210 protein-coding genes, 5 tRNA genes and 3 pseudogenes (2 of these 218 running past the window's edge) are annotated in these 228617 nt (G+C 61.4%); 118 read left to right on the top strand and 100 right to left on the bottom strand.

All coding sequences use genetic code 11. The annotated features are described in order from the left end of the window. Positions 1-143 carry the 3' end of an OprD family porin gene (locus PSH59_RS16080; RefSeq protein ID WP_305393168.1) on the top strand. Its footprint begins 1174 nt before the window's first position, so 143 of the gene's 1317 nt are visible here — the last part of the coding sequence; its start codon lies off the left edge, out of view; the stop codon is at positions 141-143. Between the two features lies 1 nt (position 144). Here PSH59_RS16080 and PSH59_RS16075 read toward each other — a convergent pair whose 3' ends face one another. After that, positions 145-636, bottom strand: a complete 492-nt coding sequence (locus PSH59_RS16075; RefSeq protein WP_305393167.1) for a MarR family winged helix-turn-helix transcriptional regulator — start codon at positions 634-636, stop codon at positions 145-147. A gap of 213 nt (positions 637-849) precedes the next feature. On the opposite strand from PSH59_RS16075, the gene PSH59_RS16070 reads away from it, so the two are divergent. The 6 genes from PSH59_RS16070 to PSH59_RS16045 all read left to right on the top strand — a co-directional run bounded on the left by PSH59_RS16070 (position 850) and on the right by PSH59_RS16045 (position 8933). Further along, positions 850-1680: a p-hydroxycinnamoyl CoA hydratase/lyase gene (locus tag PSH59_RS16070; RefSeq protein WP_248079662.1), complete on the top strand. Its 831-nt coding sequence runs from the start codon at positions 850-852 to the stop codon at positions 1678-1680. A gap of 77 nt (positions 1681-1757) precedes the next feature. Further along, complete coding sequence (locus PSH59_RS16065; protein ID WP_248079660.1) at positions 1758-3206, top strand: aldehyde dehydrogenase; 1449 nt, start codon at positions 1758-1760, stop codon at positions 3204-3206. 62 nt (positions 3207-3268) lie between these two features. Beyond that, a complete protein-coding gene (locus PSH59_RS16060; protein ID WP_305393166.1) occupies positions 3269-5152 on the top strand; it encodes a feruloyl-CoA synthase in 1884 nt (627 codons plus the stop codon). Next, on the top strand, positions 5149-6390 hold the full coding sequence (locus PSH59_RS16055) for a thiolase family protein (protein WP_305393165.1): 1242 nt from the start codon (positions 5149-5151) through the stop codon (positions 6388-6390). The genes PSH59_RS16060 and PSH59_RS16055 overlap by 4 nt, the downstream gene beginning before the upstream one ends. A gap of 31 nt (positions 6391-6421) precedes the next feature. Then, on the top strand, positions 6422-8164 hold the full coding sequence (locus tag PSH59_RS16050; RefSeq protein WP_305393164.1) for an acyl-CoA dehydrogenase: 1743 nt from the start codon (positions 6422-6424) through the stop codon (positions 8162-8164). Positions 8165-8219: 55 nt separating this feature from the next. Beyond that, the gene (locus tag PSH59_RS16045) at positions 8220-8933 is read left to right on the top strand and encodes a GntR family transcriptional regulator (RefSeq protein WP_248079652.1); all 714 of its coding nucleotides are present in this window, start codon (positions 8220-8222) and stop codon (positions 8931-8933) included. A 6-nt stretch (positions 8934-8939) separates the two neighbouring features. Here the strand turns inward: PSH59_RS16045 and PSH59_RS16040 are convergent, their stop codons facing one another. Both PSH59_RS16040 and PSH59_RS16035 read right to left on the bottom strand, forming a co-directional pair. After that, on the bottom strand, positions 8940-9890 hold the full coding sequence (locus PSH59_RS16040; RefSeq protein WP_248079650.1) for a PDR/VanB family oxidoreductase: 951 nt from the start codon (positions 9888-9890) through the stop codon (positions 8940-8942). Continuing rightward, positions 9887-10927, bottom strand: coding sequence for an aromatic ring-hydroxylating dioxygenase subunit alpha (locus tag PSH59_RS16035; protein WP_248079647.1), 1041 nt, complete (start codon positions 10925-10927; stop codon positions 9887-9889). The genes PSH59_RS16040 and PSH59_RS16035 overlap by 4 nt, the downstream gene beginning before the upstream one ends. Positions 10928-11071: 144 nt before the next feature. On the opposite strand from PSH59_RS16035, the pseudogene PSH59_RS16030 reads away from it, so the two are divergent. Then, positions 11072-11478 (top strand): annotated as a pseudogene (locus PSH59_RS16030) (hypothetical protein). Here the strand turns inward: PSH59_RS16030 and PSH59_RS16025 are convergent. Continuing rightward, a complete protein-coding gene (locus PSH59_RS16025) occupies positions 11475-11636 on the bottom strand; it encodes a hypothetical protein (protein ID WP_305393163.1) in 162 nt (53 codons plus the stop codon). The pseudogene PSH59_RS16030 and the gene PSH59_RS16025 sit on opposite strands and share 4 nt — an antisense overlap. Before the next feature lie 210 nt (positions 11637-11846). On the opposite strand from PSH59_RS16025, the gene PSH59_RS16020 reads away from it, so the two are divergent. Then, positions 11847-12509: a peptidase C39 family protein gene (locus PSH59_RS16020; RefSeq protein WP_305393162.1), complete on the top strand. Its 663-nt coding sequence runs from the start codon at positions 11847-11849 to the stop codon at positions 12507-12509. Between the two features lie 36 nt (positions 12510-12545). Here PSH59_RS16020 and pbpG read toward each other — a convergent pair whose 3' ends face one another. Next, a complete protein-coding gene (pbpG, locus tag PSH59_RS16015) occupies positions 12546-13469 on the bottom strand; it encodes a D-alanyl-D-alanine endopeptidase (RefSeq protein WP_248079641.1) in 924 nt (307 codons plus the stop codon). Positions 13470-13677: 208 nt separating this feature from the next. After that, a complete protein-coding gene (gene folD, locus PSH59_RS16010) occupies positions 13678-14532 on the bottom strand; it encodes a bifunctional methylenetetrahydrofolate dehydrogenase/methenyltetrahydrofolate cyclohydrolase FolD (protein WP_248079639.1) in 855 nt (284 codons plus the stop codon). 275 nt (positions 14533-14807) lie between these two features. On the opposite strand from folD, the gene PSH59_RS16005 reads away from it, so the two are divergent. From PSH59_RS16005 to PSH59_RS15955, 11 genes are all read left to right on the top strand, one after another. Beyond that, positions 14808-14884: transfer RNA gene (locus PSH59_RS16005), tRNA-Arg, on the top strand. Between the two features lie 32 nt (positions 14885-14916). Then, positions 14917-14992, top strand: a tRNA-His gene (locus tag PSH59_RS16000). A gap of 56 nt (positions 14993-15048) precedes the next feature. Beyond that, a tRNA-Leu gene (locus tag PSH59_RS15995) sits at positions 15049-15133 on the top strand. A 77-nt stretch (positions 15134-15210) separates the two neighbouring features. Beyond that, positions 15211-15286, top strand: a tRNA-His gene (locus PSH59_RS15990). Positions 15287-15879: 593 nt separating this feature from the next. After that, the gene (gene tig / locus PSH59_RS15985; protein WP_248079636.1) at positions 15880-17190 is read left to right on the top strand and encodes a trigger factor; all 1311 of its coding nucleotides are present in this window, start codon (positions 15880-15882) and stop codon (positions 17188-17190) included. Positions 17191-17281: 91 nt separating this feature from the next. After that, the gene (gene clpP / locus PSH59_RS15980) at positions 17282-17917 is read left to right on the top strand and encodes an ATP-dependent Clp endopeptidase proteolytic subunit ClpP (protein ID WP_003174822.1); all 636 of its coding nucleotides are present in this window, start codon (positions 17282-17284) and stop codon (positions 17915-17917) included. Between the two features lie 112 nt (positions 17918-18029). After that, positions 18030-19313, top strand: coding sequence for an ATP-dependent Clp protease ATP-binding subunit ClpX (gene clpX, locus PSH59_RS15975; protein ID WP_010209414.1), 1284 nt, complete (start codon positions 18030-18032; stop codon positions 19311-19313). A 161-nt stretch (positions 19314-19474) separates the two neighbouring features. Beyond that, positions 19475-21871, top strand: a complete 2397-nt coding sequence (gene lon, locus PSH59_RS15970; RefSeq protein ID WP_305393161.1) for an endopeptidase La — start codon at positions 19475-19477, stop codon at positions 21869-21871. Between the two features lie 149 nt (positions 21872-22020). Next, the gene (locus PSH59_RS15965; RefSeq protein WP_003174819.1) at positions 22021-22293 is read left to right on the top strand and encodes an HU family DNA-binding protein; all 273 of its coding nucleotides are present in this window, start codon (positions 22021-22023) and stop codon (positions 22291-22293) included. A 232-nt stretch (positions 22294-22525) separates the two neighbouring features. Then, positions 22526-24400 (top strand): SurA N-terminal domain-containing protein, encoded by a 1875-nt coding sequence (locus PSH59_RS15960; protein WP_248079632.1) that lies wholly within the window; start codon positions 22526-22528, stop codon positions 24398-24400. A gap of 211 nt (positions 24401-24611) precedes the next feature. Then, positions 24612-25409 carry a DUF2242 domain-containing protein gene (locus PSH59_RS15955; protein ID WP_305393160.1) on the top strand — a complete coding sequence of 266 codons (798 nt, stop codon included), beginning with the start codon at positions 24612-24614 and terminating at the stop codon, positions 25407-25409. 453 nt (positions 25410-25862) lie between these two features. On the opposite strand, the gene PSH59_RS15950 is transcribed toward PSH59_RS15955, so the two are convergent. Both PSH59_RS15950 and PSH59_RS15945 read right to left on the bottom strand, forming a co-directional pair. Next, complete coding sequence (locus PSH59_RS15950; RefSeq protein WP_305393159.1) at positions 25863-26897, bottom strand: AraC family transcriptional regulator; 1035 nt, start codon at positions 26895-26897, stop codon at positions 25863-25865. 4 nt (positions 26898-26901) lie between these two features. Then, entirely contained in the window at positions 26902-28032 is a 1131-nt protein-coding gene (locus PSH59_RS15945; RefSeq protein ID WP_248079629.1) for a carbon-nitrogen hydrolase family protein, read from the bottom strand. Positions 28033-28244: 212 nt separating this feature from the next. Between PSH59_RS15945 and PSH59_RS15940 the strand changes: the two genes are divergently transcribed. Beyond that, a complete protein-coding gene (locus PSH59_RS15940) occupies positions 28245-30284 on the top strand; it encodes an NADPH-dependent 2,4-dienoyl-CoA reductase (protein WP_305393158.1) in 2040 nt (679 codons plus the stop codon). A gap of 57 nt (positions 30285-30341) precedes the next feature. Further along, a complete protein-coding gene (locus PSH59_RS15935) occupies positions 30342-31232 on the top strand; it encodes a 1-aminocyclopropane-1-carboxylate deaminase/D-cysteine desulfhydrase (RefSeq protein WP_305393157.1) in 891 nt (296 codons plus the stop codon). Here PSH59_RS15935 and PSH59_RS15930 read toward each other — a convergent pair. The 3 genes from PSH59_RS15930 to PSH59_RS15920 all read right to left on the bottom strand — a co-directional run bounded on the left by PSH59_RS15930 (position 31222) and on the right by PSH59_RS15920 (position 33860). Continuing rightward, positions 31222-31779 (bottom strand): cytochrome b, encoded by a 558-nt coding sequence (locus tag PSH59_RS15930; RefSeq protein WP_248079626.1) that lies wholly within the window; start codon positions 31777-31779, stop codon positions 31222-31224. The two genes, PSH59_RS15935 and PSH59_RS15930, sit on opposite strands and share 11 nt — an antisense overlap. 114 nt (positions 31780-31893) lie before the next feature. Next, positions 31894-32721, bottom strand: coding sequence for a phosphonoacetaldehyde hydrolase (gene phnX, locus PSH59_RS15925; RefSeq protein ID WP_305393156.1), 828 nt, complete (start codon positions 32719-32721; stop codon positions 31894-31896). A gap of 29 nt (positions 32722-32750) precedes the next feature. Beyond that, positions 32751-33860, bottom strand: coding sequence for a 2-aminoethylphosphonate--pyruvate transaminase (locus tag PSH59_RS15920; RefSeq protein ID WP_305393155.1), 1110 nt, complete (start codon positions 33858-33860; stop codon positions 32751-32753). 112 nt (positions 33861-33972) lie between these two features. Between PSH59_RS15920 and PSH59_RS15915 the strand changes: the two genes are divergently transcribed. Both PSH59_RS15915 and PSH59_RS15910 read left to right on the top strand, forming a co-directional pair. Beyond that, a complete protein-coding gene (locus tag PSH59_RS15915) occupies positions 33973-34827 on the top strand; it encodes a LysR substrate-binding domain-containing protein (RefSeq protein WP_305393154.1) in 855 nt (284 codons plus the stop codon). A 140-nt stretch (positions 34828-34967) separates the two neighbouring features. Beyond that, positions 34968-35675: a YebC/PmpR family DNA-binding transcriptional regulator gene (locus PSH59_RS15910; protein ID WP_248079618.1), complete on the top strand. Its 708-nt coding sequence runs from the start codon at positions 34968-34970 to the stop codon at positions 35673-35675. Between the two features lie 52 nt (positions 35676-35727). On the opposite strand, the gene PSH59_RS15905 is transcribed toward PSH59_RS15910, so the two are convergent. From PSH59_RS15905 to PSH59_RS15890, 4 genes are all read right to left on the bottom strand, one after another. Then, complete coding sequence (locus PSH59_RS15905; protein WP_305393153.1) at positions 35728-37029, bottom strand: protein kinase; 1302 nt, start codon at positions 37027-37029, stop codon at positions 35728-35730. A gap of 39 nt (positions 37030-37068) precedes the next feature. Next, entirely contained in the window at positions 37069-38163 is a 1095-nt protein-coding gene (gene zapE, locus PSH59_RS15900; protein ID WP_305393152.1) for a cell division protein ZapE, read from the bottom strand. A 134-nt stretch (positions 38164-38297) separates the two neighbouring features. Further along, complete coding sequence (locus PSH59_RS15895) at positions 38298-39035, bottom strand: anti-sigma factor (protein WP_248079610.1); 738 nt, start codon at positions 39033-39035, stop codon at positions 38298-38300. Beyond that, on the bottom strand, positions 39032-39538 hold the full coding sequence (locus PSH59_RS15890; RefSeq protein WP_305393151.1) for an RNA polymerase sigma factor: 507 nt from the start codon (positions 39536-39538) through the stop codon (positions 39032-39034). Before PSH59_RS15890 ends, PSH59_RS15895 begins: the two co-directional genes overlap by 4 nt. A 170-nt stretch (positions 39539-39708) precedes the next feature. On the opposite strand from PSH59_RS15890, the gene PSH59_RS15885 reads away from it, so the two are divergent. Both PSH59_RS15885 and PSH59_RS15880 read left to right on the top strand, forming a co-directional pair. Further along, on the top strand, positions 39709-40791 hold the full coding sequence (locus PSH59_RS15885) for a catalase family peroxidase (RefSeq protein WP_305393150.1): 1083 nt from the start codon (positions 39709-39711) through the stop codon (positions 40789-40791). After that, positions 40788-41327: a cytochrome b gene (locus PSH59_RS15880; RefSeq protein ID WP_305393149.1), complete on the top strand. Its 540-nt coding sequence runs from the start codon at positions 40788-40790 to the stop codon at positions 41325-41327. The genes PSH59_RS15885 and PSH59_RS15880 overlap by 4 nt, the downstream gene beginning before the upstream one ends. A gap of 21 nt (positions 41328-41348) precedes the next feature. Here PSH59_RS15880 and PSH59_RS15875 read toward each other — a convergent pair whose 3' ends face one another. Then, positions 41349-42500 carry a M14-type cytosolic carboxypeptidase gene (locus tag PSH59_RS15875; protein ID WP_305393148.1) on the bottom strand — a complete coding sequence of 384 codons (1152 nt, stop codon included), beginning with the start codon at positions 42498-42500 and terminating at the stop codon, positions 41349-41351. Positions 42501-42955: 455 nt separating this feature from the next. Beyond that, positions 42956-43306: a DUF3077 domain-containing protein gene (locus PSH59_RS15870; protein WP_248079601.1), complete on the bottom strand. Its 351-nt coding sequence runs from the start codon at positions 43304-43306 to the stop codon at positions 42956-42958. Between the two features lie 131 nt (positions 43307-43437). Here PSH59_RS15870 and PSH59_RS15865 point away from each other — a divergent pair, with 131 nt between their 5' ends. After that, entirely contained in the window at positions 43438-44073 is a 636-nt protein-coding gene (locus tag PSH59_RS15865; protein ID WP_305393147.1) for a LexA family transcriptional regulator, read from the top strand. Here the strand turns inward: PSH59_RS15865 and PSH59_RS15860 are convergent. From PSH59_RS15860 to PSH59_RS15845, 4 genes are all read right to left on the bottom strand, one after another. Next, positions 44070-45995 carry an acetyl/propionyl/methylcrotonyl-CoA carboxylase subunit alpha gene (locus PSH59_RS15860; protein ID WP_305393146.1) on the bottom strand — a complete coding sequence of 642 codons (1926 nt, stop codon included), beginning with the start codon at positions 45993-45995 and terminating at the stop codon, positions 44070-44072. The two genes, PSH59_RS15865 and PSH59_RS15860, sit on opposite strands and share 4 nt — an antisense overlap. After that, positions 45992-46798, bottom strand: coding sequence for a gamma-carboxygeranoyl-CoA hydratase (locus PSH59_RS15855; RefSeq protein ID WP_305393145.1), 807 nt, complete (start codon positions 46796-46798; stop codon positions 45992-45994). The genes PSH59_RS15860 and PSH59_RS15855 overlap by 4 nt, the downstream gene beginning before the upstream one ends. Positions 46799-46813: 15 nt before the next feature. Further along, positions 46814-48418 carry a carboxyl transferase domain-containing protein gene (locus tag PSH59_RS15850; RefSeq protein WP_305393144.1) on the bottom strand — a complete coding sequence of 535 codons (1605 nt, stop codon included), beginning with the start codon at positions 48416-48418 and terminating at the stop codon, positions 46814-46816. 99 nt (positions 48419-48517) lie between these two features. Then, positions 48518-49681, bottom strand: a complete 1164-nt coding sequence (locus PSH59_RS15845) for an isovaleryl-CoA dehydrogenase (RefSeq protein ID WP_305393143.1) — start codon at positions 49679-49681, stop codon at positions 48518-48520. A gap of 150 nt (positions 49682-49831) precedes the next feature. On the opposite strand from PSH59_RS15845, the gene PSH59_RS15840 reads away from it, so the two are divergent. Further along, the gene (locus PSH59_RS15840; protein ID WP_305393142.1) at positions 49832-51469 is read left to right on the top strand and encodes an AMP-binding protein; all 1638 of its coding nucleotides are present in this window, start codon (positions 49832-49834) and stop codon (positions 51467-51469) included. Positions 51470-52007: 538 nt separating this feature from the next. On the opposite strand, the gene PSH59_RS15835 is transcribed toward PSH59_RS15840, so the two are convergent. From PSH59_RS15835 to PSH59_RS15825, 3 genes are all read right to left on the bottom strand, one after another. After that, on the bottom strand, positions 52008-52910 hold the full coding sequence (locus PSH59_RS15835) for a hydroxymethylglutaryl-CoA lyase (RefSeq protein ID WP_305393141.1): 903 nt from the start codon (positions 52908-52910) through the stop codon (positions 52008-52010). Positions 52911-52926: 16 nt separating this feature from the next. Next, on the bottom strand, positions 52927-53319 hold the full coding sequence (locus tag PSH59_RS15830; protein ID WP_248079584.1) for a MerR family DNA-binding transcriptional regulator: 393 nt from the start codon (positions 53317-53319) through the stop codon (positions 52927-52929). A gap of 162 nt (positions 53320-53481) precedes the next feature. Next, positions 53482-54417 carry a LysR family transcriptional regulator gene (locus PSH59_RS15825; protein ID WP_248079582.1) on the bottom strand — a complete coding sequence of 312 codons (936 nt, stop codon included), beginning with the start codon at positions 54415-54417 and terminating at the stop codon, positions 53482-53484. A 166-nt stretch (positions 54418-54583) separates the two neighbouring features. On the opposite strand from PSH59_RS15825, the gene PSH59_RS15820 reads away from it, so the two are divergent. Further along, entirely contained in the window at positions 54584-55813 is a 1230-nt protein-coding gene (locus PSH59_RS15820; RefSeq protein WP_305393140.1) for an acyl-CoA dehydrogenase, read from the top strand. 70 nt (positions 55814-55883) lie between these two features. Here the strand turns inward: PSH59_RS15820 and PSH59_RS15815 are convergent, their stop codons facing one another. Both PSH59_RS15815 and xthA read right to left on the bottom strand, forming a co-directional pair. Continuing rightward, positions 55884-57218 carry a phosphate ABC transporter substrate-binding/OmpA family protein gene (locus tag PSH59_RS15815; RefSeq protein WP_305393139.1) on the bottom strand — a complete coding sequence of 445 codons (1335 nt, stop codon included), beginning with the start codon at positions 57216-57218 and terminating at the stop codon, positions 55884-55886. Positions 57219-57314: 96 nt separating this feature from the next. Then, entirely contained in the window at positions 57315-58127 is an 813-nt protein-coding gene (gene xthA, locus PSH59_RS15810) for an exodeoxyribonuclease III (protein WP_305393138.1), read from the bottom strand. Positions 58128-58296: 169 nt separating this feature from the next. Between xthA and PSH59_RS15805 the strand changes: the two genes are divergently transcribed. The 7 genes from PSH59_RS15805 (at position 58297) to PSH59_RS15775 (ending at position 69248) form a co-directional block, all read left to right on the top strand. Continuing rightward, positions 58297-58947 (top strand): GNAT family N-acetyltransferase, encoded by a 651-nt coding sequence (locus PSH59_RS15805; RefSeq protein WP_305393137.1) that lies wholly within the window; start codon positions 58297-58299, stop codon positions 58945-58947. Between the two features lie 64 nt (positions 58948-59011). Next, entirely contained in the window at positions 59012-60739 is a 1728-nt protein-coding gene (locus PSH59_RS15800) for an autotransporter assembly complex family protein (RefSeq protein ID WP_305393136.1), read from the top strand. Then, positions 60739-64410: a translocation/assembly module TamB domain-containing protein gene (locus tag PSH59_RS15795; RefSeq protein ID WP_305393135.1), complete on the top strand. Its 3672-nt coding sequence runs from the start codon at positions 60739-60741 to the stop codon at positions 64408-64410. Before PSH59_RS15800 ends, PSH59_RS15795 begins: the two co-directional genes overlap by 1 nt. Positions 64411-64585: 175 nt before the next feature. Then, positions 64586-65059 (top strand): MarR family winged helix-turn-helix transcriptional regulator, encoded by a 474-nt coding sequence (locus PSH59_RS15790; protein ID WP_248079568.1) that lies wholly within the window; start codon positions 64586-64588, stop codon positions 65057-65059. After that, entirely contained in the window at positions 65056-66507 is a 1452-nt protein-coding gene (locus tag PSH59_RS15785; RefSeq protein WP_305393134.1) for an efflux transporter outer membrane subunit, read from the top strand. Before PSH59_RS15790 ends, PSH59_RS15785 begins: the two co-directional genes overlap by 4 nt. Before the next feature lie 15 nt (positions 66508-66522). Next, entirely contained in the window at positions 66523-67719 is a 1197-nt protein-coding gene (locus PSH59_RS15780; protein ID WP_305393133.1) for an HlyD family efflux transporter periplasmic adaptor subunit, read from the top strand. Further along, complete coding sequence (locus PSH59_RS15775) at positions 67719-69248, top strand: DHA2 family efflux MFS transporter permease subunit (protein WP_305393132.1); 1530 nt, start codon at positions 67719-67721, stop codon at positions 69246-69248. The genes PSH59_RS15780 and PSH59_RS15775 overlap by 1 nt, the downstream gene beginning before the upstream one ends. A 71-nt stretch (positions 69249-69319) precedes the next feature. Here PSH59_RS15775 and lpxH read toward each other — a convergent pair whose 3' ends face one another. After that, on the bottom strand, positions 69320-70102 hold the full coding sequence (gene lpxH / locus PSH59_RS15770; RefSeq protein WP_305393131.1) for a UDP-2,3-diacylglucosamine diphosphatase: 783 nt from the start codon (positions 70100-70102) through the stop codon (positions 69320-69322). Next, on the bottom strand, positions 70099-70602 hold the full coding sequence (locus PSH59_RS15765) for a peptidylprolyl isomerase (RefSeq protein WP_057721741.1): 504 nt from the start codon (positions 70600-70602) through the stop codon (positions 70099-70101). Before PSH59_RS15765 ends, lpxH begins: the two co-directional genes overlap by 4 nt. Before the next feature lie 247 nt (positions 70603-70849). On the opposite strand from PSH59_RS15765, the gene PSH59_RS15760 reads away from it, so the two are divergent. Together PSH59_RS15760 and cysS are read left to right on the top strand one after the other, a co-directional pair. Further along, the gene (locus PSH59_RS15760) at positions 70850-72550 is read left to right on the top strand and encodes a glutamine--tRNA ligase/YqeY domain fusion protein (RefSeq protein WP_248079557.1); all 1701 of its coding nucleotides are present in this window, start codon (positions 70850-70852) and stop codon (positions 72548-72550) included. A gap of 18 nt (positions 72551-72568) precedes the next feature. After that, entirely contained in the window at positions 72569-73957 is a 1389-nt protein-coding gene (cysS, locus tag PSH59_RS15755; protein ID WP_305393130.1) for a cysteine--tRNA ligase, read from the top strand. Positions 73958-74087: 130 nt separating this feature from the next. Here the strand turns inward: cysS and PSH59_RS15750 are convergent, their stop codons facing one another. The 7 genes from PSH59_RS15750 to PSH59_RS15720 form a co-directional block, all read right to left on the bottom strand. Then, on the bottom strand, positions 74088-74426 hold the full coding sequence (locus tag PSH59_RS15750) for a Na+/H+ antiporter subunit G (protein WP_248079553.1): 339 nt from the start codon (positions 74424-74426) through the stop codon (positions 74088-74090). Continuing rightward, complete coding sequence (locus tag PSH59_RS15745) at positions 74423-74701, bottom strand: K+/H+ antiporter subunit F (protein ID WP_305393129.1); 279 nt, start codon at positions 74699-74701, stop codon at positions 74423-74425. The genes PSH59_RS15750 and PSH59_RS15745 overlap by 4 nt, the downstream gene beginning before the upstream one ends. Beyond that, the gene (locus tag PSH59_RS15740; protein WP_305393128.1) at positions 74698-75186 is read right to left on the bottom strand and encodes a Na+/H+ antiporter subunit E; all 489 of its coding nucleotides are present in this window, start codon (positions 75184-75186) and stop codon (positions 74698-74700) included. The genes PSH59_RS15745 and PSH59_RS15740 overlap by 4 nt, the downstream gene beginning before the upstream one ends. Then, positions 75183-76865, bottom strand: coding sequence for a monovalent cation/H+ antiporter subunit D (locus PSH59_RS15735; RefSeq protein ID WP_248079549.1), 1683 nt, complete (start codon positions 76863-76865; stop codon positions 75183-75185). The genes PSH59_RS15740 and PSH59_RS15735 overlap by 4 nt, the downstream gene beginning before the upstream one ends. Continuing rightward, a complete protein-coding gene (locus tag PSH59_RS15730; protein WP_003192163.1) occupies positions 76862-77206 on the bottom strand; it encodes a Na+/H+ antiporter subunit C in 345 nt (114 codons plus the stop codon). The genes PSH59_RS15735 and PSH59_RS15730 overlap by 4 nt, the downstream gene beginning before the upstream one ends. Continuing rightward, entirely contained in the window at positions 77206-80127 is a 2922-nt protein-coding gene (locus PSH59_RS15725; RefSeq protein ID WP_305393127.1) for a monovalent cation/H+ antiporter subunit A, read from the bottom strand. Before PSH59_RS15725 ends, PSH59_RS15730 begins: the two co-directional genes overlap by 1 nt. Before the next feature lie 167 nt (positions 80128-80294). Further along, positions 80295-81224, bottom strand: coding sequence for a DMT family transporter (locus tag PSH59_RS15720; RefSeq protein ID WP_305393126.1), 930 nt, complete (start codon positions 81222-81224; stop codon positions 80295-80297). 93 nt (positions 81225-81317) lie between these two features. Here PSH59_RS15720 and PSH59_RS15715 point away from each other — a divergent pair, with 93 nt between their 5' ends. The 11 genes from PSH59_RS15715 to PSH59_RS15665 all read left to right on the top strand — a co-directional run bounded on the left by PSH59_RS15715 (position 81318) and on the right by PSH59_RS15665 (position 92050). After that, a complete protein-coding gene (locus PSH59_RS15715; protein ID WP_305393125.1) occupies positions 81318-81881 on the top strand; it encodes a helix-turn-helix domain-containing protein in 564 nt (187 codons plus the stop codon). A gap of 154 nt (positions 81882-82035) precedes the next feature. Further along, complete coding sequence (locus PSH59_RS15710) at positions 82036-83232, top strand: SfnB family sulfur acquisition oxidoreductase (protein WP_305393124.1); 1197 nt, start codon at positions 82036-82038, stop codon at positions 83230-83232. Positions 83233-83242: 10 nt separating this feature from the next. Further along, positions 83243-83569: an acyl-CoA dehydrogenase gene (locus PSH59_RS15705; protein ID WP_248079544.1), complete on the top strand. Its 327-nt coding sequence runs from the start codon at positions 83243-83245 to the stop codon at positions 83567-83569. Beyond that, on the top strand, positions 83569-84966 hold the full coding sequence (locus PSH59_RS15700; protein WP_305393123.1) for an LLM class flavin-dependent oxidoreductase: 1398 nt from the start codon (positions 83569-83571) through the stop codon (positions 84964-84966). Before PSH59_RS15705 ends, PSH59_RS15700 begins: the two co-directional genes overlap by 1 nt. Continuing rightward, positions 84963-85811: an AMP-binding protein gene (locus tag PSH59_RS15695; protein WP_305393122.1), complete on the top strand. Its 849-nt coding sequence runs from the start codon at positions 84963-84965 to the stop codon at positions 85809-85811. Before PSH59_RS15700 ends, PSH59_RS15695 begins: the two co-directional genes overlap by 4 nt. After that, positions 85808-86578: an ABC transporter ATP-binding protein gene (locus tag PSH59_RS15690; RefSeq protein ID WP_305393121.1), complete on the top strand. Its 771-nt coding sequence runs from the start codon at positions 85808-85810 to the stop codon at positions 86576-86578. Before PSH59_RS15695 ends, PSH59_RS15690 begins: the two co-directional genes overlap by 4 nt. Continuing rightward, positions 86578-87459, top strand: coding sequence for a branched-chain amino acid ABC transporter permease (locus PSH59_RS15685; RefSeq protein WP_305393120.1), 882 nt, complete (start codon positions 86578-86580; stop codon positions 87457-87459). The genes PSH59_RS15690 and PSH59_RS15685 overlap by 1 nt, the downstream gene beginning before the upstream one ends. A gap of 4 nt (positions 87460-87463) precedes the next feature. After that, positions 87464-88513 (top strand): branched-chain amino acid ABC transporter permease, encoded by a 1050-nt coding sequence (locus PSH59_RS15680; RefSeq protein ID WP_248079535.1) that lies wholly within the window; start codon positions 87464-87466, stop codon positions 88511-88513. 18 nt (positions 88514-88531) lie between these two features. Further along, positions 88532-89872, top strand: coding sequence for an ABC transporter substrate-binding protein (locus PSH59_RS15675; protein ID WP_248079533.1), 1341 nt, complete (start codon positions 88532-88534; stop codon positions 89870-89872). 3 nt (positions 89873-89875) lie between these two features. Then, positions 89876-90643, top strand: coding sequence for an ABC transporter ATP-binding protein (locus PSH59_RS15670; RefSeq protein ID WP_248079531.1), 768 nt, complete (start codon positions 89876-89878; stop codon positions 90641-90643). Positions 90644-90655: 12 nt separating this feature from the next. Further along, positions 90656-92050 (top strand): FAD/NAD(P)-binding protein, encoded by a 1395-nt coding sequence (locus tag PSH59_RS15665; RefSeq protein WP_305393119.1) that lies wholly within the window; start codon positions 90656-90658, stop codon positions 92048-92050. Between the two features lie 246 nt (positions 92051-92296). On the opposite strand, the gene PSH59_RS15660 is transcribed toward PSH59_RS15665, so the two are convergent. The 4 genes from PSH59_RS15660 to PSH59_RS15645 are packed head-to-tail and all read right to left on the bottom strand — an operon-like array spanning position 92297 to position 96887. Further along, positions 92297-93541: an efflux RND transporter periplasmic adaptor subunit gene (locus tag PSH59_RS15660; RefSeq protein WP_248079527.1), complete on the bottom strand. Its 1245-nt coding sequence runs from the start codon at positions 93539-93541 to the stop codon at positions 92297-92299. Then, positions 93531-94994: a TolC family protein gene (locus tag PSH59_RS15655; RefSeq protein WP_248079526.1), complete on the bottom strand. Its 1464-nt coding sequence runs from the start codon at positions 94992-94994 to the stop codon at positions 93531-93533. The genes PSH59_RS15660 and PSH59_RS15655 overlap by 11 nt, the downstream gene beginning before the upstream one ends. Continuing rightward, a complete protein-coding gene (locus PSH59_RS15650; protein ID WP_305393118.1) occupies positions 94987-96186 on the bottom strand; it encodes an ABC transporter permease in 1200 nt (399 codons plus the stop codon). Before PSH59_RS15650 ends, PSH59_RS15655 begins: the two co-directional genes overlap by 8 nt. Further along, on the bottom strand, positions 96183-96887 hold the full coding sequence (locus PSH59_RS15645; protein WP_305393117.1) for an ABC transporter ATP-binding protein: 705 nt from the start codon (positions 96885-96887) through the stop codon (positions 96183-96185). The genes PSH59_RS15650 and PSH59_RS15645 overlap by 4 nt, the downstream gene beginning before the upstream one ends. A 360-nt stretch (positions 96888-97247) precedes the next feature. Between PSH59_RS15645 and PSH59_RS15640 the strand changes: the two genes are divergently transcribed. Continuing rightward, positions 97248-98000 (top strand): TetR/AcrR family transcriptional regulator, encoded by a 753-nt coding sequence (locus tag PSH59_RS15640; protein ID WP_305393116.1) that lies wholly within the window; start codon positions 97248-97250, stop codon positions 97998-98000. A 399-nt stretch (positions 98001-98399) separates the two neighbouring features. Here the strand turns inward: PSH59_RS15640 and PSH59_RS15635 are convergent, their stop codons facing one another. Together PSH59_RS15635 and PSH59_RS15630 are read right to left on the bottom strand one after the other, a co-directional pair. Continuing rightward, positions 98400-99461: an FUSC family protein gene (locus tag PSH59_RS15635; protein WP_305395304.1), complete on the bottom strand. Its 1062-nt coding sequence runs from the start codon at positions 99459-99461 to the stop codon at positions 98400-98402. Positions 99462-99484: 23 nt separating this feature from the next. Further along, positions 99485-101101, bottom strand: coding sequence for an NADP-dependent glyceraldehyde-3-phosphate dehydrogenase (locus PSH59_RS15630; protein ID WP_305393115.1), 1617 nt, complete (start codon positions 101099-101101; stop codon positions 99485-99487). Between the two features lie 148 nt (positions 101102-101249). Here PSH59_RS15630 and PSH59_RS15625 point away from each other — a divergent pair, with 148 nt between their 5' ends. Together PSH59_RS15625 and PSH59_RS15620 are read left to right on the top strand one after the other, a co-directional pair. Then, a complete protein-coding gene (locus tag PSH59_RS15625; protein WP_305393114.1) occupies positions 101250-102134 on the top strand; it encodes a Dyp-type peroxidase in 885 nt (294 codons plus the stop codon). Between the two features lie 179 nt (positions 102135-102313). Continuing rightward, the gene (locus PSH59_RS15620; protein WP_248079519.1) at positions 102314-103447 is read left to right on the top strand and encodes an MFS transporter; all 1134 of its coding nucleotides are present in this window, start codon (positions 102314-102316) and stop codon (positions 103445-103447) included. Between the two features lies 1 nt (position 103448). On the opposite strand, the gene PSH59_RS15615 is transcribed toward PSH59_RS15620, so the two are convergent. Further along, a complete protein-coding gene (locus PSH59_RS15615) occupies positions 103449-103970 on the bottom strand; it encodes a DUF3087 family protein (protein WP_305393113.1) in 522 nt (173 codons plus the stop codon). A 150-nt stretch (positions 103971-104120) separates the two neighbouring features. On the opposite strand from PSH59_RS15615, the gene PSH59_RS15610 reads away from it, so the two are divergent. After that, positions 104121-104300, top strand: coding sequence for a hypothetical protein (locus tag PSH59_RS15610; RefSeq protein WP_305393112.1), 180 nt, complete (start codon positions 104121-104123; stop codon positions 104298-104300). A gap of 12 nt (positions 104301-104312) precedes the next feature. Next, positions 104313-104513, top strand: coding sequence for a DUF6021 family protein (locus tag PSH59_RS15605; RefSeq protein ID WP_305393111.1), 201 nt, complete (start codon positions 104313-104315; stop codon positions 104511-104513). A 31-nt stretch (positions 104514-104544) separates the two neighbouring features. On the opposite strand, the gene PSH59_RS15600 is transcribed toward PSH59_RS15605, so the two are convergent. After that, complete coding sequence (locus PSH59_RS15600) at positions 104545-104781, bottom strand: DUF6555 family protein (protein WP_248079511.1); 237 nt, start codon at positions 104779-104781, stop codon at positions 104545-104547. Positions 104782-104899: 118 nt separating this feature from the next. On the opposite strand from PSH59_RS15600, the gene PSH59_RS15595 reads away from it, so the two are divergent. Next, complete coding sequence (locus tag PSH59_RS15595; protein ID WP_305393110.1) at positions 104900-105724, top strand: arylamine N-acetyltransferase; 825 nt, start codon at positions 104900-104902, stop codon at positions 105722-105724. A gap of 96 nt (positions 105725-105820) precedes the next feature. Here PSH59_RS15595 and nuoN read toward each other — a convergent pair whose 3' ends face one another. The 22 genes from nuoN to PSH59_RS15485 all read right to left on the bottom strand — a co-directional run bounded on the left by nuoN (position 105821) and on the right by PSH59_RS15485 (position 131851). Further along, complete coding sequence (nuoN, locus tag PSH59_RS15590) at positions 105821-107284, bottom strand: NADH-quinone oxidoreductase subunit NuoN (RefSeq protein WP_017527173.1); 1464 nt, start codon at positions 107282-107284, stop codon at positions 105821-105823. Between the two features lie 7 nt (positions 107285-107291). Continuing rightward, positions 107292-108824, bottom strand: coding sequence for an NADH-quinone oxidoreductase subunit M (gene nuoM / locus PSH59_RS15585; RefSeq protein WP_248079507.1), 1533 nt, complete (start codon positions 108822-108824; stop codon positions 107292-107294). 39 nt (positions 108825-108863) lie between these two features. Further along, positions 108864-110717, bottom strand: a complete 1854-nt coding sequence (gene nuoL / locus PSH59_RS15580) for an NADH-quinone oxidoreductase subunit L (protein ID WP_305393109.1) — start codon at positions 110715-110717, stop codon at positions 108864-108866. Beyond that, positions 110714-111022, bottom strand: coding sequence for an NADH-quinone oxidoreductase subunit NuoK (nuoK, locus tag PSH59_RS15575; RefSeq protein ID WP_003174727.1), 309 nt, complete (start codon positions 111020-111022; stop codon positions 110714-110716). The genes nuoL and nuoK overlap by 4 nt, the downstream gene beginning before the upstream one ends. Positions 111023-111024: 2 nt before the next feature. Continuing rightward, a complete protein-coding gene (gene nuoJ / locus PSH59_RS15570) occupies positions 111025-111528 on the bottom strand; it encodes an NADH-quinone oxidoreductase subunit J (RefSeq protein WP_003174726.1) in 504 nt (167 codons plus the stop codon). Between the two features lie 9 nt (positions 111529-111537). Further along, entirely contained in the window at positions 111538-112086 is a 549-nt protein-coding gene (gene nuoI, locus PSH59_RS15565) for an NADH-quinone oxidoreductase subunit NuoI (protein ID WP_003174725.1), read from the bottom strand. Positions 112087-112097: 11 nt separating this feature from the next. Next, entirely contained in the window at positions 112098-113105 is a 1008-nt protein-coding gene (gene nuoH / locus PSH59_RS15560; protein ID WP_017137518.1) for an NADH-quinone oxidoreductase subunit NuoH, read from the bottom strand. Continuing rightward, positions 113102-115816, bottom strand: coding sequence for an NADH-quinone oxidoreductase subunit NuoG (gene nuoG / locus PSH59_RS15555; RefSeq protein ID WP_305393108.1), 2715 nt, complete (start codon positions 115814-115816; stop codon positions 113102-113104). Before nuoG ends, nuoH begins: the two co-directional genes overlap by 4 nt. Positions 115817-115951: 135 nt before the next feature. Further along, on the bottom strand, positions 115952-117307 hold the full coding sequence (gene nuoF, locus PSH59_RS15550; RefSeq protein WP_248079498.1) for an NADH-quinone oxidoreductase subunit NuoF: 1356 nt from the start codon (positions 117305-117307) through the stop codon (positions 115952-115954). Next, positions 117304-117801, bottom strand: a complete 498-nt coding sequence (nuoE, locus tag PSH59_RS15545) for an NADH-quinone oxidoreductase subunit NuoE (protein ID WP_056861694.1) — start codon at positions 117799-117801, stop codon at positions 117304-117306. The genes nuoF and nuoE overlap by 4 nt, the downstream gene beginning before the upstream one ends. 2 nt (positions 117802-117803) lie before the next feature. Next, on the bottom strand, positions 117804-119588 hold the full coding sequence (gene nuoC, locus PSH59_RS15540; RefSeq protein WP_033896875.1) for an NADH-quinone oxidoreductase subunit C/D: 1785 nt from the start codon (positions 119586-119588) through the stop codon (positions 117804-117806). 71 nt (positions 119589-119659) lie between these two features. Then, positions 119660-120334, bottom strand: coding sequence for an NADH-quinone oxidoreductase subunit B family protein (locus tag PSH59_RS15535; protein ID WP_003174719.1), 675 nt, complete (start codon positions 120332-120334; stop codon positions 119660-119662). Between the two features lie 10 nt (positions 120335-120344). Beyond that, entirely contained in the window at positions 120345-120758 is a 414-nt protein-coding gene (locus tag PSH59_RS15530; protein WP_003219575.1) for an NADH-quinone oxidoreductase subunit A, read from the bottom strand. A gap of 568 nt (positions 120759-121326) precedes the next feature. After that, on the bottom strand, positions 121327-122652 hold the full coding sequence (gene aceA, locus PSH59_RS15525; RefSeq protein WP_025858968.1) for an isocitrate lyase: 1326 nt from the start codon (positions 122650-122652) through the stop codon (positions 121327-121329). Positions 122653-123146: 494 nt separating this feature from the next. Next, positions 123147-123884: a secretin N-terminal domain-containing protein gene (locus PSH59_RS15520; protein WP_248079496.1), complete on the bottom strand. Its 738-nt coding sequence runs from the start codon at positions 123882-123884 to the stop codon at positions 123147-123149. Between the two features lie 193 nt (positions 123885-124077). Then, positions 124078-124500, bottom strand: a complete 423-nt coding sequence (locus PSH59_RS15515) for a GNAT family N-acetyltransferase (protein WP_305393107.1) — start codon at positions 124498-124500, stop codon at positions 124078-124080. Beyond that, positions 124493-125659 carry a cupin domain-containing protein gene (locus tag PSH59_RS15510; RefSeq protein WP_248079492.1) on the bottom strand — a complete coding sequence of 389 codons (1167 nt, stop codon included), beginning with the start codon at positions 125657-125659 and terminating at the stop codon, positions 124493-124495. Before PSH59_RS15510 ends, PSH59_RS15515 begins: the two co-directional genes overlap by 8 nt. Before the next feature lie 83 nt (positions 125660-125742). After that, on the bottom strand, positions 125743-127113 hold the full coding sequence (purB, locus tag PSH59_RS15505; RefSeq protein WP_024076171.1) for an adenylosuccinate lyase: 1371 nt from the start codon (positions 127111-127113) through the stop codon (positions 125743-125745). A 124-nt stretch (positions 127114-127237) separates the two neighbouring features. Further along, entirely contained in the window at positions 127238-127861 is a 624-nt protein-coding gene (gene hflD, locus PSH59_RS15500) for a high frequency lysogenization protein HflD (RefSeq protein ID WP_027606331.1), read from the bottom strand. Further along, positions 127858-128982, bottom strand: coding sequence for a tRNA 2-thiouridine(34) synthase MnmA (gene mnmA / locus PSH59_RS15495; RefSeq protein WP_305393106.1), 1125 nt, complete (start codon positions 128980-128982; stop codon positions 127858-127860). The genes hflD and mnmA overlap by 4 nt, the downstream gene beginning before the upstream one ends. A gap of 59 nt (positions 128983-129041) precedes the next feature. Further along, positions 129042-129488, bottom strand: a complete 447-nt coding sequence (locus tag PSH59_RS15490; RefSeq protein ID WP_305393105.1) for an NUDIX hydrolase — start codon at positions 129486-129488, stop codon at positions 129042-129044. 137 nt (positions 129489-129625) lie between these two features. Beyond that, positions 129626-131851 carry an NADP-dependent isocitrate dehydrogenase gene (locus PSH59_RS15485; RefSeq protein WP_305393104.1) on the bottom strand — a complete coding sequence of 742 codons (2226 nt, stop codon included), beginning with the start codon at positions 131849-131851 and terminating at the stop codon, positions 129626-129628. Positions 131852-132358: 507 nt separating this feature from the next. Between PSH59_RS15485 and icd the strand changes: the two genes are divergently transcribed. Next, positions 132359-133615: an NADP-dependent isocitrate dehydrogenase gene (gene icd, locus PSH59_RS15480; protein WP_248079484.1), complete on the top strand. Its 1257-nt coding sequence runs from the start codon at positions 132359-132361 to the stop codon at positions 133613-133615. A gap of 81 nt (positions 133616-133696) precedes the next feature. On the opposite strand, the gene cspD is transcribed toward icd, so the two are convergent. Continuing rightward, on the bottom strand, positions 133697-133966 hold the full coding sequence (gene cspD / locus PSH59_RS15475) for a cold shock domain-containing protein CspD (protein WP_248079482.1): 270 nt from the start codon (positions 133964-133966) through the stop codon (positions 133697-133699). Positions 133967-134190: 224 nt separating this feature from the next. Between cspD and clpS the strand changes: the two genes are divergently transcribed. Next, a complete protein-coding gene (gene clpS / locus PSH59_RS15470) occupies positions 134191-134559 on the top strand; it encodes an ATP-dependent Clp protease adapter ClpS (RefSeq protein ID WP_010567912.1) in 369 nt (122 codons plus the stop codon). A gap of 29 nt (positions 134560-134588) precedes the next feature. Continuing rightward, a complete protein-coding gene (gene clpA / locus PSH59_RS15465) occupies positions 134589-136859 on the top strand; it encodes an ATP-dependent Clp protease ATP-binding subunit ClpA (protein ID WP_248079480.1) in 2271 nt (756 codons plus the stop codon). A 152-nt stretch (positions 136860-137011) separates the two neighbouring features. Here the strand turns inward: clpA and infA are convergent, their stop codons facing one another. From infA to aat, 3 genes are all read right to left on the bottom strand, one after another. Further along, entirely contained in the window at positions 137012-137230 is a 219-nt protein-coding gene (infA, locus tag PSH59_RS15460; RefSeq protein WP_002553999.1) for a translation initiation factor IF-1, read from the bottom strand. Positions 137231-137330: 100 nt separating this feature from the next. After that, positions 137331-138038 (bottom strand): arginyltransferase, encoded by a 708-nt coding sequence (locus PSH59_RS15455; protein ID WP_305393103.1) that lies wholly within the window; start codon positions 138036-138038, stop codon positions 137331-137333. Positions 138039-138094: 56 nt separating this feature from the next. Further along, entirely contained in the window at positions 138095-138775 is a 681-nt protein-coding gene (gene aat, locus PSH59_RS15450; protein ID WP_248079476.1) for a leucyl/phenylalanyl-tRNA--protein transferase, read from the bottom strand. A gap of 484 nt (positions 138776-139259) precedes the next feature. On the opposite strand from aat, the gene ftsK reads away from it, so the two are divergent. Genes ftsK through cysG form a run of 6 tightly spaced genes read left to right on the top strand, consistent with a single transcriptional unit; the run spans position 139260 to position 146762 of the window. Next, positions 139260-141668 (top strand): DNA translocase FtsK, encoded by a 2409-nt coding sequence (gene ftsK, locus PSH59_RS15445; RefSeq protein ID WP_248079475.1) that lies wholly within the window; start codon positions 139260-139262, stop codon positions 141666-141668. 54 nt (positions 141669-141722) lie between these two features. Next, entirely contained in the window at positions 141723-142346 is a 624-nt protein-coding gene (gene lolA, locus PSH59_RS15440; RefSeq protein WP_003174700.1) for an outer membrane lipoprotein chaperone LolA, read from the top strand. Positions 142347-142373: 27 nt separating this feature from the next. Further along, positions 142374-143699 (top strand): replication-associated recombination protein A, encoded by a 1326-nt coding sequence (locus PSH59_RS15435; RefSeq protein WP_248079474.1) that lies wholly within the window; start codon positions 142374-142376, stop codon positions 143697-143699. Next, a complete protein-coding gene (gene crcB, locus PSH59_RS15430) occupies positions 143696-144070 on the top strand; it encodes a fluoride efflux transporter CrcB (protein WP_248079473.1) in 375 nt (124 codons plus the stop codon). The genes PSH59_RS15435 and crcB overlap by 4 nt, the downstream gene beginning before the upstream one ends. Before the next feature lie 16 nt (positions 144071-144086). Beyond that, positions 144087-145367, top strand: a complete 1281-nt coding sequence (gene serS, locus PSH59_RS15425; RefSeq protein WP_248079472.1) for a serine--tRNA ligase — start codon at positions 144087-144089, stop codon at positions 145365-145367. Further along, entirely contained in the window at positions 145368-146762 is a 1395-nt protein-coding gene (gene cysG / locus PSH59_RS15420) for a siroheme synthase CysG (protein ID WP_305393102.1), read from the top strand. 67 nt (positions 146763-146829) lie between these two features. Here the strand turns inward: cysG and PSH59_RS15415 are convergent, their stop codons facing one another. The 6 genes from PSH59_RS15415 to tusD all read right to left on the bottom strand — a co-directional run bounded on the left by PSH59_RS15415 (position 146830) and on the right by tusD (position 150272). After that, on the bottom strand, positions 146830-147831 hold the full coding sequence (locus PSH59_RS15415; protein WP_305393101.1) for a glutathione S-transferase family protein: 1002 nt from the start codon (positions 147829-147831) through the stop codon (positions 146830-146832). Positions 147832-147919: 88 nt separating this feature from the next. Then, positions 147920-148921, bottom strand: coding sequence for a glycosyl transferase family protein (locus PSH59_RS15410; RefSeq protein WP_305393100.1), 1002 nt, complete (start codon positions 148919-148921; stop codon positions 147920-147922). Further along, positions 148918-149253 carry a TusE/DsrC/DsvC family sulfur relay protein gene (locus tag PSH59_RS15405; protein WP_248079465.1) on the bottom strand — a complete coding sequence of 112 codons (336 nt, stop codon included), beginning with the start codon at positions 149251-149253 and terminating at the stop codon, positions 148918-148920. Before PSH59_RS15405 ends, PSH59_RS15410 begins: the two co-directional genes overlap by 4 nt. After that, on the bottom strand, positions 149250-149528 hold the full coding sequence (tusB, locus tag PSH59_RS15400) for a sulfurtransferase complex subunit TusB (protein WP_248079463.1): 279 nt from the start codon (positions 149526-149528) through the stop codon (positions 149250-149252). Before tusB ends, PSH59_RS15405 begins: the two co-directional genes overlap by 4 nt. Beyond that, positions 149528-149878: a sulfurtransferase complex subunit TusC gene (tusC, locus tag PSH59_RS15395; protein WP_305393099.1), complete on the bottom strand. Its 351-nt coding sequence runs from the start codon at positions 149876-149878 to the stop codon at positions 149528-149530. Before tusC ends, tusB begins: the two co-directional genes overlap by 1 nt. A gap of 1 nt (position 149879) precedes the next feature. Next, positions 149880-150272 carry a sulfurtransferase complex subunit TusD gene (tusD, locus tag PSH59_RS15390; protein WP_305393098.1) on the bottom strand — a complete coding sequence of 131 codons (393 nt, stop codon included), beginning with the start codon at positions 150270-150272 and terminating at the stop codon, positions 149880-149882. A gap of 157 nt (positions 150273-150429) precedes the next feature. Between tusD and PSH59_RS15385 the strand changes: the two genes are divergently transcribed. Continuing rightward, a complete protein-coding gene (locus PSH59_RS15385) occupies positions 150430-151605 on the top strand; it encodes a CaiB/BaiF CoA-transferase family protein (RefSeq protein ID WP_305393097.1) in 1176 nt (391 codons plus the stop codon). A gap of 22 nt (positions 151606-151627) precedes the next feature. On the opposite strand, the gene PSH59_RS15380 is transcribed toward PSH59_RS15385, so the two are convergent. Both PSH59_RS15380 and PSH59_RS15375 read right to left on the bottom strand, forming a co-directional pair. Further along, positions 151628-152122, bottom strand: a complete 495-nt coding sequence (locus PSH59_RS15380) for a SprT family zinc-dependent metalloprotease (protein ID WP_305393096.1) — start codon at positions 152120-152122, stop codon at positions 151628-151630. A 126-nt stretch (positions 152123-152248) separates the two neighbouring features. Continuing rightward, positions 152249-152851 (bottom strand): Yip1 family protein, encoded by a 603-nt coding sequence (locus PSH59_RS15375; protein WP_248079453.1) that lies wholly within the window; start codon positions 152849-152851, stop codon positions 152249-152251. A gap of 263 nt (positions 152852-153114) precedes the next feature. Here PSH59_RS15375 and ttcA point away from each other — a divergent pair, with 263 nt between their 5' ends. After that, positions 153115-153939, top strand: a complete 825-nt coding sequence (gene ttcA, locus PSH59_RS15370; protein ID WP_248079451.1) for a tRNA 2-thiocytidine(32) synthetase TtcA — start codon at positions 153115-153117, stop codon at positions 153937-153939. A gap of 68 nt (positions 153940-154007) precedes the next feature. Continuing rightward, on the top strand, positions 154008-154679 hold the full coding sequence (locus tag PSH59_RS15365) for a DNA-3-methyladenine glycosylase I (protein ID WP_305393095.1): 672 nt from the start codon (positions 154008-154010) through the stop codon (positions 154677-154679). Positions 154680-154713: 34 nt separating this feature from the next. On the opposite strand, the gene PSH59_RS15360 is transcribed toward PSH59_RS15365, so the two are convergent. Genes PSH59_RS15360 through arsC form a run of 3 tightly spaced genes read right to left on the bottom strand, consistent with a single transcriptional unit; the run spans position 154714 to position 156069 of the window. Continuing rightward, entirely contained in the window at positions 154714-155121 is a 408-nt protein-coding gene (locus PSH59_RS15360; protein ID WP_248079447.1) for a DUF2069 domain-containing protein, read from the bottom strand. Further along, the gene (gene wrbA / locus PSH59_RS15355; RefSeq protein ID WP_248079445.1) at positions 155105-155719 is read right to left on the bottom strand and encodes an NAD(P)H:quinone oxidoreductase; all 615 of its coding nucleotides are present in this window, start codon (positions 155717-155719) and stop codon (positions 155105-155107) included. The genes PSH59_RS15360 and wrbA overlap by 17 nt, the downstream gene beginning before the upstream one ends. Beyond that, on the bottom strand, positions 155716-156069 hold the full coding sequence (gene arsC, locus PSH59_RS15350; RefSeq protein ID WP_305393094.1) for an arsenate reductase (glutaredoxin): 354 nt from the start codon (positions 156067-156069) through the stop codon (positions 155716-155718). Before arsC ends, wrbA begins: the two co-directional genes overlap by 4 nt. A 115-nt stretch (positions 156070-156184) precedes the next feature. On the opposite strand from arsC, the gene PSH59_RS15345 reads away from it, so the two are divergent. Beyond that, entirely contained in the window at positions 156185-156646 is a 462-nt protein-coding gene (locus PSH59_RS15345) for a TlpA disulfide reductase family protein (protein WP_248079441.1), read from the top strand. A gap of 79 nt (positions 156647-156725) precedes the next feature. Here the strand turns inward: PSH59_RS15345 and PSH59_RS15340 are convergent, their stop codons facing one another. From PSH59_RS15340 to PSH59_RS15325, 4 genes are all read right to left on the bottom strand, one after another. Beyond that, positions 156726-157130, bottom strand: a complete 405-nt coding sequence (locus PSH59_RS15340; RefSeq protein ID WP_248079439.1) for an META domain-containing protein — start codon at positions 157128-157130, stop codon at positions 156726-156728. Next, on the bottom strand, positions 157127-157567 hold the full coding sequence (locus PSH59_RS15335) for a hypothetical protein (protein ID WP_305393093.1): 441 nt from the start codon (positions 157565-157567) through the stop codon (positions 157127-157129). The genes PSH59_RS15340 and PSH59_RS15335 overlap by 4 nt, the downstream gene beginning before the upstream one ends. 71 nt (positions 157568-157638) lie before the next feature. Next, positions 157639-158628 (bottom strand): 2-hydroxyacid dehydrogenase, encoded by a 990-nt coding sequence (locus PSH59_RS15330; RefSeq protein WP_305393092.1) that lies wholly within the window; start codon positions 158626-158628, stop codon positions 157639-157641. 56 nt (positions 158629-158684) lie between these two features. Beyond that, entirely contained in the window at positions 158685-161438 is a 2754-nt protein-coding gene (locus PSH59_RS15325; RefSeq protein WP_305393091.1) for a response regulator, read from the bottom strand. Positions 161439-161644: 206 nt separating this feature from the next. On the opposite strand from PSH59_RS15325, the gene PSH59_RS15320 reads away from it, so the two are divergent. Both PSH59_RS15320 and PSH59_RS15315 read left to right on the top strand, forming a co-directional pair. Continuing rightward, on the top strand, positions 161645-162373 hold the full coding sequence (locus tag PSH59_RS15320; protein ID WP_305393090.1) for a response regulator transcription factor: 729 nt from the start codon (positions 161645-161647) through the stop codon (positions 162371-162373). Beyond that, on the top strand, positions 162363-163730 hold the full coding sequence (locus PSH59_RS15315; RefSeq protein WP_305393089.1) for a sensor histidine kinase: 1368 nt from the start codon (positions 162363-162365) through the stop codon (positions 163728-163730). Before PSH59_RS15320 ends, PSH59_RS15315 begins: the two co-directional genes overlap by 11 nt. Here PSH59_RS15315 and PSH59_RS15310 read toward each other — a convergent pair. Further along, complete coding sequence (locus tag PSH59_RS15310) at positions 163727-164248, bottom strand: DUF2062 domain-containing protein (RefSeq protein ID WP_305393088.1); 522 nt, start codon at positions 164246-164248, stop codon at positions 163727-163729. The two genes, PSH59_RS15315 and PSH59_RS15310, sit on opposite strands and share 4 nt — an antisense overlap. Before the next feature lie 135 nt (positions 164249-164383). Here PSH59_RS15310 and PSH59_RS15305 point away from each other — a divergent pair, with 135 nt between their 5' ends. From PSH59_RS15305 to murB, 8 genes are all read left to right on the top strand, one after another. Beyond that, a complete protein-coding gene (locus PSH59_RS15305) occupies positions 164384-166609 on the top strand; it encodes a DNA internalization-related competence protein ComEC/Rec2 (protein WP_305393087.1) in 2226 nt (741 codons plus the stop codon). 108 nt (positions 166610-166717) lie between these two features. Continuing rightward, positions 166718-167353: a MotA/TolQ/ExbB proton channel family protein gene (locus tag PSH59_RS15300; protein WP_248079429.1), complete on the top strand. Its 636-nt coding sequence runs from the start codon at positions 166718-166720 to the stop codon at positions 167351-167353. Then, positions 167350-167778 (top strand): biopolymer transporter ExbD, encoded by a 429-nt coding sequence (locus PSH59_RS15295; RefSeq protein WP_305393086.1) that lies wholly within the window; start codon positions 167350-167352, stop codon positions 167776-167778. Before PSH59_RS15300 ends, PSH59_RS15295 begins: the two co-directional genes overlap by 4 nt. Beyond that, complete coding sequence (lpxK, locus tag PSH59_RS15290; protein ID WP_305393085.1) at positions 167778-168788, top strand: tetraacyldisaccharide 4'-kinase; 1011 nt, start codon at positions 167778-167780, stop codon at positions 168786-168788. Before PSH59_RS15295 ends, lpxK begins: the two co-directional genes overlap by 1 nt. Before the next feature lie 23 nt (positions 168789-168811). Continuing rightward, a complete protein-coding gene (locus PSH59_RS15285) occupies positions 168812-168997 on the top strand; it encodes a Trm112 family protein (protein WP_003174668.1) in 186 nt (61 codons plus the stop codon). Continuing rightward, positions 168994-169758, top strand: a complete 765-nt coding sequence (kdsB, locus tag PSH59_RS15280) for a 3-deoxy-manno-octulosonate cytidylyltransferase (protein WP_305393084.1) — start codon at positions 168994-168996, stop codon at positions 169756-169758. Before PSH59_RS15285 ends, kdsB begins: the two co-directional genes overlap by 4 nt. Continuing rightward, positions 169758-170222 carry a low molecular weight protein-tyrosine-phosphatase gene (locus PSH59_RS15275; RefSeq protein ID WP_305393083.1) on the top strand — a complete coding sequence of 155 codons (465 nt, stop codon included), beginning with the start codon at positions 169758-169760 and terminating at the stop codon, positions 170220-170222. The genes kdsB and PSH59_RS15275 overlap by 1 nt, the downstream gene beginning before the upstream one ends. Beyond that, on the top strand, positions 170219-171238 hold the full coding sequence (murB, locus tag PSH59_RS15270; RefSeq protein WP_248079419.1) for a UDP-N-acetylmuramate dehydrogenase: 1020 nt from the start codon (positions 170219-170221) through the stop codon (positions 171236-171238). The genes PSH59_RS15275 and murB overlap by 4 nt, the downstream gene beginning before the upstream one ends. 61 nt (positions 171239-171299) lie before the next feature. On the opposite strand, the gene PSH59_RS15265 is transcribed toward murB, so the two are convergent. Then, positions 171300-171971, bottom strand: a complete 672-nt coding sequence (locus tag PSH59_RS15265) for a Bax inhibitor-1/YccA family protein (protein WP_248079417.1) — start codon at positions 171969-171971, stop codon at positions 171300-171302. Between the two features lie 152 nt (positions 171972-172123). Between PSH59_RS15265 and PSH59_RS15260 the strand changes: the two genes are divergently transcribed. Both PSH59_RS15260 and PSH59_RS15255 read left to right on the top strand, forming a co-directional pair. After that, positions 172124-172214: transfer RNA gene (locus PSH59_RS15260), tRNA-Ser, on the top strand. 774 nt (positions 172215-172988) lie between these two features. After that, positions 172989-174611, top strand: a complete 1623-nt coding sequence (locus PSH59_RS15255) for a methyl-accepting chemotaxis protein (RefSeq protein ID WP_305393082.1) — start codon at positions 172989-172991, stop codon at positions 174609-174611. 336 nt (positions 174612-174947) lie between these two features. On the opposite strand, the gene PSH59_RS15250 is transcribed toward PSH59_RS15255, so the two are convergent. After that, positions 174948-175406 (bottom strand): helix-turn-helix domain-containing protein, encoded by a 459-nt coding sequence (locus PSH59_RS15250; protein WP_305393081.1) that lies wholly within the window; start codon positions 175404-175406, stop codon positions 174948-174950. A 96-nt stretch (positions 175407-175502) separates the two neighbouring features. Here PSH59_RS15250 and PSH59_RS15245 point away from each other — a divergent pair, with 96 nt between their 5' ends. From PSH59_RS15245 to PSH59_RS15205, 10 genes and pseudogenes are all read left to right on the top strand, one after another. Then, entirely contained in the window at positions 175503-176441 is a 939-nt protein-coding gene (locus tag PSH59_RS15245; protein ID WP_305393080.1) for an aromatic alcohol reductase, read from the top strand. A 199-nt stretch (positions 176442-176640) separates the two neighbouring features. Further along, on the top strand, positions 176641-176838 hold the full coding sequence (locus PSH59_RS15240) for a hypothetical protein (protein WP_248079415.1): 198 nt from the start codon (positions 176641-176643) through the stop codon (positions 176836-176838). A gap of 323 nt (positions 176839-177161) precedes the next feature. Continuing rightward, positions 177162-177884: pseudogene (locus PSH59_RS26405) on the top strand (MCP four helix bundle domain-containing protein); the annotation flags it as partial. Between the two features lie 39 nt (positions 177885-177923). Then, positions 177924-178787, top strand: a complete 864-nt coding sequence (locus PSH59_RS26400) for a methyl-accepting chemotaxis protein (protein ID WP_370694433.1) — start codon at positions 177924-177926, stop codon at positions 178785-178787. Between the two features lie 421 nt (positions 178788-179208). Beyond that, positions 179209-179958: a hypothetical protein gene (locus PSH59_RS15230; RefSeq protein WP_305393078.1), complete on the top strand. Its 750-nt coding sequence runs from the start codon at positions 179209-179211 to the stop codon at positions 179956-179958. Between the two features lie 151 nt (positions 179959-180109). Continuing rightward, complete coding sequence (locus PSH59_RS15225) at positions 180110-180379, top strand: hypothetical protein (RefSeq protein ID WP_248079409.1); 270 nt, start codon at positions 180110-180112, stop codon at positions 180377-180379. A 113-nt stretch (positions 180380-180492) separates the two neighbouring features. Continuing rightward, a complete protein-coding gene (locus PSH59_RS15220) occupies positions 180493-181806 on the top strand; it encodes a PAS domain-containing methyl-accepting chemotaxis protein (protein ID WP_248079407.1) in 1314 nt (437 codons plus the stop codon). 175 nt (positions 181807-181981) lie between these two features. Continuing rightward, positions 181982-184093: a TonB-dependent receptor domain-containing protein gene (locus tag PSH59_RS15215; protein ID WP_305393077.1), complete on the top strand. Its 2112-nt coding sequence runs from the start codon at positions 181982-181984 to the stop codon at positions 184091-184093. Positions 184094-184220: 127 nt separating this feature from the next. Beyond that, on the top strand, positions 184221-184763 hold the full coding sequence (locus PSH59_RS15210) for a sigma-70 family RNA polymerase sigma factor (protein WP_305393076.1): 543 nt from the start codon (positions 184221-184223) through the stop codon (positions 184761-184763). Further along, positions 184760-185692 carry a FecR family protein gene (locus PSH59_RS15205; RefSeq protein ID WP_305393075.1) on the top strand — a complete coding sequence of 311 codons (933 nt, stop codon included), beginning with the start codon at positions 184760-184762 and terminating at the stop codon, positions 185690-185692. Before PSH59_RS15210 ends, PSH59_RS15205 begins: the two co-directional genes overlap by 4 nt. A 1-nt stretch (position 185693) precedes the next feature. On the opposite strand, the gene PSH59_RS15200 is transcribed toward PSH59_RS15205, so the two are convergent. Further along, positions 185694-187514, bottom strand: a complete 1821-nt coding sequence (locus PSH59_RS15200; RefSeq protein WP_248079399.1) for a sigma-54-dependent Fis family transcriptional regulator — start codon at positions 187512-187514, stop codon at positions 185694-185696. Between the two features lie 248 nt (positions 187515-187762). On the opposite strand from PSH59_RS15200, the gene PSH59_RS15195 reads away from it, so the two are divergent. The 10 genes from PSH59_RS15195 (at position 187763) to PSH59_RS15150 (ending at position 198728) form a co-directional block, all read left to right on the top strand. Then, positions 187763-188857 carry an ABC transporter ATP-binding protein gene (locus PSH59_RS15195; protein WP_248079397.1) on the top strand — a complete coding sequence of 365 codons (1095 nt, stop codon included), beginning with the start codon at positions 187763-187765 and terminating at the stop codon, positions 188855-188857. Further along, positions 188857-189954 (top strand): ABC transporter ATP-binding protein, encoded by a 1098-nt coding sequence (locus tag PSH59_RS15190; RefSeq protein WP_248079395.1) that lies wholly within the window; start codon positions 188857-188859, stop codon positions 189952-189954. The genes PSH59_RS15195 and PSH59_RS15190 overlap by 1 nt, the downstream gene beginning before the upstream one ends. Next, positions 189951-190817 carry a carbohydrate ABC transporter permease gene (locus PSH59_RS15185; RefSeq protein WP_003174635.1) on the top strand — a complete coding sequence of 289 codons (867 nt, stop codon included), beginning with the start codon at positions 189951-189953 and terminating at the stop codon, positions 190815-190817. The genes PSH59_RS15190 and PSH59_RS15185 overlap by 4 nt, the downstream gene beginning before the upstream one ends. A gap of 10 nt (positions 190818-190827) precedes the next feature. Beyond that, the gene (locus tag PSH59_RS15180) at positions 190828-191628 is read left to right on the top strand and encodes a carbohydrate ABC transporter permease (protein WP_003174634.1); all 801 of its coding nucleotides are present in this window, start codon (positions 190828-190830) and stop codon (positions 191626-191628) included. A gap of 11 nt (positions 191629-191639) precedes the next feature. Next, the gene (locus PSH59_RS15175) at positions 191640-191912 is read left to right on the top strand and encodes a DUF2160 domain-containing protein (protein WP_003232363.1); all 273 of its coding nucleotides are present in this window, start codon (positions 191640-191642) and stop codon (positions 191910-191912) included. Positions 191913-191944: 32 nt separating this feature from the next. Then, entirely contained in the window at positions 191945-193687 is a 1743-nt protein-coding gene (locus PSH59_RS15170; RefSeq protein WP_248079393.1) for an ABC transporter substrate-binding protein, read from the top strand. 248 nt (positions 193688-193935) lie between these two features. Continuing rightward, positions 193936-195315, top strand: a complete 1380-nt coding sequence (locus PSH59_RS15165; protein ID WP_305393074.1) for an iron-containing redox enzyme family protein — start codon at positions 193936-193938, stop codon at positions 195313-195315. Positions 195316-195325: 10 nt separating this feature from the next. Continuing rightward, complete coding sequence (locus PSH59_RS15160; protein WP_248079389.1) at positions 195326-196270, top strand: class I SAM-dependent methyltransferase; 945 nt, start codon at positions 195326-195328, stop codon at positions 196268-196270. 6 nt (positions 196271-196276) lie between these two features. After that, the gene (locus PSH59_RS15155) at positions 196277-197395 is read left to right on the top strand and encodes a carboxylate-amine ligase (RefSeq protein WP_305393073.1); all 1119 of its coding nucleotides are present in this window, start codon (positions 196277-196279) and stop codon (positions 197393-197395) included. 85 nt (positions 197396-197480) lie between these two features. Beyond that, a complete protein-coding gene (locus PSH59_RS15150) occupies positions 197481-198728 on the top strand; it encodes a zinc-dependent alcohol dehydrogenase (RefSeq protein WP_305393072.1) in 1248 nt (415 codons plus the stop codon). Between the two features lie 72 nt (positions 198729-198800). Here PSH59_RS15150 and PSH59_RS15145 read toward each other — a convergent pair whose 3' ends face one another. Next, on the bottom strand, positions 198801-199232 hold the full coding sequence (locus PSH59_RS15145) for a hypothetical protein (RefSeq protein ID WP_248079383.1): 432 nt from the start codon (positions 199230-199232) through the stop codon (positions 198801-198803). A 154-nt stretch (positions 199233-199386) separates the two neighbouring features. Then, entirely contained in the window at positions 199387-200175 is a 789-nt protein-coding gene (locus tag PSH59_RS15140; protein WP_305393071.1) for a helix-turn-helix domain-containing protein, read from the bottom strand. A gap of 85 nt (positions 200176-200260) precedes the next feature. On the opposite strand from PSH59_RS15140, the gene PSH59_RS15135 reads away from it, so the two are divergent. Continuing rightward, positions 200261-201259 carry a bile acid:sodium symporter family protein gene (locus PSH59_RS15135; protein ID WP_248079379.1) on the top strand — a complete coding sequence of 333 codons (999 nt, stop codon included), beginning with the start codon at positions 200261-200263 and terminating at the stop codon, positions 201257-201259. Positions 201260-201483: 224 nt separating this feature from the next. Further along, a complete protein-coding gene (locus tag PSH59_RS15130; RefSeq protein ID WP_305393070.1) occupies positions 201484-202671 on the top strand; it encodes a sugar transporter in 1188 nt (395 codons plus the stop codon). 43 nt (positions 202672-202714) lie between these two features. On the opposite strand, the pseudogene PSH59_RS15125 reads toward PSH59_RS15130, so the two are convergent. Beyond that, positions 202715-202957 (bottom strand): annotated as a pseudogene (locus PSH59_RS15125) (helix-turn-helix domain-containing protein); the annotation flags it as partial. 67 nt (positions 202958-203024) lie between these two features. Between PSH59_RS15125 and PSH59_RS15120 the strand changes: the two are divergent. Both PSH59_RS15120 and glsB read left to right on the top strand, forming a co-directional pair. Beyond that, a complete protein-coding gene (locus tag PSH59_RS15120; protein ID WP_248079373.1) occupies positions 203025-203369 on the top strand; it encodes a hypothetical protein in 345 nt (114 codons plus the stop codon). A 54-nt stretch (positions 203370-203423) separates the two neighbouring features. Further along, the gene (gene glsB / locus PSH59_RS15115; RefSeq protein ID WP_248079370.1) at positions 203424-204332 is read left to right on the top strand and encodes a glutaminase B; all 909 of its coding nucleotides are present in this window, start codon (positions 203424-203426) and stop codon (positions 204330-204332) included. Positions 204333-205530: 1198 nt separating this feature from the next. Here glsB and PSH59_RS15110 read toward each other — a convergent pair. Together PSH59_RS15110 and PSH59_RS15105 are read right to left on the bottom strand one after the other, a co-directional pair. Next, positions 205531-206775, bottom strand: a complete 1245-nt coding sequence (locus PSH59_RS15110) for a saccharopine dehydrogenase family protein (protein WP_305393069.1) — start codon at positions 206773-206775, stop codon at positions 205531-205533. Between the two features lie 29 nt (positions 206776-206804). After that, positions 206805-207902: a carboxynorspermidine decarboxylase gene (locus tag PSH59_RS15105; RefSeq protein ID WP_248083539.1), complete on the bottom strand. Its 1098-nt coding sequence runs from the start codon at positions 207900-207902 to the stop codon at positions 206805-206807. Between the two features lie 255 nt (positions 207903-208157). On the opposite strand from PSH59_RS15105, the gene PSH59_RS15100 reads away from it, so the two are divergent. From PSH59_RS15100 to PSH59_RS15070, 7 genes are all read left to right on the top strand, one after another. After that, on the top strand, positions 208158-209177 hold the full coding sequence (locus PSH59_RS15100; RefSeq protein ID WP_248083538.1) for a LacI family DNA-binding transcriptional regulator: 1020 nt from the start codon (positions 208158-208160) through the stop codon (positions 209175-209177). Next, positions 209161-210165 carry an ABC transporter substrate-binding protein gene (locus PSH59_RS15095; RefSeq protein WP_248083537.1) on the top strand — a complete coding sequence of 335 codons (1005 nt, stop codon included), beginning with the start codon at positions 209161-209163 and terminating at the stop codon, positions 210163-210165. The genes PSH59_RS15100 and PSH59_RS15095 overlap by 17 nt, the downstream gene beginning before the upstream one ends. After that, entirely contained in the window at positions 210166-210984 is an 819-nt protein-coding gene (locus PSH59_RS15090) for an iron ABC transporter permease (protein WP_305393068.1), read from the top strand. Then, entirely contained in the window at positions 210981-211775 is a 795-nt protein-coding gene (locus PSH59_RS15085) for an ABC transporter permease (RefSeq protein ID WP_248083534.1), read from the top strand. The genes PSH59_RS15090 and PSH59_RS15085 overlap by 4 nt, the downstream gene beginning before the upstream one ends. Next, positions 211772-212803: an ABC transporter ATP-binding protein gene (locus tag PSH59_RS15080; protein ID WP_248083533.1), complete on the top strand. Its 1032-nt coding sequence runs from the start codon at positions 211772-211774 to the stop codon at positions 212801-212803. The genes PSH59_RS15085 and PSH59_RS15080 overlap by 4 nt, the downstream gene beginning before the upstream one ends. Positions 212804-212813: 10 nt before the next feature. Next, entirely contained in the window at positions 212814-213647 is an 834-nt protein-coding gene (locus PSH59_RS15075; protein ID WP_305393067.1) for a phosphodiesterase, read from the top strand. A 139-nt stretch (positions 213648-213786) separates the two neighbouring features. Next, on the top strand, positions 213787-215106 hold the full coding sequence (locus PSH59_RS15070) for an OprD family porin (RefSeq protein ID WP_305393066.1): 1320 nt from the start codon (positions 213787-213789) through the stop codon (positions 215104-215106). Positions 215107-215170: 64 nt separating this feature from the next. On the opposite strand, the gene PSH59_RS15065 is transcribed toward PSH59_RS15070, so the two are convergent. Together PSH59_RS15065 and PSH59_RS15060 are read right to left on the bottom strand one after the other, a co-directional pair. Next, positions 215171-216565, bottom strand: a complete 1395-nt coding sequence (locus tag PSH59_RS15065) for a hypothetical protein (RefSeq protein WP_305393065.1) — start codon at positions 216563-216565, stop codon at positions 215171-215173. A 183-nt stretch (positions 216566-216748) separates the two neighbouring features. Beyond that, on the bottom strand, positions 216749-217249 hold the full coding sequence (locus tag PSH59_RS15060) for a GNAT family N-acetyltransferase (protein WP_248083529.1): 501 nt from the start codon (positions 217247-217249) through the stop codon (positions 216749-216751). 191 nt (positions 217250-217440) lie between these two features. On the opposite strand from PSH59_RS15060, the gene PSH59_RS15055 reads away from it, so the two are divergent. Together PSH59_RS15055 and metE are read left to right on the top strand one after the other, a co-directional pair. Next, positions 217441-218046 carry a LysE family translocator gene (locus tag PSH59_RS15055; protein ID WP_248083528.1) on the top strand — a complete coding sequence of 202 codons (606 nt, stop codon included), beginning with the start codon at positions 217441-217443 and terminating at the stop codon, positions 218044-218046. 98 nt (positions 218047-218144) lie between these two features. After that, positions 218145-220433 (top strand): 5-methyltetrahydropteroyltriglutamate--homocysteine S-methyltransferase, encoded by a 2289-nt coding sequence (gene metE / locus PSH59_RS15050; RefSeq protein WP_248083526.1) that lies wholly within the window; start codon positions 218145-218147, stop codon positions 220431-220433. Positions 220434-220513: 80 nt separating this feature from the next. Here metE and PSH59_RS15045 read toward each other — a convergent pair whose 3' ends face one another. Beyond that, complete coding sequence (locus PSH59_RS15045) at positions 220514-221668, bottom strand: DUF1624 domain-containing protein (RefSeq protein ID WP_305393064.1); 1155 nt, start codon at positions 221666-221668, stop codon at positions 220514-220516. Between the two features lie 222 nt (positions 221669-221890). On the opposite strand from PSH59_RS15045, the gene yfcF reads away from it, so the two are divergent. Next, the gene (gene yfcF, locus PSH59_RS15040; protein WP_305393063.1) at positions 221891-222523 is read left to right on the top strand and encodes a glutathione transferase; all 633 of its coding nucleotides are present in this window, start codon (positions 221891-221893) and stop codon (positions 222521-222523) included. Here yfcF and PSH59_RS15035 read toward each other — a convergent pair. After that, positions 222498-222770, bottom strand: a complete 273-nt coding sequence (locus PSH59_RS15035) for a hypothetical protein (RefSeq protein ID WP_248083523.1) — start codon at positions 222768-222770, stop codon at positions 222498-222500. The two genes, yfcF and PSH59_RS15035, sit on opposite strands and share 26 nt — an antisense overlap. 130 nt (positions 222771-222900) lie before the next feature. Here PSH59_RS15035 and PSH59_RS15030 point away from each other — a divergent pair, with 130 nt between their 5' ends. After that, positions 222901-223545, top strand: coding sequence for an ATPase (locus PSH59_RS15030; protein WP_305393062.1), 645 nt, complete (start codon positions 222901-222903; stop codon positions 223543-223545). 42 nt (positions 223546-223587) lie between these two features. Further along, positions 223588-223920 (top strand): hypothetical protein, encoded by a 333-nt coding sequence (locus tag PSH59_RS15025; protein ID WP_305393061.1) that lies wholly within the window; start codon positions 223588-223590, stop codon positions 223918-223920. Between the two features lie 28 nt (positions 223921-223948). Here the strand turns inward: PSH59_RS15025 and PSH59_RS15020 are convergent, their stop codons facing one another. Both PSH59_RS15020 and PSH59_RS15015 read right to left on the bottom strand, forming a co-directional pair. Beyond that, positions 223949-224695, bottom strand: coding sequence for a creatininase family protein (locus PSH59_RS15020; protein WP_248083520.1), 747 nt, complete (start codon positions 224693-224695; stop codon positions 223949-223951). A 23-nt stretch (positions 224696-224718) separates the two neighbouring features. Beyond that, positions 224719-225432: a murein L,D-transpeptidase catalytic domain family protein gene (locus PSH59_RS15015; RefSeq protein WP_248083519.1), complete on the bottom strand. Its 714-nt coding sequence runs from the start codon at positions 225430-225432 to the stop codon at positions 224719-224721. Between the two features lie 40 nt (positions 225433-225472). On the opposite strand from PSH59_RS15015, the gene PSH59_RS15010 reads away from it, so the two are divergent. Together PSH59_RS15010 and dapF are read left to right on the top strand one after the other, a co-directional pair. Beyond that, entirely contained in the window at positions 225473-227074 is a 1602-nt protein-coding gene (locus tag PSH59_RS15010; RefSeq protein WP_305393060.1) for a murein L,D-transpeptidase, read from the top strand. A 220-nt stretch (positions 227075-227294) separates the two neighbouring features. Continuing rightward, positions 227295-228098 carry a diaminopimelate epimerase gene (dapF, locus tag PSH59_RS15005; protein ID WP_305393059.1) on the top strand — a complete coding sequence of 268 codons (804 nt, stop codon included), beginning with the start codon at positions 227295-227297 and terminating at the stop codon, positions 228096-228098. On the opposite strand, the gene PSH59_RS15000 is transcribed toward dapF, so the two are convergent. Then, a protein-coding gene (locus tag PSH59_RS15000; RefSeq protein WP_305393058.1) for a PAS domain-containing sensor histidine kinase crosses the window boundary here: on the bottom strand, positions 228086-228617 show its end. 611 nt of this gene lie beyond the right edge of the window; the window shows 532 of its 1143 coding nt (coding positions 612-1143); the start codon falls outside the window, past its right edge — the gene reads right to left on this strand; it ends in the stop codon at positions 228086-228088. The genes dapF and PSH59_RS15000 overlap by 13 nt on opposite strands.

Raw genomic sequence — 228617 nt, 5'->3', positions numbered from 1 at the left:
ACGTGATTCAGAGCGGCCCGCTGAAGAACGTCGGGCTGATGGCGCGCAAGTCGATCTACCGCAACGACTTCCCCGGCGGCGCTGCGTTTCGCGATGAAAACCAGACGCGCTTTCTGGTGCTCTACACCGTGGCGCTGTGGTAAGTCATCCGTTCTGATAGACCTTCTTGAGCAGGCGCAGCAGCTCTGCGCGTTCTTGCGCGTCCAGAGCTGCCGTGGCGTCGAGGTCGCTTTGTGCGGCGATGTCCTTGAGCTGCTTGAGCAGGGTTTCGCCGGTCTTGCTCAGGAAGATCCCGTAAGAGCGCTTGTCCGGTTTGCAGCGCACACGCACCGCGAGCGCACGGCTTTCCAGTTTGTTCAGCAAGGGCACCACCTGGGGCGGCTCGATGGCCAGGGCGCGAGCCAGGTCGGCCTGCATCAGCCCCGGGTTCTGCTCGATGATCGCCAGGGCCGAGAACTGGGCGGGGCGCAGGTCGTGCTCCGACAGCCGGCCGATCAGGTTCTGGAACAGTTTGAGCTGGGCACGGCGCATGGCATAACCGATCAGATCGTCCAGGGCTGAATCCAGCGGTGGCCGTGCCTCGTCATTATCGGGCAGGGCCTGGCTGGCGGCGGCGAGGGTAGAAGGCTTGGCCATTGGCAGTGCAATCCTCATAAGGTAGCGGTTAAGAAGGCTATCTAGTTTGCCGGGGTTAACGCGCCGTGGCTATGCCGGGTTTTCACGGCGCTTCGGCATCGCCGTTCTTTAATGAGTGAAAATATTGGTTACGATGATTAATAGTTAATTGACATAACTATATTTGCGGTTTAATTTCGAATCATCTTCACACCAGAACAAGAGCGTACCGCCATGAGCAATTACGAAGGTCGTTGGTCCACCGTCAAAGTCGAGATCGAGGAAGGCATCGCCTGGGTCATTCTCAATCGTCCGGAAAAACGCAACGCCATGAGCCCCACCCTTAACCGGGAAATGATCGACGTACTGGAAACCCTGGAACAGGATCCGGACGCCGGCGTGCTGGTGCTGACCGGTGCCGGTGAGGCCTGGACTGCGGGCATGGACCTCAAGGAATACTTTCGCGAAGTGGATGCCGGCCCGGAAATTCTCCAGGAAAAAATCCGTCGCGAAGCCTCGCAATGGCAATGGAAACTGCTGCGCATGTACACCAAGCCCACCATCGCCATGGTCAACGGCTGGTGCTTCGGCGGCGGTTTCAGCCCGCTGGTGGCATGCGACCTCGCCATCTGCGCCGATGAGGCGACCTTCGGCCTCTCGGAAATCAACTGGGGCATCCCGCCGGGCAACCTGGTCAGCAAGGCCATGGCCGACACCGTGGGCCATCGCCAATCGCTGTACTACATCATGACCGGCAAGACCTTCGGCGGGCAGAAAGCTGCCGAGATGGGCCTGGTCAACGAGAGCGTGCCGCTGGCGCAGTTGCGCGAAGTCACGGTGGACCTGGCGCGTAACCTGCTGGAGAAAAACCCGGTGGTGCTGCGTGCGGCCAAGCATGGCTTCAAACGTTGCCGCGAACTGACCTGGGAGCAGAACGAAGATTACCTCTACGCCAAGCTCGATCAGTCGCGCTTGCTCGACACCGAAGGCGGCCGCGAGCAGGGCATGAAACAATTCCTCGACGACAAGAGCATCAAGCCTGGCCTGCAGGCGTATAAACGCTGAAGTCAGCGGCCTTCGGGCCGCACTGCCGTAACCCTGCTTGAACGTATTCCCTATAAAGAAAATAAAGAGGAATCACCATGCTGGACGTGCCCCTGTTGATCGGCGGCCAGTCGTGCCCCGCCCGCGACGGTCGTACCTTCGAACGTCGCAACCCGGTGACCGGTGAAGTGGTCTCGCGTGTTGCCGCCGCCACCCCTGAAGATGCCGACGCCGCCGTGGCCGCCGCGCACGCCGCGTTCCCCGCGTGGGCGGCGCTTGCGCCCAACGAACGTCGCACCCGGTTGCTCAAGGCAGCCGAGCAATTGCAGGCGCGCAGCGCCGAATTTATCGCGGCCGCTGGCGAGACCGGCGCCATGGCCAACTGGTATGGCTTTAACGTGCGTCTGGCGGCCAATATCCTGCGTGAAGCCGCGTCGATGACCACCCAGATCACTGGCGACGTCATTCCTTCCGATGTGCCCGGCAGTTTCGCCATGGCCCTGCGTCAGCCATGCGGCGTGGTGCTGGGCATCGCGCCGTGGAATGCGCCGGTGATCCTCGCCACTCGCGCTATTGCCATGCCGCTGGCCTGCGGCAACACCGTGGTGCTCAAGGCCTCCGAGCTGAGCCCGGCGGTGCACCGCCTGATCGGCCAGGTGCTGCAGGACGCCGGCCTGGGCGATGGCGTGGTCAATGTCATCAGCAACGCCCCAGCCGATGCCGCCGTGATAGTCGAGCGGCTGATCGCCAACCCGGCGGTGCGGCGAGTCAACTTCACTGGCTCGACCCATGTGGGGCGGATCGTCGGTGAACTGTCGGCGCGCCACCTCAAGCCTGCACTGCTGGAACTGGGCGGCAAAGCACCGTTGCTGGTGCTCGACGACGCGGATTTGGACGCGGCGGTCGCGGCAGCAGCCTTTGGTGCCTATTTCAATCAGGGCCAGATCTGCATGTCCACCGAGCGCCTGATCGTCGATGCCAAAGTCGCCGATGCCTTTGTTGCCAAGCTGGCGGCCAAGGTCGCCACCCTGCGCGCCGGCGACCCGGCTGCGCCGGAATCGGTGCTGGGTTCGCTGGTGGACGCCAGTGCCGGTACGCGCATCAAGGCGCTGATCGACGACGCATTGGCCAAAGGCGCGCGGCTGGTGGCCGGCGGCCAACTGGACGGCAGCATCCTGCAACCGACCCTGATCGATGGCGTCACCGAGCACATGCGCTTGTACCGCGAAGAGTCGTTCGGCCCGGTGGCGGTGTTGCTGCGCGGCGACGGCGACGAGGCTTTGCTGCGCCTGGCCAACGATTCCGAATTCGGCCTGTCGGCGGCGATTTTCAGCCGCGATACCGGGCGCGCGCTGGCCCTGGCGCAACGGGTGGAATCGGGTATTTGCCATATCAACGGACCCACTGTGCACGACGAGGCGCAAATGCCCTTCGGCGGCGTCAAGTCCAGCGGCTACGGCAGTTTCGGTGGCAAAGCGGCCATCGAGCACTTCACGCAGTTGCGCTGGGTGACCTTGCAGAACGGGCCGCGGCACTACCCGATCTGAGCAGGCGTTGCGACATAACAATCACAAGGCGGCGTTGAACCGCCTTGATGGAGGACATCCTTGTGAGTGCCGAATTCAGACCGCAACCCCAGCCCGAGCAGCACCCGCCGCGATACCGCGCGGTGTCCATCGGCCATGCGCCGGTCGAGGTCACAGAAGAACAGGGCGTGCTGCATATGCGCTCGCTGGAACCCTTGGGCGCCTTGCCCATGCGCTTGCTCGACCGCCTGGTGCATTGGGCCCAGGTGCGGCCCGAGCAGACCTTTATCGCCGCCCGCCAGGCCGATGGCGAGTGGCGCCGCGTCAACTACCGTGAAATGCTCGACAGCGTGCGCGCCATTGCCCAAAGCCTGCTGAGCTATGGGCTGTCGGCACACAAACCGCTGGCCCTGCTGTCGGGCAATGACATCGAACATTTGCAGGTGGCCCTCGGCGCCATGTACGCCGGCATTCCCTACTGCCCGGTGTCGCCGGCGTACGCGTTGCTGTCCCAGGATTTCGCCAAGTTGCGGCATGTCTGCGACCTGCTGCAACCGGGCCTGGTGTTTGTCAGCGATGCAGCGGCCTACAGGCGTGCGATCGAGGCGGTATTGCCGGGCGAGACGCCGCTGATCTGCGTGCGTGGTGAAGTGCCTGGGCGCACTCAGGTCAGCTTTGCCAGCCTGCTGCAAACCCCCGGCGGTACCGAGGCCGACGCTGCGTTCAATGCCACCGGCCCGGACAGCATCGCCAAATTTCTCTTCACCTCGGGCTCGACCAAGCTGCCCAAAGCTGTGATCACCACCCAGCGCATGCTGTGCGCCAACCAGCAAATGCTGTTGCAGACGTTTCCGGTGTTCGGCGAGGAGCCGCCCGTGCTGGTGGACTGGCTGCCGTGGAACCACACGTTCGGCGGCAGCCACAACGTCGGCATCGTGCTCTACAACGGCGGCACCTTTTACCTGGACGAAGGCAAGCCCACGGCCCAGGGTTTCGCCCAGACCCTGCGTAACCTCAAGGAGATTTCGCCCACGGCCTACCTCACCGTGCCCAAAGGTTGGGAGGAACTGGTCAACGCGCTGGAACAGGACGGCGAGTTGCGTGAGCGGTTTTTCGCGCGCATGAAGCTGTTCTTCTTTGCCGCCGCCGGGCTTTCGCAAAGCGTCTGGGACCGCCTCGACCGCGTGGCCGAGAGGCACTGCGGCGAACGCATCCGCATGATGGCCGGGCTGGGTATGACCGAAGCCGCACCGTCGTGCACCTTCACCACCGGGCCGTTGTCGATGGCCGGCTACATCGGCTTGCCCGCGCCGGGTTGCGAAGTGCGCCTGGTGCCGCTGGACGGCAAGCTTGAGGGGCGGTTTCGCGGGCCGCACATCATGCCGGGGTACTGGCGTGCGCCCGAGCAAACTGCCGAGGTGTTCGATGAGCAGGGCTACTATTGCTCCGGTGATGCGATCAAGCTCGCCGACCCCCAGCAACCGCAATGGGGGTTGATGTTCGATGGGCGCATCGCCGAAGACTTCAAGCTGTCTTCCGGGGTGTTTGTCAGTGTCGGACCATTGCGCAATCGCGCGGTGCTGGAGGGCTCGCCGTATGTGCAGGACCTGGTGATTGCCGCGCCGGACCGCGAATGCCTGGGCGCGCTGGTGTTCCCTAGAGCCTATGAATGCCGCCGCCTGGCGGGCCTGAGCGTCGAGGCCAGCGACGCCGAGGTGTTGGACAGCGCGCCGGTGCGCCAATGGTTCAGCGACTGGTTGCAACGGCTCAATCGTGAGGCCACCGGCAACGCCAGTCGCCTGGAATGGATTGCGATCCTCGACGAACCGGCGTCCATCGACCGGGGTGAAATTACCGATAAAGGTTCGATCAACCAACGCGCGGTGCTGCAATGGCGCGCGGCGAAGGTCGAGGCGCTGTATCGCGGCGAAGACCCTACTATTCTGCGCGCCGGGCCCAAGCCGTGAGGGGTGCCGGCCAGTACGCGGCGTTTGCCGATGCCGCGATTATCGAGGCCGTGCGCACGCCCTGGATCGACCTCGGCGGGGCGCTGGCCCAGGTGTCGCCTATTGATCTTGGGATCAAGGTCGGGCGTGAGGTGCTGGCCCGCGCCGGCCTCCAGGCGCAAGCAGTGGACAGCGTGTTGGCCGGCTCCATGGCCCAGGCCAGTTTCGATGCTTACTTATTGCCACGGCATATCGGGTTGTACAGCGGTGTGGCGCAAACGGTGCCGGCGCTGGGGGTGCAGCGCATCTGCGCCACCGGTTTCGAGCTGTTGCGCCAGGCCGCTGAGCAACTGCGCGGCGAGGTGCAATTGGCCTTGTGCGTGGCGGCTGAATCGATGTCACGCAACCCGATAGCGGCCTACACCCACCGGGGCGGGTTTCGGCTCGGGGGCGAGGTGCAATTCAAGGACTTTCTCTGGGAGGCGCTGTATGACCCGGCACCTGGCCTGGACATGATCGCTACCGCCGATAACCTCGCGCGGCGTTATGGTCTGAGCCGCGAGGCGGTGGATCGCTACGCCTGCGACAGTCATCAGCGCGCGTTGCAGGCCCAGGGCGCCGGGGCGTGGGTCGAAGAGATCGTGCCGGTGGAGAACCAGGTGTTCGCGCTGGAGGGCTATCAATCGCGGAGTATCACCCTGGCGCGCCACGCCGGTGTCGTGAGTGAGGACAGCCACCCCCGGCCCACCGACCTGGCGGCCCTGGCACGCTTGCGCGCGGTGCATGCCGACGGCGTGCAAACCGCCGGCAACAGTTGCGCGGTGGTCGACGGCGCAGCCGCCGCCCTGGTCGGGCGTGCGTCCGACTGCACACGCCCGCCGCTGGCCCGGCTGCTGGCCAGTGCCGTGGTGGGTGTGGCTCCCGAGTTCATGGGCATTGGCCCGGCACCAGCGATTCGCCTGTTGCTGCAGCGCAGCGGCCTTACGCTGGACGACATCGGCCGCTTTGAGATCAATGAAGCTCAGGCCGCCCAAGTGTTGGCGGTGGCCCACGAGCTGGAGCTGGACCGCACTCGGCTCAATGTTCAGGGCGGCTCTCTCGCACTGGGCCACCCGCTGGCCGCCACGGGCCTGCGCCTGGTCATGAGCCTGGCCCGGCAACTGCGCGAGCACAACCTGCGCTACGGGATTGCCGCGGCCTGTGTGGGCGGCGGGCAGGGCATGGCACTGTTGATCGAAAACCCCGCCTGGTGCGCTTGACTGCCTATTTTTGATTCGATGAGGTGTGCCGATGTGGAGCTACGAGGCGCCGCTGCGCGATATGCAATTTGTGCTTGAACACTGGCTGCAGGCCCCCGACGCGTGGCGCCGCAACCCGGCGTTCGAAGGCGTGGACCTGGCGCTGGCGTTGCAGGTCGTGGAAGAGGCGGCCCGTTTCAGCCAGGGCGTGCTGGCGCCGTTGAACGCGCCTGGCGATCGCCAGGGGTGCCGTTGGCAGGACGGCCAGGTCAGCACCCCGGACGGTTTTGCAAAGGCGTATCGCGCCTATGTCGACGGCGGTTGGCCGGGGCTGGCCTGCGCCGAGGCCCTGGGCGGCCAGGGCTTGCCGCAACTGCTCGACGCGGCTCTGCAAGAAATGCTCTACGCCAGCAACCACGCCTGGGCCATGTACACCGGCATCGCCCATGGCGCTTACCTGTGCCTCAAAGCCCACGGCGAACCACACTTGCAGGCGCGTTACCTGCCGCAGATCGTCAGCGGTCAGGCCTTGCCCACCATGTGCCTGACCGAGCCCCAGGCCGGCAGCGATGTCGGCTTGCTGCGCTGTCGCGCCGAGCCCCAGGCCGATGGCCGTTATCGCCTGAGCGGCAGCAAGCTGTTTATCTCCGGCGGCGAGCATGACCTCACGGCCAATATCCTGCACCTGGTGCTGGCGCGCCTGCCTGATGCACCGTCGGGCAGTCGCGGGATTTCACTGTTCCTGGTGCCCAAGCGGCTGGACGATGGCCAGGCCAATGGCGTGCGCTGTGACGGCATTGAACACAAGATGGGCATCAAGGGCAGCGCCACCTGTTCCCTGGTGTTCGAGGCGGCGCAGGGCTGGTTGATCGGCGACGCCCATCGCGGTCTGGCGGCGATGTTCGTGATGATGAATTCGGCGCGCGTGCATGTGGGCCTGCAAGGCCTGGGGCACGCCGAGGCCGCCTGGCAGAACGCTCGGCAGTACGCCGCCGAGCGCGTGCAAATGCGCGCGCCGACAAGGCCCGACAGCGCCGCCGCCCAGGCGGCTGATCCCATCTGTTACCACCCGGCCATGCGCCGCGTGTTGTTGGAACTGCGCACCGCCAGCGAGGGCATGCGCGCCATCGGTTATTGGGCGGCGCACCTGCTGGATCAGGCCGAGCACGAGCCAGACGCGCCGGCCGCGCAGTTGGCGCCGTTGCTCACGCCCATCATCAAAGCGTTTTTCACGGAACAGGGCTTTCGCCAGGCCAGCAATGCGTTGCAGGTCTTCGGCGGGTACGGCTACGTCAGCGAGTTCGCCATCGAACAAACCCTGCGCGACAGTCGCATCGCGATGATCTACGAGGGCAGCAACGAGATTCAGGCCAATGACCTGTTGTTGCGCAAGGTGTTGGGGGATGACGGCCGCGCGTTTGGCCTGCTGCTGGCCGAGTTGCGCGTGGAGGCGGAGCAGGGCGCCGAGTCCCGCGAATGCGCGGGATTCGCCCAGGTGTTGGGCGACCTGTGCGACACCTTGGATGCGGTGGTGAGCGGCATACGTATGCAGGCGCAGTGCGACAGTGAATACCCTTACCGGGCCGCGCCGGATTTCCTCCAGCTGTGCGGCGTGGCGTTGCTGGCGTTCGCCTGGGCACGGGCGGCGCGCGTATCCAGGGCCTTGCCCGAAGACGACCCGTTGCGCGCCGCCAAGCTGCAAAGCGCCGGTTTCTTTTTTGATTACCTGCCCTCCCGGCTGGCCGCGCACCTGGGCGCGATAAGCAGTGCGCGTGCCGCACTGGCGTTCGTCTGACGCGAACAGACGCTTGCGGTACTATGGCGGCCCACGTTTTCTGGAAGTTGCCTGGATGAGTAAGCCCGGTCAATTGGTGCTGGTTGCACTGCGCAAGATGATCGCCAGCGGCGAGCTGGCGGCCGGGGAACGCCTGATGGAAATCCCCACCGCGCAGTTGTTCGGCGTGTCGCGCATGCCGGTGCGCATGGCGTTCCGGACCCTTGAGCAGGAAGGGCTGCTGGTGCCGTTTGGCGGGCGCGGCTATCAGGTGCGGTCAGTCAGTGCCAGCGACATCGCCGGCGCCGTTGAAGTGCGTGGCGTGCTCGAAGGGCTGGCGGCGCGCCAGGCCGCCGAGCACGGCTTGTCCAGCGAGGCGCGCGCCGTGCTGGAGCGCTGCCTGGTCGAGGGCGATCAATTGTTCGAGAAAGGCTACGTGACCGAGGATGACCTTGAGGTCTATCACGACCTGAACATGCGTTTTCACCAGGTCATCGTCCAAGGCAGTCACAACCCGGCCATCGCTGACGCCCTGGCGCGCAACGATCACTTGCCCTTCGCCTCGGTGACGGCGCTGGCGGTGGATCGCGAGGACATGGCCCGCGAATTCCGCCGCTTCAACTATGCCCATATGCAGCACCATTCGGTCTTCGACGCCCTGGTCAACCGCCAGGGCGCGCGGGCCGAAGCCATCATGCGCGAGCATGCCAATGCCACATTGCGGTATGCCGAGATCTTCAGTTCGGCCACCGCCGACGCGCGCATGAAGGTGATCCTGCCCGCCTCGTGACGTGGTTCAGATATCGAGCACCAACAGGGCGGTTTTCGCGCGCGAGCAGCAGGGCGTGAACTGATCATTCAGCGCCTGCTCCTGCTCGGTGAGGAACAGGTCGCGGTGCTCCGGCACACCTTCCAGCACGCGGGTCAGGCAGGTGCCGCAAATCCCCTGTTCGCAGGACACGGCAATCTCGATGCCGTGGCTTTCCAGCACCTGCACCACGCTCTTGTCGGCGGGCACCTCGAAGACCTGGCCGCTGCTGCTGAGCTTCACCGAAAAACATCCATCCAGGCGGTTGTCCACCGGTGCCGCCGTGAAGTACTCGCGATGCAGGCAGGCTTCCTGCCAACCCTGGGCCCTGGCACTGTCGAGCACGTGCTGCATAAAGCCGCCCGGGCCGCACACATACAGGTGCACATCGCCGGCCGGTGCCGCCAGCACGTGGGCGACATCCAGCGCCGTGTCGGGTTGCTCGTCGAAATGCAGGAACACCCGTTCGGCAAACGGCGACGCTTTCAGGCGCTCGACAAAGGCCGCCCGCTCACTGGACCGGGCACAGTAATGCAGCTCGAAGTCAGCACCGCTATGGGCCAGGCGCTCGGCCATGCACAGGAGCGGTGTGATGCCGATGCCACCGGCAAACAGCAGGCTGCGCCGGGCGTCGTGGACCAGGGGGAACAGGTTGCGCGGTTCGCTGATGCTCAGGCGAGCGCCTTCGTGCACCTGTTCATGCAAACCACGGGAGCCGCCGCGTGAGGCCGGGTCCTTGAGCACGCCGATCACGTAGCGATGACGCTCCTGCGGGTGATTGCACAGCGAGTACTGGCGCACCAGCCCGTCCGGCAAGTGCACGTCAATATGCGCACCGGCACTGAAGGCCGGCAGCGGGCTGCCATCGACGCTGGCCAGTTCATAAGTGCAAATATCCAGCGCTTCGGTGTTGCGCGATGCCACCACGACCTCAATCATGTCGGCTCTCCGGCGCGTTCCCGGGCAATCAAGCGCTCCAGGACCTTGCGCGACTGCACGCCGCCTGCATCGATATTGAGCTTGAGCAGGTTGCGCGTCGGGTGGGCCAGCAGGTTCTGCTGTTGGCGCTCGAGCATCTCCAGGTCTTCGCTGAAAATCTTGCCCTGGCCTTCGCGGATGCTGGCGGTCAGCGCCTCATCCTTAGGGTTGAAATTGCGCGCCATGCCCCAGAAATACCAGATCGAGGTGTCGGTCTGCGGGGTGATGAAGTCCACCACGATGCTCGCCGCTTTGTGCTCGGCTGCGGCGTGGTAGCCGCCCTTGCCGGCATGGGCCACGCCGACTTCGATCAGCACGTGGCTGGGTGGGGTGAAACGGCAGATCTGCCAGCGGTCCACCGGCACATCGTCGGCCAGGTTGTTGCCGCGCAGAGCCATACGCCAGAAGGGCGGGGCCATGATGTTCTCCATGTGCCGCGCAGTGACCACCTCGTCACCGTTGACCGTAGTGACGGGCGGCGCTTCGTCGATTTCCTTTTGGCCGATGCTGGAGGCGTGCACGTAGGTTTCGTGGGTCAGGTCCATCAAATTGTCGATCATCAGGCGGTAATCGCACTGGATATCGAACAGCCCGCCGCCATAGGCCCACTCATCACTTACGGCCCATTCCAGGTGGTGGATCAAGGCGGGGTCGGCCAAGGCCTGATCGCCCGGCCACACCCAGATAAAGCCGTAGCGCTCAACGGCGGCAAAGCTTTTGTTGCAGGGAAAGCCGCGCACCCGCTGACCTGGCATGTCGACGGTCTTGCCATCGCAGCCCATGACCAACCCGTGATAGCCGCACACCAGGTTGCCGTTTTCGACATAACCCAGCGACAGCGGCGCGCCGCGGTGGGGGCAGAAATCCTCGATCGCCACCACGGCGCCCTCCAGGCCACGGTAAAACACCATCTTTTCCCCGCAGATCTGCCGGCCCAGGGGCTTTTGCGCGATCTCATCGGGGGTGCAGGCGACATACCAAGTGTTCTTGGGGTACATGATGACTCTCCAGGCGATGGATTATTCTTGTTTAATGGATCCATTAGAGTGGAGGTGATTGAGGTGGTCAAGGCGTAATAAGTGCTTTATTGGGCGATTATCGGACGTTGGATTTCTAGTGGATCCATTGTTGTGTGGCCCAAGGTGCTTGCGCCACTGTTGTTGATCCCCGCGCTCGGCGCTGTGTTGCTGCTGTCAGCCTGCGCCAGCCCGATTCCCAAGGCGGGCTCGAGCGAAACCTGGATCGGTTTGAAAGAAGAGACGCCGAATGACCCGAACGCGTAGACGGCAAGCGCGTGGATGACGGGCGCTTTTTCTAAGTGGCACCGGGGAATCATCGTTTGGACGTGACGTTGTTCGAAGAACAGCCGGGCGACGACAATCAGCAAAACTGCCAGGGGGGGGGGCGGGGCGAGTACAGGCACTTCAAGGCGGGTGAACACTACACGCTGGTGGAATCCAGCCTGGGCAGCAGCGTGCGCGCATCCCTGACCGATGGCCACGGTCAGGACGTTGCGGCGACCCAGGACTTCGCTTGCATGCCTGGCTAGGCGTGGTGCGCCGTCGCCTTGTGGGGTTTGGCTCTTAAGTCGTGTTTGACGTGGGGGGGATGGTGCCGACGGGTAATGCGCAACACTCCCCACAACATGGCGGCGGCCACCGCCAGCCAGCCGGAAATCAACATCACAATCGTTGTTGCAAGGCTCATTCTGGCCTCCTTTGCCCCGCTGGGGGCACACACAGTCTTCTCAATGGACAGGCTAGTTGTCAGGCGGTTGCCTGCTATTGACCAATGGTCGTGTCCTTTCAACTTCTTTGCTCTATCCGGACCCTTTCACCCTGACTTCGGGCTATACCTGCGTGGCAGAGCGTCCTATGATCGGGGCCCTTACCGGCAGTTGATCAAGCGAGTAAAACATTGCGGTTACGGTCGAACTTTCAAACGTCCCTGCTGCTGGCCTGCACCTTGGGCTTGGCGGCCTGCTCCGGGCATCCGTCCAAACTGGCGGGCCTGCCGGAGCGTGTCGAACTCAATGGTGTGCCGACCTTTCGCAGCGAGGCTTATCAGAGCGGTCCTACGGCGTTAGCCAGCATGCTGTCGCAACAAGGCATTGTCATGACACCGGGCTTGCTGGATAAGCCTTTGCATTTGCCGGGCGGCGAAGCGGATCTTGAGCGCACTATGCAGGTGCTGGCGCGTGAGTATGGGCTGCTGGTGTACCCGTTGGATGCCAGGCTGACGGCTGTGCTGGCGCAGGTGGCGGCGGGTTATCCGGTGATGGCGCGGGTGGGCGGGGGGCTCTGGTCTGATGCGCGCTACGTGGTCGTAGTGGGGTTCAATCAACAGAAAAGCACGGTGCTGTTACGTTCGGGTATGGACCGACGGCTGTTGATGAGCTTCAGCGATTTTGAGTCGAAGTGGAAAAGCGCCGGGAACTTCGCAATCCTCATTCAGCGCCCCAGCCAATTGCCGGCCAATGTGGACGCGCAGCGCTGGCGTGAGGCGGCGAATGCGACCGCCCAGGCCGGTCAGGAGCGGGCGGCGGCGCAGGCGCTCAAGGTGCTGGCGGAACGAAAGTAAAAAAAAGGCGCTCAAAGCGCCTTTTTTGTGGGCCGGTTATCGATGTGCTTGCGCTGCATTGGGTCGGTTCTTGAGGTTTTTGTCGGCTTTGTAGCGCAACGCGACGTCCGGCACCGCGCCGCCTTTACCGGTTTCGACCCAACTGCGGATGCGGCTGGCATCGGCGAAGTGCGTGAACTTGCCGAAAGCGTCCAGGATCACCAGCGACACCGGGCGATTCCCCATACTGGTCACTAGCACCAGGCAATGACCGGCCTGGTTGGTGAAGCCGGTCTTGGTCAGCTTGATGTCCCAGTTGGCCCGGTTGATCAGGTGGTCAGTGTTGGAGAAACCCAGGGTGTAATTGGGTTTGCGGAACGAAACGGTCTTTTCCTTAGTGGTGCTTAACTGGCTCAGCAGCGGGTAATGGCGTGCGGCAGCCAACAGCTTGCTCAGGTCGCGCGCGGTGGACACGTTGTGGATCGACAGGCCGGTCGGCTCTACATAGTGGGTGCTGGTCATGCCCAGCGCCTTGGCCTTGGCGTTCATGGCCGCGATAAATGCAGGGTAGCCGCCCGGGTAGTGGTGGGCCAGGCTGGCGGCGGCGCGGTTTTCCGAGGACATCAGGGCAATCAGTAGCATTTCCTTGCGCGGCATTTCGCTGCCGATTTTCACGCGGGAGAACACCCCTTTCATTTCCGGCGTGTCCTTGATGTTGATGTCGATGTACTCATCCATGTTCTGCTTGGCTTCAAGCACGATCAGGCCGGTCATCAGCTTGCTCACCGACGCGATCGGCACCACCACGTCAGGGTTGCTGGCGTAGATGATCTTGTTGGTCTGCAGGTCCACCAGCATGGCGCTGCCGGAAGCGATCTGTAATTTGGATGGATCACGCGGCGCGAGGGTGGATTCGGCGGCGTGCGCAAAGGTGCCTGTGAACGCAAAAAACAGGCTGACAATAGAAAGACGAATATTCACGCGGATGAACTCGCTAAAAAGGTAAAGAAATACCGTTGGGCAACGGGTTTATGACAAATGGCGTTACATTTTAGGAGTATGGATCAGAAACTGTCGAATGTTCTTCTGCATCCAGACGAAAGTGCTTAAAAAATAAGAAAAAACAGGTTTTATTCAAGGCAATAAAAAGCCCTGCGATAAGGCAGGGCTTTTTCAGTACGGCTGGTTATTAACCGTGAAGGGTCTCTGCGGCATACAGGGTGTTTTCCAGCAGGCAGGCGCGGGTCATCGGGCCGACACCGCCGGGCACCGGGGTGATCCAGCCGGCGCGGGGCAGGGCGGTGTCGTACACCACGTCGCCGACCAGCTTGCCGTCTTCCTGACGGTTGATGCCCACGTCGATGACGATGGCGCCTTCCTTGATCCACTCACCTTTGACCAGCCCCGGCTTACCGGCGGCCACCACCACCAGGTCGGCGCGGCCGACGTGGCCCGCGAGATCCTTGGTGAAGCGGTGGGTCACGGTGACGGTGCAGCCGGCCAGCAGCAGTTCCATGGCCATCGGGCGACCGACGATGTTGGACGCGCCGACCACGACCGCGTCGAGGCCGTACAGGTCGACACCGGTGCTTTCCAGCAGGGTCATGATGCCCTTGGGCGTGCACGGACGCAGCAGCGGGATGCGCTGGGCCAGGCGACCGACGTTATAAGGGTGGAAACCGTCGACGTCTTTGTCCGGACGGATGCGCTCCAGCAATTTGGATGCGTCCAAGTGCTCGGGCAGCGGCAATTGCAGCAGGATGCCATCGATCGCCGGGTCATCATTGAGGCCGTCGATCAGGTCGGTGAGGGCCTGCTGAGTGGTCTCGGAAGGCAAGTCGTAGGCCTTAGAGATAAAGCCGACCTCTTCACAGTCTTTACGCTTGTGCGAGACATAAACCTGAGAGGCAGGATCGCTGCCGACCAGGATCACCGCGAGGCCCGGAGTGCGCAGGCCTTGCCCGCTGCGCTCGGTGACGCGTTTGGCGATCTGCTGGCGCAGGCTGGCGGCGATTGATTTGCCGTCGATAAGTTGTGCAGTCATTACGCGTGATTAACCATCGAGAGGGGGAAGAAAAGTGCGCGCATTCTCGCACGCCAAGACGTGAGGGCAAAGGCGCTTGGTCTGCAAATTGCCCTAACCCCTTAAATAAAATGAATTTTTTTCAAAAAAGATTTGACGGGTTTCCAGGCCCTCTATACTATTCGTCGCACTTGTCGGGCACAGCCTAGCACTGGTTAAGAAGGTCAAGCAGAATGGTTGTTCTGTAAGGCTGGAAGCACTTAGTTTGTAATCCTCCAAGAGTACAGATTAATAAGGCGCCCGTAGCTCAGCTGGATAGAGCATCCGCCTTCTAAGCGGATGGTCGCAGGTTCGAGTCCTGCCGGGTGCGCCATTAGGCAGCTTTGGCACAAGTAGCGCGATATGGTGGGCGTAGCTCAGTTGGTAGAGCACGGGATTGTGACTCCCGTTGTCGAGGGTTCGATCCCCTTCGTCCACCCCATATTTCAAAAGGCGCCAGATTAATCGTCTGGCGCCTTTGCTTTAAGAGCTTCAAGCGCGGATGTGGTGGAATTGGTAGACACACTGGATTTAGGTTCCAGCGCCGCAAGGCGTAAGAGTTCGAGTCTCTTCATCCGCACCAAATAAAGCTTTGCTCTGTCATAAGGCGGGGTGAGCTTCAGTAAGGAAAATGTTCGAGTTCCTTGTTGATGCAATATGGTGGGCGTAGCTCAGTTGGTAGAGCACGGGATTGTGACTCCCGTTGTCGAGGGTTCGATCCCCTTCGTCCACCCCATATTTTAAAAAGCGTCAGATCAATGGTCTGGCGCTTTTTTTTGCCTTCGATAAAAGTCCGGCGTTGTGTTGGTGGAGGTTATTCCGTGCGCGGTGTCCGGCAGTTATAGGCGTCAAGAAAAAAGCAAGCATTCTCAATGCCTTGGCGTTAGAATCGTTGCCGGTTTTGAACGTGTAGAACTGATGCTCGTCTATATAGAGGTCAGTACCGCTATCAGATAGCGACAACGGCGCGGCACCTCAAGCAGGGCTGTGCCGTTTTTGTTTAAGCGTTTTGGTTTTCCAGTGCGGGCGTTCATCGTATTTGTGTTTCTCGATGCTGCGGCCTGCCCGTCGGTCTTGTTCGCAAGGCCGGCTGTCGGGGGCTGCTTCCCATCTCTTCTATATATAGAAGGGTTGATGCAGAGCCCTGGCGTGATGAGCTGTATTTGCTAATGGGTGCAGGTGCATGCGTGCACTTGAGCCTACAAATTGCCTGCTGTTTTTTTACCCGTTTCCAGTAGGGTGACTTCTTGAGTTTGACCCTCTAGAATGCATGCCCTTGATTCTGGGGTCGGAAACGGCCGGCTAACGTCTGTGCAACGAGGAATATCCATGCAAGTTTCTGTTGAAAATACTACTGCTCTCGAGCGCCGCCTGAGCATCACCGTGCCAGCAGAACGCATCGAGACTGCGGTCAACAAGCGTCTGCAGCAGACTGCCCAAAAGGCCAAGATCGCTGGTTTCCGTCCGGGCAAAGTGCCGATGAGCGAAATCAAGCGCCGTTTTGGTGCTGATGCACGTCAAGAAGCGGTCGGCGACGTGATTCAGGCTTCTTTCTACGAAGCCGTTGTTGAGCAAAAGCTGAACCCGGCTGGCTCGCCTTCGATCGAGCCTAAGTCCCTGGAAGCGGGCAAGGACCTGGAATATGTTGCCGTATTCGAAGTGTTCCCGGAGTTCGAAGTGGCTGGTTTTGAAGGCATCGAAATCGAGCGCCTGAGCGCCGATGTCGCTGATTCCGATCTGGACAACATGCTGGAAATCCTGCGCAAGCAGAACACTCGTTTTGAAGTGGCTGACCGTGCCGCTCAGAACGAAGACCAGTTGAACATCGATTTCGTCGGCAAGGTCGACGGCGAAGTGTTCGCTGGCGGCTCCGCCAAGGGCACTCAGTTGGTGCTGGGTTCCAACCGTATGATCCCTGGTTTTGAAGACGGCCTGGTTGGTGCCAAAGCCGGTGAAGAGCGCGTGCTGAGCCTGACCTTCCCTGCGGATTACCAGAACCTGGACCTGGCCGGCAAAGCCGCCGAGTTCACCGTGACCGTCAACAGCGTTTCCGAGCCTAAGTTGCCTGAGCTGAACGAAGAATTCTTCGCTCAATTCGGTATCAAGGAAACCGGCATCGAAGGCTTCCGCACCGAAGTTCGCAAGAACATGGAGCGCGAGCTGCGCCAGGCCATCAAGTCCAAGGTCAAGAATCAGGTGATGGACGGCCTGCTGGCAACCAACCCGATCGAAGTGCCTAAGGCGCTGCTGTCCAACGAAGTGGATCGCCTGCGCGTTCAAGCTGTTCAGCAGTTCGGTGGCAACATCAAGCCTGATCAACTGCCGGCCGAGCTGTTCGAAGAGCAAGCCAAGCGCCGCGTTGTGCTGGGCCTGATCGTGGCTGAAGTGGTCAAGCAGTTCGATCTCAAGCCTGACGAAGACCGTGTTCGCGAAATGATCCAGGAAATGGCTTCGGCCTATCAGGAGCCTGAGCAGGTTGTGGCGTGGTACTACAAGAACGACCAGCAACTGAACGAAGTACGTTCGGTTGTGCTGGAAGAACAAGTTGTGGATACTGTTCTGCAGAAGGCTAAGGTGACCGATAAAGCGGTCTCTTACGAAGAAGCAGTCAAACCGGCGGAAGCAGCACAAGCCGACTGATTGTCCAACTCGTTGGAAATACAACCATAAGCCAGCCTCGCGCTGGCTTATGCGTTTTCAAGACATGACTATTTGGGAGTAACTGCAGAGCATGTTCCGTAATTCCTATATTCAGCAGAACTCTGATATCCAGGCCGCAGGCGGTCTGGTCCCGATGGTTGTCGAGCAGTCCGCTCGTGGCGAACGCGCCTACGACATCTACTCGCGCCTGCTCAAGGAGCGAGTGATCTTTCTGGTGGGCCCGGTAGAGGACTACATGGCCAACCTGATCTGTGCGCAACTGCTGTTCCTTGAAGCGGAAAACCCGGACAAGGACATCCATCTCTACATCAACTCGCCGGGCGGCTCGGTGACAGCGGGCATGTCGATCTACGACACCATGCAGTTCATCAAGCCGAACGTATCGACGACCTGCATTGGCCAAGCGTGCAGCATGGGCGCGTTCCTGCTGACCGCAGGTGCCGAGGGCAAGCGTTACTGCCTGCCGAACTCGCGCGTGATGATTCACCAGCCACTGGGCGGTTTCCAGGGCCAGGCGTCGGATATCGAAATCCATGCCAAGGAAATCCTCTTCATCCGCGAGCGCCTGAACACGCTGATGGCAAAACACAGCGGGCACACCCTGGAAGAAATCGAGCGCGACACCAACCGCGATAACTTCATGAGCGCCGAAGCGGCACGTGAATACGGGTTGATCGACGCAGTGATCGAAAAGCGCCCCGCTTAATATAAGCAGCTCAAAATAAGGCTGGTCGGTTTTTCCGATCATCGGCGGGCTTGAAAAAGCCCGCATAAGCCTTCATCTTGTGTTGCAAGCCTATCGGATTTGGATCGAACGAATGACTGACACCCGCAACGGCGAGGACAACGGCAAGCTGCTCTATTGCTCCTTCTGTGGCAAAAGCCAGCATGAAGTGCGCAAATTGATTGCCGGCCCCTCGGTCTTTATCTGCGACGAATGCGTCGACCTGTGCAATGACATCATCCGAGAGGAGGTGCAGGAAGCCCAGGCCGAGAGCAGCGCGCATAAATTGCCTTCGCCTAAAGAAATCAGCGGCATCCTTGACCAATACGTCATCGGTCAAGAGCGTGCAAAGAAGGTTCTGGCCGTAGCGGTATACAACCACTACAAGCGCTTGAACCAGCGTGACAAGAAAGGCGACGAAGTTGAGCTCGGCAAGAGCAACATCTTGCTGATCGGTCCTACAGGCTCGGGTAAAACCTTGCTTGCAGAAACCCTCGCTCGTCTGCTGAACGTTCCGTTTACCATCGCCGACGCCACCACCCTCACCGAGGCTGGCTATGTGGGTGAGGACGTCGAGAACATCATTCAGAAATTGCTGCAGAAGTGCGACTACGACGTAGAGAAGGCCCAAATGGGTATCGTCTACATCGACGAAATCGACAAGATCTCGCGTAAGTCCGACAACCCGTCGATCACCCGGGACGTTTCCGGTGAAGGCGTGCAGCAGGCCCTGTTGAAACTGATTGAAGGCACGGTCGCTTCCGTACCGCCGCAAGGTGGCCGTAAGCACCCGCAGCAGGAATTCCTTCAGGTTGATACGCGTAACATCCTGTTTATCTGCGGTGGTGCGTTCTCCGGCCTGGAAAAGGTTATTCAGCAGCGTTCCACTCGTGGCGGCATTGGTTTCAGTGCTGAAGTGCGCAGCAAGGAAGAAGGCAAGAAGGTCGGCGAGTCCCTGCGTGAAGTCGAGCCTGACGATTTGGTCAAGTTCGGTCTGATCCCGGAATTCGTTGGTCGTCTGCCGGTTCTGGCGACGTTGGACGAGTTGGATGAGGCGGCTTTGATTCAGATCCTCACTGAGCCGAAGAACGCCCTGACCAAGCAATACGCCAAGTTGTTCGAGATGGAAGGCGTGGATCTCGAGTTCCGTACCGACGCACTTAAATCGGTGGCCAAGCGGGCACTGGAGCGCAAGACCGGTGCACGTGGTCTGCGTTCTATCCTCGAAGGCGTTTTGCTCGACACCATGTACGAAATCCCCTCGCAATCCGAGGTGAGTAAAGTGGTCATCGACGAAAGCGTTATAGAAGGTAAGTCCAAGCCACTGTATATCTACGAAAACAGTGAGCCGGCTGCCAAGGCTGCGCCAGACGCGTAAGCGTTTCGCAGTTTCGGTAAAAACAAGGGGCCTTTAGGGGCCCCTTTGTTTTTTATGCAAATTTTTACTGTGTTTAACTGCTGGCATTAAGCTTGTTTTTTTTGCATGCAACCCCCATCTTGGTTTCAAGCTAATTTTTCAACTGTCATAGAGGCGAAATCATGAAGACAACCATTGAATTGCCTCTCCTGCCGTTGCGTGATGTCGTCGTGTATCCGCACATGGTTATCCCGCTGTTCGTGGGGCGCGAGAAGTCTATCGAAGCCCTCGAGGCCGCGATGACGGGCGACAAGCAGATCCTGCTGTTGGCCCAGAGAAACCCTGCTGATGATGATCCAGGCGAAGACGCCCTGTATCGCGTCGGCACCATTGCCACTGTCCTGCAATTGCTCAAGCTGCCTGATGGCACCGTCAAGGTGCTGGTGGAAGGCGAGCAGCGCGGTTCGGTAGAGCGTTTCATGGAGGTGGATGGCCACCTGCGCGCCGAAGTGGCACTGATCGACGAAGTCGAAGCCCCTGAGCGCGAGTCAGAAGTCTTTGTACGCAGCCTGCTCTCGCAGTTCGAGCAGTATGTGCAGTTGGGTAAGAAAGTCCCGGCTGAAGTCCTGTCGTCCCTCAACAGCATTGATGAGCCAAGCCGTCTGGTCGACACGATGGCTGCGCACATGGCGCTGAAGATCGAGCAGAAGCAGGACATCCTTGAAATCATCGACCTGCCCGCCCGTGTCGAACACGTGCTGGCGCTGCTTGACGCCGAAATCGACCTGCTGCAGGTTGAGAAGCGCATTCGTGGTCGCGTGAAAAAACAGATGGAGCGCAGTCAGCGCGAGTACTACCTGAATGAGCAGATGAAGGCCATTCAGAAAGAACTTGGCGACAGCGAAGAGGGTCACAACGAAATCGAAGAGCTGAAAAAGCGCATCGATGCCGCCGGCTTGCCTAAAGATGCCCTGACCAAGGCCAATGCCGAGCTGAACAAGCTCAAGCAAATGTCGCCGATGTCGGCCGAAGCCACCGTAGTGCGCTCGTACATCGACTGGCTCGTGCAAGTGCCGTGGAAGTCCCAGACCAAAGTGCGTCTGGACCTGACTCGCGCGGAGGAGATTCTCGACGCAGATCATTACGGCCTCGAAGAAGTCAAAGAGCGCATTCTCGAATACCTCGCCGTGCAAAAGCGCGTGAAGAAAATTCGCGGTCCAGTGTTATGCCTGGTCGGCCCTCCAGGTGTGGGTAAAACTTCCCTCGCCGAGTCGATCGCCAGTGCCACCAATCGCAAATTCGTGCGCATGGCCCTTGGTGGTGTGCGCGACGAAGCGGAAATCCGTGGTCATCGCCGTACGTACATTGGTTCGATGCCGGGAAGATTGATTCAAAAGATGACTAAGGTGGGGGTGCGTAACCCGCTGTTCCTGCTCGATGAAATCGACAAAATGGGCAGTGACATGCGCGGCGATCCCGCATCGGCGCTGCTTGAAGTGCTCGATCCCGAGCAGAACCACAATTTCAACGATCACTACCTTGAAGTCGACTACGACCTCTCCGACGTGATGTTCCTGTGCACCTCCAACTCCATGAACATCCCGCCTGCGCTGCTGGACCGCATGGAAGTGATTCGTTTGCCGGGCTACACCGAAGACGAGAAGATCAACATTGCGGTCAAATACCTCGCGCCCAAGCAGATTTCGGCCAATGGCCTGAAAAAGGGTGAGATTGAATTCGACGTCGAGGCGATTCGCGACATCGTGCGTTACTACACCCGCGAGGCCGGTGTACGGGGCCTTGAGCGTCAGGTGGCGAAGATTTGCCGCAAAGCGGTCAAGGAGCATGCGCTGGAAAAACGTTTCTCGGTGAAGGTCACTGCCGACGCTCTGGAACACTTCCTGGGTGTGAAAAAATTCCGCTACGGCCTGGCCGAGCAGCAGGATCAGGTAGGGCAGGTGACAGGTCTGGCGTGGACTCAGGTGGGTGGCGAATTGCTGACCATCGAAGCCGCCGTGATTCCTGGCAAGGGCCAGTTGATCAAGACCGGCTCTCTGGGTGACGTGATGGTCGAATCCATTACCGCCGCGCAAACCGTCGTGCGCAGCCGCGCCAAGAGCCTGGGTATCCCCCTGGACTTCCACGAGAAGCATGACACCCATATCCACATGCCTGAAGGGGCAACGCCTAAAGACGGTCCCAGTGCCGGTGTAGGCATGTGCACGGCACTGGTATCAGCATTGACCGGCATCCCGGTGCGCGCCGATGTGGCCATGACCGGCGAAATTACCCTGCGTGGTCAGGTATTGGCGATCGGGGGCCTGAAAGAGAAATTGCTCGCTGCACATCGGGGTGGTATCAAGACCGTGATCATTCCTGAAGAGAATGTTCGCGACTTGAAGGAAATTCCTGAGAACATCAAGCAGGATCTTCAGATTAAACCGGTTAAATGGATTGACGAGGTCCTGCAAATTGCGCTGCAATACGCGCCGGAGCCCTTGCCGGATGTGGCTCCGGAGATTGTCGCTAAGGACGAAAAACGAGAGTCTGATTCCAAGGAAAGAATTAGCACGCATTAATGTGTTAAAGCCTGGGGGCTTCCTTGACAGCTTTTTAGAGCCCTTGTTATAAAGCGGCTCTTAAGTGTCTGCAGGCCATTCAGCACCGGATTTTGCTGTTTACCAAAAAACTTAGAATCATACTCAATAGATATATAAGGGGACTTAGAGTGAACAAGTCGGAACTGATTGATGCTATCGCTGCATCCGCTGATATCCCGAAAGCTGCTGCCGGCCGTGCGCTGGATGCAGTAATCGAATCCGTCACTGGCGCTCTGAAGGCCGGCGACTCCGTGGTACTGGTAGGCTTCGGTACGTTCTCTGTGACTGATCGCCCAGCCCGCACTGGCCGTAACCCACAGACTGGCAAAGCACTGCAAATCGCTGCTGCCAAGAAACCAGGTTTCAAAGCCGGTAAAGCCCTGAAAGAAGCCGTTAACTAAGCTTCGTTCAAGCCTTTGCTTACCCGGGTCGGACGCAGGTCTGGCCTGGCAGCGGAGCGGTAGCTGACCCACGTATCCATTGGGTCGCCACGCCGGGGGTATCAGTAGAAAACCCCCGTCCGCTCCGCCAGTTACGAGAAGGCGCATCCTCGGATGCGCCTTTCTTCTATCCGGACTCTACCCACGCTCCACGGTTGCCAATTTTTGAAGTTCAACCGTTTCTGGGGGACGCATGCTGCAAAATATCAGGGACAATTCACAAGGCTGGATTGCCAAGACCATTATCGGGATCATCGTCGCATTGATGGCGTTCACCGGTATCGAGGCCATTTTTCAGGCTTCAGGTAATAACAAGCAAGACGTGGCCAAGGTCAACGGTGAAGCGATCACTCAAGCCGAACTGAGCCAGGCCGTCGATATGCAACGTCGTCAGCTGATGCAACAGCTGGGCAAGGATTTCGATGCTTCGCTGCTGGACGAAAAACTGCTGCGCGAAGCGGCCCTCAAGGGTCTGATCGATCGCAAACTGCTGCTGCAAGGCGCCGCCGATTCCAAGTTTGGCTTCTCTGAAGCTGCGCTGGACCAGGTGATCCTGCAAACGCCGGAATTCCAGGTCGACGGCAAGTTCAACGCTGACCGCTTTGACCAAGTGATCCGTCAACTGGGCTATAACCGTCTGCAGTTCCGTCAGATGATGACCCAGGAAATGCTGATGGGCCAGGTTCGCGCCGGTATCGCAGGCAGCGGTTTTGTCACTGATGCCCAAGTGCTGGCATTCGCTCGTCTGGAAAAACAGACACGCGATTTCGCCACCGTCAACATCAAGGCTAACCCTGCTGCGGTGAAACTCACCGACGATGAGGTCAAGGCTTACTACGACCAGCACGCCAAAGAGTTCATGACCCCGGACCAGGTGGTCATCGACTATCTGGAGCTGAAGAAGTCGTCGTTCTTCGATCAGGTCAGCGTCAAGGATGATGAGCTGCAGGCGGCTTACGAGAAAGAAACCGCCAACCTTGCTGAACAGCGTCGTGCTGCGCACATCCTGATTGAAGTCAACGACAAGGTCACCGACGCGCAAGCCAAGGCCAAGATCGAAGAGATCCAGGCGCGCCTGGCCAAAGGCGAGAAGTTTGACGCCCTGGCCAAGGAACTCTCCCAGGATCCAGGTTCGGCCAACAACGGCGGCGACCTCGGCTTTGCCGGCCCAGGTGTCTACGATCCAGACTTCGAAACCGCCCTGTACGCCTTGAAAAAGGACCAGGTCTCGGCGCCGGTACGTAGCGCCTTCGGTTGGCACTTGATCAAGCTGTTGGGCGTTGAAGCACCAGAAGTGCCGACGTTTGCCAGCCTGAAAGACAAGTTGACCCGCGAACTCAAGACCCGGCAGGTAGAGCAACGTTTTGTCGAAGCGACCAAGCAATTGGAAGATGCGGCATTCGAAGCCTCCGACCTGGCTCAACCAGCGTCCGACCTGAAGCTGACCGTGCACACGTCCGCGCCGTTCGGCCGTGAAGGTGGCGAAGGGGTTACGGCCAACCGTGCCGTGGTCACCGCCGCATTCAGCCCGGAAGTCTTGGATGAAGGTGCCAACAGCACTGCCATCGAACTGGACCCGGAAACCATTATCGTGCTGCGTGCCAAAGAGCACCGCAAACCTGCGCAACTGCCGCTGGAAAGCGTTGCCGCGGCGATCCGCACCCAGATGGCCAAGGAGCGTGCAAGCGCGGCTGCCAAGACCCACGCTGAAGAGCTGATCGCTGGCTTGCGCAATGGCAAGATCCCGCTAAACCAGCCAGTTGATGGCCAGGCCTGGAAAACCACTGAAGCGGCTACCCGTAGCCAGGAAGCGATTGATCCGGCCGTGCTGCAAGCCCTGTTCCGCATGCCTAAGCCTGCGGCCAAGGACAAGCCGACCTTCACCACCGTGACCCTTGCGGACGGTAGTTTGGTGATCGTGCGCTTGAACGGCGTGAACGAAGCCGCTGCACCATCGGACGAAGAAAAGGCGCAATACCGCCGCTTCCTCGCCTCCCGTCTCGGCCAGGAAGACTTCGCGGCCTACCGTAAGCAGCTGGAAAGCAAAGCTGACATCAAGAAGTACTGATAGCGGCTTGAACCAAAAGCCCCCGGTCTGAAAGGACCGGGGGCTTTTTCATGGGCGCTGCTGCGGGAGGTGGATGACCATCTTCAACATCAGGGCGTTTTCCTGCAGACGCCGTCGCGTAAGCCTGTGACGTTTTACCGACAGGAATGCGCGCGCCAAGGCCACGTTCTGTTGCACAATACCGGCCAGACCGTTTTCCTCAGGATTTTCAATGTCGACATCATTTTACTTGCGCAGTCTCGGGCTGGCGCTGGTGTTGGCGGGCGCCGCGGGCTGCTCGTCACCCAAGACCGCTATTTACGAACATGAAAGTTTCGACGACTCGGGTACGTTTTCCCGGGATTACCCTGTCAGCGATGTGGACGCGTGCGAAGCCGCACGGCGTGCCTTGCTGAGCCAGGGCTACATCATTACCAGCAGCGACCCGAAACTGGTGGTGGGCAACAAGAGCTTCCAGCAGACCGGCGAGACCCATTTGCAGATCAGCTTCAATGTGGTGTGCGCCGATGATGGCAAAGGCAAGAAACACTCGACGATGTTTGCCAACGCGCTTCAGGATCGTTACGCACTGAAGAAGGTCAACAACTCCGCGAGCCTGGGTGTGGGGGTGCTGGGCTCTGTGTCGATGCCGATCGGTTCCACCGATGACTCGATGGTCAAGGTGGCCAGCGAAACCGTCTCGGCGCCAAAATTTTACGAGCGTTACTTTGCGCTGGTGGACGTGTTCCTGCCTCAGGAAGTGAAGGCGGCCGAGCATATTCCCGAGAAGCCCAAGGCTGAGTTGGGTGTGCCGGAGCCCAAGGCCGCACCGCTCGCCGAGAAGGCCGAAGCGCCGAAGGAGGAACCCACCACTTCGCAGCCCGTGGCCCCGCCTGCAGAACCCGCACCGATTGCCCCTGAGCAAGCGCCGGCACCTGAACCCGCACCGGCACCCGCGCCCGCACCGACCAATCCCGACCTGCCGGCACCGACCGAAGCTATTCCGCCGCTGCCGGCGTCAGCGCAGTAAATCAGGCCACGCGGGGTCGGCCTTTGGTCGACGTCGACCCCGTAGCGCTGGATCGTCTCTCCGATGTTCTCGCGACCGATGACGCTGTCATCGGCCAGCGCCCTCACGTCCGCCGACACGTTGCAGCGCCGTTCCACTTCAAAGATTTAGCAAGAGGTTTCCTGAGTACCTTGACGGGCCGGGCGCGCAATAACGCGCGTCAAAAACTGAGGTGATAAATTCCTACACCGCTGCTACGTTTAATCTGAAGGTGCAGGAACGTCACGACACGGACATTTTTTCGTCATGACGGCACTTTAGGCTGGCTGTGCAGGTCATCTATCTGGCAGCCGCTTTAAACATCAGAAAGGAGTCCACGATGGACGATTACCAGGAAGAACTGTTGGAGTACCAGGCCTTTGAGTGGGATCCGTTGGATCCGGTCGACGACGCCACCGAGCTGTAAAACTGACTTCAGGCGGAATGCCGCTGACTGCGGCGAAATTCCCCTGGGGTCTGGTTGTTCCAGCGCCTGAACGCGCGTTGGAATGCTTGGGCTGAGGCAAAACCGAGCAGGTAGGCGATCTCGCCGAACGCCAGCTCCGTATCGCGAATGTAGGTCATGGCCAGGTCGCGGCGGGTATCGTTGAGAATCGCGCGGAACTGGGTGCCTTCTTCGGCGAGTTTGCGGCGCAGTGTCCAGGTTGGCAGCTTCAGGCGTGCCGCCACTTCTTCCAGGTCGGGTTCCCGGCCGCCATTGAGCATCGGCCCGAGCAGGCGTGTAATGCGTTCGCGCAGACTGCGGGTGCGGGTCAATTGCTCCAATTCCCTTTCGCACAGTTGCAGCAACAGTTGCCAGGTGCTGGGGCAATGCTGCGGGTTGCGCAATGCCAGGGTGGGTTGGTTCAGGCGCAGTTGGTTGGCGTCGGCGCCAAAGTGCACCACGCCGTCGCCCAGCAGGTTGTACTGCTCGCTGTAGTCCGGGGCGTCGAACTCGATCTCGATGCGTTGCGCGTGAATCGGCTGTTGGGCGAGGCCCGACAGTTGATTCAGCCAGCCGGCGATGATCGAGTCCACCACAAAGCGGTTGTAAGCGTTATAGGGGCTGATGGAATAAAAGCGCAGCCAGGCGCCATCGGCGTCTTCATGGAAGCTCGATTGCCCGCGATAGTTGGAGCCATACAGTGCTTCGAAGCGCGTCAGCGCGCGCGCTGCTTCACGTACGTTGGGCGCCTGCGCGGCGGTGACCCCGGCAAGCCCCGCCTGGCTCAAGCGGCTGAGCTGGCCCATGCGCAGGCCCAGGCCGGGGTCGCCGGTGAGCTGGATCGCCGCATGGCCCAGGCGCATATAACGTGGGATTGATAACCGGGCGCCCGCTTCGGCGAGGCGCGCGGAGTCGAGGCCGTATTGCAGCAGCAGCGGTTGTGGGTCGAGCCCGTGGCTGCTGATGGCATCGGCCAGTGTGTGCACGAAGCCCACCGACAGATCCCCCAGGCGCACCGGCTTCACTGCGTTACAGCCAGATATTCAACAGGCGCGCGCCCCGGGCGGCGCCGTCGCTGCTGATGTGCCCGTTGTGGCTCAGAAAGCTTTGCCCGGCGGTGCCCAAATCCCAGAACTGCCCACGCAGGAACACACTCATGCCGGCGCTGGCCTGGCTGACGGGTTGCTGGCTGATCAACGTGAGGCGGCGCCAGGCTTCACCCTCGCTGAGTTCTTCGGGTTTGAGGCTGATTTCCTGCGGCGTAGAGACGCTTTTGAAACCGCGCCACGGCCGCTCCCAGGTCTCACGCCCGAGCACAAAGGCCGGTACGGCGATCAATTGCGCGCCTTGTTCGTTGAGTTTGCGGTAGTTGTCCGGGTACCAACTGTCACTGCCCACCAGCACGCCGAGGCGCCCAGCCGGGGTGTCGACCACGCTGACGATGTTTTCGTCACCGGGTTCGATAAACCCGCGCTCATCGTAGATCGGATAGAGCTGACGCTGTGGATCGCCAAGGGGCAAGCCGTCTGCGGCGAACACCACGCTGGCGTTATACAACGCGCCGTGGCCAACCTGCAGTTGCCCCCGGCTCACACTCGGATTGGGCAGGGCGATGGAGCCAGCAACCACGGTGACACCAAATTCCTTGGCCAGACCGCCGAACAACACCTGATAGTCGCGCGCCATGCCGGGGGCCTTCATGCGCAGGTAGGCGTCGTCGGTACGGCTTTCGCCGGTGGCGCTGATCCAGGCGCGCAGGAACTGCAGCGGGTTGCTCAACGACAGCCAGTGCATCGCGTCTTTGACGTGCAGCGCCTGGTACACCTCGTTTTTCTCGCCGGTGAGCATCAGCCAGGTGCCGATATGTTCCGGTAGCACCACGATGGTTTTGTCGTTGATCAGGCCCTGGTCCCTGGCGTTTTGCAGGTACGCCGCCAGTTTGAGGTGCAAGCGTTCCAGGCTCTGGTAATCGGCGGGAAACAGCTCCGGCTGAATACCCAGCAAATTGCCACGATCGGCAGGCTCGCCTTCGTTGACCGCCAGGGTGATGCGCAGGTCCGACAGGTAATGCGCCACAGGGCGCTCCTGGGTCCAGACCAGATACGCGGCGACGGCGGCAACCAGGGCCATGGAGACGGTGAACGCTAGAAGTTTACGCATGGGGCAACAGACAACAGACCGTGTGCAGGGTTCGCCGACTAGGGTAGGGCCCATGGGCCAGCTTGCCAAGGGGCGCTGTGCATTTGGATCAATAAGTTGTGAGTTTCGGTCATTGAGCGGTAGGGCGACGCCTCTTAGTCTGTGGGACATAAACCGATGGCAGGCCATTCGAGCTTTCCACGTCCCGTGATGATCCGTTGTGGAGCTGTACCATGACCGCTGCTGCTTACCCGCACCTGCTGACCCCGTTGGACCTGGGCTTCACCACCCTGCGCAACCGCACCCTGATGGGCTCGATGCACACAGGCCTTGAGGAAAAGCCCGGTGGTTTCGAGCGCATGGCCGCCTATTTTGCCGAGCGCGCCCGCGGCGGCGTTGGCTTGATGGTGACCGGCGGGATTGGCCCGAATGACGAAGGCGGGGTGTACGCCGGCGCCGCCAAGCTGACCACCGATGCCGAAGCGCAAAAACACAAAGTCGTCACTCAGGCAGTGCACGAGGCAGGCGGCAAAATCTGCATGCAGATCCTCCATGCCGGCCGTTATGCCTACAGCCCAAAGCAGGTGGCGCCGAGCGCGATTCAGGCGCCGATCAACCCGTTCAAACCCAAGGAGCTGGACGAAGAGGGCATCGAAAAGCAGATACAGGATTTTGTCACCTGCTCGTTGTTGGCCCAGTTGGCCGAATACGACGGCGTAGAGATCATGGGTTCCGAAGGCTACTTCATTAACCAGTTCCTTGCCGCCCACACCAACCACCGTAACGACCGCTGGGGAGGCAGCTACGAGAACCGCATGCGCCTCGCCGTTGAGATCGTGCGTCGGGTGCGTGAAGCCGTCGGCCCGAATTTCATCATCATTTTCCGCCTGTCGATGCTCGACCTGGTGGAAGGCGGCAGCACCTGGGAAGAAATCGTGCAGTTGGCCAAGGCCATCGAGCAGGCGGGCGCGACCCTTATCAACACCGGTATCGGCTGGCACGAAGCGCGTATTCCCACCATCGCCACCAAAGTGCCGCGCGGCGCGTTCAGCAAAGTCACCGCCAAATTGCGCGGTGCGGTCAAGATCCCGCTGATCACCACCAACCGCATCAACACCCCGGAAATTGCCGAGCAGATCCTGGCCGAAGGCGACGCGGACATGGTCTCCATGGCGCGGCCGTTTCTCGCCGACCCTGAGTTCGTCAACAAGGCCGCCGCCGGCCGCGCCGATGAAATCAACACCTGCATCGGCTGCAACCAGGCCTGCCTGGACCACACCTTCGGCGGCAAGCTGACCACCTGTCTGGTCAACCCGCGTGCGTGCTACGAGACCGAACTCAATTACCTGCCCGTGCAGCAGATCAAGAAAATCGCCGTGGTCGGCGCCGGCCCAGCCGGGTTGGCCGCTGCCACCGTCGCCGCCGAGCGCGGGCACCAGGTGACGCTGTTCGATTCGGCCAGCGAAATCGGCGGCCAGTTCAACATCGCCAAGCGGGTGCCGGGCAAAGAAGAGTTCTTCGAAACCCTGCGTTATTTCAACCGCAAGTTGCAGACCACCCACGTCGAGCTGTGCCTGAACACCCGTGTGGATGTCGCGCAACTGGCCGCCGGAGGGTACGACGAGATCATCCTGGCCACCGGCATTGCGCCGCGTACCCCGGCGATTCCGGGCATTGAGCATGCCAAGGTGCTGAGCTACCTGGATGTAATCCTCGAACGCAAACCCGTGGGCAAGCGTGTTGCGGTGATCGGCGCCGGCGGTATTGGCTTTGACGTGTCGGAATTCCTCGTGCATCAGGGCGTCTCCACCAGCCTGGACCGCGAAGCGTTCTGGAAGGAGTGGGGCATCGACACCCAGTTGCAGGCCCGTGGCGGCGTGGCCGGGATCAAGCCCGAGCGCCATGCGCCGGCGCGGGACGTGTTCCTGCTGCAGCGCAAGGCTTCCAAGGTCGGCGACGGCCTGGGCAAGACCACCGGCTGGATCCACCGTACCGGCTTAAAGAACAAGCAGGTGCAGATGCTTAACAGTGTCGAATACCTGAAGATTGACGACGACGGCCTGCATATCCGCATCGGTGCCGACGGCGAGCCGCAGCTGTTGGCGGTGGACAATATCGTCATCTGCGCTGGCCAGGATCCGCTGCGTGAATTGCACGAGGGGCTGGTCGCGGCGGGCCAGAACGTGCACCTGATCGGCGGCGCCGATGTGGCGGCCGAGCTGGACGCCAAACGTGCCATCAACCAAGGGTCGCGACTGGCGGCCGAACTGTAAAACCCGAAAAGGGGCGGTGTTAGACTACCGCCCCTTTTTTCATGCAGATGTGCCCCGATGGGTCCTTTCGACTGGCTGCCCCACGCGCCCCTTGAACCGCTGCCGCTGGACTGGCTCAAAGGTGTCGAATTGGCGGTGTTGCGCCTGGACCGCATCGACCCGCTGATCAGCGGTAACAAGTGGTTCAAACTCACCGAACACCTGGCCCTGGCGCAACAGGCGGGGGCCGCGGGGATCATCAGCCTCGGCGGCGCCCACTCCAACCACCTGCACGCCCTGGCGGCGGCGGGCAAGCGCTTTGGCTTCCAAACCGTTGGCCTGCTGCGTGGCCATCAGCAAGACACGCCCACCGTAGAAGATCTGAACGCGTTCGGCATGCATCTGCATTGGCTGGGGTATGGCGGTTATCGTGCGCGGCATGCGCCAGAGTTTTGGGCGCCCTGGCGTGAGCTTTATCCGCAGTTGAACCCGGTGCCCGAAGGCGGTGGTGGAATGGCGGGCGCCAGGGGTTGCGCGGTGCTGGTGGAACAGGTGCGCGGGCAATTGAGTAACCTGGGTTGGGCCGACTACGACGGCTGGTGGCTGGCGGCGGGTACTGGCACCACGCTGGCCGGGCTGGCGTTGGCCGAGGCGGGCGCTCGTGTGGTGTATGGCGCACTGGCGGTGCCGGACGATCACGGTGTGGCGCAAAACGTCAGTGCCCTGGTGCACGGCGGCTACGTTCTGCTGGATGCCAGCCGGGGCGGCTTTGCCAAGGTCGATCCGGTGTTGCGCGACTTTATCGACACCACCGAGCAGGCCTGTGGCCTGCCGCTGGAGTCGCTGTACACCGGCAAAGCGTTGCTGGCGTTGAAGCAGCAGATCGAGGCCGGGCGCATCGCCCCCGGCACGCGTCTGGTTTTTGTTCACACCGGCGGCCTGCAAGGCCGCAGAGGGTTTACAGCCTAGCGCGCTTGCCCGGCATCATGCGCAGCATGGTGGTATCGCGCATCACGTAGTGGTGAAAAATACCGGCCAGCGCATGCAGGCCGATCAACCAATAGCCGATCTGGCCGAACAGTACATGCCAGCCCTCGATCTGCTTGGCCAAGGCTTTGTTTTCGCCAATCAGCGGCGGCAATTCGATGCCGTAGAACAACACCGAATGCCCCTCGGCGCTGACGATCAGCCAGCCGGCAATCGGCATGCCGATCATCAAGGCGTACAGGGCGGCGTGCGTCAGCGTGGCCAGCAGGCTTTGCCACTGCGGCGGCGCCGGGACGATCTTCGGTGCAACCCCCAGACTGCGTGCAAACAGGCGCAGCCATACCAGCACAAACACAGTGAGGCCGAGCATAAAGTGCATCTCGACGATCAGCGTGCGTGCGCCGCTGCCTTTGGGGAACTGGCCGCGTAACTCAATGCAGGCGTAAACCACCGCCAGTAACACCACCATCAACCAGTGCAGGGCAATCGACAGGGTGCTGTAGCGCGTATCGGAATTTTTCCACGGCATCGCTCGGTTCCTCATTCATCAGGGCAAACCTCCGTTCTTTGGTGACGAAGTCCTTTTACTCTATGCCTGTTTTGAACGGTTTGTCCGCTGCGAATACCGTTGTGTTGACCTCTATCAGTGGCTTTGCGGCATTTCACCGCGGGCCAGGCGCTCGTTGATGTCGGCGATCACCCGCGGCAAGTCGGTGATGGTGTCGATCAAATAATGCGGGCTTGAGCCTTCGAACAGCGCCTCGATGCGCTGGCGTTCACGGGCCAGCGTGGCGCTGTCCAGGGCGCGAAATTGTGCGTACGTCAGGCCCAGGGCATTGCCGGAGCAGGTCAGGGCCACGGTCCACATACCGGCGCGCCGGCCTTCGAGGATGCCCGGTACGGTGTCATCGACCTTCACGCACGCGGCCACGTCGTCAATGCCCAGCGCGATCACGTTGGCCAGGGCCTGGGCCGGCCACGGGCGGCCGTTGGGCACTTCGTCGGTGGCCACCACGTGGTCGGCGACATAGCCGTTGGTGGCGGCCAGCGCCACCACCTTGTCCATCACCTGCTTGGGGTAGCCGGAGCAGGAGCCGATCTTGATGCCTTGCGCACGCACGCTGGCGATGGTGTCCAGTGCGCCGGGAATCAGCGCCGAATGCTCGGCGATCTTCTCGATCTGCAACGGCATGAAACGCTGGTAAATGGCGGTCACGTCGTCATCGGTGGGCGTGCGGCCAAACGCCTTGCGGTAGCGTGCGGCGACTTGTGGCTGGTTGCAGAGGGTACGGATGTGATCCCATTTGCCCATGCCCATGGGGCCACGCGCTTCTTCGATGGAGACCTGCACGTCGAACTCAGCGAAGGCCTCGACAAAAATCTGCGTGGGCGCAAACGAGCCGAAGTCGACCACGGTGCCGGCCCAATCGAGGATCACGGCCTGGAGCGTATTGGGGGGTTGATAGTTCATGGTTCAGATCCTGTGGGTAAGGGGGGCGGTCAAACGTTCAGCACGTCCATCTCTAGCAGCACTTGGCCGATGGCCGTCACTGCGGCCTGCATCCCGTTGGCGTCGACATGGCCGATGCAGCCGACGCGGAAGGTGTCCACCTCGGTCAATTTGCCTGGATACAAAATGAATCCCTTGGCCTTGACCCGTTCGTAGAAGTCCTTGAACTGGTAGCGCGGGTCCTGTGGTGCGTGGAAGGTGACGATGATCGGAGCCTGGATCGCCGCCGGCAGGAAACTGCGCAGGCCCAGTTCGGCCATGCCGTGCAGCAGTGCCTGGCAGTTGTCGGCATAGCGTTGATGGCGTGCGGGCAGGCCGCCTTCCTCGGCGTATTGCAGCAGCGCTTCGTGCAGGGCCGCGACTACATGGGTGGGCGGAGTGAAACGCCATTGGCCGGTCCGGGCCATATAGCTGTGCTGGTCGAACAGGTCCATCGCCAGGGAATGACAGTTGCCTTGGGCGGCGGCCAGCGCCTGTTTGTCGGCGAAGACGAAACCCATGCCCGGTACGCCTTCCAGGCACTTGCCCGAGGCGGCGATCAGCGCGTCGAACGGCACTTGGCGGGCATCGATCGGCAGCGCGCCGAAGGAGCTCATCGCGTCGATGATCAGGCGCTTTCCGTGGTTTTTCACCACATGGGCGATGTGCGGCAAGGGGTTAAGGATCCCGGTACTGGTTTCGCAATGGATTAACGCGACATGGCTGATCGCCGGGTCGGCGTGCAGCAGGCGATCGACGTCGGCGGCAGTGGTGGGCTGGTCTTCGGCGGTTTCAAAGGTGCTGAACGCGCGACCCAGCACGTGGCAGATCTTCGCCAGGCGCTTACCGTAGGCGCCGTTGATCAGCACCAGCACCTTGCCATCGCGGGGGACCAGGGTGCCGATGGCCGCTTCGACGGCGAACGTGCCGCTGCCCTGCAAAGGCACGCATTGGTGGCTGTCGGCGCCGTGCAGGATCGCCAGCAACTGTTCGCAGACGTTGGCGGTGAGCCGGTTGAAACGGTCATCCCACGACCCCCAGTCCGCCATCATTGCCTGACGGGTGCGGTTGGACGTGGTCAGGGGGCCTGGGGTCAGCAGGGTCGGCGCGGCAGGGGTCATTTCAGTTCCTTGCAAGGTATCGGGGGTGAAGCTACGGCGCTTAAATTGCAGTTTGGCTTGTTATCAATCAAATTGTTTGTTGTTATGCGAGCTATCAGTGAGGCCGATAGCTATGAACCTGTTCCAATTACGCGCATTCGATGCGGTGGCCCGTGAGGGCAGCTTTACTCGCGCCGCCGCGCGTCTGTTTATCAGCCAGCCGGCGGTGACCGGGCATATCAAGGCCCTGGAGGAGCACTACCAGATCCCGTTGTTGCGGCGTACCGCACGGCGTGTGGAGTTGACCGAGGAAGGCGCTCGGCTGGCGGCGATCACCCGCGCGATTTTTGGCCTGGTGGACGAGGCGCAGACCCTGCTCGAAGCCAACCGGCAACTGCTCACCGGGCGCCTGGAAGTGGCGGCGGACGGCCCGCACCTGGTCATGCCGATGATTGCCAGCCTGCGCGCGCGCTACCCAGGCATTACCGTCAACCTGCGACTGGGTAATGCCCAGGAAACCCTGGCGGCCTTGTTGTCCGAGCATGCGGATGTGGCGGTACTCACGGAGGTGGAACCGCGCAATGGCCTGCATTTGCAGGCGTTGGGTGAGTCGCGGATCTGTGCCCTGGTACCCGCTGACCATGCGTGGGCGCAGTGGGGCGAGGGCATCAGCCTGGATCAGCTCAACGACGTGATCATGGTGCTGCGTGAGCCCGGTTCGATCACCCGGCGCACCTTTGATAACGCTTGTCTGGTGGCCGGTGTGCAGCCCAGGGTGCTCTTGGAATTGGACAGCCGCGAGGCGGTGACCGAAGCGGTTGCCGCGCAATTGGGGGTCGGCGTGGTGTCGTCGATGGAGCTCAGCCAGGACCCGCGTGTGCAAGCGCTGCCGATCCAGGGCGATGGGTTGCTGAACCGGCATCTGCTCGGCTGCCTGGAGCGGCGGCGTTCACTGCGCTTGATTCAGGCGTTCTTCGAGTTGGCCTGATGGCGTCACCGGCGACCCCTTGCGGGCGTGGCGCGGCTGGCCGGTTTTTTGGTGGATTAGAGTGTTTTTGCGCTATAAACTCTGCCCCCAAAGCGCCGGCCAGTAGACGTCTCGGCGCTATGGATATCAGAGAGTGAGTCATGGGCGCACAGTGGAAAGTCAAACATAAAGAAGCGGCATCCAATGCCAAGGGCAAGATCTTCGGCAAGCTGGTGAAAGAAATCACCATCGCCGCCCGCAACGGCGCCGACACCGCGACCAACGCCCACTTGCGTCTGGTGGTGGAACAGGCCAAAAAGGCCTCGATGCCCAAGGAAACCCTGGAACGCGCGATCAAGAAGGGCGCCGGTCTGCTCGGTGAGACCGTGCAGTACCACCGCGTGACCTACGAAGGCTTTGCCCCGCACCAGGTGCCGCTGATCGTTGAGTGCGTGACCGACAACATCAACCGGACCGTGGCGGAAATTCGCGTGGCGTTCCGCAAGGGCCAACTGGGTGCCTCCGGTTCCGTCGCCTGGGACTTCAACCACGTCGGCCTGATCGAAGCCTCGCCGGACACCCCGGACGCGGACCCGGAAATGGCTGCCATCGAAGCCGGCGCCCAGGATTTCGAAGAAGGTGAAGAAGAAGGCACCAGCCTGTTCATCACCGAAACCACCGACCTGGACGCGGTACAGAAAGCACTGCCGGAGCAAGGCTTCACCGTGCTGTCGGCCAAGCTGGGCTACATCGCGAAAAACCCGGTCAGCGGTTTGACCGATGAGCAGATGGCTGAAGTCGAAGCCTTCCTGGAAGGCCTGGACAACCATGACGACGTTCAGGATATGTTCGTCGGCCTGGCCGGCTGATGGATCACTGACTAGGCCCGATGGGGGGAACGGGCACGCTCCCCCCATCGGGTCAGTCCTGTTGCACAGCGTTCAGGAGGTTTTCGATTTCGTCGAACCCTGGTCGCGCCAGCACATCGGGCTGACAGCAGCGTGTCTGCAGCGCGACCAGTGCGTCGCTCACCGGCGCCTCAACACGTTCCAGCAACTCCCGCAATAACACCCCGAACGCCCGCACTTCAATACGCTGCAATGCCCGGGTTTCAGAGGTGTCCGCCAAGGCGTGGAACGACGCCGCGCCGAAGTCCCCCAACAGGCAATCGCCCGCTTCATTCCACAGAATATTGTGGCCGTACAGGTCGCCATGGGTGATGCCGCGCCGGTGTAAGTGCGCGGCCACCGAGGCGATCCCCCTGGCCATGCGCAAGGCCACTTGTGCGCTGAAACGCGCAGTGGGCTCGTAGATGTCGCGGCTGCACGAGGCCAGACTGGGCAGGGCCGCGAGGTTGCGGTAGCTGGGGTCGATCAGGTCCATCACCAGGGCCGCCTGGCCATCGGGGTGGCCAACGACGCGGCCCTGGACGTTGATCAGGTTGGGGTGCAAGCCTGCTGCGATGCAGGCCTGCATCTCGTGCAGCGGCGAGCCGTCGCTGGTGATGGTGCCTTTGTAGAGCTTGACGGCGACGGGCAATGCTTGTGGTGTCCAAAGCGCCTTGTGAATGACTCCCGAGGCACCTTCGCCCAGCACTTCGGCCAGTTCCAGTTCCGCCCAGGAAATATTCGGCGTTGTGTCGTTCGCCGCCACCTCGACCGCCATTTCCACCGGGTTACCGGCATAGGCCAGCCACGTCAGGTTCGGCAGCGCCAGCAGCCACGCCGGCAGGTGGGTGAAACGGTTGGCGGCGATGCGCAGCAATTCAAGGTTGTGACACTGGGCCAGGCTCTGCGGCAGCACCGTCAGTTGGTTGCCGGCCAGCATCAGTTTTTGCAGGCGTGGACGCTGGCCCAATTCGCCGGGTAATTGGCTGATGCAGTTGTCGGTGAGGATCAACCAACGCAGCAACGGCGGCAGGGCGGCGGCGGGCACGTGACTGATGCGGTTGGCCTTGAAGCCGATCATGCTCAACTGCGCGCACTGCCCCAGGCACGCCGGCAGTTCGGTAAAGGCGTTGTCGGAGCAGAACAGTACGCGCAAGTGCGGCAGGCGGTGCAGGTCGTCGGGCAGGCTGTTCAGGGCATTGCCGCTGAGGTTGAGGATTTCCAGGGAGTCGGCCAGTTCGAAGATTTCCCGGGGAAACTCGGTGAGCCCGCAGGACAGGTCCAGGCGCGTGATGCCGGCCAATTGGCCGGCCTTGAGTTGGGCAAGGGTATGCATGAACGGCGCGATCACTCGGCTAGGGGCGTAAAAAGGCGCTCATGATACCGGGTCGGGCGTCGGTTGCGGGGTGGTGTGTTGCAATTGGTTCAGCCGGCTGACGGTGCGCGCGAGGTCGATGGCCTCGCCGCTCATCGCCAGTGCCAGCGGTTGTTCACCGATCAGCGTCAGGCGCTTGTCCTTGTCGTAGAGCACGTCCACCAGGTTGATAAAACGTTGCTGTACCGCAATTGGGCACTCTGCCAGGTGCGGCAGGCCGTCGATGATCCAATGGTCGAACTCCTCGCACAGCAGCAGGTAGTCCATGACGGCGGTGAGTTGCTCGCACAGGTCGCTGAACGTGAAGGCCACAGTGCGCGCCTGATGGTAGCGGCAGATCAACTGCCGATTGCCCACGGCCAGGGTGAGCGCTGCGACGTCCATGGCGGGCAGCCCGAGTGCCGCACGCTGGTCCGCGCTGCCCGGCCACAGGTAGTGTCCGCTGGTAAAGCGTTGCGCGGCATGGGCCTGGGGCAGGCTGCGAAAGTCCTGGGGCGAGCTGACTTCCAGCACGTCCATGCGCGCCGCGATCAAGTCGATCACCGGCTTGAAGCGTTCGTGGTACAGCGGGTTGGGCAGCAGGCCTTCCGGCGGGTAGTTGGAGGTGACCAGCACCAGCACGCCGCGCTGGAACAGTGCCTTGAACAGCCGCGTGATCAGCATGGCATCGCCGATATCGTGCACGTGGAACTCATCGAAACACAGCACCCGGCAGCCCGCGAGCAGCTCATCGAGGGTCACGGCCAGCGCATCGTCCGCGGCCTGGTGCTTGAACATCCCCCGGTGCAACCGCGCGAAAAAACCGTGGAAGTGCACCCGTTGTTTCTCGGCCATGGGCAACGCCTGGAAGAAACCGTCGAGCAGCCAGCTTTTGCCGCGCCCCACCGGACCATGCAAATACAGGCTGCGGGTGGGTTGACCGGTGAGCAGGTGTCGGGCCTCGCGCGCCATGGCGGCGATTGCCGCGGCTTGGCCCGCACTGAGGGTGTAATCCTGTTGCCGGGCCTTGCGCTGAAAGAACATCTGGATCGGCGAGTCGTCGTGTGGAGCGGTTTGTTTGCCGAGCAAGCGACGGATCAGGGGAAACACGGCCAATGGAAGTCACTCTGTGGTGCGGTGGTCGCTTACTTTAGGTCGCCTGTCATGATTTGACCAATAGAGAAGGGCGCCGCAGGCGATCTCGAACAGTCATGGGGCGCCGGCCCTTGCCGTGGTGCTCGCTGCAGTTTCTAAAACGTGAGCATCGATGCAGACGCCTGGTTCACAGGACCGACCACCGCATAGTTGTAGCCGTCTGCGGACCAATAGCGCGCCTGCAAGCCATCGGCCGTGCGCTCGCCACGGGGCAGAAAACCGTTGTCCGGACCCGGTGGGCGGATGTAGAAGCTGATGCGCCGCCCTTGCGGATCTTCATAGAGCACCATGGCGGCGGCGCCTTGATCGGTGGTGAGCAGACGCCCGCTGACCGGCTTGAAGCCTGCTTGGCTCAAGTCCGGCAGGCGGCGGGCCTGCTTGAAGTAGCGGTCGAGCCAGGCCTGCATGGTGCCGCTGTCCTGGGCGTTGTAATCGGCGGGCATGATGCCGTCCTGGGCGAACAGGCGGAACGCTTGCATTGCATCGGCCATCGGCAGCATCGGTGGTTGCGTGGCTTGGCGTGCATGCCAGCCGCCGACGCCGCCCAGGCTCACGGCAATCAGCAGCACCGCCGCGCTGGCGACGTGACGACGCGATTGGTGCTTGAGGCGCTGGCGAACCCGCGTCGGGTCCAGGTTTGGGTTGGCCGGCTGGTGCAGGGCGCCGCTCAATGAGGCGCGCAGCAACTGGGCATCCTGCTGCCAGGCGCTCACCTGAGCCGCCGCATCGGGGTGGGCGGCCAGCCATGTTTCGAGGATGCGCCGATCGCTCTCCAGGAGTTGGTGATCGACATAAGCATGCAGGTCGCGTTCGCTGGGGGGCAGGCTGATCATTTGAGTATCCGCAGAGAAGGGCTGGTAATTTCGCCATCGCTGAGTAGGCGCAAGGCTTGGCGCGCGCGGGACAGGCGTGACATCACGGTGCCAAGCGGTACATCGAGTATTTCCGCGACTTCCTTGTAGCTCAAGCCTTCCACTGACACCCACAGCAGCAACGCGCGCTGTTCGGTGCTGAGTTGATCGAAAGCTTGCAGGGTCGACTGGGCGATCACCGTGCGCTCCACTGAGGGTTGCGCGTCCTCGCGGCCGGTGAAGAACTCCAGCATGCGCGCATAGCGCCGGGTGCGCCGATGAGCATCAAGGAACTGCCGGTAAAGAATCGAGAACAGCCACGCCCGCAGATCACCTTCCGGCCGTTTGTCGGCCCAGCGGGTGATCGCCCGTTCCAGAGTGGCCTGCACCAAGTCATCGGCGCTGCTGGCGTTACGGGTCAGGGACACGGCAAAACGCCGCAGCCTGGGGATGAGTTCACGTAACAGTTCGTCGAGTTCATGCATGGGGTATCTGGCTGGTCACTACGCTGGGACTAGAGAGACGCCCGGCGCGGGAGGTTATTCCAGACCCTGGAAAATAAATCCGCGGCCAGGGAATAGGGGCGTTCGGCGTTCGTCTCAATGCTCCGACCTTCTGTTTGACCCCCTAAGGCCCGTGGCCCTGGAGTATGTTTATGGTAGATCACTCATCACCGCCCCGTCCCCCGCTCAGTACAACGAGCCTGATTGTGCGCCTTGCCGTTATTGGTGCCGTGGTCGCGGGTTTGGCGGGGGCATTTGCCTACGTCAACGGTACCCTCGACCCACAACGCCTGCGTCCTAAAACTTTGGTCAATGCGCTGGAGACCAACAACGGCGTGCATCCGGGTTTTCGGCGTAACCATGCCAAAGGTGTCTGCGTGGCGGGCTACTTCGAAAGCAGCCCCGACGTCCGTGGGTATTCCAGCGCCCAGATGTTCAGCGAGGCCAGAACCCCGTTGATCGGCCGGTTTGCCTTGCCCAGCGGTAACCCGTATGCGCCCGACAGCAGCGTGCCGATCCGCAGTTTTGCCGTGCAGTTCAGCCAGGCAAACGGCCAGCAATGGCGTACGGGGATGAACAGCATGCCGGTGTTCCCGGTGGGCACGCCCGAGGCGTTCTATCAGTTGCTCAAGGCTGGCGCACCGGACCCGGCCACCGGCAAGCAGAACCCTGCGAGCATGCCGGCGTTTTTTGCCGCGCATCCGGAAACGGCGCCGTTCCTGGCGTGGGTCAAGACCGCCAAGCCGTCGGCCAGCTATGCCACCGAAACCTATAACGGCATCAACGCGTTCTATCTGGTCAGTGCCGAAGGCAAACGCCAGGCCGTGCGCTGGGCTGTGGCGCCCCAGAGCCAGGATGCGGCGGGCGACACCGCACCGTCCGGCGCCGACTTTCTGGAAAAGGACTTGGTGCAGCGCCTGGCGGCGGGGCCCCTGCGTTGGCAGTTGAACATGACCCTGGCCAACCCCGGCGACCCGCTCGACGATGCGAGCAAGACCTGGACGGGGGAGCACAAGGTGCTGAACGCCGGCACCCTCGTGCTGCAGAGCAGCCAGCCCCAGGCCGACGGTGATTGCCGAGACATCAATTTCGACCCGCTGATTCTGCCCAGCGGCATCGAAGCCTCCAATGACCCGCTGCTGGCTGCCCGTTCGGCGGCGTATGCCAGTTCCTATTTGCGTCGTGCCGGTGAAGTCGGCCCGTTGCACCGTGCCCCTCAGGAGTCGAAGCCATGAAGGCTCAACCACGGTTTTTCGCCCCCTTGGCGCGCCTGCTGCATTGGCTGATGGCGCTGATGATCATTGCCATGCTGTTTATCGGCGCAGGTCTGGCCGCGTCGGTGTCTGAACGGCATGAATGGCTGATCCACCTGCACAAGCCGCTGGGGATCGCGATTCTGGCGTTGGTGATCGTGCGTCTGGTGGTACGTTTTTCTACGCGCCAGCCGCCGTTGCCCGCCGACTTGCCACGCTGGCAAGTGCTGGCGGCGAAGGCGTCTCATGTGCTGCTTTACGGGTTGATGTTGGTGTTGCCGTTACTGGGCTGGGCGATGATTTCGGCCGCGGGTGACCCGGTGATGCTCAGCTCCTCGGTGCAGTTGCCGGCCCTGGTGGGTGCTGACGCGCCGTTGTTTGCGCTCTTGCGCAAGGCCCATGGGTTTTTGGCGTACCTGCTGTTTTTCACGGTGCTGGTGCACCTGGCGGCGGCCTTGTTCCATGGCTTGATTCGGCGTGATGGTGTGTTGCAGAGCATGACCGGCACCAAGGACTGATGCCGGATGAGGGCAGGGCGGTCAGCGCAGGACCTTGACGATATCGGCCACGGTACTCAGCACGTCCTTGCCCAACTGCCTGGAGCGTTCACCAGACCAGCCGGTTTTAAGGTTGGGAGCGTCGTCGTTGTCCTTGAACGGCATTTCCAGGGTCAGGGACAAGCAGTCGTACTTCTGGCCGACGGCGTTGCAGGCCAGGGTCATATTGGCTTCACCCGGCAAGTCGCGGGTGTAGCCGTGAGTGGTCTGGAAGTCGCGGGTCAAGGTGCTCAAGTGGCGGCGGAAGTGTGTTTCCAGCGCGGCGATGCGCGGCGTGTAGCCAGGGTTGCCCTCGCAGGCGGCGGCGAACACGTAGGGGATTTCTTCGTCGCCATGGATATCGAGGAACAGGTCGACACCGTACTGTTCCATCTGCTGCTGCACGAACAGCACTTCCGGACTTACGGCCTGGCTGGCGCTCTGCCAGGCGCGGTTGAGGTCCTGGCCTGCCGCATTGGTGCGCAAGTGGCCATGGAAGGCACCGTCGGGGTTCATGTTCGGCACCAGGTACAGATCGGCTACCGCCAGGAGCTTTTTCATCTCGGCATCGCCGTCCTGTTGCAGGCGTTCGATGATGCCTTCCATAAACCACTCGGCCATGTGCTCGCCGGGGTGTTGCTGGGCAATGATCCAGATGTTGCGGCGGCCTTCGCCGCCCTTGCCACGGCGCAGCAGTTGGATATCACGCCCTTCGACACTTTTGCCGGTGGCCAGCAATTGGGTGCCGGCGTATTTGAGCGCCTGTTCGATCAGCCAGTCGTGACGCGCACGGCTGTAAGGTTCGAAGTAGGCTAACCAGGCATGTTTTTCGCGGGTTTCGAGGCTGATGTGCAGGATGTCACCGTCAAACAGCGTCGGCACTCGGAACCAGTTGATATGGTCATACGACGCTACTGCTTTGTAGCCGCTCCAGGCGTTGCTGTACGAAGAACCGCCCGCGTTGCTGAGGCGAAAGGTATGGGTGTGGCCCACATGCATGCCTTCGGCCTTGAAGTGAAACCATTGGAAATGCGGGCTGCGGGTGTCGGGTTTGATGGCCAGCAGCAACTGATAGGCATTGCTGGCGTCGAGCACCTGGATGTTGCCGCTGTCGAAGTCGGTACTGATCTTGATGGAGGTCAAGGCCACGGTCATAGTCTGGTTGCCTGAATATGAGTGTTGTGGCGGCTATATTACACAGGAGTCGAGTAACAGCTGGACGCAAAATTGTTGCACGCGGGAAGGGGGCGTCGTCCATGACGCCGCCGCAGCTTAGAACCCATGAGATTGATTCTCAAGTGCTATTTCCCGGAGATGCGGGGCAGAGCGCTCGACTGCTCTTCTTTCAGCGATGGTCTTTTGCTACCATGCGCGCCATCACGCAACACACAGTCTTCATTAGCCTGAAGCCATGCCAGGGAAACTGGCAAAAAAAAGACCCGGCCAAAGAGCCGGGTCAAAAACCGTGATTAGCCTGATGAGGAGATATTCCAAGAGTCCGACCTAAGGTCTCTTGGTCTATCGACTGATCTCGCGATCAGCTGGGTCCAATAATAATCATTATCATTTGCAAGTCAAATGTTTTTATCTGTCTGATAGAAATATTTTGCTCAGGCGCTCGCCTGATGCTGCGTCGTCTGCAACGACCGCTCCACCATCGCCTTCGCCATATCAATCAAATACACCACTGAAAATGCCAGGTCGCGGTGATTGCCCTGATGGCTGCTCGCTGACTCGTAGGCGGTGGCCGCCGCGCTGCGTAACAGGTCCGAGGCGTGCACCAGGGCTTCCTCCGGGCTGATGCCAGGTTTGAGGGTGAAAAAAATCTCGTCCGACGCTGACGCCGACATCTCTTCTTTCAAGTAAAAGTCCAACGCGCGTTTGGCAGCGCCGCTGCTGCACAACGCGTGCACGTCGTTGTTTTCAGGGGTGTCAGGCAGGAGGCATGGGCTCGTCGTCATAAGGGGCGCTACTCTGGGTGGGTATCGAAAACCTTCTGCCTGATGATAGTACGTATCGTATTTATGTCGTTTCGTGGATTACTACAAACTGTTTATTGCCCTGAAAAATCCCTGAAGTATTGTCGTGCCCCATGGATAACTGGATAGCGTTGGTCAAGGCCAACATGAAGGACCGTAAGGTCACGCAGGGTGAATTGGCTGAACGCTTGGGCATGTCCCAGGGCGGCGTAGGGCATTGGCTCAACAAGCGCCGCGTGCCGAGTCTGGCGGATATGAACCGGGTGCTGGAAGAACTGGGCTTGGGCTACCTGGAGGTGGTGCAGGAGGTGCGCGAAAAGACCTCTCAGGCATCGCCCCCGGCAACTCAGTACAACCCGTACTATCGCTACCCGGTCAGTGACTGGAAGGGCCTGTGCGAAATCCGTGAAGAGCGCGCGGCCTATGGCGCCGCGCGTTTTGAACTGACGGATTATCACGCCCAAGGCGATGCCTTCTGGCTGCCGGTGACGGGCGATGCGATGACCGCGCCCAGCGGCCTGAGCATTGCGGCGGGCATGATGATCCTGGTGGACCCGGCTATCACTGCCGAACCCGGCAAACTGGTGGTTGCCCAATGGGCCAACAGCGCTCACGCAACGTTTCGCCAGTTGCTGGAAGAGAGCGGCCAGCTTTATCTGGTGCCGCTCAACCCCACTTACCCGAAACAACTGTTTACCGATGATTGCCGCATCCTCGGCGTTGCCGTGCAGGCGACGGCGAAGTTCTAGTCCGCCGTTTCGAGTTCGACCAGCGCGCAACCTTCGGCGACCATTTCTCCTTCCTGGCAGAACAGCGCCTTGACCACACCGGCGTGGGGCGCGCGAATGCTGTGTTCCATCTTCATCGCCTCCAGCACCACCAGTTGCGTGCCGGCGTCGACCGGCTGGCCCACCTCCACCAACACTCTGACGATGCTGCCGTTCATGGGGGCCGTCAGACCACCCTGGTGAGACTGGTTGGCCTCGACCGCTGCGATCGGGTCGAACAGGCTCACGCCGTGCATCTCGCCGTCCCAGCGCAAGAACACCGAGCCCTCGCGACGCACGGCCAGGTGTGATCGACGTACGCCCTGGTGCTCGACCGACAACTGATCGCCGTGTAACCGGGCGGTATCACCCGCCACTGTCACCATTCGATCTTGCCCGTTGCAACTCAAGTGCAGCGACACCTCGGCGGGCAGGCCCGCGCGAAAGCCACGCGTATCCGCCCACGGCCCGTCACCTGTCGGCAGGCTCTGCATAAATGCAGAAGCCGCCGCCTGCCAGAATTCATCGCTCAACTCACCGGGCGCGGGCAGCAGCTCATCCTGATAACGCGGGATAAACCCGGTATCCAGTTGCGCGGCCGCAAACGCCGGGTGCCCGACGATGCGCCGCAGGAACCCCAGGTTGGTCTTCAGCCCGCCGACGGCAAATTCATCGAGCATGCTCAGCAAGCGCAGCCGCGCCTGTTCCCGGTCCTCACCCCAGGCAATCAGCTTGCCGAGCATCGGGTCGTAGAAGGGCGAGACGCTGTCGCCTTGCTCGACCCCGCTGTCCACCCGGCGCCCCGGGCCGGCAGCGGATTCGCGGTACACCGTCAGGTGCCCGGTGGCGGGCAGGAAATCATGGGCCGGGTCTTCGGCGTACAGGCGCACTTCAATTGCATGGCCGATCAGTGGCACCTGTTCCTGGGTGATCGGCAGCGCTTCGCCCTGGGCCACGCGAATCTGCCAGGCCACCAGGTCCAGACCGGTGATGGCCTCGGTGACCGGGTGTTCAACTTGCAACCGCGTGTTCATTTCCATGAAGAAAAATTCGCCGCGGGCGTCCAGCAAAAACTCCACGGTGCCCGCGCCCACGTAGCCGATCGCCTGTGCCGCACGCACGGCGGCTTCACCCATGGCCTTGCGTTGTTCAACACTCAACCCCGGCGCCGGCGCTTCCTCGACGACCTTTTGATGGCGCCGTTGAATCGAGCAATCGCGCTCATTGAGGTACAGGCAATGTCCCTGCTGATCGGCAAACACCTGGATCTCCACATGGCGCGGCTTGAGCAGGTACTTTTCCACCAGCATTTGCCCATTGCCAAACGACGACAGTGCCTCTCGTTGCGCCGAAGCCAGGGCATCGGCGAGTTGATCGACGTGCTCGACCACCTTCATACCCTTGCCGCCGCCACCGGCCGTGGCCTTGAGCAGCACCGGGTAGCCGATACGCGTGCAGGCTTCCTGGAAAGTTTCCAGGTCCTGGGCCTCGCCGTGATAACCGGGCACCAGGGGCACACCGGCGGTCTCCATCAAGGCCTTGGCGGCAGACTTGCTGCCCATGGCGTCGATGGCCGAGGCAGGTGGGCCGAGGAAAATCAACCCGGCGGCTTCTATCGCACGTGCGAACCCGGCGTTTTCCGACAGGAAGCCGTAGCCTGGATGAATCGCCTGGGCGCCACTGGCCTGTGCGGCGGCGATGATTTTGTCGATTTGCAGGTAGCTCTCGGCGGCCTTGCTGCCACCCAGGTCGACGCGGATATCCGCCTCGCGACAGTGTCGCGCGTCGCGGTCAATGGCGCTGTGCACGGCCACCGTGGTCAGGCCCATGGCCTTGGCGGTGCGCATGACGCGGCAGGCGATTTCGCCACGGTTGGCCACCAGTACACGACTCAATGTGCTCATGAACGCGGCTCCTGCGACTGCCAACCGGGCGTACGTTTTTGCAGGAAGGCTCTAAGGCCCTCCTGGCCTTCGGGACTGACCCGAATCCGCGCAATGGCATTTTCGCAGTAGCGGCGCAGGGCCGGTGTGAGGGCTCCGTTGCCGACTTCGCGCAGCAGGTCTTTACTGGCGCGCATCGCCGCCGGACTGTTCTGCAACAGATTGGCAGCCCAGTGTTCCACCTGGGCGTCCAACTCGCTCGCTGGATAGCTCTCCGCCAGCAGGCCGATCTCCCGCGCACGCTGGCCACCGAAGCGTTCGGCGGTCAGTGCATAGCGCCGCGCCGCACGTTCGCCGATGGCCTGCACCACGAACGGGCTGATCACTGCCGGTGCCAGGCCGATGCGTACTTCCGACAGACAGAATTGCGCGTCGTCGGCGCCGATGGCCATGTCGCAGCAACTGATCAGGCCCAATGCGCCACCGTAGGCGGCACCTTGCACGACGGCCAGCGTGGGAATTTTCAGCTTGGCCAGGTTGTACATCAGCTCGGCCAGCTCACGGGCGTCGTCGAGGTTGGTGTGGTAATCCAGCTCGGCCGATTGCTGCATCCAGGCCAGGTCGGCACCGGCGCTGAAGTGCTTGCCGCGCCCTCGCAGCACCAGAAAGCGCAGGGACGCATCGCCTTGCACCTGGTCGAGGGCAAGGATCAGCTCACGGATCATTTCGGCGTTGAAGGCGTTGTTCTTGGCTTCACGACTGAGCCACAGGGTGGCAAAACCACGGCTGTCGGTGATCAGTTCGAGGGTGTTGAAATCGTTCATGGGGGACAGCTCCGTTTACATGCGGAACACGCCGAAGCGGCTCGGCTCGATGGGGGCGTTCAGTGCGGCAGACAGGGCCAGGGCCAGCACATCACGGGTCTGGAGCGGGTCGATCACCCCGTCGTCCCACAGGCGAGCGCTGGAATAGTAGGGGTGGCCCTGGGTTTCATACTGCTCGAGGATCGGCTGTTTGATCGCGGCCTCTTCCTCGGCACTGAAGGCGTTACCGGCTCGCTCGGCCTGCTCGCGCTTGACCTGCACCAGCACGCCGGCGGCCTGTTCGGCGCCCATCACGCCGATGCGGGCGTTGGGCCACATCCATAAGAAGCGCGGGTCATAGGCGCGACCGCACATGCCGTAGTTACCGGCACCGAAACTGCCGCCGATGATCACCGTGAACTTTGGCACCTTGGCGCAGGCCACGGCGGTGACTAGCTTGGCGCCGTGCTTGGCGATGCCGCCGGCTTCGTATTTCTGGCCGACCATAAAACCGGTGATGTTTTGCAGGAACAGCAGCGGAATACCACGCTGGCAGGCCAGCTCGATAAAGTGCGCGCCTTTCTGCGCCGCTTCGGCAAACAAAATGCCGTTGTTGGCCAGGATCGCAATCGGGTAGCCATGCAGGTGCGCAAAGCCACACACCAGGCTGGTGCCGAACAGCGCCTTGAACTCATCGAACACCGAACCGTCCACCAGCCGTGCGATGACCTCGCGCACATCGAAGGGCTGCTTGGCGTCGGCCGGGATCACGCCGTATAACTCCTCGGCGCTGTACAGCGGTGGCACCGGAACGCGCTGCATCAACTCACCCTGCTTGCGCCAGTTGAGGTTGGCCACGCTGCGCCGCGCCAGGGCCAGGGCGTGTTCATCGCTGTCGGCGTAGTGGTCGGCCACGCCGGAGATCCTGCAGTGCACATCGGCGCCGCCCAGTTCTTCGGCGCTGACCACTTCACCGGTCGCCGCCTTCACCAGCGGTGGGCCGGCAAGGAAGATAGTGGCCTGTTGGCGCACCATGATCGCTTCGTCGGCCATGGCCGGCACATAGGCGCCGCCTGCGGTGCACGAGCCCATGACGACGGCGATCTGGGGGATGCCCTTGGCGCTCATGTTGGCCTGGTTGAAGAAGATCCGCCCGAAGTGCTCACGGTCGGGGAACACTTCGTCCTGACGCGGCAGGTTGGCGCCGCCGGAATCCACCAGGTAGATGCACGGCAGGCGGTTCTGCTCGGCGATGGTCTGGGCGCGCAGGTGTTTTTTGACGGTGAGGGGGTAATAAGAGCCGCCTTTCACCGTGGCGTCGTTGGCGACGATCATGCATTCAACGCCTTCCACCCGACCGATCCCGGCAATCACGCCGGCAGCGGGCACGTCTTCGCCATACACCTGATGGGCGGCCAGTTGGCTGAGTTCAAGAAACGGCGAGCCCGGATCAAGCAGGCGATTGATGCGCTCACGCGGCAACAGTTTGCCCCGCGAGGTATGCCGCTCCTGGGCCTTGGCACCGCCGCCTTGCTGCACGTGTGCGAGCAGGGTGTGCAGGGCATCGACCTGTTGGCGCATCGCCGCGCTGTTGGCGGCGAATTCCGCCGAGCGCGGGTTGAGTTGGGTGTGTAAAGGCATGGCTTACTCCGTAAGCGCTACAAGCTTCAAGCCTTGAGCTGCAAGTGAGCGCGTCGCCCCGACTTGCAGCGTGCAGCTGATCACTGGCAGCTGCGAAATTCATTTCGTTTCATTGAACAGTTCGCGGCCGATCAGCATCCGCCGGATTTCACTGGTGCCGGCGCCGATTTCATACAGCTTGGCGTCGCGCAGCAGGCGCCCGGCGGGGAATTCGTTGATGTAGCCATTGCCGCCCAGAATCTGGATGGCGTCGAGGGCCATTTGCGTGGCGCGCTCGGCGCTGTAGAGGATCACCCCGGCAGCGTCCTTGCGCGTGGTTTCGCCGCGCTCGCAGGCCTGGGCCACCGCGTACAGGTAGGCACGGCTGGCGTTGAGCTGGGTGTACATGTCGGCCACCTTGCCCTGGATCAGCTGGAATTCGCCGATGCTCTGGCCGAACTGCTTGCGGTCGTGGATATACGGCACGATCAGGTCCATGCAGGCCTGCATGATCCCGGTAGGGCCGCCGGAGAGCACCACGCGTTCGTAGTCGAGGCCGCTCATGAGAACTTTCACACCGCCATTGAGTACGCCAAGGATGTTTTCTTCGGGCACCTCCACGTCATCGAAAAACAGCTCGCAGGTGTTGGAACCGCGCATGCCCAGCTTGTCGAATTTTTTGCTGCGGCTGAAACCTTTCCAGTCGCGCTCGACGATGAACGCGGTGATGCCATGGGGGCCCTTTTCCAGGTCGGTCTTGGCGTAGATCACGTAGGTGTTGGCGTCGGGACCGTTGGTGATCCAGGTCTTGCTGCCGTTGAGCACATAGCGGTCGCCACGTTTGTCGGCGCGCAGTTTCATCGAGACCACATCGGAGCCGGCGGTCGGTTCGCTCATGGCCAGGGCGCCGACGTGTTCGCCGCTGATCAGTTGGGGCAGGTATTTGAGCTTCTGTTGGTGGTTGCCGTTGCGATTGATCTGGTTCACGCACAGGTTGGAGTGGGCGCCGTAGGACAAGGCGACCGAGGCCGAACCGCGACTAATCTCTTCCATCGTCACCACGTGGGCCAGGTAACCCAGGCCGGCGCCGCCGTATTCTTCTGCCACGGTGATGCCCAAGAGGCCCATATCGCCGAATTTGCGCCACAGGTCGGCGGGAAACAGATTGTCACTGTCGATCTGAGCCGCGCGGGGCGCGACTTCCTTGGCCACGAAGGACTGCACCTGGTCGCGCAGCATGTCGATGGTTTCGCCGAGGGCGAAGTTCAGGGACGGGTAACTCATGGACAGGCACCTTAATGTCAGCGTTGTTGTTGTGTGGGCGAGGTGCCAGGGAAGGGCGCTCACCTTTACGTTAACGTAAGCTTGCGTTACGGCGCTGTCAATCGTAGTTTACGTTTACGTCAACCTACAAAAAAGACAACAGGGGTCGTTATGGATCAACCGAATCAGAGCTATAGCTGTGGCTCCCAGAATAAGCCTCTACTGGCCATGACCATTGGCCAGGCCTTCGATCGCACCGTTGCGCTGTACCCCGATGGCGAGGCCCTTGTCGTGCGCCATCAGCAGCGTCGCTACACGTGGCGGCAACTGGCCGAGACGGTTGAACTGCACGCCCGTGCGTTCCTGGCTCTGGGAATGCAGGCGGGTGATCGCCTGGGCATCTGGGCGCCCAATTGTGCCGAATGGTGCATCAGCCAAATCGCCAGCGCCAAACTCGGCGTGATTCTGGTCAACATCAACCCGGCGTATCGCAGCAGTGAGCTGGAGTACGTGCTCAAGCAGTCCGGCTGCCAATGGCTGGTGTGTGCCGGGTCGTTCAAGACCTCCGATTACCACGCCATGTTGCAAGCGTTGCAGCCTGACGTGCGCGGCCTGATCAGCCTCAATCCCAGCCCGCCGCCGGGCTTTATGCCTTGGTCGCAGTTGGCGGCGCTTGGCGCAGGCATTGCGCCGGAACAGCTCTACAGCCGCCAGGCCAGCCTGCACTTCGACCAACCCGTGAACATCCAGTACACCTCCGGCACCACCGGCTTCCCCAAGGGAGCGACCCTCAGTCATCACAACATTCTCAACAACGGGTATATGGTCGGCGAAAGCCTGGGCCTGACTGCGCAGGATCGCCTGGTGATCCCGGTGCCGCTGTATCACTGCTTCGCCATGGTGATGGGCAACCTGGGCTGTATCACCCACGGCACCACCATGATCTACCCCAATGACGGCTTCGACCCGCTGTTGACCCTCGCCGCCGTCGCCGAAGAGCGCGCCACCGGCCTGTACGGCGTGCCCACCATGTTCATCGCCTTGCTCGATCACCCGCGACGCCCTGAATTCGACCTGTCCAGCCTGCGCACCGGCATCATGGCCGGCGCGACGTGCCCTATCGAAGTGATGCGCCGGGTCATAAGTGAACTGCACATGAATGAAGTGCAGATCGCCTACGGCATGACCGAAACCAGCCCAGTGTCGTTGCAGACCGGCGCCACCGACGACCTGGAGCGTCGGGTCACCACCGTCGGCCGCACCCAGCCGCAATTGGAAAACAAGATCATCGACGAGGCGGGTAACACCGTAGCCCGTGGCCAGATCGGCGAACTGTGCACCCGCGGCTACAGCGTGATGCTCGGTTACTGGAACAACCCCGAGGGCACCCGCGAGGCCATCGACGAGGCGGGCTGGATGCACACCGGCGACCTGGCAACCATGGATGAACAGGGTTACGTCTGCATTGCCGGGCGCAACAAGGACATGATCATCCGGGGCGGCGAAAACGTGTACCCACGGGAATTGGAAGAGTTCTTTTTCACTCACCCAGCGGTGGCCGACGTGCAGGTTGTCGGCATTCCCGATGAGCGTTACGGCGAAGAAATCGTCGCGTGGATCAAATGTCATCCCGGCCAGACGAGCAATGAGCTGGAACTGCAAACCTGGTGCAAGGGGCGTATCGCCCATTTCAAGACGCCCCGGTATTTCAAGTTCGTGGATGAGTTCCCGATGACGGTAACGGGCAAGATCCAGAAATTTCGCATGCGCGAGATATCGGTCGAAGAACTGGGGGGAGGGCAGGGATAAACCCCAGAAAGCACAAAGGGGACCCGGAGGTCCCCTTTAATTTGTCGTTGCGTGCTCTTTTTTTATTATTGAGGGGCGGCCTATTGTTGTTTTTGGCAGCCGTGACCCTTTACCGCTGTTTTTGGCGACCCCCATGCGGGGTCAAGAGCAAACGTATTTTTTTGAGCGCTGATCTGCTTCGTCGTACGCGATCCAACCAGTGGGTAGCTACCTGAGGTAGTTTTATTTTTCTCTAACCGGTTGCGGGTTTCGGCAAGCCGTACCCTGCAAAGCACATCTTCTCCAAAAAAATCTGTTAGCTGCGTCTCTGCCGTGTTGTTTTTGTTATGTCAGAGTCGTTTCGTCTTATTTTTATTAGGTTTGGCGCTTTTTATTCTTGTTATGCCATAGAGATAGCAGAAGCCGTGCCAACTTTTAAAAGTGCTTTAAAATCAATTAGTTAATTTTTTTGCGTTAAGCGCCGCGCGGGAGATACGCGCAAATATGTTCCCGCGTTACCCGTTGTGCAGGGGCGCGGTAACACATTGTCACAGCTACGCTACTCAACGGTGTTACGGGCCTTCGCCACGCGTGAACCACTGGGCCGACCCAGCACGCTGCTGATCTGCTGGCCTGCCATGATCAATGCCTCCAGGTCGATACCGGTGTCGATTCCCAGCCCGTTGAGCAGGTAAACCACGTCTTCGGTGGCGACGTTACCGCTGGCGCCCTTGGCGTAAGGGCAGCCGCCGAGGCCCGCGATAGAGCTGTCGAACACGTTGATGCCTTCGAGCAGGCTCGCGTAGACATTGGCAATCGCCTGGCCATAGGTGTCATGGAAGTGCCCGGCCAGCTTGTCCCGGGGCACTTGCGCGCTCACCACCTCAAACAACCGCCGCGTCGCGCCTGCGGTGCCGGTGCCTATGGTGTCGCCCAGGGACACTTCATAACAGCCCATGGCGTACAGTTCCCGTGCGACAACCGCCACCTGTTCCGCAGCGACGTTACCTTCGTACGGGCAACCCAGCACACACGACACGTAACCGCGCACGCTCACCCCATGCGCTTTGGCTGCGCTCATGATCGGCACAAATCGCGCCAGGCTTTCGCTGATGGAACAGTTGATATTGCGCTGGGAAAACGCTTCGGACGCCGCTGCAAACACCGCAACCTCCTTCACGCCAGCCGCCAACGCATCCTCAAAGCCGCGCAGGTTCGGTGCCAGCGCACCGTAGGTCACGCCGGGCTTGCGCTGGATCTGCGCAAACACTTCGGCCGAACCGGCCATCTGCGGCACCCACTTGGGCGAGACAAAACTGCCGACTTCGATATAGCTCAAACCGGCGGCGCTGAGGGCGTCCACCAGTTGCACCTTGTGGGCCACGCTGATGGGCTGGGCTTCGTTCTGCAAACCGTCGCGCGGGCCGACTTCCACCAGGCGAACGTGTGAGGGCAGGGACATGGCAGTTACCTTCTGATTAATGGCCGGCCTGGCTCATGGTGTGCGCAAGGGCCTGGGTGCAGCGCTCTTCGGCGGTGTCCAGTTCCAGTTTCATCTGTTCGATATCCAGCAGTTGCTGTTCGAGCTGTTCACGCCGCTCGGCGATCTTCGCCAGCATGCTGTTGAGCTGCACGTGATTGCCGCTGGTGGGGTCATACAGTTCGATCAACTCGCGGCACTCGGCCAGGGAAAACCCGATGCGCTTGCCGCGCAGGATCAGCTTGAGGCTGACCTTGTCCCGTGCCGAATAGATGCGCTCCTGGCCCCGGCGTTCCGGGGCCAGCAGGCCTTGCTCTTCGTAGAAACGAATAGCGCGGGTGGTGATGTCGAGCTCGCGGGCGAGGTCGGAGATGCTGTAGGTGATGCTCATGGCGGCGCTCAAGGGGGGGCTTGGACGCTAGGCTAGTGGGTGGTTGACGTTAACGTCAAGCTGTGTGGGTTGTCAGGGGGCTGCTGCGCAGCCCGGCGCAGGACAAGCCTGCCCACCACAGGGCGAGGCTGCGCATGAGCGGGCAGGCCTGTTCCCCGCAGGTCAAGCCTGCTTGCCATCCAGTTTCTTTTCGTGGGCCGTCACCTGCTGGCACAACTCGATCATCTGCTCGCGCATCCAGCGGTTGGCCGGGTCCTGGTCGGTGCTTTCGTGCCAGTAGAGGTGGGTTTCCACCGGCGGTACATCGTTGACCGGCAGGTTGACCCAGTGCAGTTCATGGCGCCGTGCAAAGCGCTCGGGCACGGTCATCACCATGTCGGTCTGCTGCAGCACTTGCGAGGCCATCAGGTAGTGCTGGGAGCGCAGGGCGATCTTGCGCTGCAGGCCCATCTTGCCCAGGGCCAGGTCGACGTGGCCCAGGCCGTTGCGGCGGCTGGAGATATGGATATGGGTCAGCCCCAGGTAATCGTCCAGGCTCAGTTTGTCCTTGCCCGCCAGTGGATGGCCCTTGCGCATGGCGCACACGTAGCGGTCTTCCATCAGCTTGACGTGGCGCACCTGCGGGTCGGTGTTGAGCGGCGCATCCACGGCAAAGTCAAGGCGCCCGGCTGCCAGCTCCTTGGTGGTTTCGCGGCGTTTGGACAGGAAGCTCTCGATCACCACCGTCGGTGCCAGGCGACGCAGGCGCTGGAACAACGGCGGCAAAATCACTGCTTCGGTGAGGTCGGTCATGCTGATGCGATAGGTCTTCGCCGCCTGTTGGGGGTTGAAGATGCGGCTTTCCTGCACCGACACCCGCAGCAGTGACAATGCGTTGCGTACCGGGCCGATGATGTTCTGCGCCATGGGCGTGGGCACCATGCCCTGGGCGGTACGCACGAACAGCGGGTCGTTGAAGGTTTCCCGCAGGCGCGCCAGGGCGTTGGACACCGCCGGCTGAGTGATGCCGACGATCTGCCCGGCGCGGGTCAGGTTGGCTTCGGTGTAGATCGCGTCGAAGACGATAAACAGGTTGAGGTCGACCTTGCTCAGATTCATTGGGTTGCGCTCTTATTGTCAGGTGGCGATTTGTCAGGTGCTGGGGCGTCGATCATATATCGGTGATGAATGTTAATACACGCCGAGAATAGGCTAGGTAAATTATGAGCGCTGTTCTAGCATCGATTGCATGACCTAAACAACCTCTCAAAGAAGGGAGCTGCTCATGGATTTCGCCTATTCGCCCAAGGTTCAGGAACTGCGCGAACGCGTCACCGCGTTTATGGATGCATACGTTTACCCGGCCGAACCGGTGTTCGAACGCCAGGTCAGTGAAGGTGACCGCTGGCAGCCCACCGCAATCATGGAAGAACTGAAGGCCCGCGCTAAAGCCGAAGGCCTGTGGAACCTGTTCCTGCCCGAGTCCCAGCTGGGCGCCGGCCTGACCAACCTTGAGTACGCACCCCTGGCCGAAATCATGGGCCGCTCGCTGCTGGGCCCGGAGCCGTTCAACTGCTCCGCCCCCGACACCGGCAATATGGAAGTGCTGGTGCGCTACGCCAACGAAGAGCAGAAGCAACGCTGGCTCGAACCGCTGTTGCGCGGTGAGATCCGCTCGGCCTTTGCCATGACCGAGCCCGATGTCGCTTCGTCCGATGCCACCAACATGGCCGCCCGCGCCGAACGTCAGGGCGACGAATGGGTGATCAACGGCAAGAAGTGGTGGACCTCCGGCGCGTGCGACCCGCGCTGCAAGATTCTGATCTTTATGGGCCTGAGCAACCCCGACGCGCCGCGTCACCAGCAGCACTCGATGATTCTGGTGCCGGTGGACACCCCCGGTGTGAAGATCGTGCGGCCGCTGCCGGTGTTCGGCTACGACGACGCGCCCCACGGCCACGCCGAAGTGCTGTTCGACAACGTGCGCGTGCCCTATGAGAATGTGCTGCTTGGCGAGGGCCGAGGTTTTGAAATCGCCCAGGGCCGCCTTGGCCCGGGCCGTATCCACCATTGCATGCGCTCCATCGGTATGGCCGAGCGTGCGCTGGAGCTGATGTGCAAACGTTCGGTCAGCCGCACCGCATTCGGTAAGCCCCTGGCGCGTTTGGGCGGCAATATCGACAAGATCGCCGACTCACGCATGGAAATCGACATGGCGCGCCTGCTGACATTAAAGGCGGCGTACATGATGGACACCGTGGGTAATAAAGTGGCGAAAAGTGAAATCGCCCAGATAAAAGTCGTGGCGCCCAACGTGGCCTTGAAGGTGATCGACCGCGCGATCCAGATCCATGGTGGCGCCGGCGTTTCCAATGACTTCCCACTGGCCTACATGTACGCCATGCAACGCACCCTGCGCCTGGCCGATGGCCCGGACGAAGTGCACCGTGCCGCCATCGGCAAGTTCGAGATCGGCAAATACGTGCCTAAAGAGCTGATGCGCAGCGGGCAGTAAGTGCAGTGAACTGGGGTTGTTATGGCGAGCGGGCTTGCTCCCACAACAACCCCAGCTCAGCCACATCTTTTCAGTACACCCATACTTCCACGCGCCGATTCTTGATCCGTCCTTCGTCCGCCGTATTCGCCGCCACTGGCATCTGCGCACCAAACCCACGAATGTCGCGCAGCACGACGCCGTTCTTGACCAGCTCCCGACGCACCGCCATCGCTCGCAGTTTCGACAGCAGCGCGGCCCGCTGCGGGTCGTTCTTGGCATCGCCGAACCCCACCAGCGTCACCTGTTTGTCGAGTTTGTCGTGAGCCTTGAGGTACGCCACCACCCGCTGCAGATCCTGGCGGGCCTTGTTGTCCAGGCTGGCACTGCCTTCTTCGAAACGAAAATTCACCGTCAGCCGCTGGGCATCACGAACGATGGCTTGATAGTCCTCCGGCATCGAGTCGCGCGGTTCCACAGCCATCGCCTGCACCTGCTGGGCGATAAAGCCGTTGGCGGCGACGATCGACTGGCCTTTGCTGCTCTGGCTGAAGTCCACCAGCGCCTTGGCCCAAGGGTTGCGGTTAGAAGGCGGCAGGTAAAAGAACAGGCGGCGTGACAGAGGGTAATCCTCGGTGGCAATCAGGCTATTGAGCGCCAGCATTGGGTGCGAGTCGCCATCCACAATCGCCACAGCCTTGGCCTGGCGCACGTAAGGCAGGCCGATAAAACCGATGCCTTGCGGATCCCGGCTCACCGCGTCGGACAACTGTTCGCTGGATTCAAAGCGCTTGGCCGACGTGACGAGCGGCTTGCCACGCAGGCGCAGCACCAGCTCTTTAAAGGTGTCGTAGGTGCCGGATTTGTCATCGCGCGCGTACACCTGAATAGCCCCGCCCACCCCGCCCACGGCCTCCCAGGTGCTGATGTCGCCATTGAAGATCTGCGCCAGTTGCTCAGTGTTCAGCGTCGTGAGGGGGTTTTGCGGGTTGAGGATGATGGCCAGTCCGTCGATGGCGATCACCTGTTCGGCGCCGGGGCTTTTCAGGTCGCCCAACGGCTCCAGGTCTACCAGTTCGCTGTCCTTGATCGGGCGTGAAGAGGCGGCGAGGTCGGCGGTGGCATTTTTCAGGGCGCTGAAGCCGGTGCTCGAGCCATGGGCGGCGATGTCGACGCGGATTGTCTGGCCTTGGCGCGTCCTGCCGAGCACCCGCTGTTCGTTGGCGCTTTCGCCGGGTTCGCTGTGTACGCCGTGCAACCCCTGTTGTTCCATCAACCCCTTGACCAGCGCCGGACCCAGGGCCGCGCCAATGGTATTCGAGCCCTGGATGCGCAACGCAGGGCCTTGATCGGGAACGGGCAGGGGAGTGGCCACAACAGGAAGGGAAAGCACACAGCACAACAGGAACAGAACGCGCAGCGTCATGCCGGCACCTTCTCAAGCCAAAGGGAGTGCCGCGAGATTAAGTCAGTCAGGTTGCATAAATATGACGGGAGCCGAATACCCGGCTCCCCTCAGGTCTCAGCTCATTTCAAGCCAGATCGGCGCATGGTCCGAAGGCTTTTCCAGCCCACGCAGATCGTAATCCACCCCGGCATCCTTCACGCGAGGCAGCAAGCCGTTGGAGGCCATGATCACGTCAATGCGCAGCCCACGCTTGGGCTCATCTTCAAAACCACGGCTGCGGTAATCGAACCAACTGAAGCGGTCGGTGACGTCCGGGTTGAGGTGGCGAAAGCTGTCCACCAGGCCCCAGTTCTTCAGGCGTGCCATCCACTCGCGCTCTTCCGGCAGGAAACTGCACTTGCCGGTTTTGAGCCAGCGCTTGGCATTGTCGGGGCCGATGCCGATGTCGCAGTCCTGCGGCGAAATATTCACATCGCCCATGACCACCAGCGCCTGCTCATTGCTGAACTGGCCTTCGAGCAGGTGCTGCAAGTCCTCATAAAAGCGTTTTTTGGCCGGGAACTTGGTGGGGTGGTCGCGGCTTTCACCCTGAGGGAAATAGCCGTTCATGATGGTGATCGGGTTGCCGTGTTCGTCGGCAAACGTGCCCCAGATAAAGCGGCGCTGTGCCTCTTCTTCATCGGTAGCAAAGCCTTTGTGCACACTCAGCGCTTCTTTGCGCGAGAGCAGGGCCACGCCGTAGTGGCTTTTTTGGCCGTGGTAATACACGTGGTAGCCAAGGGCTTGCACGTCCGCCAGGGGGAACTGGTCGTCGTGGACTTTGGTTTCCTGCAAACCGATCACGTCGGGTTGATGCTTTTCTATCAGCGCCGCCAGCTGATGAGGGCGAGCGCGCAGCCCGTTGATATTGAAGGAGACGATTTTCATGGTCGGCAGTCCAGTCCTGGCAAAAGGGCGATGCTAGCCGACAAGTCAGACGGGGGCCAGCGTGGCGGTAGGACAGTTGCACTGCTAATGTCTGGGAACGACTCGTGCTGCGTAGGTTCGTACCCATACGAACGCCATCATTTAAGTGGCGCCCAGGGAGCTTCATCCAATGTCTGACACCGCAACTGCCATCGCCGACATCCGCCTGCTCAACAGCGGCTATTCCCGCGAAGCCCGCTCCCTCCTGTACCAGGCCTACCGGCATGAACCCACATTCGCCTACATCTTCGAAGCCGAACGCGCCGGCTATGAGCAACGGGTGCGCGCCACGGTACGCGAACTGGTCAAGCAGCATTTTTTCCAGCAATTGCCCGCCATTGGTCTGTTCGTGAATGACCGGTTGATCGGCATCGCGCTGATCGCACCGCCGCAACGACGCCTGGGAATTACCGAAAGCTGGGCCTGGCAATTGCGCATGTGGTTGAGCACCGGCGTGCGCGGTACGCGGCGTTATCTGGATTACCATCACGCCGTGCTGGCATGCCTGCCCAGCGACTCGGTGCATGTGTTGCCGCTGATGGGTATTCATCCGCAATTCCAGGGTCAACACTACGGTGGGCAGTTGCTGGAGGCCGTGCATAACTGGTGTGCCGAAGACCCGCATTCCTCCGGAGTGGTGCTGGACACGGGCAATTCACGCTACCTGGATTTCTATAAACGCCAGGGTTATGAGGAAATCGGTGAAGTTGCGGTAGGACCGATCCTGGAGCACGTGTTTTTCCACCCCAATCCGCAGTCGTTACAGGCTGCAACGGTTTAGAACAGAATTATTCAGACAATTCTCAGTTCAAAGAGTCTCCCCTGCTCGTGTAGCATCCGCGCCTATGAAGTTTCCAGGAAGATTTACCAGCGGCTTGGTTCTGCTGTTCACCAGCTGCGGCGCGTTGGCGCAAAGCGAACTGGACGTGCGGATCAAACCCTCAAACGACGCGTTGAAAGCCAACATCGAAGGCTATATCGGCGGGGTCGGCGATCGTGATGAAGAGGCATTGCTGCGCTTCAGTCGCGGCGCCGAGGAGCAGGCGCGTAAAGCGGCCCAGGCCTTGGGCTTCTATCAGCCTCGGATCGACAGCGATGTGAAGGGCGGCAAGAACCCGCGCCTGATCCTCACCATCGACCCCGGCGAACCGGTGCATTTGCGTAACGTGACCATTCGGGTCGACGGCCCTGCCTCGACCCTCAAAGCCTTTCGCGTGCCCGCCAGCAACGACCTTGTTTCGGGCGCCGTGCTTAACCACGGCCACTACGAAGACGCCAAGCGCCTGATCCAGAACCAGGCTTCACGCTACGGCTTTTTCAGCGGGCGCTTTACCCATCAGACACTCGCGGTGGACCCCCAGGCGGGCGTCGCCGATATCGAACTCATTTATGACAGCGGCCCGCGCTATACCCTGGGCAAGGTCAACTTTGCCGGCGACACACCGTTCGACGAAGAGCTGTTGCAACGCATGGTGCCGTTCAAGGCCGGCGCCCCTTACGATTCCGAGCTGATTGCCGAACTCAACCAGAACCTGCAGGCCAGCGGCTTTTTTGAAGGGGTGCGGGTGGACGCCGCGCCTGCTGCGTCGGCCAACGACGTAATCCCGGTCGCCGTGCGTCTGGAAACCCGCAAGCCGCGCACCATGGGCCTCGGGCTGGGCTTTTCCACCGACGTCGGCCCGCGCGGCAAGGCCAATTGGACGCGCCACTGGGTGAACCCCCAGGGCCACAGTTATGGTTGGGAGGCCGAACTGTCGGCGCCGCGCCAGAACGTCGGGCTGTGGTACGACATTCCGCTGGACCCACCGCTCACCGACAAACTGCGTTTTGCCGGTGGCTACCAGAACGAAGAACTGTCCGGCACCGACACCTTGAGTAAATTGCTCACCCTTGGCCCGGAGTGGCACAGCAAGTTGCCCAGCGGCTGGACCCGGGTGATCTCGCTCAAATACCAGCGCGAAGAGTATCGCCTGGGCAATGACTCGGGCCTGAGTAACCTGGTGATGCCGGGCGTCAGTTATTCCTACCTGCGCAGCGACAACCGCATTGATCCCCACAACGGCTATCGCCTGCAATTCGACACCAAGGTAGCCAAAGAGGGCCTGGGTTCGGACACCAACTTGCTGTATGGCACCGCCATGGTCAAAGGCCTGACTACGCTGTGGGACAACCATCGTTTTCTGGCGCGGGCCCAGATCGGTGGCAGTGCCACCAATGGCTACAAGTCGGTGCCGCCGTCGCTGCGCTTCTTTGCCGGTGGCGATCAGAGCGTGCGCGGCTATGAATACCAGACGTTGTCGCCGGAGAACGATCGCGGTGACCGTATCGGTGGTCGCTACATGGTGGCACTGAGCGCCGAGTATCAGTACTCCATCGCCGAGAAATGGCGGATCGCGACCTTTATCGACCAGGGCAACGCGTTCAACAGCCTGGAACTGCCCAGCCTGAAAACCGGCGTGGGCGTCGGTATCCGCTGGGTGTCGCCGGTCGGCCCGATCCGCCTCGACCTGGCCCATGCCCTGGAAGACCCGGGCGGCGTTCGTTTGCACTTTTCCATGGGGCCTGAGTTGTGATGCGGGGTTTGAAAATTACGGGGCTGGCGCTTGGCGCTGTCCTCGTTGTGGTGCTGCTGGCGCTGTGGGCGGTACTGGGTACTCAGGCGGGCAGTCGTTGGGCGTTGGCGCGGGTGCCGGGATTGAGCGTGGAGAATTTCCAGGGCCACTTGGGTGGCCGGTGGAGCGCCGATCACCTGCTGTGGCAGCAAGACAACAGCCGCGTGGAGCTCACTGCGCCGACGTTTGATTGGTCGCCGGGCTGCCTGCTGCGCATGACCCTGTGCATCAATCAGTTGGATGTGGAGCAGGTCAGCCTGCAGTTTCCACCGAGCACCGAAGACAGCAGCGGTCCCATTACGCTGCCGGATCTGAGGTTGCCGGTTGCCATCGAGTTGGGTGACATTCGTGTCGGTAGCCTGCTGTTCAACGGCAGCGAAGAACTCAAGGGCTTGCAACTCGCGGCGCATTGGACTGCCGCCGGCATGAGGATCGATTCGGTGCACCTGCAACGGGACGGCCTGGTGCTGGACCTGGCCGGCCTGCTGCAACCCACCGGCGACTGGCCGTTGACCGCCACCGGCAACTTGAGCCTGCCGTATGCGCCGGGTGGGGCGCCGTGGACGCTGGCGCTGAAGGTCGAGGGCGATCTGCTCAAGACCCTCAAGCTTGACGCCGACAGCAGCGGTTACCTGCCCGCCAGGCTCACCGGCGAGCTGCAACCGCTGATGGAAAACCTGCCGGCAACCGTGCATATCAGTGCCGATGGCTTCAAACCCAGCGCCGACTTGCCTGACACCTTGCAACTCAATCAACTCGACCTCAGCGCTAAAGGTGACTTGAAAAACGGTTACCAGTTGCTCGGCAAGGCGGTGTTGCCGGCCGAAAAAGGCCCGGTGGATTTGCTGCTGCAAGGCAAGGTCGACGCCAAGGGCGCGCAGATCGCCGGGCTGGACCTGACGGCCGGGGATAAGCAGAGCCTCAAGCTCAGCGCCCAACTGGATTGGCAGCAAGGCTTCAGCGCTGACGCCAGGATCGATTGGCTCGATTTCCCATGGCATCGCCTTTATCCGCTGGTTGAGGAACCGCAGGTCACGTTGCGTACCTTTAACGCTGAAATTTCCTATAAAGACGGCAACTACCTGGGCAATCTCAAGGCCGACCTCGACGGCCCGGCGGGCAAGTTCAATGTGATCACGCCGTTCAGCGGAGACCTCAAGCAAGTGTTCCTGCCCGAATTGAAGCTGACCGCCGGTCAAGGCAAGGCCGAAGGCCACCTGAACCTGCAGTTTGCCGACGGCATCGCCTGGGATACCGCGCTGGACCTGTCGGCGCTGAACCCGGCTTATTGGGTGGCCGAATTGCCGGGTACCCTGGCCGGCCCCCTGCGCAGCAAGGGCGAGTTCAAGCATCAACAACTCAAGCTCAACGCCGACCTCGACCTCAAGGGCCGCCTGCGTGGCCAGACCGCCGTGCTGGCGGCAAAGGCCGAGGGCGCGGGCGAGCAATGGACGTTGGCCAACCTGGATATCCGCCTGGGCGACAACCGCATCAACGGCAGCGGCAGCCTGCAACAACGCCTGGCCGGGCAGATCGATATCAAGCTGGCGCGCCTGGCGCAGTTGTGGCCGCAGTTGCGCGGGCAGATCAACGGCCGACTCGACGTGGCCGGCAGCCTCAAGGCTCCCCAAGGCAAACTCGACCTCAAAGGCCAGCAACTGGCATTTGCCGATAACCGCCTGCAAAGCCTGAGCCTTGGCGCCACGTTGGACAGCGCCCAGCGCGCGACCCTGGACCTCAAGGGCAGCGGTATTCAAAGCGGCGACACCCTGCTGGGCACGTTGACCGCCAGCGCCAAAGGCGACATCAAGCAGCAAAACGTCCAGTTGGATCTGGTTGGGCCCTTGCTCAAACTGGCGCTGGCGTTGGATGGCAACCTGGATAAGGGCAACTGGCGCGGGCGCCTGGCCCGTGGCGATGTGCAGTCCGGTGGCCAGGATTGGAAGCTGCAGGCCCCGGCGAACATCGAGCGCATGGCTGACGGCAAGCTGACGTTTGCCGCCCACTGCTGGGTCTCCGGTCCGGCCAGCTTTTGCGGTGAAGACCAGCGGCTGATGCCCGAACCCAAACTGCGTTACCACCTCAAGCAATTCCCCATCGAAAGCCTGGCGGCGTTTTTGCCGAAAGACTTTGCCTGGCAGGGCAGGCTCAACGCCGACCTGCAACTGGACCTGCCCGACAGCGGCCCCAAGGGCGTGGTCTCGGTGGATGCCAGCGGCGGCACTTTGCGCGTCAAGGACAAGGACCAATGGCTGGATTTCCCCTACGACACGCTCAAGCTGGAAACCACGCTGAATCCCAAGCGCATCGATACCCAGCTCAACTTCCGCGGCGGCAAGCTCGGTGAGCTGCTGCTCCAGGCGCAGATCAACCCGCTGCCCAAGAACAAGCCGATCACCGGCACGTTCAGCCTCGTCGGCCTGGATCTCGCCGTGGCGCGGCCGTTTGTGCCGATGGTGGAAACCCTCAATGGCAAGCTCAACGGCAATGGGCGCATCTCCGGTGGGCTGCTGGCACCGCAGGTCAACGGCAGCGTCAATTTGATCGGTGGTGAGGTCTCCGGGCCAGAACTGCCGCTCAGTCTCGAAGGCTTGAACGTGCAGGCGTTGATCGCCGGTGAAAGCGTGCAGCTCAACGGCGCCTGGCGCAGCGGCAAGGCCGGGCAGGGCAGCCTCAAAGGCCGCGTCGACTGGAGCCGGGCGTTGGTGGTGGACCTGAGCCTGCAGGGTTCGCAACTGCCGGTGACGGTGGAGCCCTACGCCGTGCTGGAAGTGGCGCCCGACCTGAAGATAGGCGTGAAGGACGACAAGCTGGCGATCTCCGGCAAGGTGCAGATCCCGCGGGGTGATATCACCGTGCGCGAGCTGCCGCCGTCGACCGTCAAGGTGTCGGATGACACGGTCATCATCGGCAGCCAGACCGAGGAGGGCAAACCGCCGATGGCCATGGCCATGGATATCGACGTGGCGGTGGGTGAAGACCAGCTCAATTTTTCGGGCTTTGGCCTGACCGCCAAGGTGCAGGGGCATGTGCACATCGGCGACAACATGGACACCCGTGGCGAGCTGTGGCTCAACGATGGCCGTTACCGTGCCTACGGCCAGAGACTCGACGTACGTCGTGCGCGCCTGTTGTTCGCCGGGCCCCTCGATCAGCCGTACCTGGACATCGAGGCGATCCGCAAGACCGACGATGTCGTGGCCGGTATTCGCCTCAGCGGCAGCGCCGAACAGCCCACCACGCAAATCTTCTCGGAACCGGCCATGAGCCAGGAGCAGGCGTTGTCCTATCTGGTGCTGGGGCGTCCGCTGAGCACCACCGGCGAAGACAACAACATGCTCGCCCAAGCCGCCCTGGGTCTGGGCCTGATGGGCAGCGCCGGGGTGACCTCGGACATCGCCAGGAACCTGGGCATCCAGGATTTCGAACTCGACACCCAGGGCAGCGGCACCACCACGGCGGTGGTCGCCAGCGGCAAGATCACCGAGAAACTCAGCCTGCGTTACGGCGTCGGGGTGTTCGAACCGGCCAGCACCATTGCCTTGCGCTACCTGCTCAGCAAGAAGGTGTACCTGGAAGTGGCCAGTGGCGTGGCCAGCTCGTTGGATATCTTCTACAAGCGGGACTTCTAAACCCTGCTCGTTGCAGACATGTGGGAAGGGGCTTGCCCCTCCCACAGTCGTTGGCATTCCTGTTCCCTTCCTGAACACATACCAAGCAAGCTAATTATTCCATTTGACTTTTGCTGCCTAGGCAGTAACATCTCGTCATACATTCACTGCCTAGGCAGTAATAAGGTGACTTTCGATGTCTCACTTCACCCCTGAAAACTTCCATAACTGCCACCTCGGACTGTTGCTGGGCCGCGCCGCGATCCTCAAGGACCGCATCATTGACACCCATATGGAACCCCACGGTGTCACCGCCGCGCAGTTCAAGGTGTTGATCATCATGGCGCAGTTCGGGGTCGACACCCCGGCCGAGCTGTGTCGCCACCTGTCCCTGGACAGCGGGTCGATGACCCGGATGCTCGACCGGCTGGAGCAAAAAAACCTGCTCAGCCGCCAGCGTTCCGAGCTGGACCGCCGCCAGGTGCAACTGGTGCTGACCGCCGACGGCCAGCGCCTGGCGGACATGCTGCCGCATATCGGCGCCAAGGCGTTGAACCAACTGGCCGGCGCCTTGGAGCCAGGCGAGCTGGAGGCCCTGGAACGGATCCTCAAGAAAATTCTGATAGCTGCCGGTGATCCCATCACCCTGCAGCGGGTGGGTAACACATGAATACACGTGCCCTTTGCCTGGTGCTCGTGGCCATGAGCATGGCCGGTTGCGCCAACTTCAGCGGCCTCGACACCCAGGGTCAGCGCCTCGACGCCAACACCCTGCAAACCGGCAAATCCCTGAACGGCGTGCCCCTGTCGAACGCCGCGTGGCCCAGCGCCGATTGGTGGAAAAACCTCGGCGACCCGCAGCTCGACGGCCTGATCCAAGAAGCCCTGCACAACAGCCCGGACATGCAAGTGGCCAGTGCCCGTGCGCACCAGGCCCAAGCCGCCGCGTATGCCGCCGACGCTTCGCGCATGCCGACGCTGGATGCCAGCGCCGGCGTGACCCGGTCGCGGTTGGCCAAGGACCAGGACCCGCAAGGGCTGGGCGATGCGTATTCCACGGTGCGAAAAATCGGCGCCAGCTTCAATTACACCTTCGACCTCTGGGGTGGCCAGCGCGCCGCCTGGGAAGCCGCGCTGGGCCAGGCCCGTGCCGCCGAAGTCGACCAGCAGGCCGCGCGCCTGACCTTGGCTGCCGATGTGGCCAAGGCCTACAGCGACCTGGGTCAGGCGCACATTGTGCGAGACCTGGCCGCCGACGACCTCAAGCGCACCCGGCAAATGCTCGACTTGAGTAAACGCCGTTTGAATGCGGGCATCGACAGCGAGTACCAGTATCAGCAGACCGAAAGCCTGGAAGCCAGCTCCCAGTCACAACTGATCGATGCGGATAAACAGCTGCAAAGCGCCAAAATCGCCCTCGCGGTGTTGCTCGGCAAAGGCCCGGACCGCGGCAACGAGCTGGCACGCCCGGCGGTGCTCAAACCCGCTGTCGTCGCCGTACCGTCGGTGCTGCCCGCCGAGCTGCTGGGGCGGCGCCCCGACCTGATCGCCGCGCGCTGGCGCGTCGAGGCGGCCAGTAAAGATATCGCGGCGAGCAAGACGCGCTTCTACCCCAACCTCAACCTGAGCGCGAGCGCCGGGGCTGAGTCGTTGCTGGGGGACGCGATGTTCGGCTCGGCCAGTCGTTTCTTCAACATTGCGCCAACGATCTCCCTGCCGATCTTCGACGGGGGCCGCCTGCGCGCCAACCTCGATGCGCGCGACGCCGACTACGATCTCGCCGTGGCGCAGTACAACAAAATCCTGGTGCAAGCCTTGGGCGATATCGGCAACACCCTGTCGCAACTGCGCGAAACCGGCCGGCAGATCCAGGCCCAGCAACACGCCACGGACATTGCCCAGCAGTCCTACGACACGGTGGTTCAGCGCTATGGCTCCGGGATCGGTAACTACCTGGATGTGCTCAGCATCGAGCAGCAATTGCTGCAGGCCCAGCGTCAGCTGGCGACCCTGAATGCCGGGCAAATCGATCTGTCGATTCAATTGATGCAGGCCCTGGGCGGCGGCTTCAACGCCGACAACGTGGCGTCGACCACCCCAGCCACACGCACGGAATAATGTGAGGTATTTGTCATGGCCACTGCCGACAGCAACACCGCTACACCTACCCAAGACAGCAACCCGCGCAAGCGCAAAGTCATGCTTATCGGCCTGACGCTGATCGTCATCCTCTGCGTAGTGGGCGTATGGGGCTGGTATGAGTTCTACGGGCGCTTCAACGAAAGCACCGACGACGCCTACGTGAACGGCAACGTGGTGGAAATCACCCCGCTGGTCACCGGCACGGTGGTCAGCATCGGCGCCGACGATGGCGACCTGGTCCACGAGGGTCAGGTGCTGATCAACTTTGACCCGAACGACGCCGCGGTCGGCCTGCAAAGCGCCCAGGCCAATCTGGCGCGCACCGTGCGGCAGGTGCGTGGCTTGTACAGCAACGTCGACGGCATGAAAGCCCAGGTCAATGCGCAGAAAGCCGATGTGCAGACCGCACAGGACAACTACAACCGCCGCAAAACCCTGGCCCAGGGCGGGGCGATTTCCCAGGAAGAACTGTCCCACGCCCGTGACACGCTCACAGCGGCCAAAAACGCCCTGACCAACCTTGAGCAGCAGCTCAAAACCAGCAACGCCCTGGTGGACGACACGGTGATCTCGTCCCACCCGGATGTGCAGGCCGCCGCCGCGCAATTGCGCCAGGCCTACCTGGCCAATGCGCGCAGCACCCTGATCGCGCCGGTCACCGGCTACGTGGCCAAACGCACCGTGCAACTGGGTCAGCGCGTGCAGCCCGGTACCGCGTTGATGGCGGTGATCCCGCTGAACCAGTTGTGGATCGACGCCAACTTCAAGGAAACCCAACTGCGTGATATGCGTATTGGCCAGCCGGTGGACATCGAGTCGGATATCTACGGCAGCGACGTCAAGTACAGCGGCACGGTCGACAGCCTCGGCGCCGGTACCGGCAGCGCGTTTGCCCTGCTGCCGGCGCAGAACGCCACGGGTAACTGGATCAAGATTGTGCAACGGGTGCCGGTGCGTATCCACATCAATGCCGAGGAACTGGCCAAGCACCCGCTGCGCGTGGGCTTGAGCACCGTGGTCAATGTGGACCTGCACGACCAGAGCGGTCCGGTACTGGCGCAACAGGCGCCGCAAAAAGCCTCGTTCACCACCACTGTATATGACCGCCAATTGGCCGAGGCTGACGCCATGATCACCCAGTTGATCCATGACAACAGCCTCGCCGCACCGAAGGCTGTGCAACGCTGATGAGCAATAACGCCTCCTTCACGCCGCCCAGCCTGTTGATGGCCACTATTGGCCTGTCGCTGGCGACCTTTATGCAGGTGCTCGACACCACCATCGCCAACGTGGCGTTGCCGACTATTTCCGGCAACCTGGGCGTGAGTTCGGAGCAGGGCACCTGGGTCATCACCTCGTTTGCGGTGAGCAACGCCATCGCCTTGCCGCTCACCGGCTGGTTGAGCCGGCGCTTTGGCGAGGTGAAGCTGTTTCTGTGGGCGACCGTGCTGTTTGTGCTGGCGTCGTTCCTCTGCGGTATCTCCACCTCGATGCCTGAACTGATCGGCTTTCGGGTGTTGCAAGGCCTGGTCGCGGGGCCGTTGTACCCGATGACCCAGACCCTGTTGATTGCGGTCTACCCGCCCGCGAGGCGCGGCATGGCCCTGGCGTTGCTGGCGATGGTCACGGTGGTGGCGCCAATTGCCGGACCGATCCTTGGTGGCTGGATCACCGACAGCTACAGCTGGCCATGGATTTTCTTTATCAACGTGCCCATCGGCATCTTTGCCGTGATGGTGGTGCGCGCGCAGTTGAAGAAACGTCCGGTAGTCACCAGTTACCAGCCGATGGACTACGTGGGCCTGCTCAGCTTGATCGTCGGGGTCGGTGCGTTGCAGATCATCCTCGACAAGGGCAACGACCTGGATTGGTTTGAATCGAACTTCATCATCATGGGGGCGGCTATCTCAGTGATTGCCCTGGCGGTGTTCATCATCTGGGAAATGACCGACAAACACCCGGTGGTCAACCTGCGCCTGTTTGCCTACCGCAACTTTCGCATCGGCACCATTGTGTTGATCCTGGGCTACTCGGGGTTCTTCGGTATCAACCTGATTCTGCCGCAGTGGCTGCAGACCCAGATGGGCTACACCGCCACCTGGGCCGGGCTGGCGGTGGCGCCGATCGGCATCCTGCCGGTGCTGATGTCGCCGTTCGTGGGCAAGTACGCGCATAAATTCGACCTGCGCCTGCTGGCGGGCCTGGCGTTTCTGGCGATCGGCTTGAGCTGCTTCATGCGTGCCGGTTTCACCAATGAGGTGGACTTCACCCACATCGCCCTGGTGCAACTGTTCATGGGGATCGGCGTGGCGCTGTTCTTTATGCCGACCTTGAGCATCTTGATGTCCGACCTGCCACCGCACCAGATTGCCGACGGCGCGGGTCTTGCCACCTTCCTGCGCACATTGGGCGGCAGCTTTGCGGCGTCGCTCACCACGTGGATCTGGATTCGTCGGGCCGACCAGCACCATGCGTACATGAGCGAAAACATGACCACCTACGACTCGGCCACCCGTGACGCGTTGCAGGCGCTCGGAGGGGCAGGGCACAAGGCGTATGCGCAACTGGACCAGATCCTCACCAGCCAGGCATACATGATGTCCACCGTGGATTACTTCACGTTGATGGGGTGGATGTTCATGGCATTGATGTTGTTGGTATGGCTGGCCAAGCCGCCGTTTGGGGCGAAGGCGGGGCCGGAGGCAAGCGGCCACTGATCTGCAAAGATTGGAATGCAACCAACTGTGGCAGTTGGCTTGCCTGCGATAGCAGCACCTCGGTGTTCTTGTTACACCGAGGTGCCTGCATCGCGGGCAAGCCCGGCTCCCACAGGCAACGCCAACTGCGGCTTGACGAAGTCAAATGCCGCCAGTTGGAAGCCTTGCTCATCCACCTGCAACGCCCAGCCTTGCTTGTCCCAATCCCCCAGCACAATGCGCTTGGCCGCCTGATCGCCAATCTGCAATTTATGGATCGCAGGGCGGTGCGTATGGCCGTGGACCAGGGTGCGCACGCCAAATTGTTGCATCAGCCGCGGCACTTCTTCGGGGGTGACGTCGACAATATCGTTGGTCTTCATGCGCGTTTGCGCACGGCTTTCGCTGCGCAGCTTGCGCGCCAGTTTATGGCGGGTGCGCAAGGGCAGGTGGCGCAGGATAAACAGCACGATCGAGTTACGCAGGATGCGGCGCAGCTTCATATAGCCCACATCGCGGGTGCAGAGGCTGTCGCCGTGCATCAACAGCACGGGTTCGCCATGCAACTGCACGACACTCGGGTCCTTGAGCAAGGTAGCGCCTGCAGCGTTGCAGAATGCCTTGCCGATCAGGAAATCGCGGTTGCCGTGCATGATAAAAATCGGGGTGCCGCTGTCGCTCAGCTCACGCAGCGCTTCGCAGATCGAACGCTGGAACGCGCTCATCCCATCGTCGCCAATCCAGGCTTCAAAAAAATCCCCCAGAATGTACAACGCCTGGGCACCACGGGCGCGGCCGTGGAGCAGATCCAGAAACGCCCGGGTGATGTCCGGGCGCTCCTCTTCCAGATGCAAATCTGAAATCAGCAATATCACCCAACGATCTCGGCTTTCTCGACGATAACGTCTTCTGCTGGAACGTCCTGGTGACCGGCTTTGGACGTGGTGGACACGCCTTTGATTTTGTCGACCACGTCCTGGCCTTCGGTGACTTTACCGAACACCGCGTAACCCCAACCCTGCACGTTCTTGCCGCTGTGGTTCAGGAAGGCGTTGTCGGCCACGTTGATGAAGAACTGCGCGGAGGCCGAATGCGGCTCCATGGTACGGGCCATGGCGACGGTGTACTTGTCGTTGGAAAGGCCGTTGTCCGCTTCGTTCTGGATGCTTGGGCGCTTGTCTTTCTTTTCTTTCATGCCTGGCTCGAAACCACCGCCCTGGATCATGAAGTTGCCGATGACACGGTGGAAAACGGTGTTTTCGTAGTGGCCGGCGTTCACGTACTCGATGAAATTGGCGACGGTGATCGGCGCTTTCTCGGCGTTCAGCTCGATGACGATGTCACCGTGGTTGGTGGTCAGTTTGACTTGAGTCATGTTCACTACTCTTTCAGGGAATTCGTGGGTTTGGGCGAATAAACGCTTTACCTGTCTGGCTAAACGGCGGCCAAGGCGCGCAGTTTAGCGTGCCCGCCAGGAATTTCGAGGTGGTTTTTCACCGCCCATGCAATAAAAACAGCAGTTTTTGACCGTGCGCTGTCAGCGGCTTGACAGCATCAGCTATGATAACGGCTTTGTTTTATCTGGCCTCCACCGGCCACGTACCTGTCTGTTCAAGGATCCTATGAGCAAGCCCACTGTCGACCCTACCTCGAATTCCAAGGCCGGACCTGCCGTTCCGGTCAATTTCCTGCGCCCGATCATCCAGGCGGACCTGGATTCGGGCAAGCACACGCAGATCGTCACCCGCTTCCCGCCAGAGCCCAACGGCTACCTGCACATCGGTCACGCCAAGTCGATCTGTGTGAACTTCGGCCTGGCCCAGGAGTTTGGTGGCGTCACGCACCTGCGTTTCGACGACACCAACCCGGCCAAGGAAGACCAGGAATACATCGATGCCATCGAAAGCGACGTGAAGTGGCTGGGTTTCGAATGGTCCGGTGAAGTGCGCTATGCCTCGCAGTATTTCGACCAGTTGCACGACTGGGCCGTCGAGCTGATCAAGGCCGGCAAGGCTTACGTTGATGACCTGAGCCCGGAGCAAGCCAAGGAATACCGTGGCACGCTGACCGAGCCCGGCAAGAACAGCCCGTTCCGCGATCGTTCGGTAGAAGAGAACCTGGACCTGTTCGCCCGCATGCGCGCCGGTGAGTTCCCGGACGGCGCCCGCGTGCTGCGCGCCAAGATCGACATGGCTTCGCCGAACATGAACCTGCGCGACCCGATCATGTACCGCATCCGTCACGCCCATCACCACCAGACCGGTGACAAGTGGTGCATCTACCCGAACTACGACTTCACCCACGGTCAGTCGGACGCTATCGAAGGCATTACCCACTCCATCTGCACCCTGGAGTTCGAAAGCCATCGCCCGCTGTATGAGTGGTTCCTGAGCAACCTGCCGGTGCCGGCCCAGCCGCGCCAGTACGAATTCAGTCGTCTGAACCTGAACTACACCATCACCAGCAAGCGCAAGCTCAAACAACTGGTCGATGAGAAGCACGTGCATGGCTGGGACGACCCGCGCATGTCGACGCTGTCGGGCTTCCGCCGTCGCGGCTACACCCCGGCGTCGATCCGTAACTTCTGCGACATGGTCGGCACCAACCGTTCCGACGGCGTGGTCGACTTCGGCATGCTCGAGTTCAGCATCCGCCAGGACCTCGATGCGAACGCGCCGCGCGCCATGTGCGTGCTGCGTCCGTTGAAAGTCGTGATCACCAACTACCCGCAAGACAAGGTCGACCACCTCGAACTGCCGCGTCATCCGCAGAACGAAGCATTGGGTGTGCGCAAGCTGCCGTTCGCCCGTGAAATCTACATCGACCGTGACGACTTCATGGAAGAGCCGCCAAAAGGCTACAAGCGCCTGGAGCCCAATGGCGAAGTGCGCCTGCGCGGCAGCTACGTGATCCGTGCCGACGAAGCGATCAAGGACGCCGACGGCAACATCGTCGAACTGCGTTGCTCGTACGACCCGGAAACCCTGGGCAAGAACCCTGAAGGCCGCAAGGTCAAGGGTGTGGTCCACTGGGTGCCGGCCGCGGCCAGCATCGAGTGCGAAGTGCGTCTGTACGATCGTCTGTTCCGTTCTCCAAACCCGGAGAAGGCCGAAGACAGCGCGAGTTTCCTCGACAACATCAACCCTGACTCCCTGCAAGTACTCACTGGTTGTCGTGCCGAGCCATCGCTTGGCGACGCACAGCCGGAAGACCGTTTCCAGTTCGAGCGCGAAGGTTACTTCTGCGCGGATATCAAGGACTCCAAACCTGGTCATCCGGTCTTCAACCGTACCGTGACCTTACGTGATTCGTGGGGCCAGTGATTTTCTAAGGAAGCCGTTGTGCTAACGATCTACAACACACTCAGCAAGACCAAAGAAGTCTTCAAGCCGCTCGATGGCAATAAGGTGCGCATGTACGTGTGCGGCATGACCGTGTACGACTACTGCCACATCGGCCACGGCCGCAGCATGGTTGCCTTCGACCTGGTGACCCGCTGGTTGCGGTTCAGCGGCTATGACTTGACCTATGTGCGCAACATCACCGACATCGACGACAAGATCATCAACCGCGCCAATGAAAACGGCGAGGCGTTCGACGCGCTCACCGAGCGCATGATCGCCGCGATGCACGAGGACGAGGCCCGCCTCAACATCCTCAAGCCGGACATGGAACCGCGTGCCACGGACCACATCCCTGGCATGCACGCGATGATCCAGACCCTGATCGACAAGGGTTACGCCTACGCCCCAGGCAACGGCGACGTGTACTACCGCGTCGCCAAGTTCATGGGCTACGGCAAGCTGTCGCGCAAAAAGATCGAAGACCTGCGCATCGGTGCGCGCATCGAAGTCGATGAAGCCAAGCAGGACCCGCTCGACTTCGTGCTGTGGAAAGCCACCAAGCCGGGCGAGCCGAGCTGGGAGTCGCCGTGGGGCGCCGGGCGTCCGGGCTGGCACATCGAATGCTCGGTGATGTCCACCTGCTGCCTGGGCGAAACCTTCGACATTCATGGCGGCGGCAGCGATTTGGAGTTCCCGCACCACGAAAACGAAATCGCTCAAAGCGAAGCCGCGACCGGCAAGACCTACGCCAACGCCTGGATGCACTGCGGCATGATCCGCATCAATGGCGAGAAGATGTCCAAGTCCTTGAACAACTTCTTCACCATTCGCGACGTGCTGGAAAAGTACCACCCGGAAGTGGTGCGCTACCTGCTGGTGTCCAGCCACTACCGCAGCGCCATCAACTACTCGGAAGACAACCTTAAGGACGCCAAAGGCGCCCTGGAGCGTTTCTACCACGCGTTGAAGGGCCTTCCAGTGGTCGCGGCCGCCGGCGGCGAAGCGTTCGTGGCACGCTTCACCGAAGTCATGAACGACGACTTCGGCACCCCCGAAGCCTGCGCGGTGCTGTTCGAAATGGTGCGCGAAATCAACCGCCTGCGCGAGAGCGACCTCGACGCGGCGGCAGGCCTGGCTGCGCGCCTCAAAGAACTGGCCAGCGTGCTGGGCGTGCTGCAGATGGAAGCCGACGAGTTCCTGCAGGCTGGCGCTGAAGGGCGTGTGGATGCGGCTGAGGTCGATGCGCTGATTCAGGCGCGTTTAACGGCTCGTACCAATAAAGATTGGGCGGAGTCCGACCGTATCCGTGACCAACTGACCGCAATGGGTGTGGTGTTGGAAGATGGCAAGGGTGGGACGACGTGGCGGTTGGCTGATCAGGTTTGATCGTTGAACGCTGAATGAAAAAAACCCCGAAGTGTTCGGGGTTTTTTTTCGCTGTAAAACCGGCCGACAACCCTAAAACGGCGTTGGAAATGGCTGCGATCCAACCGTAGAAGGGTGCGCGTCTCAGCGCTCAGCGGCGGCTGCTGACCTCGGCCGGCACATCATCACCGGCCATGCGCTTGCGAAACAGCGCCGTCCGTGCCAACAGCAACGTGGTCACGGGCACGGTGATCGACAACAAAATCGGGATCAACCAGCCATGCAATACCGGCCCGGATTTGAGCACCGAAAAATAGATGATCGAAGCCAGCGCCACGCACCACGCGCCCAACGTCGAGGCCAGTGCCGGTGGGTGCATGCGCTGAAAGAAGTCTTTCATGCGCAGCAAGCCAATCGCGCCGATCAGTGCGAACACGCTGCTCAACACCAGCAGCAGCGCGACGACGATTTCCATCCATAACGGCATCATTCAATCACCTCCCCACGCAGCAGGAATTTGGCCAGAGCAAACGAGCCCACGAAGCCGAACAGCGCGATCAACAGCGCCGCTTCAAAGTAAGTGTCACTGGCGTAACGAATGCCCAGCACCAGCATCATCAGCATCGCCAGGATGTACAGGTAGTCCAGCGCCAGGACGCGGTCCTGGGCCGAAGGGCCTTTGAATAGGCGGATCAGCGTCAGCACCATGGCCAGGGAGAACAGGAACAGGCCGAACAAAATTGCATTGGAGAGCAGGGCACTCATTCGAAGATCTCCATCAGAGGCCGTTCGTAGGCGCTTTTGAAATGGGCGATGAAGGCCGCTTCGTCCTCCAGATCGAAGACGTGCAACAGCAGGATGCTGCGGTCCAGGGCCAGTTCCGACCAGATGGTGCCGGGCACCACGGTGGTGATCATCGACAGGGCTGCCAGACCGTTGGCGTCACGCAGGTCTAGGGGGATCTTGATAAAGCGCGAGCGCGGTGGCCGCGAGCCGCAGGTGAGCACGCCCCAGGCCACTTGCAGGTTGGAGATGATCACATCGCGACCGACCAACAAGAACAGGCGGATGATCATGCCGGGGCGGCGGATGCGGATCGGCAGCGGACGCAGCGGCGCCATCAGCAGCGGCGCAAGAACACCCATTAAGGCGCCGAGCAGCAGGTTGCCGGGGCTGACCGACAGGTTGAGCACCAGCCACAGCACCCACAGGGCCAGCGATAGCCACGGAGCAGGGAGCAGGCGGTTCATGGCTGTACCTCCATGGCGGCGGTCTTGGCTTCAGGGCTCGGCACCGGTCGCGTGGCCATTACGGCCATCACGTAACGCTCCGGGTTGTTCAGGCTGTCGGCGGTGGCCTGGGTGTAGCGCATCAACGGTTCGGCCTTGAAGGTCAGCAGAATGCTCAGGCCCAGCAGGAAGAAGATCGGCACGCACTCGTAGCGGCGCAGCAACGGCGATGGGCGCTCCTCTGGGGTCCAGAAGCGCTGGATGCCCAGGCGGGCGAAAGCGATCAACGAGGCCAGGCCGGACAGGATCAGCAATGCCATCAGGCCCCATGCCGCAGGGCGAATCGGGCCTTCCAGGCCGCTGCCCAGGCCCAATGGGTTGACCAGCGCGCTCAACAGGCTGAGCTTGCCGATAAATCCGGACAATGGCGGCATACCAATGATCAGCAGCGCGCAGGCGACAAAGCTCAAGCCAAGGAAGGCCATGGTCCACGGAATCACCTGGCCGATCACGGCTTTCTGCTCGTCATCCAGGTTCACCCCAGGGCGCGGATGCAGGGACTCCATGGCTTTGGGCAGCGCATCGATTTCCTCATCCAGCGGCAGGTCATTGGCCGAGCGCGAACGCTCGATCAGCTCGGCCAGCAGGAATAGCGCACTCAACGCCAGCGTCGAGCTGACCAGATAGAACAGCGCTCCAGCGGTCAGGCTCGGCTGGGCAAAACCCACCGCCGACAGCAGGATCCCGGCCGACACCAGAATGCTCAGGCTGGCCATCCGCTCGAGCCGCTGCGCCGCCAGCATCGCCAGCCCCGCGCAGACGATGGTGGCCATGCCGCCGTACACCAGCCAGTCGCCGCCAAACAACGCCGACGCGCCGGCCTGACCGGAGAACAGCAAGGTCCACAGGCGCAGCACGGTGTACACGCCGACTTTGGTCATGATCGCAAACATCGCCGCCACCGGCGCACTGGCCGAGGAATAGGCAGGGGCCAGCCAGAAGTTCAGTGGCCACATGCCGGCCTTGGCCAGGAAGGCGGTGGCCAGGATGGCCGCGCCGGCATGCAGCAGGCCGCGGTCAGCTTCGGGGACTAACGGGATCTTCAGCGCCAGGTCGGCGAAGTTCAGCGTACCGGTGACGCCATAGACCATCGCCGCGCCAATCAGGAACAGCGACGAGGCCAGCAGGTTGATCGCGATGTAATGCAGCCCCGACGACACCCGCGCGCGGCCCGAGCCGTGCAGCATCAAGCCGTAGGAGGCCGCGAGCAGCACCTCGAAAAACACGAACAGGTTGAACAGGTCGGCGGTGAGGAAGGCGCCGTACAGGCCCATCATCTGCACCTGAAACAACGCATGGAAGCTGGTGCCGGCCCGGTCCCAGCGGGCCATGGCGAACAGCAGCGCACTCACGCCGATGATCCCGGTCAGCACCAGCATCAGCGCCGACAGCTGGTCCACCACCAGCACAATGCCGAACGGCACCTGCCAGTTGCCCGGTAGGTACACGCCGACGGAGCCCGGGCCGCCTTGTTGCGTCCAGTACAGCAGCAACACCGCGATGCCCAGGCCGATCAGGCTGGAGAACAGATTGATCTTGGCTTTGAGCGGGCGACGCTTTTCGCCGAGCATCAACATCAGCCCGGCGGTGAGCAGGGGCAGCAGGATCGGGGCGACGATCAGTTGGTTGACCCAATTCATTCCTTGGGCTCCCGGCCGTCCACGTGGTCCGTGCCGGTCAGTCCGCGGGACGCCAGCAGCACCACCAGGAATAATGCGGTCATGGCGAAGCTGATCACGATGGCCGTGAGTACCAGCGCCTGGGGCAACGGGTCGGTGTAGTTGAGCAGGTCCTGCGGCACGCCGTCCTTAATGATCGGCTCCTTGCCGATAAACAGGCTGCCCATACTGAAAATGAACAGGTTGACCCCATACGACAACAGGCACAGGCCCATCACCACCTGGAATGTCCGTGGGCGCAGGATCAACCAGACGCCGGAGGCCGCCAGGACCCCAATGGCAATTGCGATGACTTCTTCCATCAGGCGGCTCCTTCCGTTACGGCGACGACTTTGGTCTGATTGCTCGGTTTGTGCGCGCGCACCGATTGGTGGCCCAGGGCGGTGAGCATCAGCAGGGTTGAACCGACTACCATCGCGTACACGCCGACGTCGAAGAACAACGCGCTGGCGACATGAATATCCCCGAGCACCGGCAGGCTGAAATGCCAGGTGTGGGTGGTGAGGAACGGGTACCCGACAAACAGTGCGCCGAGCCCGGTCAGGGTCGCCGACAGCAGGCCGAAGCCCATCCAGCGCATCGGCCGCAGGCTCATCTGCGCTTCGACCCACTGCGTACCGGCCACCATGTATTGCAGGATGAACGCCACCGACATCACCAACCCGGCGACAAAACCGCCGCCCGGTTGATTGTGGCCGCGCATGAACAGGTAGAACGACACCACCAGCGCGATCGGTAGCAGCAGGCGTACCAGAACCGCCGGCACCATCATGAAGCCCAGGGCGGTGTCGCTGGCCTGGCGCGGGTTGACCAGATCAGTGGCCACGTCCGGTGCCAGTTGGCGCTGTTGCGCGGGCAGTTGCATGCTTTCCTTGGACGGGCGGAAGCGCCGCAGCAGGGCATACACGGTGAGCGCCACCGCGCCGAGCACGGTGATCTCGCCCAGCGTGTCGAAACCGCGGAAGTCCACCAGCATCACGTTCACCACATTGCTGCCGCCGCCTTCGGGCAGGGCACGGCTCAAGTAGAACGACGAGATGTCGTTGGGCGTCTGGCGCGTCAGCATCGCGTAGGACAGCAGCGCCATGCCGCCGCCCACCACGGTGGACAGCAGGAAGTCGCGCAGGCGGCGAATGCGCGCCTTGCGCAGCGAACCGGGCAGTGGCGACACCTCCTCGATCCGCCGAGGCAGCCAGCGCAGGCCGAGCAGGATCAGCACGGTGGTCACCACCTCGACCACCAATTGCGTCAACGCCAGGTCCGGCGCCGAGAACCAGACGAAGGTGACGCAGGTCATCAGGCCGCACACGCTGACCATGGTCAGGGCCGCCAGCCGGTGATATTTGGCCTGCCAGGCGGCGCCCAGGGCGCATGCGATCGCCAGCAGCCATAGGGTGACGAAGACGATGGAACCCGGAATTTTCGGGCGGTCGCCCCAACTGAGGCCACTGTTGAGCATCGGCACCGTGGCCCCGACCACCGCCACCAGTACCAGCAGGAACAATTGGGTTTGCAGGCGCTTGGTGCTGATGCGTTTCTCGATCTTGCGCACCCCGCGCATCATCACCACCAGGCTGCGCTCGAACATGCGCTTGCCGTTGAAGTAGCTGATGACCGGCGGGTACTTGAAGCGCCCGCGCTTAAGCTGTTTGCGCAGCATCAGGTAGAGCACCACGCCGCCGGTCATGGCCACCAGGCTCATGATCATCGGTGCGTTCCAGCCGTGCCAGATCGCCAGGCTGTACTCGGGCAGTACACCGCCCACCACGGGCAGGGCGGCGGCAGCGAGGATCGAGCCGACTACCTGGGCCGGGAATATCCCCACCAACAGGCAGGTGAACACCAGCAACTCAACCGGCGCGCGCATCCAGCGTGGCGGTTCGTGAGGCGTGTGGGGCAGGTCGGTGGCAGGCGGGCCGAAGAACACATCGACGGTAAAACGCAGGGCGTACGCCACGCTGAAGGTGCCGGCGATGGTTGCAATCATCGGCAGGGCGATTTCCACCCACTGGGTTGCCGAGATAAACACGGTTTCGGCGAAGAACATCTCTTTGGACAGGAAACCATTGAGCAATGGCACGCCGGCCATCGACGCACTGGCCACCATGGCCAGGGTTGCGGTAAACGGGATCAGCTTGACCAGGCCGCTGAGCTTGCGGATATCCCGAGTGCCGCTTTCGTGGTCGATGATGCCCGCCGCCATGAACAGCGAGGCCTTGAAGGTGGCATGGTTGAGGATATGGAACACCGCCGCGACAGCGGCCAGCGGGCTGTTGAGCCCCAACAGCAATGTGATCAGCCCGAGGTGGCTGATGGTGGAGTAGGCCAGCAGGCCTTTGAGGTCGTTCTGGAACATGGCGCAATAAGCGCCGAGGAGGAGGGTGAGCGCGCCGGCACCGCCGACGATCCAAAACCATTCTTCGCTGCCCGACAGCGACGGCCACAGGCGGGCCAGCAGGAACACGCCGGCCTTCACCATCGTCGCCGAGTGCAGATAGGCCGAAACCGGGGTGGGTGCCGCCATGGCGTGAGGCAGCCAGAAGTGGAACGGGAACTGCGCGCTTTTGCTCAAGGCGCCAATCAGCACCAGCACGAGCATTACCGGATACAGCGAATGCGCGCGGATCTGCGCGCCCGCCGCCAGCACCTGGTCCAGGTCATAGCTGCCGACGATATGCCCCAGCAGCATCACCCCGGCCAGCAGGCACAGACCGCCCGCGCCGGTGACCATCAACGCCATGTAGGCACCGCGTCGTGCGTCGGAGCGGTGATGCCAATAGCCGATCAACAGGAACGAGAACAGGCTGGTCAGTTCCCAGAAAAACACGATCTGGACCAGGTTGCCGGAGATCACCAGACCGAGCATGGCGCCCATAAAGGCCAGGAAAAACGCGAAGAATCGCGGCACCGGGTCGTCCGGTGACATGTAGTAGCGCGCATACAGCGATACCAGCGCGCCGATGCCGAGCACCAGCATCGAGAACAGCCAGGCGAAGCCATCCATGCGCAACACGAAGTTAAGGCCGAGGCTGGGCAGCCACGTGAATTCTTCGCGGATCACGCCACCGTAGGCGATCTGGGGGTAGAGCAGGGCAACTTGAACGGTCCCGACCAGGGCGACAAGGCCGGCCAGCAGGGATTCGGTGTTACGTGCGTTGTGCGGCAGCAAGGCCGCCAGACAGCTGCCAATGAACGGCAGAAGCAGTAGAACTATCAGGGACATAGGCTTCTAATCTGCGGGAGTTTGGGATGCATCATACGTGCCGCTTTCTCGATCACCAAACGGCAAGATGTGGCAGGATCCTACGGAGGCAGTAGAAAGCAGCTACAAGTTATACGCTGCAAGCTCCCGACCGAGCGTATATGGCTTGCAGCGCGCAACTCAACCTATCACCCCAGATTCTTCGGCTCCACAACGTCTTGCGCATCGCCAGCTTCCGAGCTGCTCCTCTTCATCTCACTCACAATCACCGCCATCACGATCAAGGCCGCCCCCAGCATCGCAATCGGCGGGAAGCGCTCCCCGGCGATTCGCCCAACGACCCCGGCCCACACCGGCTCGCCGGCATAAATCAAGGTGGCGCGGGTCGGCGAGACACTTTGCTGCGCCCAGTTCATCGCCACCTGGATCACCGCGCTGGTCAAGCCCAGGCCCATCGCGCTGAACAGCAGCAACCACGAAAACCCCGGCAGCGCCTCGCCCATCGGTACCACCATCAAAAACGACAACAGCGAAGCGGTGGCCAGTTGCACCACGGTGACCCGACGCACATCCACCTGCCCGGCAAAGGCGCTTATCAGGATGATTTCGGCGGCAATCGCGATGGCGCCGATCAGGGTGGCGATTTCACCAGGGCTGAAATTCAGCGAGGCCCCCGCCGGCCCGGTCAACAGCATCAACCCGGCAAACGCCAGCATGATGCCGATGCTGGGCATCAGGCCCGGACGACGGCCCAGTACCAGCCATTGCAGCAACGGCACAAACGGCACATACAGCGCGGTGATAAACGCCGACTGGCTGCTTAGGATCGTTTGCAGGCCAATGGTCTGCAAGCCGTAGCCAAACATGATCGCCACGCCGATAAACACCCCCGCCTTCAATTCAAACAAGGTCAGATCGCGCAGCGTACGCAAAGAAAAGAAGCCGACCACAATCGCCGCTGCGGCAAAACGCAGACCCACGAAAAACATCGGCCCGCTCACGGTCATGGCGTGCTGTACCAGCAAAAACGTGCCGCCCCAGATCATGGTGATGAACACCAGAATGCATTCGGCTTTACTGAAGCGGTTAAAACGCGAAGAGGAGGTCGGGCTGGTCATGGCGGCTCTGGTCTTGCAAGGGAAAGGCACGGACCGCACAATGCGCCGCACGCTGGGCAGTATACTGCGCACACCCACCCACTGAGCAATATAGTGCACAAAGAAAATCCACACCGGGCTTCGGTCCTGCAACACGTCAGCCAGAACGTGCGTCGCCTGCGCCACGCCGCCGACCTGAGCCAGACCGCGCTTTCGGAAAAGTCCGGGGTGAGCCGGCGCATGCTGGTGGCCATCGAAGCCGGCGAGAAAAACGTCAGCCTGTCGACCCTCGACCGCGTGGCCGAAGCGCTGGAGGTGGCCTTCAGCGACCTGATCCAGGCGCCGGATGCGCCCGACCACAGCCGTATCAACGAGCTGGCCTGGGCCGGCGAGATCCCCGGCAGTAAAGCCGTGCTGCTGGCCAAAGCCACTGCGCGCCGTGAAGTCGAGTTGTGGGAGATGCGCCTGGAGCCGGGCGATTGTTACAGCCCGGACCCCGACCCGGAAGGCTGGAGCGTGCAGGTGTTTGTGTTCGAAGGTTGCCTGACGCTGCTGGTGGGGAATGAAGAAAACCGGGTCGCCGCGGGTGAGTTTTTCATGTTTGCCAGCCGCCAGGTCCATGGCTATCGCAATGAAGGTGAGGTGGCCGTGCGCTTCGTTCGCAACGTGGTGCTTTAACTGTCCGCCAGGCAACAGTGGATGCACAGTTTGCTGGTTTGAGCCGCGCTCGGCGCCGCCGATTGACCAGCAACCCGCTGATTTTATTGATGATTAAGTTCAGGCACGACTCCTGCAATCACCCAGGTATTCCCTCGGAGCCTGGAGTCGGCCCATGTCAGCCCACCCTCAACACCCTGCCCATCTCATCCGCTCTGACGCGCAAGCCATCGAGGTCGCCACCCGGCTGGCCGCGCGCTTTGCCGTCGACGCCAGCGCGCGCGACCGCGAGCGACGCCTGCCGGTGGCCGAACTCGATGAGTTTTCCGCCAGCGGCCTGTGGGGTATCACCGTACCCAAGGCCTATGGCGGCGCCGGTGTGTCCTATGTAACCGTGGCCGAGGTGATCAAGTTGATCTCCGCCGCCGACCCGTCCCTGGGGCAGATTCCGCAGAATCACCTCGGTGTGGTGGATATCCTGTTGCAAACCGGCACCGAGGCCCAAAAGCGCTATTACTTCGACAAGGTGCTGGCGGGCTACCGTTTCGGCAACGCTTTCTCCGAGGCCAACAGCAAAAACGCCGGGACCTTTGATACCCAGATTCGGTTTGACGGCGACAGGGCGTACATCCACGGCGAAAAGTTCTACTGCACCGGCGCGTTGTTCGCCCACATCGTGCCCACCGTAGGAAACAACGAGCAGGGCCAGGCGTTTATCGGCTTCGTCGAACGTGATGCACCTGGCCTCACAGTGATCGACAACTGGGACGGTTTCGGCCAACGCACCACCGCCAGCGGTGGCGTGATCCTCGACGGGGTGAGCGTGCCGTTGAGCGCGGTGATCCCCGCCCATCTGGCGTTTGACCAGCCCACCGCCGATGGCCCGATTTCGCAGATCATTCAGGCGGCGGTCGACACCGGCATCGCCTTGGGCGCACTTGAACAGGCCAAGATCTACGCCCGCCAGGCACGGCCGTGGATCGACAGTCAGCAGGAGCACGGCTGGCAAGACCCGTTCACCATTGCCGCCATCGGCGACCTGGAGTGGCGCGTGCACGGCACCGAGGCGATCCTGGCCAAGGCCGGCATCGCGGTGGACCAGGCTCTGGCGCAACCCAATGAAGACACCGTGGCCAACGCCTCGCTGGTGGTGGCTCAGGCCAAAGTGCTCTCGGCCGAAACCGCCTTGCTCGCCAGCAGCAAGCTGTTCGAACTGGCCGGCACCCGTTCGGTCACGTCCAAGCACAACCTCGACCGCTTCTGGCGCAACGCACGCACCCACACCCTGCACGACCCGGCCCGCTGGAAATACCACCTGATCGGCAACTTCGTGCTCAACGGCGTTAAACCTGCGCGCCACGCCTGGAACTGAGGACCTGACCATGACCGCACTGACCCTCGCCCGCCAACTGCTGGACAGCACCCGTCGCCATGTCGAACACAGCGACGACCCCTACGTCATCAGCCGTTTCGGCGACTTGCAGATCCGCGTCGACGTCGCCGCCGCCTTGCTTGAACGCGCCGCCAGCCATCCGAGCCCGGTGGCCGCCACCGAGGCGCAAATCGCCGCCGCCGAAGCCCTGATTGCCACCAGCAATGCTGAATTCGAACTCACCGGCCAACGCACGACGTTGCCATCAACCCTGGATGACCCCTTGCGCTGGAAATACCAGGTCGTCGGCAACTACCACCTCAACGGAGTGTTGTGATGCCCCGTGAAATCCGCTTGAACGCCTTCGACATGAACTGCGTGGGCCACCAATCGCCCGGCCTGTGGGCACACCCGCGTGACCGTTCGTGGCAGTACAAAGACCTCGACTACTGGACCGACCTGGCCAAAATCCTTGAGCGCGGCAAGTTCGACGGCCTGTTCATCGCCGACGTGCTGGGCATCTACGACGTGTACAACGGCAACGGTGACGCGGCGATTCGCCAAGCCACCCAGGTGCCGGTCAACGACCCGCTGTCGTTGATCGCGCCGATGGCACTGGTCACCGAGCACCTGGGGTTTGGCCTCACGGCGTCATTGTCCTTCGAGCACCCGTACCCGTTTGCCCGCCGTCTTTCGACCCTGGACCACCTGACCAAGGGCCGCATCGGCTGGAACATCGTGACGTCCTATCTGGAAAGCGGCGCCAAGAACCTCGGGCAGAAGGCCCAGACCGAACATGACGCGCGCTATGACTATGCCGAGGAATACCTGGAGGTTTGCTACAAACTCTGGGAAGGCAGTTGGGAGGAGGGCGCAGTGCTGCGTGACCGCGAGCGTCGGGTGTTCAGCGACCCGAGCAAAATCCACGAGATCCGTCACGTCGGCAAACACTTCCAGGTGCCCGGCATTCATCTGTGCGAGCCGTCCCCGCAACGCACGCCGGTGCTGTATCAGGCTGGGGCCTCCAGCCGCGGCAAACAGTTCGCCGCCGAGCAGGCCGAGTGCGTGTTTGTCGCCGCGCCGTCCAAGGTGCTGCTGAAAAAGACCGTCGCCGATATCCGCCGCCGTGCCGCCGAGGCCGGGCGTGATCCGAAGAAAATTCTGATCTTCAATCTGCAGACGGTGATCGTCGACGAGACCGACGCCAAGGCCAAGGCCAAGTTCGACGACTACAAGTCCTACGTCAGCTACGAAGGGGCGATGGCGCTGATCTCCGGCTGGACCGGCATCGACTTCAGCCAGTTCAAGCCCAACGAGCCGCTTAAACACGTGCACACCAACGCGATTCAGTCAGCGGTGGAGGCCTTCTCCACGGCGGACCCGAACAAGGTCTGGACGCCGAGCGAACTGGCCGACTGGGTGGGTATCGGCGGTTTTGGCCCGCTGTTCGTCGGCGGCCCGCAGACCGTCGCCGACCTGTTGCAGGAGTGGGCGGAGGAAACCGACGTGGACGGTTTCAACCTGGCCTATGCGCTGACCCACGAAACCTTTATCGACGCCGTGGAGTGGCTGGTGCCGGAGCTGCAAAAGCGCGGTGTGTACAAGACCGAATACGCCCAGGGCACCTTGCGCGAGAAATTGTTTGGCGACGGCGCGCGCTTGGCCGGCAACCACCCCGGCGCCGGCTACCGCGACCTGTCAGGCGCATCTCTCACCAGGAGCCTCACTCTATGAGCCTGCACGAACCAACGGCCCTTCTGGCACACCTGCGCCAGTGGGCGCAACTCACGCCCCTGCACATCGCCCTGCGCCACAAGCGCCAGGGCCAGTGGTACGCCTGGCGCTGGATCGACACCTTGCGTGACGTCGAACGCCTGGCCGCTGGTTTGCGCCAGCAAGGGTTCAGTGAACAGTCCCGCCTGGTGCTCAGCGGCGCCCTTGAGCCGAACCTGCTGTTGCTGGCGTTGGCGGCCCAGTCCATCGGTGCGCAGGTGCTGACGCTGGCCGATCATCTCGATCCGCAGGCGCTGGAGCAACAACTGTGGCGCATTCATCCCAGCCACGCCTACGTCCAGGGTCGCCAGCGTGATTGGACCTTCACCCAGCGGTTGGACTTCGCGCAACTGCTGGGTCCGGTCGACCCGGCGCAGCATCTGCAGCGCTGGCGGCAGCCGGCTGCTGACGCCGTGTTGTGGAGCGAGGAGGGCACCGGCTGGGAAGGGGGGCTTGCCGTGGTGCTGGAGCAATGGCTAAGCAGCGGCAACGGCCTGGCCTTTCCAGAGAACCTGGCCTCGGCGCGGCGTGACCGCAGCGAAGTGGCGCCCACCGGTTTGCTGTTCTCGCCCGAGCGCCTGCAGCACCTGGCCGACGACATCGAAAGCCGCCTCGCGCCCCAGGGGACCTGGCGCCGACGCCTGTGCGACTGGGCGATCGCCGAGCCGCAAGGCGGCCTGCGCCGGTTGATCAAGCACCGCGTGCGCACCCTGTTGGGTTTTCAGCGCCTGACTTTTATCTGGCAGCCGCTCAAGACCACTGCCGAGCCGACCTGGTTGGCCGAACTCAAACGGGACATCGCATGAGCCAGGCCATTCTCCAGGTGCGGGATATCTCCCTGTCGTTCAAAGGCGTCAAGGCCATCCATGCGTTGTCCTTCGAGGTGCGCCGCGGCGAGATCTGCGCGCTGATCGGGCCCAACGGCGCCGGTAAAAGCTCGCTGCTCAATGTCCTCAACGGCGTCTATCGTTTTGACGCCGGTGAGATCGTGTTTGAAGACCAGCACTTGCATCGCATCGACCCTTTGGGCGCCGCGCGGCGTGGCATTGGCCGCACCTTCCAGAACAACGCGCTGTTCAAAAAAATGAGCGTGCTCGACAACCTCCTCACCGGTCTGTCGCGGCATATGCGCACCACCTTTATCGAAGAGGCCCTGGGCTTGCCGCGCGCACGGCGTGAAGCCGAGGCATTTCGCCGACGTGCCCAGGGCATCCTCGAATTTCTGCACCTGCAAGCCCATCGCGATGTGCCCGTGGGCAATTTGTCCTATGGCCTGCAAAAGCGCGTGGAGTTGGGCCGCGCGCTGATCGCCGGGCCCAGCCTGTTGCTGCTCGACGAGCCGATGGCCGGGATGAACGCCGAAGAGAAACAGGACATGGCGCGCTTCGTCGCCGACGTCAATCGCGACCTGGGCACCACCGTGGTGTTGATCGAACACGACATGGGCGTGGTGATGGGCCTGTCGGACCATGTGGTAGTGCTCGACTACGGGCGCAAGGTCGGCGATGGCACCCCGGCAGAAGTACAGGCCAACCCCGAAGTGATCGCGGCGTATCTGGGAGCGGTGCACTGATGACGTTCTTCTTCGAAACCCTGCTCGGCGGGTTGCTTGCCGGGACTATGTACTCCCTGGTCGCCATCGGCTTCGTGCTGATCTACAAGGCCAGCGGCGTGTTCAATTTTGCCCAGGGCGCGATGCTGTTGTTTGCCGCGCTGACCTTCGTCAGCCTGCACGATCAAGGCGTACCGTTTGCCCTGGCGCTGCTGCTGACGGTGCTGGTGATGATCGCCGGTGCCTGGCTGATTGAGCGGTTGGTGCTGCGCCCACTGGTGAACCGTTCGCAGATCACCTTGTTCATGGCCACCTTGGGTCTGTCGTTCATTGTCGAAGGCCTGGCCCAGGGTTTGATGGGCTCGCAGGTCCGTGCGCTGGACCTGGGCATTGACGACATACCGCTGTTTGTCGGGCCGCTGATGCTCAGCCAGTTCGACCTGATGGCCGCCGTTGTCGCGGTGGTGCTGGTGACGGTGCTCGCGCTGCTGTTCAACAAAACCCGCATCGGCGTGTCGTTGCGCGCGGTGGCGGATGACACCACGGCGGCGCTGTCCATCGGCATCAACCTCAACCGCATCTGGCAGATCGTCTGGGCAGTGGCCGGCATGGTCGGGCTGGTGGCCGGGCTGCTGTGGGGCGCGCGCCAGGGCGTGCAGTTTTCGCTGTCGCTGGTGGTGCTCAAGGCCTTGCCGGTGTTGATCATCGGCGGCTTTACCTCGATTGGCGGGGCCATCGTCGGCGGGCTGATTGTGGGCGCGGCGGAGAACCTCGCCGAGGTGTACATCGGCCCGCTGATCGGCGGCGGTATCACGCCGTGGTTCGCCTACGTACTGGCGTTGGCCTTCCTGTATATCCGCCCCGCCGGCCTGTTCGGCGAACGTGCCATTGAGCGAGTCTGAAACCATGTCGAGTCCTGTCGTTCAAGAAACCGCGCCGTTGGTGCTGATTCAACGGCGCCTGCCATGGGGCCTGCTCGGCCTGTTGGCGCTGGCCTTTGTCGTCGTGCCGCTGTGGGGCAATGACTATTGGCTCAATGCGATTCTGATCCCGTTTTTGGTGCTGTCCCTGGCGGGGCTGGGCCTGAATGTGCTGACCGGCTACACCGGGCAAACCTCGGTGGGCGCGGCGGGCTTTATGGCGGTGGGTGCGTTCGCCACCTATGGCTTTCTGCTGCGCCTGCCCGAGCTGGGCTTGCCGGTTGCGTTGCTCGGCGGCGGGGTGATCAGCGCACTGGTGGGCCTGCTGTTTGGCCTGCCCAGTTCGCGGATCAAGGGCTTCTACCTGATGGTCACCACCCTGGCCGCGCAGTTCTTTCTGGAGTGGCTGTTCGTCAAGTTTGCGTGGTTCTACAACTACGGCTCGTCGGGCACCATTTCCGCGCCGAAACTGGCGCTGTTCGGCCATGACCTCAACACGCCGCTGGGCCGCTACCTGCTGACCCTGGTCACGGTGCTGCTGTTGACCTGGACCGCCCTCAACCTGGTGCGCAGCCAGGTGGGGCGCAACTGGATGGCGATCCGCGACATGGACACCGCCGCAGCCGTGGTTGGTATTCCGGTGGCGCGCTACAAACGGCTGGCGTTTGCGGTCAGCTCGTTCTACCTCGGCATCGCCGGTGCGCTGTGGGCCTTTGCCTACCTGGGCACGGCCAGCGCCAGCAGCTTCGATATCAACCGCTCGTTCCAGATCCTGTTCATCATCATTATCGGTGGCATGGGCAGCATCGCCGGCAACTTCGTCGGCGCCGCGTTCATCAGCCTGCTGCCGATTTTTCTCAGCCACGCGGGGCAAGCCCTGTTTGGCGGTTCGGTGGACGCAGGGCAGTTGCAGAACCTGCAGAAAATCATCTTTGGCGTGCTGATCATCGTGTTCCTGATCAAGGAACCCGAGGGCCTGATTCGCCTGCTGCACAACCTTCGCCATCGGCTGCGTCACTGGCCGCTCCGTTTCTGACTGACTAAGAGAACTCCCATGCGTGCATCCTTGAAACGTTCCCTGGTCGGCGCCACGTTGGCGCTCGCCACCCTCGCCGGTGCCGTGCCCCAGGCCATCGCCGCCGCCGACCAGCAATTCTTCCCCCTGGCCACCTACCGCGTCGGCGCTTATGCCTCCAGCGGCGTGCAGGTGTGGGCCGGGATGATCGATTACCTGCGCTATATCAACGAGGTCGAAGGCGGCATCAACGGCGTGAAGCTGGTGTGGCAGGAGTGCGAGACCGAATGGACCGCGGAGAAGGGCATCGAGTGCTATGAGCGTTTCAAAAACGGCCTGGATGGCGCGCCGGTCGCGGTGTACCAACCCAACGGCGCACCGGCGGCCTATGCGCTGAGCGAGCGCGCCGAGGTGGACAAGATCCCGCTGATCACCCTGGGTTACGGGCGCACCGAGGCCACCGACGGCACAGTGTTCCCCTATAACTTCCCGGTGATGCTGACGTTCTACAGCGAGGCGTCCAGCCTGGTGAACTACATCGCCGGGCGCGAAGGCGGCTTCGATAAGCTCAAGGGCAAGAAGATCGCCACGGTTTACCACGACTCGGCCTACGGTCGCGAAACCCTCGGCCCGATGAAGTTGCTGGCCGAGAAGTACGGTTTTGAAAATATCCAGATCCCGGTGGCCGACCCCGGCAACGAACAATCGGCGCAATGGAGGCAGGTGCGCCAGGCCAACCCGGACTGGGTGTTCCTGCGGACCTGGGGCGTGTCGACCCCAGTTGCGGTGAAGACCGCCGCGCGCTTTGGCTTCCCGGTGGACCACATCATCGGCGATATCTGGGCCAGCTCCAGTGAAGACGTGCTGCCCGCCGGCGCCGCCGCCAAGGGTTACCTGGCGCTCACGCCATACCCGGCCGGGACCGATTTCGAGATCCACAGGCGCCTCAAGCAACACGTGCTCGACAAGGGCCACAGCGACCTCAAAGACCTGAAGAATTTCGGCAGCGTGTACTACAACTCCGGCCTGGTGAATGCCGCCGTGGCCGTCGAAGCGATCCGCACCGCCCAGGCCCGGTTCGGCAAACGTCCGCTCAATGGTGAAGAAGGCCGCTGGGGCCTGGAACATCTGAATATCGACGACGCGCGGCTTAAAGACATGGGCTACCTGGGCCTGATGCAGAACCTCAAGCTGTCCTGCCGTGACCATGAGGGCGGCGGTTCGGCGCGGGTGCAGCAGTGGGACGGGGCCAACTGGACGCTGATCAGCGACTGGATCGCCGCCGACCGCGCCTTGCTGCGCCCGCTGATCGACGAGAAGTCCGCCGCGTTCGCCAAGGAAAAAGGCCTGACGCCACGCACCTGCACCGGGGATGAATAAGCCATGAGCCAGCCTGCCAGCGAGTCCGTCAGCCCGTCGCTGCTGACGGTCAACGACATTGAAGTGATCTACGACGGCGCGATCCTGGCCGTTGCCGGGGTTTCGCTGAGCGTGCCCAAAGGCGCCATCGTCGCCTTGCTCGGAGCCAACGGCGCCGGCAAGAGCACCACCCTCAAAGCCATCTCCGGGCTGGTGCGGGCCGAGCGCGCCGAGGTCAGCCGGGGGGTGATCGAATACCAAGGCGCCGACCTAGCCGGTATCGACCCCAGCCGGCGAGTGCGCAACGGCATGGTGCACGTGCTGGAGGGCCGTCATGTGTTCGGCCAACTCACCGTGGAAGACAACCTGCGCAGCGGCGGCTTCGTGCGGCGCTTGAGCCGTAAGGACATGGCGCAGGATCTGGAGCGCATCTACGCCTGGTTCCCGCGGCTCAAGACCAAGCGCCACACCCGCGCGGGGCTCACCTCGGGCGGTGAGCAGCAGATGGTCGCGATTGGCCGTGCGTTGATGACCCGTCCTACTTTGGTACTGCTCGACGAGCCGTCCATGGGTTTGGCGCCTATGATCGTGCAGGAGATCTTCGAGATCATCGCGCAGCTCAACCGCGAGCAGCAGGTGAGCTTCCTGATCGCCGAACAGAACATCAACGTCGCGCTCACCTATGCGTCCTACGGTTATGTGCTGGATACTGGGCGCGTCGCGTTGAGCGGCAGCGCCGCGCACCTGCTGGCGCGCGGCGATCTGCATGATATTTACCTGGGTAAACAGTAAGGGCGAACGGGCATGAGTGAATCCATCCGCAACGCTGATGTGCTGATCATCGGTGGCGGCTTAAGCGGCACGATGCTGGCGGTGCAGCTGCTGCGCCTGCCGGGCCGGCGGCGCGTGCTGGTGATCGAACCGCGCGCTGAACTCGGCCGTGGCGAGGCGTACAGCGCGGTCGAACTGGGCCACACCTTGAACGGCAACGCCGCGCGCATGAGCGTCGACCCGGACAATGCCGATGACCTGACCCAGTGGCTCACCGAGTACATCGGCGCCGGTGGCTGGCCGGAGTCGGACCAGCAGCACGTGCCCGTCAGCGAGCTGTTCCCGCCACGCGGTATTTTTGGCCTTTACGCACAACAGCGGCTGGCCGAGGCCAAGGCACTGTCGGCGTCCACCGTGGAGCACGTGCGCGCCGAGGTGGTGGACCTGCAGGTGGAACCGGCTGAAACGCGGTTGACCCTGGATAACGGCGAGCAATTGCGCGGTGCCTGTGCGGTATTGGCCACGGGCATGTTCCCGGCGGCCCGTACGCCGCAGACCGAGTCCAGCGGTTTGAATGCGGCGGCCGTCGACCCGTGGGATGTGCAGGCCATGACGCAGCTTGACCCACACGCCACGGTGCTGATCATCGGCTCGGGGCTGACCATGGTCGATGCCGTGGTGTCCCTGGAACAGGCCGGGCATCGCGGGCCCATCGAGGTGTTTTCGCGCCACGGCCTGCTGCCCCATGTGCGCCGCCAACCGCCGAGCTGGGAGGATTTTCTCGGCGCCGATCACCGCCTGCGCAGCCCTCGCCAGTTGCTGCGCGAAGTGCGTCGCCAATGCCGGCTGGCGCAGGCGCAGGGTATCGACTGGCAAGCGCCGCTGGACACGGTGCGTGTGCATATCGGCCGGTTGTGGAGCCAGGCCAGCGAGCGTGAAAAGCGCCAGTTCGTGCGGCATGTGCGGCCGTGGTGGGAGAGTCATCACCACCGTTCGCCGCCGTTGAGCGCGCAACTGGTGGCCCGGCTGCATGAAGAGGGGCGGTTGCGCATTCGCGCGGCGTCGTTCAAAGGGTTGGCGCCCTCGGACACAGGCGTGATCATCCGTGTGCGTCATCGCGGCGAGGAGGCATTGAGCCAGGTGTCGGGTGCGGCGCTGATCAACTCCAGCGGTATCGAATACGACTGGCGCCGCGTGGCCCGGCCATTGCCGCAGCAGTTGCTCAAGCGCGGGTTGATCAGGCCCGGGCCGTTGGCGCTGGGGATTGCGGCGGATGCGTCGGGCGCGGTGCTGGACGCCCAAGGGCAGGTCAGTCGGCGTTTGTTTGCGATGGGCCCGCCGTTACGCGGGATGTGGTGGGAGAGCACCGCCGTGACTGATGTGGCGCTGCAGGCCAAAGCCCTGGCCGTGAAACTCGCCCAGGTCTAGAGCCGCGAAGGGCTGTTGTAGTGAGCAGGCTTGCCCTGCGCTGGGGTGCGAAGCGCCCCCTATAGGGGACGAACAGGGTATATCAGGCACACCTCGGCGCTTGCTGTTGGGGCCGCTTCGCAGCCCGGCGCGGGACAAGCCCGCTCACCACAAAAAGCCTGTCCACCACAACAGGCCTGCTCACCACAACAGGCCTGCTCACCACAACAAGCTCGTTCATCACAAAAAGCCTGCTCATCGCGGAGGTCATGACTTTACGCGCACAAACCCTGGCTTGAGGCCGAACACCTCAATCCCTTGCGCCGTCGATTGGCCGGTAGTGACTTTCACCCGCTCCACCGGTTTATCCATCGCTTCGCGAAACGCCACCGTCCCGTCCGCCTGGATCGCCTCGCTCGGGATCACCATCGCCTGTGCATTGTTGTACGTGACGATCGTCAGCCGTGCGCTCATCCCCAGCCGCACCCGTTGCAGCTGCTGTGGCGTGAGCTGGGGGATCGATAAGGTGACCGGAAACTGCGCGCTGCCCTGGCTGTCGCTGGCGATCGCCAGGCCGCTCACCACGCTGACCGAACCGCTCAGCCGTTCGCCGTCGAAGCCATCCCCCAGCACCTCCACCGCCTGACCTTGATGCAACCTGTTGATGTCCAGTTCCGAGACCCTGGCAACGATTTTCAGCCGTTCGATATTGGCCAGGCCAAACAACACCTGGCCCTGGCTGACCTTGCTGCCGGCCTGGATCGGTGCCGTATTGTTGCCGCCACCCTGCGGTGAATTATTTCCGGGTGCAGGCACCACGATGCCGGAGAACGGCGCTTTGACGTCGCGCCCCTCAAGCAAGGTGCGCAGGGCCTCGTATTTCACCGTGGCGTTGGTCAGTTCCATGTCGGCGATCTGGCGGTACTCACCCTTGCCCTGGTCGAGGGCCTGTTGCAGTTCACTGCGCGCGGCGGCCAGGTCCAGCTGTTGCTGTTGGGCCTGTTGCTTGAGGTCATCAAGTTCGTTACGCGGGATGATGCCGCGCTTGAACAGATTGTCGCTTTCGGTGAGCTTGCGTTGGGTGTTGCCCGCGGTCATCTCGGCGGTGCGCAAACTGCGGCGGGCGCGGCTGACGGCGGGGCTGCTGTCCCAGTCCTGCATCTCCTGCACGGCGCGCCGAGCCTTGAGCTGGGCGGACAGCGCCTCGCGCAATTGCACCTCCAGCGTGGCCGGGTCCATGCGCAGCAGGACCTGGCCGGCGTCGACGCGCTGGCCTTGCTCCACCAGGTTGGCCAGCACATTGCCGTCGAACGGCGCGGTGAGGATCAGGGTGGTCTCGGGCTCGATCTTGCCCACCAGACCAATCTGATGCACCAGCGCGTCGGGCTTGACCGCCAGCCATTGTTCGGCGTTGCCGGCCGGGCTTTCTGCGGGGCTGCGCAGGGCCCATCCCGCGGCGACCAGTACCGCGATCAACAGAGCACCCAGCAGGCGTTTTCGATTAGTAGTCATTGAGGGCGATTTCCCAACTTTCCAGCGTCATGCCCAGGGTCAGATCAAGCTGGGTCTGGGCGTTCAAATAAGCGATCAACGCATTGAGCTGCGCGTTCTCGGCATTGCGCAGGTCGGTCTCGAAACTCAGCACCTGGAAGTTGGTGGAGCGCCCGGCGCTGAGTTTTTCCCGTTCGATCTCGATCTTGCGCCGCGACAACGCCACGGCGCGCTGGGAAATTTCGTACTGGCGCCAGCGCGTACTGAGGTCGCGCACCACGTCGTTGACGCTGCGCTCCAATGCCTGACGGGCGTCGGTGATGCGGATCTGCTGGTCCTCCACATTGACCCGCGCGCGCACCTCGGCCTGGCGCGTGCTGATGTCGCCGATGGGGATCTGCACCTGCACCCCGGCGTAGCTGTCCCAGGTGCGGTTATTGTTGCTGCCGGTGTCGTTGTTGTAGGCATCGCGTACCTGGTTCGCCCCGGCCACCAGGTCCACTTGCCAGCGTCCGGAGTCCTTGGCGATCACCAGGTTGAGGTCTGCCTGTTGGCTGCCGAGCAGGGCGGCGAGGTATTCCGGTTGCTGGGTTTGCGCCAGGTTGAACGCCTCGCGCTTGTCGATCTGCATGGGCCTGGCCTCCAGGGCTTCGGTGGCGCGGATCGGCGTGGACAGGTCCAGGGCCAGCAGGCGCAGCAGCGACAGGCGGTTGGTGTCCAACTGGTTCTGCGCTTCTTCGACGCCCAGTTGCTGGGTGGCGATGTCGGCTTCGGTCTGCACGATTTCGAACTCGGCCATGCGGCCGGCGCTGATCAACGCTTTGTTCACCTCGAGCAAGGTGTTGGAGCGCTTGAGGGCTTCCTGGACGATGATCAGTTGCTCCTGGGCTCGCAGCAGTTCGCGGTAGGTGGCGATGATCTGGCTGATAGTCTGGGCCACGGTGGCCTTGAGGTTCAGGCGATTGGCCTGCTCCGAGAGGCGCGAGAGGCGCAGCGGCGCGGTGGTGGCATCCCAGCCGGCGCCGCGCATCAAGGGCTGGATAATCGCCAGGTCGAGACCGTCGCTGCGGTAGCGGCCGGCGCGATCGGCGTTGTTCAACTGCTGGGTCCAGGCCATGCTCAAGCGCGTGCCGTACTCGCCGAGCAGGCTGGTGGACGGCGCCACGTTGGCGTTGCGCGCGCTGTCCTGGGAGCCACGGCTGCCACGGTAGTAACTGTTGAGGGTGAGCTTGGGGTTGAACACGTCTTCGGCCACACGCAGGTCGAACTTCTGCGCCACCCGTTGCAGGTACGCGCTGCGGATCGCCGGGTTGTTGCGCAGGCCCAGGTAGACCGCATCGCCCAGGGTCAGGGCGGTGGTCTGGGCGTTCAGCGACACGCTGCGGGTGCTGCTCGGCGCCGAAGGCCGGATGACCACGTCGGCCGCCACGCCGGGCAGGCAGACCAGCGCTAGCAACAGGAGCCATTTACTCATCGCGCAGGGCCTCCACCGGCTGCAATCGCGAGGCCGCGACCGCCGGGTAGATACCAAAGAACAAACCCACCAACAAGGTGCTGCCCACGCCCAGGGGCAGGGCGGCAGTGGCCAGGTCGAAGGCCCAGCCCGACAACCGTGCATACAGCCACGCGGCAGTCATGCCCAGCACCGCGCCGCACAGCGCACCGACGGCGGTGAGGGTTACGGCTTCGAGCAGGAACAGGTTGCGGATATCACGTCGGCGCGCGCCCAGGGCCATGCGAACACCGATCTCGCGGCGGCGCTCCGACACATTCATCAGCATCACGTTCATCACCCCTACGCCGCCGCCCACCAGGGAAATCGCGCCCAGGGCCAGCAACAGGTAGGCGAACGTGCGGCTTTGCCGGGTCATGCCGTCGATCATTTGTTGCGGCACCTGGATGTCCACATCGTGGTCGGTGAGCTGGTGTTGCAACGCGACGGCGCCTGCTTTGGCGATGTGCTCCATGTCCTGGCCGGGCGCCGCGCGGATGATCACATTGGCGATCTGCGGCGTGGCATAGAGGCGGCGCATGCCTTGGGCGGGGATGAACAGCGACTCGTTGGCCTGCACCGGCATCAGCATGGCCCGCGGCTGGCTGCGCAGGATGCCCACGACCAGAAACAGGTAGTCGTTGATGCGCACGCGGTCGCCCAATTGCACCGGGTCGCCCGGCGCGCCGAGGGCCTGGGCCACTTGGTCGCCGATCACGGCATAGGTTTCGTTGGCGTCGAAGCTCGACAGGAAGCGCCCCTGTTGCACCACCAGCCGCATGGCCTGCTGGATGTCGGGCGTGCTGCCGACAAAGTTGGCATTCACGCTGCGACCATGAAACACAATGGGGCCGCTGAACAGCGTGAGGGCGCCGATATGCGCGATGCCCGGCACCGCCTGGCGCACTGCCTGCAGGTCGAGCTGGTCGCGCATCGGCACGTTGCTGCTGCCCTTGGGCGGAAACTGGACGACCAGGGTGTCGGTGCCCATGTCCTTGAAAATCATCGCCGCATCGACCGCTGCGTTATGCCCGATATTGATCAGCGCCACCACCGACGAACTGCCGATCACAATACCCAGCAGCGCCAGCACCGAGCGCTTGCCCAGCGTGCGCAGGCTGATAAAGGCTTCATGCAGCAGCTGGCTCGCGCGCTGTTCGACCCGCAGGCTCATAGGCGTTCGGCCTCATGCACCACGCCATTGCGCACCAGGATCTTGCGTCCCAGGCGTTCGGCGATCTGCGGATCGTGGGTGACGATGATCAGCGTCACCTGTTGCTCGCGATTGAGCGCCAGCAACAGGTCCATGATCTCGTGGGCCGTGCTGCTGTCGAGGTTGCCGGTGGGTTCGTCGGCGAGGATCACCGAGGGTTCGCCCACCAGGGCGCGGGCGATCGCCACACGCTGGCGCTGGCCGCCGGACAGGTCGGCAGGACGGTGATGGGCGCGCTCGGCCAGACCCACCTGTTCAAGCACGCGCAGGGCCCGCTCCACCGATTCATGCCGCGACACACCGCGATAGCTCAGGGGCAGGGCGACATTGTCCAGGGCACTCAGACGCGGTAACAGGTTGAAGCTTTGAAACACGAAACCGATCTGCTGATTGCGGATGGCCGCCAGTTCATCGGGGCTGGCGTTGAAGATATCGTGGCCGGCAAAGTGGTACCTGCCGCAGTTGGGCAGGTCGAGCAGGCCGAGGATGTTGAGCAGCGTGCTTTTGCCCGAGCCCGACGCGCCGAGAATGCCGCAGCTGTCGCCGCGGGCGATGGACAGGCACACATCATTGAGAATGGACAGTTCTTGCCCGGCCAGCTGATAACGCTTGCCGATGCCTTGCAGGGAAATCAAGCCTGGGTGCGCGCGGGTATCTGTCATCGGGACTACGCCTGCAGTCTCGACGCTTGCCCATGCTCGCGGTAAAACCTTGTAACAAGTTAGCGAGCTGGCGGGCACACGTTACGGACTGGTTTTATTTCTTGTTTTTAAAATATTGTTTGAATACTAACCGTGTTCCCAGCGCTTCGCCAGCCATGGATGTAGAGCGTTTTTACCTTTTGAAACGCTTCCATGAAACGCTGCATCGAGCGGCGCACAACAGCAGCGAACCGCCTTGGCGGGCCCGAATACACGGACTTTTAATAGTATGGCGCAGTGTCACTACTTGCTTTCACAGGGCTGCACCGGTATAAAAAATCAAATTATTTTTTAAAACAATATTTCCGCCGTGGAACCCATATGGCCGCGAAGAAACTCAGCGCTCCAAACGTTACCAAGACTCGCTTGCTGGATGCGACAGAGGCTCTTTTCATCAAATACGGCTACGACGCCGTGTTGTTACGTCAGATTACCGAACGCGCCCAGGTCAACCTGGCCGCCGTGAACTACCACTTCGGGGACAAGGATTCCCTGATGAAAACCCTGCTGATGCAGCGTCTGGAGCCGCTCAACGAGCAGCGTCTGGAGCTGCTCGCGCGCTGCGAAGCCGAGGCCGATGGCCCGCTGGACTGCGACACGCTGCTGGGCGTGCTGTTCGCCCCGGCCATGGGCCTGGAACGCAGCGATCCGGCAAGCGGGGAAGGGCGCTCGTTCATCCGTTTCCTCGGACGGGTGTACAGCGACACCTCGCCGTTTATTCAGGAATACCTCAAGGTGCATTACCAGCCGGTATTCCAGCGTTTCTTCGAAGCCTTCGCCCTGGCCCTGCCGGAACTGCCACGCAACGAACTGGGGGTGCGCCTGCAATTTGCCCTCAAGGCGATTTCCGGCGTAATGGCCGGCACCGAACTGCGCCTGCTGATGAACTCCATGAGCCTGGGCCGCCCGGCCACTGACGCCGAGGTGATGGCCAAGCTGATCACGCTGGTCTCGGCCGCGATTCGCGTGCCCCAGCAAAGCCCCGAGGCGCAAACCGCCCTGGCCAGGGTGCTCGAGACCCAACGGTCCATTCGTGAACAGGCCTTGGCTCCTGTCAGCAAGCTGGCGCGCTGAACCTTAAATGTCAGCCAAAAAAAAGCCCGCTGGGGCGGCGGGCTTGATGTGCAACGTTTGTAACGGATGAGGCTTCACACTACGTCTCGGGATGTGAATAAAACGTGAAAAAAATGTAAGAAAAAGGCGGTGTCGCCGATTGCTCAGCTTTGCGCCCTACTTGCCGAACGCGAGGGGTGTTTTACCGCTCGTCGCCACTGTCATTTCTGACAGTAGATTCAAACTATCCCTCAAGCGCCTTATAAACCTTGCCCGCCGCGCCGCCCGTGCGGCCTAACCGTGCAGGGGGGAGTTGGGTAGAAGAGTGTTTCGCGGTCAGTTTGCCTATGTCGCTTTTTATGTTGGTATTGGAAATCAAGGGTATTAAGGTTTTCTAGGTCCACCCTGTTTTAATCAGCCTCAGATGTTCCAGCGCGATGAACTCTTCGCCAACCGCCCCCGCATCCCCTCCACATTCCCCGCCAGTTGCACCGTCAACAACCGATACCCATCCAACGCACTCTGCACCGGCGCAGCCAACCCCTCGCCCTCCACGGCATGGGTGGTTTGCCGATCGAGCCTGTCGGTAAACCCGGACTTCAACGCCCGCGCCATCCCCACCAACTGCACACGAATCTGCCGGTGCTCGGCCTTCAGCAGCATCTGCATGCGCGCGGTCGCCTGTTCGTCACGCGGGTCCGGACGGGTGTTGCCAAGGATCTCCAAGGTGCTGATGCACATGCGCAAATGCCGCTGGATGGCGTCCAGTTCGGTCATGGAGATGCGCACTTCCTTGGACACCGACGGCATCAACGAGCGCAGTTGCACCATGGCCGCGTTGAGGCGGTTGAGCAGTTTGAGGTGTTCGTCATCGGTGACCGACTGGCCATTGATGATGCGGCTGTAAATGGCGGCGCAGTCACGCAAGGCGCCCGCCAGGTTGTAGCGCCACGAGTACACTGCATATAGCGGCAGGGCGAAGGAGAACGCCAGGGCCAGCACGATGCCGATGAGAATATCGACGGTACGCCACAACCCGTCCGACAAGGGATTGTCCCCGTGCCCGGCAACGATGAACACGGTGATCGCCGACAGCAGCGCGATGTAGCCGCCCTTGCCGATGGCGTGATAGGAAAAGAACCCGCACACCACCGACATCAGCAGGTAGGTCAGCAACGGCAGGCCGAAATACGCTTGTTGCACCACCAACAGCAGGCCGACGCTGGCGCCGATCAGGGTGCCGTAGGCGCGTTCCACGGCTTTTTTGCCGATGTTGCCGTGGTGCTGCAAACCGCCGATGACGATCAGCATGGTCACCGACGCCCACTCGCCGTGGGGCAGGTTGATGCCGGTGGTCAGCAGGATCGTCGCCAACAAGCCGATGGACACGCGCACGGCGTGGATCAGCTTGGCATGGCGATAGCGGCGATACGGGTCGAGCAACGGGCGCAACAGGCGCCGGGCGAACATCGGCAAATGCAGGTTAATCAACTGCTCGCGTCCCTCTAGAAGATGTAGTCGGTGGTCAGGAAGCTTGAATCGCGGTTGCGCAGGATCTCGCTGACCAGCGCCTTGTTGCTTTCCTGGAACTTGGTGGCCACCAGGGTGCGGATCGAGAACACACGCAAGGCGTCATGCACAGACAGCGTGCCTTCGGCCGAGTTCTTGCGGCCGTTGAAAGGGAAGGTGTCCGGGCCGCGCTGGCACTGGGCGTTGATATTGATGCGACCGACCTGGTTGGCGAAGGTGTCCACCAGTCGCCCGACCGCCACGGGGTCGGTGCCGAAAAGGCTCAGTTGCTGACCGAAGTCCGAATCGAGCACGTACTCGATGACGGTATCCAGGTCGCGGTAGGGCACGATCGGCACCACTGGGCCGAACTGTTCTTCGTGGTACACGCGCATCTGTGGGGTAACCGGGTACAGCACGGCCGGGTAGAAGAACGACCCGCGACTGATGCCGCCATCGGTGTTCACCACCCTGGCGCCCTGTTGCAGCGCATCGGTCACCAGTCCGTTGAGGTAATCCACCTTGCCCACTTCCGGCAGCGGCGTCAGCGACACACCGCCTTCCCACGGCATGCCGGGCTTGAGTGTCGCCAATTTGGCGTTGAATTTTTCGATGAAAGGGGCGACTACGTCCTCGTGCACAAACAGGATTTTCAACGCCGTGCAGCGCTGGCCGTTGAATGACAGCGAGCCGGTGAGCGCTTCGCTGACGGCATTGTCCAGGTCGACCTCGGGCAGGACGATGCCGGGATTTTTTGCATCCAGGCCCAGGGCCGCACGCAAGCGATGGGGTTTTGGGTGCAGCTTCTTCAGGTCGCTGGCGGCCTTGTTGGTGCCGATAAACGCAAAGATATCGATCTTGCCGCTGGCCATCAGCGCGCTGACGGTTTCGCGGCCGCTGCCGTAGATCACGTTGATCACCCCGGCCGGGAAGCTGTCGCGGAACGCCTCCAGCAAGGGGCGGATCAGCAACACGCCGAGCTTGGCCGGTTTGAACACCACGGTGTTGCCCATGATCAGCGCCGGGATCAACGTGGTAAACGTCTCGTTGAGCGGGTAGTTGTAAGGGCCCATGCACAACGCAACACCCAGCGGCACGCGGCGGATTTGCCCGAGGGTGTCCTGTTCCAGCTCGAAGCGGCTGCTGCGGCGGTCCAGTTCCTTGAGGGCGTTGATGGTGTCGGTGATGTAGTCGCAGGTACGGTCGAATTCCTTCTGCGAGTCCTTGAGGTTCTTGCCGATCTCCCACATCAGCAGCTTGACCACGGCGTCGCGCTGTTCACGCATACGCCGCAAAAACGCTTCGACGTGCTGGATGCGCTCGACCACGCGCATCGTCGGCCATGCGCCCTGGCCGCGGTCGTAGGCGCGCACGGCGGCGTCAAGGGCGGTGAGGGCGGTGTCGGCGTCCAGCAGCGGCGTGCTGCCGATCACCACGCGCTGATCACCCAGTTGCACCGGGCTCTGGACCTGGGCCAGGGGGCCGTTCCAGGTTTGTAATTGGCCATCTACCAGGTACTCGCGCTGTTCAATCGGTGCCTGGAGCCGATATTGCTCGGGAATCTCGCTCACAGCGTTGGGAAACAGCCGGGCGAGCAGGTTGCTGGTGGTCATGTCGCTACCCCTGGAATAGTTACAAAGCATGACTAGAGAGTCACCCAACAACGGGCAATCTTGCAAGGCTTGTGCGCTTTACCGCACACACAGGTGCGTCTGCACCGCTCGTCGGGATAGACTGCGCGCCTTTCTTGAAGGAGTTCACATGAGTCGCTACCAGCCGGGCATTCTTGCCGCACCGGTGCCATTGCAGGCACGCCATCTGTTTTTTGCTGTGCAGACGCCGGCCGCCGTGCCCGCTGCGCTGGACGCGTTGGTACAGCGTGTGGATGCGTCGGCGGTGGTCGGTTTCGGTGAGCCGCTGGTAACGGCCTTGGGCGCACAGGTCGACGGCTTGCGTGCCTTCCCTGCAATCAGCGGTCCGGGGGCCCATAACCCGTCGACCCAACAGGCCCTGTGGGTGTGGTTGCACGGGGTGGATCGCGGCGAATTGCTGTTGCGCAGTCGCGCGTTCGAAAAGGCGCTGGCCCCAGGGTTTCGCCTGGTGCAGTCACTTGAGGGGTTCCGCTACAAGACCGGCTTTGACCTGACCGATTACGAAGACGGCACCGAAAACCCCCACGACGACGCCGCCGTTGAAGCGGCGACCACCGACAGCGGCGCCAGCTTCGCCGCGATCCAGCAGTGGCAGCACGACCTGGATGGCTTCGCCGCGTTGCCCGCCCAGGAACGCGATCACATCATCGGCCGCCGCCATGGCGACAACGAAGAACTGGACGACGCGCCTGAGTCCGCCCACACCAAACGTACCGCCCAGGAAAGCTTCAGCCCCGAAGCCTTTGTAGTGCGCCGCTCCATGCCATGGGCCGAGAACGGCCAGGCCGGGCTGACGTTCCTCGCGTTTGGGCATTCCTTCGATGCGTTCGAAGCGCAACTGCGGCGCATGAGCGGCCTGGAAGACGGTATTGTCGATGGGTTGTACCGCATCAGCACGCCGCTCACCGGGGGGTATTACTGGTGTCCGCCGTCTGTCGGGGGGCGTCTGGACCTCAGTGCGCTGGCGAATATGGATACGGCGACAGGGCGCTGACCCACGGCTGAAAATTCTGTGCTGCCTTTATTCAGGCGGCCATTGCCCCCTGTGTCGACGGAGGCGGCGAGTGCTGTACGTTTGTTGCTCCTGGGCGAAAAAAGCCTGAAGGGCCGTTGTAATACAGCGCTCTGGAGGGCTACCGTGGCGACCTGAGTATTTCGGAATGTTTCAGATTTATGTCCAGTCAGGCCCAACGCACTGCCGACACCACCTCCCGCCGCGCCGCGCTGACCCTGGCTTTATGCTTGCCCAGCGACGTGTTGCTCTACCTGCTGCTGCCCATGGAATCCCAGGCCTTTGGTATCACCCTGGCACAGGCCGGGGTGCTGCTGGCGGCGAACCGGCTGGTGCGGATTTTTGGCTACCGGCATGTGCTCAACTTTTATGCGCGCAACGGTGATCGCCTGACCTGCATGATCGCCGCCGGTGCAGCCATGCTGTGCGCCTTGGGCAACTCCATCTTGTCCGGCTTCGCCGCATTGTTGGGGTTGCGGCTGGTATGGGGCCTGTGTTTTGCGGCGTTGAACCTCTCGACCCAAGTGCTGGCGACCTCCGAGTCCGTCGGTGCCGCGCGTCGCGCCGGTCGCTCCAGGGCCCTGATCGCCTGGGGGCCGATGCTGGCCTTGCCGTTGGGTGGCTGGCTGACCCTTTGGGCCGGGCCACGCCCGATCTTTTTGATTCTCGCCGCGTGTTGCCTGGCGGGCGTGTGGGTGGCGCGGGGGTTGCCGAGTGCCGGCCATGACTTGCGCAGCAGCCCTGGACGTCGTTTCAGGTTTCCCGACAGCGTGGCCCTGTGGTCGTTTATCGAAGGCGTGGCGTTGGATGGGTTGTTTATCTTTGGCCTGTCGATCCAGGCGCAGAAGCTCCTGGGTGGCGATGCGGTGCTGATCGCCGGTGGCCTGATGGCGCTGCGCTACGTCTCGGAAATGCTCCTGAGCCCGCTGGGTGGCCGCGCCGCGCAGCGCTTTGGCGCCACCTCGATGTTACTGCTGTTTTCGTTCTTGAGTGCCCTGGCCTTGACCGCCTTCGGCAGCTATTGGGTGATTGTCGGCGCGGCAGCGGTGCTGGTGCTGCGCGCGCTGCAGCTGCCGTTGGTGACCACCCTCGTGGCCGAGCGTAACCCTGGCTCGATGCGGGTGTCGGCGCTGGCGTCCAATGCGGTGTGGCGCGATATCGGCGCAGGTCTGGGGCCGTTGCTCGCGGGGCTGCTATTGCCGGTGGCCTCGGCGCCCCTGGTGTTTGGCGTGGCAGGGGCGGCCATTGCCGTGAGCGCGCTGTTCTGCTGGCGGGCCAGTCCTCGCGTGGACTGACTCAGGCGCTTTTCAAGGCGTCCAGCCAGGTGGGGTCGAGGCGGGTTTGCTCGGTCTCGATGCCCAGCCTCTGCATGTTGTCTGCGTGGGCTTGCACTTCGTCGACCAGTTGCGCCTGGGCACTGGAGTTGGCATCCAGCGCGTGCATCTGCGTCAGGCCAAGGTGGTAGAAACGCAGCACCTTCATCGCGGTCGGGTCGCCCGCCTGTACCCGCTCGGTGACCTTGTGCATCACATTGGTCACGCTCATCAAGCTGCGCTTGAGTTGCCAGCCATACACCGCTGCCGAGAACCACGGCTGGGTCCAGAACGGGCCGCGGACCAGCGCGAGGGTGATCAGCACGCCAGCGAACACACCGCCCACATTGAAGCGAAAGTTATCGCCACCGGGTTCGCCGAACAGCCTCACCGCCAGGCTCGACAGCAGCATGGCCAGCGCCAGGAACAGCACGGCCACGATCAAGGTGCTGCGGCGGGTCTGTTGACGATAGGTGGCGGGGTCGCAGGGTTTGAGTTCGAACATCCGGGGGCAATCTCCTTAGTCTGGGCAGGGGGATAGGGCAGGGCGGCATCTTCTCACGCGCGGGCGACCGTGCGGCAATCAAGTTGAACGATGCCTGGCAGGGCTTTATCCAAACCTGTGTAGGCCACCAATCCCTCTGAGGTGAACATCATGCCTGAGTACAAACAACCCCCGCCCGGTACGCCCGACCCCGACCGCACGCCCGGTGAAGAAGAGCGCGACAACGATGCATTGCGCCCGAATGACCCAAAAGAACGTGGACCGGAGGATGACGTGGAACGCGTCGAAGAAGACCTGGAACACCTCCACGACAAAGCCCGCCCGCTGTAACAGGAGACCGTGATGACCAAGCGTACTGATGGCCCGCCTTCCAACGAACATGCCAGCGGCAAGGATGAACTGGGGTTCGACCCGGACTCACCGGACCTGGCCGACCCGCAGGTCGACCCCGTCGGCCCGGCTATCGCCCCGTTGGATAAAAAAGACAACGATGAGTCGAAAAAAAAGCCGCCCTACGATCCGTTGGGCGACTTGAAAAAATAGGGTTGAGCCCCGCGTTATCGAGCGGGGCTTTTTATTTCGGTGGTGTCCATTGGACGTCGGTGATGCCGTACTTCTCGGCCCACGGTCGAGTGGTCTTTTTCACTTGCTCATGACCAACTCGGCCGATACGGCTTACGTGGGCAACGTCAGCGTCAACGGCCGCCCAATGCCACGCTTCAGCGTTATTCATCACTTCGGCACGCACTACAAACGACTTGGGCGTGCCATGCAGTTGGTAGTGGATGGTGTAGATTTTTGCGGTACTCATGGTGCCTCCCTGTGTTGTTATAAATGGAGGAGGGCGCGTTCTAAAAGGTTCATTCAAAATGACAACCTGCACGCCAGGGCGGCATAGTGATGGATTCTTCCTGCCCGAGGATCACGTGATGTCCGGCCTGAGCCACAGCCGCCTGTATCTGCAACGCCTGGGATACGATTCGCCGCCACCCCCCACCCTGCAAACCTTGTGCGAATTGCAATTGCGCCATGTGTGCGCCTTCGCCTTTGAAAGCCTGTCGACCTTGCTGCGCTTGCCGGTGCAGATCGACTTGCCCAGCGTTGAGCAGAAAGTCTTGTTCGATGGACGCGGTGGCTACTGCTATGAGCTGAATCAGATGTTCCTCGCGCTGTTGCAGTATCTGGGCTTCGATGCCCGCGGTATCACCGGGCGCGTGGTGATGGGTGGCCCGCCGGATGCACGCACCGCACGCACCCATCGCCTGAGCCTGGTGACGCTGGACGGTGTGCGCTACATCACCGACGTGGGCTTTGGCGGCATGGTGCCCAGCAGCCCGTTGCGGCTCGATACCGAGGCGGTACAGGCGACGGCCCATGAACCGTATCGCCTGACGTTCAATCAGGGTGAGGGCAGTTACACCTTATGGGCCGAGGTCGCAGGCGAATGGCGCGGCCTGTATGTATTCGACCTGCAGGTGCAGGCGGATATCGACTACGAAATCGGCAACTGGTACGTCTGCACGCATCCGGGCTCGCCGTTCGTGGGGCAGTTGAAAGTCGCACGGTTGGCGGCGGGTAAACGTCATACCCTGAACAACGCCCAGTACGCGATTCATTATCTGGACCGACCCAGCGACAAGCGCACGATTGAGTATGCCGATGACATGCTGGGCTTGCTGGAGGGGGTGTTCGGGATTCGTTTGCCGACGCAGCCGCAGCTACGTTCAGTGCTTGAAGGCCTGATTGCGGGCTGAGCGGGCCGGGCCTTATGCCGCTGAAACAAGAGTACCTTGCGACTAACGCAAAACGGCGCCCGAAGGCGCCGTTTTGTTGTCTTGCATCCTAAGCGATCAAACGCCCAGTACCGCGTGCTGCACCAGGGTGAGCAACGGTTGTGGGTACACACCCAGGAAGAACGCGAGCAGGGCGATGGCCAGCAGCATTACGCCGCCCGCCTTTTGTTCCCAGTGCAGCTCGGCATCCACACGGCGCAGGTTTGGCTCGATCAGGTACAGGGTGACCATCACGCGCAGGTAGTAGAACACGCCGATGGCGCTGCCCAGTACCAACGAAGCCACCAGCCACCATTCGTGTGCTTCGACACCGGTCGCCACGATGTAGAACTTGCCGATAAAGCCGGCGGTCAGCGGGATACCGGCCAGGGACAGCATCATCACGGTAAGTACGGCCGTCAGGTACGGACGCCGCCAGAACAGGCCGCGGTATTCATACAGGGCGTCGGCGTCGCGGCCTTTGTAAGGCGAGGACATCAAGGTGATCACACCAAACGCGCCGAGGCTGGTGATCACGTAGGTGACCAGGTACACGCCGATGGCTTCCACGGCCAGGCCTTTGCTCGCCACCAGGGCGATCAGCAGGTAGCCGAAGTGGGCGATGGACGAGTAACCCAGCAGACGCTTGAGGTTGTTCTGGGTCAGGGCCAGCAGGTTACCGAACAGGATCGAGGCAATGGCGATCACGGTCAGCACGTTGCTCAGCACGCCGGTGTTGGCCGCCGGCGAGATCTGGAACAGTCGCACCATCACCGCAAACACCGCCACCTTGGACGCCGTGGCCAGGAACGCGGCCACTGGCGCCGGGGCGCCTTCGTACACGTCCGGAGTCCACAGGTGGAACGGCACCAGCGACAGCTTGAACGCCAGGCCGATCAGCATCATGGCCAGGCCCAGTTGGGCAATTGGCGCAGGGCTGTTGGTGGTCGCCAGGGCATGACCGATACCGGTGAAGCTCAGGCTGCCGGCTTCGGCGTAGAGCAGCGCCATACCGAACAACAGGAAAGCGGAACCGGCGGCCGACAGCACCATGTACTTGATGCCGGCTTCCAGGGAGCGCTTGTTGAAGAAGGCATAGGCCACCAGACCGTAGGTCGGGATCGACAGCAGTTCCAAACCGATGAACAGGCCCGCCAGGTGCTGCGCGCTGACCAGCACGATACCGCCGGCCGCAGCCAGCAGGATCAGCAGGTACAGCTCTTCGCGGTTGCCTGGGTAACCCGTGCCGCCTTCGCCGAGGTAGGCGTGGGCGAGGGTGACACAGGCCAGGGTCGCGACCAGGATCAGCGCGATGTACAGCAGTGCGAAGTCATCGACCATCATCAGCGGCGTGACCGCCAATGGCGCGACCTTGAGGGCCGGGATGATCGACAGCAGGGCCAGGTTCAAACCGGCGCAGGACAGCAGGAACGTTTGCGAGTGATTGCGGCGCCAGGCGATCGCCAGCATCACCACCACGATGGTGAGGCTGGTGATCAGCAGCGGCGCAAGCGCGATAAAGTGTTGGATCGTGAATTCCATAGCGCTCTTACCGGGCCGAAGCGAGTTGAGAGAAGGCGGTGCCGAACCACTGCTGCACGCCATGCATCGTTGCGGCAGAAGTGTCCAGGAACGGCTGCGGGTATACGCCGATGTAGATCAGCAATACCGCCAGGCCGAGCACCATGATCAGTTCGCGAGCATCCATCCCCTTGAGGACAGCGTCGGACTTGGCCGGGCCGAAGTAGGCGCGGTGGATCATGATCAGCGAGTAAACCGAACCGAACACCAGGCCGGAGGTGGCGATGGCGCTGATCCACGGCGTTTGCACGAAGGCACCCATCAGGATCAGGAATTCGCCGATGAAGTTACCGGTACCCGGCAAGCCCAGGGACGCAGCGGCGAAGAACAGGCTGATCGCCGGCAGGTAAGCGATGCGCGACCACACGCCACCCATTTCACGCATGTCACGGGTGTGCAGGCGCTCGTACAACTGGCCGCTGAGGATAAACAGCGCAGCCGCCGACACACCGTGGGCCAGCATCTGGATCACCGCGCCTTGCAACGCCAGCTGGCTGCCGGAGTAGATACCGATCAGTACGAAACCCATGTGGGAAACGGACGAGAAGGCGATCAGACGCTTGATGTCGGTTTGGGCGAAGGCCAGGAACGCACCGTAGAAGATCCCGATCAGACCCAGGGTCATGGCGATCGGCGCGAACTCGGCCGAGGCGTTCGGGAACAGCGGCAGTGCGAAACGCAGCAGGCCGTAGGCCGCAGTCTTCAACAGGATACCGGCCAGGTCGACGGAACCTGCGGTCGGTGCCTGGGCGTGCGCGTCAGGCAGCCAGGAGTGGAACGGCACCACCGGCAGCTTCACCGCGAAGGCGATGAAGAAGCCCAGCATCAGGATGTACTCGGTGGTCAGGGACATCTTGGTTTTCAACAGGTCGGCGTAGTTGAACGTAATCACGCCGGTGGTGTTGAAGTTGACCAGTACCAGACCGAGGATCGCCACCAACATGATCAGGCCGGAAGCCTGGGTGAAGATGAAGAACTTGGTCGCCGCGTAGATCCGGGTTTTCTTGCCGTCCGAAGAACTGTGACCCCAGAGCGCGATGAGGAAGTACATCGGCACCAGCATCATTTCCCAGAAGAAGAAGAACATGAACAGGTCGAGGGCGAGGAACACGCCGACAACACCGCCCAGGATCCACATCAGGTTCAGGTGGAAGAAACCCACGTGACGCTGGATCTCTTTCCAGGAGCAGAGTACCGAGAGGATACCCAGCAGGCCGGTCAGCAGGATCATCAACAGCGACAGGCCGTCGAGGGCCAGGTGCACGTTGATGCCGAAGCGCTGGATCCACACGTGCTTGAATTCAAGCGCGAAGGTCGGATCAACGCCCGGTGCCGGAGCGAATGAGTAGTCACCATGGGCCCACAGCCAGAGGCCGAGCGCGAGTTCCAGGGACATGGTCAGCAACGCAATCCAGCGGGGGAGGGTGGCGCCGAAGCGTTCACCCATCCAGCAGAGCAGGCCGCCGATAAAGGGGATCAGGATTAGCCAGGGCAGAATCATGACAGGCTCGTTTCCTTTCGCAAGTTCGCAAAGTTCATATCAGACCGCTACCACTACGATGGCGCCGATCACCAGCACGGCACCGGCCGCCATGGAAGCTGCATACCAACGCAATTGGCCCGTCTCGCTGCGGCTCAGGGCGGTGTGACCGCCTTTGGCGGCGCGCGGGATCAGACCGATGGTCTGGTCGAGCGGGTCTTTGCGCAGTACGTGGCTGATGGCGAGGTAAGGCTTGACGAACAGTTTGTCGTAGAGCCAGTCGAAGCCCCAGGCGGCGAACCACCAGGCCGACAGGAAGCGGCCAATGCCACTGTTGGCCACGGCGGTCACAAAGCGACGCTTGCCGAGGAACAACAGGGCTGCCAGCAAGATACCGGCAATGGCAATGGCGCCCGAGGCGATTTCCAGGCTGTGCTTGGCGGCGCCACCCGCGTGACCAGCGCTTTCCGGCAGTACACCGGCCAGTGGCGGGGTGATCATCGCGCCGATGAAGGTCGACAGCACGATCAGCACCGACAGGGGCAACCAGTGGGAGACGCCGTGGCCTGCGTGCGCTTCGGTCTTGGCTTCACCGTGGAAGGTGATGAAGATCAGGCGGAAGGTGTACAGCGAGGTCATGAACGCACCCACCAGGCCTGCATACAGCAGGTTCTGGTTACCGCTGGCGAAGGCTTCCCAGAGGATTTCGTCTTTCGAGTAGAAACCGGCGGTCACCAGCGGCAGGGCAGCCAGGGCCGCACCACCGACGATGAAGCTGGCGTAGGCCAACGGCAGTTTTTTCCACAGACCACCCATCTTGAAGATGTTCTGCTCGTGGTGGCAGGCGACGATCACCGCACCGGAGGCAAGGAACAGCAGGGCCTTGAAGAAGGCGTGGGTCATCAGGTGGAAAATCGCTGCGTCCCAGGCGCCAACGCCCAGCGCCAGGAACATGTAGCCGATCTGGCTCATGGTCGAGTAGGCGAGGATGCGCTTGATGTCGGTCTGCACCAGCGCGGCGAAGCCGGCCAGTACCAGGGTCACACCGCCCACGACGCCTACCAGGTGCAGGACGTCCGGCGCCAGGGTGAACAGGCCGTGGGTACGGGCAATCAGGTAGACGCCGGCGGTCACCATGGTGGCGGCGTGGATAAGTGCCGATACCGGGGTAGGACCGGCCATCGCATCCGCCAGCCAGGTTTGCAGCGGCAGTTGCGCGGATTTACCCACGGCGCCGCCCAGCAGCATTAGGGTCGCCAGGGTGATCCAGAAGTCGCCGACCTGGAATTTCTGCGGTGCCAGCACCAGCAGTTCCTGGATGTTCAGTGTGCCCACCTGTTGGAACAGGATGAACAAGCCGATGGCCATGAACACGTCGCCGATACGGGTGACGATAAACGCCTTGAGCGCCGCGTTACCGTTGTTGCGGTTGCTGTAGTAGAAACCGATCAACAGGTACGAGCACAGGCCCACGCCTTCCCAGCCGAAGTACAGGAACAACAGGTTATCGCCCAGCACCAGGAACAGCATGCTGGCGATAAACAGGTTGGTGTACGAGAAGAAACGCGAGTAGCCCGCTTCACCGCGCATGTACCAGGACGCGAACAAGTGGATCAGGAAGCCCACACCCACCACCACGCCGAGCATGGTGATCGACAGGCCGTCGACGTAGAGGGCGAAGTTGGGCTTGAAGCCCTCCACCGACATCCACTGCCACAGCACCAGGGTGTAGTGGCCGCCTTCCGGCGGCGCCACGTTGAATTGCCAGATGACGTAGGCGGCAACGATGGCCGACAGGCCAATGGAGCCGACACCGATCAAGGCAGAGACATTTTCCGACAGGCGCCCGCGAGAGAACGACAGCAGCAGGAAACCGATCAGGGGAAATACGAAAGTCAGAAAGATCATGTTCATCCGCGCATCTCACTGGCAGCGTCGATATCAAGCGTGTGGAAGCGACGATACAGTTGCAGCAGGATCGCCAGGCCAATACTGGCCTCGGCGGCTGCCAGGCTGATCACCAGGATGAACATGACTTGTCCATCCGGCTGGCCCCAACGCGCACCGGCCACGATGAAGGCCAAGGCCGCAGCGTTCATCATGATTTCCAGGCTCATCAACACGAACAGAATGTTACGGCGAACCATTAGGCCGACCAGGCCAAGGCAGAACAGGATGCCGGCAACCGCCAGACCATGCTCCAAAGGGATAGCAGGCATCGTCATTGCTCCTTGGCTTCGTTGCGGCCCAAGTGGAAGGCGGTGATGGCTGCCGCGAGCAGCAGCATCGAAGCCAGTTCGACCACCAGCAGGTACGGGCCGAACAGGCTGATGCCCACGGCCTTCGCGTCGACGGTGGTGTGCCCGATGGCCTGGCCGCTCTGGTGAGCGAACAGCACATACAGCAGTTCACCCAGCAGCAAGGCTGCGAGGACAACCGGGCCGAGCCAGATGCCGGGCTTGAGCCAGACGCGCTCCTGGGCGACCGACGCCGGCCCCAGGTTGAGCATCATCACCACAAACACGAACAGCACCATGATGGCGCCGGCGTAGGCGATCACTTCCAGGACACCGGCGAACGGTGCGCCGAGGCTGAAGAAGGTCATGGCCACGGCGATCAGCGAAATGATCAGGTAGAGCAGGGCGTGCACGGGGTTGGTGTTGGTGATCACGCGAAGCGTGGACACCACTGCAATACCCGACGCGAAATAGAAAGCGAATTCCATCTTTCTTCCTTAAGGCAGCAAGCTCTTCACGTTGATCGGCTCGGCTTCGTTTTGTGCGGCGCCTTTCGGCTTACCGGCAACGGCCATACCTGCAACACGATAGAAGTTGTAATCAGGGTTTTTACCGGGACCAGAGATCAGCAGATCTTCTTTCTCGTACACCAGGTCCTGACGTTTGAACTCGGCCATCTCGAAATCCGGCGTGAGCTGGATCGCGGTGGTCGGGCAAGCTTCCTCGCAGAGGCCGCAGAAAATGCAGCGCGAGAAGTTGATGCGGAAGAAGTCCGGGTACCAGCGACCGTCTTCGGTTTCAGCTTTCTGCAGGGAGATGCAACCCACCGGGCAGGCCACGGCGCACAGGTTGCAGGCTACGCAACGCTCTTCGCCGTCGGGGTCGCGGGTCAGTACGATGCGGCCGCGATAGCGCGGCGGCAGGTACACCGCCTCTTCCGGGTATTGCAGGGTGTCGCGTTTGCGAAAGCCGTGACCGAACACCATCACCAGGCTTCGCAACTGGGTACCGGTACCCTTAACGATGTCGCCAATATATTTGAACATGGGTCAAATCCTCACTGAACCGCGCCCGCTGGCGTGTTCAACAACACAACGGCAGCAGTCACCAGCAGATTGATCAGGGTCAGCGGCAGGCAGAAGCGCCAGCTGAAATCCATCACCTGGTCGTATCGTGGACGCGGAATGGAAGCGCGCAGCAGGATAAACAACATGATGAAGAACGCGGTCTTCAGGAAGAACCAGAAGAACGCCAACTGCGGCAGGATGCCGAACGGACCGTGCCAGCCGCCGAAGAACAGCGTGACCAGCAGGGCCGAGATCAAGATGATGCCGATGTACTCACCGACGAAGAACATGCCCCATTTCATGCCGGCGTATTCAATGTGGTAACCGTCGGCCAGTTCCTGTTCCGCTTCCGGCTGGTCGAAGGGGTGACGGTGAGTCACGGCCACGCCCGCGATGAAGAAGGTACAGAAACCGAAGAACTGCGGAATGATGAACCACAGGTTCTGCGCCTGGTACTCGACGATATCGCGCATGTTGAACGAGCCGACCTGCACCACGATGCCCATCAGCGCCAGGCCCATGAACACTTCGTAGGACACGGTCTGGGCCGAGGCACGCAAGCTGCCCAGCAGGGCGAACTTGTTGTTGCTCGACCAGCCGGCGAACAGTACCGCGTAGACCGACAGACCGGCCATGGCGAAGAAGAACAGCAAGCCGATGTTCAGGTCCGCCACGCCCCAGGTCGGGGTGATCGGGATGATCGCGAAGGCGATCAGCAAGGCGCTCATGGCCACAACCGGTGCCAGGGTGAAGATCACCTTGTCGGCAAACGGCGGGGTCCAGTCTTCCTTGAAGAACATTTTCAGCATGTCGGCGGCGATCTGGAACATACCGAATGGGCCAACGCGGTTCGGACCGTAACGATCCTGCCACCAGCCCAGCAGACGACGTTCGACGAAGCTGAGCAGGGCGCCCGCCACGACCACGGCCAGCAGGATCACGATGGCCTTGACCACCGAAATGATCACGTCAATTACTTCCGGCGTGAACCAAGTCATTGCGCTGCCTCCTGCAGACCGTCAACGGTTTTGCCAAAGATCGCAGGCGGAATACCGGCGAGGCCTTTCGGCAGTGCAACCAGACCGGCACCCAACGCTTCATTGATGCGCAGCGGCAGACGCAAGGTCTGGCCGGCCACGTTCAGGCTGAGCAGGGCACCGTCGTTGACGCCCAGGCGGTCGGCTTCGGACTTGGCCAGGGACACATACGCAGTGGGGATGCGCTCTTGCACCGGCGCGGCCTTGGAAGAGGTTTCTTCGCTGCCGAACAGGTGGAAGAACGGCACCACCTGCCAGGTGCCCTGGGCCGGGTTGAATGGACGCGGTACCGCAGCGAACCAGTTCAGCGAGTCACCGCTGCTTTCGATCAGGCGGGTGCCCGGGTCGCCGGCGCGGATGTGACCACCGACTTCGTCCTGGAACTTGTTCCAGGCCTGCGGCGAGTTCCAGCCCGGCGACCAGGCGAACGGCACCTGCTGACGGGGCTCGGCCGAACCCGAATAACCTTCCATGGAGAAGGCAAACGCGGTGTCGTTGTCCTGTGGGGTACGCGGTTCGTGCACGCTGATGTCGGCGCGCATGGCGGTACGACCGGAGTAACGCAGCGGTTCGCGGGCCAGTTTCAAGCCCTTGATGCGGAACGTGGCGGACGGTGCGGCATCGACGATACGTGCCAGTTGCGGCGCGCTGGCAGCGGTGGCGGCGGTGACGTGGTCGAGCTGGGTCCAGTCGATCGGCTGGTTCAACAGGGTGGCGCGCAGGGCATGCAGCCAGCGCCAGCCTTCGTGAACCAGGATGCTGGCGTCCATGTACTTCGGATCGAACACCTGGAAGAAGCGTTGGGCGCGGCCTTCCTGGCTGACCAGCGTGCCGTCGCCTTCGGCGAAGGTGGCAGCTGGCAGGACCAGATGGGCACGGTCGCTGGTGGCGGTCTTCTGGTGGTCGGCGACGATAAGCACTTTGGCGGCGTTGAGAGCGGCGTCAACCTTGGCCGCATCGGTGCGGGTGTACAGGTCGTTTTCCAGCACCACGATGGCGTCGGCACGGCCGTCGGTTACCGCTTGCAGCGCGGCGTCGAGGGACTCGCCACCGAGCATGGCCAGACCTAGGCTGTTGGCTTCCGGTACGACCAGGCTGATGGAGCCGTTCTTGTCGCGCAGCTTCAGGGCCTTGGCAATGTTGGCGGCGGCTTCGATCAGCGCCTTGGAACCCAGCGAGGTACCGGCGATGATCAACGGACGCTTGGCCGCCAGCAGGGCGTCGGCGATGCGCTGGGCCAGTTCGACGGCTTCAGTGTCAAGGCCGTCGACGGCAGGCGCGCTGGCGTCGAGGGCGTGGGCCACGGCGAAACCGAGGCGAGCCAGGTCATCCGGAGCGGCGTGCACGCATTCTTCGGCGATGTCGTCGAGCTTGGTTTCAGCCAGGGATGCGATAAACAGCGGGTTCAGCGCGTGCTGGCCGATGTTTTTCACCGCGGCATCGAGCCAGGGCTGTACGCGCATGGCGTCGGCCATTTCTTCGGCCTTGCCTTTGACCGACTGGCGCAACGACAGGGCGATGCGGGCAGCGGTTTGGGTCAGGTCTTCACCGAGCACGAAAATTGCGTCGTGGTCTTCGATGTCACGCATGTTCGGCACGGGCAGCGGGCTGTCGTTCAGCACCTGGAGGACCAGGCGGATGCGTTCCAGCTCGCCGGCTTCGATACCGCTGTAGAAGTGCTCGGCACCGACCAGTTCGCGCAGGGCGAAGTTGCTTTCGAGGCTGGCGCGGGGCGAACCGATACCGACGATATTGCGGCCGCGCAGCAGGTCGGCGGCTTTATCCAGCGCCTGGTCCAGGCTCAGCTTGGCGCCGTCGGCCAGCAATGGCTGACGAGGACGGTCTTCGCGGTTGACGTAGCCATAGCCGAAACGGCCACGGTCGCACAGGAAGTACTGGTTAACCGAACCGTTGAAACGGTTTTCAATACGACGCAGTTCACCGTAACGCTCGCCCGGGGAAATGTTGCAACCGCTGGAGCAGCCATGGCAGATGCTTGGCGCGAATTGCATGTCCCATTTGCGGTTGTAGCGCTCGGAGTGAGTCTTGTCGGTGAACACACCGGTCGGGCAGACCTCGGTGAGGTTGCCGGAGAACTCGCTTTCCAGCACGCCATCTTCAACGCGACCGAAGTACACGTTGTCGTGGGCGCCGAAGACGCCCAGGTCGGTGCCGCCGGCGTAGTCTTTATAGAAGCGCACGCAGCGGTAGCAGGCGATGCAGCGGTTCATTTCGTGGGAAATGAACGGGCCGAGGTCCTGGTTCTGGTGGGTGCGCTTGGTGAAGCGATAGCGGCGCTCGTTGTGGCCGGTCATCACCGTCATGTCTTGCAGGTGGCAGTGACCGCCTTCCTCACAGACCGGGCAGTCGTGGGGGTGGTTGGTCATCAGCCATTCGACAACGCTGGCGCGGAACGCCTTGGATTCATCATCGTCGATGGAAATCCAGGTGTTGTCGGTGGCTGGGGTCATGCAGGACATGACGATACGACCACGGGTGTCGTTCTCGTCGGTGTATTGCTTGACCGCACACTGGCGACAGGCACCGACGCTACCGAGCGCGGGGTGCCAGCAGAAATAAGGGATGTCGAGGCCTAGTGACAGACACGCCTGTAACAGGTTGTCCGCCCCATCGACTTCGAGCGCTTTGCCGTCTACGTGGATAGTGGCCATGGTTCAAAGTTCTTCGTTGGCCCGTTGTCAGCGGGCGTGGCTAATGGAATCTTGTTATTCATGTGCATCTACACAGCCCTGCAGGCGTCAGCACATGAGCAGGCGAAGGGCACGGGCCCTTCGCCGGTTTAAGCGTTACGCGCCGACTACGATCGGCCTTGCCAGAGGCGGGACGGCGGCGCTGATAGGCGCGATGCCGGCTTCGAACTCCGAGCGGAAGTATTTGATTGCGCTGCCCAATGGCTCCACGGCGCCCGGTGCGTGAGCACAGAAGGTCTTGCCAGGGCCGAGGAAACCGACCAGGCCCAGCAGGGTTTCGATATCACCCTCGCGGCCTTCACCGTTTTCCAGGGCCATCAGCAGCTTCACGCTCCACGGCAGACCGTCGCGGCACGGGGTGCAGAAGCCGCAGGATTCGCGGGCAAAGAACTGCTCCATGTTGCGCAGCAACGAGACCATGTTCACGGTGTTGTCCACCGCCATCGCCAGCCCGGTACCCATCCGGGTGCCGACCTTGCCGATGCCGCCGGCGTACATCTGGGCGTCCAGGTGCTCAGGAAGCAGGAAGCCGGTGCCGGCGCCGCCTGGCTGCCAGGCCTTGAGGGTGTAGCCGTCGCGCATGCCGCCGGCGTAGTCCTCGAACAGTTCGCGCGCGGTCACGCCGAACGGCAGTTCCCACAGGCCGGGGTTCTTGACCTTGCCGGAGAAGCCCATGAGCTTGGTGCCCATGTCTTCGCTGCCTTCGCGGGCCAACGATTTGTACCAGTCCACGCCGTCGGCGATGATCGCCGGCACGTTGCACAAGGTCTCGACGTTGTTCACGCAGGTCGGCTTGCCCCACACGCCCACGGCGGCAGGGAAGGGCGGTTTGGAGCGCGGGTTGGCGCGGCGGCCTTCGAGGGAGTTGATCAGGGCGGTTTCTTCACCGCAGATGTAACGCCCGGCGCCGGTGTGCACGAACAGTTCGAAATCAAAACCCGAACCGAGAATGTTCTTGCCCAGCAGGCCCGCTGCCTTGGCTTCTTCCACGGCACGGTTGAGGTGCTTGGCGGCGGTGGTGTATTCGCCACGCAGGAAGATGTAGCCACGGTAGGTTTTCAGCGCGCGGGCGCTGATCAGCATGCCTTCGATGAGCAGATGGGGCAGTTGCTCCATCAGCATGCGGTCTTTCCAGGTGTTGGGTTCCATTTCATCCGCGTTGCACAGCAGGTAGCGGATGTTGATGGATTCGTCCTTAGGCATCAGGCCCCACTTCACGCCAGTGGGGAAGCCTGCGCCGCCGCGGCCCTTGAGGCCGGCGTCTTTTACGGTCTGGACGATATCGTCCTGGGCCATTTCGGCGAAAGCTTTGCGCGCCGCCGCATAACCGTTCTTGGCCTGGTACTCGTCAAGCCATACCGGCTCGGCATCGTCACGCAGGCGCCAGGTCAGCGGGTGGGTCTCAGGCGAACGCTTGATCAGGTTGGCCGGGCCGAAAGAAGTCAGGGTCATGGGTAGCCCTCGAGCAATTGGGTCACGCCAGCAGGCTGCACGTCACCGAATGTGTCGTCGTCAATCATCAACGCCGGCGCTTTGTCGCAGTTGCCCAGGCAGCACACCGGCAGCAGCGTGAAACGGCCGTCTGCAGTGGTCTGGCCGAGGCCGATGCCCAGCTTGTTCTGGATCTCGCTGACCACGGACTCGTGACCACCGATGTAGCAGACCATGCTGTCGCACACGCGAATGATGTGACGGCCGACCGGCTGGCGGAAGATCTGGCTGTAGAACGTGGCCACGCCTTCAACATCGCTGGCAGGGATGCCAAGGATCTCGCCGATGGCGTAGAGGGCGCCGTCCGGCACCCAGCCACGTTCCTTCTGGACGATTTTCAGGGCTTCGATCGACGCCGCGCGCGGGTCTTCGTAGTGATGCAGCTCGTGCTCGATGGCCGAGCGCTCGGTTTCACTCAAAGTGAAACGGTCTGTCTGGATAAGCGTGCTGTTCATGCTTAGCGGTCCACGTCGGCCATAACGAAATCGATACTACCCAGGTACGCAATCAAGTCCGCGACCATCTCACCTTTGATCACCGAAGGGATCTGCTGCAAGTGGGCAAAGCTTGGGGTACGAATCCGGGTGCGGTAGCTCATGGTGCCGCCATCGCTCGTCAGGTAATAACTGTTGATACCCTTGGTCGCTTCGATCATCTGGAAGGATTCGTTGGCCGGCATCACCGGGCCCCACGAAACCTGCAGGAAGTGCGTGATCAGGGTTTCGATGTGTTGCAGCGTGCGCTCTTTGGGCGGCGGCGTGGTCAGCGGGTGATCCGCTTTGTAAGGACCGGCCGGCATGTTGCGCATGCACTGCTCGATGATCTTCAGGCTCTGGCGCATTTCTTCGACGCGCACGATGCAACGGTCGTAGGCATCGCCATTGGCTGCCAGCGGCACTTCGAACTCGAAGTTCTCGTAGCCGGAGTACGGGCGCGCTTTACGCAGGTCGAAGTCGCAACCGGTGGAACGCAAGCCGGCACCGGTGACGCCCCATTCCAGGGCCTCTTTGGTGTTGTACTGCGCGACGCCGATGGTGCGGCCCTTGAGAATGCTGTTGTCCAGCGCGGCCTTTTGATACTCGTCCAGACGCTTGGGCATCCAGTCGATGAACTCTTTGACCAGACGCTCCCAACCGTTGGGCAGGTCATGGGCCACGCCACCGATGCGGTACCAGGCCGGGTGCAGGCGGAAACCGGTGATGGCTTCGATGACCTTGTAGGCACGCTGACGGTCGGTGAAGGTGAAAAACACCGGGGTCATGGCGCCGACGTCCTGGATATAGGTACCCAGGAACAACAGGTGGCTGGTGATCCGGAAGAACTCGGCCATCATGATGCGGATGGTGTCGACGCGGTCCGGCACTTTGATGCCGGCCAGCTTCTCGACCGAGAGCACGTACGGCAGGTTGTTCATCACGCCGCCGAGGTAGTCGATACGGTCGGTGTACGGGATGAAGCTGTGCCAGGACTGACGCTCGGCCATCTTCTCGGCACCCCGGTGGTGGTAGCCGATGTCCGGTACGCAGTCGACGATTTCTTCGCCGTCCAGCTGCAGGATGATACGGAAGGCACCGTGAGCCGAAGGGTGGTTCGGGCCCAGGTTGAGGAACATGTAATCCTCGTTGGTGCCGGAGCGTTTCATGCCCCAGTCTTCCGGACGGAAGCGCGCGGCCTCTTCTTCAAGCTGTTGCTTGGCGAGGTTGAGGCTGAACGGGTCGAATTCGGTGGCGCGCGCCGGGAAGTCCTTGCGCAGCGGGTGACCTTCCCACGTTGGCGGCATCATGATGCGCGTCAGGTGCGGGTGGCCTGGGAAGTCGATACCGAACATGTCCCAGACTTCACGCTCGTACCAGCTGGCGTTCGGCCAGATACCGGTCACGGTCGGGATGCTCAAATCGCTCTCGGACAGGGCGACCTTGATCATCACGTCGCTGTTACGTTCCAGCGACATCAAGTGGTAGAACACGGTGAAATCGGCGCCGCTCGGCAGCCCCTGGCGCTTGGTGCGCAGACGCTCGTCCACGCCATGCAGGTCATAGAGCATGACGTACGGCTTGGGCAGGTTGCGCAGGAAGGTCAGGACTTCGACAAGCTTGGCGCGCGCCACCCACAGCACCGGCATGCCGGTGCGCGTGGCCTGGGCGGTGAAGGCGTCAGGGCCAAAACGGTTATTGAGTTCGACAACCACATCCTGGTCGTCTGCCTTGTAAGGCGGGATGTACAGAGCACTGCCTGTAGTCATGGTTTTTTATCGCTTTCGGTCAACGTAAAGAATGAAGCCAGGTTTTCGTTCTATAAAAGAAGCGGGCTGGATCAGACTTCGTCGGGGCTGCGCAGGTTGGTGACTGCGATTCGCTGTTCGCGGCGCTGTTCCTTTTGGGACGGCATCTCGGCGCGGTACACGCCTTGATCTCCAACCACCCAGGACAGTGGGCGACGCTCCTTGCCGATCGATTCCTGCAACAGCATCAAGCCTTGCAGAAACGCTTCTGGGCGGGGCGGGCAGCCAGGCACGTAGACGTCCACGGGCAGGAATTTATCCACCCCTTGAACAACCGAGTAGATGTCGTACATGCCACCGGAGTTGGCGCACGAACCCATGGAAATAACCCACTTAGGTTCGAGCATTTGCTCGTAGAGGCGCTGAATGATTGGCGCCATCTTGATGAAGCAGGTACCGGCGATAACCATGAAATCCGCCTGGCGTGGCGAGGCCCGGATAACTTCGGCGCCAAAGCGCGCGATGTCGTGGGGCGCCGTGAAGGCGGTGGTCATTTCCACGTAGCAGCACGAAAGACCGAAGTTGTACGGCCACAGGGAGTTTTTACGCCCCCAGTTGACCGCGCCACTCAGCACGTCTTCCAGCTTGCCCATGTAGATGTTCTTGTGGACTTGATCTTCTAACGGATCGGAAACGGTTTCCCGTTCGCCGATGGGGTATTGCTCGTTAGGAGCATCCGGGTCGATCCTGGTGAGATTGTATTGCATCGCCAAAGCCTCATTGTTTCAGCTTCGCTTGCCGCTTACGACGAGCTTCCGGAGCCCAGTCAAGGGCGCCCACTCGAAATAGGTAGACAAGGCCTGCCAACAGAATTGCTATGAAAACGAGGGCTTCGACGAATCCGGTCCACCCGCTTTCGCGGACGGACACAGACCAGGCAAAGAGAAAGAGGGCTTCGATATCGAAGATCACGAACAGCATCGCGACCAGATAGAATTTGGCTGAGAGCCGCAAGCGGGCGCCACCTGTAGGTAGCATGCCGGACTCGAACGGTTCGTTTTTGCTGCGCCCCCAGGCTTTTGACCCGAGGAGGCTGGAGACGCCGAGCATGAAGGCGCAGAGGCCGACAACACCGAGGAGGAAAATGGCAAAGCCCCAGTTGTGGGCCATGAGTCCTGTCGCTTCGGTCATGCTGGAAATCCTTAACAGAGAGCAAAGGTCTCTGAGCTCGAAAAAGTAATGATGCAGTGACGATATGTCGCAGCGCAGTCAATCGCGTTGATTTTATGGCTAAACACCGGGCAAGTAAAATTCCTGTAGCGAAATTATTCGATGGAATAAGCACATAGTGCACCTCGATGGGGCTCAAGCCCTTATGGAACGGGCATTAGCGAGCATTTAATCAATTATGTTTTGTTTAACCTGTAACGAAACTTTTATGGCTCAAATGATAATGAATATTGTTTGCGTGGGGTTTAAGCGATTGTTTCTCATGTGGCGGGGGAAGTTACCGTTACTTGCTTGAACGCTGCTTAGTTGCCAGAACGGTTCTTTTAACCGATTGCACCTGCGCGGATACCGCTCTGGATCAATATTCTGCGAAAAATCCCCAGAGATCATGCCTTGCCCACAGTGGATCCGCAGTGCATCAGCAGGATTTGTACAGGCAAAAAAACGCCCCGAACCAGTCGGGGCGTGATTGCTGTGCGGCAGGACGGTTAGCTCTTGAGTGGTTCCGCCCTGGCCGTGTACTCAGTGTTTAGTGGAACTGTTCTTCTTCGGTCGAACCGGTCAGCGCCGTCACGGACGAGGTGCCGCCCTGGATCACGGTGGTCATGTCGTCGAAGTAGCCGGTGCCCACTTCCTGCTGGTGCGCCACAAAGGTGTAGCCCTTGGCGGCGTCAGCGAATTCCTGCTCCTGCAGCTTCACGTAGGCGGTCATGTCGTTGCGGGCGTAGTCGTGCGCCAGGTTGAACATGCTGTGCCACATGTTGTGAATGCCGGCCAGGGTGATGAACTGGTGCTTGTAGCCCATGGCGGACAGTTCGCGCTGGAACTTGGCGATGGTCGCGTCGTCCAGGTTCTTCTTCCAGTTGAAAGAAGGCGAGCAGTTGTAGGACAGCAGCTGGTCCGGGTATTCCTTTTTGATCGCTTCGGCAAAGCGACGGGCTTCGTCCAGGTCCGGCTTGGCGGTTTCGCACCAGATCAGGTCGGCATACGGCGCATAGGCCAGGCCACGGGCAATCGCCTGATCCAGACCGGCACGAACCTTGTAGAAACCTTCCTGGGTACGCTCGCCGGTCACGAATGGCTGGTCGTATGGGTCGCAGTCCGAAGTCAGCAGGTCAGCGGCGTTGGCGTCGGTACGGGCCAGGATGATGGTTGGGGTGCCGGCGACGTCAGCAGCCAGGCGGGCAGCGGTGAGCTTCTGCACGGCTTCCTGAGTTGGAACCAGTACCTTGCCGCCCATGTGGCCGCATTTTTTCACGGAAGCCAGTTGGTCTTCGAAGTGAACGCCGGCGGCGCCTGCTTCGATCATGCTCTTCATCAGCTCGTAGGCGTTGAGTACGCCGCCGAAACCGGCTTCGGCGTCAGCCACGATCGGTGCGAAGTAGTCGATGTAGCCTTCATCGCCCGGGCCTTTGCCGGCTTTCCACTGGATCTGGTCGGCACGACGGAACGAGTTGTTGATGCGCTTGACCACGGTTGGAACCGAATCCACCGGGTACAGCGACTGATCGGGGTACATGGATTCAGCGGAGTTGTTGTCCGCTGCCACTTGCCAGCCGGACAGGTAGATCGCCTGGATGCCGGCTTTTACCTGTTGTACTGCCTGGCCGCCAGTAAGGGCGCCCATGCAGTTGACGAAGTCTTTGTCGGGACGGAAGGAAGGCTTGGCGCCTTGGGTGACCAGGTTCCACAGCTTCTCGGCGCCGAGTTTTGCAAAGGTGTGCTCAGGTTGAACCGAGCCACGCAGGCGGACGACGTCAGCAGCGGAATAAGCGCGGGTTACGCCTTTCCAGCGTGGGTTTTCAGCCCAATCTTTTTCAAGGGCTGCAATTTGCTGTTCGCGTGTCAGTGCCATGGGGAAAAACCTCGTCGCATAGGTCTGGGTGGAAAAATCCTTTTGCCAGCCACGCAATCGTTGCGCGGTATGGCTGCTCGCTGACCAGAAGCGTAGGCGGTCAAGCCAAGTTGGACGGGGGAGGCGACGGGATGAACGAAGGGCTCAAGGGAGAAAGTGAGCAGGTAGGGGCGGACCGAGAACAGTCTTCAGGCGTCGTGGGCCTTTGGGCATTCTGCAGCGTGTTGCCGGGTTACCTGGTTAGCTTCCGTCCCTCGGGACAACTTCGTTCCAGTCGCAACCAACGTCAAACACACCTTGTGGGCGGTACAGACACGAATCGGCTCAGGTGGGTAGATTAGAGCGGCGATCCGGAGACCCTTGCCAGGGCCCCTGATTAGCGGGAGCGAGGCCATCATGCCCATGCTTTTTTGGATCGTCAAATGTTTTGTAGTGCTTTTTTTCAAGCACTACATCTTTAGTCTAATACGACTCATCAGTCAGTTTTTGGTGCTTCAGTTCAAGGTGTCGACCTTGACCCGTAAAGTCAGGTCTTCGCGCCCCTGAGTAGAGTAGCTGCGGGTTGTGGAGGATTTATCGGCCTGGGTTTCACGATTGACGCCGGCCAGGGATATCCACTCGCCCAGGCGGCCGCTGACGGTTGTGTCGGTGCTTTGTACGTTCACTACATCGGGACGTTCCTGGCTCATGCGGTCACGGTTGGTGCTGATCGCCAGGTGTACGGTCTCGCCGGTAACGCTGGCGGTCACGTAGAAACCCTGGGTGACGTTGCGGTATTGGGTCTGGTTTTGCGGGCGGCCGTAGGCATCGGGCTGGGTGGTGGTCAGCGGCACGCTTTGACCCATCTGGATCAACGCCGGTACGCCTTCGCTGGCCTGGATCTGCTGGACGCCGCCGTCGCGGCTGGCGGTGCCGTAGCTGATGATGCGGGTCTGGCTGTCGCCGGTGTTTTGCTGGTTGTTTTCATTAGTGTCGACGGTGATCAGCAGGCGCCTGGCCGGCGTGTCCAGTTGTGCGAGCAGTGCGCGCAGTTCTTCAATCTTGCCAGGCTCGGCTTTAACGATCAGTTGGTTGCCATAGGCGCTGACAGTGCCGTCTTTGCCGATGAAATTCTGTGCTACCGGCAGCAGGTCCGCGCTGGTGCGGTTGCTCAGGTTGACGACTTGGGTGTCGGCCATGGCCGAGACGCTGACGGCCAGGAAGAGGGCGGTGAGCAAGGTGCGTAGGGACATGTCCGTTATCTCTGCGAGTCGAAGGCTGGATAGTGCCACTTTGTAGGCCTGGGGTGTAGTGAGCGCGCAAGCCCCGTGCCGGGCTGCGAAGCAGCCCTAACAAAAAACGCCGCGCTCTTTCTGAGGGTGCGCGGCGTCTGGTTTTGGGTCTGTTTCGCAGCCCGACACGGGGCAAGCCCGCTCAGCCCAAGGATCAGCCGTCGCGCACCATGTCCACATGCGGAATCCCGACCTCAAGAAACTCGTCACTGACGATCTTGAAGCCCAGCCGCTCATAAAACGGCGCGGCATACACTTGCGCGCTGAGGAACTGCCGGGTCTGGCCGCGTTTCTCGGCCTCGCCAATCACGGCTTCCATCAGTTTGTCGCCGACTTTAAGTCCGCGCCAATCCTTGAGCACCGACACTCGGCCGATCTCGCCGCTGGGCAGCAAGCGGGCGGTGCCAATAGGGAAGTCACCCTCGAATGCCAGGAAATGCACGGCATCTGCGTCGTCAGCATCCCATTCCAGCTCGGGTGGAACGGATTGTTCGGCGATGAATACCGCTTCACGAATGCGCCGAATCTCGTCGATATCCTTTCGCCAGTCCGCGACACTTACGTGAATCTTATTCATCGGCAAATCCCAGGCTGCCTTGCTTGACCAGCTCGCACAGCAAGTCACGGCCGTCTTCGTCGGCAAGCCATTCGCCGAGGTTTTCGCTGTGCAGCGCATCGGCCGAGCACACCAGTTTCAGCAGCTCCCGCAGCTTGCCTGGCAGGTAACGGCTCTGGCCGCTGGCGAACAGCAGCACATCGTCGTCGACCTCGGACCAGGCCATGCGCGCGCTTGGGTTGCGCACCAGAATTGCGCCATCTTGCAGGCTATTGAGGAAGTCGGCTTCGCCCATCTCTTCGCCGGCCACCAGCTCCGGGTAACGCGGTTCGGTCATGAACTGGCCGAACCAGGTCAGCAGCATGCGTTCGTCGCTCATGTGCTCGGCCAGCAGGCTCTTGAGGCGGTCGAGGGCATCGCTCTGGATCTGGTGCGGATCGCTGACGGGCTGTGCGTCGGCGTCGGTGTAGCGCTCTTCGTCGGTCAGATACTGGGCCAGGAAGTCGGTGAAGTGGGTCAGCACTTCAGCAGCGCTTGGTGCACGAAAACCTACGGAGTAGGTCATGCAATCATCTTCGGCGATGCCGTAGTGCGCCAGGCGCGGCGGCAGGTAGAGCATATCGCCCGGTTCCAGCACCCATTCGGCGCTTTCTTCGAATTCGGCGAGGATACGCAGATCAGCGTGCTGCAGCAGCGGGCTTTCGGAGCTGCACATCTGACCAATCTTCCAGTTGCGCTTGCCCTGGGCTTGCAGCAGGAACACATCGTAGTTGTCGAAGTGCGGACCCACGCTGCCGCCAGGTGCGGCGAAGCTGATCATCACGTCGTCGATGCGCCAGCTTGGCAGGAAGCGGAACTGCTCCAGCAGCTCGGCCACTTCCGGCACGAATTGGTCGACCGCCTGCACCAGCAGGGTCCACTCGCGCTCAGGCAGGGTGCTGAAGGTGTCTTCGGCGAACGGGCCGCGGCGCAGTTCCCATGGGCGTTCGCCGTGTTCGATGACCAGGCGCGATTCGACTTCTTCTTCCAGTGCCAGGCCGGCCAGTTCGTCGGCGTCGATCGGGCTTTCGAAGTCAGGGATGGCCTGGCGGATCAGCAGCGGTTTTTTCTGCCAGTAGTCGCGCAGGAATTCCCGTGCCGTGATGCCGCCCAGAAGTTGAAGAGGGATATCAGGATTCATGTGTAACCTATTGAAAAAAAGCACTTTTAAGACTGAAATAAAAACGCCCGGCGCGGCCGGGCGTCTCAAGGGTCTTGCGGTAATCAGATGCGCTTGGCTTGGGCCACGGCGTTGCCGATGTAGTTGGCCGGGGTGAGCAGTTTCAGCTCGGCCTTGGCAGCGGCTGGCATATCCAGGCCGTCGATGAAAGTTTGCAGTGCTTCAGGGCTGATGCCCTTGCCGCGCGTCAACTCTTTCAGCTTCTCGTACGGGTTTTCGATGTTGTAGCGGCGCATTACGGTCTGGATCGGCTCGGCCAATACTTCCCAGCACGCGTCCAGGTCGGCGGCGATTTTCTGCTCGTTGAGCTCGAGCTTGCTGATGCCTTTGAGGCTCGCTTCGTACGCGATCACGCTGTGGGCAAAGCCCACGCCGAGGTTGCGCAGTACGGTGGAGTCGGTCAGGTCGCGTTGCCAGCGGGAGATTGGCAATTTGCTGGCCAGGTGCTGGAACAGGGCGTTGGCGATGCCGAGGTTGCCTTCGGAGTTTTCGAAGTCGATCGGGTTGACCTTGTGCGGCATGGTCGACGAACCGATTTCACCGGCAATGGTGCGCTGTTTGAAGTAGCCCAGGGAGATGTAGCCCCAGATATCGCGATCGAAGTCGATCAGGATGGTGTTGAAGCGCGCAATGGCGTCGAACAGCTCTGCGATGTAGTCGTGAGGTTCGATCTGCGTGGTGTACGGGTTGAAGCCCAGACCCAGTTCGTCTTCGATGAAGGCGCGGGCGTTGGCTTCCCAGTCGATTTCCGGGTAGGCGGAGAGGTGTGCGTTGTAGTTGCCGACAGCGCCGTTGATCTTGCCCAGCAGCGGTACGGCCGCCACTTGGGCGATCTGACGCTCCAGGCGGTACACCACGTTGGCCAGCTCTTTGCCCAGGGTCGTCGGCGATGCCGGCTGGCCATGGGTGCGCGACAGCATCGGCACGGCGGCGAAGCGGATCGCCAGTTCGCGGATGGCTTCAGCGGTCTGGCGCATCAGTGGCAGCATGACGTCATCACGGCCTTCGCGCAGCATCAGGGCGTGGGACAGGTTGTTGATGTCCTCGCTGGTGCAGGCAAAGTGGATGAACTCGCTGACCTGGGCCAGTTCCGGCAGCTTGGCCGCTTGCTCTTTGAGCAGGTACTCAATGGCTTTGACGTCGTGGTTGGTGGTGCGCTCGATCTCTTTGACACGCTCGGCGTGCTCCAGGGAGAAGTTCTCCGCCAGGGTGTTGAGCACCGCGTTGGCTTCGGCGGAAAACGCCGGCACTTCGCTGATGGCGGGGTGGGCGGCCAGGCGCTGGAGCCAGCGCACTTCAACCAGTACGCGAGCACGGATCAGGCCGTATTCGCTGAAAATAGGGCGCAGGGCCTGGGTTTTGCCGGCGTAGCGGCCGTCAACAGGGGAAACCGCAGTGAGCGAAGAGAGCTGCATGGGGTGTTCTCGGACAGTCGGGCAACGAAATGGGGCGCGTATCATACATGAAAAAATCCGCCGGTCCGTCGCCAACTGACCGGCGTATTACGCGTGAGGCGATAAAAAATCGGGTCGGTGCGACTTATTCGTTGCGCATCAATGGGTAAAGCTCTTTGAGCAATTTGCGTCGGCTGATCACCAACTGCCAACGATGACCGCCCAACTGGCGCCACAACCGCGCCGAACGAATACCGGCCAGGAGCAGCGCGCGGATTTTCGAGGCGTTGTTCGGTTGCTGCAGGTTGCGCATGTCGCCGTGCACTTGGATGCGTTGGCGCAAGGTGCTCAAGGTGTCCTGATACAACGCACCGCAGGCCGCGATCACGTTTTCGTGGGCCGGGCCGAAGTGTTCCACCTGGGACTGGATTTGCGGCAGGCGCTTGCCGATGGTTTCCAGCATGTCTTCGCGCTTGGCCAGTTGACGCTCAAGGCCGAGCATCGACAGGGCATAGCGCAGCGGCTCGCGCTGCAAGGTGCTCGGGTCGCGTTCGAGGGCGCCGATCAGCGCGCGGTAACCTTCGCGCAGGGCCAGGTCGTCGCCACCGTAGACCTCCAGCGTGTCCTTGGGGTCGCGGATCAGCAGGCTGCCGAGCATGCAGGTCAGCCCTGCCTCGGTGACCTGGCCGGTCTTGGCGATTTTGTCCACCAGCACCGCGGACAGAAATACACCGCCCAGTGCCGTCAGTTGTTCCTGGGTCGGGCTCATGCCGGAGTGCTCCAGGCTTGGGCGACTTCAATCACACCGCCACCCAGGCAGACTTCACCGTCATAGAACACCACGGACTGGCCAGGGGTGACCGCGCGCTGCGGGTCATCAAAGGTGGCGCGGTAGCCGCTGGCGGTTTTTTCCAGGGTGCATGGCTGGTCGCTTTGGCGATAGCGTACTTTGGCCGTGAGGCGGCGCGGCGTGCTCAGGTCGATCGGATTGACCCAATAGATCTCCGACGCCAGCAGCGCGCCGGAGAATAACAGCGGGTGTTCGTTGCCCTGGCCGACGATCAACACGTTGTTCTCCAGGTCTTTGACCAGCACGTACCACGGCTCTTCACCGGCGTCTTTGAGGCCGCCGATGCCCAGGCCCTGGCGTTGGCCGATGGTGTGGTACATCAGGCCATGGTGGCGGCCGATGACGTCACCCTCGGTGGTCTTGATCTCGCCGGGTTGCGCCGGCAGGTATTGCTTCAGGAAGTCGCTGAAGCGGCGCTCACCGATAAAGCAGATCCCTGTGGAGTCTTTCTTTTTGGCGGTGGCCAGGCCGTGTTTTTCGGCGATCCTGCGCACTTCAGGTTTTTCCAGTTCGCCCACCGGGAACAGGGTTTTGGCGATCTGTTCGCCGCCGACGGCGTGCAGGAAGTAGCTCTGGTCCTTGTTTGGGTCCAGGCCTTTGAGCAGTTCGGTGCGACCGTCGATATCGCGACGGCGCACGTAGTGACCAGTGGCAATCAGGTCGGCGCCGAGCATCATGGCGTAGTCGAGAAACGCCTTGAACTTGATTTCGCGGTTGCACAGGATGTCCGGGTTCGGCGTGCGACCGGCCTTGTATTCGGCCAGGAAGTGTTCGAACACGTTGTCCCAGTACTCGGCGGCGAAATTGGCGGTGTGCAGCTTGATGCCGATCTTGTCGCACACGGCCTGAGCGTCCGCTAGGTCGTCCATGGCGGTGCAGTATTCCGTTCCATCGTCTTCTTCCCAGTTCTTCATGAACAGGCCTTCCACCTCATAACCCTGCTCCATGAGCAGAACGGCGGAAACGGAAGAATCCACGCCGCCGGACATGCCGACGATGACGCGCTTCTTTTGTGTGTCAGAAGGGGCTGGATCACGCATAGGGTTTCAACGGGTGTCTTGAAAAAGGACGCGATTCTAACAGGCTCGGGCCCGCAAGGCTAAAGAGAAGGGCGGATCAATTCGAGACTGTGCCTGTGGCCGGCCAGATAATCATCGATACAGCGGATGATCAGCTCGCTGCGCCAGTCATCGCGCAGGGCCATCAGCTCGTCACGGGTCAGCCAGCGGGCGCGCAGGATGCCTTCGTCCAGTTGACAGTCCGGGTGGTGTTTCAGGACCTTGGCGATAAAGCAGACCCGTTGATAGGTCACCCCATTGCTGGGGGCCGTGTACAGGTAAATACCTACGATGCCGGTGGCTTCGACGTCCCAGCCGGTCTCTTCGAGGGTTTCGCGCACGGCGGCCTCGGTCAGGGTTTCATTTGGGTCCAGGTGGCCGGCGGGCTGATTGAGCACGGCGCGACCGCCCTTGAGTTCTTCGACCATCAGGAAGCGGCCGTTGTCTTCTACGACGGTGGCGACGGTGATGTGCGGATTCCAGGTCATAAATCGGCCTCAAAGGTGGGGTGATTGGAGGGCCTTGATCAGCCCCGCCTGTGATGGGGCCTCTTCAATCAGGTGTGTGCTGGGCAGAAACAGAAACCCCGGCACGGGGCCGGGGCTTCTTTTGCATCGTTACAACCTTACTTCAACTTGGCAATTGCCGCATTGAGGGTGTTGCTTGGGCGCATGGCCTTGCTGGTCAGTTCCGGGTTCGGCGCGTAGTAGCCACCGATGTCCACTGGCTTGCCCTGTACAGCGTTGAGTTCGGCAACGATGGTTGCTTCGTTCGTGGCCAGGGTTTGTGCCAGTTCGCCGAACTGCGCTTGCAGTGCAGTGTCTTCGGTCTGTGCAGCCAGGGCTTGAGCCCAGTACAGCGCCAGATAGAAGTGGCTGCCGCGGTTGTCGATGTTGCCGACTTTGCGCGATGGCGACTTGTTGTTGTCCAGGAACTGGCCGGTGGCCTGGTCCAGAGTCTTGGACAGTACCAGGGCTTTCGGGTTGTTGTACGTCACACCCAAATGCTCAAGGGAGGCGGCCAGGGCCAGGAACTCGCCCAGGGAGTCCCAGCGCAGGAAGTTTTCTTCCAGCAGCTGTTGCACGTGCTTGGGTGCCGAACCGCCGGCGCCGGTTTCGAACAGACCACCGCCGTTCATCAGCGGCACGATGGACAGCATCTTGGCGCTGGTGCCCAGTTCCATGATCGGGAACAGGTCGGTCAGGTAGTCACGCAGTACGTTGCCGGTCACCGAGATGGTGTCCAGGCCCTTGCGGGTACGTTCCAGGGTGAACTTCATCGCGTCGACCGGCGACATGATGCGGATGTCCAGGCCTTCGGTGTTGTGGTCTTTCAGGTAAGCCTGAACTTTCTCGACCACTACACCGTCGTGGGCGCGCTGTGGGTCCAGCCAGAAGATTGCTGGCGTGCCGCTGGCGCGAGCGCGGTTGACGGCCAGTTTGACCCAGTCCTGGATCGGCGCATCTTTGGTCTGGCACATGCGGAAGATGTCGCCGGCTTCGACGTTCTGTTCCATCAGCAGGTTGCCCTTGCTGTCGGTGACGCGGACTACGCCGTCAGCCTTGATCTGGAAGGTCTTGTCGTGGGAGCCGTACTCTTCGGCTTTCTTGGCCATCAGGCCAACGTTTGGCACGCTGCCCATGGTGGTTGGATCGAATGCGCCATTGGCCTTGCAGTCTTCGATGACGGCTTGGTAGATGGTGGCGTAGCAGCGATCCGGGATCACAGCCTTGGTGTCGTGCAGTTGGCCATCGGTGCCCCACATCTTGCCGGAGTCACGGATCATGGCCGGCATCGAGGCGTCGACGATGACGTCGCTCGGCACGTGCAGGTTGGTGATGCCTTTGTCGGAGTTGACCATCGCCAGGGAAGGGCGAGCGGCGTACACCGCCTGTATGTCAGCTTCGATCTGCGCTTGCTGGTCAGCCGGCAGCGCCTTGATGCGTGCGTACAGGTCGCCGATGCCGTTGTTCAGGTTGAAGCCGATCTGTTCCAGCACGGTGGCGTGCTTGGTCAGCGCGTCTTTATAGAACTCGGCAACGATCTGGCCGAACATGATCGGGTCGGAGACCTTCATCATGGTGGCTTTGAGGTGGACCGACAGCAGTACGCCTTGTTTCTTGGCGTCTTCGATTTCGGCGGCGATGAACGCACGCAGGGCATTCTTGCTCAGTACGGCGCTGTCGAGGATTTCGCCGGCCTGGGCGGTGGTCTTTTCTTTCAGAACGGTGGTAGTGCCGTCCTTGCCGACCAGCTCGATTTTGACCGCATCGGCGGCCTCGATCTGTACGGCTTTTTCGCTGCCGTAGAAGTCGCCGTTGCTCATGTGGGCAACGTGGGATTTGGAGTCAGCCGCCCATGCGCCCATTTTGTGTGGGTGCTTGCGGGCATAGTTCTTGACCGACAGCGGCGCGCGGCGGTCGGAGTTGCCTTCGCGCAGTACCGGGTTTACGGCGCTGCCCTTGACCTTGTCGTAACGTGCACGGGTTTCTTTTTCCGCGTCGGTGGTTACGGTTTCCGGGTAGTCCGGCAGGGCGTAGCCCTGGGCCTGCAGTTCTTTGATCGCGGCTTGCAGCTGCGGGGTCGAAGCACTGATGTTAGGCAGTTTGATGATGTTGGCTTCAGGGGTAACGGCCAGGGCGCCCAGTTCGGCGAGGTGGTCCGGTACGGCCTTGGTGCCCAGTTGCTCGGGGAAGCTTGCGAGGATGCGCCCTGCGAGGGAGATGTCGCGGGTTTCCACAGCAATATCAGCGGAAGCGGTGAAGGCCTCTACGATAGGCAGCAGTGAATAGGTGGCGAGGGCTGGGGCTTCGTCGGTGAAGGTGTAGATGATCTTCGAGCGGGTGGGCATATTCGGATTAACTCTCTTCTTTGCTGAAAGCGTGCGCAGAAACTCGAGATGCGCCGGGTGGAGCGCGTTCGTTCAAAGTCATCCATGAGCGAAATGTCGAGGTTTCTTCGCGGTGATGTTGGGTTGCATCAGTCGAGCGTCAAGCGGGTGGACTATTGTATTAGTCCTGCTTTTGGCGGAAGGCATCGCTCTTTATTTCCAGAAGCTAGAGCGGTCCGCCGTCGTGACTCTTTGGTCAGCGGCGGCATTATACATAGGTCGCTATGCTTACGCCGAGCCTTCATACAAAAGGTGTGTCGTCCATTGGTCTAAAGGTCGCAGGTACTGGCTTACGCCTAAAGTCGCACGATGTGCTCAAGATTGGCGTTTTTCCCTTTGCTTTCAGGCTTGTAGGCGACAATTTATGCTGTTTTCGATGCAAATGAGCATGGCGTGAGGTTTCAGTCGCCATTTATCTGGAGTAGGCTCGAACGCAGCCAGATGTTCAATCCATAGATGGAGTTCAGCATGGGATACAAGAAGATTCAGGTTCCGGCAGTCGGCGACAAAATCACCGTCAACGCAGACCATTCTCTCAATGTTCCTGACCAACCGATCATTCCTTATATCGAAGGTGACGGTATTGGCGTCGACATCAGCCCGGTGATGATCAAGGTGGTCGACGCAGCTGTTGAAAAGGCCTACGGCGGCAAGCGCAAGATTTCGTGGATGGAGGTGTATGCCGGCGAGAAGGCGACCCAGGTCTACGATCAGGACACCTGGCTGCCCCAGGAAACCCTCGATGCAGTCAGGGATTACGTGGTGTCCATCAAGGGCCCGCTGACGACGCCGGTCGGTGGCGGTATCCGTTCACTTAACGTGGCCCTGCGTCAGCAGCTCGATCTGTACGTCTGCCTGCGCCCCGTGCGCTGGTTTGAAGGCGTGCCCAGCCCGGTCAAAAAGCCCGGCGATGTGGACATGACCATCTTTCGTGAAAACTCCGAAGATATTTACGCCGGCATCGAGTGGAAAGCCGGCTCGCCGGAAGCGATCAAGGTGATCAAGTTCCTCAAGGAGGAAATGGGCGTCACCAAGATCCGTTTCGATCAGGATTGCGGGATTGGCATCAAGCCGGTGTCCAAAGAGGGCACCAAGCGCCTGGCGCGCAAGGCCCTGCAATATGTAGTGGATAACGATCGCGATTCGCTGACCATCGTGCACAAAGGCAACATCATGAAGTTCACCGAGGGTGCCTTCAAAGAGTGGGCCTACGAAGTGGCGGCCGAGGAGTTCGGTGCAACCTTGCTCGATGGCGGGCCGTGGATGCAGTTCAATAACCCGAAGACCGGCAAGAAGGTAGTGGTCAAGGACGCTATCGCTGATGCGATGCTCCAGCAGATTCTGTTGCGTCCCGCCGAATATGACGTGATCGCGACCCTTAACCTCAATGGTGATTACCTGTCCGATGCGCTGGCGGCCGAAGTGGGTGGCATCGGTATCGCGCCGGGGGCCAACCTGTCCGACACCGTGGCGATGTTCGAAGCGACCCACGGTACTGCGCCAAAATATGCGGGCAAGGACCAGGTCAACCCAGGGTCATTGATCCTGTCGGCAGAAATGATGCTGCGTCATATGGGGTGGATCGAGGCGGCCGATCTCATCATTAAAGGCACCAACGGTGCCATCTCGGCCAAGACCGTGACCTATGACTTCGAGCGCTTGATGGATGGCGCGAAGCTGGTGTCGTCGTCGGGCTTTGGTGATGCGCTGATCTCGCATATGTAAGGCTCAAAGCAGCAAAAAAAACGGCCGCCCCGGATGACTGGGGCGGCCTTTTTTTTCGCAATTTACGCGCTCGGCGGTAGACTAGGCCGTTTGTTTATTTTCTTTGTTAACGTGTGGGGCTGCGTCTTTTTCCTTCACTGCATCGATATTTGCCGCGTGCAGGCCTTTGGGTCCTTGAATGATCTCAAAGGTCACCGGTTGGCCCGCCTTCAATGTTTTGTAGCCGTCCATGCTGATCGCGGAATAATGCGCAAAGAGATCTTCGTCGGGTTTTGCATCTGCATTAATGAAACCGTAGCCCTTGGCATTGTTGAACCATTTGACCTTGCCATTGATCTTGACGCCAGACATAACATATCCCTCTGCACCAGACTCCATCACTGGAGTATCATCCAGTTTATCCGTCCTAACCCGAATAAATAAGGTTGACTGCGCGGACCTTTTTTACCCACTGTGGGTTCTATTGGTTGTAACACCGATTTGCCGATAGTCAAGGCGACCAGCCGGTCAGAGATTGAAATTCTGACAGCTCGCCCCCACCACTGTATTTGAACCACTGACGAACCTTTCTTTCCATGCATGCAATCAGCCAGATTCGACTAACATTCAATCAGGATCGACCGGATCACGAACACGATGACGACGGTTCTGCAGGCATTGCTGTTCAGGAGGCCAAGCCTGCTTTACAGGCGCCGCCGATGTACAAGGTGGTTTTGTTCAATGATGACTACACGCCGATGGATTTCGTGGTTGAGGTGCTCGAGGTGTTTTTTAATTTGAACCGCGAGTTGGCGACCAAGGTAATGCTGGCCGTTCACACAGAAGGACGGGCAGTATGTGGTGTGTTTACCCGTGACATCGCCGAGACAAAGGCCATGCAGGTCAACCAGTACGCCAGGGAAAGCCAGCATCCGCTACTCTGTGAAATCGAGAAGGACGGTTAACGCCGACCACTTGGGTATGAGGTGAAGCTATGTTAAACCGCGAGCTCGAAGTCACCCTCAATCTTGCCTTCAAGGAGGCTCGTTCGAAGCGTCATGAGTTCATGACCGTCGAACACCTTTTGCTGGCACTTTTGGACAATGAAGCTGCCGCCACCGTTCTGCGTGCGTGCGGCGCCAACCTCGACAAACTCAAGCATGACCTGCAGGAGTTCATCGACTCCACCACGCCACTGATCCCCGTGCATGACGAGGACCGCGAAACCCAGCCAACCCTGGGCTTCCAGCGGGTATTGCAGCGCGCTGTGTTCCATGTACAGAGCTCCGGTAAGCGTGAAGTCACGGGCGCCAATGTGCTTGTGGCGATCTTCAGCGAACAGGAAAGCCAGGCAGTGTTCCTGCTCAAGCAGCAGAGCGTTGCCCGTATTGATGTCGTCAACTACATCGCCCACGGTATCTCCAAGGTGCCTGGGCACGGCGATCACTCTGAAGGCGAGCAGGATATGCAGGACGACGAGGGTGGTGAGTCTTCTTCTTCAAGCAATCCGCTGGACGCTTACGCCAGCAACCTTAACGAGCTGGCGCGCCAGGGGCGGATCGATCCGCTGGTGGGGCGCGAGCTTGAAGTCGAGCGCGTAGCGCAGATTCTCGCGCGTCGTCGCAAGAACAACCCGTTACTGGTGGGTGAGGCGGGCGTGGGTAAAACCGCAATTGCCGAAGGCCTCGCCAAGCGCATCGTCGACAATCAGGTGCCGGATCTGCTGGCAAATAGCGTCGTCTACTCCCTTGACCTGGGTGCACTGCTGGCCGGGACCAAGTACCGTGGCGATTTCGAAAAGCGCTTCAAGGCGTTGCTCGGCGAGCTGAAAAAACGCCCGCAGGCGATCCTGTTTATCGATGAGATCCACACCATCATCGGTGCCGGTGCGGCTTCGGGCGGTGTAATGGATGCCTCGAACCTGCTCAAGCCCCTGCTGTCGTCGGGTGATATCCGTTGCATCGGCTCGACCACCTTCCAGGAGTTTCGTGGGATTTTCGAGAAAGACCGTGCCCTGGCGCGTCGCTTCCAGAAAGTCGATGTGTCCGAGCCATCGGTTGAAGACACCATCGGCATTCTGCGCGGGCTCAAGGGGCGTTTCGAAGCGCACCATGGCATCGAATACACCGATGAGGCCCTGCGTGCGGCGGCTGAGCTCGCGGCGCGCTACATCAATGACCGGCACATGCCGGACAAGGCGATCGACGTAATCGACGAGGCGGGCGCCTATCAGCGCCTGCAGCCGGTCGAGAAGCGTGTGAAGCGTATCGACGTGCCTCAAGTCGAGGACATTGTGGCCAAGATTGCGCGGATTCCTCCAAAACACGTCACCAGCTCCGACAAGGAGTTGCTGCGTAACCTGGAGCGCGACCTCAAACTCACCGTATTCGGCCAGGATGCGGCCATCGACTCGCTGTCCACGGCGATCAAGTTGTCGCGTGCGGGCCTCAAGTCGCCGGACAAGCCTGTGGGTTCGTTCCTGTTCGCCGGCCCTACCGGCGTCGGCAAGACCGAGGCGGCGCGGCAATTGGCCAAGGCCATGGGTATCGAGTTGGTACGGTTCGACATGTCCGAATACATGGAGCGTCATACGGTGTCGCGCCTGATCGGTGCGCCTCCCGGCTATGTTGGGTTCGACCAGGGCGGTCTGTTGACCGAGGCGATCACCAAGCAACCGCATTGTGTATTGCTGCTCGATGAAATCGAAAAGGCCCACCCTGAAGTCTTCAACCTGCTGCTGCAGGTCATGGACCACGGGACCTTGACCGACAATAACGGGCGCAAGGCGGACTTCCGTAACGTGATCGTGATTATGACCACCAACGCCGGTGCCGAAACGGCCGCGCGGGCTTCGATCGGCTTTACGCACCAGGATCATTCTTCCGATGCGATGGAAGTGATCAAGAAGAGCTTTACACCGGAGTTCCGTAATCGCCTGGACACCATCATCCAGTTTGGTCGCCTCAGCCACGAGGTCATCAAAAGCGTGGTGGACAAGTTCCTCACCGAGCTTCAAGCGCAGTTGGAAGACAAGCGCGTGCAGCTGGATGTGACCGACGCGGCGCGCAACTGGCTTGCCGAAGGTGGTTACGACGCGGCAATGGGCGCTCGTCCAATGGCGCGTCTGATCCAGGACAAGATCAAGCGGCCACTGGCTGAAGAGATCCTGTTTGGTGAGCTGTCCGACCATGGCGGCGTGGTGCATATCGATCTGAAGGACGGCGAACTGACCTTCGAGTTCGAGACCACGGCTGAAATGGCCTGATAGGGGTCGCAACAAAGCAAAAGGCGTCGAGAGGCGCCTTTTTGCTGTCTGGAAAACGAAGAAGATCAAACGTGCGCGCGCATTTGTGGTTTCAGGCAAATAGCGCGCGCACAAAAACGCCCGGCATAACCGGGCGTTTTGTATTGACTTGCTTAGCGAGCGCGGTAAGTGATGCGCCCTTTGCTCAAGTCATAGGGCGTCAGCTCGACGCGCACTTTGTCACCGGTAAGAATACGAATGTAGTTCTTGCGCATCTTGCCGGAGATATGCGCGGTTACGACGTGCCCATTTTCCAACTCCACACGAAACATGGTGTTGGGCAGGGTGTCGACGACAGTGCCTTCCATTTCGAAGCTGTCTTCTTTCGACATGCAGTAAAGCCCTCGGTATCCAGTGAATGGCCCGGTGCAACTGCGCCAGGCAAAAGCGGCGTGCATTGTGCCCGAAAAAGGGTGTTTAAGCCAAGGGGTTCTAGTTAAGCGTGACCCATCTTTGATTAATCAGCAGCTCAATGGGCCGATATTGGGTCTTGTAGTTCATCTTTTTGCAGTTTTTTATCCAGTATCCGAGGTACACCGCCTCCAGTTCCAGGCGCAAGGCTTCGCCGATTTGCCACAGGATCGCAAAGCGTCCCAGGCTGCGGCGCTCCTCCGCCGGTTCGTAGAAGGTATAGACCGCCGAGAGGCCGTTGGGCAGCAAATCGGTCACCGCCACCGCTACCAGGCGGCCGTCCGCACGAAATTCGTAGAAGCGCGAGAAGGGCAGGTCGCGTACCAGGAATGTAGAGAACTGGTCACGGCTGGGCGGGAACATATCGCCGTCTGCATGGCGTTGCTCGATATAGCGCTGGTATAGATCAAAATATTCTTCGGTGAAGCGCGGTTTGCTCGCGCTGACCGTCAAGTCGACGTTGCGCTTGAGAATGCGCTTCTGGTTGCGGTCCGGCAGAAACTGCATCACGGGGATGCGTGCCGGCACACAGGCGTTGCAGTTCTGGCAATGGGGGCGGTACAGGTGATCGCCGCTGCGCCGAAAGCCCATTTCCGAGAGATCGGCGTACACGTGCACGTCCATAGGCTGGCTGGGGTCGAGGAACAGCGTGGTGGCCTGCTCGTCGGGCAGATAGCTGCAAGCGTGGGGTTGAGTGGCATAAAACTTCAAACGCGCCAGCTCGGTCATGATCAACCCTCGGGATAAGCTTTGAAATAAGTGTAAGCCAGGTGGGCGAATGTCGCCTACGAAACCCACGGCCCGGTGCTGGGTAGGTCCAAGTGGTTGTGCAGGAACCCGGCGAAGTCACTGCGGGAGATGGCGCGAGCGCCCAGGCTGTGCAAGTGATCGTTGGGCATCTGGCAGTCAATCAGCACAAATCCCCAGGCCTTCAATTGACCCACTAGTGTGGCAAAGCCGAATTTGGAGGCGTTGTCGGCGCGGCTGAACATGGACTCGCCAAAGAATAACTGGCCCATTGCCAGGCCATAGAGACCGCCCACCAACGTGTCGTCGTCCCACACCTCGACCGAGTGTGCGTAACCGCGTTGGTGCAGCTCCAGATAGGCGCTCTGGATGCCTTGGGTGATCCAGGTGCCATCTGCGTAGGCGCGGGGGGCGGCGCACGCCTGGATAACGGCAGCGAAGTCCTGATCGAAGGTGACGCGGTAGCGCTGCTGGCGCAACAGTTTGCCGAGGCTGCGGGATACGTGAAGTTCGTCAGGGAAGATCACCGTGCGCGGGTCCGGAGACCACCACAGGATTGGCTGACCCTGGGAAAACCACGGAAAGCATCCGTGGCGGTAGGCTTGTACCAGTCGTTCGGCCGACAAGTCACCACCGGCGGCGAGCAGGCCGTTGGGTTCGCGCATGGCTTTGGCCAGCGGTGGGAAGGTCAGTGAATCGCGTTGTAACCAAGTCAGCATGGCATCCAGGCTTACGGAAGGGGAGGGGGTGGCAGGGAACATGCCTGCCCAGGCGTGTTGATTATTGTCGACGCAGCGCCATCGGGCCAGCCCGAATCGGTGAGCGAGCGGGATTACCGTTAATGGGTGTTTCTGCAACTCTGTGCCGGGGTCGTGGTCGTAATCGGGTCCGATGCATGCAGGCCATTTGCCAAGCTTGCCTTGATCTGTAAAAACAGCTCATAAGCCTTTGTCAGCAAAGACAATGCGTGCTCAAATTGACCGCCTAATGACACACCAACTTACGAAGCTTGCGGGTGAAGGGTCGGGGCGTGGCATCGGAGACACAAACCCGTACAATGCGGCCATTGTGGCCATGTCGTCGTTTCGTGAATCAATCGTGCAGTGTTAAAAGTAGATCGTTGATTTTTCAGCTGCTCGGATTGGGCAGTATTTGCAGTCATTTAACAGATGGACGCGCTAAAAGCGCAGGAAAAGACCCGTTTTGAAGAAATCCGCCGCAACACCCAAAGCAGCAGTCGTGCCGGCCTGGCGCCAGCACCTGCATTACCGCCTCAAGGAAGGTGCGCTGATCGCAATCGGCGCGCTCTGCCTGTTCCTGATCATGGCGCTGCTCACCTATGGCAAGGACGATCCAGGCTGGAGTCACAACAGCAAGATCGACGACGTGCAGAACTTCGGGGGGCCTGTGGGCTCCTACAGCGCCGATATTCTGTTCATGGTATTGGGTTACTTCGCGTACATCTTTCCGTTGCTGCTGGCGATCAAGACTTGGCAGATCTTCCGCCAGCGTCACGAGCCATGGCAGTGGAGCGGCTGGCTGTTTTCCTGGCGCCTGATCGGCCTGGTGTTCCTGGTGCTTTCTGGCGCCGCCCTGGCCCATATCCATTTCCATGCACCTACCGGGCTGCCGGCGGGCGCTGGCGGGGCGCTCGGCGAAAGCCTCGGTGACCTGGCGCGCAAGACCCTGAACATCCAGGGCAGCACCTTGATGTTCATCGCGCTGTTCCTGTTCGGGCTCACGGTGTTCACCGACCTGTCGTGGTTCAAGGTGATGGACGTGACGGGCAAGATCACCCTCGACCTGCTTGAGCTGTTCCAGGGCGCCGCCAACCGCTGGTGGGCCGCCCGCGTCGAGCGCAAGCGCATGGTTGCCCAGTTGCGCGAGGTGGACACCCGCGTCAACGAGGTGGTGGCCCCGAGCACACCGGACCGTCGCGAGCAGGCCAAGGTCAAGGAGCGCCTCATTGAGCGCGAGCAGGCCCTGAGCAAACACATGTCGGACCGCGAGAAACAAGTGCCGCCGGTGATCGCACCTGCGCCGCCCAAGGCCCCCGAGCCAAGCCATCGCGTGCAGAAAGAGAAGCAGGCACCGCTGTTTGTCGACAGCGCCGTCGAAGGCACCTTGCCACCAATTTCGATTCTCGACCCCGCCGAAAAGAAACAACTCAACTATTCACCGGAATCCCTGGCGGCCGTCGGCCACCTGCTGGAAATCAAGCTCAAGGAATTCGGTGTCGAAGTCTCGGTGGATTCGATCCACCCAGGCCCGGTGATTACCCGTTACGAAATTCAACCGGCGGCCGGTGTAAAGGTCAGCCGCATCTCCAACCTGGCCAAAGACTTGGCGCGCTCCCTGGCCGTGACCAGCGTGCGTGTGGTTGAAGTGATCCCCGGCAAGACCACAGTGGGTATCGAGATCCCCAACGAAGACCGCCAGATCGTGCGCTTCTCCGAAGTGCTGTCGACGCCTGAATACGACAACTTCAAATCGCCGGTCACCTTGGCCCTGGGCCACGACATCGGCGGCAAGCCGGTGATCACCGACCTGGCGAAAATGCCTCACTTGCTGGTGGCCGGTACCACGGGTTCGGGTAAGTCGGTGGGGGTGAACGCGATGATCCTGTCGATTCTGTTCAAATCCGGCCCGGATGACGCCAAGCTGATCATGATCGACCCGAAGATGTTGGAACTGTCGATCTACGAAGGCATCCCCCATCTGCTGTGCCCGGTGGTCACCGACATGAAGGACGCCGCCAACGCCCTGCGCTGGAGCGTGGCCGAGATGGAGCGCCGCTACAAGCTGATGGCGAAGATGGGGGTGCGCAACCTGTCGGGCTTCAACGCCAAGGTCAAGGAAGCCCAGGAGGCCGGCACGCCGCTGACCGACCCGCTGTACAAGCGTGAAAGCATTCACGACGAAGCGCCGCTGCTGAGCAAATTGCCGACCATCGTGGTGGTGGTCGACGAATTTGCCGACATGATGATGATCGTCGGCAAGAAGGTTGAAGAACTGATTGCGCGTATCGCCCAGAAAGCGCGTGCGGCCGGCATCCACTTGATCCTTGCCACTCAGCGTCCGTCGGTGGATGTGATCACCGGCCTGATCAAGGCCAACATCCCGACGCGTATGGCGTTCCAGGTGTCGAGCAAGATCGACTCGCGGACCATCATCGACCAGGGCGGCGCCGAACAACTGCTGGGCCATGGTGACATGCTCTACATGCCGCCCGGCACCAGCCTGCCAATTCGCGTACATGGCGCGTTCGTCTCCGACGATGAAGTGCACCGTGTGGTTGAAGCCTGGAAGCTGCGTGGGGCACCGGAATACAACGACGATATCCTCGCCGGTGTCGAAGAGGCCGGCAGTGGTTTTGACGGCGGCAGCGGCGGTGGTGACGATGACGCCGAGACCGACGCGCTGTACGACGAAGCCGTGGCCTTTGTACTGGAAAGCCGTCGCGCCTCGATTTCCGCAGTGCAGCGCAAGCTCAAGATTGGCTACAACCGCGCTGCCCGCATGATCGAAGCCATGGAAAACGCCGGCGTCGTGACCGCCATGAACACCAACGGGTCGCGTGAAGTGATTGCCCCCGGGCAGATGCGCGACTGACCCCGTGCCGTGTGGCAACACGCGGCGCGCCTTAACGACTCAATGAGGACTCCCATGCGCTTTATCCGCATGCTGTTGTTGCCGGCACTGGCCCTGACCGCTGTTTCGGCTCACGCTGACCCGGCCTCCGTGGCCAGCCTGAAGAACCTGTTGGACAAGTCCCAGACCCTGACCGCACGTTTCTCCCAGCTGACCCTGGATGCGGGCGGTACCCAGTTGCAGGAAACGGCCGGTGAAATGGCGGTGCAGCGCCCCGGGCTGTTCTACTGGCATACCGAAGGCAAGGCCGAACAGACCATCGTTTCCGATGGCCAGAAAGTCACGCTGTGGGACCCGGACCTTGAGCAGGCGACCATCAAGAAGCTCGACCCGCGCCTGAACCAGACGCCCGCACTGCTATTGTCGGGCGATGTGTCGAAGATCAACGACAGCTTTGACATCACCTCCAAGCAAACCAGCAATGTGATCGAGTTCACCCTCAAGCCCAAGTCCAAGGACACGCTGTTTGACACGCTGTCCCTGTCGTTCGGCAACGGTGTAATCAATAACATGCGCCTGGTCGACAGCGTCGGCCAGCGTACCGATATCCTGTTCAGCGGGGTCAAGGCCAACCAGCCGGTGCCTGCGTCCAAGTTCAAGTTCGACATCCCCAAGGGTGCCGACGTGATCCAGGAATAACTCGCCCAGAGGTTTCAAACGCTGCCCATGGATCTGTTTCGAAGTGACCCGATCGCCCAGCCCCTGGCCGCACGCTTGCGTTCGACCAATCTGGACGAGTACGTCGGTCAGGAACACCTGCTCGCTCGCGGCAAGCCTTTGCGTGAAGCACTGGAGCAGGGCGCGCTGCACTCGATGATTTTCTGGGGGCCGCCGGGCGTGGGTAAAACCACCCTGGCGCGGCTGCTGGCGAAAGTGTCGGATGCGCACTTCGAAACGGTCTCGGCGGTGCTGGCCGGGGTCAAGGAGATCCGCCAGGCGGTCGAGGTGGCCAAGCAGCAGGCAGGCCAGTACGGCAAGCGCACGATTCTGTTCGTCGACGAAGTGCATCGCTTCAACAAGTCGCAGCAGGACGCGTTTTTGCCCTATGTGGAAGACGGCACGCTGATCTTTATCGGCGCCACCACCGAAAACCCCTCGTTCGAACTCAACAACGCATTGCTTTCGCGGGCGCGGGTCTATGTGCTCAAAAGCCTGGATGAAGCGGCGATGCAAAAGCTGCTGCAGCGCGCCTTGAGCGAAGACAAGGGCCTGGGCAAGCGCCAACTGAGTCTTAGTGACGAAGGTTTCAAGATCCTGCTCAGCGCCGCTGATGGCGATGGGCGGCGCTTTCTCAACCTGCTGGAGAACGCCTCCGACCTGGCCGAAGACGGCACCGAGATCGGTGTCGACCTGCTGCAAAGCCTGCTCGGCGACACCCGCCGCCGTTTCGACAAGGGCGGCGAAGCTTTTTACGACCAGATTTCGGCGCTGCATAAATCGGTGCGCGGCTCCAATCCGGACGGCGCGCTGTACTGGTTTGCGCGCATGATCGACGGCGGTTGCGACCCGCTGTACCTCGCGCGTCGCGTGGTGCGCATGGCCAGCGAAGACATTGGCAACGCCGACCCGCGCGCGCTGAGCCTGTGCCTCGCCGCATGGGACGTGCAGGAGCGCCTGGGCAGCCCGGAAGGCGAGCTGGCGGTGGCCCAGGCCATTACATATCTGGCCTGCGCGCCAAAAAGCAATGCGGTGTACATGGGCTTCAAATCGGCCCTGCGTGCGGCCGCCGAGTACGGCTCGCTTGAGGTCCCGCTGCATTTGCGCAATGCGCCGACCAAACTGATGAAGCAACTGGGCTACGGTGATGAGTACCGCTACGCCCACGATGAACCGGACGCCTATGCCGCCGGTGAAGACTACTTTCCCGACGAGCTTGAGCCATTGCCGCTTTACCAGCCTGTGCCCCGCGGCCTGGAGCTGAAAATCGGTGAAAAGCTCAATCACCTCGCCAGCCTCGATCGTTTAAGCCCCAGACAGCGGAGAAAGTCATGATTCCTTTGGTGGTTGCAGTCTCCGCAGGGGGGATCGCAGGTACACTGCTTCGCTTTGCAACGGGTAATTGGGTGACCGCCCATTGGCCGAAGCACTTCTATACCGCGACGCTGGCCGTTAATATCGTGGGCTGTCTGCTGATCGGCATTTTATATGGCCTGTTTTTAGTGCGCCCCGAGGTACCTGTCGAGGTGCGCGCCGGGTTGATGGTCGGCTTTCTTGGCGGCCTGACGACCTTTTCATCTTTTTCACTGGATACCGTGCGCCTGCTGGAAAGTGGGCAGGTGCCGCTGGCAATCGGCTATGCGGCCATCAGCGTATTCGGCGGGCTGCTCGCCACCTGGGCTGGCCTGTCCTTGACCAAACTTTGATAAACGAGAGACCGACATGCTCGATTCCAAACTGTTACGTAGCAACCTTCAGGACGTAGCGGACCGCCTGGCATCCCGTGGCTTTGCCCTGGACGTCGCGCGCATCGAAGCGCTGGAAGAACAGCGCAAGACCGTCCAGACCCGCACCGAAGCACTGCAGGCTGAGCGTAACGCGCGTTCCAAATCCATCGGTCAGGCCAAACAGCGTGGCGAAGACATCGCTCCGTTGATGGCGGACGTCGAGCGCATGGGCACCGAGCTGTCCGACGGCAAGGTGGAGCTGGACAAGATCCAGTCCGAGCTGGACCAGATCCTGCTGGGTATTCCTAACCTGCCACATGAGTCCGTGCCGGTCGGCGAAGACGAAGACGGTAACGTTGAAGTGCGTCGCTGGGGCACGCCAAAAGCCTTTGATTTCGAGATCAAGGACCACGTCGCCCTGGGCGAACTGACCGGTGGCCTGGATTTCGAAACCGCCGCGAAAATGTCCGGTGCGCGCTTTTCGTTGCTGCGCGGCCCGATTGCGCGCATGCACCGTGCCCTGGCGCAGTTCATGATCAACCTGCACACCGGCGAGCATGGCTACGAAGAGGCCTACACCCCGTATCTGGTTCAGGCGCCGGCGCTGATGGGCACCAGCCAGTTGCCGAAGTTCGAGGAAGACCTGTTCAAGATCAGCCGCGACGGCGAAGCCGATCTGTACCTGATCCCGACGGCCGAAGTGTCGCTGACCAATATCGTGGCCGGCGAGATCCTCGACGCCAAGCAACTGCCGATCAAATTTGTCGCCCACAGCCCGTGCTTTCGCAGTGAAGCCGGCGCGTCCGGGCGTGACACGCGCGGCATGATCCGCCAGCACCAGTTCGACAAGGTCGAGATGGTGCAGGTGGTCGAGCCGTCGACCTCGATGCAGGCCCTGGAAAACCTCACCGCCAATGCCGAGCGCGTCCTGCAATTGCTGGAGCTGCCGTACCGCGTGCTGGCACTGTGCACCGGCGACATGGGCTTCAGCGCCGTGAAGACCTACGACCTGGAAGTGTGGGTGCCGAGCCAGGACAAGTACCGCGAAATTTCGTCGTGCTCCAACTGCGGTGATTTCCAGGCTCGTCGCATGCAGGCGCGTTTCCGCAATCCGGAAACCGGCAAGCCGGAACTGGTACACACCCTCAACGGTTCGGGCCTGGCGGTAGGCCGTACCCTGGTCGCCGTGCTGGAAAACTACCAGCAGGCCGACGGTTCCATTCGCGTGCCGGACGTGCTCAAGCCTTATATGGCGGGCGTTGAGGTCATCCGCTAAATGGAATTTCTGCCGCTGTTCCATAACCTGCGCGGCAGCCATGTATTGGTCGTCGGTGGCGGAGAGATTGCCTTGCGCAAGTCCCGCCTGCTGGCGGAAGCCGGTGCCGTGCTGCGAGTGGTTGCTCCCCAGATCGAAGACCAACTGCGTGCGTTGGTGCAGGGCAGTGGCGGGGTACTGATTGTGCGTGGTTATCAGGAAGCCGACCTTGACGGTTGCACCCTGGTGATCGCCGCGACCGACGACGAGCCGCTGAACGCGCAAGTGTCCAGTGATGCCAAGCGTCGCTGCGTGCCCGTCAATGTGGTGGACGCGCCGGCCTTGTGCAGTGTGATCTTCCCGGCGATCGTCGATCGTTCGCCGTTGGTGATTGCGGTGTCCAGTGGCGGCGATGCGCCGGTACTGGCGCGTTTGATCCGAGCCAAACTGGAAACCTGGATTCCTTCAACCTACGGCCAATTGGCCGGGCTGGCGGCGCGTTTTCGTGCGCAGGTCAAAAGCCTGTATCCGGATGTGCAGCAGCGTCGTGCGTTCTGGGAAGAAGTGTTCCAGGGCCCGATTGCCGACCGTCAATTGGCCGGGCAGGGCGCTGAGGCCGAGCGTCTGTTGATCGACAAAGTCAACGGTGCGCCACCTTATGCGCCGGGCGAGGTATACCTGGTGGGCGCAGGCCCGGGCGATCCGGACCTGCTGACCTTCCGCGCGCTGCGCCTGATGCAGCAAGCCGATGTGGTGCTGTATGACCGCTTGGTAGCGCCTGCGATTCTCGACCTGTGCCGTCGCGATGCCGAGCGTGTGTACGTCGGCAAGCGTCGCGCCGACCATGCCGTGCCTCAGGAGCAGATCAACCAGCAACTGGTTAACCTGGCCAAGCAAGGCAAGCGCGTTCTGCGCCTGAAGGGCGGCGACCCGTTCATTTTTGGGCGCGGCGGGGAAGAGATCGAGGAACTGGCGGCCCATGGCATCCCGTTCCAGGTGGTGCCGGGGATCACCGCAGCCAGCGGCTGTGCGGCGTACGCCGGTATTCCACTGACCCACCGTGACCATGCGCAGTCGGTGCGGTTTATCACCGGGCACTTGAAAAACGGCACGTCGGACCTGCCCTGGCAGGACCTGGTGGGGCCGTCGCAGACCTTGGTGTTCTATATGGGGTTGATTGGCTTGCCGATCATTTGCGAACAACTGGTCAAGCACGGGCGCGCCGCCGATACCCCGGCCGCGTTGATCCAGCAGGGCACCACGTCCAATCAACGCGTGTTTACTGGCACCCTGGCGGATTTGCCGCGCATGGTGGCGGAGCATGAAGTGCATGCGCCGACACTGGTGATCGTCGGCGAAGTGGTGTTATTGCGCGAGAAACTCAAATGGTTTGAAGGGGCTCAATCCCTGGTCTGAACCCCGTACCTGCCGCTTTGGCGAGCGGGCTTGCATACGTGCGACGCAAGCTCGCTCACCCCATCCCTCACTGACGGCTGAATACCGATTTGCCGCTCAGTTTTTCTCGGTCATGCAGGGCGTCAAAGCGTTGCGATGGCCCTTTGGGCACAATCCCCGTCGGATTGATCGTCCGGTGGCTCCCGTAGTAATGCCCCTTGATGTGCTCGAAATTCACCGTCTCGGCCACCCCCGGCCACTGATATAACTCGCGCAACCAGTTCGACAGGTTCGGATAATCCGCGATCCGCCGCAAATTACACTTGAAGTGGCCGTAATACACCGCATCAAATCGAATCAGCGTGGTGAACAGCCGGATATCCGCCTCGGTGAGGTATTCGCCGGCCAGGTAGCGATGATCGCCAAGGTGCTGTTCCAGGTGGTCGAGTTCGGCAAACACATCGTCAAATGCGCTTTCGTAAGCTCTCTGCGACGTGGCGAAGCCTGCGCGATAGACGCCGTTGTTCACGGCCGGGTAGATGCGCTCGTTGAGGCTGTCGATGGTTGCACGGAGTGGCTCAGGGTAAAAATCCAGGGTATTGCCGGTCAGTCCATCGAATGCGCTGTTGAACATGCGGATGATCTCCGCCGATTCATTGCTGACGATGCGCTTGAGTTGTTTGTCCCACAGCACCGGCACGGTGACGCGCCCGGTGTAGTCGGCGGTCTCCGCGGTGTAGCGCTGGTGCATGTAGGTAAAGTCGTCGAGGGCATCGCCGGTAGAGCCGTGAGCCTTATCGAAGGTCCAGCCGTTTTCCAGCATCAGCCAACTGACCACGGACACGTCGATCAGGCTTTCCAGGCCCTTTAGCGTGCGCATGATCAAGGTGCGGTGAGCCCAGGGGCAGGCCAGGGACACGTAGAGGTGATAGCGACCGGCCTCAGCCTTGAAGCCGCCTTCGCCGCTGGGGCCGGGCTGGCCGTCGGCCGTCACCCAGTGGCGGCGTTGGGCCTGTTCGCGCTGGAAGGCGCCATCGGCGCTGCTTTCGTACCACTGGTCTTTCCAGTGTCCTTCGATCAACAAACCCATGACTGGCTCCTCAACTATTAAGCGTTGGAGCCCAGTCTAAAGGGATGAGTTCGAACTAAAAGCGCAAAGACTGCGGGTCAATGATCGATTAAATCGATTTGTCCCGTGCGTCCCAGTACTGCTGGGCCAAAGCGAAGGCCTGTTCCCGCGGGTGGCCGAGACCGCGCAAGGCCAGGGCCATGGTGGCAATCAGCGCCAATTGCGGATAGCTGTCCTGTACGTCGCCACGCCACACCGCTTTTAAATGCGCCGGGTCGAGGGCGGCCGGTTTTACGTGGCGCTGGGCGGAGAGGGCGGACCATTCTTCGTCCCAGCTTTCGCCGCCGGTGGTGCCGTAGAGGTGGCTCGCCGTGTCGGGGTTGATCTCGATCTCACCGCCGTCGCCCTTGACCACAATCACGTTGTCGCCGAGCAGGCCGCTGGCGTCGCGGTGCACACCCTGGTAACCGGGGTGGAAAATGCTTTGCAGCCCGCAGCGTGCATTCAGCGGGTTGAGCAGGCGTGCCAGGGAGTGGATCGGCGAGCGCAGGCCCAGGGTGTTGCGCAGGTCGATCATGCGTTGCAGTTGCGGCGCCCAGTCGCCGAGCGGGATAAACGCCAGGTTGCCCTGTTCGAACGCGGTGCCCACCTGCTGCCAGTCGCGGCACAGCGGAATCTGCAAGTCGTCGAGCAGTTGTTCGGTGTACAGCCGGCCGGCGGTGTGGGCGCCGCCGCCGTGCATGAGGATGCGCACGCCGTTGTGTGCCAGACATTTGGCTGCCAGTAGATACCACGGCAGGTGGCGTTTTTTGCCGGCGTAGGTCGGCCAGTCGATCGCCACATCAAACTCGGGTGCATTCAAGCGTTCGCGCACGGCCTCGGTGAAACCGGCGAGTTCTTCCGGGCTTTCTTCCTTGTGACGCAGCAGCATCAGGAACGCGCCGAGTTGTGTGTCTTCAACTTTATCGTCGAGCAACATGCCCATGGCCTCGCGGGCTTCCTCGCGGGTGAGGTTGCGCGCGCCGCGCTTGCCTTTGCCGAGGATGCGCACGAACGGCGCAAACGGGTGTTCGGCAGGGGTTTGAAGGGTCAGCGGGGCAACGTCGGTCATAAGCAATTCGTCGGTCTGGGCAGGCCCGCCAGTTTGGCGGCGAGTTTGGCGGGAGTGCCGTTGAACAGTTTGTTGAGGTGCAGGCTGTTGCCCTTTTCCGGCCCCAGTTTCATGGCGGTGTACTTGATCAGTGGGCGGGTGGCTGGCGACAGTTGGAACTCGGCGTAAAAGGCGCGCAGCAGTTCGAGGATCTGCCAGTGGTCCGCGGTCAATTCCAGGTGCTCGGCAGCGGCCAGGGCGTGCGCCACCTCGTGTGACCAGTCGTTGAGGTCGACGAGGTAGCCGTCCTTGTCCAGTTCGAGGCGGCGTTCGCCAATGGTCAGGGTGTTCATAGCCAGGTGTTGACCTTGTCGTAGTCGATCGACAGTTGCACAAAGCCTGGGTAATCCACGCTGTCAGCCCAATCCGGCAGCGGCAGGTTACGCGCTTGCATGTCCTCGGCCAGCACGAACACTTTGACCCCCTTGAGGTGCAGCGCCGGGGTGTGCAGCCCGTAGGCGCCGTCGCCGCAGAGCAGGATCGCGTCTTCGCGGGCGCAGATGCGCAGGCAGCTCTCGAGTCGGCTGTCGGTAAACGGGGAGTGGGCTATCACGTGTAAGGTCGACATCAGAGGGTAATCACCTGGTCGTAACGGTCAATCAGCTGCGAGATCGCGCGGCTGTCCAGCGGTTGTGCGTTGGCGGGGTGGGGCAGGCCACGCTCGGCCAGGCTGTGGTGGCAGGCAAATACATCGTCGACACCAAACAGCTCCAGTGCCTGCAGGTTGGCGCTCAGGTCTTTTTGCTGCACGGCCCTGGCGTCCTGATGCGCTGCCAACTGGAACACACCGTCATCCATGAACAGCAGGCCGATAGGCAGGTCGAACGCGCCGCCGGCCAGTACGATATCCAGCGCTTCGCGTGCGCAGGGCCCGGACCACGGCGCCTGGCGGCTGATCACCAATAGGGATTTGGACATGTCATGGCCCTCCAAAACAGATCAGGCGGTCGGCACCCTGTATCGCATCATGCAATTGGCCCAGGCCCGACAGCGCCCAGGGCGCCTCCAGGTTCACCGCGCTGCGTTGATAGCGCGTAGCCTCTTCGCTATCAAGCACGCCACGGCGCAAGGCGGCGGCAATGCACACCACGCCGTCGAGTTGGTGCCGGCTGACCAGCTCGCGCCATTGGCGAGCGATGTCTTGCTCATCCTGAGGCGCGACGATGTTATTGGACGCGCTGTACACGCCGTCCTGATAAAAAAACAACCGCACAATCTCGTGCCCGCCGGCCAGTACGGCCTGGGCGAACAGCAGGGCGCGCCGCGACGAGGGCGCGTGGGCGGCGGAATACAGGGCTATCGCAAACTTCATGGAGCACTCGGCAAGCAAACGTAGGCCAATGATAAAGCCGCAGCCCCAAAAAAGCCCGCCGTGATCAAAACAGTCACTATTGATGATTGTTCTGACGATTGCCGGTACGAACAAGGCTGCCTAGTCTGTGGGAACTCGAAACCGAAGTGGAGTTTCCATGACAGGTCCCTTGGCGTCCCTCAAAGTCCTCGATTTTTCTACCTTGCTGCCCGGCCCGTTTGCCTCCCTGATGCTCGCGGATATGGGCGCCGACGTCCTGCGTATAGAAGCGCCCAAGCGTCTGGACCTGCTGCGCGTGCTGCCGCCCCATGATCAGGGCACCTCGGCGAGCCACGCCTACCTCAATCGCAACAAACGCAGCCTGGCCCTGGACCTTAAACAGGCCGAAGCGCTGGAGATCGTGCGCGCGCTGGTGAAGGACTACGACATTGTGCTGGAACAGTTCCGGCCGGGGGTGATGGAGCGCCTGGGCCTGGGGTATGAAGCGTTGAAGGCGATTAATCCGCGGCTGATCTATGTGTCGATCACCGGGTACGGCCAGACGGGTCCGTATAAAGACCGCGCCGGGCACGATATTAACTACCTGGCGCTGGCGGGCGTGGCCAGTCACACCGGACGTCAGGACAGCGGGCCGTTGCCGCTGGGCGTGCAATTGGCGGACGTGGGCGGTGGTTCGTTGCATGCGGTGGCGGGGTTGCTGGCCGCGGTGATCGCCCGCCAGCACAGCGGGGTGGGGCAATACCTGGACGTGAGCATGACCGATTGCGCGTTCAGTCTGAACGCCATGGCGGGGGCGGGGTATCTGGCCTGTGGCATAGAGCCGGGTTGGGAAAGTCATGCGCTCAATGGCGGCAGTTTCTACGATTACTACCGTTCCCGTGATGGACGCTGGATGTCGGTCGGCAGCCTTGAGCCGGCTTTTATGCAGCGGCTCTGCGCGGCATTGGGGCGACCGGAGTTGGCCGCGTTGGGGTTGAACCCCGAGCGACAGCCGGCGCTGAAGCAGGCACTGCAGGTGGAATTCGAGAAGCGCAGCTTTGAGCAGTTATGCGAGTTGTTTGCCGGGGTGGACGCCTGTGTAGAGCCGGTGTTGAGCTTTGGTGAAGCCGTGGAGCATCCGCAGTTGAAAGCGCGGGAGTTGGTGAGCCAGGTACCTCGCGGCGACGGTTCAACCCAGGCGCAGATGGCCTGCCCGCTTAAGTTTTCTGAAGGGTTGCCAGCGCCTCGCTATATTGGCGCCGCTGTTGGGGCGCACACCGATGAGGTGCTGGCGGCCCTGGGGATCAGTGCTCAGCGGATCGCCGATTTGCGGCAGGGCAAGGTGGTCGGGTGACTGCGTGGCCTGGGACGAGGCCTCATTCCACCCGAGTTTCCCCGGAAAACACCAAGGTCTGCCGACACCGCCGACACAAATATCGCCGTCCCTGAGCCACCATGCCATGACGCTGCGCCGAAAACGGAAAATCACTCTCGGCACACGGGCAACGGTAGATGTAGCGGGTCACCTGGCGGCGTTTCACGGCATAGGTATGGCAACGGTCGGGCGGCAACTCATACACGCCGCGCATGATCAATTGCCATTCCTCGCCATGGGGCTGGATGCGTTCGCCAAACAATTGATGAGCGATCAGGTGCGCCACTTCGTGGGCCACGGTTTGTTTGAGGAAATGCAGGCTGTTTTCACGGTACAACTGTGGGTTGAAGCGCAGCAGGTTCTGGTGCAAATGCGCGACACCGGCTTTCTGGCCCCGCAGCTTGAGGCTGACCTGGGGGCGTTTGAAGCTTCGTTTGAAAAAGGACTCGGCTTGCAGGAAACACTCTTCGACGCGGGTATTGAGTTGCTCGGACATGCTGTACATCTCTCCAGAGACGCCCAGTATGCCGCAAAGCCGAGTGTTTCCGAATCTGTCAGGCGCCGAATGGTCATGCATGACGCACAAAGCCACCTTGCGGTGGCCTTGCCTGCGGGTATGCGGTCAGTTGGTATAGATCGGGCCGACGCCCAAGCCCCACACGATCACGGTGAACGCCATGATCGCCACCAGCACCACCAGGCCGACCGCCAGCACCGAGCTGGAAAACAGGAAGCCTTCGTCCGGATCGATGTTCATAAAGGTCGGCAGCCCTACATACAGCAGGTAGACGGTATAGCAGATCGCCGCCGTGCCCACGACCATGCCCAGCCACATATGTGGGTAAAGCGCCGCCAGCCCGCCGATAAACAGCGGCGTGGCGGTGTAGGTGGCAAAGGCCACGCAACGCGCCATGCTGGGGCTGGCGTCGTAGGTGCGCGCCATCCAATGAATGAATGCGCCCATCACCGCCACGCCGCCGAGCATCGCGGCATACGACATTAGGGTCATCCACAACGCACTTTCCTGGGTCAGCATCACCGGCGCACGGTTGCCGATGACCCAACCCACCTGGGTGGTGCCGATAAACGCCGAGATTGCGGGAATCGCCGCGAGAATCAGGGTGTGAGTGAGGTACATGTGGCCGATGCTTTCTTCTTTATCGCCACGGATTTCCCGCCATTCCTGATCGGGATGGGTAAACAGCCCCACGACGTGATGGATCATGCCAGTCACTCCTGTCGTTATTACCATCGCCCCCCAGCGGAGCGCCCACGGGCCACATGGCCTCAAAGGTCCGGATAGATGTGTGCGACCTCTAGTCGCAGTATAGGAAGGGATGACCGGAAAAACTGTAGGGCTTTAGAGCAAATTGCGCTGTAAACATTGGGGTTAATCGCGGCGGGGTCTTTTAGTGCTAGCGCTCTCGCCAGTTTTTTTGCGTAAAATACCCGGCTTTTCGTCACACACCTTCAGCGGATCCAAGCGCCATGGGCACTCTTACCGTCAACCAGAACAAACTGCAAAAACGCCTGCGTCGCCTGGCCGGTGAGGCAGTCGCCGATTTCAACATGATCGAGGACGGCGACAAGGTCATGGTCTGCCTCTCCGGCGGTAAAGACAGCTACACAATGCTCGATGTGCTGCTGCACCTGCAAAAGGTCGCGCCGATCAAATTCGAGATCGTCGCGGTCAACATGGACCAGAAGCAACCGGGCTTTCCCGAGCATGTGCTTCCGGCCTATCTCAAAGCGTTGGGCGTGGAGTACCACATTGTCGAAAAAGACACCTATTCGGTGGTCAAGGAACTGATCCCGGAAGGCAAGACCACCTGCTCGCTGTGCTCGCGCCTGCGCCGTGGCACGCTGTATACGTTCGCCGATGAGATCGGTGCGACCAAGATGGCCCTGGGGCATCACCGCGACGATATCGTCGAGACCTTTTTCCTCAATATGTTCTTCAATGGCTCCCTCAAGGCCATGCCGCCCAAGCTGCGTGCCGATGACGGGCGCAACGTGGTGATTCGGCCGCTGGCGTATTGCAACGAGAAGGACATCCAGGCTTACTCCGACCTCAAGCAGTTCCCGATCATCCCGTGCAACCTGTGCGGCTCCCAGGAAAACCTGCAACGCCAGGTGGTCAAGGAAATGCTGGTGGACTGGGAGCGCAAGACTCCAGGTCGCACCGAAAGCATCTTCCGCAGCCTGCAGAACGTGATTCCATCGCAGTTGGCCGACCGCAACCTGTTCGACTTCAGCAGCCTGAAAATTGATGAGAGCGCCGCTTCGCGTTTCGTCAATGTGGTGAACCTCTGACGCTGTTCAACGCTCTGAAACACGGCGCTCATGGGCGCCGTTTTGATTTTCTACCCCCAGGAGAGGGCATGCGCGATTACAAGTGGCTGCACGAATATTGTCTGAACCGCTTCGGTTCAGCGGCCGAGTTGGACGCCCACCTGCCTGTCCCCAAGACCCCGGCACAACTGCGCAAGATCAGTGATGACCGTTACCTGTCGACCCTGGCCCTGCGGGTATTCCGTGCGGGCTTGAAGCACAGCGTGGTCGACGCCAAGTGGCCGGCGTTCGAGCAGGTGTTCTTCGGCTTCGATCCGGAAAAAGTCGTGTTGATGGGCGCCGAACATTTGGAGCGCTTGATGCAGGACACCCGCATCATCCGCCACCTGGGCAAGCTCAAGAGCGTGCCGCGCAATGCGCAAATGATGTTGGATGTTGTTCAGGAGAAGGGCAGCTTTGGCGCGTTTATCGCCGACTGGCCGGTGACCGATATCGTTGGTCTTTGGAAGTATCTGAGCAAGCACGGGCACCAGTTGGGCGGGCTGTCGGCGCCGCGCTTTTTGCGCATGGTGGGCAAGGACACGTTTGTGCCGAGCGATGATGTGGTCGCGGCGTTGAATGCGCAGAAGATCGTCGACAAAGCGCCGACCAGTCTGCGCGACCTTGCCACGGTGCAGGCGGCGTTCAACCGGTGGCACGAAGAGAGTGAGCGGCCGATGTGTCAGTTGTCGATGATGCTGGCGTACACCGTCAATCACTGATCTGTGGGGTGGAGCGAGCAAGCTCGCTCGCCACTCAGGCCTGCGCCAGCCGCCGATTCAACTGATGCCGCCAGCGCACGTAAAGCAGCGCAGTACAGAACACGGCCAAGCTTGCGAGCATCTCCAGCACCCCGAACCACTGGCGGTTCGGGTCGTACGCGGCCAGCGCGCCCTTGATGAAATACAGGTTCACCACAAAGCACATCCACGAATGCCCACGTGCGCTGCCGGTCAGCATCCCCGGCGCCAGCACCAGCAAGGGCACCAGTTCGATCAGCAGAATCACCCATGGCCGCGCGCCGTGCAGGTCGGCGACGAACAGGTAATAACCGCACAGCAACCCCACCAGACCGAAGAACGCCAGCAGGCTCAGCGCGCGCGCTACGTTCACGCGTGGCTCCAGCCACGCCTGGGGTGGCAGCACCTTAGGCTTTCTGGCCACGGCCGTTCTCCAGCAGCGTTGCGGTGGTGGCCAGGCGCAGGCCCAATGCGCGGCACAGGGCGATTTCATGGGTGTCGAGCAGGCGCTTGCCGTCCGGCCCGGAATGGTGGCTGGGGCCGTACGGCGTGCCGCCGCCCTGGGTGTCGAGCAGCGCCTGTTCGCTGTAGGGCAGGCCGGTAATCAGCATGCCGTGGTGCAACAAAGGCAGCAGCATCGACATCAGCGTGGTTTCCTGGCCGCCGTGCAGGCTGGCGGTGGAGGTGAACACGCCAGCCGGTTTGCCGACCAGGGCGCCGGTGAGCCACAGGTTGCTGGTACCATCCAGGAAATACTTGAGCGGCGCTGCCATATTGCCGAAACGCGTCGGGCTGCCGAGGGCCAGGCCTGAGCAGTTTTTCAGGTCGTCGAGGCTGGCATACAGCGCGCCTTCATCCGGAATGCTTGGCGCCACGGCCTCACACTCGGTGGAAATCGCCGGCACGGTGCGCAAACGCGCCTCCATGCCACCTTGCTCAATGCCCCGGGCGATCTGCCGCGCCATTTCACTGACCGAGCCGTTGCGGCTGTAATACAACACCAGCACATACGGTGTGGTCACGGCAGAATCTCCAGTACGTTTTCCGGTGGGCGGCCAATGATGGCCTTGCTCGCGGTTTCCAGGATCGGGCGTTCCATCAACTTGGGGTGTTCAGCAATGGCTGCAATCAGGTGTGCTTCGCTGAGGCTTGCATCGGCCAGGTTCAGGCGCTGGTATTCTTCTTCGCTGGTGCGCAGCAGTTGGCGCGCGCTGAGGCCGAGCTTGGTGAGCAAGGCCTTGATTTGCGCGGCGTTCAGCGGGGTTTCCAGGTAGCGCACCACGATCGGGGCGAGGCCGCGCGCTTCCAGCAGTTCGAGCGCACCGCGGGATTTCGAGCAGCGCGGGTTGTGATAAAGCGTCAGATCGGTCATGTGCGGGTCGCATCTTGCGTAAGGTGGCGGGTATTCTACCCGCGCGGCGCCCCGTCCTTAAACCGTAAGAGGCGATAGGTCGCAGCCAACGTTCATTTTTGCGAAGGATTACCCCATGACAAGTCGACTGATCGGTGCATTGGCGATCATCACAACCCTGCTGCTCAGCGGCTGCGGCAATGACTATGGCGTTGACCAATATGGCCAGAAAATCGCGGCCGAACGCCTGGACAAGCAATGGCTGGTGGTCAACTACTGGGCTGAGTGGTGTGGCCCGTGTCGCACGGAAATCCCGGAGCTCAATGCTCTGGCCGAACAGCTCAAGGCCCAGAACGTAGGTGTGTTCGGGGTCAACTTCGACAACGTACAGGGTGAAGAACTCAAGGCCGCCAGCGACAAGCTGGGGATCAAGTTCACCGTGCTGGCGCAGAACCCTGAGGGGATCTTTGACATTCCACGCAGTGAAGCCTTGCCGGTGACTTACATCATCGATGACAAGGGTAAGGTGCGTGAGCAGTTGATGGGTGAACAGACGGCGGAAGGGGTGTTGGCCAAACTCAAGGCTCTGCGCGGCTAGCGTCATTTGCCTCAGCAAAAGGGGGGAGAGGGCAAGCCCGCTCCCGTCTTTGCATCTCATGACCTGCAGATATCTGGAATCAGCCCTCTTCAAGCCACAAGCGAATCGGCTTGCCCTCGGCGGGCCAGAAGCGCGTCTGCTCGATGGGTGAGATGTCCCAGCGCTGCACGCCCTGCAAAGCCTGGAAGAAACGTTGCTCCTGTTCCATCAAGGCCTCGCCGCACAGCTTGCGGGTGCTGCCAAGCTTGCCGAAGCTGAGCTTGTCGCCGTCCAGGGTGTAGGGCGCAAACCAGTGGTTGCAGCCGCCGTTGCCGTAGGCGCGGCCATCCTCACCGAGGGTGACGGTCAGGTGCGCGTAATCCATCAACGGCCGCTCACCGATCCACTCCACCACATAGCTGTGATTCTGCTTGAGCTTGACCGCATTCCCTGCGCAACCGCTCAGGCCCGCCATGGCGGCGGCGAGCAGAAGCAGGCGTTTCATTGCGCGGCCTGCTGGCATTTCGGGCAGCGGTGTTTGTCGGCGTCGCGAGCCCAGCCCAGCGCTTGGATGCGCGCGTTGGCGGCCGGTTGCAGCGGTTCTTTGGTCAGCTTGGTTTCCACCGCGAATTCAAACTCCAGCACGGTGTCGCAGCTGTCGCAGTTGACCTTCCAGGTGTGAATCTCCAACTCGCCGAATTTTGGCCCTTGGGCCATGGCGACCCATTGGCCTGCCGGGCGAATCGAATAGCGCGCGTCCCCTTCGACAGTCAGGCGCATCGACAGGGTTTTACTGCCGCGCAGGGTGACGATCAGTACATCGCCATGCTTGATCGAACCACCGTTGCCAGTGACTTGGTAACGGCCCGGCACCAGGGCGCGGCATTCGATGAGGGTGTGTTGCGGGCTCAGCAAGCTGAAGCGGAAATCGTGTTCGGCCATGGATCCTCCAAATAGGCGCGGCATCCTATCACGGGTGCCTGCTGATCATGAGCCTGGTATATGACCGCTGATCATCCCTCTACGCGGTTTTGTGCACGGCCATCGGCCCAGGCCGCGATGTTGGCCAGGGTGGTACCGGCAATCGCCGCCAGGGCCTCGCGGGTCAGGAATGCCTGGTGCGCGGTGATGATCACATTAGGGAAGGTCAACAGGCGTGCGAGCACGTCGTCTTGCAGGGGCAGGTCGGAGCGGTCCTCGAAGAACAGCTGCGCTTCTTCCTCGTAGACGTCCAGGCCCAGGTAGCCGAGCCCGCCGTCCTTGAGGGCTTCGATCAACGCCGGGGTGTCCACCAGGCCACCGCGACCGGTGTTGATCAGCATCGCACCGGGCTGCATCTGCGCCAGGGACCTGGCATTGATCAGGTGCTTGCTGTCGACCGTCAGCGGGCAGTGCAGGCTGATGATCTGCGCGTGCGCCAGCAACTCGGGCAGGCTCACGTACCGCGCCCCCAGGGCCTGGACCTGCGGGTTGGGAAAGGGGTCGTACGCCAGCAGTGTGCAGCCGAAGCCGGCCATGATCCTGGCGAACGTTGCGCCGATCTGGCCGGTGCCGACCACACCGACGGTCTTGCCCACCAAGTCGAAACCGGTCAGGCCGTGCAGGCTGAAGTCGCCATCGCGGGTGCGGTTATAGGCGCGGTGCAGGCGGCGGTTGAGCGCCAGGATCAGCGCCACCGCATGTTCGGCCACGGCATGGGGTGAGTAGGCGGGCACCCGCACGATGGTCAGGCCCAGGCGTTTGGCGGCGGTCAGGTCGACGTGGTTGTAGCCCGCCGAGCGCAGCGCGATCAGCCGCGTGCCGCCATTGGCGAGGTGCTCCAGCACTGCTGCGCTGAGGTCATCGTTGATGAATGCGCAGACCACCTCGTGGTGTTCGGCCAGGGCCACCGTGTCGAGGTTGAGCCGGGCTGGCTGGAATTGCAGCTCCAGACCCGGCGGCAAGGGTTCGCCGAGGAAGCTGTCACGGTCGTAGGCTTGGCTGCTGAAAAGAATGACGCGCATTAAAAGCTCCCTGCAATGATTAGGTGAAGTCGCCTATGGCGCGGTTTCCATAAGCCTCAGGCACTGATCCGAGCTTCACTGGCCAGCCGGGCGATGGCCATTTCCAGTTCGTCCAGTGCGTTCATCGCCTTGGCGTCGTCCTGCTTGAGCAGGGTTTCCGCCCGTTGGCAGGCTGCGCGCAATTGCGGCACGCCACAGTAGCGCGTGGCGCCATGCAGGCGGTGCACGCGCTCGATCAGGGCGATGTTGTCATTGGCATCGCGGGCAACGTTGATGGCCTGGCGGTCGGCCTCCAGGGAGGCCAGCAACATGGCGAGCATGTCGGCGGCCAGATCAGCCTTGCCGGCGGCCAGGCGCAGACCTTCTTCATGGTCCAGCACCGGCACTTGTACGCCTGGACCAAGGCCTTCAGTGACGCGCTCCGGTGCCTGGTTACGCAGGGCCAGGCCGGTCCACTTCAACACCACCTGGGCCAATTGCCGCTCACTGATGGGTTTGGTCAGGTAGTCGTCCATGCCGCTTTGCAGCAAGGCACGTTTCTCGTTGGCCATGGCGTGGGCCGTCAGAGCCACCACCGGCAATGGCGTGCCATGGCGCTGGCTTTCCCATTGACGAATCGCCTCGGTGCTCTGGCGACCGTCCATGCCGGGCATTTGCACGTCCATTAACACCAGATCGTAGGTCTCCTGTTTTACCGCGTCGACCGCCGCATAGCCGCTTTCTACCGCACGCACTTTGGCGCCCATATCCTCCAGCAGAGTCTGCACCAGCAACAGGTTCGCCGGGTTGTCGTCGACACACAGCACCCGGGGGGCACGGCTGGACAACGGCTCGCCCGGCTCGTTGCGTGATGGGCGCGGGCTGATCAGGTCGGCCAGTGCACGGCGTAGTTTGCGGGTACACGCAGGCTTGGCCTGCAATTGGCTGTTGGGGTTGGGTACCGATTGGCTAAACAGCATCTGTTCGGTGGTCGGGCACAGTACCAACACTTTGCAACCCAGGTGTTCGAGATCCCACAGATGTTGGTTGAGGCGCTCGGGCGGTATGTCGTTGGCGGTCACGCCGAGTACCGCCAGGTCGATCGCCTGTTCGGTCTGATGGGCGCTGGTGATGCCGTTGGTCAGGCTCTCCAGCGTGTTGAACGGCGTGACTTCAAGGCCACAGTCTTCCAGTTGGTGTTGCAGGGCCTGGCGCGCCAGCTCATGGTTTTCCAGCACGGCGACGCGATGGCCCAGCAACGGCGCGCAGGGCAAGTCTTCGACATCATCGCGGGTCTTGGGCAGGTTCAGGCTGATCCAGAACTCGGAGCCTTCGCCCGGTGTGCTGTCGACGCCGATTTCACCGCCCATCTGCTCGATCAGGCGCTTGGAGATCACCAGGCCCAGCCCGGTGCCGCCGGGCTGGCGCGACAGCGAGTTATCCGCCTGGCTGAACGCCTGGAACAACGCACGCACGTCCTGGCTGGACAGGCCGATGCCGGTGTCCTGCACGCTGATGCGCAACTGCACGCTGTCTTCCTGCTCGTCTTCGATCATCGCGCGCGCCACGATGGTGCCTTCGCGGGTGAACTTGATCGCATTGCTGATCAGGTTGGTGAGGATCTGCTTGAGTCGCAGCGGGTCGCCCACCAAGGCCAGCGGGGTGTCGCGGTAGACCAGGCTCACCAGTTCCAGCTGTTTGGCGTGGGCCGCAGGGGCGAGGATAGTCAGCGTGTCTTGCAGCAAGTCGCGCAGGTTGAAGGGGATGCTGTCGAGTACCAGCTTGCCGGCCTCGATCTTCGAGAAGTCGAGGATCTCGTTAATGATGCCCAGCAGGTTGTCGGCGGATTTTTCGATGGTGCCCAGGTAGTCGAGCTGGCGCGGGGTGAGTTCGCTTTTTTGCAGCAGGTGGGTAAAGCCCAGGATACCGTTGAGCGGCGTGCGGATTTCATGGCTCATGTTGGCCAGGAACTCCGACTTGATGCGGCTCGCTTCCAGGGCCTCCTTGCGTGCCAGGTCCAGTTCAATGTTCTGGATCTCGATGGTTTCCAGGTTCTGGCGCACGTCTTCGGTGGCCTGATCGATGCTGTGTTGCAATTCTTCCCTGGCGTTTTGCAGGGTTTCGGCCATGCGGTTGATGCCTGAGGCGAGTTGGTCGAGTTCCTGGCTGCCCAACGGTGGCAGGCGGGTTTCCAGGTTGCCGTCCTTGAGTTGCGCCACGGCTTGCTTGATTTGGCCAATCGGCGAGTTGATCGTGCGGCTGATGCGCAACGCCAGGGCCGCAGTAAAAATCAGGCCGATGGCAATCAGTAACAGGCTCGCGAACAGGCTGCGATAGCCACGCAGCAACATGCCGTTGTGGGACAGCTCCACTTCAACCCAGCCCAGCAGCCGGTCGGCTTCATCGGGAATAAAGTCGCCCGCCAGGTTGCGATGGCGACCAAACACCGGCAGCAGGTAACGGGTTGCGTCGTTGCCGGTGCGCTGCAACAAGTGTGAACTGTTGCCCACCGGCGGTTGGTTGAGCATCGTCGGCCCGGCATGAGCGAGGGTCGCGCGGTCCGGCCCGAGGAACGATACGGCGCGCACGTCGGGCTGTTCCAGGGATTGCGTGGCTACACGTTCCAGCAGCTCGGTATTCTTGCTGCTCAGGGCCGGGGCCACCAGGGGCGCTAGTTGCTCGGCGATCATTTCGCCGCGCTGCAGCAACTGAGTCTGCAGCTCCGAGAGTTGCATCCAGGTGAAATAGCCCCCCAACAGCAGCGCCATCAGGCTGGTCGGCAATAACGTCAGCAACAGTACGCGGCCTTTTATCCCCATTCTTCTAAGCACGCCACTCTCCTGCTACCACACTGATATCAATCTTCCGCGCCGGCGTCCGGCCCGCGCCACCTGCGCAGTGTAGCCATTTGCGCGGCCCGCAATCTTGCAAATTAATGACAGGGCGCAATCTTCGGGCCATTCATTGCGCGGTGGCGATTGCCTGTGGCGGGGTAATCTTGAATAATCGCGTGATTGAGAATGACTTGCAGACGCTAATGAATCCCGCAGCAGTTGGCCTACCCAGTATCCTGACGATTGAAGATGATCCCGTGCTCGGTGCGTATGTGCATGAGCATTTGGGGCGCTCTGGCTTTCAGGTCACATGGTGCCAGAACGGCCAGCAAGGCCTGGAGTTGGCCCGTGAGCAACCCTTTGATGTGGTGTTGATGGATATCCTGTTGCCGGGGCTGGACGGGCTGTCGGTCCTCACCCATTTGCGGCGCAGTCATTCGATCCCGGTGATCCTGATGTCCGCCCTGGGCGCCGAAGCCGATCGCATCAGCGGCTTCCGCCTGGGGGCCGATGACTACCTGCCCAAACCGTTCAGCATGGTCGAGTTGCGCGTGCGTATCGAGGCCATCCTGCGCCGGGTGGCGCTGGATCAGCGGCCGTCGCAGGCCCTGGCGCCTGTGCGTGACGATGTGCGTAGCCTGCGCTTCGACGATGAATTGTGTGATGTGTTCTATCTGGAGCATTGGGCCGGCCTGACGCGCAGTGAATATCGTCTGCTGGAAACCCTGCACCGCAATGGTGACGAGGTGCTCAGCAAAGCCTTCCTTTATCAGCACGTGCTGCAACGCGGTTATGCACCTCACGACCGCAGCCTCGACATGCATATCAGCCAGATCCGCCGCAAGCTCAAGGCCATCGGTTACAGCGAGCGCGAAGTGCGCACGGTGTGGGGCAGGGGCTATGTGTTGAGCGGTCACGACCATGGGCTTTGAGGCATTGCTGAAACGGTTGCCGGGCAGGCATTCGTTATTCTGGAAGCTGGCCTGCCTGCTGATCGCCTTCTGTTTGCTGATGATCTGGCTCAGTTGGTCGTGGGGCCGCTACATGGAACAGAAGAACGCGTACCTGTCCGACGAGGCCAGGATGACCTTGAGTGGTTACGCGGTTGGCGCCGAACAGGCCTGGAATCGCGACGGCCCCGCAGGCGTGGATGAGTGGTTGCAGGCAATGGGCAAACAAGAAAGCACGTGGATTGGTGTGATCGGCAATGATTTGCAGTCGTTGAGCAGCTACCCGCTGACCGATACCGAAAGCCAGCGTCTGACGTTTTTGCGTGGCCTGGATTGGCCCGTCAGTCGGCATGTGAAGGGCTTGCCGTGGTTGAAGATCCCCTTTCCGGCCGAGCCGGGCGCCGGTTCGTTGGTGATCGAGTTGCCGCAGCGCTTTATGCCGGGTCGCTACCAAGTGTTCTGGCGGGTAGTGACCCGCGGCGTGATCCCCGGCCTGTTTACCTTATTGTTGTGCATTGGCCTGTATCGGTTGTTGATCATGCCCCTCAACCAGTTGCGCGAGCAGGCCAATGCCTGGCGCGCCGATCAGTTGAATACGCGGTTGTCCCATGACGCCACCAGCCGCCAGGATGAATTGGGTGAGTTGGGGCGCGCGTTTGACCATATGTCCGAGCGCCTGCAGGGCACGGTGGTGTTGCAGCAGCAGTTGCTGCGAGACATGTCCCATGAATTGCGCACGCCGTTGAGCCGTCTGCGCGTGGCCTGTGACAGTGAGCAGGACTTGACGCGTCTGCGTGAACGGCTGGGTCGAGAGATCGACGCCATGCAACGCCTGGTGGAAGACAGCCTGCAATTGGCTTGGCTGGACACCGAACGGGCGCCCCTGGCCCAAGAGGATATTCAGGTACAAGCGCTCTGGGACATGCTGCGCGAGAACGCCTGTTTTGAGAGTGGCTGGCCGGCGTCGCGCCTGCCTTGCCTGTTGCCGGCTGATTGTTGGGTGCGGGGTAACCTGAATGCACTGGCCCAGGCGCTGGAAAATATCCTGCGCAATGCGATCCGCCATTCTCCGCAGGACGGAGTGGTGTGCCTCGATGGGCGACGCGATGGTGAGTTCTGGCACATGTGGCTGGAGGATCAGGGCGGGGGCATCGACGAGGAGGACCTGGAGCGTATCTTTGCGCCATTTACCCGCTTGGATGGCTCGCGGCCTGGCGATGGCGGCTTTGGGCTGGGCCTGAGCATTGCACGCAACGCCGTGCAGCGTCAGGACGGCAGCCTGTGGGCGGAAAATACCGGCCAGGGTCTGCGGGTGCACCTGCGTTTGCCGGCGCGCTAGGCCTGATTGCGACGCTGTTTGCGTTTCTTCCACTGGTGCGCGACCCACCAACGCCAGTAACCCATGGTCAGGCAATAGGCCAGTGCACCGAGCACCATTCCCAGCACCACCGAGCCCAACAGGAAGGGCTGCCACAGCGTGCTCAGCTGGCCGCTGATCCATTCCCAGGTCAAGTCATCAGGCAGGCTGCGTGGCGGTACATTCATCAGCCAGGCGCCGGTCATGTAGGTGCAGATAAACACCACGGGCATGGTGATTGGATTGGTCAGCCACACCAGGCTGATGGCGATCGGCATATTGCCACGCACCGTGATCGCCAGTACCGCGGCCAGCAGCATCTGCAAGGGGATCGGTATAAAGGCTGCGAACAGACCCACCGCCATGGCGCGCGCCACCGAGTGTCGGTTCAGGTGCCAAAGGTTCGGGTCATGCAGCAAAGTGCCAAGAAACTGTAATGACTTGTGTTCCCTGATACTGGTGGGGTCGGGCATGTACCGTTTGAATAAGCGCCGAGGCATAAGGGGTCCAGGTCAGTTCGAGGGGCAAGTATGCGCGCATTCTATAAACAGAAAATTCAGACTTTGTGACAAAACATCATAGGGCACCCTGGTTGCCCAGCTATGACTGAGTGGATCACTTGAAAAGGATGATCCATGAAAACAGGGATGTTCGCATTGGCGCTGGGGCTGCTCGCCCTGCGTTTTTTGCCCGCGCTGCCAGCTACGGGGTGGCTGATAGCCATGTTGGTGTTGGCACTCATGTTGCTGCCGTTTCGCACCTATCCCGTGGCGTTTTTCCTGATGGGGCTGGGCTGGGCGTGCCTCAGCGCGCAATGGGCGCTGGATGACCGACTGCGGCCGGCGCTCGACGGTCAGACGCGCTGGCTGGAGGGACGTGTGATCGGCTTGCCGCAGCAGACCGCCAGCGGCGTGCGTTTTGAACTGGCCGACAGCCGGTCGCGCAACGCGCGATTGCCCACGCGCATGCGGGTCTCCTGGCACGGCGGGCCAGCGGTACGTAGCGGAGAGCGCTGGCGGTTGGCGGTGACACTCAAGCGGCCGTCCGGCTTGCTGAATTTCCACGGCTTTGATCACGAGGCCTGGCTGCTGGCCCAGCGCGTCGGCGCCACGGGGTCGGTCAAGGATGGTGAGCGGTTGTCGCCGGCGCGGCATGCCTGGCGCGATACGCTCCGCCAACGCCTGCTGAGCGTGGATGCCTGGGGCCGAGAAGCCGGGTTGGCCGCATTGGTGCTGGGCGATGGCTCCGGGATGGCGGCCGAAGATTGGCAGGTATTGCAGGACACCGGAACGGTGCACCTGCTGGTGATTTCCGGCCAACACATCGGCCTGCTCGCCGGGTTGGTTTATGGGCTGGTGGCGCTGCTGGCACGTTATGGTTGCTGGCCGCGCACCTGGCCATGGCTGCCGTGGGCCTGTGGCTTGGCGTTTGCCGCGGCGCTGGGCTACGGCTTGCTGGCCGGGTTCGGCGTGCCGGTGCAGCGGGCCTGCGTCATGGTGGGGTTGGTGCTTTTATGGCGATTGCGCTTTCGCCATCTGGGGTTCTGGTGGCCGTTGCTGCTGGCGCTGGACGGAGTGTTGGTCCTGGAGCCATTGGCCAGTCTGCAACCTGGATTCTGGCTGTCCTTCTCGGCCGTCGCGGTGTTGATTTTTGCGTTCGGCGGGCGTCTGGGGCCGTGGCGTGTCTGGCAGGCCTGGACCCGCCCCCAGTGGTTGATCGCCATCGGGCTGTTTCCGGTGTTGCTGCTGCTCGGTTTACCCATCAGTGTCAGTGCGCCGCTGGCCAATCTGGTCGCCGTGCCGTGGATCAGCCTGGTGGTGTTGCCGCTGGCACTGCTGGGGACTGTGCTGTTGCGGCTGCCGTGTGTGGGGGAAAACCTATTATGGCTGGCGGGTGGGGCGCTGGATGGGTTGTTCCGAGGGCTCGCCTGGCTTGCCGGGCAAGTGCCTGCGTGGATCCCGGCGGAGGTGCCTTTGGTGTACTGGTGGGTGAGCCTGGCGGGCGCGTTGTTATTGCTGCTGCCCAGCGGTGTGCCGTTGCGATTGCTGGGCTGGCCGATGTTGCTGTTGGCGGTCTTTCCACCGCGTGAACTGGTACCCCATGGGCGGGCAGAGGTGGTGCAACTGGACGTGGGGCAGGGGCAGGCGGTGATCCTGCGCACCCGCCATCACACCCTGCTTTACGACGCGGGGCTGCGCTCGGGAGCCTTCGACCTGGGCGCGCGCGTGGTGCTGCCGGCATTGAAAAAATTGGGTGTGGAGGCGCTGGACCTGATGGTGCTCAGCCACGCCGACGCCGACCATGCGGGCGGCGCGGCGGCCGTTGCCCGGGGGTTGCCGGTCAAGCGCGTCGTGGGTGGCGAAACCGAAGGCTTGCCCGCGTTTCTGCACACACAACCCTGTGTCAGCGGTGAGCGCTGGACGTGGGACGGTGTGTCATTCGAACTGTGGCAGTGGCCCGACGCCATCGCGGGTAACCCCAAGTCCTGTGTGCTTCAGGTGCAGGCCAATGGCGAGCGGTTGCTGCTCACAGGGGATATTGATCGCGACGCTGAACGGGCGTTTCTCGCCTCATCCCTGGCGGTACGCACCGATTGGTTGCAGGCCCCTCACCATGGCAGCCGCAGTTCGTCGTCGCGGCCTTTCCTGCAACGGCTGGCGCCGACATCCGTGCTGATTTCCCGCGGGCGCAGCAATGCCTTCGGCCATCCGCACGCGCAGGTCATGCAGCGTTATGAGGCATTGGGCAGCCGTGTCTACGACACTGCCGAGCAGGGGGCCGTACGCCTGCAATTGGGCGCCTTCGCACCGCCGGATGTTGCGCGCAGTCAACGCCGTTTCTGGCGCGAAGCGTTACCCTGATCCCGCGTTAACGCGCAGCGGAGCCTGCCACGGGCGACTCCAAGGCCACGAACCCTGCTGCCGAACCTATATGGTAAAGTGGCGCACTTTTTCGAGGGGACATTCACTGTGTGGGAATTGGTCAAATCCGGCGGCTGGATGATGTTGCCGATCATCTTGAGTTCCATCGCCGCACTCGGCATCGTTGCCGAACGCCTGTGGACCCTGCGCGCCAGTCGCGTGACCCCCGAGCATCTGCTGGGGCAGGTCTGGGGCTGGATCAAGAACAAACAGCTGGACAAGGAAAAACTCAAGGCCCTGCGCGCCGACTCACCGCTGGGTGAAATCCTCGCCGCTGGTCTGGCCAACTCCAAGCATGGTCGCGAGATCATGAAAGAGTGCATCGAGGAAGCCGCCGCCCGGGTTATCCATGAGCTGGAGCGCTACATCAATGCCCTCGGCACCATTGCCGCCATGGCCCCGCTGCTGGGGTTGCTGGGGACGGTGCTGGGCATGATCGATATTTTCAGCTCGTTCATGGGGGCGGGCATGAGCACCAACGCCGCAGTGCTGGCCGGTGGTATCTCCAAGGCGTTGATCACCACCGCAGCCGGCCTGATGGTGGGTATTCCATCGGTGTTCTTCCACCGTTTCCTGCAACGGCGCATCGATGAACTGGTGGTCGGCATGGAACAGGAAGCCATCAAGTTGGTGGAAGTGGTGCAGGGCGACCGTGATGTGGACCTGGTTGGGGACAAAGCGTGAAATTTCGCCGCAAGCAACGGGAAAATGTCGATATCAACCTTGCGTCGCTGATTGACGTGGTGTTTATCCTGCTGCTGTTTTTTGTCGTCACCACCACCTTCACCCGCCAGACCGAGTTGCGCGTCGATTTGCCGGAAGCCGTGAGCGGTTCGCCGGCCGAAGACCAGGAAGTCAAGCAACTGGACATCGCCATCAGCGCCGACGGGATGTTTTCGGTGAATAACCAGTTGCTGGAGAAAAATGACCTCGCCAGCCTGATGGCCGCGCTGGAGAAAGCGTCCGGGGGCGATACCAAGATGCCGCTGTCCATCAGTGCCGATGGCAAAACCCAGCACCAGGCCGTGATCACCGCGATGGATGCGGCCGGCAAGCTCGGTTTCAGCCATCTGCGCATGAGCACCGTCGAGGCGGCGGGCCAACCCTGATGGCCATGTCTGATCGTCTGCTCAAAGCCTGGTATGAAGGCCATCCTGCGCTCATCCTGTTACGGCCGCTGGAGGCACTGTATCGCAGTGTGGTGCTGCGCAAACGTGCACGCTTCGTGGCGGGCGAGGGCGATAGTTATCAAGCGCCGGTGCCGGTGGTGGTGGTCGGTAACATCACCGTGGGCGGCACCGGCAAGACACCGTTGATCCTGTGGTTGATCGACCACTGCCGACGCAGCGGCTTGAAGGTGGGCGTGGTCAGCCGTGGCTATGGCGCCAAGCCGCCAGCGTTCCCGTGGCGAGTCGAAGCCAGCCACAGCGCCGAAGTGGCCGGGGATGAACCTTTGCTGATCGTGCAGCGCTGCGGCGTGCCCTTGATGATCGATCCGGACCGCAGCCGTGCGGTCAAGGCGCTGCTGGCAACCGACAGCCTGGACCTGATCCTCTCCGACGACGGCCTGCAACACTACCGCCTGGCCCGCGACCTTGAACTGGTGCTGATCGACGCCGCCCGTGGTCTGGGCAACCGTCGTTGCCTGCCGGCCGGGCCATTGCGTGAGCCGGTAGAGCGTTTGCACAGTGTCGATGCGCTGCTCTATAACGGCGCTGCCGGCGACCGCGAAGATGGCTTTGCCTTTCGCCTCATGCCAACGGCGCTGGTCAACCTGCAGACCGGCGCGCGTCAGCCCGTGGATCACTTCCCCGTCGGCCAGCAGGTGCACGCGGTCGCGGGCATCGGTAACCCGCAACGTTTCTTCAATACCCTTGAAACGCTACACTGGCGGCCGATCCACCATGCTTTTGCCGACCATGCGCCTTACAGCGCCGAGGTCTTGAATTTCAGCCCGTCGTTACCGTTGGTCATGACCGAAAAGGACGCGGTGAAGTGCCGCGCCTTTGCCCAGCCGCACTGGTGGTACCTTGCGGTAGATGCAGTGCCGTCGCCGGCGTTCGTCGCCTGGTTCGACACGCAACTGATGCGCCTGCTGCCCGCCCGACTCTTGCCTTAAACGCTTCTTTCCAGGAAACACTCATGGACACCAAACTGCTCGACATCCTCGCTTGCCCGATCTGCAAAGGCCCGCTCAAGCTCAGCGCCGATAAAACCGAGCTGATCAGCAAGGGCGCAGGCCTGGCTTACCCGATCCGTGATGGCATTCCGGTGATGCTGGAAAGCGAAGCCCGCACCCTGACCACCGATGAGCGCCTGGATAAATGACCACCGCCTTTACCGTTGTCATTCCCTCGCGCTACGCATCGACCCGCCTGCCGGGCAAGCCGCTGCAATTGATCGGCAGCAAGCCGATGATCCAACTGGTGTGGGAGCAGGCCTGCAAAAGCAGCGCCGCACGTGTGGTGGTCGCCACCGATGACCCGCGCATCATCGAGGCCTGCAAAGGCTTCGGCGCCGAAGCGGTGCTGACCCGCGAAGACCACAACTCTGGCACCGACCGTCTGGCCGAAGTGGCCGCGCAGTTGGGCCTGGCGCCGGACGCCATTGTAGTCAACGTGCAAGGCGACGAGCCGCTGATTCCGCCGAGTGTGATCGACCAGGTGGCCGCCAACCTGGCCGCCCACGGCGAAGCGCGCATGGCGACCCTCGCCGAACCGATCGAAGACATCGAAACCCTGTTCAACCCGAACGTCGTGAAGGTGGTCAGCGATATGAACGGCCTGGCCCTGACCTTCAGTCGCTCGACCTTGCCATGGGCGCGTGACGCCTTTGCCAAGCGCCCTGACCTGTTGCCCGAAGGCGTGCCCTATCGCCGTCACATCGGTATCTACGCTTATCGCGCCGGATTCCTGCATGACTTCGTCAGCTGGGGCCCATGCTGGCTGGAAAACACCGAATCCCTGGAACAACTGCGTGCGCTTTGGCACGGCGTGCGTATCCACGTGGGCGATGCACTGGAAGCGCCGCCTGCCGGCGTTGACACCCCTGAAGACCTTGAGCGCGTGCGTCGCCTGCTGGGGGCCTGATGGAGGTTTTGTTCGTTTGCCTGGGCAATATCTGCCGCTCGCCCACTGCCGAAGGTGTGTTGCGCCATAAATTGCGCGAAGCGGGACTGGCCGGCCAGGTCGAAGTTGCCTCCGCGGGCACCGGCGAATGGCACATCGGCAATCCGCCAGACCAGCGCAGCCAACGTGCGGCGCTGGTGCGCGGTTACGACTTGTCGGCTCAGCGCGCACAGCAGGTGACCCGCGCCGACTTTGCGCGCTATGACCTGATCCTGGCCATGGACGCCAGCAACCTGCGTAACCTCAAGGCACTGCACCCTGGGCAGGGCAAGGCCGAGCTGGACTTGTTCCTGCGTCGTTATGCCTCGGAAGTGGTTGAAGTGCCAGATCCTTATTACGAAGGTGAGCAAGGCTTCGAGCGGGTCCTGGATCTGATCGAGCGCGCCTGTGATTTATTGGTAATCGAATTGAAGGGGCGGTTATGACCTTGCAAGTGCTTGCGCAGGTATCGCTCAAACCATTCAACAGCTTTGGCCTGGATGTGCGTGCGCAGCTGTTCGCCGAGGCCCACACCGACGCCGATGTACGTGAAGCCCTGGCTTATGCGTCGGCGCAGGGGTTGCCGTTGCTGGTGATCGGCGGCGGCAGCAACCTGCTGCTGACCCAGGACATTTCTGCTCTGGTGCTACGTATGGCCAGCACCGGCATTCGCGTGCTGCACGATGACGGCGAGCACGTGGTAGTCGAAGCCGAAGCGGGCGAGGCGTGGCACCCGTTTGTACTGTGGACCCTGGAGCAGGGTTTCTGCGGTCTGGAAAACCTCAGCCTGATCCCGGGCACCGTTGGCGCGGCCCCCATGCAGAACATCGGCGCCTACGGTGTGGAGATCAAGGACGTATTCGCCGGCCTTACTGCGCTGGACCGCCAAACCGGTGAGCTGCGGGACTTCAGCCTGCAAGAGTGCAACTTTGCCTACCGTGACAGCCTGTTCAAGCACGAAACCGGGCGTTGGCTGATCCTGCGCGTGCGCTTTGCCCTGAGCCGCGCCAGTCACCTCAAGCTCGACTACGGCCCCGTGCAACAGCGCCTGGCCGGACAGGGCATCACCGAGGCGACGCCGAGCGATGTCAGCCGCGCCATCTGCAGCATCCGCCGCGAAAAACTGCCGGACCCCGCAGTGTTGGGCAATGCCGGCAGCTTCTTCAAAAACCCGCTGGTGAGCAAAGACTTGGCTCAAGAGCTGCAGACGCTGTATCCGGACCTGGTCGCTTATCCTCAGGCGGATGGGCAAATGAAGCTCGCCGCCGGCTGGCTGATCGACAAGGCCGGCTGGAAAGGCTTTCGCGAAGGCGATGCGGGCGTGCACAAGCTGCAAGCGCTGGTGTTGGTCAACTATGGCGGCGCCAGCGGGCACGACATCGCCAACCTGGCCGAGCGTATCCAAAGGGACATCGCCGAGCGTTTCAAGGTCGAGCTGGAAATGGAACCTAACAAGTACTGATGCCCTGAAAACAAAAATGCCCCGCATCTTTCGATACGGGGCATTTTTATGCGGCTAACAATCAGTCGTCACGGCTCATGATGCCGAAGATCTGTAACAGGCTGACAAACAGGTTGTAGATCGATACATACAGGCTCACGGTGGCCATGATGTAGTTGCGCTCACCGCCGTGGATGATCGCACTGGTCTGGAACAGGATGCACACGGAGGAGAACAGCACAAAACCCGCGCTGATCGCCAGTTGCAGACCGCTGATCTGGAAGAACATGCCCGCCACTACCGCCGCCAGCAACACGAAGAAACCGGCGGTGATGAAACCACCCAGGAAGCTCATGTCCTTACGAGTGATCAGCACGTAGGCCGACAGACCACCAAACACCAGCGCCGTCATGGCAAACGCCGAGCTGACCACTTCCGCACCGCCAGCCATGCCGAGGTAACGGTTGAGGATCGGGCCGAGGATAAAACCCATGAAACCGGTCAAGGCAAACGCCGAGACCAGACCCCAGGCCGAGTCACGCAGCTTGTTGGTCAGGAAGAACAGACCATAGAAGCCGATCAGCACGACAAAGATATTCGGGTAGCCAACGTGCATCTGCTGCGCCACAAACGCCATCACGCCGCTGAATGCGAGGGTAAGGGCGAGCAAGCCATAGGTGTTGCGCAACACGCGGCTGACTTCAAGCTGCTCAGCCTGCGCGTTGCCATTCACTGCGTAATTCTGTTCGCGCATGGCGACACTCCTTCGGTTTTGAAACGTTCAGTCGCAAAGATCATAACAGACGCTCTGTAACAAGCTATGGCGAGAGTTTGACAGTGTGTTTCATTCGGGTATTATGGCGCCCGCTGAGACAGGATGGCTTACTATAATCCTGTGACGCACAAGGGAAATTGGCAGAGTGGTTGAATGCACCGGTCTTGAAAACCGGCGAACGTTAATAGCGTTCCCAGGGTTCGAATCCCTGGTTTCCCGCCAAGATTCAAACGAAAGCCCCGCGATTGCGGGGCTTTTGCGTTTTTGGGGTTTGGTGCAGCAGTCGTCTATCGCCTGATCGTTTGCGCATGATTCAGGCAGTTCCGCAAATCTTTACAAATTGCCGTTTGCGCAAGGGTGACCTAGCTGCGATCAGGATCAACAACGCGCCAGCGAATTATCCGATACCCAGCACAACCACGCTTTCTGCGCGATCGTCTTGCTACTTCTGGCGTCCGGCTGTAACTCCTTCTTGAGTCCATGTACTCAGCCAACTGCGACATTGCGCCTATCATCCGGCGCCGCGGGCTGATCCCGCTGCTGGGAAGCACAAGCCAGTCGTATGTGCCTTCACCAAGGTTCATGCTGGGCAAAGCCATGACTGTATGCAGTCCTCTGGTTTTTGACCTGGTGTGACGTGAGGCAACGAGCTTTAGAGGCGAAAAACCGTGGCGGCGATCATGTGTTTGATCCAATCGGTGCGGCTCAATGCAAGTGATCCTATATCAAGCACATTGACGCGACTGCCAATGCTCCGGAGGAGTGAGAACGATCAGTTGTTTGCGCACAGATGGCAGCGGGTTTAATAACGCAAGACATGATGCGCGGACTTTTGTCTTGAAGCGCACTTTTGCAAATTGATGCCTGTTGAGAGTGCCGCTAAAGCTACGGCAGTAGTTGCCGATAAAAAAATGAAGTCGATACGGCTCATACGATCTTTGCATTAAAAAACTAAACGTCCGAGCGAAGGATGCTCCACCATTCGAGTGCATACATATGTACAGCAAACTCAGTATTTCCCAAAAGCTGTACCTTAGCTTTGCCACCATCGTAGTTCTGCTGGGCATCCTTGTCATCAGCGCATACCGTGGTTTTGGACAGGTAGACAGTGCGATTAATAGCAACGTCCACAGTTATCGCGTGTTAAGTCAGTCCCAGGTCGCCCTAGAACAGTTGATCAATATTGAGACCGGCATGCGCGGCTTCGTCATCAGCGGCAAGGACAGCTTTCTCGAACCCCAGATTGTCGGTGAAAGTGAGTTCTCAAGCAGTCTTGCGACGCTCAAAGAACTGACGATTGATAACGCGCAGCAGCAGAAACGGCTTGCTTCATTGGAGCAGCTACAAAAGCGTTGGCTGGACGAAGACGTCCATTCGATCATCGCTCAACGGCGTGAAATAACACAGAACGGCACCTCCGGGGATTCGCTGAATCAGCGCATAAGCAGGGGCGCAGACAAAGCCAAAATGGATGACATGCGCGGCATTATTGCAGAACTTTCGCAGGCGGAAGACGTTCTGCTGGCAAGCCGCACTCAGGAGATGAACAACGCCAAAGATCGCGCGATTACTATTCTGGTGGCCGGTGGTTTGATTGCTGCCTTTCTGGCGGTCATCCTCGCCTATGCTTTAGGCCGCACCACGCGTGCCCGCCTGCAAGTAGCTATAGACGCGGCGACAGCGGTTGCTGAAGGTAGATTGGACGCCGTGATTGATACTAGCAGCAGCGATGAGCTGCCCAAGGCGTTTGATCGCATGCAAACGCGCTTGCGGGAAATGATCCAGCAGATCAATAAAGCCGCCAGTCAATTGATTGAATCCGTTCAGAAGATCTCAGGGGCTTCGGAGCAGCTTTCCAGCGCGGTAAGCGAACAATCAAGTGCTGCATCCGCGATGGCGGCCACTGTTGAAGAGCTTACGGTAAGTATCAACCATGTCTCCAACAACGCAAACGAGGCCGGTGGCCTCGCTAATCGCTCTGGTCAGCAATCAACAGATGGATCCACCGTTATCCAGAACACCCTAACCAGCATGAACGGTATCGCGAAAACCGTGCAGCATGCCTCGACCAAAGTGTCAGAGTTGGGCCAACATTCTGAGCAGATATCTACAATTATCAGTGTCATTCAAGGCATTGCGGATCAAACTAATCTCCTCGCCCTCAACGCTGCCATTGAGGCTGCTCGGGCTGGTGAGCAAGGCCGCGGCTTTGCAGTCGTGGCCGATGAGGTGCGTTTGCTGGCGCAAAACACTGGTAAATCCACCAAAGAAATTGCCAGCATGATCGAAAAGATCCAACTCGGAGTCCGTGAGACTGTGGAGAGTATGCGCAGCGGTGTGTTGGAAGTTAGCCAGGGAGTAGAAATGGCTGAGTCGGCTGGTATGGCTATTACCGAAATTAGCGAAAGCTCTGGTCAGGTACTCGTGGTAGTCGAACAGATTTCGCTGGCCTTACGTGAGCAAACAGCTGCCAGTCAGGACGTCGCTCGTAACGTCGAGCGCTCGGCACAGATGGCTGAGCAAAACAATCTTTCTGTGCAAGATCTTCTGCGCGCCAGTAATGATTTGAACCAGTTGGCGATAGGACTTAAACAGGAAGTAGGTCAGTTTCGCTTGTAAGAAAGTGTCCGAAGTTTTTGTCCGGTTTGAGTCGCCCCTCACTCTCTAAACTCATCTGAAACTTTCGAACGCTAACAACGTCCCCAAGGTTCCAACCCCTGGTTTCCCGCCAAGATTCAAACGAAAGCCCCGCAATGTGGGGCTTTTGCGTTTCGGCGTTTGGCAATGTCAGCCATCAAATTCAACAACGGCAACCGAAACACTGCGCTCAACCCCACCGGCATTGCTGCCGCACCATGTGATCAACTGGCAAAACGAGGTGATGATGGTCACCGACGCAGCACGCGAGTGAGATGGGCCCGATACGGCCTAAACACACTTCTTGTAAAACGACGCCTAGTCAGGCACTTGTGAACCCAATGCAGGCGATGTGGGTATCTGCCATGCAGGTTGCTTGTCATCCTGGCTGTCGAATATGCCGCGCGCTTTGCGGAAGTCCTCCACGTTCTCGACGACCCACGTCCAGATAGGCGACATACGGATCAACAGTTCCCTGCCCAGCGGCGTCAGTTCGTACTCGACGCGTGGCGGAATTTCACCGAATGTTCGCCGAGCCACCAAGCCGTCCCGCTCCAGCGAGCGTAGCGTTTTCGTCAGCATCCGCTGGGTCACGCCTGTCATCTGCCTTTTTATTTCGGCATGACGCATGGTGCCGTACACCCCAAGGGCATGCAGGATGCCCAACGACCAGCGGCTTCCTGCGTGAGCCAGCACTTCTCGTCTGACCCCATCATCGTCTTCCCTGAGCGTTCGGCAGATGGCTTCTGCCTGGCTGAGAGTCTCCTGATCGGTCATTTCTTTCTCCGGTATCACAGGTGTGCCTTCTTACGAGCGCCGCCGAATCATGCAACGATTTATCGATCTTACAGGCAACCTATCTCAGGAGAAATCATGACCGAAGTCACCCGACGTTCCCCCCAATCCATTCTCGTTCTAGGCGCTGGTGAGCTTGGGTTTGCGGTTTTGCGGCATCTTGCGCGAGTAGCAACGCGCGCCCCTGGTTCCACCATCAGCGTCCTGCTACGGGATTCGACCATCAACACCCAGGTACCCAATAAAAAGGCCGAGCTCGATGAGCTTCGGGCGCACGGTATCGAAATGGTGGCGGCGGATCTGGTGAATGATTCAATCGATCAACTGGCTGAAGTGTTCGCGCGCTTCGATACCGTTATCGGCTGCGCAGGCATGGTTGCAGGCCGGGAGACGCCGATGAAGCTCGCTACAGCGGCGCTTAAATCCGGTGTGAAGCGCTACTTCCCATGGCAGTTTGGCGTCGACTTTGAGGTCATCGGCCGAGGCAGCCCTCAGGATCTGTTCGATGCGCAGCTTGATGTACGTGAATTGCTTCGCGCCCAGGATGAAACTGAGTGGGTCATCATCTCCACAGGCATGTTCACCAGCTTCCTTTTCGAGCCTGTTTTCGACGTGGTCGATTTTGAAAACGATACCGTGAACGCGCTGGGCACTCTTGAGAACAGCGTGACGCTCACGACGCCGGAAGACATTGGGATGTTGACCGCAGAAATCGTGTTCTTCGAACCCTCGTTCCGCAATCAGATTGTGTATCTGTCGGGCGACACGGTGACGTACGCAGAGGTGGCCAGTGTTCTTGAGCGAGTACTGGGCCGCCCGTTCGCCCGTAATGTGTGGACGGTCCCGTACTTGCTCCACGAATTGGAGAAAGACCCAACGCATCACATCAAGAAGTACCGCGCGGTATTCGCCCAGGGCAAGGGCGTGGCGTGGCCTAAAGCGGGCACTTTCAACGAGCAACAGTCGATTCCAGTCACGACCGCCGAGGCGTGGGCTCGGGCGCACCTGACGTCTTGAGCTGGCGGTTCCGATGCTACGCTCGCCGGTCGTTTACTTTTCTGCACCCCACAGGCAGCAATGGGATTTGATCTTAGCGCCTCGCCCCCCCGCGGCGCTCTTTGCTTTGGACCGTTCGTCCACCGCCCGGCACTCGCCCGGGTGTTGCCACTCCCATGTTTAAGCGCGGATGTCCCGAGCGTAAGAGCGGAGAGCCAGCATGGAAATTAATGAGAATGCCCCCGGCAACCTGTCACAGCAGGCGGTAACACGCGGCACAGACAATGAAACAGGGCACGACCCCAAGCGTGATGAGGATAAGATCCCATTGCCACCTGACGACGAGGCGCCTCTCGAAGAGGATATGTCGGACGTTGATGCTGCCGATTCCGTGGCGAGCGAACACCCCGACAACTGACGCGCTTCAGATCATCGGACCCGGCCATTGAGTCGGGTTTTTTTTGTCACGGTGCGGGTGATCCGCGCGTTCGGGGTAGGGATTTTCCTATCCGGTTTTCCAGTATCCCTACCCCAGAATAGGGATGATCTGATGGTTGCAATGCCATCATTAAGCCATTATTTCTCGAAGGTTGAGCTGCCGATCTGACTGCGCGACAGGTTGATGATGTCCTGCCAAAGGCTGCGCTAACTCAATGACTGGCTGGCTTGCAGCTTCCGCAAGCTTGGTTGATTGCCTGGACGGAAACACACCAGGCACCGACCTCTCCAAGAGAGATAACAATGAACGTCAGGAATATAAACCTCGCGCCCAGGTCTGCCATCTTCTTCTCGCTGATTATCCTGGTGGTTTTTGCGCTGGGCATTGTCGCAGTGATGCAAATGGGCAAGCTTCGAGAGTCGGAGCAGGATGTCGAAACCAATTGGATGGCCGGGATTCGTGATATTGGAAAGTTGCAGACGGGCGTCTTGCGCCTGCGCCTTGAAAGTATCCGTATCACCGTGACCGCCGATGAACAACAGCGCCAAACCCGCATCGCGTCGTTGAGCGGCTACCGCAACACGCTTCAGAACACCATCAGCGCGTATGAATCGTTGATTTCCGGACCGGTGGAGCGTGAGCTCTACCAGGCAGTGGTTGGCGATGTGCAGCAGTATTTCAAACTGTTGGATGAGCTGGAGCCATTGCTGCGAACTGGTGATAACGCCGCAGCCATTGCCCTGATCAATACCCGCATCAGTCCGATGACCAATACCATGCAAGACAAGCTGAACAAACTCGCGGACTTTAACGATGAGGGCGCCAAGCATTCAGGCCAGGAGGCTGCTGCAACGTACAGCACGGGTGTGACGCTGGTGATTGGCCTGCTGCTGGCGACCGTCATACTCACCGTGGTGTTGGCGGCGGTGTTGACCCGCAGCATTTCGGCACCGATCAGCGATGCCTTGGCCGTAGCCGAGCGCATCGCCGACAGCGACCTGTCACGGGAAGTGGTGATCAGTGGCCGTGATGAAGCCGGCCGCCTGCTGGCCGCTTTGGCGAAGATGCAGCGCAACCTGCGGGAAACCATCGCTCGTATTGCCGATTCCTCCACCCAATTGGCGTCAGCCTCTGAAGAAATGACTGCCGTGACCGAAGAGGCCAGCCGCGGGTTGGTGCGGCAGAACGATGAAGTCAATCAGGCCGCGACCGCAGTGACCGAAATGAGCGCCGCGGTGGATGAGGTGGCTCGCAATGCTGACGCCGCCGCTCAATCTTCTCGCGAGTCCATGGAATTCACGCGCTCGGGTATCGAGAATGTGGCGCAGACCCTCAAAGCCATCGAAAGCTTGGCGGGCAACGTTGCCAGCACGGGGGATCAGGTCAAGGCGTTGTCTGGCAGGGCCCAGGACATCAGCAAGGTGGTCGAGGTGATTCGCGCGATTGCCGAACAGACCAACTTGCTGGCGCTGAACGCGGCCATTGAAGCCGCCCGTGCCGGCGAGCAAGGCCGTGGCTTTGCGGTGGTAGCCGATGAGGTGCGTGCGCTGGCTCACCGCACCCAGCAGTCGACCCAGGAAATCGAGCAGATGATCAGCGCGATTCAGGCGGACTCGACCCAGGCCGTGGGTGCCATGAACGTCAGTGCCCAGATGGCCAGCAGCTCAATCGCGGTCGCGCAGAATGCCGACCTTTCGCTTAAGCAGATCGCAGAGGCCATCGCCCAGATCAACGAGCGCAACCTGCTGATCGCCACCGCTTCCGAAGAGCAGGCTCAGGTGGCCCGCGAGGCTGACCAGAACCTGACCAGCATCCGCGAACTGTCGGTCCAGAGTTCGGCAGGCGCCAGTCAGACCGCCAGCGCCTGCGGCGAGATGGCCAACCTGGCGATTGAACTCAATCACTTGGTGGCGCGCTTCAAGGTCTGAAATAGGGGCACAGGTCTACGCTTGCCGCACCCGCGGCAGGCGTGGAGGGCAGTTTTAATCGCAATCAGCAAAAAAGCTGAGCCACCGAAAGCAGGCAAATCACCTGGACAAACATTTGTGCTCGAATGGGATGTCTCATTGCCGTCACCTCATTTACAACTGCTGTTGATAATGCCGTAGCCGGTGTACATGTACGCGCCAGGCTGTTCAATAGGCTCAACCGCCACCCTGGCTCGCCAACCACACACGCAACTGATCGAGGAAGTATAGACGCTCAATAGTATTCGTCATGAAACGCTCTGGCGCGCGCTTCTTACAACTATCTGCCGGCGCTCACTGCACTTTTTTTGATTTCCTGGCTCTATCTTTGTCCCAGCCCCGTCGATTTCCCGTGAGGGCAGATGAACCAGTTTGGGTGCCGATGGACCGCACGTTTTCTTATTTCTACATTCGTCCCCTGCGCCAGTCGTGGTTGCTGGCTGCCGTTTTAATGCTCGTTGCCACCGGTTGCACCCAGCAACAGGGGCGTGACATTGCCAAACAGTTCAGCAACGGCAAGCCCGACGAGTTCTTTCAAACCAGTGTCGATCGCATGGCAACCCTGGGCATGCGCGACAACCTGCAAAGCCTGTATCTGCTGATGAGCAAACTCTATCTGCGTAACCCCAACCAGTGGCGGCAGTCGGGTTACCCGGATGCGGCGAGTGCCGAGCGCGAAATTCGTCGGGCGATCGAGCAGCGTCAACCGTTGCAGGCGCTGGGCGATCGGCGCGATCTGGTGGCCTTGAGTTACTCCTTGAGCCCCGAGTTCAAAGGCGATCGGGTTGGCGCGTTTATCTACGCGATTGGCAGCATGCTGGTGACGGCACACGGTGGCCGCACCGAGTTCTACATGACCGATTCGATCAACCCACAGTTCGTCAGCAATGCGGCACGCAATATCGAGAAGGCCACGTGGCTGCTCAGCAAGCGTCAGGATGCCAACGGCGTGTTGCTGCTGTTTTCCAATGAGATCTCGGAGGAGGGCAGTAACCTCAGTTTTGCCGTGGAGTTCGGCAAGATCGTCGCGCGGCTTGATCTGCTGACGCAAATGCTTGATGAGCGCTATCGACGTATCGGCCTCAACTACGCGCAAAGCCTGCTGTTGATGAATTTCCTGCCGGTGCAGTAAGGGTGAACATCGGCAGATAAACGTTGATGATCAATCCCTGTGCGGTATTTCCTTTCTATCTGTAGGAAGCGGCCGATCTTGGGTCCGCGCGCTTGAATCACGCGGACGTCGGCAATAGCCTCGGACTTTTCCGAAAATATGAGGCCCTACCTTGGGTAAGCGAAAAACGGTGTGGCCGACGGATCGCGAAATACGCCTGCGCTTTATCCTCTTTGCGGTGATCGACGCCGCCAGTGCCGAGGGCGTTGCTGCCGAGTTGTTGTTACCTGCACACAAGCTGCTGCGCGAGTCGCCGACCGAGGCGCAGTTATTGAGTGCCCTTGGGCGAATACTGGCGGCCGATGAGATGTACGGCTTTCGGTTTGCGCCGGGCTCTGAGGCCGATGAGTTGATGCTGGCTTTGGAGTGGCCCGCTGGCTAGTTTCTATCGTGGCGCTCGGTAGTAACAAAAGGCCAGCAGGACTGTTCTTCGGTCTATGCTTAAGCCGCAGGCCCAACGGCCGATGCAGTGATGACCACCTCAGGGACGCCGCTATGTTTAATCGCCGCTTGAAGAAGGATCTACAGGACCGTGACGATGAGCTGTTCCACTTGCGACAGCTCGTCGCGCAATGCGATCGAGGGATGCTTTCCATCGACCTCGACGCTGAATTCCGGGTTACCGCCGTCAACGAAGGCTTCGCCCGTGCGCTGGGCTATTCCCGTGAACAATTACAGGGCCGCTTGCTGGCTGAGATTGTTCCGGCTTACGTCAAGGACTTGCCCTGCTTTCATAATTTAGGTGCGGCGATCACACGCCTGGAACCGGTGACCGACGATTACCGTTTTTTGCGCGTCGACGCCAGCCTGGCCTGGATCAACCTCACTTGGTGCCCGATCCACGGGCGTGATGGTCGGCTGTCACATATCCAGGGCTACGGCGCCGAGGTCAGCCGCGCCATCGAAAAAGCCAAGGAAAACGAAGCGTTCATCAACGCGTTAATCCGCTCGACGGCCGTCATTCAGTTCAAGTTGGACGGCACCGTGGTCACTGCCAATACGCAGTTTCTCGACGCCATGGGTTATACGCTCGATCAAATCGTCGGCAAAAAACACAGCCTGTTTTGTACTGCCCAAGAGGCCGCGTCGCCGGGGTATGCGGGATTCTGGCAGACCCTCAACCGTGGCGAATTTGTCGCCAGTCGCTTCAAGCGCGTGGACAGTCGCGGTAATGAAGTCTGGCTCGAAGCCACCTATAACCCGGTGCACGATGCGGAGGGCAACCTGTGCAAAGTGGTCAAGTTTGCCAGTGTGGTCACTGATCAGGTGTTGAGGGAATCGGAGGTCAAGGAGGCAGCTGGCGTGGCCTATGAGGTATCACTACAAACAGACGTCACCGCAGAGCGCGGCGCGGCGGTGGTGCAGAACACGGTGCAAACCATGCAGAACATTGCGTCGCAGATGCAATCGGCCACCGGCAGCATTGAGGCCCTGGGCAAACAATCGCTGTTGATCAGCGCCATTGTGCAGACCATCGGCGGCATCGCTGCGCAAACCAATCTGTTGGCGCTCAACGCTGCGATCGAGGCCGCCCGAGCCGGTGAGCAGGGGCGTGGCTTTGCAGTCGTGGCCGATGAGGTCCGGCAATTGGCCAGCCGCACCAGTACCGCGACCGAGGAGATCGTCACGGTGGTGCAACAGAACCAGCGCCTTGCCGACGAAGCCATTAACGAGATGTTCAGCAGCCGTGAACAGGCCGAGCAAGGCCTGACCCTTGCCAACCAGGCCGGCGCCGTTATCACCGAGATCCAGGGCGGCGCCAAGCAGGTGGTGAACGCAGTCGGACGTTTCGCGAACGAGCTTCGATAAGGGCTGCTGGGTTGTACGTAACCCATCCTTTCCAACTTCAAGCCTTCGGTGATCGTGCGCCGGGCAATAGGTGCTGATCCGTTAACAGGCGTGACTTGCCGGGCATCGCTGGCTTCCCATCACTGTTCGCGTGCTGGGCCAGGCTCCTCACGCCCCGCATTCCAAGGATCTATCCATGCTGCTGCGCCACCCTCCGTTCCTGTTTGCCGTCCTTACCTTAAGCACCCTGGCGCACGCCGAAGACCTGCAATTGGCGCCGGTTGAAGTCACCGCCGCTGAGGCCAGTGCAGGTGAAGTGGCCCAGGCCCAGCTCAAGAGCGTGCCCGGTGCCAGCAATTACATCGATATGAGCAGCGTGCAGCAGGGCCGGGTGAGTACCAACGAGGACGTGTTCAAGTACCAGCCCGGCGTCTACGCCAAGGCGGCGAACAACGAGGGCGTAAAACTGTCCATTCGCGGTTCGGGCCTGAACCGCAGCCCCGGTGCCCACGGCTCCGGGCTCTATGAAATGTTCGACGGCCTGCCGCTCACCGGCCCTGGCGGCACGCCCTATGAGCTCAAGGACCCGCTGTGGCAAAGCCGTGTGGAGGTGTTGCGCGGTGCCAACGGTTTTGACCAGGGCGCGCTGGCCCTGGGTGGCGCGGTCAACTACGTGACGCACACCGGCTACGATGCGCCCAAGCTGCAGGTGCGCTATGAGGCGGGCAGTCGTGGCTATGCCCAGCGCGAGATCAGTTCCGGCCAAGTGCTGGGGGACGCCGACTACTACATCAGCCTGACCGACTCGGCGTCCGACGGTTATCAGCGCCAGAGCGCGGCCACCGGCAAAGGCGTGGCGGCCAATTTCGGCTACCGCTTCAACCCTAACCTGGAAACCCGTTTCTATTTGCGCTACCGCGAAACCACCAACGACACCCCTGGCAAGCTCACCCGCGACCAGATCAGCCACGGCCCGCGCGCGGCCAACAGCCTCAACGCCGCCCGTGACTCAAAGCGCCTGCAACCCGGTTCTACCTGGATCGCCAACAAAACCACCCTGCAACTGGACGATAATTCGCGCCTTGAGCTCGGCCTGGCTTACCACGATTACCCGATGGACCTGCGCGAAGGCAGCATCCGCCTGAAAGTCGCCTACACCGACGTGAGCAGTACCCTCAATTACATTCGCCAGGACAGCCTGTTCGGACACGACAGCAAAACCACCGTTGGCCTGCGCACCACCCAGGCGATGCCCAACAACGGCGGTGCCGAGTACGTGCGCATCCCCGCCGGCAACACCGCCAACTATGCTCCCGGCACTAAGACCCGCGACTACAGCTACCTGGGCTCCGACACCGTGCTGCATATCAGCAACGATTTGGAACTGGTGCCCGACCTGTGGTTGACCACCGGCCTGGCGGCGATCTACACCCGCCGCGAAACCCAGGTCAGCTACCCCGAAGGCCAGGCGCCGCTCAGCCAGCACGACTGGGACTACGCGCCGCGCATGGGCTTGCGTTATGACGTCAACCCGCAATTGCAGGTGTACGGCAACCTGAGCCGCTCGGTCGAACCGCCCCATGCGTGGTCAATGATCTGGGGTTCCAACAAGTACTTCACCAGCGGCCCTGCCAAAGGCATGGCACGGGAAGGCGTGAGCCTGAAAAACCAGACCGCCACCACCCTGGAAGTCGGCGGGCGCGGCGAAGCGTGGCTCGGTCAATGGGACCTGGCGCTGTACCGCTCCGAAGTGCGCCATGAATTGCTCACGGTGGAAACCCAGGCCCAGACGCTTACCAGCAACGCAATCGTCGCCGAGGCCAACGCCAGCCCCACGGTGCACCAAGGCGTGGAACTGGGCCTGCTCAGCCCGCTGTGGGAGGGCGGCCGCAATGGCAGGCTTGACCTGCGCCAGGCGTATACCTTCAGCGACTTCCACTACCGTGACGACGACCGTTTCGGCGACAACACCTTGCCGGGTATCCCCGCGCACTACTACCAGGCGCAATTGCGCTACAGCCACCCGACAGGGTTTTACACCAGCCTCAACACCGAGCACTCATCGCGGGTAGCGGTGGATTACGCCAACTCCTACTACGCGGCGGCTTATACGATTGTTGGCACAACCTTCGGCTACGACGCGCCAGGGCAGGACTGGCAAGCCTGGGTCGACCTGCGCAACCTCACCAACCGCCGCTACGCCAACACCGTCACGCCGGGGTATGACGACAACGGGTTGGACGCAGCGCGCTCTACACCCGCCGATGGGCGTGGCTTCTACACCGGCGTCTCGTGGCGCTGGCGCTGAGCCCGCTCGCCCCAAAAAACTCCGCAGACGACGAAGAAGGGGCGGCCGAGAGCCCCTTGCTCCGTGCGCGTTTTACTGGCATTGTTCACGCAATTGGTAACATTTCCCATTTGAGAAATTTTTGCGCATGCATGACATTCCGGCCGCGCTGGGCGACTCCGCGCGTCAGCAGACCCTTACGGCGATGTACCGCGAGCACCACGGCTGGTTGCACGGCTGGCTGCGCAAAAAACTCGGCTGCTCCCAGCACGCCGCCGACCTGGCCCACGATGCGTTTATCCGCGTTCTGATGCTGGCCGAACCGCAAACCATCAAAGAACCTAGGGCGTTCCTGGCCACCACGGCGGGGCGTCTGTTGATCGACGGCGCGCGTCGACGTCGAATCGAAAAAGCCTACATGCAGGCGTTGGCCATCAGGTGCGAAGACGCCGGCATGCCCGACCCTGCGGCGATCCATGTGGCCCTGCAAGCCCTGGAACGCATCGCCGAAATGCTGGTTGGGCTGCCAACCAAAACCCGCGAGGCATTCCTGTTGAGTCGCCTCGATGGGTTGACCTACAGCGAAATCGCCGTGCGCCTGGACGTGTCCGCCAGCACGGTCAAAAACTACATCTCCAGCGCTCTGGTGCACTGCTATCACAGTCTGCACGCCGCCGACCCGCTGCCATGAGTACCGAGCACATTATCCAGCAGGCGGCGGACTGGCTCACACGTCTGCACGACGAAGACGTCACCGACGCCGACCGCCACGCCTTCGATGCCTGGTGCCAGGCCGACCCGCGTCATGCGGTGGCGATCGAACGCATGCGCGCCCTGTGGGGCAGCCTCGATACCTTGCCCGCGCAACCGGCGCGCCTGGCCCTTAACCGCGCGTTTACCGCGCAACGTCCGCGCAGTGCGCAGGTGCTGGGCTTGCTCGGCGTGTTGCTGTGCGGCTGGCAGGCCTTCGAGCACCTGCCGGTGTGGATGGCGGACCAGCGCACCGGCGTCGGCGAGCGTCGCCAGATCGCCCTCGACGATGGCAGCAGCTTGCAACTCAACAGCAACTCGGCGGTGGATGTGAAATTCGACGGTCACCAACGGGTGATCGAACTGCTGCAAGGCGAGCTGTGGGTGGACGTGGCCAAGGACGCACAGCGGCCATTCGTGGTGCGCACCGACCAAGGCACGGCGACGGCGCTGGGTACCCGGTACCTGGTCAAGCGCGCGGCGGACGGCGCCACGGTGGTCACGGTGATCGAGTCCAGCGTGGCGGTCAAAGGTCAAGCCGAGGAGGGCGTCAAGGTGGCCGCCGGCCAGCGTGCGATCCTTGAACATGGCCACGCCATGGCGGCGCAAGCCACCGGCAATGCCGACCCGGACGCCTGGACCCGTGGCTTGCTCAAGGTTAACGATCAGCCCCTGAGCGAGGTGTTGCAGACGCTGGCCAGTTACCGCCATGGCATGGTGCGCTTCGACCCCCAGGCCCTGGGCGATTTGCGCGTGTCCGGGGTGTTCAGGCTCGATGACACGGCGGCGGCCCTGTCGGCATTGGCCGATAACCTGCCGATTCAGGTGGAGTACTTCACCGACTTGCTGGTGGTGGTCAAACCGCGCTGACTCAGCCCCCCTGCTGGCGCAGGCGTTTGTACAAGGTGTTACGGCTCACCCCCAGCTCCCGTGCCAGGTGGGAAATATTGCCGCCGGCCGCCTTTAAGCGCTGACTCAGGTCAATGCGCTCGTCCAGGTACTCACCGGCCGGCGGCGGTGGCGGGGCGAGGTTCAGGTCGACGAAAAAATCATCCGGCAGGTGCTCCGCTCGGATCGGCTGCTCCTCGGCCATCGCCAGTGCCACCTGCAACACGCTGCTGACCTGGCGCAAATTCCCTGGCCACGGATGCTGCTCGAACAATGCCAGCACCTCAGCGCTCAAGCCGGCCCACTGCGTGGGCTCGCGGTGCTGCTGCCACAGTTGCTGGAACAACGCCTGCTTGTCGGTGCGCTCGCGCAACGGCGGCAGTTCCAGGGTCAGGCCGCCGATACGGTAGTACAAATCCTCTCGAAAACGCCCGGCCTGTACCAACTCACGCAGTGCGCGGTTAGTCGCCGAGATAATGCGCAGGTCCACCGGGAACAGCTCGCTGCTGCCCACCGGCTGCACGCAGCGTTCCTGCAATACCCGCAACAGGCGGGCCTGGGTCGCCAGCGGCATATCGCCGATTTCGTCGAGAAACAGCGTGCCCTTGTCGGCCTTGCGGATCAGGCCGATGCTGCCTTTTTGATTGGCGCCGGTGAACGCGCCTTTTTCGTAGCCGAACAGTTCCGATTCCACCAACTCAGCGGGAATCGCCGCACAGTTCACCGCGATATACGCTTTTTGGCTGCGCGAACTGGCTTGGTGCAGGGCTTTGACGAACACCTCTTTGCCCACCCCGGTTTCGCCATGGATCAGCAGCGGAATGTCTTTTTCCAACAAGCGCTCTGCCTGGCGCACGGCCTTTTCCACGCGCACATCACCAAAATGCAGGGTCTTGAGGCCAATCGCCGTCGGTTTTGGCTGCGCAGGCTCAGTGAACACGCGGGCCTGCATCGGCACCTGCTGGGGACGCTTCAACACACACTGGAAGCGATTGCGTCCCGCCGCCTGCAACGAAAACGGCAGACCCTCCGGCTGGTTCAGCAATTCCAGCAACGACACCTTGAACAGGCTGTCGATCATCACCCGCGACAGGCTGATGCCCAGCAGGTTGTCGGCGCGACGGTTGGCCGACAGCACCTGGCCGCTTTCATCAAAGATCAACAGCCCGGCCCACTGACTGTCGAGGTTGCTCAGGCCGGTATTGAAGGTCAGTTGAAAGTGTTCACCGCGAAACAGGTTGAGGATCAGCCGGTTTTCCACGGTCTGGCTCATCATTTTGACCATGCCCAGGGTGTGGGAGGGCGGCAGGTAGCTGTCACTGGACACGTCCAGCACCGCGATGATTTCACGCTGCGCATCAAAGATCGGCGCCGCCGAGCCGGTCATGAAGCGGTTGGCCTTGAGGAAGTGCTCGTCGTGCTCGATATGCACCGCCTGAGCGCAGGCCAGTGCGGTGCCGATGGCGTTGGTGCCGCTGCAGCGTTCCTTCCAGCTGGCGCCAGCGCTGAACCCGCGGGCCAGCTTGGGCTCGATAAAGCGTTGGGTGCCCCACGACGTCAGTACCTGGCCCTGATTGTCGGCCAGCATGATCAGGCAATTGGAATTGCTCAGGATGTTCTCGTAGTAGGGCAGGACCTCCTGGTGGGTGGTCTGCACCAGCGAATGCTGGCTCTCCAGCAGTTGGCTGATGCCCTCGGCCGGCAATGGATCAAAGCTGGGCGTGCTCTGGTGGTCCAGGCCAAACGCGCGGCAACGGCGCCAGGAGTCCTGGATGATGGTGTCGTGGGGCAAGGGTTCGGCCATGGGGGCGACCTTCTGTTTTTATTGTTTTTATGGGCCCCCGCCGGCGCGGGGGCCTAATTAGTGTTGTTCAGGACTGTTCATTGTCAACCCCCGGATTGTTCAGTTGTTCAGCCTGGCTTGTTCATTTGTGTTCACTGTTGAACATGCAATTCAAGCTATTTCCTTATGGATCAATCACCTGCCGCTTTTGGCACGAAACTCGCTCTGACGACTGGCCAGATTCATTCCAATAATAAAAAGGTCGTGTCATGTCATTGACCCTGGAACATGTCTCCCGCGTCGTCGAAGGCCAAACCTGGATCGACGACGCCACCCTGCGTTTCGAGCCCGGCTCCTTCAACGTGCTGCTGGGCCGCACCCTGTCCGGCAAGACCAGCCTGATGCGTCTGATGGCCGGCCTGGACAAGCCCGACAGCGGCCGCATCCTGATGAACGGCGTCGACGTCACCCACAAGCCGGTGCGCCTGCGCAACGTGTCGATGGTGTATCAGCAGTTCATCAACTACCCCACCATGACCGTGTTCGAGAACATCGCTTCGCCTTTGCGCCAGGCGGGTGTGGCAGATGAAATCATCCGCAGCAAGGTGCAGGAAACCGCCCGGATGCTGCGTATCGAGAAGTTTCTCCAGCGCCACCCGCTGGAACTGTCCGGCGGTCAGCAGCAACGCACGGCCATGGCTCGCGCGCTGGTCAAGGACGCTGAACTGATTCTGTTCGACGAGCCTTTGGTGAACCTGGACTACAAACTGCGTGAAGAACTGCGTCAGGAAATGCGCGAGCTGTTCCAGGCCCGTCACACCATCGCCATCTACGCCACCACCGAGCCCAACGAAGCCCTGGCCCTGGGCGGCACCACCACCATTCTTCACGAAGGCCGGGTGATCCAGAGCGGCAAGGCCGCCGAGGTCTACCACCAACCGCAGAGCGTGCTCGCCGCCGAGCTGTTTTCCGAGCCGCCGATCAACCTGATGCCGGGGCGGATCAGCGGCAACGAGGTGAGCTTCGCCAATTTCGTGCACTTTCCGTTGAACGTCGACCTGCGTCCCATCGGCGAAGGCGAGTTCCGTTTTGGTGTGCGCCCCAGCCATATCAGCCTGGTGCCGAGCAACGACGATGATCTGGAGCTGGCGGTAACGGTGGAAGTCGCCGAGATCAGCGGCTCGGAAACCTTCCTGCATGTGCGCAGTGAGCATTTCCTGTTGGTGCTGCACCTGCCGGGGGTGCATGAGTACGACGTCGACGCGCCGATCCGCGTGTATATCCCCACCCATAAATTGTTTGTGTTCGATGGCCAGGGCCGTTTGGTCCAGGCCCCCGGACGCCGTGTCGCGAGGGTTGCCTGATGGCCGAGATCCATTTGCAGAACCTGGCGCACAGCTACAGCGCCACGCCCAGCGGCCCGGAGGACTACGCGATTCGGGAAATGAACCACGTGTGGGAGCAGGGCGGTGCCTACGCCTTGCTCGGGCCGTCGGGTTGCGGCAAGTCGACCCTGCTCAATATCATCTCGGGCCTGCTCAGCCCCTCCGAGGGCCAGGTGCTGTTTGACACCCAGGTGGTCAACGACCTCACGCCGGAAAAGCGCAACATCGCCCAGGTGTTCCAGTTCCCGGTGGTGTACGACACCATGACGGTGTTCGACAACCTGGCCTTCCCGCTGCGTAACCAGGGCATGGCCGAGGCGAAAATTCACAGCAAGGTGCAGGAAATCGCCGAAGTCCTCGACCTGCAAAACCTGCTGACCAAAAAAGCCCGCAACCTCACCGCCGATGAAAAACAGAAAGTCTCCATGGGTCGCGGCCTGGTGCGCGACGACGTATCGGCGATCCTGTTTGACGAACCGCTGACGGTGATCGACCCGCACCTCAAGTGGAAACTGCGGCGCAAGCTCAAGCAGATCCACGAGCAGTTCAACATCACCATGGTCTACGTCACCCACGACCAGCTTGAGGCGTCTACCTTCGCCGACAAGATTGCGGTGATGTACGGCGGGCAGATCGTGCAATTTGGTACCCCGCGGGAACTGTTTGAGCGACCCAGTCACACCTTTGTCGGCTATTTCATCGGCAGCCCTGGGATGAACCTGATCGAGGTCCAGGCCGAGGCGGGCGGCGTGCGGTTTGCCGGCACTCATCTGCCATTGCCCGAGGCCATGCAGCAACGTCTTGCGGCGATGGACTACCGCAAACTGCAGGTCGGCATCCGTCCGGAATTTATCCACGTGTGGGACGAGCACAACCCCGACGCGTTGCAGGCTGATGTCACACACCTGGAAGACCTCGGCACCTACAAGATCATCACCCTCAACCTCGATGGCGCCCCCCTGAAAGTACGCCTGGCCGAAGACAAGCCGGTGCCCGAGGGCAAGGCCTCGATCAGCTTTCCCGCGCAATGGTTGATGCTCTACGCCGACGATTACCTGCTGGAGGTGCTGCCATGAACAAGGTGCAGAACAACAAGGCCTGGTGGCTGGTACTGCCGGTGTTCCTGCTGGTGGCGTTCAGCGCGGTGATCCCGATGATGACCGTGGTCAACTACTCGGTGCAGGACATTTTCGACCAGTCCAGCCGCTACTTCGTCGGGGCCGACTGGTACAAGCAGGTGCTGCTCGACCCGCGTCTGCATGACTCGCTGCTGCGCCAGTTCATCTATTCGGCCTGCGTGCTGCTGATCGAAATCCCGCTGGGCATCGCCATTGCCCTGACCATGCCGACCAAGGGCCGCTGGTCGTCGCTGGTGCTGATCGTGCTGGCCATTCCGCTGCTGATTCCCTGGAACGTGGTGGGCACCATCTGGCAGATCTTCGGCCGTGCCGATATCGGCTTGCTCGGCTACAGCCTCAACGCCCTGGGCATCAGCTACAACTATGCGGCGAACACCGCGGACGCCTGGGTCACGGTGCTGGTGATGGACGTGTGGCACTGGACGTCACTCGTCGCGCTGCTGTGCTACTCGGGGCTGCGGGCGATTCCGGACGTGTACTACCAGGCCGCGCGGATTGATCGTGCGTCGGCCTGGGCGGTTTTCCGACATATCCAGTTGCCCAAGATGAAGAGCGTGCTGCTGATCGCGGTGATGCTGCGCTTTATGGACAGTTTCATGATCTACACCGAGCCGTTTGTACTGACCGGTGGTGGGCCGGGGAACGCGACCACCTTCCTCAGTCAGACCCTGACCCAGATGGCGGTGGGCCAATTCGACCTGGGCCCGGCTGCGGCGTTTTCCCTGGTGTACTTCCTGATCATCCTGTTGGTGTCCTGGCTGTTCTACACCGCCATGACCCACTCCGACGCCAACCGCTGAGGCCGCCAACATGAGCAAGCGCAAGGTTATTCCGCTGCTGATCTACATCCTGTTCCTGCTGGTGCCGATTTACTGGCTGCTGAACATGTCCTTTAAGAGCAACACCGAAATCCTCGGCGGGCTGACGCTGTTTCCGCAGGACTTCACCCTGGCCAACTACAAGGTGATCTTCACCGACCCCAGTTGGTACACCGGCTACCTCAACTCGCTGTACTACGTGAGTCTGAACACGGTGATCTCCCTGAGCGTGGCGCTGCCGGCGGCCTACGCCTTCTCGCGCTACCGTTTCCTGGGTGACAAGCACCTGTTCTTCTGGCTGCTGACCAACCGCATGGCGCCACCGGCGGTGTTTTTGCTGCCGTTCTTCCAGCTGTATTCGTCCATCGGCCTGTTCGATACGCACATCGCCGTGGCGCTGGCCCACTGCCTGTTCAACGTGCCGTTGGCGGTATGGATTCTTGAGGGCTTCATGTCCGGCGTACCCAAGGAAATCGACGAAACCGCCTACATCGACGGTTACTCGTTCCCCAAGTTCTTCGTGAAGATTTTCATCCCGTTGATCGGCTCCGGCATCGGTGTGACCGCGTTTTTCTGCTTCATGTTTTCCTGGGTCGAACTGTTGCTGGCGCGCACCCTGACCTCGGTCAACGCCAAGCCGATTGCTGCCGTGATGACCCGAACAGTGTCGGCGTCGGGTATCGATTGGGGCGTGCTGGCGGCGGCGGGGGTGTTGACCATCCTGCCGGGCATGCTGGTGATCTGGTTTGTTCGTAACCACGTGGCCAAGGGCTTTGCCCTGGGCCGGGTCTAGAGGAATCGATGATGGAATGGATGGCCTGGACCACCCCGACTGCGCTGTTCTTCGGTGGCATCGCCCTGATTCTGGCGGGCATGACCACCTGGGAACTGCGTTCGCCGAGCATTCCCCGGCGCGGTTTTTTACCGATCAGCACCACCCGTGGTGATCGCTTGTTTATCGGTCTTCTCGGCAGCGCCTACCTGCATTTGCTGGTTATTGGTGTTACCGACTGGAGCATCTGGGTGGCGTCCGCGCTCTCCCTGGTATGGCTGTTGAGTGTGATGCGTTGGGGCTAGTCCCCTTATGAATAAACAACCTGGAGGTCTCTATGTTGAATAAGAACAATAAGCTGCGACATAGCATTTCATTGGCCGCCGTACTGGCTCTGAGCGGTTTGAGCGCCACGGCCTGGGCCGATGCGTACGAAGATGCGGCGAAAAAATGGATCGGCAGCGAGTTCAAACCGTCCACCCTCACCGAAGCCCAGCAACTCGAAGAGTTGAAGTGGTTTATCAAGGCGTCGGAACCGTTCCGCGGGATGAAGATCAACGTGGTGTCGGAAACCCTCACCACCCACGAGTACGAGTCCAAGGTGCTGGCCAAGGCCTTCACTGAAATCACCGGGATCAAGCTGACCCACGACCTGCTGCAGGAAGGCGACGTGGTGGAGAAGCTGCAAACCCAGATGCAGTCGGACAAGAACATCTATGACGGCTGGGTCAACGACTCCGACTTGATCGGTACGCACTTTCGCTACGGCAAGACCGAATCGATCACCGACCTGATGGCCAACGAGGGCAAGGCCTTTACATCGCCGACCCTGGACCTCAAGGACTTTATCGGCCTGTCGTTCACCACGGCGCCGGACGGCAAGATCTACCAGTTGCCCGACCAGCAATTCGCCAACCTCTACTGGTTCCGCGCCGACTGGTTCGAGCGTCCGGAGCTTAAAGCCAAGTTCAAGGAAAAATACGGTTACGACCTGGGTGTGCCGGTGAACTGGTCGGCTTATGAAGACATCGCCAAGTTCTTCAGCGAAGACGTCAAGGAAATCGACGGCAAGCGCGTTTATGGGCACATGGACTACGGCAAAAAAGACCCGTCCCTGGGCTGGCGTTTCACCGATGCCTGGTTCTCCATGGCCGGCGGTGGCGACAAGGGCCTGCCCAACGGCTTGCCGGTGGACGAATGGGGCATTCGCGTGGAGGACTGCCACCCGGTGGGCTCCAGCGTCACTCGCGGCGGCGACACCAACGGCCCGGCCGCGGTGTTTGCCACGCAGAAATATGTGGACTGGATGAAAGCCTACGCGCCACCGGAAGCGGCGGGCATGACCTTCTCCGAATCCGGGCCGGTGCCTTCCCAGGGCAACATCGCCCAGCAGATCTTCTGGTACACCGCGTTCACCGCCGACATGGTCAAGCCAGGCCTGCCGGTAGTGAACGCCGACGGCACGCCGAAATGGCGCATGGCGCCGTCGCCGGTCGGACCGTATTGGGAAAAGGGCATGAAGAAGGGGTATCAGGACGTAGGCTCCTGGACCTTCCTCAAATCCACGCCTGAGAAACAAAGGCTGGCGGCCTGGCTGTACGCGCAGTTCGTCACCTCCAAGACCGTCTCGCTGAAGAAAACCATCGTGGGGCTGACGCCGATTCGTGAATCGGATATCAACTCCCAGGCCATGACCGACATGGCGCCGAAACTCGGGGGGCTGGTGGAGTTTTACCGCAGCCCGGCCCGCACCGAGTGGTCGCCGACCGGCACCAACGTGCCGGACTACCCACGCCTGGCGCAACTGTGGTGGAGCAACATCGCCTCGGCCGCCAGCGGCGAGAAGACCCCGCAACAGGCGTTGGATAACCTGGCCAAGGAACAGGACGCGATCATGACGCGCCTGGAACGCTCCAAAGTGCAACCGGTGTGCGGCCCGAAAATGAACCCCGAGCGTGACGCGCAATACTGGTTCGACCAGCCGGGTGCGCCTAAGCCGAAACTGGCCAACGAAAAGCCAAAAGGCGAGACCGTGACCTACAGCGACCTGCTTAAGTCGTGGGAGGCGGCGCGTAAGTAATAGCGCCAGGCAGTGAAGGACAGAACGGCACGCTTGCGTGCCGTTTTTTTGTTCGTGGGTGAAGGTGCCTGCCTTTCATCTGCAGGGTGGTAAAACCCATTGACCGCTTATCCCCACTGTCACAAACCCGATTGAATTTTCTCCACCCGCCCATGCTCTTCCCTATAGAAGCGCCGCACAGCGCGCGCTCTTGCGGGGCCTTCATGCCATAAGGCCAGGTTGTATAGGACATTGCGGGAACTGCCATCATGACGCTATTAACGGCGCTGTCGGGCCAACCGGCTTCTGTGCATCACTCGGGCTGCGGCGACTGTCAGCGAGTCTATCAACAGCTGTATGGCGAAGCGCCGGACGCTTGCGCACTGGCGCGCGAGTTCCTGCACACGCAGCTGGCGCAGGTCCAGGACGCGGCCTGTGAGCTGCCCGACGAGCCGGACCATTTGTTTGCCTGGGTCGAGCAGCGTTGCGCCGCCGTCGCCCAGGCCTATGCCGACTACCTTGAGCAGCGCCAGCAAGGCCGGCCGCGTCGTTACTTTCGCAACAAGGCCCATGCGCTGTATGTGCTGCAACGTGTGGCGCCGACCAAGCAGGTCGATGGCGCGTGGCTCTATGGGTTGCTGCGCCACTGGCAGGACCAGCGCTTCGACGGCCTGCTCACCACCTACCTCGAAGAGCTGGGCGATGGCCAGGCCGCGCAGAACCATGTGGTGATCTACCGCAAGTTGCTCAGTGAGCACGATGCCGACAGCGAGGCGGGCCTGGAGGATGAGCACTACCTGCAAGGCGCGCTGCAACTGGCCCTGGGCTTGTGCGCCGATGAGTTCCTGCCGGAGGTCATCGGCTACAACCTGGGCTACGAGCAGTTGCCGCTGCACTTGTTGATCACCGCCTATGAGCTGAGCGAGTTGGGCATCGACCCTTACTACTTCACGCTCCACGTGACCATCGACAATGCCAGCAGTGGCCACGCCTGCAAGGCGGCACAGTCGGTCCTGAACCTGCTGCCACTGGGCGAGGGCAGGGCGGACTTTTACCGGCGCGTGGCTCAGGGCTATCGCCTGAATGATTTGGGTGCGGGCACCACGGCGGTGATCGACCGCTTCAACCTGTTGGACGAAGTGGTGGCAATGCTTGAACGCAAGCGCACCTTCGGCCAACACATGCATTCAGACTATTGCCGCTTCGAGGGCAAGACCGTCAATCAATGGCTGGCGACGCCGGGGCAGATCCCGGATTTTCTGCGCGCCTTGCAGGACAAGGGCTGGATCAAACTCAACCAGAACCCCGCCGACAGCCGCTTCTGGCAGCTGATCGAAGGGGCGGGCGCGGCGATGTTCGGTGTGTTCAGCGGCTATGAAAAACAACTGCTGCATGACTGGATCGCCGGTGACTGGGTCAGCGAGCAACGCGTTCCACCCGCCAGGCCGGGACGCGGCAGCCCGTTTGCACGCGAGCAGCAGCGCCCGGCAGACCCGGATACCCAGGCGCTGGTGGAGTCGCTGAGTAACCTGCCCGACGCACAACAGCTCAACGCGCTGATCCCGTGGCTGTCGGCCCGCCGTCATTGCACCCCGGCCGGCCTGTACGCCACCCGCCGTTTTATCCAACTGCGTGCGCGTCTGCGCTAAGGAACCGCTCATGTCTGCACAACAACTGGCCGACCGCGCCTTACTCAACCTGGGCAAAGGCCTGAAAGAGAGCGGCTACCGCTTTGTCACCCCCACGCCCTTGACCCACGAACGGGTGTACCGGCGGCTGGCGACCCCGCTGGCAATGAACCTGCGCGATGTGTTCGGCTGGTCGATGCCTTTTGAGCATGACCTGCTGCCCGCTGCCTTTCGTGATGAGCTGCAGCAAGCGGACGTGATCGAAAAACACGACGCGCTGTGGCGCAGTACCGTGCGCTGGTCGAGCCTCGGGGATTTGTTGTTTGCGCATTCGCCGTACCCCACCACCCAGGCGGATGCGGTGTTCTTCGGCCCCGACAGCTACCGGTTCGCCCAGGTGATCCAGGCCCATCTGCAACAGCGTTTCGAACCGATCAAGTGCGCCGTCGACATTGGCTGCGGCGCAGGTGTGGGCGCCCTGGTCATCGCCCAGGCGCGGCATGACGCGCAGGTGCTCGCGGTGGACATCAACCCGCGCGCCCTGCGCATGACCGCGGTGAACGCCGAGCTGGCCGGGCTGGATAACGTCAGGGTGTACCAGAGCGACCTGCTGGCGAGCCTGGACGGCACGTTCGATTTGATCGTCGCCAACCCGCCCTACATGAACGACGACCGTCAGCGCGCCTACCGGCATGGCGGCGGTGCATTGGGTGAGCACTTGTCGGTACGCATCGTCGGCGAGTCCCTTGGGCGCCTGACCCTGGGCGGCAGCCTGGTGCTCTATACCGGGGTGGCGATGGTGGCCGGCGGCGATCCGTTTCTGGAAGCGGTCGAGCCGTTGCTGGCCAGCGATGCCTTCGGCTGGACCTACCGCGAACTGGACCCGGATGTCTTCGGTGAAGAACTCGACAAACCCGGCTATGAGCGCGTGGAGCGGATCGCCGTGGTCGCGCTCACCGTGACCCGCTTGCGCTGACCGCCCATGCTCACCTTCGGCATTGAAGAGGAATACTTCATCACCGACCTGCACAGCCGTCGCATGCTCAGCGAGCCGCCGGCCGCGGTATTGGCGGCGTGTCAACGGGCGATCGGCGCGGGGTTTGCCTTCGAGATGTTCCAGGGGCAGATCGAAGTCGCGTCGCCGGTATTCAAGGCCAGTCGCGAAGCCGCCGATTACCTGGCCACCGTGCGGCATAACCTGGCTGAGTCCCTCGGCGAATTCGGCCTGGGCATTGTCTGCGCCGGCAGCCATCCCCTCACGGCCTGGCGTGACCAGGCACCCACCGCGCAGGCGCATTTCGAGTGCCTGTTCGAGGACATCCAACACGTGGCGCGCCGCAGCGTGTTGTGCGGGCTGCACGTGCATGTGCAGGTGCCGGCGCAGGTGGACCGCATAGCGGTGATGAACGAAGTGTCACCGTGGCTGCCGTTGCTGCTGCTGCTCAGTTGTTCGTCGCCGTTCTGGGAGGGCGTGCCCAATGGTTTCATGAGCTACCGCCAGGCCGCCTGCGACGAGTGGCCACGCATGGGCGTGCCGGAGCATTTCGAGGATTGGGCGGCCTACCAGCGCTACCTGGCGTTGATGCAGCGCGTGGGTGCGATCAAGGCTGACGGCAACGGCTGGTGGGGGATTCGCCCGGCGGCGCGTTATCCCACCCTGGAACTGCGCATGACGGACGCCTGCCCCCGGCTGGAGGACGCACTCCTACTGGCGACGCTGTTTCGTGTAATGGTCACCCATGCCTGCGGGATGCCTCGGCCCGGCGCCCTGTTCACCGCCCAGACCCGTTGGCTGCTCAAGGAAAACCGCTGGCAGGCCAAGCGCTACGGTACGGCGGGTACTTTCGCCCTGGACGACCAAGGCACCACCGGCGCCGCCGAACAGCTGTTACAGCGCGCGGCACAACGCTTCCAGACGACCGCCGAGGCCATGGGCGAACCCTTGTTGTTCGAGCACGCCCTGGCGCTGTTGCGGCGCGGCAACAGTGCGGTGGATCAACTGAAGTGTTTCGCCGACGCCTCTGCCACGGACGCGGACGCGCATGCGGGGCTACAGGCAGTCGTCGACCGCTTGCTTGCCCAAAGTCGTGGCGACCTTTGATCGGCTGGCTGCGAACGCCAACGGAACACTTGCCATCACTGCTGCCCCTAATGACTGACTCTACTCAATAACCGGAGTGCAGCCCATGCGAGCCATGACGTACCAAGGCGCCCATAAGGTGCAGGTGGACACCGTCCCCGACCCCATCATCGAACAACCCGACGACATTATTCTGCGGGTCACCGCCACCGCTATCTGCGGCTCTGACCTGCACCTGTACCGCGGCAAGATCCCCACCGTGGAGCATGGCGATATATTCGGCCATCAATTCATGGGCATCGTCGAAGAAACCGGGCCAGGGGTGACAGCGGTCCAACGCGGTGACCGCGTGGTGATCCCGTTCGTGATCGCTTGTGGTGAGTGTTTTTTCTGCCAGTTGCAGCAATTCGCCGCCTGTGAAACCACTAACGACGGGCGCGGCGCGATTCTGAACAAAAAGGCGATCCCGCCGGGTGCTGCGCTGTTCGGCTACAGCCGCCTGTATGGCGGCATTCCGGGTGGTCAGGCCGAGCTGGTAAGGGTGCCTAAAGCCAACACCGGGCCGTTCAAAGTGCCCGGCGTGCTGGCGGATGAAAAGGTGCTGTTTCTATCCGACATTTTGCCCACCGCCTGGCAGGCCGTGACCAACGCCGGTATTGGCCAGGGCTCCAGTGTGGCGATCTATGGTGCCGGGCCGGTCGGGTTGCTGAGTGCAGCGTGCGCGCAGATGCTGGGCGCCGAGCAGATCTTCATGGTTGACGATCACCCGTATCGGCTGGCCTATGCGCAGAAGATGTACGGCGTGATCCCGATCAACTTCGAAGACGACGATGATCCCGCCGACACCATCATCCGCCAGACCGCCGGCATGCGTGGCGTCGATGGCGTGGTGGATGCCGTCGGCTTCGAAGCCAAGGGCAGCACCACCGAGACCATCCTCACCACCCTCAAGATCGAAGGCAGCAGCGGCAAGGCCCTGCGCCAATGCATCGCCGCCGTGCGCCGGGGTGGGGTGGTCAGCGTGGCGGGTGTGTATGCGGGGTTCATCCATGGGTTCATGTTTGGCGACGCGTTCGACAAGGGCCTGACCTTCAAGATGGGCCAGACCCATGTGCAGCGCTTTCTACCGGAACTACTGGAGCACATTGAACTGGGGCGTTTGAACCCGGAGGCGATCGTCACCCATCGACTGTCACTGGAACAGGCGGCGCGGGGCTATGAGCTGTTTGATAAAGCCGAGGAGGAGTGCCGCAAGGTGATTCTGGTGCCAGGCATTGAGGATCGGCCGCTGACCGAGCCGCTGGACGAAGAACTGACGCCCGGGTTCCGCGTACAGGGCGTGCCCGGTTTCTAGGCCACAGCGCGCTGTGAATGTGGGAGGCGTTGTGCTCCCACAGTTGCGCTATAGCGTTGTGATCGACTCGTATCAGGCCAGCGCCTGTGGCTGAATGCGCAGCTCACCGTCGACATCCTTGACCAGCCCACTGGCCAGAAACAGCGGCGCCAGGCGCTTGTGCAATTGCGGTTCGACAAACTCCTTCACCGTGTCCAGCGCCAGTGCGCCGCTGGCGGGCAGCTCTGCTTTGGTGTACGACAACCACGCTTTCTTCAGCGCCATCAGCACATCGCTGCCAGCCGTGGAGGCAAAGCGGCGGTGGCCGGGTTTGCCGTCGAAGGTGAAGGTGTGCTGGAACTCATAGCCAGTTTCATTTCCACTGCCCGCAGTGCAGCGGATGCAGGTGCAGAGGCCGTCGCCGAAGGCGCTGCGCAGGTAGGCGTTGAAGTCCACCACGGGCTTGAGTGACAGGCGCTTATCGACCTCGAACAGGTCCCCGGTCATTTTTTCGTCAGTGTTCAACGGGCAGTTCCTCGCGGGTTACGGCAGTTTTTTCAAAGCGCGGCACCATACCAGCCGTACGCGGGTTTGGGGGTATTTGCATCACAAATAGATGCGCGCTGTTGCCGCCCGCCGTTGCTGAAGCGAGCAGCGAGGCCCTGGGTGGCGGTGGCGGCTAGCGGAAAAACTCACCGGGTGTGGCATCAAACTGCTGGCGAAATGCATTGATGAAGGCTGACGTCGACTCATAGCCGCACCCCAGCGCCACGTCCGTGACCCGTTCGCCTCGCTCCAGGGCGGGCAGTGCGCTGAGCAGGCGCAAGCGTTGGCGCCAGGCGCGGAAGCTCAGGCCGGTGTCTTTTAGAAACAAGCGGCTGAGGGTTTTTTCGCTGAGTCCCAGTTTCTCGCTCCATTGGCCCAAGGTGGTCTGTTGTTCCGGGCGCAGGCTCAGGCTGCGGTAGATCTGGCGCAAGCGTGGCTCGTGGGGCAGCGGCAGCATCAAATCCACCTGGGGCGCGGCGGCGAGTTGGTCGAGGATCACCTGGGCCAGCCGTCCATCCGGGCCATCCTCGGCATATTCCACCGGCAGCTCACTGAAACTGCGGATCAGCTCGCGCAGCAGGCTGTTCACCTGCAACACATGACAGTGCTCAGCCGCCCAGGCGGTGACGCTGCAATCAAGGTACAGGCTGCGCATCTCGGTGTGCGGTGCGCTGTACACGCGGTGCGGCATGCCAGCGGGGATCCATACCGCCCGTTGCGGCGGTGCGACAAAGCGCCCGGCGCTGGTCTGGATCTCCAGCACCCCCGAAATCGCGTAAGACAATTGCACCCACGGGTGGCTGTGGCGGCGGGTCAACGCACGATTGGGCAGCGATTCGGTACGCCCATACACCGGACGCGGCAGGCTGGAGAGCCCGGGAATGCTGCGGCGAACGGTCTTATCGTGTCCTTTAGGCGGCATTTACTGGCTCATTGGCGTTAGTCGGTAACAAGCCGTTACGTTAGAGTCGCGGTGACGCTCTTGGCAACCCCTGGAAGATCCGCTTATGACTCGCCCCCGTTTCCTGCCTGACAACTTCACCCTGACGCTGATCGCCACGGTGGCCCTTGCCTCTTTGCTGCCCGCCAGCGGCCAGACCGCCGTGGCGTTTGGCTGGGTGACCAACCTGGCCATCGCGCTGCTGTTTTTTTTGCACGGCGCCAAGCTGTCGCGCCAGGCCATCGTGGCCGGGGCCGGCCACTGGCGCTTGCACCTGCTGGTGTTCAGCCTGACGTTCGTGCTGTTCCCATTGCTGGGCCTGGCACTTAAGCCGGTGCTGTCGCCGTTGATCGGCAAAGACCTGTACATGGGCATGCTCTACCTCTGCGCATTGCCGGCCACCGTGCAATCGGCGATTGCCTTTACGTCCCTGGCACGCGGCAATATCCCGGCGGCGATTTGCAGCGCGGCGGCGTCCAGCCTGTTCGGGATCTTCCTCACGCCGTTGCTGGTGACGCTGTTGCTCAACGTGCACGGTGAAGGCGGCTCCACCGTCGATGCCATCGTGAAGATCAGTGTGCAACTGCTGCTGCCGTTCATTGCCGGGCAAATCGCCCGTCGCTGGATCGGTGCATGGGTGGGCCGCAACAAGACCTGGCTCAAGTTCGTCGACCAGGGCTCGATCCTGCTGGTGGTCTACGGCGCGTTCAGCGAGGCGGTCAACGAAGGCATCTGGCATCAGATTCCGCTGTGGGAACTGGGCGGCCTGGTGGTGGCCTGCTGCGTGTTGCTGGCGCTGGTGCTGGTGGCGTCGACCGTGCTGGGCAAGGTGTTCGGCTTTAACCAGGAAGACCGCATCACCATCCTGTTCTGCGGCTCGAAGAAAAGCCTGGCCACCGGCGTGCCCATGGCCCAGGTGCTGTTTGCCGGGGCGAGCATGGGCGTGTTGATTCTGCCGTTGATGCTGTTTCACCAGATTCAATTGATGGTGTGCGCGGCGTTGGCGCAGCGCTATGCGAATCGGCCGGAAAGCATCCCGGAGTTGATGGGGCAGGTGGAGCCTTAGGTTGGCGAATCACCTCAAGTTTGCGCACTGAAGGTCGATCTCTTGCTTACCAGCCCAAGCAGGAGCGTCGACGAAGGGGGGGGACGCTGTCTTCGCCCTGAGCGGTTGGCCGTCGAATCTTCACGGATCAGCGCCTACACCGCGGCGAGAAACCTATAGAATGCTTGGCGGCGGCGCTTGTCCTGGGTGGCCGTTCGATCATCGCTAGAGTACTTCGCCGTTAAATGAGCCAGTCAGCCGCAACCCCTCAAGCCAATTGGCAACCGGTCATCGCCCTCGCGCTGGCCGCCTTTGTGTTCAATACCACCGAATTCGTGCCCGTCGGGCTGCTCAGCGCCATCGGCGCCAGCTTTGACATGCAGGTGTCCAGCGTCGGCCTGATGCTCACCATTTATGCCTGGATCGTGTCCCTGACCTCGCTGCCGGTGATGCTGCTGACGCGTAACGTCGAGCGGCGCAAATTGCTGATCGTGCTGTTCGCTCTGTTTATTGCCAGCCATATCCTGTCCAGCGTGGCCACCAGTTTTGGCCTGCTGATGGTCAGCCGGGTCGGCATCGCGCTGGCCCATGCGCTGTTCTGGTCGATCACCGCGTCCCTCGCAGTGCGCCTGGCGCCAGCCGGCAAGCAGGTACAAGCCCTCGGGCTGCTGGCCACCGGCACGTCGCTGGCGATGGTGCTGGGCATTCCCCTCGGCCGTCTGCTCGGCGAAGCCATGGGCTGGCGTACCACGTTCCTGGTGATCGCCGCGTTCGCGGGAGGCCTGGTGTTCTGGCTGGCGCGCACGTTGCCGCTGCTGCCGAGCCAGAACTCCGGTTCGCTGCGCAGCCTGCCGCTGCTGTTCAAACGCCCGGCGCTGGTGGCGCTCTACGTGCTCACCGCGCTGACCGTGACCGCGCAATTCACCGCCTACAGCTACATCGAACCGTTCGTCGAAGGCGTTGCCGGCCTGGGTGGCAGCGCGGTCACCCTGATCCTGCTGGTGTTTGGCGGCGCGGGCATTATCGGTTCGCTGCTGTTCAGCCTGGTGCACCGCTTTAACCCGCACCTGTTCGTGGTCGGCGCGGTGTTTATCCTCACCGCGTGCCTGGCGCTGATGCTGCCGTTGAGCGGTGCCGAATCCTACCTGGTGGTGTTGAGCGTCTTCTGGGGCATGGCGATCATGGGCTTCGGCCTGGCCATGCAGTCCAAAGTACTGGTGCTGGCCCCGGACGCCACCGACGTCGCCATGGCGATGTTCTCGGGCATCTACAACATCGGCATCGGCGGCGGCGCCCTGATGGGCAGCTGGGTCGGCAGCCACTTCGGCTTCGCCTGGATCGGCGCGGCGGGCGGGTTGCTGGCGGCGCTGGCGTTGGGTGGGTATTGCCTGGCGATTCGGCGGTTTGGGACGGGCGTGGCACGCAGCGAATAGCCTCCCACCTTTCGATCACAGCCGCCTGGGCGACCTTGGGTCGTCAGTGGCTGTCTTTGAGCGCAATCGTCGGGGCGGTCGCGCCGACAGCCCCGGCCCGGTCCGCCAGGAAACGCGCCGGCGGCTGGCCCACGGTTTTGCGGGACATGGTGATAAAACCGCTGGCGTTTTCATAACCCAGGTCCAGGGCCACGCGTTGCACACTGTCGCCCTTGGCCAGGCGTTGCACTGACAGGATCACAGGCAACTCCCGACGCCCGCGGCCGAAACTCAGGCCCAGTTCCTTTGAGCGGTGCAGACCACCGGCATCTGGACTACTTTGATTGACGAGTGATCCTACCCGGTACTGACCCATGCACACGTTTTGGAAGCGTTACCTGGCCCTGTTGGAAAATGACCTGAGCACGCAGATTTTCGACAACGTCAAGAACCTGCTGGTCTGTGCGCTGCTGTTTGCCGCAGGCACCAATGCACTGCTGGGCCAGCAGGTGTTGTTCGTTGGGGTGTTTGCGTCCGGCGTGGCGGGGTGGGGGCTGATTGTGCTGTCGGCGGTGCTGATGTTGCTGAACGTGAGCGATGGCATTCGCCGGCTCGCCAAGCTGCGCTATCACTTGGCGTTGCAGCTGTTGTTGATCCTGATTTATCTGGTGGTGGCCGAGCGGGTGGTGGAGATTGTGTGGGGCTTTCGCGCCCATTGAAGTATCCTCCGCGCCCCGCTATCACTGATTCAAACCAAGATGACAGGACAAGACATGCAGGCGCTGCTGGAGTCGATCCTCGACGAAGTGCGTCCATTGATCGGCCTCGGCAAAGTCGCCGATTACATCCCCGCCCTGGCCCATGTACCGGCCAACCAACTCGGCATCGCCGTGTACGGCAACGACGGCTCGGCCTACCGTGCCGGCGACGCCGATACGCTGTTCTCAGTGCAGAGCATCTCCAAAGTGTTCAGTCTGGTGCAGGCCATCGACCACGGTGGCGAGAGCATCTGGGAACGCCTGGGCCATGAGCCGTCGGGGCAGCCGTTCAACTCGCTGGTGCAACTGGAGTTCGAAAGCGGCCGCCCGCGTAACCCGTTCATTAACGCCGGCGCGTTGGTGATCTGCGACATCAACCAGTCGCGCTTTGCGGTGCCGATCCTGTCGATGCGCGACTTCGTGCGGCGCCTGTCGGGCAACCCGCATATCCTGGTCAACAGTGTTGTCGCCGACTCCGAAGCCCAGCACGGCGCACGCAGCGCGGCCATGGCTTACCTGATGAAATCGTTCGGCAACTTCCACAACGATGTGCATGCGGTGCTGCACAGCTACTTCAACTATTGCGCCTTGCAGATGAGCTGCCTGGACCTGGCCAAAGCGTTCAGCTTCCTGGCCAACGAGGGCACCAGCGCCCACAGCGGCGAACAGATCCTGAGCCCACGCCAGACCAAGCAAGTCAACTCGATCATGGCTACCAGCGGGCTCTACGACGAGGCGGGCAATTTTGCCTACCGCGTCGGCTTGCCGGGCAAGAGCGGGGTAGGGGGTGGCATTGTCGCGGTGGTGCCAGGGCAGTTCACGGTGTGCGTGTGGTCGCCGGAGCTGAACGCGTCGGGCAACTCCCTGGCGGGGATCAAGGCGTTGGAGTTGTTGAGTGAGCGGATTGGGTGGTCGGTGTTTTGAGTGGGTTGAGATCGTTCCCACGCTCTGCGTGGGAATGCACCCCGTGACGCTCCGCGTCACCATTGCGCACTCTTCGAACTTCACACTGGCCGGCGGGACGCGGAGCGTCCCAGGCGGCATTTCCACGCAGAGCGTGGGAACGATCATTGGGTGTCATGCGGCTGGATGGGCGTCATCCAGTGCTTTGTCCACCAACAGTTGCACACAGCGTTCGCGGTCAAACGAAGAGGGTGGCAGCTGTACGCGGGTTGACCGACCAGTTGTCAACGAACCCGGCATACCCGAAGGTATCCCGCGCACAACTGCCGCGACACGATACCTCAGGCACAAAAAAACGCCTGGGATAGGGGCAGGGCGTAGCAGTTCGTTAAGAAGGCCGGACGGTCAAATCCGGTCGCTGAATTGGCAGCGACGGGCGAAGAGGTTAGTCAGCGAAGTTCCGGGCGGCAACCTGAAACAAGTGTGAGAAATCCCTGATCAGGTACGCGACTTCACGGCACCACAACCCCGCTATAGGGGGGAGTTTCTACAGCAGGATTGTCGCCAAAAAGAATGCGCCCCTTGGGGCGCATTCTTTTGTTCGGTCAACAATCATCCATCAGGCAATTGAGATCGTTCCCACGCTCTGCGTGGGAATGCACCCCGTGACGCTCCGCGTCACCATTGCGCACTCTTCGAACTTCACACTCGCCGGCGGGACGCGGAGCGTCCCAGGCGGCATTTCCACGCAGAGCGTGGGAACGATCATTGGGTGTCATGCGGCTGGATGGGCGTCATCCAGTGCTTTGTCCACCAACAGTTGCACACAGCGTTCGCGGTCGAACGAAGAGGGTGGCAGCTGTACGCGGGTTGACCGACCGGTTGTCAACGAACCCGGCATACCCGAAGGTATCCCGCGCACAACTGCCGCGACACGATACCTCAGGCACAAAAAAACGCCTGGGATAGGGGCAGGGCGTAGCAGTTCGTTAACAAGGCCGGACGGTCAAATCCGGTCGCTGAATTGGCAGCGACGGGCGAAGAGGTTAGTCAGCGAAGTTCCGGGCGGCAACCTGAAAGAAGTGTGAGAAATCCCTGATCAGGTACGCGACTTCACGGCACCGCAACCCCGCTATAGGGGGGAGTTTCTACAGCAGGATTGTCGCCAAAAAAATGCGCCCCTTGGGGCGCATTCTTTTGTTCGGTCAACAATCACCCATCAGGCAATCGCATCCCAAGCCCGATCACCTTTCTCGTCCTTGATGCGAGTCGGCAACCCCATCACGTCCAGCGCTTTGAGGAACGGTTCAGCCGGCAGTTCCTCGACGTTGGCCATGTGTTTCACATCCCACTCGCCACGGGCTACCAGCAGCGCGGCGGCGACGGGTGGAACACCGGCGGTGTAGGAGATGCCCTGGCTGTCGGTTTCGGCAAAGGCGTCTTCGTGGTCGGCCACGTTGTAGATAAACAACTCACGTGGCTGGCCATCCTTGGTGCCTTTGACCAGATCGCCGATGCAGGTCTTGCCGGTGTAGCCAGGGGCGAGCGAAGACGGGTCGGGCAGTACGGCCTTGACCACTTTCAACGGCACCACTTCCAGGCCTTCGGCGGTCTTGACCGGCTTCTCGGAGAGCAGGCCGAGGTTGTTCAGCACGGTGAACACGTTGATGTAGTGCTCGCCGAAGCTCATCCAGAAGCGCACGTTGGGCACGTCGAGGTTTTTCGACAGCGAGTGCACTTCATCGTGACCGGTGAGGTAGAGGTTCTGCGAACCGACCACCGGCAGGTCGTCGGTACGTTTGACTTCGAACATGGTGTTGCTGGTCCACTGGCTGTTCTGCCAGCTCCACACCTGTCCGGTGAATTCGCGGAAGTTGATTTCCGGGTCGAAGTTGGTGGCGAAGTATTTGCCATGGGAGCCGGCATTGACGTCGAGAATGTCGATCGAATCAATGCGGTCGAAATGCTGTTGCTGCGCCAGCGCGGCATACGCGTTGACGACACCTGGGTCGAAGCCCACGCCAAGGATGGCGGTGATGTTCTTCTGTTTGCACTCTTCCAGGTGGTTCCACTCGTAGTTGCCGTACCACGGCGGGGTCTCGCAGACCTTGCCCGGCTCTTCGTGGATGGCGGTGTCGAGGTACGCAACGCCGGTATCGATGCAGGCACGCAGTACCGACATGTTGAGGAACGCGGAACCGACGTTGATGACGATCTGCGATTCGGTTTCACGGATCAGGGCCTTGGTCGCTTCCACGTCCAGGGCGTTCAGCGCGAAGGCTTTGATATCGGCGGGTACTTTGAGGCTACCCTTGGCCTTGACGCTGTCGATGATGGCCTGGCATTTGGAGATGTTGCGCGACGCGATAGCAATACGACCGAGTTCGTCGTTGTGCTGCGCGCACTTGTGGGCCACCACCTTGGCGACACCTCCTGCACCAATGATAAGAACGTTCTTTTTCAATTGCTTTTGCTCTCCTAATATCCGCCAGCTTACGAAAGGCTGGACAGGTAGTCGTCGTAACCAAATTCACGAACCACTTCGACTGTACCGTCGAGTTGTTTCACTACGATGGACGGCATTTTCAGGCCGTTGAACCAGTTTTTCTTGACCATGGTGTAGCCCGCGGTGTCGATGAACGACAGCCGATCGCCGATGGCCAACGGACGATCAAATTGGTATTCGCCGAAGATATCCCCGGCCAGGCAGGATTTGCCGCACACCATGACGGTGTGTTCACCTTCGCTCGGCGCCAGTTTGGCGTTGAGGCGGTAGATCAGCAGGTCCAGCAGGTGGGCTTCGATGGAGCTGTCGACCACGGCGAGGTTTTTGCCGTTGTAGAGGGTGTCGAGCACGGTCACTTCCAGGGAAGCGCTGTTGGTGATCGCCGCTTCGCCGGGCTCCAGGTACACCTGCACGCCGTACTTCTCGGAGAATGCCTTAAGCCGCGCGCAGAACGCGTCCAGTGCATAGCCTTCACCCGTGAAGTGGATGCCGCCGCCGAGGCTGACCCACTTGACCTTGTGCAGCAGCGCGCCGAAGCGTTCTTCGATGGTGCACAACATCTTGTCGAACAGGCTGAAGTCGCCGTTCTCGCAGTTGTTGTGGAACATGAAGCCGGAGATCTGCTCGATCACGCCTTCGATCTTCTCCGGGTCCCATTCGCCCAGGCGGCTGAACGGACGCGCCGGGTCTGCCAGCAGGTAATCGGAGCTGCTCACCTGCGGGTTCACCCGCAGGCCACGGGTCTTGCCTTCGCTGCGTTCGGCAAAACGCTGCAACTGGCTGATGGAGTTGAAGATGATCTTGTCGCAGTTATCCAGCATCTCTTCGATTTCATCGTCGGCCCAGGCCACGCTGTAGGCGTGGGCTTCACCTTCGAATTTCTGGCGACCGAGCTTCAATTCATAGAGCGACGAGGAGGTCGTGCCGTCCATGTATTGCTGCATCAGGTCGAACACCGACCAGGTGGCAAAGCACTTGAGCGCCAGCAGAGCCTTGGCGCCGGACTGCTCGCGCACGTAAGCAATCTTCTGCATGTTGACCAGAAGCTTCTGTTTATCGATGAGGTAGTACGGCGTTTTGATCATTTTTGAGAGCCTGCGGCGGTGCCTGCCAAAAAAGGACACGCATTGTGCCCGCACTTGGTCAGGATCGAAAGGTTAGCCGGCGGATTTTGCGCGCCGGGTTTTCAAGCATAGCCCCGGAGTATGACTATCCAAGGGCATACATCGGCCCGGTGTGGGAGGGGGCGGCTGCCATCAAACCGTCATCTTCCCACCACTGTCCTGCCACATTTGCTCGTTACTGTCCTCGCCAATGAGATCGATCTCAAGCGAGTGACAATGACTGATTTGAAAGACGTTGCGCGGCTGGCCGGTGTGTCCCGTGCCACCGCCGCCCGTACCTTTGCCTCCCCTGAGCAGGTGCGCATGGCCACCCGCGAACAGGTGTTCGCCGCCGCCCGTGAGCTGGGCTTTCGCCCTAATTTGCTGGGCCGCCAACTGCGCCTGCAAACCACCAACCTGATTGGCGTGGTGGTACCCAACCTGCTCAACCCGGTGTTCGCCGAACAGTTCCAGGCCATGGAGCGGGCGGCGCGTTTGCGCGGTTACAGCCTGGTGCTGGCGACCACCGACTACAGCGCCGAGCGCGAGTGCAGCGTGGTCGAAGAACTGCTGCGCCAGCGGGTGGACGGCCTGGTGCTGACCGTCACCGATGCCGAAAGCAACAGCGTGCTCAGCAGCCTGAATTCCGAGAAAACGCCGTTCGTGCTGGCCTATCACCAACCCAGCAACCCCAACTACAGCGCCGTGTCGGTCGACAACCGCGCCGGCATGGCCATGGCCACCCGTTATTTGCTGGACGCTGGGCACCGGCGTATCAGCATGGTCGCCGGGCCCGCGTTGCAGTCCGACCGTGCCCGCCTGCGCTATGCCGGCTATTGCGATGCGATGAACGCCTACGGCCTCAAAAGCCGCCCGGTGATCGAGATGTCGGCCCACACCCAGGCCGATTTTGCTGCGATCCAGCCGGCGCTCGCGGGCGCCGAGGCACCCACCGCTCTGGTGTGCTCCAACGATTTTCTGGCCATCAGCCTGATCGCCGAGCTGCGCCGCAACGCCTGGCATGTACCGCAGCAGCTCTCGGTGATGGGCTTCGATGGCATCGCCCTCGGCACCCAGATGCACCCGACCCTGTGCAGCGTGGTGCAGCCCATTGCGCTGCTCGCCAGCACGGTAATTGACCAACTGCTGGCGCAGATCGCCGGCAACGATCCGATTTCCCATTGCCTGCCTTGCCATATCCGGCCGGGCGACAGTACTCAACCCCTTGAGGAGTCCCTTGATGCGCGCATTCCGTAAAACCCTGGCAGCGGTGCTGCTGTGTGGCATGGCCGGCCTGGCCCAGGCCGCCGACACCGCGATTTGCTACAACTGCCCGCCGGACTGGGCCGATTGGGGCACCCAGCTCAAAGCCATTGCCGCCGACACCGGCGTCCAGGTGCCGCTGGACAACAAGAACTCCGGCCAGTCGCTGGCCCAACTGGTGGCAGAGAAGGCCGCACCGGTGGCCGACGTGGTGTATTACGGCGTGACCTTCGGTCTGCAGGCGCAAAAAGCCGGCGTGGTCGAGGGTTACAAGCCCAAGGGCTGGGAACAGATCCCCGCCGGCCTGAAAGACCCGGCCGGGCAGTGGTTCGCGATCCACTCCGGCACCTTGGGCATCATGGTCAACGTCGATGCCCTGGGCGGCCTGCCGGTGCCGCAAAGCTGGGCCGACCTGCTCAAGCCCGAATACAAAGGCATGGTCGGTTACCTCGATCCCTCCAGCGCCTTTGTCGGCTACGTTTCCGCAGTGGCAATCAACCGCGCCCTGGGCGGCGATCTGGACAACTTCGCGCCGGCCATCGACTACTTCCAGAAACTGGCCAAAAACGCCCCCATCGTGCCCAAGCAGACGGCCTACGCACGGGTGCTGTCCGGTGAGTTGCCGATCCTGGTGGACTACGACTTCAACGCCTACCGCGCACGCTACAAAGACAACGCCCACGTTGATTTCGTGATCCCCAAGGAAGGCAGCATCAGCGTGCCCTATGTGATGAGCCTGGTGGCCAACGCGCCGCACCGCGCCAACGGCGAGAAGGTGCTGGATTTTGTGCTCTCCGACGCCGGCCAGGCGCTGTGGGCCAAGGCTTACCTGCGCCCGGTGCGCCCGGTGCAGATGCCGGCTGAGGTCGCCGCGCAATTTCTGCCGGACAGCGACTACGCCCGCGCCGGTGTGGTGGATTACCAGAAAATGGCCGCCGTGCAGGAAGCCTTCGCCGCCCGCTACTTGAACGAGGTCAAGTAAGTGGCAACGTCGTCCAAACATGCGGCCCTGGCGTTGGCCCCGGCCTTTGCGGTGCTGCTGGCGTTCTGGTTGTTGCCGCTGGCGCACTTGATCGTGCTGGGCACCGAGAGCCGCGACAGCCATGGCAGCGGTTATTGGCAAGTGCTCAGCAGCGCACAGTACGTGGGCAGCCTGGTGCAAACCTGTGGGCTGGCGATGGTGGTCACGTTCGCGGCCTTGCTGGTGGGCGGTATCAGCGGGGTGTTCCTCGCGCGGCAGCAGTTTTTCGGGCGCTCGGCGCTGGTGGCGCTGCTCACGTTTCCGCTGGCGTTTCCCGGCGTGGTGGTGGGCTTTCTGGTGATCCTGTTGGCGGGGCGCCAGGGATTGCTGGCGTCCCTGGGCCTGCACCTGGCCGGTGAGCGCTGGATCTTCGCCTACTCGTTGGCCGGGTTGTTCGTGGGCTACCTGTACTTCTCGATCCCACGGGTGATCCTCACGGTGATGGCCGCTTGCGAGAGTCTCGACCGCAGCCTCGAAGAAGCCGCGCATTCCTTGGGCGCGGGACATTGGCGCGTGGTGTGCGACGTGATCGTGCCGGGCCTCGCGCCAGCGCTGGCGTCGTGCGGGGCGATCTGTTTTGCCACGTCCATGGGCGCCTTCGGCACGGCCTTTACCTTGGGCACGCGGCTGAACGTCACCCCTGTGGCGATCTACAACGTGTTCACCAATTACGCCAACTTTGCCGTGGCGGCAGCGCTGTCGGTGGTGCTGGGCGCGGTGACGTGGGCGGTGTTGCTGCTCACGCGGCGCCTGGTGAAAAACGCGGGGACGGTCCTGTGAAGCGCTCATCGCTGTTCGTGGTGCAACTGCTGTTCACCCTGCTGGTGTGCGCCTTCATGTTGGTGCCGGTGCTCATGTCGCTGGTGGCCGGGTTGACGCGCAACTTCTTTGTCGGTGTGTCCAGCGGCCTGACCTTCGACTGGCTGGTGCAAGTGTGGCAGGCCTATTCACCGACCGTGTGGCTGTCGCTGCAACTGGCCGTGGCCTGCGCGGTGTGCGTGTGTGTGGTCGGCGTTCCGGCGGCCTACGCCCTGGTGCGCATGAACAACCGCTTCAGCCGCGCCTTTGAAGAGTTGATGGTGCTGCCGGTGGCGATGCCGGGCCTGGCCAGTGCGCTGGCGTTGCTGCTGACCTACGGGCAGTTCGGCACGTTTCGCAGCAGTTGGGTCTTCATCCTGGTCGGGCATGTGCTGTTTACCCTGCCATTTCTGGTACGCCCGGTGATGGCGGTGATGCAGCGCCAGCAACTGCCGGTGTTGGAAGAAGCGGCTGCCAGCCTGGGCGCTGGCCCCATCAAACGCTTTTTCAGCGTGGTGGTGCCCAACTGCCGGGCGGGGATTCTGGCCGGGGTGCTGATGGTGGTCACCTTGTCCCTGGGTGAATTCAACCTGACCTGGATGCTGCACACGCCAATGACCAAAACCCTGCCGGTGGGCCTGGCCGACAGTTATGCCTCGGCGCGTCTGGAAATCGCCAGTGCCTACACCCTGATCTTTTTGCTGATGATCGTGCCGCTGCTGATTGCGTTGCAGGCCATCAGTGCCCGTTTGTCCCGTGGAGAGCGTCGATGACCGCTATCACTATCCGCCTGCAAGGCTGTCGCAAGGCATTCGCCGACGGCACCGTGGCCGTGCATGACCTGAACTTGACCGTCGAAGGCGGCGAAACCCTGGCGATCCTCGGACCGTCCGGCTGTGGCAAAACTACCACCCTGCGTCTGATCGCCGGCCTGGAACGCCCGGACATCGGCCAGGTGCTGTTCGGTGACACGGATGTGACGCGTCTGCCCATCGAGCGGCGTGATGTGGGCATGGTGTTTCAGAACTACGCGCTGTTTCCCAATCTCGATGTGGCGGGGAACATCGTCTATGGCCTGAAGATTCGCGGCGTGGCGCCGCGCGAGCGTACTCAGCGTTGCGAAGAGCTGCTGGAGCTGGTGGGTTTGCAACAGCACGGCAAACGCAGCATCCATGAGTTGTCCGGCGGCCAACGCCAGCGCGTGGCGCTCGCCCGGGCCCTGGCACCGCGCCCCAAGGTGCTGCTGCTCGATGAACCGCTGGCAGCCCTCGATGCGCAATTGCGTGAGCGCCTGCGCAGTGAGCTCAATGAACTGCTGCGGGGCCTGGGCATTACCTCGGTGTTCGTCACCCACGACCAGGGCGAAGCCATGGCCCTGGGCGACCGCATCCTGGTGATGGAACACGGGCGCATCGCGCAACTGGCCAGCCCACGGGAGATCTACCAGAAACCCGCGAATGCCTTCGTCGCCGGTTTCGTCGGCAACCTGAACGCTTTTGAGGTCATCGAGCCGTCCACTCACGGCTTGAAAGTCTGCGGCGGCGAGTTGCCCTGGCACGAAGCTAATCTGCCCAATACCGTGTACTGCCGCCCCGAACACCTGCGGGTGATGGAACACGAAGGGCATCTGCACGGGCATCTGCTCGCGCAGTTTTTCCAGGGCGCCCAAAGTCGCCTGCTGGTGGACGTAGGCGGCCCGCAACCGCTGTTGGTGGACTGCAGCGACAACCACCTGTACGCCGTCGGCGCGCCGATGGCTCTGGCAGTTGCGCCGCATAAATTGTTCACCCTCAATGCATGAGAGTCTGCTTGTGAATCGTCCGTTTTTAGTCGCACAGATCAGCGACCTGCACCTTAAAGCCGGCCAGCGCCTCACCTATGGCGTCGTGGATACCCTGGGCGCGCTGCGCCGTGCCGTCGACCACCTGAATGCCAGCCAGCCACGGCCGGATATCGTGGTGGTCAGCGGCGACCTGGTGGACTTCGGCCGCGCCGATGAATACGCCGTGCTGCACCCGGAACTCGCGCGCCTGCACATGCCGTGCTACCTGGTGCCGGGTAACCATGACAGCCGTGGGCCGCTGTTGGATGCATTCAGCGACCACGCCTACTTGCCGCGTTCGGCAGACGGCCCGTTGGATTGGGTGGTGGACGCGCATCCGCTGCGACTGATTGGCCTGGACTCCACCATTCCCGGTGGCCACGGCGGCCAGTTGCTCGACAGCCAGGTGCAGTGGCTCGACGCCCAACTGGCGTTGCGCCCCGATGTGCCGACCTTGCTGATCCTGCATCACCCGCCCTTTATCAGCGGCATCGGCCATATGGACCGCGAACCCTTTATCAATGCCGCCGCCCTGGAAGCGGTCGTCGCCCGCCACCCGCAAGTGGAACGCCTGTTATGCGGGCACCTGCACCGGCCGATGCAGCGACGTTTCGGTGGCAGCCTCAGTTGTGTGTGCCCCGGCACGTCCCATCAGATCGTGCTGGATCTGCAGGCGGCGGCGCCTGCGCATTTCAACCTGGAGCCGGCGGGGTATCTGTTGCATCGCTGGGAGGCACAGCAAGGGCTGATCAGCCACAACGGCGTGTTCGGGGACTACCCGGGCCCGTATCCGTTTTATGACGCTCATGGATTGATTGACTGAGGTTGTACGGAGGTTTCACTTCACTCAACTGACTCGCTGAATAACCGTTAACGCCCCGGCCAACTTAACGTGTGGCCGACGGCATCCTGCTGCTCTTTTTTGCGCCCGGAACTTGGATTCCGCGCCGGAGTTCGTCCTGATGAAAGCAACGTTGAATGTATTGAGTCTGTTGACCGGTGGCTTGGGTATTGTCCTGAGCCCCTTGGCTTCTGCGGACTTCTTGAGCGACAGCAAAGCCAACCTGGGCCTGCGTAACTTCTATTTCAATAACGATAACCGCGACGGAACGGCCGCGCCGTCCAAGACGGAGGAGTGGGGCCAGGCTTTTATCCTCAACTACCAGTCGGGCTTTACCGACGGCACCGTAGGGTTCGGCCTGGATGCCATCGGCATGCTTGGTGTGACCCTCGACAGCGGCGGCGGGCGCCATGTGGGCAGCTCGATGATCCCCAGCGATGACGGCAAAGCCGCTGACAACTGGGCTCGTGGCGGCGCCACGGCCAAAGCGCGCTTTGCCAAGACCGAAGCGCGCTACGGCTACCTGCGCCCGAACCTGCCGATTCTGGTGAGCAACGACGGGCGCCTGTTGCCGCAGTCGTTTGAGGGTGGGCAAGTCACCAGTAACGACATCGACAACCTGACGCTGGTCGGCGGCCAACTGCAACACACCACCGGCCGTGGTTCCAGCGACAGCAGCGGCCTGGCCGCGGCCGGTGGCACCCGTGAAAGCAACACATTCACCTACGCCGGCGCTGACTACAAACTGACCAAAGACCTGATGCTGCAGTACTACTACGCCAACCTCGAGGACTATTACCAGCAACACTTCGCCGGGTTGATCCACGTGTTGCCGCTGGGCGAATACGGCTCGTTGAAGACTGACCTGCGCTACTTCAAGACCACCGCCGACGGCAAAAACAGCAGCGCCGCCGGCCGTGCCGAAGGCTACAAGTTCGGCGGTTACACCAAGAACGGCAACGGTGAAATCGACAACAACACCTGGAGCGCGGCGTTCATCTACTCCCTGGGCCCGCACGCGATCACCGCCGGTTATCAGCAAGTCTCGGACGACAGCAACTTCGCCCAACTCAACCAGGGCGGCCTGGTGGGCAAAGGCGAGGGCGGTGCCAGCCTGTACCTCTACACCGACCGCACCGTGCAAACGTTCATCCAGGCCGGCGAGCGCACGGCGTTTGCACAGTATGCGTATGACTTCGCATCCCTCGGCGTACCGGGCCTCAAGGCGTCGGTGATGTACCTCAAGGGCGAGCATATCCTCACCGCCAGCGGCAACGATGCCAGCGAGTGGGAACGGGATATCTCCCTGGATTACGTGGTGCAGAGCGGCACGTTCAAGAACGTCGGGTTTGGCTGGCGCAACGGGATGTCCCGCAGTGAAGTGGCGCGGGACCAGGATCAGAACCGGTTGTTTGTGAGCTATTCGATTCCGTTGATGTAAGACCCGCTGGCCCCTGTTGCGAGGTGCAGATTAGCTCGCAACAGGGGCGTTTCATGGCCTGTATTTATCGGATGGCGGCGGTCCAGCTACGCCCGTCATCCTTGGACTGCAGCAAGTTGCCGTTGACCATTGAGGCGAACACCGATTTGCCGTCGCGGCTGTAGAAGAACTCATTGATCAGGGTGGGGGAGAGTGCGGTCGTTTCGGTCCATGTAGTGCCACCGTTTTGCGTATAGGCCATGCGCATATCGGAATAGAGCACATAGTGCAGGGCGACGCCGTTGTTCTTGTCCCTGAAGTTGGAGCCAAACATATATCGCGTGTGGGTCGAGTCTTGCCAGGTCTTGCCGTGGTCATGGCTTTCATAGGGGTTGAAAATCATTGATGCCGCACAGCTGCAATGCAGCACGCCATCGTTGGAAGCCCAGAACAGAGAAATGCCACCCGGCAGCGGGTAGAGCGCGGACTGCCGGTTTTCAAGATTCAACACGCCGACCTTGTCACCGGGCACAGAGCTGACCAACTCGTTTCCCAGCAAGTAAGACCTGGTAGGGAACAGCTCAGAGAGCGCGCGCAGGGAGAGTTCCTTTTCGTAGCGCGCCAACTGCGTCCAGTGATCGCTACCCAGTGGTGCGCTGTGAATGTAGATACTGTTTCCGCGCAATGTGGTTGCGATGACCTGGTCCTTCCATTGGTGCAAGTTGGTAACGACGCCAAAAGGCAGGTTGCCTCGGATGGACCGCCAATGCCTTCCTTGGTCATCCGATTGACGCAATGTGCCCAATTCCCCGCCTGCCAGCCAGGTTCCGGCGCCGGTGACGAGGGCCGATTCGATGGCGTTGCGCACCCCTACATCATGCGCAACGGCGGGTTGTCCGGGCGTCCATTCATAGATCACGCCGTTGGCACTGGCGTAGATAAAAGTGTTTTCGGTAGTCTGCTGCAGCGACATAACGCCGAAGCTGAGGGCTTTGCTCAGTTCAAAGGCGCTTGTCATGTCGGCCTTTACGGTTTGGCCATCCCATGACAGCGTTGGCTTGGCGAGCAGCGGGCTCAGACCGGGAAATAAGGCTTGGACACGCTCTCGCGTGGACTCGTTGGCGGGGGGCTGACTATGCACAAATACCAGGCGGTCCTTGACCGGCGTCTGGATAATGACCCCTAAGTCAGTCAGCTGACCGCTTTGCACAGCAAAGCGGCTGAAGTCCGAACTGATATCGACTTCGTTGCTGACACACATTGCGCCGCATTGGCCTGCGTTGAACTGTCCCAGGCGATAAGTGCCTGGCGGTAATGAGCCGGCGTAGATGGCTGATCTGGAAGTGGCTTCTTCGTTTTTACGCAGTGAGAACTTGTCGCCGTGCTCACCTGTGGGGCTGCTCACACGCTCAAGGGTAATGGTCTGCCAGTTCTTGAAAAAAAAGCTGACATTGGGGCTGTTGACCAGAATCTGAACCATGACGGCACCATCCGACGCCCTGTCGATTTGGGCGTCGCGAGGTTGGATTTGCATACAACCTGTGAGAATGAGGAGCAGGCATAACAGACTGCGTATCTTCACCGGGAAAGTCCTTTTTCGGGGGTGGCGCTAGGGTGGCGGAACGAGGGAGTGCGTAGCTTTTAGTACACACCACGTAGAACGTCAACTTGACGCGCAAGCCGCGTTCGCAAGGCTCAATGACTTCACATGGGTCGCGGTCCCGTCGCTTATCGGCTGAAAACCGCAGCGCCGATAAAACGCGGCAGCTTCGGGTGTGTCGGTGAACAACCGTACTTCTTCAAATTTCAGGGCGGCGTGGTCCAGCAGTGCTTGCACCAGGGTGCGCCCCAACCGGCGTCGACGCACGTGAGTGGCGACGTATACCCGGCGCAGCCGACCGACCGTTGGCCCGGCATGGGGATCCTGGGTAATGCCACCGATGGCGACCAATTGGTCTTGGTAAAACACGCCTAACAGGCATTCGCCTGGCCGACTGAATCGGTTGGTGTGGTTGTCCCATTCGGTGATCAGCCGTGTCAGGAACCCGAATCCTTCGCTGATGGCCTGGGCCTCCAACGCGCGTACCGCTTGGGGAAGGTCTATCAGTGGGCGTATCGAAACGCCGTCGTCGTAGAGGTCGCTGAGTGGGTGACGCTCTTGCATATCGATTGAACTCGCCTTCTTGTGAGCACGCGTAACTGTACTTCCATGACAGGGCCTCGTGCGCAGATCGGTCTTAATCACAAAGGCGGTTTAGTGGTCTGAGCGGCCGGGTTGCTGGCCTGCCACAAACGTACAAGATCCGCCCCGGAGCGCCTGAGTAGACTGGCCGCACTTCTTTCAGCAGGTCTCCCATGGATATCTTTCTCTACGCGTTCAGCGTCATGTACAGCCCCGGTCCCGTGAACTTCATGGGGCTCAATGCCGGCCTCACCGGCAAGTTGCGCCGCTCTACCGGGTTTTTCATCGGGGTGGGCTGCGCGATGATGGTGATGTTCGTGCTGTTTGGCTACACCGGTGAAGCAATCATTTCCCAAGCGGCGTTGCCGTATATCTCCTTGGCGGGCGGTGTCTACACGCTTTACCTGGCGTACCAGGTGTTCACTGCGCGTACGGTGGTTGACGAAGGGTCAAGCGTACCGACCAAATCCTTAACGTTCTGGAACGGCCTGGTGATCCAACTGCTCAACCCCAAGGGCGTCATGGCGGTGTTGCCGATCACCAGCGTGATGCTGCCGGCGGCGCATATCACCGGCGCGGCCATCGCCGGGGTGTCGGCCCTGCTGGCGTTGGGTGCCGTGGGGGCGCCGTGGGTGTATGCGCTGCTCGGGGCGATGCTGGGGCGGCGGATCAGCGGCCATTCGGCCTTCACCCTGTTCAACCGTTGCATGGGCCTGGCGCTGGCGGTGTGCGCGGTGTTCATGTTCCACGCGTTTTATCTGCATGTCATTCGAACATGAGTAGAAGTTGTGATGATCTAAAATAAAATGAGTTTGTCTCACTATCGATGCGTGTCGACAATGGCTGCCATATCTATTCGACATTGGAGTTGTAAGTCATGGCAGTCGCTCATTCCCTTGGATTTCCGCGCATTGGACGCGACCGTGAACTGAAAAAAGCGCAGGAAGCGTTTTGGAAGGGCGAACTTGACGAAGCCGGCCTGCGCGCCGTGGGGCGTGACTTGCGCAAAACCCATTGGGACCTGCAGAAACAGGCCGGCATCGAATTGCTGCCCGTCGGTGACTTCGCCTGGTACGACCAGGTGCTCACGCATTCGCTGATGTTCGGTGTGATCCCGCCGCGTTTTCGCCCAGCGGATGGCAAGGCCACCCTGCAGACGCTGTTCGGCATGGCCCGCGGTGTCAGCGACAGCTGCTGCGGCGGTGCCCACGCCCAGGAAATGACCAAGTGGTTCGACACCAACTACCACTACCTGGTCCCTGAATTCAGCGCCGACCAGCACTTCCACCTGGGTTGGGATCAATTGTTCGAAGAGGTCCAGGAAGCCCGCGAGCTGGGCCACACCGTCAAGCCGGTGGTGATCGGCCCGTTGACTTACCTGTGGCTGGGCAAGGTCAAGGGCGCTGATTTCGACAAGCTGGACCTGCTCGATCGCCTGCTGCCGTTGTACGGCCAGATCTTCCAGCGTCTGGCGGAACTGGGCGTGGAGTGGGTGCAGATCGACGAACCGATCCTGGTGCTGGACCTGCCGCAGGAGTGGAAAAACGCATTTGAGCGCGCCTATAACCTGATCCAGCGCGACCCGCTGAAAAAACTGGTGGCCACGTACTTCGGTGGTCTGGAAGAGAACCTTGGCCTGGCCGCCAACCTGCCGGTCGACGGCTTGCATATCGACCTGGTGCGCGCGCCGGAACAGTACCCGACCATCCTCGACCGCCTGCCGGCGTACAAGGTGTTGTCTCTGGGGGTGGTCAACGGCCGTAACGTATGGCGCTGCGACCTGGAAAATGCCCTGGCGACCTTGCGGCATGCCCATGAAAAATTGGGCGATCGCCTGTGGGTGGCGCCGTCCTGCTCGTTGCTGCACAGCCCGGTGGATCTGGGGCGTGAGGACCAATTGGACGCTGAGCTCAAGAGCTGGCTTGCGTTTGCCGTGCAAAAGTGTGCCGAAGTGGCGGTGCTGGCCCAGGCGGTCGACGCCCCTCAGGCGCCAGACGTGCTCGCGGCTCTGGCGCAAAGTCGCGCCGTGCAGGCCGCACGTGCGGCTTCGCCACGTATTCATAAGCCGGCGGTACAAGCACGCGTTGCCGCCATTACCGCCCAGGACAGCCAGCGCCATTCGCCGTTTGCCCAGCGTATCGAGCAGCAGCGCGCGGATCTCAACCTGCCGTTGTTTCCTACTACTACCATCGGTTCGTTCCCGCAGACGGCGTCGATCCGTCTGGCGCGTCAGTCGTACAAGGCCGGCAAGTTGAGCGAGGCTGAATACGTCGAGGCGATGCACAGCGAGATCAAACACGCCGTCGAAATCCAGGAACACCTCGGCCTGGATGTGTTGGTTCACGGTGAAGCCGAGCGTAACGACATGGTCGAGTACTTCGCCGAGCAACTGGATGGCTACGTGTTTACCCGTTTTGGCTGGGTGCAGAGCTACGGGTCGCGCTGCGTGAAACCGGCGGTGATCTTCGGCGACCTGAGCCGCCCCAAAGCGATGACCGTGGAGTGGATCCGCTACGCCCAAGGCCTGACCCACAAAGTGATGAAAGGCATGCTGACCGGCCCGGTGACCATGCTGATGTGGTCCTTCCCGCGCGAAGACGTGGGCCGCGAGGTGCAGGCCCGTCAACTGGCCCTGGCGATTCGCGATGAAGTGATCGATCTGGAAGCTGCCGGGATCAAAATCGTTCAGATCGACGAAGCCGCGTTTCGTGAAGGCCTGCCGTTGCGCCAGGCGCAGTGGCAGCCGTACCTGGACTGGGCCACCGAGGTGTTCCGCCTGTGTGCCTCTGGGGTGCGTGATGAAACCCAGATCCACACCCACATGTGCTACAGCGAGTTCAACGACGTGATCGAGTCCATCGCGGCCATGGATGCGGACGTGATCACCATCGAAACCTCACGCTCGGACATGGAACTGCTGGACGCGTTCGAAGCCTTCGCTTACCCGAATGACATCGGTCCGGGCGTGTATGACATCCACTCGCCACGGGTTCCGGATGTGTCGGAAATGGCCAACCTGCTGCGCAAGGCGGCCAGGCGGATTCCGGCCGAGCGCTTGTGGGTGAATCCCGATTGCGGTTTGAAGACCCGTGGCTGGTCAGAGACCGAGGCAGCGTTGATTCATATGGTGGCGGCCGCGCGTCAGCTGCGCGCTGAGCTGGCCTGACTTTTCGGGCAAGCACGCTGGAAAAATGTGGGAGCCTGCTCCCACATTGGCTTTGCGTCAGGTCAGAGGTTTGGGTCAGCTCAGAGGTATTTGAGCCAGGCCAGGTCGCGCCGTCGCGCCTTGAGTCCGGCAAACCAGCGCACGGGCGGGTAAAGCGCCAGTGGCAGTAACAGCGCTGCCCACCAGACCGCGGCGATGGTATCGAAGCCAAAGTAGTTGCCATGGTCTAGCCCAAACAACGCGACACAGGCCACATACAACAGTCTCAGCACAAACAGGTGCAGCAGATAAAAGAACATCGGCGCCGCACCGAACACCGCCAGTACGCTGATCCAACGCTTGTGACCGGCGCGTTCAAACGCTAACAGCAGGAGCATCCCAATGCCCAGGGTCAATGCCAGGAACAGCAACGAGGGCGGGTACTTGGTGACATTGAAAAAGCTCATCAGCGTCTGCACGCTGCTCTCATGGGCTTGCCAGGGTTTCTCGCCATACCCGTTAGCCGCCCGCAACAGCACGAATCCCGCCAACGCGCTCACACCGCCCAGTAGCAGATAACGCTGGCGCAACGCCGGCGGCATACCGTTCGCAAACCAGGGGCCGACGGCGTAACCCAGGGCAATCACCCCGATCCACGGCAGCACGGGATAGGTCACGCGCAGGCGCAGGGTATCGGTCACTTGAATCCAACTGCGTTCATGCAGGATCGACCACAACGTTTGCAACGACGAACCGGGCGTGAAGTGCAGCCCATCCAACGAGTTGTGCCCGCCGATGATCACCAGCGCCAGTGCAATCAAGAGCGGGCGCGGTAACCACACCAGGGCGGCGAGGGCGATCATGCTCACGCCGATGGCCCATATCACCTGCATGTAGATCACGCTGGGTGGCAGTTGAAAGGTCCAGGCGAAGTTGACCAGGGTGAACTCCAGGACCACCAGGAATAGCCCGCGCTTGAACAGGAACGCCGACACGTCGGCCCGGCCCCGATACTTCTGGCCGTATAAGAACGCTGACAGCCCGGTCAGTAGCACGAATACCGGCGCGCACAAATGCGCGAGGCTGCGGCTTAAAAACAGCGCAGGCTCGGTGGCGTCGATGCTCATGGGGTCGCTGACCTGGCGGTGCAGCAGGAAGGTTTCGCGCACATGGTCCAACAGCATGAACAGGATCACCAAACCGCGCAGGGCGTCGATGGAGAGCAAGCGTTGGCGCGGGGGAGCAGCATCGGTCATGGGGGGGGCATCGCAGGGCAGGGCGGAAAGTTGGCGTTATCCTATAACATTATGCGGCGCGTTGCCGCGCGTTGGCTGCTGTTAAATGGGCTTTCTGGACAGCGGCGGGTTTGCCGGATAACGGGTGTCGGTATTCCCGCCAGGAATGCCCCCATAAAAACCCTGCATTGTCTTTATTCGCGCGCATCTCGTAGCGTGAGGGCTCATAAAAGGAGATTGCCCATGAGCCAGAGTCCGTTGCGCCTTTACGTCGATTCGATCTTTACCAGCCCGTATGCCATGTCGGTGTTCGTCACACTGCGCGAAAAAGGCCTGGCCTTCGATCTGGTCACCCTGGACCTTGAGGCCGCGCAACACCAGACGGCGGATTTCGCCCGGTTGTCGGTGACCCAACGTGTACCGACCCTGGTGGAGGGCGATTTTGCGCTGTCGGAGTCTTCGGCGATCACCGAGTACCTGGACGAGGCTTATCCCGAAATCGCGGTGTACCCGGCCGATCCCAGGCAGCGGGCGAGGGCGCGGCAGGTGCAGGCGTGGCTGCGCAGCGATTTACTGCCGATTCGCCAGGAACGCTCCACGTTGGTGGTGTTCTGCGGGCAGCAGATGCCGCCGTTGTCGCCGGTGGCCGAGGCGGCCGCCCGGCGCTTGATCAGTGGCGCGCAGACGCTGTTGGCAGGTGACCCGGCCCACCTGTTCGGTGAGTGGTCGATTGCCGATGTGGACCTGGCGCTCATGCTTAATCGCTTGATCCTGAACGGCGACAACGTGCCCGCCGATCTGGTGGCGTACGCCCGGCGTCAGTGGCTGCGGCCGTCGGTGCAGGCGTGGGTCAATCAGCCACGCCCTGTGCTGTAGCGCTTTCACTGATGTGCGTTACGCGTCGGTCCAGGTCTTCCCAATCGGCCATGCCCAGCACCCGCGTGGTGTTCAAGCCGCGCAGGTAACCGCGCAGTTGCTGGGCGCTGGCGTTGATCTGGTCCGCCTCCGCCGCCGCATCCAGCAGTACCTTTTCGTACTCGGTCAGGTAATCGGCGACGCGCTCACGGTACTCCGGCAAGACGGCTTCGCGGATGCGGTCGAAGGTTTTCTGGTGGGGCTTCATGGCAAGTCCTTATAGGTTTTGTCGTGACACTATCGCTTCAGATAATAGTCACCATCACGCAACGCAAGTTCTGTTTTTGCAGGGAAAGGGCAAAATGACTTCATCGAGACGCAGTTCAAGGAAACGCGCGATGAGGACGATAATTCAACTGGCTTTAATGGCCCTGATGCTCGGCACCGCAGTGGTGAACAACGCAGCAATCGCGGGCGATCTGCGTAAAGGCCATTTGCTACCAATCGCCGCTGGCGTAGACTCTCTGCAGCCGGCGCAATCGGTGGGTGTGTTGTTAAGCGACTCCACCCGCGACAATCTCGGCTACCTTCAACGCTACCACGACATGGCCTTGAACGGCGCCAAGGATGTGCTCGACGGGCGGATCCGTGCGGCGTTCGTCAACAGCTCCGACCCGGAACTGGCCATCGATTGGTTGATGAACTCACTGCAAGGCACCTTTTCGTCGGTGACGGTCTACGACAATCTGGATGCATTGCTGCAGGCGCACCCGGATGTCGTGGTGATGCTCGATACCCATAACCAACTGTTGACCCCGCGTAACGATGAAGTCGAGGCGCGTTTTGTGGCGCGGTTCTATGACGCCGACCTGCAGTACATCGCCAAGGCCGAAGGTTCGGTGCATAAACAGGTGCCGTCGGTGTGGGTGCGTGACAAATCAGCGCCGGAAATCGCCGCGCAGATCGAGCGGCAGCGGGATGTGCAGCTCGATGCGTTAAAGCAGTTCGATGTGTCGCTCAAGGCGCTGGTGCGCGCCAGTTGATGTGTGTGTTTGACCCTTTATTTTTCGACTCAGGATTTTTTCATGCGCGCTTTGTTCGTACCCCTGACGGCTCTGTTGTTGGCCGGCTGTGTTTCCTCGCCCAACACCCCCACGCTGACCCTGCAATCGAGCAAGGGCCCTGACGCCTATGTGCAGTGCGTCTTGCCTAAGCTGGAAAAACACGGGATCACCTCCACCGTGACGCAGAACTCGCGTCACGCCAGGGTGGTGTTGACCAGCAAGATTGCCGCCGACGACGTGCTGGAAGTCTACAAGGCAGGCGAGGGCGGCAAGGTGTTCTTGTATGAGCGCAAGCCGCTGGCGTCTGCCCTCACGCCGTCGCGGCTGGAAATGTCCGCCAAGGAATGCCAGTAACGCCAGGCCACGGGCAACGGGGCAGGGCTCAGGGTCTGGTTTCGTTGCTGAAGCCGTTGACTGTTTTTATCAGCCCTCGCGCCGCCAACGCCACCAATTCTCCGCCTTTTTCCACGGTCGCCAGAGCCGGGTCCGAGCCCATGCGCCCATCCGGGAAACGGGCGCGGAAGTCCAGGGCCTCGCGGATTGGGCCGGTGTTGGCGATCTGTGGTGCGTAGTCGGCGGACTTGATCGAGTCCGGGTAGGCCCATTGCGTCACGGCGATTTCCGACGGTGTGGCATGGCTGCCATGGCCCACCGGGAATTGGCGCTGCGCCAGGTCAGTGACGCCTTCCAGGTCCCACCAGTTCACCAGCTTCAACGCAAAGCCGGCAGGGCGCCGGGCGAAGCTGGCTTCGGCGTACAGCTCGGAAAACGCCGCTTCAATGGTCGCGATGTTGCCGCCGTGGCCATTGAGGAACAGGATCTTGTCGAAACCATGCCCGGCCAGCGAGCGCACCCAGTCGCCAATCGCGGCGATGAAGGTGGAAGGACGCAGGGAAATGGTGCCGGGAAAACCCAGGTGATGCTGGGCCATGCCGATATTGAAGGTGGGGCCGATCAGAATGTCGGCGTTCTTTTGCGCCTCATGGGCGATGATCTCCGGGCACATCCAGTCAGTGCCCAGCAGGCCGGTCGGGCCGTGTTGCTCGTTGGAGCCGATGGGGATGACCACCGTGCGGCTGCGCGCCAGGAATTGGCCGATCTCGATCCAGGTCGATTGATGTAGAAGCATTCGAAGCTCTCTTTTATCTGTGGCTAACCGCCACGGATTGTACGACTACTGGCCACCTGTTGGGGTTTGCAATTGAGGTAGGTCGAAGACTTCAACCAGCGCTGGTCGGGGTACCAGGAAAACATGAACTGCCCATCCTTGAGCTTGTCCACCACCTGTCGCGCCACCTGCGGGCGTACGGCCGGGCAACCCTGGCTGCGACCGATACGGCCTTCGCGCTTGCTCCACAACGGGCTCACATAGTCGGCCGCATGAATCACGATGGCGCGATCGCGCGCCAGGTCATTGAAGCCCGGCTCCAGGCCGTCCATGCGCAGCGAGTAGCCGTGGGTACCCAGGTAGCTTTCCTGGGTGCGGAACAGCCCCAGGCTGGATTGGTGACTGCCTTCGAGGTTGGAGAACTGGGTGGCGAAGTTTTCCCCGGATTTGGCCCCGTGCGCCACCAGGTCGCGCAGCACCAGGGTTTTCTTGCGCAGGTCGAAGATCCATAGCCGACGGGCGGTCGAGGGCTGGGAGTAGTCGATCACGGCCAGGCGCTCAGAGCGTTCCTCGCCATTACTGACCGCACACTGCATCGCATTCAGTGCGCTTTTGAGTACCGTGGGATTGAGTTCTGGAGCCGAGCGGGCCAGGCTGCTATACAGGGAAGGAGGATTGCCATTGGCGGCGAGCGCAGAATTGCTCAACATAGCCAGGCTTAGGGTGATCACGCCAAGGCGACACATAAAAGTCAGCATCTACAGTACATCCCCCCCGCTGTGGATTGGAGCCAAGCCATTGTTCAAAAAACACGCATGTTACTTGAGCATTTGCTTGCTCGTTGCACCATTGGTCGCCACGGCCGGTGCACTGGCTGTGCAGCCGTTGCCCGTCACCACCCCCGCGCCGTTGGACCTTGCCCCGGTGCAGCAGGCCCTGGCGCAACTGCCCAGCGTCTGCCCCGGCCTGGCGTCGCAGATAGATGCCGCCGTCCAGGCGCGCCTGCAAGCCTTTTACCAACAGCAAGGCGATGCACCGCTGTGGTCGGACGAGTCGCGCCGCCAGGCGTTGCAATCCCAGTTGCTCATGCTCGCCGACGATGGCCTGGACCCCACCCACTATAGCTCGCCCACCACCGATGCCACGGCCAACGTGCTGTGCAGCGATATCGGCAGCAGCCAGCGCTACCTGCAAGCGCTTCAGGATCTGCACTTCGGTCGTCTGCAGCAGTCGCGCTTCGAACCGCTGTGGCATGCCCAACCGCCGACCCGCGAGCCTGATACCGAGGTGCTGGCCTTCGCTGCCGTCGGCCTGCAAGACATGGCACAGGCCTTTGACCAGGCACGCCCCAGCGCCGATCTCTATCGCAGCCTGCGCAATGCCTACGCCACCGTGCGCCAGCAACCTTTGCCCCACTGGGATCCGGTCGGCAGCGGCCCGCTGTTGCGCCCCGGTATGCAGGACCCGCGTGTGCCGGAACTGGCGCGCCGGCTCTACAGCGGCGGTTATCTGGCCAGTGAACCCAAGGGCAGCGACACGCAATACCGTGCCGAACTGGTTGAGGCGGTGAAGGCGTTCCAGCTCAGCCACTCCCTGCAAGCGGATGGCGTGATCGGTGCCGGGACTGTAGCCGAACTCAATATCAGCCCGGCCGTACGCCGCGAGCAATTGCGCATCAACCTTGAGCGTTTCCGCTGGCTCGCCCAGGACCTGGAGCCCGAAGGCGTGCTGGTCAACGTCGCGGCCGCGCAACTGAGCGTGTACCAGAGCGGCATACCCGTGTGGCAAACCCGCCTGCAAGTGGGCCGTGCCGAACGCCAGACGCCGTTGCTCAAGTCACGTATCACCCGGCTGACCCTCAACCCCACCTGGACCATCCCGCCGACCATCATGCGCGAGGATAAACTGCCGGCCATCCGCCTCAACCCCGACTATTTGCGCCAGCAAAATCTGCAAGTGCTCGACGCCGAAGGCAACCCGCTGGCGCCCGAGCAGATCGACTGGGCGCACCCCGGTAATATCCTGCTGCGCCAGGAAGCCGGCCCGCGCAACCCACTGGGCAAGATCGTGATGCGCTTTCCCAACCCCTACTCGGTGTACTTGCACGACACCCCCAGCCAGCCGCTGTTCACCAAAGGCCCGCGCGCGTTCAGCTCCGGCTGTGTACGCGTCGAACAACCCTTGCTGCTGCGCGATCTGCTGGTCAGCCCGGCCGAGCGTGCTCGCACCGATGAACTGCTGGCTACCGGCGTGACCCACGAATTCCGTCTGGCCACGCCGGTGCCGGTGCTGCTGGGCTACTGGACGGTGGAAGTCGACCGTCAGGGTGGTCTGGTGTACGCGCCGGATATTTATGCGCGGGATCTGGTGTTGATGAAGGCGATGGGCAGCGTGCTGTGATTTCGGGCGGTCAAGCGTCGGGGAGCGGTGCGGCTTTCATGCTGCACGCAAGTGGCTGAGGAGGGTTTCAACGGCGCCTGCCGATGTGATGTTTGCGGTGACCACGTGGGTGCCGGGCAGTCCGCTGAACACAATTAGCATGGTTCGGTCCTTCGATAGGTCAGTGGGGCGGGTTCAGGGTATCCTTCGGCTCACCTTCCGGTCGACCCCTGGACAGCCCATGCCCTTGCCGTTCGTAAAGATGCACGCCAATGGCGACGACTTCATCATCGTCGACCGCCGTGGCCAGGACGACCCGATCACCGCGCAAATCGCCCGGCGCCTGGGCAATCGCCACACCGGTATCGGTTTCAACCAACTGGCGGTGGTGCTCGACTGCGACGACGCCGCCGCGCGCATCAAGTTCTGGAACGCCAATGGCACGCCCCTGGCCGCCTGCGGCAGTGCCACGCGTGGGGTGGCCGACCGCCTGATGCACGAAATCGGCAGCGATTCGATCGTGCTGCGCACTGACCGCGGCCTGCTGACCTGCACGCGCCAGCCCGGACGCCAGGTCTCGGTAAATATGGGCGAGCCGTCGCTGGACTGGGCCGCGGTGCCGCTGGCCGAGGCGATGGATACACGCACCTTGTCGATCAGCGGCAACCCGGCGGCGTGCAGCATGGGCAATCCTCACTGCACGTATTTTGTGGACGACATCGACGCCGTTGATGTACCTGCCGCAGGCCCGTTACTGGAAAATCACGCGCTGTTTCCAGCCAGGACCAATGTGCATTTTGTGCAGGTGCTCGACCGTGGGCACATCCGCCTGCGCATCTGGGAGCGCGGCGGCGGTGTGCCGCTGGGTTCCGGGTCGTGTTGCTGTGGGGCGGTGGTCAATGGCATTCGCCGTGGCTTGCTGGATGCCACGGTGCTGGTGCAGTGCGACGGCGGTACGCTCACGGTGCACTGGGACGGGAGGGGCGGCGTGGTATTGACCGGCAGCGTGGCGCCGATCATGCAGGGCAGCGCCTACGTGTTCTGAAACGTCACCGTGAACGTCGTGCCGGCCGTGGCGCACGAACGCACGTCTACGTCACCGCCATGCACCTTGGCCAATTCGCGCACGATATACAGGCCCAGGCCCACGCTGCGCACATCGCTGCCCTGATCGCTGCCACGGGTCATGGGCTCGAACAACCCGCTCAACAATGCCTTGGGAATCATCGCGCCGTGGTTGTGCACCGCCACTTCGCACATGCCGTCACCCAGGCGCGAGGTCACGGTGATCGGCCGTTGCAGGTCGCCATAGGCCACGCTGTTGGCCACCAGGTTGCCGATGATCTGCTGCACGCGGTCGGCATCCAGGCAGGCGTCGCCAAGGCCTTCGGTGTGATGCACCAGGGTCGCCTTGGGGAAGGCCACGCGCAGTTCGTCCACGGCACGGTGAATCACCTCATGCAACGCCAACGGTGCCGCTTTGATGGTGATGCCCTGGCCGACCCGGGCCTGGGTGAAGTCCAGCAGGTCGGCGATCATGCGTTGGGCGCGCTCGGACGATTGG

The organism is Pseudomonas sp. FP2309, assembly GCF_030687575.1.
Classification (GTDB): domain Bacteria; phylum Pseudomonadota; class Gammaproteobacteria; order Pseudomonadales; family Pseudomonadaceae; genus Aquipseudomonas.
The sequence above is the reverse complement of the archived record's forward strand: the minus strand, read 5'-3'. Positions and strand labels throughout refer to the sequence as shown.

Coding starts and splice junctions, on each gene's coding strand:
- cysG (WP_305393102.1), top strand. CDS start 145,368: ATGGAATTTCTGCCGCTGTTCCATAACCTGCGCGGCAGCCATGTATTG.
- PSH59_RS16035 (WP_248079647.1), bottom strand. CDS start 10,927: ATGTACCCCAAGAACACTTGGTATGTCGCCTGCACCCCCGATGAGATC.
- PSH59_RS15595 (WP_305393110.1), top strand. CDS start 104,900: ATGTCCGGCCTGAGCCACAGCCGCCTGTATCTGCAACGCCTGGGATAC.
- PSH59_RS16050 (WP_305393164.1), top strand. CDS start 6,422: ATGTGGAGCTACGAGGCGCCGCTGCGCGATATGCAATTTGTGCTTGAA.
- PSH59_RS15105 (WP_248083539.1), bottom strand. CDS start 207,902: ATGATCAAAACGCCGTACTACCTCATCGATAAACAGAAGCTTCTGGTC.
- nuoN (WP_017527173.1), bottom strand. CDS start 107,284: ATGGAATTCACGATCCAACACTTTATCGCGCTTGCGCCGCTGCTGATC.
- PSH59_RS15825 (WP_248079582.1), bottom strand. CDS start 54,417: ATGAATCTGAGCAAGGTCGACCTCAACCTGTTTATCGTCTTCGACGCG.
- PSH59_RS15940 (WP_305393158.1), top strand. CDS start 28,245: ATGACCGCTGCTGCTTACCCGCACCTGCTGACCCCGTTGGACCTGGGC.
- PSH59_RS15835 (WP_305393141.1), bottom strand. CDS start 52,910: ATGTCCCTGCCCTCACACGTTCGCCTGGTGGAAGTCGGCCCGCGCGAC.
- PSH59_RS15045 (WP_305393064.1), bottom strand. CDS start 221,668: ATGACCGATGCTGCTCCCCCGCGCCAACGCTTGCTCTCCATCGACGCC.
- PSH59_RS15175 (WP_003232363.1), top strand. CDS start 191,640: ATGGAATGGATGGCCTGGACCACCCCGACTGCGCTGTTCTTCGGTGGC.
- tig (WP_248079636.1), top strand. CDS start 15,880: ATGCAAGTTTCTGTTGAAAATACTACTGCTCTCGAGCGCCGCCTGAGC.
- PSH59_RS16025 (WP_305393163.1), bottom strand. CDS start 11,636: ATGAGCCTTGCAACAACGATTGTGATGTTGATTTCCGGCTGGCTGGCG.
- PSH59_RS15365 (WP_305393095.1), top strand. CDS start 154,008: ATGCGCGATTACAAGTGGCTGCACGAATATTGTCTGAACCGCTTCGGT.
- PSH59_RS16040 (WP_248079650.1), bottom strand. CDS start 9,890: ATGATTGAGGTCGTGGTGGCATCGCGCAACACCGAAGCGCTGGATATT.
- serS (WP_248079472.1), top strand. CDS start 144,087: ATGCTCGATTCCAAACTGTTACGTAGCAACCTTCAGGACGTAGCGGAC.
- PSH59_RS15765 (WP_057721741.1), bottom strand. CDS start 70,602: ATGACTCAAGTCAAACTGACCACCAACCACGGTGACATCGTCATCGAG.
- PSH59_RS15680 (WP_248079535.1), top strand. CDS start 87,464: ATGTCGAGTCCTGTCGTTCAAGAAACCGCGCCGTTGGTGCTGATTCAA.
- PSH59_RS15840 (WP_305393142.1), top strand. CDS start 49,832: ATGGATCAACCGAATCAGAGCTATAGCTGTGGCTCCCAGAATAAGCCT.
- PSH59_RS15915 (WP_305393154.1), top strand. CDS start 33,973: ATGAACCTGTTCCAATTACGCGCATTCGATGCGGTGGCCCGTGAGGGC.
- mnmA (WP_305393106.1), bottom strand. CDS start 128,982: ATGCGTGATCCAGCCCCTTCTGACACACAAAAGAAGCGCGTCATCGTC.
- aceA (WP_025858968.1), bottom strand. CDS start 122,652: ATGGCACTGACACGCGAACAGCAAATTGCAGCCCTTGAAAAAGATTGG.
- PSH59_RS15380 (WP_305393096.1), bottom strand. CDS start 152,122: ATGTCCGAGCAACTCAATACCCGCGTCGAAGAGTGTTTCCTGCAAGCC.
- PSH59_RS15215 (WP_305393077.1), top strand. CDS start 181,982: ATGCTGCTGCGCCACCCTCCGTTCCTGTTTGCCGTCCTTACCTTAAGC.
- PSH59_RS15120 (WP_248079373.1), top strand. CDS start 203,025: ATGCACACGTTTTGGAAGCGTTACCTGGCCCTGTTGGAAAATGACCTG.
- PSH59_RS15095 (WP_248083537.1), top strand. CDS start 209,161: ATGCGCGCATTCCGTAAAACCCTGGCAGCGGTGCTGCTGTGTGGCATG.
- PSH59_RS15790 (WP_248079568.1), top strand. CDS start 64,586: ATGTCTCACTTCACCCCTGAAAACTTCCATAACTGCCACCTCGGACTG.
- PSH59_RS15660 (WP_248079527.1), bottom strand. CDS start 93,541: ATGACTACTAATCGAAAACGCCTGCTGGGTGCTCTGTTGATCGCGGTA.
- PSH59_RS15600 (WP_248079511.1), bottom strand. CDS start 104,781: ATGAGTACCGCAAAAATCTACACCATCCACTACCAACTGCATGGCACG.
- PSH59_RS15655 (WP_248079526.1), bottom strand. CDS start 94,994: ATGAGTAAATGGCTCCTGTTGCTAGCGCTGGTCTGCCTGCCCGGCGTG.
- PSH59_RS15220 (WP_248079407.1), top strand. CDS start 180,493: ATGTTTAATCGCCGCTTGAAGAAGGATCTACAGGACCGTGACGATGAG.
- PSH59_RS15830 (WP_248079584.1), bottom strand. CDS start 53,319: ATGAGCATCACCTACAGCATCTCCGACCTCGCCCGCGAGCTCGACATC.
- PSH59_RS16045 (WP_248079652.1), top strand. CDS start 8,220: ATGAGTAAGCCCGGTCAATTGGTGCTGGTTGCACTGCGCAAGATGATC.
- nuoF (WP_248079498.1), bottom strand. CDS start 117,307: ATGACCCTGACTTCTTTCGGCCCGGCCAACCTGATCAAGCGTTCGCCT.
- PSH59_RS15705 (WP_248079544.1), top strand. CDS start 83,243: ATGACCGCACTGACCCTCGCCCGCCAACTGCTGGACAGCACCCGTCGC.
- PSH59_RS15485 (WP_305393104.1), bottom strand. CDS start 131,851: ATGCCCACCCGCTCGAAGATCATCTACACCTTCACCGACGAAGCCCCA.
- PSH59_RS15955 (WP_305393160.1), top strand. CDS start 24,612: ATGTCGACATCATTTTACTTGCGCAGTCTCGGGCTGGCGCTGGTGTTG.
- PSH59_RS15190 (WP_248079395.1), top strand. CDS start 188,857: ATGGCCGAGATCCATTTGCAGAACCTGGCGCACAGCTACAGCGCCACG.
- PSH59_RS15340 (WP_248079439.1), bottom strand. CDS start 157,130: ATGAAACGCCTGCTTCTGCTCGCCGCCGCCATGGCGGGCCTGAGCGGT.
- PSH59_RS15605 (WP_305393111.1), top strand. CDS start 104,313: ATGACCAAGCGTACTGATGGCCCGCCTTCCAACGAACATGCCAGCGGC.
- PSH59_RS15065 (WP_305393065.1), bottom strand. CDS start 216,565: ATGGTTCAGATTCTGGTCAACAGCCCCAATGTCAGCTTTTTTTTCAAG.
- PSH59_RS15385 (WP_305393097.1), top strand. CDS start 150,430: ATGACAGGTCCCTTGGCGTCCCTCAAAGTCCTCGATTTTTCTACCTTG.
- PSH59_RS15920 (WP_305393155.1), bottom strand. CDS start 33,860: ATGACCCCTGCCGCGCCGACCCTGCTGACCCCAGGCCCCCTGACCACG.
- PSH59_RS15620 (WP_248079519.1), top strand. CDS start 102,314: ATGTCCAGTCAGGCCCAACGCACTGCCGACACCACCTCCCGCCGCGCC.
- clpX (WP_010209414.1), top strand. CDS start 18,030: ATGACTGACACCCGCAACGGCGAGGACAACGGCAAGCTGCTCTATTGC.
- PSH59_RS15815 (WP_305393139.1), bottom strand. CDS start 57,218: ATGACGCTGCGCGTTCTGTTCCTGTTGTGCTGTGTGCTTTCCCTTCCT.
- PSH59_RS15805 (WP_305393137.1), top strand. CDS start 58,297: ATGTCTGACACCGCAACTGCCATCGCCGACATCCGCCTGCTCAACAGC.
- tusB (WP_248079463.1), bottom strand. CDS start 149,528: ATGTCGACCTTACACGTGATAGCCCACTCCCCGTTTACCGACAGCCGA.
- PSH59_RS15530 (WP_003219575.1), bottom strand. CDS start 120,758: ATGACCGAAGCGACAGGACTCATGGCCCACAACTGGGGCTTTGCCATT.
- PSH59_RS15535 (WP_003174719.1), bottom strand. CDS start 120,334: ATGCAATACAATCTCACCAGGATCGACCCGGATGCTCCTAACGAGCAA.
- aat (WP_248079476.1), bottom strand. CDS start 138,775: ATGCTGACTTGGTTACAACGCGATTCACTGACCTTCCCACCGCTGGCC.
- PSH59_RS15880 (WP_305393149.1), top strand. CDS start 40,788: ATGAAGGCTCAACCACGGTTTTTCGCCCCCTTGGCGCGCCTGCTGCAT.
- PSH59_RS15885 (WP_305393150.1), top strand. CDS start 39,709: ATGGTAGATCACTCATCACCGCCCCGTCCCCCGCTCAGTACAACGAGC.
- PSH59_RS15820 (WP_305393140.1), top strand. CDS start 54,584: ATGGATTTCGCCTATTCGCCCAAGGTTCAGGAACTGCGCGAACGCGTC.
- nuoC (WP_033896875.1), bottom strand. CDS start 119,588: ATGACTACAGGCAGTGCTCTGTACATCCCGCCTTACAAGGCAGACGAC.
- PSH59_RS26400 (WP_370694433.1), top strand. CDS start 177,924: ATGCAGCGCAACCTGCGGGAAACCATCGCTCGTATTGCCGATTCCTCC.
- PSH59_RS15945 (WP_248079629.1), bottom strand. CDS start 28,032: ATGCGTAAACTTCTAGCGTTCACCGTCTCCATGGCCCTGGTTGCCGCC.
- nuoM (WP_248079507.1), bottom strand. CDS start 108,824: ATGATTCTGCCCTGGCTAATCCTGATCCCCTTTATCGGCGGCCTGCTC.
- PSH59_RS15015 (WP_248083519.1), bottom strand. CDS start 225,432: ATGCTGACTTTTATGTGTCGCCTTGGCGTGATCACCCTAAGCCTGGCT.
- PSH59_RS15320 (WP_305393090.1), top strand. CDS start 161,645: ATGAATCCCGCAGCAGTTGGCCTACCCAGTATCCTGACGATTGAAGAT.
- PSH59_RS15520 (WP_248079496.1), bottom strand. CDS start 123,884: ATGTCCCTACGCACCTTGCTCACCGCCCTCTTCCTGGCCGTCAGCGTC.
- PSH59_RS15210 (WP_305393076.1), top strand. CDS start 184,221: ATGCATGACATTCCGGCCGCGCTGGGCGACTCCGCGCGTCAGCAGACC.
- PSH59_RS15030 (WP_305393062.1), top strand. CDS start 222,901: ATGAGGACGATAATTCAACTGGCTTTAATGGCCCTGATGCTCGGCACC.
- nuoI (WP_003174725.1), bottom strand. CDS start 112,086: ATGTTCAAATATATTGGCGACATCGTTAAGGGTACCGGTACCCAGTTG.
- PSH59_RS15685 (WP_305393120.1), top strand. CDS start 86,578: ATGACGTTCTTCTTCGAAACCCTGCTCGGCGGGTTGCTTGCCGGGACT.
- PSH59_RS15865 (WP_305393147.1), top strand. CDS start 43,438: ATGGATAACTGGATAGCGTTGGTCAAGGCCAACATGAAGGACCGTAAG.
- murB (WP_248079419.1), top strand. CDS start 170,219: ATGACCTTGCAAGTGCTTGCGCAGGTATCGCTCAAACCATTCAACAGC.
- infA (WP_002553999.1), bottom strand. CDS start 137,230: ATGTCGAAAGAAGACAGCTTCGAAATGGAAGGCACTGTCGTCGACACC.
- PSH59_RS15305 (WP_305393087.1), top strand. CDS start 164,384: ATGAAAACAGGGATGTTCGCATTGGCGCTGGGGCTGCTCGCCCTGCGT.
- PSH59_RS15515 (WP_305393107.1), bottom strand. CDS start 124,500: ATGAATAAGATTCACGTAAGTGTCGCGGACTGGCGAAAGGATATCGAC.
- PSH59_RS15230 (WP_305393078.1), top strand. CDS start 179,209: ATGGACCGCACGTTTTCTTATTTCTACATTCGTCCCCTGCGCCAGTCG.
- icd (WP_248079484.1), top strand. CDS start 132,359: ATGGGATACAAGAAGATTCAGGTTCCGGCAGTCGGCGACAAAATCACC.
- PSH59_RS15960 (WP_248079632.1), top strand. CDS start 22,526: ATGCTGCAAAATATCAGGGACAATTCACAAGGCTGGATTGCCAAGACC.
- PSH59_RS15780 (WP_305393133.1), top strand. CDS start 66,523: ATGGCCACTGCCGACAGCAACACCGCTACACCTACCCAAGACAGCAAC.
- PSH59_RS15745 (WP_305393129.1), bottom strand. CDS start 74,701: ATGAGTGCCCTGCTCTCCAATGCAATTTTGTTCGGCCTGTTCCTGTTC.
- PSH59_RS15405 (WP_248079465.1), bottom strand. CDS start 149,253: ATGAACACCCTGACCATTGGCGAACGCCGCCTCGAACTGGACAAGGAC.
- PSH59_RS15330 (WP_305393092.1), bottom strand. CDS start 158,628: ATGCGCGTCATTCTTTTCAGCAGCCAAGCCTACGACCGTGACAGCTTC.
- xthA (WP_305393138.1), bottom strand. CDS start 58,127: ATGAAAATCGTCTCCTTCAATATCAACGGGCTGCGCGCTCGCCCTCAT.
- PSH59_RS15735 (WP_248079549.1), bottom strand. CDS start 76,865: ATGAATTGGGTCAACCAACTGATCGTCGCCCCGATCCTGCTGCCCCTG.
- ttcA (WP_248079451.1), top strand. CDS start 153,115: ATGGGCACTCTTACCGTCAACCAGAACAAACTGCAAAAACGCCTGCGT.
- PSH59_RS15890 (WP_305393151.1), bottom strand. CDS start 39,538: ATGCATGAACTCGACGAACTGTTACGTGAACTCATCCCCAGGCTGCGG.
- PSH59_RS15285 (WP_003174668.1), top strand. CDS start 168,812: ATGGACACCAAACTGCTCGACATCCTCGCTTGCCCGATCTGCAAAGGC.
- glsB (WP_248079370.1), top strand. CDS start 203,424: ATGCAGGCGCTGCTGGAGTCGATCCTCGACGAAGTGCGTCCATTGATC.
- PSH59_RS15845 (WP_305393143.1), bottom strand. CDS start 49,681: ATGAGTTACCCGTCCCTGAACTTCGCCCTCGGCGAAACCATCGACATG.
- PSH59_RS15200 (WP_248079399.1), bottom strand. CDS start 187,514: ATGGCCGAACCCTTGCCCCACGACACCATCATCCAGGACTCCTGGCGC.
- PSH59_RS15310 (WP_305393088.1), bottom strand. CDS start 164,248: ATGCCTCGGCGCTTATTCAAACGGTACATGCCCGACCCCACCAGTATC.
- PSH59_RS15140 (WP_305393071.1), bottom strand. CDS start 200,175: ATGCCGCCTAAAGGACACGATAAGACCGTTCGCCGCAGCATTCCCGGG.
- PSH59_RS15720 (WP_305393126.1), bottom strand. CDS start 81,224: ATGACCAGCCCGACCTCCTCTTCGCGTTTTAACCGCTTCAGTAAAGCC.
- PSH59_RS15455 (WP_305393103.1), bottom strand. CDS start 138,038: ATGACCGAGCTGGCGCGTTTGAAGTTTTATGCCACTCAACCCCACGCT.
- PSH59_RS15160 (WP_248079389.1), top strand. CDS start 195,326: ATGTCTGCACAACAACTGGCCGACCGCGCCTTACTCAACCTGGGCAAA.
- PSH59_RS15165 (WP_305393074.1), top strand. CDS start 193,936: ATGACGCTATTAACGGCGCTGTCGGGCCAACCGGCTTCTGTGCATCAC.
- PSH59_RS15345 (WP_248079441.1), top strand. CDS start 156,185: ATGACAAGTCGACTGATCGGTGCATTGGCGATCATCACAACCCTGCTG.
- PSH59_RS15255 (WP_305393082.1), top strand. CDS start 172,989: ATGTACAGCAAACTCAGTATTTCCCAAAAGCTGTACCTTAGCTTTGCC.
- PSH59_RS15775 (WP_305393132.1), top strand. CDS start 67,719: ATGAGCAATAACGCCTCCTTCACGCCGCCCAGCCTGTTGATGGCCACT.
- PSH59_RS15875 (WP_305393148.1), bottom strand. CDS start 42,500: ATGACCGTGGCCTTGACCTCCATCAAGATCAGTACCGACTTCGACAGC.
- PSH59_RS15800 (WP_305393136.1), top strand. CDS start 59,012: ATGAAGTTTCCAGGAAGATTTACCAGCGGCTTGGTTCTGCTGTTCACC.
- PSH59_RS15135 (WP_248079379.1), top strand. CDS start 200,261: ATGACTCGCCCCCGTTTCCTGCCTGACAACTTCACCCTGACGCTGATC.
- PSH59_RS15730 (WP_003192163.1), bottom strand. CDS start 77,206: ATGGAAGAAGTCATCGCAATTGCCATTGGGGTCCTGGCGGCCTCCGGC.
- PSH59_RS15855 (WP_305393145.1), bottom strand. CDS start 46,798: ATGAACGATTTCAACACCCTCGAACTGATCACCGACAGCCGTGGTTTT.
- PSH59_RS15740 (WP_305393128.1), bottom strand. CDS start 75,186: ATGAACCGCCTGCTCCCTGCTCCGTGGCTATCGCTGGCCCTGTGGGTG.
- PSH59_RS15055 (WP_248083528.1), top strand. CDS start 217,441: ATGGATATCTTTCTCTACGCGTTCAGCGTCATGTACAGCCCCGGTCCC.
- PSH59_RS15870 (WP_248079601.1), bottom strand. CDS start 43,306: ATGACGACGAGCCCATGCCTCCTGCCTGACACCCCTGAAAACAACGAC.
- PSH59_RS15335 (WP_305393093.1), bottom strand. CDS start 157,567: ATGGCCGAACACGATTTCCGCTTCAGCTTGCTGAGCCCGCAACACACC.
- nuoK (WP_003174727.1), bottom strand. CDS start 111,022: ATGCCTGCTATCCCTTTGGAGCATGGTCTGGCGGTTGCCGGCATCCTG.
- PSH59_RS15250 (WP_305393081.1), bottom strand. CDS start 175,406: ATGACCGATCAGGAGACTCTCAGCCAGGCAGAAGCCATCTGCCGAACG.
- PSH59_RS15860 (WP_305393146.1), bottom strand. CDS start 45,995: ATGAGCACATTGAGTCGTGTACTGGTGGCCAACCGTGGCGAAATCGCC.
- PSH59_RS15060 (WP_248083529.1), bottom strand. CDS start 217,249: ATGCAAGAGCGTCACCCACTCAGCGACCTCTACGACGACGGCGTTTCG.
- PSH59_RS15910 (WP_248079618.1), top strand. CDS start 34,968: ATGGGCGCACAGTGGAAAGTCAAACATAAAGAAGCGGCATCCAATGCC.
- PSH59_RS15795 (WP_305393135.1), top strand. CDS start 60,739: ATGCGGGGTTTGAAAATTACGGGGCTGGCGCTTGGCGCTGTCCTCGTT.
- PSH59_RS15695 (WP_305393122.1), top strand. CDS start 84,963: ATGAGCCTGCACGAACCAACGGCCCTTCTGGCACACCTGCGCCAGTGG.
- PSH59_RS15245 (WP_305393080.1), top strand. CDS start 175,503: ATGACCGAAGTCACCCGACGTTCCCCCCAATCCATTCTCGTTCTAGGC.
- clpA (WP_248079480.1), top strand. CDS start 134,589: ATGTTAAACCGCGAGCTCGAAGTCACCCTCAATCTTGCCTTCAAGGAG.
- tusD (WP_305393098.1), bottom strand. CDS start 150,272: ATGAAGTTTGCGATAGCCCTGTATTCCGCCGCCCACGCGCCCTCGTCG.
- PSH59_RS16065 (WP_248079660.1), top strand. CDS start 1,758: ATGCTGGACGTGCCCCTGTTGATCGGCGGCCAGTCGTGCCCCGCCCGC.
- PSH59_RS15180 (WP_003174634.1), top strand. CDS start 190,828: ATGAGCAAGCGCAAGGTTATTCCGCTGCTGATCTACATCCTGTTCCTG.
- PSH59_RS15750 (WP_248079553.1), bottom strand. CDS start 74,426: ATGATGCCGTTATGGATGGAAATCGTCGTCGCGCTGCTGCTGGTGTTG.
- nuoJ (WP_003174726.1), bottom strand. CDS start 111,528: ATGGAATTCGCTTTCTATTTCGCGTCGGGTATTGCAGTGGTGTCCACG.
- PSH59_RS15080 (WP_248083533.1), top strand. CDS start 211,772: ATGACCGCTATCACTATCCGCCTGCAAGGCTGTCGCAAGGCATTCGCC.
- PSH59_RS15155 (WP_305393073.1), top strand. CDS start 196,277: ATGCTCACCTTCGGCATTGAAGAGGAATACTTCATCACCGACCTGCAC.
- nuoH (WP_017137518.1), bottom strand. CDS start 113,105: ATGACTTGGTTCACGCCGGAAGTAATTGACGTGATCATTTCGGTGGTC.
- PSH59_RS15930 (WP_248079626.1), bottom strand. CDS start 31,779: ATGCCGTGGAAAAATTCCGATACGCGCTACAGCACCCTGTCGATTGCC.
- cspD (WP_248079482.1), bottom strand. CDS start 133,966: ATGTCTGGCGTCAAGATCAATGGCAAGGTCAAATGGTTCAACAATGCC.
- PSH59_RS15615 (WP_305393113.1), bottom strand. CDS start 103,970: ATGTTCGAACTCAAACCCTGCGACCCCGCCACCTATCGTCAACAGACC.
- PSH59_RS15700 (WP_305393123.1), top strand. CDS start 83,569: ATGCCCCGTGAAATCCGCTTGAACGCCTTCGACATGAACTGCGTGGGC.
- PSH59_RS15265 (WP_248079417.1), bottom strand. CDS start 171,971: ATGCGCGAACAGAATTACGCAGTGAATGGCAACGCGCAGGCTGAGCAG.
- PSH59_RS15375 (WP_248079453.1), bottom strand. CDS start 152,851: ATGATCCATCACGTCGTGGGGCTGTTTACCCATCCCGATCAGGAATGG.
- purB (WP_024076171.1), bottom strand. CDS start 127,113: ATGCAGCTCTCTTCGCTCACTGCGGTTTCCCCTGTTGACGGCCGCTAC.
- PSH59_RS15650 (WP_305393118.1), bottom strand. CDS start 96,186: ATGAGCCTGCGGGTCGAACAGCGCGCGAGCCAGCTGCTGCATGAAGCC.
- PSH59_RS15275 (WP_305393083.1), top strand. CDS start 169,758: ATGGAGGTTTTGTTCGTTTGCCTGGGCAATATCTGCCGCTCGCCCACT.
- PSH59_RS15100 (WP_248083538.1), top strand. CDS start 208,158: ATGACTGATTTGAAAGACGTTGCGCGGCTGGCCGGTGTGTCCCGTGCC.
- PSH59_RS15185 (WP_003174635.1), top strand. CDS start 189,951: ATGAACAAGGTGCAGAACAACAAGGCCTGGTGGCTGGTACTGCCGGTG.
- PSH59_RS15640 (WP_305393116.1), top strand. CDS start 97,248: ATGGCCGCGAAGAAACTCAGCGCTCCAAACGTTACCAAGACTCGCTTG.
- PSH59_RS15725 (WP_305393127.1), bottom strand. CDS start 80,127: ATGTCCCTGATAGTTCTACTGCTTCTGCCGTTCATTGGCAGCTGTCTG.
- PSH59_RS15490 (WP_305393105.1), bottom strand. CDS start 129,488: ATGACCTGGAATCCGCACATCACCGTCGCCACCGTCGTAGAAGACAAC.
- PSH59_RS15760 (WP_248079557.1), top strand. CDS start 70,850: ATGAGCAAGCCCACTGTCGACCCTACCTCGAATTCCAAGGCCGGACCT.
- PSH59_RS16070 (WP_248079662.1), top strand. CDS start 850: ATGAGCAATTACGAAGGTCGTTGGTCCACCGTCAAAGTCGAGATCGAG.
- PSH59_RS15150 (WP_305393072.1), top strand. CDS start 197,481: ATGCGAGCCATGACGTACCAAGGCGCCCATAAGGTGCAGGTGGACACC.
- clpP (WP_003174822.1), top strand. CDS start 17,282: ATGTTCCGTAATTCCTATATTCAGCAGAACTCTGATATCCAGGCCGCA.
- PSH59_RS15170 (WP_248079393.1), top strand. CDS start 191,945: ATGTTGAATAAGAACAATAAGCTGCGACATAGCATTTCATTGGCCGCC.
- yfcF (WP_305393063.1), top strand. CDS start 221,891: ATGAGCCAGAGTCCGTTGCGCCTTTACGTCGATTCGATCTTTACCAGC.
- lolA (WP_003174700.1), top strand. CDS start 141,723: ATGCGCTTTATCCGCATGCTGTTGTTGCCGGCACTGGCCCTGACCGCT.
- PSH59_RS15195 (WP_248079397.1), top strand. CDS start 187,763: ATGTCATTGACCCTGGAACATGTCTCCCGCGTCGTCGAAGGCCAAACC.
- PSH59_RS15035 (WP_248083523.1), bottom strand. CDS start 222,770: ATGAAGCCCCACCAGAAAACCTTCGACCGCATCCGCGAAGCCGTCTTG.
- PSH59_RS15625 (WP_305393114.1), top strand. CDS start 101,250: ATGAGTCGCTACCAGCCGGGCATTCTTGCCGCACCGGTGCCATTGCAG.
- PSH59_RS15665 (WP_305393119.1), top strand. CDS start 90,656: ATGAGTGAATCCATCCGCAACGCTGATGTGCTGATCATCGGTGGCGGC.
- PSH59_RS15240 (WP_248079415.1), top strand. CDS start 176,641: ATGGAAATTAATGAGAATGCCCCCGGCAACCTGTCACAGCAGGCGGTA.
- nuoG (WP_305393108.1), bottom strand. CDS start 115,816: ATGGCCACTATCCACGTAGACGGCAAAGCGCTCGAAGTCGATGGGGCG.
- PSH59_RS15710 (WP_305393124.1), top strand. CDS start 82,036: ATGTCAGCCCACCCTCAACACCCTGCCCATCTCATCCGCTCTGACGCG.
- PSH59_RS15130 (WP_305393070.1), top strand. CDS start 201,484: ATGAGCCAGTCAGCCGCAACCCCTCAAGCCAATTGGCAACCGGTCATC.
- arsC (WP_305393094.1), bottom strand. CDS start 156,069: ATGACCGATCTGACGCTTTATCACAACCCGCGCTGCTCGAAATCCCGC.
- PSH59_RS15935 (WP_305393157.1), top strand. CDS start 30,342: ATGGGTCCTTTCGACTGGCTGCCCCACGCGCCCCTTGAACCGCTGCCG.
- PSH59_RS15415 (WP_305393101.1), bottom strand. CDS start 147,831: ATGGGTTTGTTGATCGAAGGACACTGGAAAGACCAGTGGTACGAAAGC.
- clpS (WP_010567912.1), top strand. CDS start 134,191: ATGCATGCAATCAGCCAGATTCGACTAACATTCAATCAGGATCGACCG.
- kdsB (WP_305393084.1), top strand. CDS start 168,994: ATGACCACCGCCTTTACCGTTGTCATTCCCTCGCGCTACGCATCGACC.
- hflD (WP_027606331.1), bottom strand. CDS start 127,861: ATGAGCCCGACCCAGGAACAACTGACGGCACTGGGCGGTGTATTTCTG.
- tusC (WP_305393099.1), bottom strand. CDS start 149,878: ATGTCCAAATCCCTATTGGTGATCAGCCGCCAGGCGCCGTGGTCCGGG.
- lon (WP_305393161.1), top strand. CDS start 19,475: ATGAAGACAACCATTGAATTGCCTCTCCTGCCGTTGCGTGATGTCGTC.
- PSH59_RS15205 (WP_305393075.1), top strand. CDS start 184,760: ATGAGTACCGAGCACATTATCCAGCAGGCGGCGGACTGGCTCACACGT.
- folD (WP_248079639.1), bottom strand. CDS start 14,532: ATGACTGCACAACTTATCGACGGCAAATCAATCGCCGCCAGCCTGCGC.
- dapF (WP_305393059.1), top strand. CDS start 227,295: ATGCCCTTGCCGTTCGTAAAGATGCACGCCAATGGCGACGACTTCATC.
- metE (WP_248083526.1), top strand. CDS start 218,145: ATGGCAGTCGCTCATTCCCTTGGATTTCCGCGCATTGGACGCGACCGT.
- nuoL (WP_305393109.1), bottom strand. CDS start 110,717: ATGAACATGATCTTTCTGACTTTCGTATTTCCCCTGATCGGTTTCCTG.
- PSH59_RS15690 (WP_305393121.1), top strand. CDS start 85,808: ATGAGCCAGGCCATTCTCCAGGTGCGGGATATCTCCCTGTCGTTCAAA.
- PSH59_RS15785 (WP_305393134.1), top strand. CDS start 65,056: ATGAATACACGTGCCCTTTGCCTGGTGCTCGTGGCCATGAGCATGGCC.
- lpxK (WP_305393085.1), top strand. CDS start 167,778: ATGGCCATGTCTGATCGTCTGCTCAAAGCCTGGTATGAAGGCCATCCT.
- phnX (WP_305393156.1), bottom strand. CDS start 32,721: ATGAACTATCAACCCCCCAATACGCTCCAGGCCGTGATCCTCGATTGG.
- PSH59_RS15645 (WP_305393117.1), bottom strand. CDS start 96,887: ATGACAGATACCCGCGCGCACCCAGGCTTGATTTCCCTGCAAGGCATC.
- PSH59_RS15610 (WP_305393112.1), top strand. CDS start 104,121: ATGCCTGAGTACAAACAACCCCCGCCCGGTACGCCCGACCCCGACCGC.
- PSH59_RS15905 (WP_305393153.1), bottom strand. CDS start 37,029: ATGCATACCCTTGCCCAACTCAAGGCCGGCCAATTGGCCGGCATCACG.
- crcB (WP_248079473.1), top strand. CDS start 143,696: ATGATTCCTTTGGTGGTTGCAGTCTCCGCAGGGGGGATCGCAGGTACA.
- PSH59_RS15410 (WP_305393100.1), bottom strand. CDS start 148,921: ATGACCGACGTTGCCCCGCTGACCCTTCAAACCCCTGCCGAACACCCG.
- PSH59_RS15510 (WP_248079492.1), bottom strand. CDS start 125,659: ATGAATCCTGATATCCCTCTTCAACTTCTGGGCGGCATCACGGCACGG.
- PSH59_RS16075 (WP_305393167.1), bottom strand. CDS start 636: ATGGCCAAGCCTTCTACCCTCGCCGCCGCCAGCCAGGCCCTGCCCGAT.
- PSH59_RS15670 (WP_248079531.1), top strand. CDS start 89,876: ATGAGCCAGCCTGCCAGCGAGTCCGTCAGCCCGTCGCTGCTGACGGTC.
- PSH59_RS15895 (WP_248079610.1), bottom strand. CDS start 39,035: ATGATCAGCCTGCCCCCCAGCGAACGCGACCTGCATGCTTATGTCGAT.
- PSH59_RS15020 (WP_248083520.1), bottom strand. CDS start 224,695: ATGCTTCTACATCAATCGACCTGGATCGAGATCGGCCAATTCCTGGCG.
- PSH59_RS15435 (WP_248079474.1), top strand. CDS start 142,374: ATGGATCTGTTTCGAAGTGACCCGATCGCCCAGCCCCTGGCCGCACGC.
- PSH59_RS15025 (WP_305393061.1), top strand. CDS start 223,588: ATGCGCGCTTTGTTCGTACCCCTGACGGCTCTGTTGTTGGCCGGCTGT.
- PSH59_RS15850 (WP_305393144.1), bottom strand. CDS start 48,418: ATGCCTTTACACACCCAACTCAACCCGCGCTCGGCGGAATTCGCCGCC.
- PSH59_RS15630 (WP_305393115.1), bottom strand. CDS start 101,101: ATGACCACCAGCAACCTGCTCGCCCGGCTGTTTCCCAACGCTGTGAGC.
- nuoE (WP_056861694.1), bottom strand. CDS start 117,801: ATGAACAGCACGCTTATCCAGACAGACCGTTTCACTTTGAGTGAAACC.
- PSH59_RS15315 (WP_305393089.1), top strand. CDS start 162,363: ATGGGCTTTGAGGCATTGCTGAAACGGTTGCCGGGCAGGCATTCGTTA.
- PSH59_RS15070 (WP_305393066.1), top strand. CDS start 213,787: ATGAAAGCAACGTTGAATGTATTGAGTCTGTTGACCGGTGGCTTGGGT.
- PSH59_RS15675 (WP_248079533.1), top strand. CDS start 88,532: ATGCGTGCATCCTTGAAACGTTCCCTGGTCGGCGCCACGTTGGCGCTC.